Source organism: Pseudomonas sp. GW821-FHT11D10 (genome assembly GCF_058808435.1).
The window spans coordinates 541,795-767,319 of sequence record NZ_JBXARR010000001.1; the positions used below are offsets into that span (position 1 = coordinate 541,795).

Genomic DNA, 225,525 nt, shown 5'->3' on the forward strand with positions numbered 1-225,525 from the left:
GGCGGGTTTTAATGCGGGTGAAGATGATGGGGGTCTTTGGCCCGGAAACTGAAACACGAGTACTTCAGTAAAAGGGAGCAGATTCACTACCTGAATCTGCTCCCTTTTTTGTTCGTTGAGCTCAGCCGTTGGCGTTTGCTCTCTTTTCCGCCGTCACGATGCAAGCCTTGTAGAAATTGGAATGGAAATCGCTGATCGCTTTCTGCTGCAAACTCTCGCTTGAGTATTGAGGAATCTCGTACGCCTCGCGGATCAACGACTTGAACACCTCACCCACATACTCGTTCTGCTTACCTGCCGCTTCGGCCAGTTCCAACACCGAAGCCATGGGCACGCCTTGCTGCCTGGTTTTCATGACCTGTTTGGCCGAGTTTTCTATTCGTTGGCATTCTTCGAGCTCTTCCTGCGGCACAGGAGAGGCAAGAGCGGAAAAACTGATGGCGAAGGTTACTGCTGCTGCCAGACATTGTTTGTGCACGAGGTGTCGTCCCTGGTTTTGAGGCTGAACCTTATCATTCGTGGCTTGGCGCCACCATTGCAGGCAGGGAGAATAGAGCGCCAGGTGCTGGCACGCGGCCACGCCTTGCGCCACCTGATTTCGGCTGTCACCCTTCGGCCCGTTCTTCAAGGATCAGAAGAAGGAATCAAGGATTGAGTGGCTACATTCCCAACCCGCCAAAAAACTATCGCAACAAAGGAACCGACCCCGTCGATATTCATGCCCAGCGTTGGGCTGAGTATGAGAAACACGGGAAGGAACCAGCATCGGCTCGTGAAAAAATCGGCATTGCCCTGCGGATCGGAGTGTTCTTCGATGGGACGGGGAATAATGCCAATAACGCGGCGGCCGGGCTTCTGTGTGGTGCTCATCATCCGATAGCGGCTCAAGATATCGATGCGAGCTGCAAGCCGTATATGAGTGATCCGGATAGTAGTTATGGCAACGATGTCAGCAATATCAAAAAGCTGAGTGAGCTGTATGACACGCCTGAGGCAGCCGAAGGTGAGGGCTCGCGAAAACGTGCTTTTCGCATGGTGTATGTTGAAGGTATCGGCACCCGTTCAGGTGAAAAAGACAGCACCTTGGGAGCCGGTACTGGGCGCGGCGAAACCGGGGTTGCCGGTCGTGTTCAATCTTCGTTCGTATTGATCAAGCAGCGGATCAAGGAGGCGCTGGACGAAAATCCGGGCTGTGATTGTCTCCCTGACATTCGACACCTTCGGCTTCAGCCGTGGTGCGGCAGCCGCTCGGCATTTTGCAAATGAAGTCGTGCGCGGCAAACAGGGCCCTTTAGGAGAAATCCTTCGAAGTAACGCGGCTTCCTTGAGTTCGACTTTCAGCGATCAATATAAAAGCGATATCAATATGGGCTTTATAGGCCTGTTCGATACCGTTCCTTCCATTGCTGGCTGGTCCAATCTGGGCAACATCAAAAGCCCCGTTGCAACAGGTATCAAGCTTTATCTGGATCAACGCTATTTCACTGATGTCCTCCAATTGGTCGCGCGTGATGAGTGCAGGGGGAATTTCGCCCTCAGCTGTGTAACACCAGATCACCAGGAGATTATTTTGCCTGGCGTTCATTCCGATATTGGTGGGGGCTACCTCGAGGAAGCGGATGAGTGCGTACTCGTCAGCCCGATGCAGACACTTGAGGTGTCACTTAACACTGATGTCGCGACCACCTCGATTTATCAAGATGCTTTAACCGTGAAAAGTCAGTGGCTCGCCAATGGCTGGCCTTCTGAAATGCTGGAAATCGTCACTCCACCGCCACTCCTTATGCCGAATAGTCCGCAGGATCGACTTAGTCCACAGATCAAACGCGTCTATGCCGCCGTGCAGCTCAAACGCCCAGTGAGCGGAATGCTTTCCAGAGTGTGTTTACGCGTGATGCATCAGCAGGCGAAAGCCAAGGGAGTTCGCTTCAACGATATTCCCGAGACTCCGGAGTTTTCCATCCCTACAGAGCTTCAAGCTTTGTGTGATCGTTTTGTCTCTGGCGACTACAGCACCACCCCACAAGAGGAGCAAATCCTGAAACTCAAGTACATTCATACATCAGCCAACTGGAACCACCCACTCGGCCGAAGGGATGGAAGTGGCGTGAAAGCGGTTTACATCAACGCTCCCACGTCAGATGCAATTCGAGTAAAACACCCGCACGTACCTGATTGGACGCTTTGGTAATGAAGCTACTTGTAACTCTGCTGTGCACATTGCTCACGACCGCTTGTTCCGCAGACCCACTTTCAGCGAAAAACGACCCAAAATCCCCATGGTGGGAGCTGGGTTTCACAGAGCCTCGCTACATGAAGGTTTGGGTGGAAGATACTTCGGTGGAAGATATCAAAGGAAGAACGTTTCTACGCACCGGCGGGGGATCCGCCTCGGGCGGGCAACCAGAGGATGGCACAGAGTCAGCCCGAGGTTGGCATGGCGTAGGCGGCTCTGCAAAAGCCGTAGTAGGCGCCGATCTTCCCAAGCGAATCTTTGTTCGTTGGCAATCTATTGTGGAGCCTCAGACCTATCGTGTTTGGATTGATATACCGGAAGAAGCCAGGCAACTAATGCTGACATCGGTCAATCAGCGATGCGCGAAGACACCGGATCAAACGGCCACCTATATTTCTTCGGTTTATTTAGGGTTGGCGCCGGGCGGAGTTGTGCAAGTGTGGGTTAGAGACTCATGTCATCACCCGGTCAAAGTGACAAGAGCCCAAGCAGAAATTGAGCCCTTGGGCCCAAGCCAAGGCAAAAACCAGGGACGTTACGCCTATCCTGTCAGTGAAAAGTCCAAGCGTTATATCGACAAGTTCGGCATTCCTTACGGCAGTTGGTAATGCTTGAGATGTTGGGGGGAAGGGGAAATACATTCATCCCCATTTTTACTCTGGTAATGAAATTCCTTGTCACCCTGCTCTGCGCGTTGTTCATGACCGGTTGTCAGTCTGCTGACCCACTGTCAGCAAAAAATGACCCCAAGTCTGAATGGTGGGAATTGGCTTTCACTGAACCGAATTACATGAAGGTTTGGGTGGAAGACAGCTCTGTGCAAGACATTACGGGCAAAGTCTTCTTCAGAACAGGTGGAGGAACAGCAGCAGGCGGAGAGCCTGACGATGGAACCGAGTCTGCCCGTGGTTGGACAGGCGTTGGCGGTAGCGGAAAGCGCGTCGTAGGTGCTGACTTGCCTGTTCGTATCTACGTTCGCTGGCAATCCATTGTGGAACAGAAAACCTGGCAGGCATGGGTTGATATACCGGAAGAGGCCAGACAAATAATGGTGAAGTCCACAAATCAACGCTGTCCTGAAACACCGGAGAAAACTGCGCGGTTCATGGCCTCGGTTTATTTAGGGCTGGCACCAGGTGGAGTGGTACAGGTTTGGGTGAGAGATTCGTGTCGCCGCCCGATCAAAGTGGCCCGAATGCAAGGTGAGATCGAACCTCTGGGCCCGGAGCAGGGGAAGAACGAAGGACGTTACGCGTATCCAGTCAGTGAGAAGTCCAAGCGCTACATCGAGAAGTACGGCATTCCTTATGGAAGCTGGTAGCTATCAGCGAATGAAGCAATTCATCACCCTGTTTTGTGCATTGTTGGTTACTGGCTGTCATTCGACCGACCCGCTATCAGGTAAAAAAGACCCCAAATCCGAATGGTGGGAATTGGCATTCATCGAGCCTGATTACATGCAGGTTTGGGTGGAGGACAGTTCTGTGCAGGACGTTACCGGCAAGGTCTACTTCAAGGCCAATGGCGGCTCCGCAGTCGGTGGCGAGCCTGAGGACGGCACCGAGTCGGCTCGCGGCTGGTCCATCGTGGACGGCAGCGGAAAACGAGTGGTGGGTGCCGATCTTCCCGTGCGGATATATGTTCGATGGCAGTCAATCGTTGAAAAGAAAACCTGGCAAGCCTGGGTGGATATTCCAGAACACGCAAGGCAATTGATGGTGGAATCCACCAGCAAACGCTGCCCGCAAACACCTGAACGAGAGGCGCGGTTTATGGCGTCGGTTTACTTGGGGCTGGCGCCCGGCGGGGTGGTGCAGGCTTGGGTTAAAGACTCGTGTCATAAGGCGATCAAGGTCGCTCGGGCGCAAGCAGAGATTGAGCCGTTAGGTCCGAGTCAGGGTAAGAACCAAGGGCGTTACGCTTATCCGGTCAGTGAAAAATCGCAACGCTACATCGAGAAATTCGGCATTCCGTATGGCAGTTGGTAATTCTTGGAAAACGGGGTGAGTCGGAGAAGAGAGGGCGGATTTCTTGATCAATAGATGCGTCCTGTTTTTTGTATTTTTTTGAAATGATCCTTCTATAGTGATCGAATACTGGATGCCACCTTGAAGATAATAAAAGCTACTCGCTTTGATGACGTCGACCACGACCTCGGGTATGAGTACCGTGGTTATAACTACGAAATACAGAGCGAAGAGGATATGTTTCTGATCAGGATTTACGATGACGAACCCGGACAGGCGGCGGTAGTGCGTCCGACGTCGATGTCTAAAAACAAAAAGCTAAGAACGTTAGTCGAGCTCTTACAGTCCGAGCTGGGCGTGTCCAGGGTCTCGCTTTACAAGGGGGATATAGGTTCTTACGCCGAGATCAATCTTGACAGTTTGACCTTCCTTCCCGCCTGAAGCCGGCTGTGAAGGGGTGCCAAGCGTGTTTAGATACTTTTGGTCAAAATCAGTCAGAAAGTAAAGTCGTAAATGTTTGATAGGTTGCGAAGAGTTGAAAGCATCGAGCTGGATTAGTCGGAATGACGCATGGGTGTGAAGTTTTATCTCTTGTTGAACATGTCATACACCCATTTAGCCAGCTCTTCTGGTGATGTCGTCTCTTTTCTCAATACTTCATAACCACGATCTCGCGCAACGATGGCCAGCTTTCCTGATTCGGAAATTTCAATATATGGCCCGCCAAGCTCATCGACTTCAGTGGTGAGGGGGAAGCTGTTGTACGGATTTCTCTGTTCAATCGCATATTTAAAAAAGCAATCGATTATTTGTTTAAGATTTATGGCCATGTCCTCTTTTTATTTTGTTGGCGTCCGAGAGCAACGTCAGAGAGGAACTTTCAGTTCGTCAGCAATTGATATCAACCGCTGTACTCCCCAACCGCTCCCCATTAACCACCACATGCACCGCATGTACCCCCGCATAGTGCTTGCGCGTAGTGAAATCCTTAATCACCTGCCGCCGCGCAATAATCTCACGCCCAAACCCCGCCAAATCCAACGTCTTCAACTTGAAAACCTTGGCCGACGTCCCGCCATTCGCCTTCACATAGTCAATCGCATAATCAATCACCAACCGCTGCTCCACCGGCACCAACGACCGCACCGTAAACGACAAGGTAATCGTATCCCCAAGCCGCACAACCGCCGGCTCCACCTTCACATCCAGCAATTCAACCTCAGCCTTAGCCCCCGCACCAATCACAGTGAGCGCCCGCAAATCCCCCTGTTTGATCAAACTCCGCAACGCATGTTTGGCAATCCACGCCGTGTGTTTGTTCTCCAGCGACCACCCCTCAACCGTATCCAGCACCCACTCCGGATGCTCTTTGGTCACATCATTCAAATGATTCGCTACCGACTTGCGCACATACAAACTTTCATCGGCCTTCAACCGGTCAAGAATCCCCGCAGCCAACAGCGGATCAGCCTGCACCCGTTCCAGCCGAAACGACCACGGCAGGCGAGGGCGACTGCCTTCGCTGGCCAGTCTTCGCACGTGGTGGTTTTCGTCTCGCGTCCAGTCGTGCATCAGTTCCAGCGAGCGTTCCAGGTCGCTGCGCAGGAAGTGGCGGATGGCGAATTCGGAGGAGCCGAAGGTGGTGAAGTACTTCAGGGCTTCCATCGATGTATCGAACGCGTGCGCGCCGTAGCTCGCGACGTAATGCGGCAGGCACATGCTGACGAAGCCGCTGTTCAGTCGCGGGGCAAGTTCGCGCAGGACAGCGAGGGAATCTGAGTAATCCAGCGGTAGCACGTGATGCAGGCTTTCGCTGACACGGGCCATGCGTTGCATGACGGAGAGGTCGGCGAGGCCGTCGTTGGCGTGCTTGAGAAAGGCCTTGGCCTTGAACGCCGGGTACACGGCGCTCATTTCTGTGGCGATGTGTTGCAGGCGTTCGGCGTTGAAGATTTCTTTGAGGGCCGGGGCGGCGGTTTCGGTGGTGCTCATGGTCAGGTCATCGGGGTGCTGATGAACGCCCGGGTGCTTTCGGCGTACGCGGTGTATTGGGCGATGCGCGGGAAGCGATCGGCGTCGATCTGGTCGGGGACGACGAGGCCGGTGAAGCTCCAGGCGACGGCGAGGGTGATGCCGTCCTGTTGGAGGGGGCCGTCGGTGGGCAGCGGGTGTTTTTCGAGTTCGTGTTCGAGGGCGGTGAAGGCGGCGGCGAGTTGGCCTTCGACGCGTTCGACCCACGGTTGGTATTGAATGTCGGCCGGGCGCAGGTTGCGTTCGTAGTAGAGCTGCACGGCTTTTTCGCAGGCGGCGAGGCCGAGGCCGATCAGGCGCAGGGCTTTGACCCGTTGCGACAGGTCGGCGGGCAGCAGGGTTTTGCCGGACAGGGCTTCGAGATAGTCGAGGATCAGGGTCGAGTCGATCAGCACTTCACCTTCATCGAGCACCAAAGTCGGCGCTTTGACCACCGGGTTGATCTGCTGGAAGCGCTCGAAGTGGCGAAACACCGAGACCGGGTCGTGTTCCAGTTCGATCCCCAGGCATTTGGCGGAGATCGCCACGCGGCGCACGTAAGGGGAGTCCAGCATGCCGATCAGTTTCATGACGCGTTCCTTCAAGTCGAACCGGGGAGGGCATAACGTAGCTGAGGTTGGGGGGATTTGTCAGTCTTTGCGAGGGGGCGGGTTTTGCGGTCTGCGATCGTAACGAATTGCGACAAAGCGCCGCTCGTCCGCCGTTTGTCTTCTATATACAGCCGCTCGACTGAATTTCTTGCTATAAACGCACTCCGATGAGCGCTGTGAAGCCTGTGTCAGAGCAGTTTCCGGGCCTTGTCGGACAAATTCCCGGTATTTACAGTTGCTGAGGCCTCAAACGGGCCTTAGACTGCCGCCCCTTCGTAAATTGAGTGCCGGGTGGCGTTTGCAATAAACGATGCCTTTCCGATGACCGCAGGCGGTTCGCCGGAACGCTCCCTAATTCGCCTTAATGCACGTTTTTTTATAGAGATATCAATGACAAAGGACAAGTTGCTGGCCATGCCGGCAGATGACTACATGAATGCCGAGCAACACGCTTTCTTCAGCGAGCTGTTGCAGAACATGAAAGTCGAAACCCATGAGCGCATTGAGCAGAACCGTATTGCCATCGAAAGCCTGGACACCCCGGCTGACCCGGCGGACGCCGCATCGGTGGAAGAAGAGCGCACCTGGCTGGTAAACGCGATCGATCGCGACCAGCGCATGCTGCCGCAACTCGAGCAGGCCCTTGAGCGTATCAAGGAAGACAGCTTTGGCTGGTGTGATGACAGCGGCGAGCCGATCGGCCTGAAACGCCTGCTGATCAGCCCGACCACCAAGTACTGCATCGAAGCTCAAGAGCGTCACGAGCAGATCGACAAGCACCAGCGTCAGGCCTGATTCCTGAGGCGACCCCTTCAATGCGGGTCGTCGCGAAAAGATCGCAGCCTTTTGCAGTTTCTCCGGGAACTGCAAAAGGCTGCGATCTTTGCTTTTTCTCGTCTCCCGGAAAGTCCCCGCACCATTCCATTGACCTGCCACAGACCCACGACTAACGGACCATGGATAATGGCGTTGTAGTGGCGTTTAATGCAGCCACAACAATGAGAACAAGCGTGGGGTAACGAAATGACGAGAGAAGGATCTCTGGTTGCGGCTATGCCTGCACCAGTTGTTTTGCCGAAGAATCGCTGGCTGACGCCGACTCTGCAAAGCATCGCCCTGATGCTGTTGCTGGCCGGGATGAGCCTGGGCGAGTGGCCCTTGTACGTCGGCATGCCGCTGGCGGTGCTGATTGTCTGGCTGCCGCGCCTGCGTTCCCGGGCGGTCCCCGATGCGCAACCGGTCGACAGCAATAACGCGATGTCCGAGCTGACTCGCGACCTTTCCTACACCACTAGTCATAACGCGCTGTCAGCCGCTGGGGTGGCGTTCTCCGTCAAGGAGCTGGCCGGCAAGCTGCAATCACAACTCGACGCCGCCGCGCAGATCGTCAACAACGCTGAAGTCATGATCGCCACTGAGCAGGCCACTTCGCAGCTCAGCCGCGAGGCATTGGGCGCTGCCAGCGAAGCCCATCACAGCAGCGCGGCGGGGCGCACCGAACTGGTGGATTCGATCTCGCGCATGCATCAGCTCAGCCAGCGCGCCAATGCCAGCCGCGAACTGATCGAAGCCTTGAGCCAGCGCAGTGATGACATCCAGCGCGTGACGCTGGTGATCCAGTCCATCGCCAGTCAGACCAACCTCCTGGCATTGAACGCCGCCATCGAAGCGGCCCGGGCCGGTGAGCACGGTCGTGGTTTTGCAGTGGTGGCGGATGAAGTGCGCGGTCTGGCCGCCCGGACCGCGACAGCCACCGGCGAAGTGGGCGAGATGGTCGCCGACATCCAGCAACGCACGGCGCAGGTGGTGGAACAGATTCGCCAGCTCTCCGACGATTTGCACACGGGCGTCGAGCAGGTCGAACACACCGGTCAGCACCTGGAAAACATCGCGCGACTGGCTGCCGGGGTAGAAACCCAGGTCGGCGAAATCGCCCGAGGCGCAGAAACCAATCGTGAACAGCTCGACAGCCTGTTCACCGCCATCGAGCAGATGCGCAGCGATCTGGCGATCAGCGACCAGCAGACCCGCCGCCTGGCCGAGGCCGCCGTGCAGATGGAAGGGCAGGCGGAAACTATCAGTGAGCGCCTGGCCGAAGTCGGGCTGGACGACTATCACCAGCGCATCTACGACCTCGCCCGCGAAGGGGCCAGCCAGATTGCCGCGCGGTTCGAGGCCGATGTCGAACAAGGGCGCATCAGCCTTGAAGACCTGTTCGACCGCCAGTATCAGCCGGTTCCCGACACCCAGCCCGCCAAGCTCCAGACTCGTTTCGATCGCTACACCGATCAGGTGCTGCCGGCGATTCAGGAGCCGTTGCTGCCGCGCCACGAAGGTCTGGTATTCGCTATCGCCTGTACGCAGCAGGGTTACGTTCCGACCCACAATCAGGCGTTCAGCCAGCCGCTGACCGGGGATGCACAGGTCGATACCGTCAACAATCGCACCAAACGCAAATTCGCCGACCGCACCGGCATCCGCTGCGGCAGCCATCAGCAACCCGTGTTGTTGCAGACCTACACCCGCGATACCGGCGAGCTGATGCACGACCTGTCGGTGCCGATCATGGTCAAGGGCCGGCATTGGGGCGGGTTGCGTCTGGGCTACAAACCGGAGAAGCCGCGTTGAGGGATTGTTGCCGGAACTGCAATTAAGCTGTACAGCCGCGCAGCTGTTTCATCCTGATCCAGATCATTAACATGCCTACATAGTTAGGTTGCTAATGAAGTTGGGAGGTCAGCATGCAATGCAGAGTCGATGTCGCGGTGATGATCGGCAGCGGTGTACCCGCCGGACTGCGCGCCATAGGGCAAAGTGTCTGTTGGGTGGTGCTGCTTAATGGCGAACGCCGTGGCACTGCCTTCGCGAGTCGAAACGAGGCGGAAGAGTGCAGGGCCGCATGGCTTGAGCAATTGAGCGCTGAAGCCGGTGCCAGCCTGCACTGATCGAGTTTATTTGCCCCGGTGCAGGCGCACATTCAGCTCGTCGACCATTACCGCTTCTTCGCCATCGGCACGCAGCCACTCCTTGAGCAACTGCGCCTGCTGCGGGCTCCAGAAGTCGGCGTCGATCAGTTTGGTATCGGCTTCCAGCGGATGGGCTTCGATGAAGTCGTCGATCGCCGCTTCTTCCGACGGCAGCCCTAATTGATCGAACAGGGTTGTCAGGTTGTAGGCAGGCAGTTCCATGGTGTACTCCTTGAAGGATGGCGGGGTCGGTCACTCTCTTTATCTGAGGTGCTCGCTGGCCAGGAGTTCGATTCGCGATTCCAGTGAACGGGCGAGGGCGCAGGCGGCGTTGTGATTCTCGCGGAAACCTCTGACAAGCCCAGTCGACTTTTCCCTGATATGGAAAAAGCCGTTGCCCGCCGGGATCACCTGAAACAACGGTTCCTGGCCACAAGTCTCGATTGTAGGAACAGTCTCGAACACCGGAGCGTTCAAGGCAAAGGCGGGTTCGTGAGTCACGGCAAAATGCGTCATAGTGCACATATGAAGTCCTTTTCATGGATTGACCCGCATTTACAGGGTGTTGCGGGTAGTCGCGAACAGCATCGCTGCTCTAGAATCGCCAACACCTGTTGACGGCATGGCGCTATCTAAAGCAATTTTTTGCGTGCGATATGTCGGAAAAGTGATTTTCTCGGTGAGTTTTTTCCCTAAAGTTCGTAGTCAGTTTTCTCTGGCCGACCGTGACGCGTTTTCCTTCAACATTTGGAGAACGTCTTTGCAGGTTTCGCGAGTGGCATTCCAGTAGTCTTGTGCAACTCGCGTTGAATGAGCACTTTGCTTGCTCAGGCGTATATTCGAGTCATCGCGCAACACCTTCGGCCTGGCCGACTTTTTCTGCCGTGCGCGCTTTTCGCGTACGGCACTCTTTTCAAGTGTGGGGATGTTTCTTTGGCAGTCAGTAACCTCGATATGCATGCTTTGTTCGTGCTGGGTGATTTGCGGGCAAAGCTGGTCAAGCAGTTTCAATCGCGTTTTGTTTACATCACCGAGCAGAACGCCGAAGGCATTTACGTTGCCGAAATCGACACCGAAAGCGCATTGGTGGTCGATGACAAACCTGGCCTCAAGCTCAAGGTCGGCGATCATTTCAGCGCGTCGGTACTGCCGAGCCGTGAAGGCGGCAAGATGGACATCCGCTTTCGCGAAATCAAAATGACCGTATACGGTCTCGGCGACTACGCGTTCGTCAGCACGGCCGACGGTCATGCCATCGTATTCAAGGAAGGCCACAGCGCGGTCACCGTGTTCGCCGCCAACGAGCAGTTACAGGAAGGCCTGACCAAGACCCTGAAAGCCGTCACCGCCAAAGCCGCCAAGTGGCGCAAGGGCGAACTGGTGACGTTCAAGGCCAGCGAGTGAGCCGCGCCGATTTCCATTTGCAGAACCTCGACAGCGCCCGCGAAGAAGCACGTCGATTGTTCACGGTAAAGGCCGAATTGAAGGGCGCCTGGCTGGGTTGGGTCGCCTCGCAAATTTACGCCTTGCAGCCTGCGGAATACGCCAGCATGGTCAGACGCGAGCTGAAGAGCCTGCAGGAAATTTCTGAAAAGTAACCTTGTCCGTGTCATGCCCCTGAAAAAACAGGAACCTCGTCTACAGTCAGTTGACTGAGTATTCAGAGGCTTGCGGTCTTCTGTCAGGCCATCCTGCTATTGCTGTGAACAGCACGAGGTGCAAAAGCATGAACGGATTTCGACGGTTGCTGGCCGCTGGCCTGACCACCTTCGGCTTGATGACGGCGGTGCCCGCGGTGAGCGCGGCACAGGCGCCGATCCACTTTGCTGATCTGAACTGGGAAAGCGGCAGCCTGATCACCGATGTCCTGCGCATCATCGTCGAGAAGGGCTACGGCTTGCCGACCGACACCTTGCCGGGCACCACCATCACCCTTGAGACCGCACTGGCCAACAACGACATTCAGGTCATCGGCGAAGAGTGGGCCGGGCGCAGTCCGGTGTGGGTCAAGGCCGAGGCCGAAGGCAAGGTCGCCAGCCTGGGCGACACGGTCAAAGGCGCCACCGAAGGCTGGTGGGTGCCGGAATACGTGATCAAGGGCGACCCGGCCAAGGGCATCAAGCCACTGGCGCCGGACCTGCGCAGCGTCAGCGATCTGAAGAAGTACAAGGACGTGTTCAAGGACCCGGAAACCCCGAGCAAGGGCCGGTTCCTCAACAGCCCGATTGGCTGGACGTCGGAGGTGGTGAACAAGCAGAAGCTCACGGCTTACGGCTTGCAGGACGATTTCGTCAATTTTCGCAGCGGCTCCGGTGCGGCACTCGATGCCGAAATCAGCTCATCGATCCGTCGGGGTAAGCCGGTGCTGTTCTATTATTGGTCGCCGACACCGTTGCTCGGCAAGTTCAAGCTGATCCAACTGGAAGAGCCGCCGTTCGATGCCGAGGCCTGGAAAACCCTGACCGACGCCGATAACCCCAATCCGAAACCGACCCGTTCACTGGCCTCGAAGCTGTCGATCGGGGTGTCCACGCCGTTCCAGAAGCAGTATCCGCAGATTGCCGAGTTCTTCAGCAAGGTCGATTTTCCGATTGATGACCTGAACAAGGCGCTGGCCGAGATGAGCGAGAAACACACGCCGCCCCGGGACGCAGCGGTGGCGTTCATGAAGGCGCATCCGGATGTGTGGCAGGCGTGGCTGCCGAAGGATGTGGCGCAGAAGGTTCAGGCAGGTCTGTAGCGATGTGGCGAGGGCCTCAGGCCCTCGCCGAAGTGGGTCAGAACCGCGTCTGCACTGCCAGCTCGAATGTACGCGGTGTGCCGAGGTAATACGCCGGCGACACATGGGCGAACTCGGCATACACCTCATTCGTCAGGTTGCGCACCCGCCCGGTCACGGTGGTGTGCGAATCCACCTTGTAGCTCAGGAAGCTGCCAAACAGCGTGTACGACGGCACTGTCATGGTGTTGGCATTGTCGGCGAACACCGATGCCACATACCGAGCATCGACCCCGCCTTGCCATTGCGGCGAGAAATCATACGTCAGCCACAGATTGCCGACCCGGTCCGGCACGTTGGTCGGTGTGTTGCCCTTGCGGGAAACCACTACGCCGGCGGCGTTCTTCTCGTTGAACTCATCGTATTGCGCATCGACCCAGGCGAAGTTGCCTTCGGCCAGCAACTTGTCGGTGATCCGCAAGGAGCTGGCGATCTCGATGCCCTTCGACGTCTGCTGGCCGACCGGAATGCTGCTGGTCGGGTCCAGTGGATCTGTCACGGCGAAGTCCTTGCGCTCGATGGTGTAGGCGGCCACCGTCGCCGAACCTCGTCCGTTCAGGTAGCCGAACTTGCTGCCGATTTCCCATTGCTTGCCGGTCGAGACATCGAAGTCCTGGGTGCCATTGGGCTGCTCGGCGGCGGTGCTGTATTGCACGTACACATTGGCTGACGGAATGAACTGATACGTCAGGCCGACGCGTCCGGTGACCGGTTCCCAGCTGCGTTTGAGATGGCGCGGGTTACTCGCGGTCACCGTGCGATGGTTGGTCACGTCGAGGTCGATATCGTCGTAACGCAGGCCAGTGAGCAACGAAAGCTTGTCGGTCAGTGCCAGACGATTTTCGGCGAACAGCGCTTTGGTCGTGACTTCGTTGGTCTTGTCGCTGACGAAACCCGGTATGGTTCCGGGGATGTCATAGAAATGCCCCGGTCGGTAGTTGTTCGGGTTCACCGTACTGGCGCCTTTGACGTTCAGCGGCGAGTTGGTGGTCTGGTTGACCTTGTACTCGAAACCGCCGGACCAGGTGGTGTCGAGACCGAACAGGGTGTTGTCGTGGCGCAGTTCGAACTGGTTGCCGTTCTGCTCGCCCTGGTGTCGCACCTGATAGGCAGTGGAGCGGTTCACCGCGCTGTTGTCGGCGTTGTATTGATAGGTTTCCAGGTTGCGGTAATCGCGCTGGCTGTCGAGGTGATAGAGGGTGTTGCGCAGGGTGGTGCTGTCGTTGATCCGGTAGTCGATGATCGAGCGCACCCAGATCGTCCGCTGCTCGTAGCGGCCGTCCTCGACGTTGTAGTTGTTGAAGCGGCTGTGCTTGTCGATCTTCAACTCGCCGGCCTTGGGGTTGAGCACCGGCGTGCCCCAGTACGGGCTGTCTTCGTGTTCATCCTGATATTCCAGGGCCAGGGTGTGCGACAGGTTTGGCGTCAGGTCGCTGAGCAAGGAGAACGCCACGCTCCAGGCATCGCGTTCCTGGCGGTCGATGTAGCCGTTGCTGGTGTTGTGGCTGACGTCGAGGCGCGCGTAATGCTGCACGTCGGCGCCGGGGTCGGTCAGCGCGTGGTTGAGGCCGAACGCGGTTTCGGTGGTGTCGTAGGTGCCATAACTGACTCGGCCTTCGATCGCTTGCTCGTCGCGGGTGGCCAGTTTGGTCACGTAGTTCAGCGAGCCACCGACCGAACCTGCGCCGTTGATCAGCGACGAAGGACCGCCGACCAGTTCCACACGGTCATAAATCCACGAGTCCACGGGGCGAGCCAGTCCGCCGGAAACGTTGACCCCGTTGAACATCTGGGTGATCTGGCTACTGGTGAAACCGCGATAGGAGACGAATCCGCCAAAGCCTGGCGGCGCACTGGCGTTCACCCCCGGCAAGGTGTTGGCCGCGTCCTGGAAGTTTTGCGAACCGTGACGTTCGATGTCGTTGCGGTTGGCAATGGCCACCGAAGCCGGAGTTTCGCGTACGCTGAGGCCCAGGCGCGAGGCCATGCCACTGGACTGGTCGAGGCTCAGGCCCGGTTCGGCGCCGGACTCGCCGTCAATGGTGATCGGCGCCAGATCCACGGTGGATTGCGCCCAGACGTTGACGGACAGGCAGCCGCACAGGCTCGCCAGCAAGGTAAGTTGTTTCATCGATTGAATCCTGAATGCTTGTCTAGGAGTCAGCGCACAGGCGAACGCCGCGCGTTGGCGCAGTGGGCTGACAAATCAAAAAGGCAAGGACACTCAGGCGAGCGGCGGGGCGCGAGGGTTGGCCGAAGGCCAGATGAAGCGGGCAGGGAGGTCGGCGCTGACGATGACCGGCAGCGGCGGGCTGTGTTGTTCCGGCAGGATCGCCAGGGTCAGGCTGGAGTTGAACGCCGGGCCCATGCCGCCGGTGGAGCACAGCGGACAGCCGAAGGCTTTGGCCAGGGTCGGCAGTTTTTCTTCGGCGGGATTCGAGGCGAGCGGCGCCTGGGTGCTTGGGTCGACGGCGCAGAACTGGCCGCCGATACCGTTGAGCTGCATGCCGACCATTTGTCCGTGACCGATGCTGCAGGCGAACACGTTGAACAGGACGCAGCAATAGAGCATCCAGGCCAGCAGTGAGCGATCGGTACGGGTGAATTTCATGGGGCGGCACTTTACCGCACCGCCGACCGGTCGTGCACATGGAAAAATGCCGACTAGGATGTTTTGTTCAAATCCCTTGAAAGGATTCTCGACCATGACCTTTGTGTTGGCTCAATGGCTGGTGACGATATTTGCGGTGATCAGCCTGATGCATGTGTATTGGGCGATGGGTGGGCAGTGGGCGGCCGTGGCGGTGGTGCCGCAGGTTCCGGTGGACAACGGCGGGCTGACGCTCAGGCCGGCATTCAAGCCGTCAGGCTGGATCACGCTGGTGGTGGCGGCAGCCCTGCTACTGATTGCCGCACTGGTGTGCATGCGAGTGGGGTGGTGGCTGCCCGCCGTGCATCACTGGGCGCTGCAATGGGTGATCAGCGCGATTGCGCTGCTGATGTTTGCGCGGGCGATCGGCGATTCGGAGCTGGTGGGTTTCTTCAAGGAAGTAAAGGGGTCGCGGTTTGCCCGGCTCGACACTTGGGTCTACTCGCCGCTGTGTCTGATATTGGGAGCCGGGCTGTTGGCTGTCGCCTGGATCTAACTGCCGGTTTCAGTACGCCGGCTGCTCACCTCGGCCGGCACATCATCCCCGGCCATGCGCTTGCGGAACAACGCCGCCCGCGCCAAGAGCAAGGTGGTCACCGGCACGGTGATCGACAGCAGAATCGGGATCAGCCATGCGTGCAGCACCGGCCCGGACTTGAGCGCGGAAAAACAGATGATCGACGCCAGTGCCACGCACCACGCGCCGAGGGTCGAGGCCAGCGCCGGCGGGTGCATGCGCTGGAAATAATCCTTCATCCGCAGCAGGCCGATCGCGCCGATCAGGGCGAAAATACCGCTGAGGACCAGCAGGATCGCCACCGGGATTTCCACCCAGAGAGACAGTTCAGCGTTCATTCGATCACCTCGCCACGCAGGAGGAATTTCGCCAGGGCAAACGAGCCGACGAAGCCGAACAGCGCGATCAGCAGCGCCGCTTCGAAGTAGGTGTCACTGGAGTAACGAATCCCCAGGGTCAGCATCATCAGCATGGCGACGATGTACAGGTAATCCAGCGCCAGTACCCGGTCCTGCGCCGACGGGCCTTTGAACAGGCGCACCAGCGTGAGGACCATGGCCAGGGAAAACAGGAACAGCGTCAGCAGAATCGCGTTCGACAGCAGCGGACTCATTCGAAAATCTCCATCAACGGCCGCTCGTAAGTGACCTTGAAGTGCTGGATGAATTGCGCCTCGTCATCCAGATCCCAGACGTGCAGCAACAGAATGCTGCGATCCAGCGCCAGTTCCGACCACACCGTTCCGGGCACGACCGTACAGATCATCGACAGCGCCGCCAGACCGTTGGCGTCGCGCAGGTCCAGCGGCACCTTGATGAAGCGTGAACGAAGCGGCCGACGACCGGCGTTGAGTACGCCCCAGGCCACCTGCAGGTTCGAGACGATCACATCGCGCCCGACCAGCAGAAACAATCGCAGGATCGTGCCCGGGCGGCGGATGTGAATTTGTTGCGGGCGCAGTTTGCGCATCATCAGCGGGGCGCAGAAACCGAGAACGGCACCCAGCAGCAGGTTGCCCGGGCTGACCGACAGGTTCAGCACCAGCCACAGCAACCACAGTGCAAGCGACAACCACGGAGCCGGAAACAGACGCTTCATGGTTGCACCTCCAGCAGCGCAGCCTTGGCTTCCGGGCTCGGCACGGCGCGGGTGCCGAGCACTGCCATCACGTATTGCTGCGGATTGTTCAGGGCGTCGGCCGCTGCCTGGGTGTAACGTAGCAGCGGTTCAGCCTTGAAGGTCAGGGCGATGCTCAGGCCGAGCAGCAGGAAAATCGGCGTGCATTCCAGTTTGCGCAGCAGGGGCGACGGGCGCTCTTCAGGCGACCAGAAGCGCTGGATGCCCAGACGCGAGAACGCCATCAGCGAGCCGAGCCCGGTGAGGATCAGCAGGGCCAGCAACGCCCAGGCGGCATTCGAGATCGGTTCGCCGGCGCCGAGGCCCAGCGGGTTGAGCAGGGCGCCGATCAGGCTCAGCTTGCCGATGAATCCGGACAGCGGCGGCATGCCGATGATCAGCAGCGCGCAGGCAATGAAGCTCAGACCGAGGAAGGCCATGGTCCACGGGATCACCTGACCGACCACGGCTTTCTGATCGTCGTCGAGGTTGATGCCCTTGATCGGACGCTGCCATTCCTGCGGACGTGGCAGCAGTTCGTTTTCGTCTTCCAGCGGCACTTCGATGGCGGTGCGCGAGCGTTCGATCAATTCAGCCAGCAGGAACAGTGCGCTCAACGCCAGGGTCGAGCTGACCAGATAGAACAGCGCGGCGCCGATCAGGTTTGGCTGGGCGAAACCCACGGCCGACAGCAGGATCCCCGCCGACACCAGAATGCTCAGGCTGGCCATGCGTTCCAGACGTTGCGCGGCAATGATCGCCACGCCCGCACCGGCCATGGTCGCCATGCCACCGTAGATCAGCCAGTCGCCACCAAAGTACGCCGAAGCACCGGCCTGGCCCGAGAACAGCAGCGTCCACAGACGCAACAGGGTGTAGACGCCGACCTTGGTCATGATCGCGAACATCGCCGCCACCGGCGCGCTGGCCGACGAGTAGGCCGGCACCAGCCAGAAATTCAGCGGCCACATGCCGGCCTTGGCCAGGAACGCTACGGCCAGAATTCCCGCGCCGGCGTGCAGCAGGCCACGGTCGGCCTCCGGCACCAGCGGGATTTTCAGGGCCAGATCCGCCATGTTCAGCGTGCCGGTCACACCGTAGATCAACGCCGCACCAATCAGGAACAGCGACGACGCCAGCAGGTTGATCGAAATGTAATGTAGCCCCGACGACACCCGTGCCCGGCCCGAACCATGAAGCAACAGGCCGTAGGACGCGGCCAGCAATACCTCGAAGAACACGAACAGGTTGAACAGGTCCGCCGTCAGGAATGCACCGTAAAGGCCCATCAACTGAATCTGGAATAGGGCGTGAAAACTCGACCCGGCGCCGTCCCAGCGGGCCATGGCGAACAGCAGGGCGCTGACGCCGATGATTCCGGTCAGCACCAGCATCAATGCCGACAGACGATCGACTACCAGCACGATGCCGAACGGCACCTGCCAGTTGCCCGGCAGGTACACACCGATCGAGCCGGGTACGCCGGTGGTCTGGGTCCATTGCAGCAACATCACCGAGATGCCGAGGCCGAGGAGGCTGGAGAACAGGTTGATTTTCGCCTTCAGCGGTCGATGCTTTTCGCCGAGCATCAGCATGATGGCGGCGGTCAGCAGCGGCAGCAGGATCGGTGCGGCGATCAGGTGAGTCATCGCCGTCATTCCTTGGGCTCCCTTCCGTCAACGTGGTCGGTGCCGGTCAGGCCCCGTGAGGCCAGCAGCACCACCAGGAACAGCGCGGTCATGGCGAAGCTGATGACGATGGCCGTCAGCACCAGCGCCTGGGGCAACGGGTCGGTGTAATTCAGAAGATCCTGCGGCACGCCGTCCTTGATGATTGGCTCTTTGCCGATGAACAGGCTGCCCATGCTGAAGATGAACAGATTGACGCCGTAGGACAGCAGGCACAGGCCCATCACCACCTGGAACGTCCGTGGCCGCAGGATCAGCCAGACCCCGGACGCGGCGAGCACGCCGATGGCGATTGCGATGACTTCTTCCATCAGACGGCTCCTTTGGCGGCAGCGGTTTTATGGCCCCGGACCGATTGGTGGGCGAGGGCGGTGAGGATCAGCAAGGTCGAGCCGACCACCACGGCGTAGACGCCGATATCGAAGAACAGCGCGCTGGCGATATGGATGTCACCCAGCAGCCGCAGGCTGAAGTGCCAGGTGTGGGTGGTCAGGAACGGATAACCGACCGCCATCGCCCCGAGGCCGGTGACGGTGGCGAACAGCAGGCCGGTGCCCATCCAGCGCAGCGGCCGCAGGCTCATTTGTGCCTCGACCCACTGGGTGCCGGCGACCATGTATTGCAGGATGAACGCCACCGACATCACCAGACCGGCGACGAAGCCGCCACCCGGCTGGTTGTGCCCGCGCATGAACAGGTAGAACGACACCACCAGCGCAATCGGCAGCAGCAGGCGCACCAGCACCGCCGGCACCATCATGAAGCCGAGCGCGGTGTCGCTGGCCGAACGCGGGTTGACCAGATCGGTGACCACGTCGGGGGCGAGCAGGCGCTGCTGAGCCGGCAGTTGCAGGCTTTCTTTCGGCGGGCGGAAACGCCGCAGCAGGGCGAATACGGTCAGCGCCACGGCAGCGAGCACGGTGATTTCGCCAAGGGTGTCGAAACCCCGGAAATCCACCAGCATCACGTTGACTACGTTGCTGCCGCCGCCCTCGGGCAGGGCACGGCTCAGGTAGAACGAGGAAATGTCGTTTGGCGTCTGCCGGGTCAGCATGGCGTAGGACAGCAGCGCCATGCCGCCACCGACTGCAATCGACAGCAGCAAGTCGCGCAGACGCCGTACCCGCGCCTTGCGCAGGCTGCTTGGCAATGGCGAAACCTCTTCGATCCGCCGTGGCAGCCAGCGCAGGCCGAGCAGGATCAGCACCGTGGTCACCACTTCGACCACCAGTTGCGTCAGGGCCAGATCCGGTGCCGAGAACCAGACGAAGGTCACGCAGGTCATCAGGCCGCAGACGCTGACCATGGTCAGGGCGGCGAGACGGTGATACTTGGCCTGCCACGCGGCGCCGAGGGCGCAGGCGATTGCCAGCAGCCACAGGGTCACGAACACGATCGAACCAGGGATCTTCGGCCGGTCGCCCCAGCTCAGGCTGCTGTGCAGCATCGGGATCAGCCCGGCCAGCACTGCCGCCAATACCATCAGGAACAGCTGGGTTTGCAGACGCTTGGTGCCGATCCGCCGCTCCAGCCGTCGCGCCAGACGCATCATCGCCACCAGACTGCGCTCGAACAGGCGCTTGCCATTGAAGCGGCCTACCAGTGGCGGGAATTTGAAACGACCGCGCTTGAGCTGATTGCGCAGCAGCAGATAGACCACGATGCCGCCGGACATGGCGATCAGACTCATGATCATCGGTGCATTGAGGCCGTGCCAGATCGCCAGGCTGTATTCCGGCAGCACGCCACCCACCACCGGCAAAGCGGCGGCGGCCAGCAACGGGCCTACAACCTGGGCCGGGAAAATCCCCACCAGCAAACAGGTGAAAACCAGCAACTCAACCGGTGCACGCATCCAGCGCGGAGGCTCGTGCGGAGTGTGCGGCAGGTCGGTGGCCGTCGGGCCGAAGAACACATCAACGGTGAAGCGCAGCGAGTAAGCCACGCTGAACGTGCCAGCGATGGTCGCGACGATTGGCAGCGCGGCTTCCACCCAGGCGGTGGCGTTGATGAACACGGTTTCGGCGAAGAACATTTCTTTCGACAGGAAACCGTTGAGCAGCGGCACGCCGGCCATGGACGCACTGGCGACCATCGCCAGGGTGGCGGTGAACGGAATCAGTTTGAACAGGCCGTTGAGCTTGCGGATGTCGCGGGTGCCGCTTTCGTGGTCGATGATCCCGGCGGCCATGAACAGCGAAGCCTTGAAGGTCGCGTGGTTGAGAATGTGGAACACCGCTGCGACGGCGGCCAGCGGACTGTTCAGGCCCAGCAGCAGCGTGATCAGACCGAGATGGCTGATGGTCGAGTAGGCCAGCAGTCCCTTGAGGTCGTTCTGGAACATCGCGCAGTACGCGCCGAGCAACAGCGTGGCGGCGCCGGCGCCGCTGACGATGTAGAACCATTCTTCGCTGCCGGACAGCGACGGCCACAGGCGGGCCAGCAGGAAAACCCCGGCCTTGACCATGGTCGCCGAGTGCAGGTACGCCGAAACCGGTGTGGGTGCCGCCATTGCGTGGGGCAGCCAGAAGTGGAAGGGGAACTGGGCGCTTTTGCTGAGGGCGCCGATAAGAATGAGGGGAAGCAGGATGGGGTAGAGGGCATGTGCGCGAATCAGATCGCCGGCGGCCAGGACCTTGTCCAGGTCATAGCTGCCGACCACATGGCCGAGGATCATGACCCCCGCCAGCAGACACAATCCCCCGGCACCGGTGACCATCAACGCCATGTACGCACCACGGCGCGCATCGTGGCGGTGGTGCCAGTAGCCGATCAACAGGAACGAGAAAAGGCTGGTCAGCTCCCAGAAGAACACGATCTGGATCAGGTTGCCGGAGATCACCAGCCCGAGCATGGCGCCCATGAACGCCAGAAAGAACGCGAAGAAACGCGGCACCGGATCGTCCGGCGACATGTAATAACGGGCATATAAAGAGACGAGGGTGCCGATGCCCAGCACCAGCATCGAGAACAGCCAGGCGAAGCCGTCCATGCGCAGGACGAAGTTCAGGCCCAGGCTGGGCAGCCACGTGAACTCTTCGCGAATCACGCCGCCGTGGGCGATCTGCGGGTACAGCATCGCGACCGAGACAGTACCGATCAGTGCGACCAGACCTGCCAGCAGGGATTCGGCGTTACGTGCGTTGTGCGGCAGCACGGCTGCCAGACAGCTGCCCAGAAAAGGCAGAAGCAGTAGAACTATCAGGGACATAGGCTTCTAATCTGCGGAAGTTTGTGAAGCATCATACGTGCCAGCTCCCGGATCGCCAAACGCGAGGATGTCTCTGAATCCTACAAAGTAGCCGTAAAACCCCCGTTTAGCCTTCGGTCTCGTGCTCCAATTCTTCCGTGACCGTTTGTGTCTCTTTGCCTTTGGTCTTCAATTCACTGACGATCACCGCCGCCACGATCAGCCCCGCACCCACCAATGCAATCGCCGGCAGGCGCTCTCCCGCGATGCGCCCGACGATCCCGGCCCACACCGGCTCACCGGCGTAGATCAAGGTCGCGCGGGTCGGCGAAACACTTTTCTGCGCCCAGTTCATCGCTACCTGAATCGCCGCACTCATCGCGCCCAGGCCCAAAGCAGTGCTCAACAACAGCCACGAGAAGTCCGGAATCGCCTCGCCGGTCGGCACCACCATCAAGAACGACAGTACCGAAGTCGTCGCCAGCTGCACCACGGTTACGCGACGCACATCAACCTGACCGGCATAGTTACTGATCAGGATGATTTCGGCCGCTATCGCAATGGCGCTGATCAGCGTGGCGATTTCACCGGGGCTGAAATTCAGCGAAGCGCCGGATGGCCCGGAAAGCAGCATCAGCCCGGTAAACGCCAGCATGATGCCGATGCTTGGCATCAAACCTGGGCGCCGACCGAGAACCAGCCATTGCAGCAGCGGCACAAATGGCACGTACAGCGCGGTGATGAACGCCGACTGGCTGCTGGGAATGCTCTGCAAACCGACGGTCTGCAAGCCATAACCGAGCATGATCGCCACGCCGATGAACGCGCCGGCCTTGAGTTCGAACAAGGTCAGTTCACGCAGGTGTTTCCACGAAAACATCGCCACGATGCTCGCCGCTGCGGCAAAGCGCAGACCAACGAAAAACATCGGCCCGCTGACGGTCATGGCGTGCTGCACAAGCAGAAAGGTGCCGCCCCAGAGCATGGTGATCAGCACCAGCACGCACTCGGCTTTGCTGAACCGGGAAAACCGCAGGGGAGTTTGAGGGGAGTTGGCTGACGTCATGACCTTGCGCACTTTTGAGGAGGAGACGCACAATGCGCCAAATGTTGCGCAGTATACTGCCCAACCCTAGCCAGTGAGCAATATAGTGCACAGAGATTCCGTTCAGCGGGCTTCGGTCCTGCAACACGTCAGCCAGAACGTCCGGCGCCTGCGCCACGCCGCCGACATGAGCCAGACGGCCCTCGCGGAAAAGTCCGGGGTCAGCCGGCGGATGCTGGTGGCCATCGAGGCCGGCGAAAAGAATGTCAGCCTGACCACCCTCGACCGCGTCGCCGAAGCCCTCGAAGTGGCTTTCAGTGATCTGATTCAGGCCCCGGACAACCGCGATCCCGGCCGCATCAACGAACTCGCCTGGGCTGGCAGCATCCCCGGCAGTAAAGCCGTTTTACTGTCCAAGGCCAACGCCACTCGCGCAGTTGAGCAGTGGGAATGGTGCCTACAACCAGGTGAGGTGTATCCGTCGCAACCTGACGCCGAGGGCTGGAGCGAACAGATTTTCGTATTCGCGGGCTGCCTGACGCTGATGCTCGGCGATCAAGCCCAACAGATCGCGGCCGGGGAGTTTTTCATGTTCGCCAGCAACCAGCCACACACCTATCGCAACGATGGGGAAGTGGCGGCGCGGTTCGTGCGCAATGTGGTGATCTGACTGTTGCAGGGCCGACAGCGGATAAACAGTTTGCTCCATCCTGCGTGCAGACTGCTTTAGGTTGTTATCTCAATCTATTGATAAACAAAGAAAATATATTCAGGCATGACTCCTGCTATGGGTTTTGGATCCTCATCCGGAAACCACGGAGTCGCCTCACATGACTGCTTCCAATCAAACTTTTAAACACTTCCTGACAATCGGGAGTGCCATCTGATGCCCCGCGAAATCCGCCTCAACGCCTTCGACATGAACTGCGTCGGCCATCAGTCGCCGGGCTTGTGGGCTCACCCTCGGGATCGCTCCTGGCAATACAAGGATCTGGAGTACTGGACCGATCTGGCGAAAATCCTCGAGCGCGGCAAGTTCGACGGTTTGTTCATCGCCGACGTGCTGGGCATCTACGACGTGTACAACGGCAATGGCGAAGCGGCCATCCGGCAGGCGGCGCAGGTGCCGGTCAACGATCCGTTGCAATTGATCCCGCCGATGGCGTTGGTCACCGAGCACCTGGGGTTTGGCCTGACCGCTTCGTTGTCCTTCGAACATCCGTATCCATTCGCCCGACGCCTGTCGACCCTCGATCACCTGACCAAGGGCCGCGCCGGCTGGAACATCGTCACGTCTTATCTGGAGAGCGGTGCAAAGAACATCGGCCAGCAAGCCCAGACTGAACACGACGCGCGCTACGACTTCGCCGAGGAATACCTGGAGGTCTGCTACAAACTCTGGGAAGGCAGTTGGGAAGAGGGCGCGATTCTGCGGGATCGCGAGCGACGGATTTTCAGTGACCCGAGCAAGATCCACGAGATCCGCCACCACGGGAAACACTTCCAGGTGCCAGGCATTCACCTCTGTGAGCCGTCGCCGCAACGCACGCCGGTTCTCTATCAGGCCGGCGCGTCGAGCCGAGGCAAGCAGTTTGCCGCCGAGCACGCCGAGTGCGTATTTGTCGCCGCACCGTCGAAAGTGCTGCTGAAGAAAACCGTGGCTGACATCCGCCGCCGCGCCGCCGAGGCTGGGCGCGATCCGTCGAAGATCCTGATTTTCAACCTGCAAACCGTGATCCTCGGCGAAACCGACGCCAAGGCCAAAGCCAAGTTCGAAGAATACAAATCCTGGGTCAGTTACGAGGGCGCGATGGCGCTGATTTCCGGCTGGACTGGCATCGATTTCAGCCGTTTCAAACCGGACGAACCCCTGAAGCACGTGCACACCAACGCCATTCAGTCGGCGGTCGAGGCGTTTTCCACGGCGGATCCGAACAAGGTCTGGACCCCCAACGAACTGGCCGACTGGGTCGGCATCGGCGGCTTCGGTCCGTTGTTCGTCGGCAGCCCGGAAACGGTAGCGGACCTGTTGCAGGAATGGGTCGACGAAACCGACGTCGACGGCTTCAACCTGGCTTACGCGCTGACCCACGAAACCTTCATCGACGCCGTGGAATTGCTGGTGCCGGAGCTGCAGAAGCGCGGTGTCTACAAGACCGAGTACACGCCGGGGACCTTGCGCGAGAAGCTGTTTGGCGAAGGGCCGAGACTGCCTGAGACTCATCCGGGCAGTGGCTATCGAAACTTGGGCGAGCTGCATCGGCAGGAGAAAAAAGTCGCGTCCGTCTAGACGCCTTCGCGGCGTCTGAATGACACTGGCCCGAGCATATCCTCAGCTGCGAGAACGGCATGACTCAAACCGATACGACCGCCATCCACCACGCCGACATCCTGATTGTCGGCGGTGGCCTCAGCGGCACGATGCTGGCGGTGCAATTGCTGCGTTTGCCGGGGCGCAGAAAGATTCTGGTGATCGAGCCCCGGGCCGAACTGGGCCGGGGCGAAGCGTACAGCGCGGTGGAACTGGGCCACACGCTCAACGGCAACGCGGCGCGGATGAGCGTTGACCCGGACAATGCCGATGACCTGACTCAATGGCTGACCGATCACATCGCTGGCGGTGGCTGGCCCGAGTCGGATCAGCAACATGTACCGGTCAGCGAACTGTTTCCGCCACGGGGGCTGTTCGGCGTGTACGTGCAACAGCGTCTGGCCGAAGCGCAGCAGGTGGGTGCGCAATGCGGGTCGACGGTCGAGCATGTGCGCGCCGAAGTGGTCGACATTCAGGCCTCCAGCGATTCCGTGCAGCTCACCTTGAATGACGGTCAGCAACTGCACGGCGCTTTTGCCGTGCTGGCGACCGGGATGTTTCCGGCTGCCCGCACCCCGCAAAAAGAATCCAGTGGCCTCAACGCGGCGGCACTCGATCCTTGGGATGTCGCGGCCATGCGCCAGCTCGATCCGCAATCCACGGTGCTGATCATCGGCTCCGGCCTGACCATGGTCGATGCCGTGGTGTCGCTGGAGCAGGCCGGGCATCGCGGGCCGATCGAGGTGTTTTCCCGGCACGGGCTGTTGCCCCATGTGCGTCGGCAACCGCCCGCGTGGGTGGACTTCCTCGCCGAGGATCACAACATTTGCACGCCTCGCCAGCTATTGCGCGAATTGCGTCGGCATTGCAGCGACGCCATCGCACAGGGCATCGACTGGCAGGCTCCGCTCGACACCGTGCGTGCGCACATCGGCCGGTTATGGAGCCAGGCCAGCGATGTGCAGCGCCGGCAATTCGTGCGGCATGTGCGACCGTGGTGGGAAAGTCATCACCATCGTTCGCCGCCGCTGAGTGCGGAACTGGTCGAGCGTCTGCACCGGGAAGGGCGATTGCGCATTCATGCGGCGTCTTACAAGGGGCTTGAGCCGGTATCGGACGACGGCGTGAGTATCCTCATTCGCCCTCGCGGTGAGGCTGAAACCCGCGTAGTGCAGGGCGCGGCGTTGATCAATTCCAGCGGCATCGAATACGACTGGCGTCGGGTCGCGCGACCTTTGCCGCAGCAGTTGCTGACGCGTGGCCTGGTTCGTCCGGGGCCGCTGGCGCTGGGCATCGCAGCCGCGGTGGACGGCGCGGTGCTGGATGAAGAGGGCCGGGTCTCGAACCGCTTGTTCGCCATGGGCCCGCCGCTGCGTGGCATGTGGTGGGAAAGCACCGCTGTCACCGACGTGGCGTCGCAGGCCAAGGCACTGGCCGCACGACTGGTACGCTGACGCCCCAATGCAAGAAACCCCGCTTCGGCGGGGTTTCCTGTTTCTGGCAGCTCAAACCGATTACTCAGTAGCGCTGATATTTGGAACCGAATTCCGGGCGGTTTTCCGCGACGTACAGTTTGGTCTGTTCGGCGTTTTGTTGCAGGTTGAGGGTGCCTTTGTGTTCGGCATCGATGCTGACGGTGTCGACGTTCAGGGTGCCGGACTGGCCAACGGTCGCCGCTGCGACAACCGGGGTGCTGGCGTGTGGGGCGGCGATGGCGGAGGTGGCGCCGATCAGGGAAACGATGAAGCCGAGTGCGATGATGTCTTTCATGATGTTGCTCCAGAGAGTGGGGAGAAGATGGAGCCCACTCTAGTGCTGGAGGGTTTTGATGTGAAAACACCCTTGCGCATAGTCGTTATCGAAGGCGTTGATGCCTGATCAGCGCGGTAGGGTATTGGACAGCCAGCGCTGGCGCAGCTGCTCCAGACGGCCGTCGGCCCGCAATGTATCCAGCGCCTGCTGCCAGCGTGCGACCTGTTTCGGATCGGTCTGCGGCGAAAAGGCAATGTAGGTGTTCTGTTTCATCAACGGGATCTGGTACTGCAAGCGTCCCGGCTCCATGCCTTGCTCGCGGGCGAGGGCGGCTTTGGACCAGGTATCGGAGACCACGAAATCGGTACGCCCCAGACTGAACAGCCGCATCATCTGCTCCGGGGTTTCCACGCCGTAGAGGTTGTTCAGGTCTTGCCCTTGCAGATAGCTGTAGACCAGCCATTTGCGCGGCACGGTGATCCGGCCCAGGTGGTCGGCTTCACGCAGGCTGTGCACGGGAGGCTGGAGATTGTCCCGGGCGTACAGCGCGGTTTCGACTTCGATCAGCGGCCCGACCCATTGATAGCGATCGTCGCGTTCGTCGGTACGCAGCACGGTGAATACGCCGGTGTCAGGGGTGTCGCTGGCCATGCGCAGGGCGCGCAACAGCGGGACTTGTTGCAGATGAATGCGGTCGCCGGTCTGGGTCGCCAGAGCCTGCACCACGTCCACCCCGAATCCTGCGAGCTGATTGCCTTGCATGAAATGCAGGGGCGGGTGGTTGTCGGTGAGCAGTTGCAGATCCGCCGCGGTGGCCGTCAGGGCCAGCATGGACAGCAGACAGGCGGCAAATCGTTTCATGGATCGTCCCTGAACAAATCAATCGCGCAGCTTAGTACGAGCCATGACGGCTGTCGTGGGGAAACAGCGGGGCTTTTGTGTCAGAGAACAAGGCTTATCGGTAGTGAACGCTGCGGGGGCAGAGCGCCCCCGGCAGGAATCGACAACGGCGGTACAAACGATCAGTAACGTTGGTACTTGGAGCCGAACTCGGGACGGTTCTCGGCGACCAGTACGCTGCGGGCCGAACGTTCGCGCAGTTCCTGAAGGCGATCCGCACCACCCTCGGCGACGCGTTCACGCAGTTCCTGCAAACGGTCGGCGCCACCTTCAGCTACGCGTTCACGCAGTTCCTGCAAGCGATCCGCGCCACCTTCGGCAACACGATCCTTCTGCAGGTTTTCCGAGCCGTATTCGGCGACCAGCGGCTGGGAGCTGGCGGACGCCAGGTCGGTCAGGGCCAGGCCACCGAGCAGGCTGATTGCGAGTACCAGGGATTTCGAGGACTTGAACATGGTACTTCTCCTTGCGTTTGAGATGAGTGAACCAGTGCTTTCTGGTGGGTTCATTCAAACGCGAGGGTGTATCGCTGATATGTGGTGTTGCGGCCCGAAAACACGGGTTACGTATCTGCGCGGCTAATTTATACAGAGCGATACAAATCCGTCAGGATTCGGCGAGCATCTCCACGGCGAAGGAGAAAACATAACCCTCGTTGCGCACGGTCTTGATGTAGGTCGGCTCGCGGGAGTCGTCCAGCAGACGCTGACGCAGGCGGCTGACCAGCAAATCGATGGAACGGTCGAACAGGTCGGCGTCGCGGCCCTGGGTCAGATTGAGCAACTGGTCGCGGCTGAGCACCCGTTGCGGATGGTCGAGAAACACTCGGAGCAAGCGGTACTCGGCGCCGCTGAGGGCAACCATGGTTTCGTCTTCATCGAGCAGGTGGCGGGCGGTGGTGTCCAGGCGCCAGCGGCCGAACGCGAGCAGACGCCCGGTTTCGGTGATCAGCAGATTGGGTGGCAGCATTCGCGTGCGGCGCAGTACGGCGTTGATTCGTGCCAGCAGTTCGCGGGCGGCGAAGGGCTTGGTCAGGTAATCGTCGGCGCCCATTTCCAGGCCGAGGATGCGGTCGGTCTGGTCGTCGCGGGCGGTGAGCATCAGGATCGGGATCGCCTTGTGCTTGCCGGCGCGCAACTCGCGGCACAGCACCAGCCCGTCATCGCCGGGGAGCATGATGTCGAGCACGATCAGGTCGACCGTGTTGGCTTCCAGAAAACTGCGCATCTGCCGGCCATCGGCGACCACGGTGCTGCGCAGGCCGTTCTTGGTCAGGTAATTGCCGACCAGCTCGCGGATCTCGCGGTCATCGTCGACGATCAGGATGTGGTTGATGTGATCCATGGTTCGCTCTTTTTATAAGGAGTGCCCGAAGCGTTGCGCTTCGGGCACCTGCTTTTTCGGGTCAGGACACCACGCGATAGCACGGCACATACGCCGCGCCGCCCGGCAGTTTCATCCGGTGCTGGGCGACGAAGGCTTTGAGCAGCAGGTCGAGCGGTTGCATGATCGCGGCGTCGCCACGGATCTGGTACGGCCCGTGTTCCTCGATCAGGCGGATGCCCTTGTCCTTGACGTTGCCGGCGACGATCCCGGAGAACGCGCGGCGCAGGTTGGCCGCCAGTTCATGAGGTGGCTGGTCGCGGTGCAGCTTGAGGTTGGCCATGTTTTCGTGGGTCGGGTCGAACGGGCGCTGGAAGCCTTCGTCGATCTTCAGCAGCCAGTTGAAGTGGAACGCGTCGGCGCGTTCGCGGCGGAACTGCTTCACGGCCTTGAGGCCCGCGGTCATCTGCCGCGCCACTTCGGCCGGGTCGTCGATGATGATTTCGTAGTGCTTCTTCGCCGCTTCGCCGAGGGTGGCGGTGACGAAGGCGTCCAGTTGTTCCAGATACGGCGCGGCGTGTTTCGGCCCGGTCAGAATCACCGGGAACGGCAGGCCGGCGTTGTCCGGGTGCATCAGGATGCCCAGCAGGTACAGGAACTCTTCGGCGGTGCCGGCGCCGCCCGGGAAGATGATGATGCCGTGGCCGACGCGAACGAAGGCTTCCAGGCGCTTTTCGATGTCCGGCAGGATCACCAGTTCGTTGACGATCGGGTTTGGCGCTTCGGCGGCGATGATGCCCGGCTCGGTCAGCCCGAGGTAACGGCCACCGTGAATGCGTTGCTTGGCGTGGGCGATGGTCGCGCCTTTCATCGGGCCTTTCATCACGCCGGGGCCGCAGCCGGTGCAGATGTCGAGGCTGCGCAGGCCCAGTTCGTGGCCGACTTTCTTGGTGTATTTGTATTCTTCGGTGTTGATCGAGTGGCCGCCCCAGCACACGACGATTTTCGGCTCGACGCCCGGACGCAAGGTGCGCGCATTGCGCAGCAGGTGGAAAACGTAGTCGCTGATGCCCTGGGAGGTGCTGAGGTCGATGCTCAAGGCGTCGAGTTCGTTTTCGGTGTAGACGATGTCGCGCAGGGCGCTGAACAGCATTTCCCGGGTGCTGGCGATCATTTCGCCGTCGACGAAGGCGTCGGCCGGGGCGTTAAGCAGTTCCAGGCGAACGCCGCGATCCTGCTGGTGGATGCGGATTTCGAAGTCTTTATAGGCTTCGAGGATGGTTTTTGCGTTGTCGACATGGGCGCCAGTATTGAGGATTGCCAGGGCGCACTGGCGAAAGAGGGTGTAGGTGCTGCCGGTTCCGGCCTGGCTCAGTTGCTGAACTTCACGTTGGGAAAGGGTTTCGAGGCTGCCTTTTGGGCTGACCGAGGCATTGATTACGTGTCGTTGGGTCATGCAGTGATCCTTAAAACGATGTCATTGCCGGCATGGCCAATGGCATCCGAATAGTGTGTATCCATGAATGAAGATGGCACGATCTGCGTGGTATCGCCATGTCCCCGTTGGACGTTGAAAAGATGAAAAGGCGCTCCAGCATAGCTAAATCCGCCTCAGAGGCGATAATGCGCAGCCTCTTTTTAACTCAAGCCATGGAAGCCTGTCGCGATGTTCGAGATTCAACCGATCGATGCCATCACTTATCGCCAGCAGACCCGGCGCAGCACGCTGATCATCGCGGTACTGTTTCTGGTGCTGGCGATGGCGTTTTCGACGGCGGCGGTGGCGCTGTTCGGCGAGCCGGGCGGGGATAACCTGCGGTTCAATGTCGGCGGGGTGTTCGGCGCATTTCTGCTGACGGCGGCGTTGCTGCGCGGGCGTTTCTGGAATCAGACCTGGATGGCTCCGGCGGTGTATGGCTGGCGGCTCAAGCGCAGCCTGATGAGCGTCACCAACGTGATGCATCAGGTGACGGCGGCGGTGGAGAAGGGTGATCCGGTGGCGATGAGAGTGCTGCGTTTCTATCACCTGGGCCTGACCCAGATGCATGAACTGGACGGCAACTCCAGCGATCATGCGCAATTGCACCAGGAAGTCGGAGCGCACAAGGCGCGGATGGAGGCGCTCGGTCTGGACACCGATCAGACGCGGCTCGATCCGGCCTGGCTGGAAACCTTGAAAGCGCGCTAGAACGGAATGCGTGCGGCGCGCCGGAGTTTCCAGCGGCGAATCAGGCGCCCGTAGACCAGCAGGTTGACCACCAGCACCACGCTGCCCAAGACCAACTGAATCTGCGGGGTCAGCCCGGCCGGGTAGATGATCGGCCAGATGTAATGTTCGATGAAGCCACCCGCGTATTCGGTCTGCCCGGCAGCGTGGCGCATCAGGTTTTCCCAATAGGTCAGCGGACAGGTCAGGTGCAACACCTCGACCGCCACGCCCCAGGCCGCCGCCGGCAAATGCAGCCAGATCAGCCGCGGCCACTTGAGCACCAGCAGCCCGCCGAACAGCACGAACAGAATGAACAGCAAATGAAACAGCACCAGCCCGTCGGCGGCTATCCGATACAGCATGTCGTCTCCCTGACGCGTGTGTGAATGGTTGCCATGTTACGCCGGTAAACGACTGACGGAAGGAAGGATTTGCGCCAACTGCGCAAGATTGTTCAAGCCATGAACGGGCGTTTGCTGGCAGAGTCCGGGGTCTTGTCTCACGGTTGAAGAGTGTTATGTCTGACTCATTAATGCCGCGCAGTGCTTTTCTTCGCGGAGCCGCGGCGATCATGCCGTTATCCCTGGCGACCGCGCCGTGGGGGCTGCTGGCCGGCTCCATGGCGATCGAAGCCAACCTCACGCCGCTGCAAGGGCAAGGCCTGTCGAGCATCGTGTTCGCCGGCGCTGCGCAGTTGGTGGCGATCGGCATGCTCAAGGGCGGCGCGGGGATTTTCTCGATTCTGCTGACCACGCTGTTGCTGACCTCGCAACATTTGCTCTACGGCATGAGCATGCGCCACGTGATTTCGCCGTTGCCGGGGCGCTGGCGTATTGGCCTGGGCTTTTTGCTCACCGATGAACTGTTCGCCCTGACCAGTCAGCATGATCGTCAGCAGTTCAATCGCTGGTACGCGTTGGGCGTCGGCCTGACGTTCTACATCGCCTGGAACCTCTTCACCCTGGCCGGCATCGTGCTCGGCAGCAGCATTCCGGGGCTTGAGCATCTGGGGCTGGACTTCTCGATTGCCGCGACCTTCATCGCATTGATCACCCCGGTGGTGCGCAATGTGCCGACGGTGGTCTGCGTGGCAGTGTCGCTGTTTTGCTCGGTGCTGTTCAGCTACTGGCAATGGGGTTCGGCGCTGGTGCTGTCGGGCCTGGCCGGCATGACTGCCGGGTTTATCTGCAACAAGCTGTATCGGGAGCGCACATGATTGTCTGGGCAGTGATTTTCGGCATGGGGATTCTGGTGTTCCTCAACCGTTACGTGTTTCTCGAACCGCGCTTGCCGGTACGTTTGAGCAGCAACGCACGGCAATTTCTCGGTTTTGCCGTGCCGGGCATGTTGACCGCGATTTGCGGGCCGATTGTCTTCATGCCGGACAAACAACTGAATCTGCAGTGGGATAACCCTTATCTGCTGAGTTCACTAGTGGCAATCGGCCTGGTGATCTACACACGCAATACATTGCTTAGCATGCTATTGAGCATGGCGTTCTTCTTTCTATTGCGCTGGTGGCTTTAAGTTCTACGCTTAATGGATGAATTCCATTAGCGAGGTGAACATGGCAACCGAGCAGAAACGTCCCGAAGAAGATGACGAACCGAGTGAAGAAGAGATCGAGCGGGAGAAACACAAGGAACAGACCTGGAAACATGACGACAGCCGCGAGTTGTCCGACCGTGATAGGGAAATCCCGCTGAAACCCTGAACGCCACAACGAAAAAGCCCCGCGATTGCGGGGCTTTTTCGTTTCATCAAAGATCTTCCAGCTGCGTGAAATCGGGGTGGGAGGCCCGATAACCCAAGGTCTTGTCGATCCAGGCATTCAGCTCGTTGACCATCACCGGCGGGTGGCAGGGATAGCTTTCGAGGGTGGCGCGCAGGATGCGGTCGATATCGGGTACGTCGCGCAGGTTTCGAGTCTTTATGTAGTGGCCGATAAAACAGTCGAGTTGAAAGCGTTCTGTCGTGGACAGATGAATACACTCCAGGCCTGTGACCTGTTTGATTGCAAAATCGTCGCGCAACTTAGTTCTCTGCAAGGCTTGTTAAGTTTGTGGGGTATTCCTGGTTTGTTGACTCTTTGGTCAACTGGTATGCCAATAGGAAATGCGGCGCGCATGCTATCCGTAGTGTTTCTAAAAGTATGTATGACGATTGAAATGTCAGACAGGCGGTTAGTTCACTCAAACGACTGTTTCAGCTCCCTGTTTCGCGAATGAAACACCGCGTGTAACGCGCAGGATTCAATTCGTGGATTCCTGTTCTTGATAACGCACCGCGCCGGCATTTATTTACGTCACCGCTTCAATCAATTCCGCGCCCTGATTGCGGGAGTTGCCCACCGCTTTGCCGACTTTGTGCCATTGGAACGCTTCGCTGGGTTCGGCTTCGAACAGCAGCATCTGCTCGGCGCGTGCGGTGGGCGTGGCGGGATCGAGCCATTCGTGCACCCGATCGGCGCACAGCACGATCGGGCGCCGGTCATGGACATCGAGCAAGCCGCCTTCGCTGTTGGCGGTGATGATGACGAAGCCGTCGTCTTCCTGAGGAGGCTCACCGGGTGTCGGAAACTGGCCGATGGCGGCGCAGAAAACCGGTTGATGATCGGCGCGACGAATCAGCCACGGCTGTCGGCTTTTGTCCGGGGCATCGACCCACTCGAACCAGTTGTCGACCGGCACGATCAGCCGATGACGCCAGATCGCTCGAAAGAACGGCCCGTGGGCGACTTTTTCCACCCGCGCGTTGATCGGCGCGGCGCGATCCTTGGCCCAGTGCGGACGCCAGCCCCAGCGCAGATTGTCGGCGTACAGTCGTTGTTCGTGTTGATGAAGGATCGCCAGTGACGTGGTGGGCGCGGCGTTGTAATGCGCCAACGGTGCATCGCCGACGTGATTGATCAGCGCATCGGGAATGCTCAGCACCGCGACGAAATCGTGGATGCCCCGGTATTGCGACAGTCTTCCGCACATCGGCCGACCCTCCGGCGAACAGCTGCCTGAAGGTTTGAGCTTAGTTGCACGCTTCAATCCTTGCTGCCCTGGCCGGTGAACGCGTCGCGCCAGACCAGCCAGCGGCGTTCCAGCACCGCAAGCAAACCGTCGCTGAGTTTGCCGAGCAGCGCCAGGACGATGATCGCGGCCAGCACGATGTCCGGCCGCGAAGTTTCGCGACCGTCACTGAGCAGGTAACCCAGCCCTTTGGTCGCCGCAATCAGTTCGGCCGCCACCAGAAACATCCACGACAGGCTCATGCCGCTGCGCAATCCGGTGAACAGGCCGGGCAGGGCGGCAGGCAGCAGAATTCGTCGCACCAGTTGCAGCGGACTGAAGCCATAGATGTGCCCGACCTCCACCAGTTTGCGGTCGATGTTGCGGATCGCCGCGACCACGTTGACGTACACCGGGAAGAACGCGCCGATGGCGATCAGGACGATTTTCGAGGTCTCGTCGATCCCCAGCCACAGCAGCAACAATGGCACCCAGGCCAGGCTGGGAATCGAACGCAGCGCGGCGAAGGTCGGTTCCAGATAGGCCTCGGCTTCGCGGCTGAGTCCGACCCACGCGGCGAACACCAGCGCCAGGCTCGCGCCGATGGCAAACCCCAGCAGCACGCGAATCAGGCTGGCACCGATGTGTTTCCACAAGGCGCCTTCGGCCAGATCCGTGAGGGTCAGGGCGATCTCGCTTGGCGCGGGCATCTGGTAGGACGGTAGCCAGCCGATGCGTACGATAAATTCCAGGGCGATCACAATCAGCAGTGGCAGGGCCAGGCCTTTAAGGCGCCGGCGCCAGAGCGGATTCAGCAGTGGGAATTTTCGCCGTGGTGCCGACAAGGTGAGGCGGGCGGGCAAGTCGTTGCTCATGGACGGTTCTCCGCTCACGACAAATCCGCGACGGGCGCGGATTTGTTGTGAGCCTGATCGGTTACTGGGCGGCGGCGACTTGCTGGAAACCGGTGTCGATCAACTGATCGATGACCTGATCGACATTCACGCCACGGCGTACAAGTTCTTCGGAGACCAGAATCGGCGCGGCGGCTTTCGAGGCCAGCACGTCCTTGGCGGTCAGTTGCGGGCTGCTCAGGTCGGTGCGCGACAGTTGCAGCTTGGCCACGTCCAGCGGCAGGCCGGATTCGCTGGCGAGCAATTTGGCCAGCTCTTCGGGATTCTTCACCGACCACTCGCGGGCCTGCTCATAGGCTTTGATTACGGTGTCGATGGTTTGCGGGTGTTGCTTGGCGTATTGCTCGGTGACGCTGACCACGCCGTAGCTGTTGAAATCGCGATTGCGGTACAGCAGACGCGAACCGGCCTGCACCTGACTGGCGGCCATGTGCGGATCGAGGCCGGCCCAGGCGTCGACATCACCTTTCTCCAGCGCGGTGCGACCGTCCGGGTGTTGCAGGTGCACCAGTTCCACGTCGTCCTTTTTCAGCCCGGCCTGTTGCAGGGTGCGCAGGGTGAACAGGTACGGATCGGTGCCTTTCGTGGCGGCGATTTTCTTGCCCTTGAGGTCGGCGACGGACTGGATCGGCGAGTCCTTGCGCACCACCAGCGCGGTCCACTCGGCGCGGCTGTAGACGTAGACCGATTTGATCGGGCTGCCATTGGCGCGGCTGAGCACGGCAGCGAGGCTGGCCGACGAGGCGAAATCCACGCCGCCGCTGTTGAGGTATTCCAGCGAGCGGTTGCTGCCCTGGCTCAGCACCCAGCTGACTTTGCTCTGGGGCAGGGCTTTTTCCAGGTAGCCCAGATGTTTGAGCGCCAGGCTGACCGGCGAGTAATAGGCGTAATCCAGATGCACTTCGGCCGGCGGCGCTTCGGCGGCGTGGGCGAGAGGTTGCAGATTCAGGGCTACTGCGCAGGCCGCGAGCAGCGTTTTGATGCGGGAAAACGGTAAGAGGGATTTCATGGGCACGCTCCGGCAAGGCGACAGATTCTTATGTCCAAAAAGATATTTTTATCGAATGCTTCCTGCATGAATGGAATATTGCAGGCTCTGTGCCATGTGCGCTATGTCCCGTGTTTACGGGGTCTGACGCCGCTTTTGCAGGTTGGAAGTGTTGCAGGGAAAACACTGTGACGAGCCACTGTTGCTCGGCCAACAGTGCGGCGGGAAGGTGCTGAGCTTATGCGCTAATCGAATTTCAGATCTGATTTGTAAGAGCGTTATGGTCTATAAAAATCCCTTCTGCAGGACTCGCCATGAAGCTCTCACGTTTCCTACGCGCCGCGTTGACCAGCGCACTGTTTGCCACGCCATTGACCTACGCTGCCGAACCTTTGGTCCTGCACGTCGGTGACCAGAATTACTACAACATCCGCGCGTCCATAGAAGCGTCCGGCGTATTGAAGGACGCGCCTTACACGGTCGACTGGAAACATTTCCAGGCTGCCGCGCCATTGGCCGAGGCCTTGCAGACCGGTTCGCTGGATCTGGGTTTCCTGGGGGATTCGGGGTTTCTGTTCCTGGCCGCCAAACAGGCGCCGGTGAAACTGATCGGTGTGTCGCGACAGAACCCGGACACCATCGCCCTGTTGGTGCCCAAGGATTCTCCGGTGAAAACCATCGAGGACCTGAAGGGCAAGAAAGTCGCCTACTGGCCGGGTGCCTGGAGTCAGCAGTTGACCCTTCGGGCGCTGGAGCAGGGCGGGTTACCTGAGAACTACGTCGACTTCGTCAAGCTGATGCCGATTGATGCAGCGGCGGCGTTACCGCAAGGCAGCATCGATGCGTTCCCGGTCTGGGAACCGTACATTTCCCAGCAGATCGTGTTCTCGGGTGCGCGGCCGATTCTCACGGCGAAAAACCTGATGCCGGGCTTGAGCGCGATTGCGGCATCGGCGCCGTCCATCGACAGCAAGCGTGAAGCGATCGCCGATTTCCTCGGGCGCCTGAAGCAGGCCAGGGCCTGGGTCGACAGCCACACCGACGAATACGCCGACCTGTGGGCGAAGAAAGCCAACCTCGATCAGCAAGTTTCGCGGCACTGGTTGCGCCAGGCGCACATGACGGTCGGCCCGGTCGATCAACAGGCCGCCGCCGATCTGCAAAGCACCGCCGACTTCCTGTTCAAGGTCAAGGCGCTGCCGGCTCCGCTGGCCACGGCGGGGATCATCGACAGCTCGTTTCAACAGGCACTGGCACGCTGAGCGGGCGCCGGAACCAAACCCTGTGTATCTTTATCCAACCTCGGCCCATCTCGATGGGTCGCAGGGAGGCAGCAGCGGCGAAGGAGTTTTGCCAATCGACAACATGACCGTAACGGTCGGGCTCAAGGCAAAACATGACACAGTGGTTCAAGCTTTTCTGCGCGATGGCGGTGGCCGTCGGGTTGGCCGGATGCATCGCCGCTCCCATCGAAATGACCGCGCAGACCGAAGCCCGGCTCAAGGACCAAGCGCCTGTGCGCTTTCTGTTGACCTTCGATGACGGCCCCAGCGCTTCCAGTCTTTTCAACCCGACCGACACCGTGCTCGACAGCCTCAAGGACAACCCGCTGCAGCCGGGGATCAAAGCGGTGTTTTTCGTCCAGACCCGCGCGCCGCGCGCGGGCAACAGCGAGATCGGCCGGCGAGTCATGCGCCGCGAGCATGCTGAAGGACACATTCTGGGCTTTCACACCGCCACCCATTGGCACACCAATCATCGATTGCTCGATCCGGATGAGCTCGAAACCACGTTGACCAACGGCGCGGCGGACATCGCGGCGATCACCGGCGCGCCGCCGACGTTATTGCGCCCGCCGTTCTGGAACTACGACAAACGCACCTTCGCCGCCTATCAGCAGCACCATATGCAGGTTTTGCTGACCGACTTGAGCGCCAACGACGGCAAGATCTGGGGCTTCAACGCCAGCCCCCGGCGGCGGGCGAACATGCTGCGTCAGCTGTCTGAGGTCCGGGAACGGATTGCCCTTGGCGATTTGCCGACGGTGGACGGGGTGATTCCGGTGGTGGTGACCTTCCACGACCTCAACCGCTACACCGCCCGTCACACCCGCGAGTACTTGCAGATTCTGCTCGACAGCGCCGCCGCCACCGGCGTGCGACTGGCAGACAAACCGTTCTATGACGATCGCACGGCGCTGGAAAAAGCCGCGCTGGCACGCACGGTGGGCGAGTCGTCGAAACCGGTGAACCTGCCGGGGATCTGGAACTGGATCTGGGATCATGACGCCCATTGAGAGCGGCGACTTGAAGATGTGAAGCGGTTGGCAAATTTCACGCGTGTCGACGTGAGCACGGGGGCAAAAGCTCATCTATGCTCATCGGGTCGCCCGAGCCTGCGCCTGTGAGGCGTGCCCCCATGATTGCCATTACCGACATTTGCCGCATCGTCGAATCCGGCTTTTCGCCGCTGTATTGCGATTGCACCGAAACGGCGCAGGGCCTCTTGCAGATCAAGGTTTACGAACCCGACAGCGGGCGGGTCAACCTGTTGCTCAACGGGGTTTCCCCGGAGCATCTGGTCAAGATTCGTGACATCTCCAATTTCATCGGTGAATTGCGCACCGAAATGAGCGCCGGACGCCGGGCGTTCGCCGGCTGAGGGTCAGAGACGTCGCTGAAAGGCGCGGACGATGCTCAGCGTGGCGTCACTGACGTTCAGATTCTGCACCGCATCCAGCGGGTGCCAGAGGCAATCGACGATTTCATTCAGCGGGCGAACCTGATCGATATTCAGCACCGACGCCTCGTAGACGTGGTGGCGGGTGCTGCCGTTCTGCAATTCCATCAGATAGAGCATGTCATCGCTGTCCAGCCCGGTTTCTTCCTTGAGTTCTCGGACGGCGGCTTGCGCGCGGGTTTCTCCCGGTTCGACGGTGCCACCCGGAAGCGTCCAGCGGCACCTGGGTTTGCGCACCAGGAGAATGTGTCGATCCTGCTCGCAAATGACGGTTGCTCGTACTTTCATGTGTTACCCGATTGCCAGTTGTCATAAATCTGTCATGAATTAGCAATATTTGGGCCGCTGCCGGTTTAGAGCTTCTGAGTGCCCGGCAAGGGCAAAAGTGCCGGAGACTTGACGCAGCCACGGTGCGACGTCCGGTCGGCACGGCAGTGCGTTGCGGGTGTAAGGTGGAAAAGTTTTAGCAGACAGGAGGTGCCTATGAGCATGGCGATGCTGAACAAAATGCACATGAATGGCTACGACGTACTCAGCGTGAACAACGGCCCGTGGCGGGTCTGCACGCAGGGTGACCGGCTCGCATCGTTTGCCAGTCGCGAGGAGGCGCTGGCGTACGCCGCCGCGCTGCCGGGGTACAAAAGTCGCGCACGCGGTCGCAAGGCAGACTGAAGGTCTGTGAAGAAAAAGCCCCGGTTGTCCGGGGCTTTTTGCTGTGGTCAGGGTGAGGTTCAGTGGACTTTGGTTCGGCTGATGGCGCGGGCTTTCACTTCCCGGGCATACAGTTGCAGGCGTTCTTCATCGCTTTGCAGCACCTCGCAGGATCGCAGCACCGCCTGGGCGTCCGCCTCGTTGCCCGACTGGCGCAGTTGCTCGGCGATGCGCTTGAGGTCCACCGCCGACCATCTCAGGTCCGATGCCACGCTTTGCAGGTCACGCTGAAGTTCGTGTTCGTATTCATTGAGCCGCATGATCACCTCCGGAACATTCTCGGTAAAACAGAGTAGCCGCATTTTTCCGGTGTGGGGCAAGGTCTTCTGTCGGTGAGCTGAACGGCCCGGTTTTCAGGGAATGCAGGCAGAGCGCTACGATGGATGTCCGAACAGTTACAGGGTACATTCGCGTTTTTTCAGATGAAGGAATCACCATGCGGATGTTGATCGGGGGGATGCTGATGGCGGCATTGGCCGGTTGTTCGTTGCCTGCGTCACTGGTGCCGGGCGAGCCGAATGTCAGCAAGATCAGCGGCAAGACTCCCAAGGACTACGCCGCGTGTGTACTGCCACTGTGGCAGCAGGACGTTGCCAAGACGTCCCAGACAGCGATTTCCAATGGCTACCGGATCACCGCGCCGAGCATCGTCACCGCCGACGAGATTCTCGATGTGGTCAAATACAAGGACGGCAGCCGCGTTTCCCTGTACCAGGGGCCGCCATGGGCGAAGTCAGGATCGTTGCGCAAAGCGGTGCGCGACTGCCTGTAAGGTCGAAATAAAAAAAGCAGAAACCGGAGATCGGTTTCTGCTTTTTTTTGCCTGCTGATCGAGCTCAGTCCGAGATATCGGTGAGCGGGATGCCGGCACCGCCGGTCTTCTTTTCCCGGCGATCCTGCATCCAGTCTTCCACCTGGCTGTTGAACCCCGCCGGCGCCTTGCGCCCGACCTTTCTGGCGATATCGAGGATGGTCTGCTGGGCGAGGGCTTCTTCCATGCGCTTTTGCGCGGTCATCATCGCGGCGTGAATCGAGCAGGTGCCGTCCAGCGCCCAGTCCGGCGGCGAGCCGTCAAACAGCGCGCAGCGTCCGCGAATGTCCCGGCATTCGAAAATGTTCTTGGGACCATCGATGGCATTGACGATGTCGAGCAGGGTGATTTCGTCCGCCGGGCGCGCCAGGGTGAAGCCGCCACGCACACCACCGGTGGATTCCACCAGTTTGCCTTTGGCCAGTTTGGTGAAGATCTTCGCCAGGTAATCCAGCGGCACCCCTTGCAGCTCTGCCAGGTCACGCACGCTGGCTTCACGACTGTCACCGCCGCTGCCCACCAGAAAGGCCAGGCAGTGAATGCCGTACTCGACCCCCGCACTGTAAAGCGACATAACTATCTCCGACTGTATTTGTCGCCGATGTTATCAGGGTTGTTCGTGGCAAACAAATCGAGAGCGCCTGGGGTTTTTGGCTATGAGGATCCCGATTTTCTTGGTTTTCAGCTAAATCAATGAGTTGCGCAGGGTGGCTGCGTTCGATCTGAGCTATCGAAGTTTTCGATGCTAATCATCACAAAATCTGACTTGTCGGATTTAAAGGCGACCAATACAGTCGCCGTTATCCGGTGAGCAGCCTTCCGCGTTCTTGAAAAATACAGACGTGTCCGCTCCCGATGATGTGAATCCTTCAACCTCATTCAGTGACTTGGCTTCGTGCCTGGAGAGAACAATGAAACAGCACATTCTGGTAATCGGCGCAGGTTTCGGTGGCATGTGGACGGCATTGAGCGCCACGCGTCTGGTCGACATTCACAATCGGGACAACATCGAAGTGACCGTGTTGGCGCCGCAGGCCGAGCTGCGCGTTCGTCCGCGTTTTTATGAGCCGAATGCCCACACGCTGGCGGCGCCGCTGGGCGATCTGTTCGACGCGGTCGGCGTCAACTTCATCAAGGGCGCGGCGAACACCATCGACGTACAGGCGAAAACCGTGGGCTACACCGACGCAGCCGGTGCGCAGCAGGTATTCAACTACGACAAACTGGTGCTGGCTTCCGGCAGCGGCCTGGCCCTGCCGGACACCCCGGGCGTGGCCCAATACGCGTTTGACGTCGACCAGATCGAAGCTGCGATCCGCCTGGAAAACCACCTGGATTCCCTGATCGGCCAGCCTGAAAGCCAGGCACGCAACACCGTGGTCGTCGCCGGCGGCGGTTTCACCGGCATCGAAACCGCCACTGAAATGCCGGCGCGTCTGCGCGCTGTGCTGGGCGACGATGCCAACGTTCAAGTGATCATCGTTGACCGTGCGCAGAAAGTCGGTGCTTCCATGGGCGAAGCCATCAGTGTGTCGATTGCCGAAGCGAGCGAAGAGCTGGGCGTTGAATGGCGACTGGGTGTGTCGGTGCTGTCGGTCGATGAAAACGGCGTGACCCTGTCGGACGGTCAGCGCATCGAGGCAAAAACCGTGGTCTGGACCACCGGCGTGCGTGCCAGCTCGCTGACCGAGCAGATTCCTGCCGAGCGCGATCGCCAGGGCCGCCTGCACGTTGATGCCAACCTGAAAGTCATCGGCCAGGACGACATCTTCGCCACCGGCGACGTGGCTTACGCGGCCACCGACGATATCGGCAACTTCGCCCTGATGACCTGCCAGCACGCGATTTCCCTCGGTCGTCACGCCGGCAACAACGTCGCGGCGCAGATCCTCGGGGTCGACCCAACGCCGTACAGCCAGCCGAAATACGTGACCTGCCTCGACCTCGGCGCCTGGGGCGCGGTGTACACCGAAGGCTGGGATCGTCAGGTGAAACTGGTCAAGGAGGAGGGCAAGTCGCTCAAGACCCAAATCAACACCCAGTGGATCTACCCGCCGGCGGCTGACCGTGCCATCGCGCTGGCGGCTGCGGATCCGATGATCCCTGTCGTCGCGTAAAACGGCGTGTCAGAGAAAATCCCGCCCGGTTGATGCCGGGCGGGATTTTTTCGTTCAGATTGCGCAAACCCCTCCGGCAAGGACCACCCGGCCGAACTCGGCGTGGGCCTCGAGAGGTGTGATCGCGAGCAGTTGGTCGAGGCGAATTTCCTGTTGCGCGCCTTGTTGCTCGATCACCAGGAATTCTTCTTTGTCACTGCTGGTTCGCGTGGTCACGGCCCGAGCCATCAGCCGCTGACCGTCGACCAGCTCGATGTCCAGCTGATAGCCGCGCAGGCAGGCGATTTCCAGGTAGTCGTGCAGATCACAGTTCAACGGCTGATAACGGGTCATGGTGCTACTCCTCGAAACCTTGCAGGGTGATGATGAAATAGCCGTCTTCGGCGATGGCCTTGGCGACCTGCGGATTGGCCGGCTCGCTGTGACAGAACAGGCACTGGCTCTGGGAAATGTCTTCGTCCTGCAAGCCGTTGTCCATCAGGAACTGCCGGGCGTAAGCCTTCGCCGCTTCGGCTTCGCGATCGGTCAGCACGTCGAAATGAAGATAGCGGCCATCTTTGGTACGCACGTGGGTATCGAATACTTTGACGAACATTATTGGCTCTCCTGCATTTTCCAGGTGCCGGGCAGCGAGAGGTTGCCCGAGGCGATGTCGTAGACGCTGCTGACACACAGCAGCGGGTTGTGCAGGTCGGCATTGACCTTCAACGCTGCGGTGACGCCGTCATAGTTGAAACTCTGCGGGAAACCGACGGCAGCCAGTGGCACGCGGATCTGCGCGGCATTCTGTTTGACGCTCAGGTCGTAGCCGGGGGAGTCGATGTAAATCGGCGCGCCGGGCCAGGTCGCAGGCAGTTTCGGTTTGGCGTCCTTGGGGATGTCGCGCACTTTCAGGCCGCCGGGGCCGCAGCTTTCATCCTTGCTCAGGACCACCCAGTGCGAGTGCCAGAGGCCGCCATCGTTGTCCTTCTTGCCGTCCTTGTTTTCATCCAGCTGCGGGGTGTCATCGAAGTCCGGGTGCGAGGTCAGGGCCAGGGCGAGAATGCCGGAGTTCGCTTCAAAACCGACGGCGCTGCTGTCCAGGCTGGTGGGCCAGACGTAGCTGTAGACCTCGGCACCGGCGAATGAACCTTTGGCGGTCGGCACGCGGCTGCCGGCCTTGCCATCGACCAGTTGTTCGAAGACCAGGGTGTTGCCGTCCTTGAAAACACGGGTGTGGACGAGGTCGAACGCGGCGTCGGTTTTACCGGGTTCGCTGTGAATGCCTTCAGGTCCGTGGGCCCAGGCTTGTGTTGCCAGAAGCGTGCTGATGGCCAATGCCAATGCGGTTTTCATGGGATGCCTCGAAGTGTGCTTTAAGTTTCGAATCGACACCGTAATCCTAAAGTGGCACTGTTTTTTGTCAATATGGTTTTTAAACGATACTATTTATCGATCCCATTGAAACAGGCGATGACCGTGTTGTTTGACCTGCTGGAAAGATTGTCGAGCCTGACCCGGGTGTGGTTTCGCGAGCACCCGCTGCTGGCCGAACTGCAACCGATTCAACTCAGCGCGCTGCTGTATCTGGCGCGGTGCAACCGCTATTCGAATACGCCGCTGGCGGTCACCGATTACCTCGGCCTGACCAAGGGCACCGTGTCGCAGTCGCTCAAGGCGTTGGAGACCCACGGTTTTCTGACCAAGGTTCCGGACGCCCGAGACAAGCGCAGCGTGCATCTGGAATTGACGACCACTGCGCGCGAGCTGATCGACGCAGTGATGCCGCCGGATTTCCTGAGCAATGCCGCGCAACGCATGGGCGCGCGTGCCGGCGATCTGGAGGGCTTGTTGCTGGAGTTGCTGCGCAACATTCAACGCAGCGAAAACGTACCCAGTTACGGGCTTTGCCGGACTTGTCGCTTCCACCAGACATCGACCGCCGGCGCCGTCTGCGGATTGACCGGCGAAGCGTTGGCCCCGCCGGAAATCGAACTGATCTGTCGCGAGCATCGCCTGCCCGAAGAAACCCCCGCCTGAATCCTCTCCCGCCGGGGCTATGACTAAAAGTCATTGCCCCATGATTTTTAATGGTTACGGCCGGCCCGATCCCCGGTGTTAAAAAATCGCAAACACAGCTCATCAATAACAACCAGAGAGCGTTTGCAGCCATGTCCCGATTCTTCCTTCGCGTCTCCCCACTTCCGTTATTGATCCCGTTGGCCATTCGGCCCGCGTGAGCTGTCGATCACCCCAAAAAAATCCCTCTGCATCGCAAAGAGTAATGACTGATGAAAGAACTCGACCTGTACATCGGTGAAGGTTTCGAAGGCCCGGGCGTGAACGCCGCGCATATCAATATCCTGATCGGCCCGCGCAATGGCCCGGCGGGGCAGGCGTTTGCCAACAGTCTGGCGTCGCCGAGTCAGGGCCATTGCCCGTTCATGGTGATCGCCCAGCCGAACATTCCGGTCAAGCCGATGACCCTGTATGTGAACAAAGCTGCGATCAGCAGCGACCTGCACGGCAACGCGACGTGGGGTGCTTCCCAGGCCGGTATCGCCAAGGCTGTGCTCGAAGCACTGCTCGACGGCACGCTGCCGCCGGAAGCCGAAGACGAGTGGGCGATCGTCACCGCCAACTGGGTCAACCCGGCCTGCGATGACCTCGATGCGGTCTACCTGAACAACTACAACGCCTGCCGCACCGCGATCCGCGCCGCCCTGACCGGCAAGCCGGAAACCGCGCAGCTCAAGGATGTGGTCAACCACATCAGCAACCCTTTCTACACGCCAAAAGCCTGAGGTCCGCGCCATGCAATACATCCGTTTGGGCAACTCCGGCCTGCAAGTTTCCCGCCTGTGCCTGGGCACCATGAACATGGGCACCCCGGACTGGAAGCCGTGGATCTTCAATGAAAAACAAAGCGAGCCGATCGTCGCTCACGCGCTGAACAACGGCGTGAATTTCATCGACCTGGCGGACTTCTATTCCGCCGGTGTCGGCGAAGAAGTGGTGGGGCGCATCGTCAAGCGTCTGGCCCGTCGCGAAGACCTGGTGATCACCACCAAGGTCGGCTACGGCACCCGCAACGGCATCAACGCCAGCGGCCATTCGCGCAAGCACATCATGGACAGCATCGACGCGTCGCTGAAGCGTCTGGACATGGATTACGTCGACGTGTTCATGCTGCATTACTTCGATGTGAACACCCCGGTCGAGGAAACCATGGGCGCACTGAACGACATCGTGCGTTCGGGCAAGGCGCGCTACATCGGCGTCTCGACCATGCTCACCGGCCAACTGGCGAAAATCCTCATGGCCTGCGAGCGCAACGGTTGGGTCAAACCGATCAACATGCAGCTGCAACTGAACTGCGCCTACCGCGAAGAAGAGCGCGAGATGATTCCGTTCTGCCGCGATCAGGGCATCGGTGTGTCGGTGTTCAGCCCGCTGGCCCGTGGCCTGTTGACCGGGGACGTGCAATCGACCCGCAATCAGACCGACTTCTTCACCCAGCAGATGTACAGCGACGAAGCCTCGTTCGAAATCGCCCATTCGGTGCAGCGCGTGGCCCGTGCCCGTGGCGTATCGAACGCGCAGATCGCCCAGGCCTGGGTCGCCAATCACCCGGGCGTGGATTGCATGCTGGTCGGCGCCGACACCACCGCGCAGTTCGACAGCGCACTGGCGGCGTTGGAAACAAAACTCGATGCCGAAGAGCTGCACGAGCTGGAACGCAACTACACCCCGTGCGACGTGATCAACGATTACACCGCCGGCAAACGCATCCTGCGCACGGCCCGTCCAGGGCTGGAACGCTTCACGTTGCAGGGGGCGGTGGCATGAGCGAATTGATCCGTCACGGCAACTTCATCGACGGCCGGTGGGGCCAGGGCGGCGCCACTTACCCGGTGCGCAACCCGGCCAACGGTGAGTTGATCACCGACGTGCAAAAGGCCGGTGCCGAGGAAACCAACCTAGCCATCGAAGCCGCCAATCGCGCCTTGCCGGCGTGGCGCAAGCTCACCGCCAAGGAGCGCAGTCAGCGCCTGAAGCGCTGGAGCGATCTGATGCTCGCCAACCAGCAGGAGCTGGCGACCTTGCTCAGTCGCGAACAGGGCAAACCGCTGGCCGAAGCCAAGGGCGAAGTGGTCTACGCCGCCAGTTTTCTCGAGTGGTTCGGCGAAGAAGCCAAGCGTGCCTACGGTGATGTGATCCCGAGCCACAAGGCTGATGCGCGGATCATCGTGACCAAGGAAGCCATTGGCGTGGTCGCGGCGATCACTCCGTGGAACTTCCCGCTGGCGATGGTCACCCGCAAGGTCGGCCCGGCGCTGGCGGCGGGTTGCACGATGATCCTGAAACCCTCGGAAGAAACCCCGCTGTCGGCATTTGCCCTGGCGGTGCTGGCCGAGCAGGCAGGAATTCCGGCGGGCGTGTTCAACATCGTTTCCGGCGATGCGGTGGCCATCGGCGGCGCGCTGCAAGCGTCCAGCGTGGTGCGCAAGCTGTCGTTCACCGGCTCGACCCGCACCGGCAAACTGCTGATGCGCCAGGCCGCCGACACCCTGAAAAAGGTCTCGCTGGAACTGGGCGGCAACGCGCCGTTCATTGTCTTCGACGACGCCGACATCGACGCGGCCGTGAAAGGCGCAATGGCCTCGAAATTCCGTAACACCGGGCAGACCTGCGTGTGCGTCAACCGCTTCTTTATTCAGGACGGCGTCTACGAAGCCTTCACCGGCAAACTCGCCGAAGCCGTGGCGGCGATGCGTGTGGGCAGTGCGCTGGACGGTGAGACCGAGCAAGGTCCGCTGATCAATGCTGCTGCGCTGGCCAAGGTTGAAGCCCATGTCAGCGACGCGCTGGAGAAGGGCGCCACGCTGTTGTGCGGCGGTCGTCGTCATGCGCTGGGCGGCACGTTCTACGAACCGACCATTCTCACCGAAGCCAACGGCGACATGCTGATCGCCCAGGACGAAACCTTCGGTCCGGTGGCCGCGTGCTTCCGCTTCAAGGACGAAGCCGAGGTGCTGGCGCGCGCCAACGACACGCCGTTCGGACTGTCGGCGTACTTCTACAGCCGCGACATCGGCCGCGTCTGGCGCATGGCCGAAGGGCTGGAAGCCGGGATGGTCGGCATCAACGAAGGGATCATCTCCACGGAGGTGGCGCCGTTCGGTGGCATCAAGGAATCGGGCCTTGGGCGTGAAGGTTCGAAGTACGGTCTGGATGACTATCTGGAGATCAAATACCTGTTGATGGGCGGTCTCTAGACCTCCCCGAACCCTGCGGGAGCTGGCTCCTGCAGGGTTCCTCCCAGAGCTTTCCGTTTCTCCGTCAATAACAACAATTGGAGACGAACATGTCCGCTCAACCCGTAAAGATCGATGACCTGCCCATCGGGCGCTTCCACCTCAAGATCGCCGGCCTGACCTTCGGCGCGCACTTCACCGACGGCTACATCCTTGGCCTGATCGGCATCGCGTTCACCTTGCTCAGCCCGCAGATGCAGCTCGATGCGTTCTGGCAGGGCCTGATCGGCGCATCGGCGCTGATCGGTCTGTTTCTCGGCAGTCTGTTTTTCGGCTGGATCTCGGACAAGGTCGGCCGGCAGAAAATCTTCCTGGTCAGTTTCGTGCTGATCACGATCGCTTCGGTGATGCAGTTCTACGTCGAAACCGCCATGAGCCTGTTCCTCTGTCGGGTGTTGATCGGCATCGGCCTGGGTGGCGATTTCAGTGTCGGTCACGCGATGCTCGCCGAGTTCGCACCGAAGAAACATCGCGGCGTGTTGCTGGGCTCGTTCAGCGTGATCTGGACCTTCGGCTACGTCGCGGCGACCTTTGTCGGCACCGCCATGCTCAGTCTCGGTGACGATGCCTGGCGCTGGATGCTGGCGTCGTCGGCGATCCCTGCTGCGTTGATTCTGATCGCGCGAATCGGCACGCCGGAATCACCGCGCTGGCTGGTCAATCAGGGCCGGGTGGCCGAAGCCCGCGCCATCGTCAAAAAGCATCTGGGCGACAACGTCGAGCTGGACGAAACCCGCTCCACAGAAACCCGTTCGGGCTACGCGGTGCTGTTCAGCCGCGAATACCGCAAGCGCACGGCGTTCAACTGCCTGTTCTTCGTCTGCATCGTCATGCCGTACTTCGCCATCTACACCTTCCTGCCATCGATCCTGCAGAAGATGGGCCTGGCCGAAGGCTTCGGCACTGAGTTGATGCTCAACATGCTGCTGATCCTCGGCGCACTGATCGGCATCTGGTGCACGATCAAGTTCACCCGGCGCGGGTTCCTGATCAACTCGTTCATCATTCTGGCGGTGGCGCTGTTTCTGCTGGCGGTGTTGCCGGGCAGCGCGGCGTGGCTGATGGTGCTGGTGTTCGGGGTATTCACGCTGGTGCTGTCGGCGGTGAGCAATCTGGTGGGCGTGTTCCCGGCGGAGAGTTTCCCGACGGAGGTGCGGGCCAGCGGGATTGGTCTGGCGACGGCGGTGAGTCGTCTCGGTTCGGCGGTCAGTACGTTCCTGTTGCCGGTGAGTGTGGCGGGGATTGGCTTGAGCCCGACGATGGGGATTCTTGCGGCGATTCTGGGGATTGGCGCATTGCTGTCGTGGGCCTGGGCGCCGGAGACCAAGTCGTTGACGTTGAGTCAGGCGTGCAAGGCGCAGAGTCCGGTGGAAGTCGGGGTAGGGGCGGTCGGGAAAGTCGCGACGCCCGTCTGATGATCACAGGTCAGGGGTTGCTCACAACCCCTAGCCACTCGGTAAACAGCCTCACCTTCGACAACCCCTGCTTGTCATTCGCCACATCCAGCCAATACCCATAAGGGCCGATCACCTCAATCGGGGTGATCGGCAGCAGGCTGCCGTTGGCCAGTTCCTTTTCGATCATCTGCCGGTCGATCACCGCGAGGCCACCACCGGCCAGCGCGGTATGGATCACCTGATCCAGGGTGCTGAATTCCAGCCCTTGCCCGGCATCGATGTCGTCCCGGCCCATGGCCGCCAGCCAGTTTTCCCAGACCTTCAAGCGCTTGCCGTCGTGCAGGATGTGCAGCAATGGAAATTGCCGCAGGTCCGGCGGCTGATCGCCGTTGAACAGTTCCGGGCTGGCCACTGCGATGTGCCGTTCCATCACCAGCAATTGACTGACGCAGTGCGGCGCTGCGGCGAGGCCGAAGCGGATGTGGCAATCGACTTCCGTGAGGCTGTCGTGGCCGATCTGGTTGGTCACGCTGAGGTTGATGTCCGGGTAGCGCTGGCAGAACGCACGCAGGTGCGGCGACAGCCAGCGGGTGGCCCAGGTCGGCGGCGCGAGCACTTTCAGGCGCTGGCGCAGATTGGGGACGCGCACCGCTTGCAGAGAACGTTCGATGTGGTCGAAGGCTTCGGCCAGATGCGGGGAAAGATTGCTGCCGGCCTCGGTCAGCGACAGCCCTTGAGGCGTGCGCACGAACAGCGCCACGCCGAGGTAGTCTTCAAGCTGTTTGATCTGGCGACTGACCGCGCCCTGGGTGACGTTCAGCCCGATGGCGGCCTGACTGAAACTGCGATGACGGGCGACTTCTTCGAACACGCGCAGGGTGTTGAGCGAGGGCAGTTGACGCATGGAGGCGGAACTCCGGATCGGGCGATTTTTGTTGTTTTGGAATGAGGGCTATCTGACTATCGGGACGGTGCGGATGCAAGGTGAATTCGCAACAGGCAGGAAAAAAAATCGCAGCCCTGGCTGCGATTTTTCGAACGTCAGAAGTAATACCCGACGTTCACATACAACTGGTTCTCCCACTGATCCAGCCCACCCGCGCCAAGGCTCTGGGTGTAGCTGCTGCCACCGATGTAGGGATCGTTCTTGCCGAACAGCCATTCCGTGGCAACCCACAATTTGCTGACGGAAAACGAGGTCCCAAGGATCATCCGTTCAGACGTCTTGAATCCGCTGGCAGATTTGTCGAACGCGCTGTAGTTGGCGTACAGCTTGATCCCGCTGACCTGATCGAACAGGTATTTGCCACCCACGTCGTAACTCAGATCAGCCACGTACAGATTGCCGCGACTGGCCACGTTGTAGGTGCCGTCGTAACCACCGAGGGTCACCAGTTCATCGGTGCCGGCGTTGCGTGGCGACATCTGCTGTCGCGCCGCCTGCAACTGCACGCCCCACGGGCCGTTCTTGCCGAGGTAATGCACGGCCACAGCGTTGCGTCGGCCGTCGTTGTCGGTGTCCTTGTTTTCGAGGGTCGAGGTCAGGCCGGAGATCCCGACTTCGGATTTCCACGACCCCAGATCCAGCGACCTGGCCACTCGCAGCACCACGGTGTTGCGTTCCTGGTTGTCACTGCCGTCGGCCACGTAACTGTCGGCGCCGGATACGACGCTGGAGTAGGTCACGCCTTTGCTGGTGCCTTTGCCTTGCCACGCCGGACGCAGGTAATAGCCGGCCTGAACGTTCCAGTCGCCGCTTTGCTGGATGTACTTGGCACCGACCTGTTGCACGTCTTCCAGGCCGATGACGTTGCCCAGGGTTTCGTAGAAGGTGCTGCCGAAGTACGGCTGCAAGCCGAACGGCACGGTGTTCAGGCCCACTTGCACTTGCTGGTCCGGGTTGAATTTGTAGCCGACCCACGCGAACTTGGCGAAGCGGATATCGCCGTAGTCCTTGGTGTACTGGTACGGGTAGGAGCGACCGTAGAAGCGGTATTGCGCTTCGCCGATCCAGGTGTCGGAGTTGTACTTGGCGCTGAGGAACACCGTGTCGAGACCAAACTTCTGAATGTCGCGATCCGGGTCCACGTCCCAACGGGCACGAATGGCGCCGCCAAGGTCGAGATTGTCGGTGACCTGGACCGCCATGGCCGGGGCGGCAATACTGCAGAACAGAGCGATGGAGGTAGTGCGCAGGCGCAAAGATGCAGGGAAGGGCATGGAGCGGCTCTCGATTGTTTTTATTAGAGATGCCGCGCAGTTTTGCGATCTGGGGGATGTTGAACAAACGATAAAAACGGTGGGGAAACCTGCATCGAATGCATGTTACTCAGAAAATCCTGTAGGACAATTCGCCAGCATCGTGGGATGCTTTGCACCTTGTCAGTGGTTTTCGAGTGCCTTGTATGAAACGCAAAATGCCCGGCCTGAATGCACTCAAAGCATTCGAAGTGGCCGGCAGCACCGGCAGCTTCACCCGCGCCGCCGAGTTGCTCAATGTCACCCAGAGCGCGGTCAGCCGTCAGGTGCGGCAGCTGGAAGAGCAGCTCGGCGAGAGTCTGCTGGAACGCCGTCATCACCATCTCGAACTGACCGGTGCCGGCAAGATTCTGCTGCGGGCACTGCATCAGTCGTTCGACAAGATCGAGCTGACCGTGCGCAGCATCCAGCAGAAAACCCACGCCAACCGTTTGCACATCAACGCGCCGCCGACCTTTACCAGCCGCTGGCTGATGCCACGTTTGGGGCGCTTGCGCGAGCAGCATCCGGAACTGGAACTGAGCATCACCACCCGTTTGCAGGACAGCCTGGCGGAAACCAGCACCCTCGATTGCGCGATACGTTTTGGCGACGGCGAGTGGGACGGGCTCGACAGTTCACTGCTGATACAGGAGCGGCACATCGCGGTGTGCGCGCCGACCCTGTATGCGCGGGAGGGCGGCGAGCAGGGCATCGACCTCAATCGCCTGACCCTGCTGCATGTGCTGGCTCGGGAGGATCAGCGTTACCTGACCTGGAAACACTGGCTCGACGCGGCACGGATCACGGGTGTCGATACCCAGGGCGGTTACGAATTCGACCTGCTGGACCTGGCGATTCAGGCGGCGGTCGATGGTCTGGGAATCACCATTGCCGACTGGCACATGGTCGCCTCGGAGCTGGCCAGCGGGCAGTTGACCCAGGTGCATAACGTCCACGTCGAAGGGCACCAGTCCTATTGGCTGGTGACCCGCCCGGAACAGACGCAGATGCCGCAATTGCAGGCCTTCAGTCAGTGGTTGCAGGAAGAGATCTGGCTGGCGCAGCGCCAGCTTGAGCCTTCGAAGGCGATTTTCTGAGTAACGTGCCTTTTTCGAATGTTTGATCGCCGGATAAATCGTTTGTTGAACCCGCTGTCGATGACAAGACTGGTGGCATCGATAAAAACAAACGATGGGCGATGCACATGCGAGTCGAGCGAAATTTTGTTAACGGCCACTTCATCGAGCCGGCCAGCGCGGCGCTGATCGCGGTCTACAACCCGGCCACCGAAGCGTTGATCGGCCAGGTGTCGGCCGCCACTGCCGAAGAGGCCGCGGCGGCAGTCGATGCCGCCGCCAAGGCGCAAAAGACCTGGGGCAAACTCACCAGCATCGAACGCGCCGAGCACCTGCGAGCGTTTGCGGCGGCCCTTGAAGATCGTGCCGAAGCCATCGGCGCCGCACTGGCCGCCGAGTCCGGCAAAAGCCATAGCGACGCCAGCAACGAAGCCCGTTATGCCGCGCAGATCACCCGTTACCACGCTGAATGGGCGCGCCGCATCGAAGGCGAGATCATTCCCAGCGACAGCCCCGACGAAAACCTGTTTCTGCACCGCGAGCCGATTGGCGTCGTCGCGTGCCTGATTCCGTTCAACTACCCGGTCTACACCCTGCTGCGCAAAATCGCGCCGGCGCTGATTGCCGGCAACACCGTGGTGGTGCGCCCGAGCAACAACACCCCGACGTCCGCGTTCGAAATCGCCAAAGCCGTGGAGCAATCGGGCATGCCGGCCGGTGTGATCAACATCCTGACCATGGATCACGCCACCGCCGCAGCCGTTTGCACCCATAAAGCCGTGGGCCTGATCACCCTGACCGGCAGCGTCAATGCCGGGCGCATCGTCCTCGACTACTGCAAGGCCAACATCGCCAAGCCGTCGCTGGAGCTGGGCGGCAAGACGCCGGCGATCATCGAAGCCGATGCCGATCTTGAAGCCGCCGCATGCGCAATCATCGCCTCCAAAACCACTCACTGCGGCCAGTTGTGCACGGCGGTGGAGCGGGTCTATGTGCAGGAAAGCGTCTATGACCATTTCCTCGCGCTGCTGAAAGCGAAAATCGCCGCCGTGAAGTTCGGCGACCGCGCCACAGACGCGAGCCTGATGGGGCCGCTGGTCAACGCCAGTTCGCAGAAGAACATCCACGCCATGGTCGAACGCGCCATTGCCGACGGCGCCGTCCTCGAAAGCGGCGGTGTGCTGCCTGAAGGTCCGGGACATTTCTACCCGCCAACCCTGCTGAGCGGATGCCGCCAGAACATGGAAATCGTCCAGGAAGAAATCTTTGGCCCGGTGCTTCCGGTGCTCAAGTACCGCGACATCGATGAAGCGCTGGCCATGGCCAACGACCATCAGTTCGGCCTGTCGTCGGTGCTGTACACCGAGAACTACCGCACCGCGCAGAAAGTCGCCAACGCCATCGAGGCCGGCGAGTTGTACGTCAATCGCACCCCCGCCGATCCGTATCAGGGCTACCACGCCGGCTGGAAACGTTCGGGCCTGGGCGGCGATGACGGCAAGCACGGCATGCTCGAATTCACCCAGACCCGACTCGTGGTCATGAAGTACTGATCCACCGCATCACGCCTCACGCTACACCTATAAAAACAATTATCAGGGGCGCCCGGAGCACGGGTCGCCCGAGGTCACTTCAATGTCCAAGCATGCATCCTCTGCTGCCGCTGTTCAGGGTTCCAACTCGGCTTCGAAAAGCCACAGCGACAAGGGAAGTCGCTATTTCCAACTGATGTTGCTGGTGCTCGCCGCCGGCGCGATCTACCCGATTCTGTACCTTCGCCAGGTCTATCAGACGACCATGCTCGAGGTGTTCCAGATCAACCACAGCGAGTTGGGTTATCTGTACTCGATGCTCGGGACGATTTTCCTGCTCAGCTACTTGCCGAGCGGTTGGCTGGCCGACCGTATCGCGCCGCGCTTCCTGATTTTCTTCTCGCTGGTGGCTACCGGCGCGCTGGGCCTTTGGTACTCGACCGCGCCGTCGATGACCGGGCTTATGATCATCTTCGGTTGCTGGGGTCTGACCACCGGCCTGACGTTCTGGGCCTCGGTGCTCAAGCGCGTGAAGATGATTGCCCATCACACCGAGCAGGGCCGCTTCTTCGGCATTCTTGATGGCGGTCGCGGGCTGGTCGAAGCACTGCTGGCAACGGTTGCGCTGGGGCTGTTCGCCTACGCCACCGAAACCCAAGGAGAGTCCACCGCCGAAGGTTTCAAACACGTGGTTTACCTCTACGCCTTCACCTGTATCGCCATCGGCTGTGTGCTGGTGCTGATCAAGGACCCGAAGTCGATGGAAGACACGCCGCCGGTGGAGAAGGGCAAGTTCAACCTGTTCACGGATCTGGCAACGTTGGTGAAGATCCCTGAACTGTGGCTGGTCACCGCGATCGTGTTCTGCGGTTATCACATCTTCTGGGCCACTTACAGCTTCTCGGACTACCTGCAAGGCAGCGGCCTGACCGCCGTCATGGCCGGCACCATCACCACCATCAAGTTGTGGATGCGCCCGATCGGCGGCATCGGCGGCGGCTGGCTGGGCGACAAGTTTTCGAACATCTCGGTGCTGATCGTCGCGCTGTTGCTGGCAAGTCTGGCGATTGTCGGGCTGATCGTGTTCCCGGCGCTCAACAGCATGGGGTTGCTGATCGCGACAGTGATTTTCATCGGCCTGATGACCTACGCGATTCGCGGTCTGTACTGGGCGATCCTCGACAGTTGCAACATTCCGCTGCGCATCACCGGACTGGCCATCGGCATCGTCTCGGTGGTCGGTTATATGCCGGATGCTTTTATCCCGTTGATCAACGGCTACCTCACTGAGCATTTCCCCGGCGCCCTCGGCTACAAACTCTATTTTGGCTACATCGCCGCTATCGGTCTGATCGGCACTCTGGCTGCCGTGACCCTGCGTGCCCGGATCAATCGCAAATCTTTGAAAAAGACAGGTGCCTGAGATGAAAATCGTCGCCCTTGAAACCCATATCGTCGCCGTACCGCCACCGCACATCGGCGGCATGTACTGGCTGTTCGTCAAGCTCAAGACCGAATGCGGCATCGAAGGCGTCGGCGAGATCTACGCCGCGACCTTCGGCCCCAAAGCCATGCTGCCGATCATCGAAGACGTGTTCGAGCGCTACCTGCTGAATCAGGACCCGCATCACATCGAGCGCTTCTTCCGTCAGGCCTATTCGAGCGGTTTCACCCAGCGTCCCGACCTGACCATGATGGGCGTGGTCAGCGGTCTGGAAATGGCTTGCTGGGACATCATCGGCAAGGCGGCGAACAAACCCGTCTATGAATTGCTCGGCGGCAAGGTTCACGAACGCCTGCGTTCTTACACCTATCTGTACCCGGTCAACAGCCGTGGCGAGTACGACTACGACGACCCGGATCTGGCCGCTGAATGCGCCGTTGAAAACATGAACAAAGGCTTCACCGCCGTGAAGTTCGACCCGGCCGGGCCATACACCGCGTACTCCGGACACCAGATCTCGCTGGAGGTGCTGGAGCGTTGCGAAACCTTCTGCCGCAAGATTCGCGAAGCAGTGGGCAACAAGTGCGATCTGCTGTTCGGCACCCACGGGCAAATGGTGCCGTCCTCGGCGATTCGCCTGGCCAAGCGCTTGGAGAAGTACGACCCGCTGTGGTTCGAAGAACCGGTGCCGCCGGGACAGGAAGAGGCCATGGCGCAAGTCGCCGCCAAGACCAGCATTCCGATTGCCACCGGTGAACGCCTGACCACCAAGTACGAGTTCTTCAAGCTGTTGCAGGCCGGCGGTGCGTCGATTCTGCAGATGAACGTGGCGCGCTGCGGCGGCCTGCTCGAAGGCAAGAAGATCGCCAGCATGGCCGAAGCCTATTACGCGCAAATCGCCCCGCATCTGTACAACGGGCCGATTGGTGCGGCGGCGAGTTTCCAGCTCGCGGCCTGCACGCCTAACTTCCTGATCCAGGAAAGCATCGAGACCTGGGGCGGCTTCCATGCCGAGGTCCTGAAAAAGCCGTTGCAGTGGGAGGACGGCTACATCATTCCGTCCACCGAGCCGGGCCTGGGCGTGGAGCTGAACATGGACGTGGTGCGCAAGCATTCGCCGTACACCGGTGAGCGCCTGCACCTGCAAATGGCCCCGACCCCGGCCGACGTCAAAGACACATCGCCGGCCAAGGGCTGACGGGATTTCCCCGCCCGGCAACGGGCGGGTTCGATAAAAAGACTTACGCGGTAACCGTGCATGACATACGACTACATCATCGCTGGCGCAGGCGCCGCTGGCTGCGTGCTGGCCAACCGGCTTTCGGCCTCGGGCCAATACACGGTGCTGCTGCTGGAAGCGGGCGGCAAGGACAGTTCCCTGTGGTTCAAGATCCCGGTCGGCTTCGCCAAAATGTATTACAACCCGACCTTCAACTGGATGTATTACAGCCAGCCGCAGAAACAGTTGGGCAATCGCGAAATCTACGCCCCGCGCGGCAAGGTCCAGGGCGGTTCGGGCTCGATCAACGCGATGATCTACGTGCGTGGTCAGGCCCATGATTTCAACGACTGGGCGGCCAACGGCAACGACGGTTGGGGCTTCAAGGATGTGCTGCCGTACTTCCGCAAACTGGAAAACCATCCGCTGGGCGACAGCGAATACCACGGCGGCAGCGGCCCGATCAGCATCACCCCGATGGCCGGCCAGACGCACCCGATCTGCGACGTGTTTCTCAAGGGCTGCGATGAGCTCGGCTACCCGCGCAGCGATGATTTCAACGGGCCGAAATTCGAAGGCGCGGGCATCTATGACGTCAACACCCGCAATGGTCAGCGCAGCTCCAGCAGCTTCGCCCATTTGCACCCGGCGCTGAGCCGGCCGAACCTGACGGTCGAGCATTACGCGCTGGTTGATCGAGTGCTGTTCGATGAAAGCCAGCAGCGCGCCACCGGAATTTCCATCACCCAGCATGGTGTGGCGCGGGCCTTCACGGCGCGCAAGGAAGTGATCCTGTGCGCCGGTGCGGTCGATACGCCGAAGATCCTGCAATTGTCCGGCGTGGCGGATCGTGCCTTGCTGGCCAAACATCAGATTCCCGTGGTCAAACACCTGCCGGCGGTGGGGCAGAACCTGCAGGATCACCTGTGCGTCAGCTACTACTACAAGGCCAATATCCCGACCCTGAACGATGAGCTGAGCTCGCTGTTCGGCCAGTTCAAACTCGGCGTGAAATACCTGCTGACCCGCAAGGGCGCGCTGGCGATGAGCGTCAATCAGGCCGGCGGATTCTTCCGTGGCAATTCGGAGCAGAGCCATCCGAACCTGCAGTTGTATTTCAACCCGCTGTCGTACCAGATTCCTAAAAACAACAAGGCCAGCCTCAAGCCCGAGCCTTACTCAGGCTTCCTGTTGTGCTTCAACCCGTGCCGCCCGACCAGTCGCGGGCATATCACGATTGCCTCGAAGAATCCTCGCGATGCAGCGCTGATCGACCCGAACTACCTGAGCACGCCAAAGGACATCGACGAGGTGATCCAGGGCAGTCGCCTGATGCGCAAGATCATGGGCGCTCCGTCGCTCAAGGGCATTACGGTCGATGAAGTTCTTCCGGGGCCGGCAGTGGAAAGCGACGAGCAGATGTTGCAGTACTTCCGTGACAACTGCGGCTCGATCTATCACCTGTGCGGCTCCTGCGCGATGGGTGCGGATGAGCAGACTTCGGTGGTCGACAAACGCCTCAAGGTGCACGGCCTCGACGGATTGCGGATCGTCGATGCGTCGATCTTCCCCAACGTGACGTCGGGCAACACCCACGCGGCGGTGCTGATGGTGGCGGAGAAGGGCGCGGATCTGATTCTGCAGGACGCGTAATGCGCCGTGACAGTTGATCGCGGGCGATTTTCCCGCGTGCACTAGGCTTTGAATGCCGGCCCATTACAGGCCGGCATTGCTGTTTCTGGAGGATTGTTTTTGATTCAAGGAGCGACCGGTCATGGATGATCTGGTGAAAGAAGTGATTCCGCTGTTGCAGTACCTGATCCCGGGGTTTGTCTCGGCCTGGATTTTCTACACCCTGACGGCGTTCAAGCGGCCGGATACGTTCGGGCAGATTGTGCAGGCGTTGATTTTCACGTTTGTGATTCACGGAATGGTGCTGGGGATTGGGGCGGTTTGTGTGTGGGTGGGGGAGAAGGGATTTTCTGTAGGAAGATGGGATGCGAAGGCGGAGGCGTGCTGGGCATTTTCTGCTTCGTTGCTGCTGGGGTTGATGGCTTGCTGTCTTGCAACCAATGGCAAATTGCATAGGTGGTTGCGCAGTAGAAACGTAACGAAACAATCTTCCTATCCCAGTGAATGGTTCTGCGCTTTCGCTCAATATGACCGATTCATCACCCTTCATCTGGAGGATGAAAGGCGCGTTCTAGGCTGGCCAGTCGAGTGGCCACCGGAGTCGAACACCGGGCAGTTTTTGATGAGGTTTCCACGCTGGCTCAACGAAGATGGCAAATTGGATCCTATTGGCGCCGAATTTTTGCTGATAGATTCCGCGAAGGTTAAATGGGTTGAATTCAGCCCGGCATCAGAGGGTTCATCATGACCGCCAGAGCACCGCAACCAATGCCACAACATCTGGAGCGACTTTTCGTTGGGCCCGACGGGAAGCTGTTGGAGAAACCATTGATCACGGGCCCAAAGGCACCCCCACCGCTGAAGTACCCCCCATCACCGCAAGCCCGCTACTAACCCCATCCATCCTTCACCGCCCGGCGAATGCCCTCCAGCAACATCGCAAACGCCGGGTTGTCGTTGTTCTCCCGCCAGATCAGATGCAGTTCGCTCTGCACCCCTTCGCCCAGATCGATCTCGCGAAACACCACATTCCTGAACACCACACTGGTCGCGCAACGCGGCACCAGCGCCAGGCCCATGCCCGCGTTGACCAGCGCCAGAATCGTCAGCGAAGACCCCAGCCACTGCACGTAATCCGGAGCGACCCGGGCCGAGCGCAGCATGCCAGTGAGCAATTCGTTGAACGGCGGATAGGCCGCGTGGGAATACATCAGGAACGGCTGTCCATCCAGATCTTTCACTGAAACGTCGTCAGCTTCGGCCAGTCGATGACCACTCGGCACCGCCAGTACAAACGGCTCGCGCACCAGGCATTCAGTGGCGTATCCCGGCTCGAGCAACGGTGCGCGGACGATGCCCAGGTCGATGCGGCGGGCGCGCAGGGCTTCGTGTTGCTGATAGGTGTTCATTTCGGTCAGGTCGATCTTCACCTGCGGCTGCTTGAGGCGCGCCTCGGCGATGACCTTGGGCAAGAACTCGTACACCGCGCTGCCGACAAAACTGATGTTCACCGAGCCGATATCGCCCTCGGCAAATCGCCGGGCAGTGACGGCGGCCTGTTGCGCGCGCTCCAGCAGATTCTGCGCCTCGATGAAAAACGCCCGGCCGGCAGCCGTAAGTGCCACGCTGCGTGTGCTGCGGGTAAACAGTTCGACGCCCAGATGATGTTCCAGCAACTGGATCTGCCGGCTCAGTGGCGGCTGGGTCATGTTCAACCGCTCGGCGGCACGGCGGAAGTTGAGTTCGGTGGCGACGGTGGTGAAGCAGCGCAGTTGGGTCAGTTCGAACATTGATCTAATCCAGGTATCAATCGAATGCCAAGTTAGATTAGACGGGATCAATTGCCCCGTCCATGATCGCTCTACGCCTGAACAGGCCATCCCTACAAAAACAAAGATCGGGAGTCGCCCCTTGAATACCCTCCAGAGTCCGCCGGACATCACGGTACTCGCCCGCGCCGCCGCCAAGGTCAAGCGCCATGTGCTGCCGTTGTTCGTGGTGATGTTCATCGTCAATTACATCGATCGGGTCAACATCGGCTTCGTGCGCAGTCATCTGGAAACCGATCTGGGTATCGGCGCCGCTGCCTATGGCCTTGGCGCCGGTCTGTTTTTCATCGGTTACGCCTTGTTTGAAGTACCGTCCAACATGCTCCTGCAACGCTACGGCGCCCGCGCCTGGCTGACGCGGATCATGTTCACCTGGGGCGCCGCCGCGATGGCCATGGCGTTCGTCAAAGGCGAAACCAGTTTCTACGTGTTGCGCTTCATTCTGGGCGCTGCCGAGGCCGGGTTCTTCCCGGGGATCATTTATTACTTCACCCAATGGCTGCCGGCCTCTGAGCGCGGCAAAACCATGGCAGTGTTCCTGAGCGGTTCGGCGATTGCTTCGGTGATATCCGGCCCGGTGTCCGGCGCGCTGTTGCATATCAGTGGTCTGGGCATGCACGGCTGGCAGTGGATGTTTCTGATCGAAGGCGCCGCGTCGGTGGTGCTTTGCGGGTTTGTCTGGTTCTGGCTGCAATCCCATCCGCGCCAGGCCAGGTGGCTGACCGAGGAGGAGCGTGAAGCGCTGGTGGCGGCAATCGCCGAGGAACAGCGCGCCCGCGAAGCGACCCACGTCGCCAGACCTTCGATGTTCAAACTGTTGGCGGACCGGCAGATCGCACTGTTCTGCTTCATCTACTTCTCCATCGCCCTGACCATCTACGGCGCCACCTTCTGGCTGCCGAGCATGATCAAGAAAATGGGCAACCTCGGCGACTTCCAGATCGGGCTGCTCAACTCGGTGCCGTGGATCATTTCCATCGTCGCGATGTACGGCTTTGCGGCGCTGGCCGGCAAGTGGAAATTCCAGCAGGCCTGGGTAGCGCTGACGCTGGTGATCGCCGCGTTCGGCATGTTCATGTCCACCACCGGCGGGCCGATTTTCGCCTTCGTCGCCATCTGTTTCGCGGCCATCGGCTTCAAGGCGGCCTCGGCGCTGTTCTGGCCGATCCCGCAAAGCTATCTGGATGCACGCATCGCGGCGGCGGTGATCGCGCTGATCAACTCCATCGGCAACCTCGGCGGCTTCGTTGCGCCGACCGCGTTCGGTTTTCTGGAGCAGACCACCGGCTCTATCGAGGGCGGTCTGTATGGCCTCGCCGCGACTTCGCTGGTGGCGGCAGTGGTGATCTTCTTCGCCCGCATGGCGCCCGGCGCCAAAGGCAAAGCCCCGGCAAAGCCTGAACCCGAAACCGCCGTTGCGCCGACGGCCAACCCGGTGGCGAGCCACTGATTCCGACTCAACAGGAGCGTCATTTTGAAAATCACTCGCGTAACCGTCACTCCGATCGCTTTCCGTGATCCGCCGCTGCTCAACGCCAGTGGCATCCACGAACCGTTCGCCCTGCGCTCAATCATCGAGATCGAGAGCGACAACGGCTACATCGGCCTCGGCGAAAGCTATGGCGATGCCCCGGCGCTGGCGATCCAGCAACAGTTGCAGTCGCAGTTGATTGGTCTCGATCCGTTCAACCTCAATCAGTTGCGTCGGATCGTTCAGGCCACGGTCGCTGCCAACAAACCGGCCACTCTGGCGGGGGCTGAACTCGCCCCCGGTTCCCACGCCAGCAAGGCCGTCAGCAACGCGTATTCGGCGTTCGAAGTGGCGTTTCTCGACCTGCAGGCTCGCTACCTGAACGTGCCGCTAGTGGATCTGCTGGGTGGTGCGGTGCGCGATGAGGTGCCGTTCAGCGCCTACCTGTTTTTCAAGTATGCGCAGCACGTCGATTCACCATACAAACCGGACAACTGGGGCGAGGCACTGAACGAACAGCAGATCGTCGCGCAGGCCGCGCGGATGATCGAGGCTTACGGCTTCAAGAGCATCAAGCTCAAGGCCGGCACGCTGCCGCCGGAGCACGAAGTGGCGTGCATCAAGGCGCTGAAAAAGGCCTTTCCCGGTTATCCGCTGCGCATCGATCCCAACGGCAACTGGTCGCTGGAAACCTCGATCCGCATGGCCGAGTTGCTGGGCGATGATCTGCAGTATTACGAAGATCCGACCCCGGGCCTCGACGGCATGGCCGAGCTGCACAAACGCACCGGGCTGCCGCTGGCGACCAACATGGTGGTCACCGATTTCGACGAGTTCCGCCGCAGCGTCGCGTTGAACAGCGTGCAGATTGTCCTCGCCGATCACCATTACTGGGGCGGTCTGCGCGACACCCAGACCCTGGCGAAAATGTGCGACACCTTCGGCCTCGGCGTGTCGATGCATTCCAACTCCCACCTGGGCATCAGCCTGATGGCGATGGCGCACGTGGCGGCGGCGGTGCCGAATCTGGATTACGCCTGCGACACCCATTACCCGTGGCAGGAACCGGATGAAGAAGTGATCAAGGGCGGCAAGCTGCCGATCGTCGATGGCTGCGTGAAGATCACGCGTGCACCGGGCCTGGGGCTGGAACTGGATCACGATCAACTGGGCAAGCTGCATGATCAGTACCTGACCTGCGGCATTCGTCAGCGCGATGATGTGCGGCAGATGCAGCGCTACAAACCTGACTGGAAAGCGCTGAAGCCGCGGTTCTGATCGAGCAAAGCCAGAGGGCGCCAAAAGGCGCCCTCTGTTGTTTCAGAGCGTACGCATCAGCCAGTCGCGAAACGCCTTCAGCGACGCCAGCGACTCATTGCGCGCCGGGTACACCAGGTAATAGCTGCGCCGGCTGCTGATCGGTTCGCCCAGTTGCAGCAGCTCGCCGTTATGCAACTCATCCTCCACCAGAATCCTCGGCACCAGGCCGATGCCGATATTGGCGCGCACCGCCTGGATCAGGTGCGAGGTCAACTCGAAACTCGGGCCGATGCGCATGCTGCGATGGGGCAGGGCGTGATGGCTGAACCACTCGGACCAGGCCTGAGCGTTGCTGCTGACGTTGAGCAGCAGCTGCCCGGCGATGTCCTTGTCGGCCGCACGGCGTTCGGCATCGGACAGCTGCGTGCTGGCGATCACTACCAGTTCTTCGGTGTGCAGGCGGTGGGCGGTCAGCCCCGGCCAGTCACCGCCACCGACGCAAATCGCCGCGTCGATTTCGCTGGTGTCGAAGTCGATGGTTTCGATGCGTGAATGCAGGTGCACCGTCATGCCCGGGTGCGCGGTGTAGAAGTCCTTCAAGCGCGGCAGCAGCCATTTCGAGCCGAAAGTTGGCAGTGTCGCCAGGCGCAAACTGTGAATGCCCGAGCCAAACGCCATGGCCTGCAACGTCGCGCTGCGTATCTGGCCGAGGGCCTCGGAGAGTTCGCGCTGATACAGGCGCCCGACGTCGGTAAGGATCACTCGCCGGCCTTCGCGGCTGAACAGGCGCATGCCGAGCATCTTTTCCAGAATCTGCACCTGCCGGCTGACCGCGCTTTGAGTCAGCGACAGTTCGTGGGCGGCGCGGGTGTAGCTTTCATGGCGTGCGGCGGCTTCAAACGCCAGCAGCAACGACATCGAGGGAGTGAGGGTTCGCGGATTCATTCGTTTTAGTCATGGATTGCGGGTCGATTTTACGGTTGTCCCGACATCGCTCTGCAATGAACATAAGGCCTATGAGATGGCGGGAGCGTGACGCAATCATTCATTGCGCACAACTGTTCACCGCCACACGGCCCGTTTTTGACCGAGATTGCCCTTCCGATGATTGCCCAGCTGTCGCCTTCCACCGCGTTGAACACCGACTACCAGCAGTTTCTTAAAGCCCTTGAAACCGGCGGTTTTCGTGGCGAAATCAGTGCCGACTACGCCAGCCGTGTGGTGCTGGCCACCGACAACTCGATCTATCAGCGCTTGCCGCAAGCGGCGGTGTTCCCGCGCGACGCCGATGACGTGGCGCTGCTGGCGCGTCTGATCGCCGAGCCGGCTTACCAGAAGGTGGTGATCACGCCTCGCGGCGGCGGCACCGGCACCAACGGCCAGTCGTTGACCGACGGCATCGTCGTCGACCTGTCGCGGCACATGAACCGCATCCTCGAAATCAACGTTGAACAGCGTTGGGTGCGGGTGCAGGCCGGTGTGGTGAAGGATCAACTGAACGCCGCGCTGAAATCCGCCGGGCTGTTTTTCGCCCCGGAACTGTCGACTTCGAACCGCGCCACCGTCGGCGGCATGATCAACACCGACGCCAGCGGCCAGGGTAGTTGCACCTACGGCAAGACCCGCGACCACGTGCTGGAGCTGCACATGGTCCTGCGCGGTGGTGAGCGCTTGCACGGCCGCCCGCTGGAAGAAAGCGAGCTGGCAGCGGAATGCGCCCGTGAGGGCCGGGCCGGCGAGGTGTACCGTTGCGCGCGGCAGATCATCGACGAGCAGGGCGAGCTGATCCGGGAAACCTTCCCCGATCTAAACCGCTGCCTGACCGGCTACGACCTGGCGCACCTGCGCGAGGCCGACAACCGTTTCAACCTCAACAGCGTGCTGTGCGGCGCTGAAGGTTCGCTGGGGTTTGTGGTCGAGGCCAAGCTCAACGTGTTGCGGATCCCCAAGCACACGATGCTGGTGAACATTCGCTACGCCGGCTTCATGGATGCCTTGCGCGATGCCCGGGCGTTGATGGCGCTCAAGCCGCTGTCGATCGAAACAGTGGACTCCAAAGTGCTGTTGCTGGCGATGCAGGACATCGTCTGGCATGGCGTCGCCGAGTATTTCCCGGAAAGCGCCGAGCGGCCGACGCTGGGGATCAACCTGGTTGAGTTCTGCGGCGACGATCCCGAGGAATTGCAAGGTCGGGTCGAGGCTTTCGTCCAGCACCTGGGCATCGACGCCACGGTCGAGCGCCTGGGCCACACGCTGGCCGTCGGGCATGCGGCGGTGAATCGCGTCTACGGCATGCGCAAACGGGCGGTGGGGTTGCTCGGCAACGTCGCCGGTGAAGCGCGACCGCAGCCGTTTGTCGAAGACACCGCCGTGCCGCCGCAGCACCTGGCCGAGTACATCGCCGAACTGCGCGACCTGCTCGACAGCCACCAATTGCAGTACGGCATGTTCGGCCACGTCGATGCCGGCGTGCTGCACGTGCGGCCGATTCTCGACATGAAGGATCCGCAACAAGCCGCACTGGTGCGCCCGGTGTCGGACGGCGTAGCCGCATTGACTCAGCGTTACGGCGGCCTGCTGTGGGGCGAACACGGCAAGGGCCTGCGCTCGGAATACGCGCCGGCCTTCTTCGGCGCGTTGTACCCGGCGCTGCAAGCCTTGAAGGCGGCGTTCGATCCGTTCAACCAGTTCAACCCCGGCAAGATCGCCACGCCGAATATTCCCGGCGCGGCGTTGCTGAAAATCGACGAAGTGACCCTGCGCGGCGAACTCGATCGGCAGATCGACGAAAAAGTCTGGCAGGACTACGGCGCGGCGATGCACTGCAACGGCAACGGCGCCTGCTACAACTTCGATCCCGACGACGCCATGTGCCCGTCGTGGAAAGCCACCCGCCAGCGCGCGCAGTCGCCCAAGGGCCGCGCCTCGCTGATTCGCGAATGGCTGCGGTTGCAGGGTGAGGCGGGTGTTGATGTGTTGTCCGACTCCAGCCGCCGTCCGCCGTTTTACAGCACATTGCTGCAGCGCTGGCGCAATAGCCGTGCGCAGGAACAGGACTTCTCCCACGAGGTGTACGACGCCATGGCCGGGTGCCTGGCGTGCAAGTCCTGCGCGGGGCAGTGCCCGGTGAAGGTCAACGTGCCGGACTTCCGCTCGCGGTTTCTCGAGCTGTACCACACCCGTTATCTGCGGCCCGCGCGGGATTATCTGATTGCCTCGCTGGAGTACACGATTCCGTACATGGCGCGGATTCCGTTGCTCTACAACGGCTTGATGGGCGCCTCGTTCAGCCGTCGCTTGATCGAGCGTCTTGGTGGCATGGTCGATGTGCCGTTGCTCAGCCGCTTCGATTTCCACGCGGCGATGCGTCGCTGGCAGGTTCAACCGGCGTCGGTCGACGTGTTGTCGACGCTGACCCAGGCGCAACGCGAACGCAGTGTGGTGCTGGTGCAGGATGCCTTCACCCGTTACTTCGAGGCGCCGTTGCTGGCGGATCTGATCGAGCTGATTTCGCGCCTCGGCTATCAGGTTTACCTGGCGCCTTTCAGTGCCAACGGCAAGCCGCTGCATGTGCAGGGTTTCCTCTCGGCGTTCAATCGCGCGGCGTTGCGCAATGCCGGGCAATTGCGCGCACTGGCCGAGATCGGCGTGCCGCTGGTGGGGCTTGACCCGGCGATGACTCTGGTCTATCGCCAGGAATATCTGAAAGTACCGGGGATGGAGAAATGCCCGGAGGTGGCGCTGGTGCAGGAGTGGTTGCTCAAGGTCATGCCGGAGCAAGTCTCTCAGCGTCGTGACGACACCTTTCGCCTGCTGGCGCACTGCACCGAAAAAACCAACGCCCCGGCCGCCACACGGCAGTGGGAACAGGTGTTCGAACGCGTCGGCCTGAAGCTGGCGACCCAGGCAACCGGGTGCTGCGGCATGTCCGGCACTTACGGACACGAAGCGCGCAATCGCGAAACCTCGGCGGTGATCTACGAGCAATCCTGGGCGAAGCAGATCGAGGCGCCAGCGGAGAAGGGCGAGGCGCTGGCCACCGGGTATTCCTGCCGCAGTCAGGTCAAGCGCCAGGCCGATCAACAGCTGCGCCATCCGTTGCAGGTCGTTCTGGAAACCTTGCGCACAGCGTGATCGCTGTTTGAGAACCGCTAGCGATTGGATCGGTTTTTCATGTTATAAGGTAACGCAAATTATGCGACCGCTTTCGGGCGGCCGCATCGATCAACCTTTCGATTGCGATACTTCCATGACGATTGCGGTTCCCCGTTCTGCCCCCTCGGCGACTGGCCGGTTGCTGTCCATTGATGCGCTGCGTGGCCTGGTCATTCTGTTCATGTTGCTGGACCACGTGCGCGAAACCTTTCTGTTGCATCGTCAGGTGTCCGACCCGATGGACATCGCCAACACCGAGCCGGCGCTGTTCTTCAGCCGTACCCTGGCGCATTTGTGCGCGCCGGTATTCGTGCTGCTGACCGGGTTGTCGGCGTGGTTGTTCGGCGAGAAGTACGACGGCAAGGCTGACGTCAGTGCCTTCCTGTTCAAGCGTGGGCTGTTTCTGGTCGCGCTCGAATTCACCCTGGTGAATTTTGCCTGGACGTTCCAGCTGCCGCCGACCGTGATCTACCTGCAAGTGATCTGGGCGATCGGCCTGAGCATGATCGCGCTGTCGCTGCTGGTCTGGCTGCCACGCTGGCTGCTGTTGACGCTGAGCCTGGCGATCATCGCCGGGCACAACCTGCTCGACGGACTGCACTTCGCAACCGAGTCGGCCCTGCACGTGCCATGGGCAATCCTGCATGACCGGGGCTGGATCGAGGCAGGCGAGACCTTGCGCCTGCGCACCTCGTATCCGTTGTTGCCGTGGATCGGCGTGATCGGTCTGGGTTACGCGCTCGGGCCGTGGTTTGCTCGTGCAGCCGATGCAGGTGTGCGCCAGCGCCGTTTGTTGATCGGTGGCCTCGCCGGGCTGCTGGGGTTCGTGGCACTGCGGTTGGTCAACGGTTATGGCGAGAAACCGTGGTCGATCAATGACAGCGGTCTGCAAACCCTGATGAGCTTTTTCAACATCACCAAATACCCGCCGTCGCTGTTGTTCATCACGTTGACGGTGAGTGTCGGGCTGTTGCTGTTGCTGGTGTTCGAGCGCGCGCAGGATCGGCGCTGGATTCGCTGGCTGACGGTGTTCGGTTCGGCGCCGATGTTTTTCTACCTGCTGCACCTGTATGCGCTGAAGGTGCTGTACCTGATCGGCGTGGCGCTGTTCGGGCTTAATCAGGGCACCTATTTCGGTTTCTCGTCGGTGACGGCGGTGTGGCTGGCGGCGGTGGTGCTGGCGGTCGCGTTGTTCCCGGCCGTGAGCTGGTTTTCGGCGTTGAAGGCCCGGCGCCGCGACATAACCTGGTTGAAATATCTGTAGAGCGACTCAGCCCGATTTGCCTTCGCGGGCATGGCGGGCGAAATCGATAAACGCCTTGAGCGGCGCCGGTACGTGGCGTCGGCTCGGGTAGTACAAATGCAGGCCGGGATAGAACGGACACCAGTCCGCCAGTACCTGTACCAGCCGTCCGCTCGCCAGGTGCTCACGGGCCATGTCCTCGAATACATAGGCCAGTCCCAAGCCCTGCAACGCCGGGCCGATCATCAGGCTGACATCGCCCAGGGTCAGGGGGCCGTTGACCTCGATTTCCTGTTCAATGCCACCGCGTTCGAATTCCCAGCGGTACATCGAACCGCTCGGGAACCGATGTCGGATGCAGGGAAGGGCATGCAAATCTTCAGGTTTTTGTGGCGCGGGATGTCGTTCGAAAAAGCCGGGCGAGCCGACCACCACCGAACGCAGATTCGGTCCGATGGGTAACGACACCATGTCAGCTTCCAGTCGGTTGCCGAAGCGTACACCTGCATCAAAACCGCCGGCGACGATATCCAGCAGCGCATCGCTTTCGACCACTTCCAGGCGGATGTCCGGATAGGCCTGCAAGAACTCGCTGGCAATCGGCAGCAGCACCAGTTCGCAGGCCTGGCGCCCGGAGGTAATGCGCAGATTGCCCGAGGGCTTGTCGCGAAAGTGATTGAGGTCTTCGAGTGCGTCGTCGATGTCGCGAAACGCCGGTTTCAGCCGCGCATACAGCCGTTCGCCAGCTTCGGTAAGCGCCACGCTGCGGGTGGTGCGATTGAACAGCCTCACGCCGAGGCGATTTTCCAGTGCTCGCAATGAATGGCTCAGCGCCGACGGTGTCAGGCCCAGATCCACTGCCGCACGGCTGAAATTCAGGTGCTGGGCAATGCAGAGAAAAATCGACAGATCCGCCGTGGACGGGTTTTTCATTTGTGAACACCTTTCACAAAGTCATGCAAATTTGTTGGGATTATCACATCAGTAGCACGGCTTTAAAGTCGACTCAACTCATCAAGAAGGCCCGGCAATCTCGCCAGGGTCACCGACAGGAGGAGTTGATATGCGTACCTGGCTGATTACCGGAGCTTCCCGTGGTTTTGGCACCCTTATCGCTGAACAGGCCCTGCGTGCCGGTGACGCGGTGATTGCCACCGCCCGCAACCCGCAAGACATCACCGACCGCCTAGGCGATCACCCGAACCTGCTGGCGGTGCGCCTCGATGTCACCCGCGAAGAAGAGGCCCACCAAGCGGTGGCAGCAGGCATCAAGCGCTTCGGCCGCATCGACGTGCTGATCAATAATGCCGGCTTCGGCGTGTTGGGTGCCGTCGAAGAAACCAGCGCCAGCGAAACCGAGCGCCTGTTCGCCACCAACGTGTTCGGCCTGCTCAACGTCACCCGCGCCGTGTTGCCGCACATGCGCGCCCAGCGCAGCGGACGGGTCATCAATATCTCGTCGATTGGCGGTTATCAGGCGTACATGGGCTGGGGCGTCTACGGCTCGACCAAGTTCGCGGTGGAAGGCATCAGCGAAGCGTTGCATCAGGAACTCGCGCCGCTGGGCATTCATGCCACGGTGGTCGAACCAGGCTTCTTCCGCACCGACTTCCTCGACGAACAATCGCTGATCAAGACCGCGCTGGTACTGCCGGACTACGACGAAACCGTTGGCAAGATGCGCACGTTTGCCGAAGCGGCCAACCATGCGCAACCGGGCGATCCGCTGAAGTTTGCCGAAGCGATGCTGGCGTTGGTCAACGCACCGAACCCGCCGCAGCGGCTGGCGCTGGGCAGCGACACGATTGCGCGGATCGAAGCGAAGAACCGCTTGGTGGCGCAGGAGTTGGCCGAGTGGAATGAGCTGGCGCTGTCCACGGATTTCAAGGACTGAAAGTGTTGGCGTAAAAAGAAACCGGGCCTGGCCCGGTTTCTTTTTGTTTGCTGACTCAGCGGCGATCCAGCCACACCGTCTGCGCATTGCAGAACTCGCGCACGCCGAAGTGCGACAGCTCGCGGCCGAAACCGCTTTTCTTCACGCCGCCGAAGGTCACGCGCGGGTCGCTGGCGGAGTAGCCGTTGATGAACACGCCGCCGGTTTCCAGTTCGCTGGTCAGTTGCTGGGCCAGGGCGACGTTGGCGGTGTAGATCGTGGCGGTCAGGCCGAACTCGCTGTCGTTGGCCAGGGCCACGGCGTGAGCGCAGTCGCGGGCAGTGATGATGGAGGCCACCGGGCCGAACAGTTCCTGCTTGAACGAAGTCATGCGGTCGGTGACGTCGGCCAGTACGGTCGGCTCGTAGTAGTTGCCCGGGCCTTGGGCCTTGCCGCCGCCGAGCAGCAGGGTGGCGCCTTCTTCCAGGGTGTCGCGTACTTGTTGATCGAGTTCGTCGCGCAGGTCGAAACGGGCCATCGGGCCGATGTAGTTATCGGCGGACAACGGATCGCCCATCTTCAACTGGCGGGTGGCTTCAACGAATTTGCGGGTGAACTCTTCGACCACGCCTTCTTCGATGATCAGGCGTTTGGCGGCGGCGCAGACTTGCCCTGAGTTCTGGTAACGACCGATGACTGCGGCTTGCACGGCTTTGTCGATATCGGCGTCGTTGAGCACGATGAACGGATCGGAACCGCCCAGTTCCAGCACGCATTTCTTCAGTGCGGCACCGGCCTGTGCGCCGATGGCCATGCCGGCACGGACGCTGCCGGTCAGGGTCACGGCGGCAATGCGCGGGTCAGCAATGGCGGTGGACACGCCTTCCGGAGTGACGTTGATCACTTCGAACACGCCATCGGCAAAACCGGCGCGGGTGAAGGCGTCGCGCAACAGATAGGCGCTGCCCATCACGTTCGGCGCATGCTTGAGCACGTAGGTGTTGCCGGCGATCAGCGCCGGGACGGCGCCGCGCAGCACTTGCCAGATCGGGAAGTTCCACGGCATCACGGCGAGGATCGGGCCGAGCGGACGGTACTCGATGCGCGCCTTGCCGCCTTCGACCAGCGTCGCTTCGGCGTTGAGCATGGCCGGGCCGTGTTCGGCGTACCACTCGCAGAGCTTGGCGCATTTCTCGATTTCGCCACGGGCCTGGGCGATCGGTTTGCCCATTTCCCGGGTGATCATGGTCGCCATGGCTTCGCTGCTGTCACGCAGAGCACCGGCCAGCGCCGTCAGGGTGCGGGAGCGATCCTGCAGCGGTTTGCGTTTCCACTTGTTGAAGCCGAACGCGGCGCGGGTCAGTGCAGCGTCGAGGGCTTCGGCGGATTCAAAAGCGTAGTGACCGATCTGCTCGCCGGTGGCGGGGTTGATCGAGATGGCGTGGGTCTGGCTGGAAATCGGGCTCATGGCATCGTCCTGCGAGGTCAGTGGATGCGCTCAGAGTAGGGTGGTGTTTGGTTTCTGGAAACTGAATAATAAAGAGCGTTTCTTTCACGATTGGAGAATGACTGTGGATCTGGTGCAACTGGAAATCTTCAAGGCCGTTGCCGAGCACGGCAGCATCAGTGCTGCGGCGGCGCAGATCCATCGCGTGCCGTCGAACCTGACGACCCGCATCAAGCAGTTGGAGGAAGACCTGGGCGTCGACCTGTTCATCCGCGAGAAAAGCCGCTTGCGCCTGTCGCCGGCCGGATGGAGTTTTCTTGAATACGCGCGGCGCATTCTCGATCTGGTGCAGGAAGCCCGCGCCACGGTGGCCGGCGAGGAACCGCAAGGCGCGTTCCCGTTGGGCTCGCTGGAAAGTACGGCGGCGGTGCGCATTCCCGGTTTGCTCGCGACCTATAACCAGCAACACCCGAAGGTCGATCTGGACCTGTCGACCGGGCCATCCGGGACGATGATCGACGGTGTGCTCTCCGGGCGCCTGGCGGCCGCGTTCGTCGACGGCCCGGTCCTGCACCCGGCGCTCGAGGGCATCCCGGCGTTCGAAGAGGAAATGGTCATCATCTCGCCGCTCCATCACGGGCCGATCCAGCGCGCTGCGGACGTGAACGGCGAGAACATCTATGCGTTCCGCTCGAACTGCTCCTATCGCCATCACTTCGAAAAATGGTTCAGCACCGACGCTGCCGTGCCCGGCAAGATTTTTGAAATGGAGTCCTATCACGGCATGCTCGCCTGCGTCAGCGCGGGCGCCGGTCTGGCATTGATGCCGCGCAGCATGCTGCAGAGCATGCCCGGTTGCGCGACGGTAAGTGTCTGGCCACTGGCGTCGGATTTTCGCTATCTGACGACGTGGCTGGTATGGCGGCGGGGTACGGTTTCGCGCAGTCTGAGCATGTTTGTGCGCTTGCTCGAGGAGCGCGGTGTGGTGCGCGCAGAAGAGAATTGACACGTTGTGTCATGGTTGTATCTTAGGCGTCCTGTTTCGCAATATAAAAAACTATACAGCGCAAGCGATTAGCCAGAAGGAATCAGCGATGACCACAGCCCTGAGCGGAAAAGAAGCGGTAGGTGAGCGTTTTGTGCTGGAAACCATGCGCCACGCCCAGCAGTTGACCTGGAAGGCCGTGGACGAGATCGCCAAGGTGATCAAACCGGGAATGCGCGAGTCGGAAGCCCATGCGCGAGGCAAAGAGATTCTCGTCGAACTGGGCATGGACCGGATCTGGCATCCGCTGCTGATCCGCTTCGGCGCCAACACGCTGAAGACCTTCAAGGAGCGTTCCGACGGCGATCCCGTTCTGGGCGAGAACGACATTTTCTTCATCGACATGGGCGTGGTCTGGGAAGGTCACGAAGGCGATGCCGGGGCGACGTTCGTTGCCGGTTCCGATCCGCAAATGGTCGCTTGTGCGGCGGCCTCCAAAGAACTCTTCGACAAGGTCGAAGCCTTCTGGCGTCAGGGCGTGACCGGTGTCTAGCTGTACCGTTACGCCACCGATCAGGCCGAAGCCATGGGCTGGAAACTGAACCTGGACATCAAGGGCCACCGGGTCAGCGATTTTCCTCATGCGATCTATCGCGGCGGCAATCTGGGGGATTTCGATCAGGCTCCGAATGCCGGTGTGTGGATTCTGGAAATCCAGATCGAACATGCTGAGCTTCCGTACGGTGCTTTCTATGAGGACTTGTTGATCTAGAGTCAGGAATCAATGTTGATTCAGGTGCAGCGCTATAGTTGTAACTACATAGCGCTTGCTCCGATGATGCAGCCCGTTTCCTAACTCAAAAGTCAAAAAAAAGGACGTCCATCATGAAAGTCAGTGCCCGCAATGTGTTCAAAGGTCAGGTCAGCCAGGTTCAGGAAGGCTCGGTCAATGCGGAAGTCGTCCTGACCCTGCCGGGCGGCGAGAAGCTGGTCGCGGTCGTGACCCTGGCCAGCCTCAAGAGCCTGGGCATCGCGGTGGGCAAAGAAGCCGTTGCTTTGGTCAAGGCGCCTTGGGTGATGCTGATGACCGAATCCAGCGACATTCGCCTGTCGGCCCGCAACTGCCTGCAAGGCAAGGTGCTGAGCGTGACTGATGGTGCGGTCAACGCTGAAGTGGTGATCGAGCTGGCTGGCGGTTCGAAGGTCTATTCGATCGTGACCCGCGATGCGGTGAGTGAACTGGGCCTGGCGGCGGGCGTCAGCGCGACAGCAGTGATCAAGGCTTCGCACATCATTCTGGGCGTGCCGGCCTGATCGAATCGCGGGATCAAAGGCTAAAAAAAGAAGTGCCGGGCTCAAGCGAGTCCGGCACTTTTTTTGTTTCAATGTCCGCATAAAGTCAGGGACATGGAGAACAGCAAATGACGGCTCAGGAACACCTACCGGATCAAGAGGCATGGAGCCCCTGGACACCCACCGATTTATTCAAGCGACTCGCACACATCGAGTGTCCTTGGTGCATCGTCGGCGGATGGGCACTTGATGTCTGGCAGGGACAGCAAACCCGAACGCATGAGGATCTTGAGTTCACCCTCCTGCGTGAAGATTTTCCGGTGTTTCGCGAGGCGCTGGGGGCTCTGGATTACTATGCGGTCAAGGGCGGTGTCTTTGAGCTGCTGGAGTCAAATCGCGAACCGGCTGCCGACATTTTTCAGATCTGGTGTTTTGACACCGTGGCACAAGCCTGGCGGGTCGACATGATGATCGAACCCGGAACGCCGGACAGGTGGGTTTACAAACGCGATACGTCGATCACAGGCGAACGCAGTGAAATGGTCTGCACGAACGATGCGGGTATTCCCTATCTCAGGCCCGCGGCCATTCTGTTGTTCAAGGCCAAACACCTCAGGGCAAAGGATCAAGCCGATTTCAATCTCACCTTGCCCAGGCTTTCGTCCGGGGAGCGGCAATGGTTGATGACGAATCTGGCCCTGTTACACCCGGGGCATGAATGGCTGGCGCGAATTTGAACCTGCGTCCCGGTTCGGTATTGCGCCGAACCGGGACGGGTTTATTGGCCATCGACAAGACGCGGTAGCTGCAGCGGATTACCGTCACGCAACACTTCCGGCAACAACGCATCGGGAAAGCCCTGATACGCCACCGGCCGCAAAAAGCGCTCGATCGAAGTCATGCCGACCGAGGTGAAGCGGCTGTCAGACGTAGCCGGGAACGGCCCCCCGTGTACGGTGGCGAAGGTCACTTCTTGCGGATGGGAGAAAGCGTTGACCACAATGCGTCCGGTGCGGCGTTCGAGGATCGGCATTAGACGCCGGGCCAGATCCAGATCGCGGTCTTCAAGGTGAATGGCTGCGCTCAGTTGACCCTTGAACGAACGGGCGACCGCCAGCAACTCTTCTTCATCGTTGACCGTTACCAACAACGCCGCCGGGCCGAACACTTCATGGGCCAGCGCCGGTTCGCTGAGCAGGCGCTGGCCGTCAACTTCCAGTAATGCCGAGCGGCCCTCAAACTGGCCATCCACCGGCGCGCCAACTGCCACCAGATTCGCCCCAACGCTCTCCATCGCCACCAGCCCTTTGACGTATGAACCGTGAATCCCCGGCGTCAGCATCGTGCGTGCTGGCACTTCACTGACGCGTTTGATCATGGCGCTGCGCAGCGCTTGCAGACCTTCACTCTCGACCGCGATCAGGATCGACGGACACAGACAGGCCTGCCCGACATTCACCAGCATCCGCTCGATAAAACCATCGCCGATCTCACCGCCACGTGCGGACAGCGCTGCGGGCAAAATGAACGTCGGGTTGACGCTGGTCATTTCGGTGAACACTGGAATCGGATCAGGCCGCAACTGCGCGCGGCGATAAAGCGCCATGCCGCCCACCTCTGAGCCGGTGAACGTCACCGCTTTAATCAAAGGATGATCAACCAGCGCCTCACCGATGGCATTGCCGCCACCGCGCACCATGGAGAAAACCCCTTCGTGCAAGCCATGCATCTGCACCGCTTTGCGGATAGCGCGAGCCTGAATTTCCGAGGCGCCGGGATGCGCGTTATGGGCCTTGAGAATCACTGTCGAACCGGCCGCGAGTGCCGATGCGGTGTCGCCGCCGGCCACCGAATAGGAGATCGGAAAGTTGCTCGCACCGAAGATCGCTACCGGGCCGATGGCGACTTTCTGCAGGCGATGATCCATCCGTGGTCGCGGCTGGCGATCAGGTTGCGCCGGGTCGATCGCCAGTTGCAGGAACCGACCCTTGCGCACCACGTCGGCGAACTGACGGAACTGAGTCGCGGCCCGGGCGGCTTCGCCTTCGAGCTGTGCCTGAGGCAGACCGGTTTCCAGCGCAGCGCGGGCGGCCAGTTCCTCGCGCACGGCGTCGAGGTTGTCGGCAATGCTTTCGAGAAACGCCGCACGTTCGGCCAGCGAAGTGTGGCTGTAGCTGTCGAAGGCCGCATCGGCGAGGGTTGCCGCCTGATCGACCTGCGCTGCACCGCCGAAGGCGAATTCCGGTTCGATCAGCGTGTTGGTTGCCGGATTCAGCGCCTTCATCGTGCCCTCGGTGGCGGGGACGTCAGCGGCGCCGATCAGCAGGTGGCCGGTCAGACTCATTTCGCGTCACCCTGCGACTGAAGGCTCGCGATCAGTTCGTCCGTGGTAGTGATGACATGGGCGAACGTCGGGCCGTTGAGTTCGTGGGCGGCGTGCATCATTTCCTCTTTGAACGCGGCGGTGGCATCGCGCACCAGCGTGACGTGATAGCCGAGTTCCGATGCGTAGCGGGCGGTGGCTTCGATGCAGGTGTTGGCCAGCAGGCCGACGATGATCACATGGGTGATGCCTTGCTGTTTCAGGCGAAAATCCAGGTCGGTATTGGCGAAACCGCTGGAGCCCCAGTGTTCCTGAACCACGATGTCGCCGTCCTTCGGTGCGAAATCCGGGTGCCATTCACCGCCCCATTCGCCGCGCGCGAAGTGGTGCATGTGCATGATCTTTTGTTGGGTCGGGGTTGGGTGATCCCAGTTCTCGTAGTCGCCTTTGACCCAGCGGTGATGCGGTACGATGACGACCGGAATCGGCAGGGCCCGCACGGCGCGATCGAGTTTGCGCAGGTTGTCGAGCAGACCGTTCTGCTCGGCCATCGGCTTGATCAGCGGAAAGATCTTGCCGCCGTCCGAGAGAAAATCGTTGTACGGATCGACCAGCAGGTAGGCGGTTCTGTCGAGTGGGTAGAGAGGTTTCGACATGACGATGTACTCCGGCAATGAGAGTGATCGATGCTCAGGGCTTGTTCCCGCATCGTGTTGATATGATAATCATAGTAACTGTGAAAGAGGCAAGCCCTGATGGCTGTAAACGATAGTCTTCCCGAGACGCTGTGCCCGATTTCCCGGGCCGAGGCGATCGTCGGCGACCGCTGGACGGTGCTGGTTTTGCGCGAATTGTTCATGGGCAGCCATCGCTACGACGAGATCCTGGCCCAGACCGGCGGTACGCCGCAGATGGTCGCCGCGCGTCTGAAAAGCCTGGAGGTGGACGGACTGGTCGAACGTCGCTTGTACAACGAGCGACCGAAACGCTACGAGTACCACCTCACCGCGAAGGGGGAGGCGTTCTACCCGGTGGTGATTGCGTTGCGCGCTTGGGGAGAGACTTGGTGCAAGTCACCGGAGGAAGGGCTGGCGGTGAACATGACCCACAAGAACTGCAACCACAGCGCCGGCCTCGGGCCGTTGTGCGATCACTGCGGTGAGGTGTTGCGCCGTGAGGATTTGATCAGCCAGCCGCAAGAGGCGTACGCCGCCGAACGACAGGCGCGGCGTGAGGCGTTCAAAAACAAGTGACCGGCATCACGGTGTGCCGTTTCGTCCATGTAACCGGTAAGCGGGGCGCTGGCTCAAACGTTCGTAATAAGCGCTCACCGCCGGCAGATTTGGATGTTCCAGCGGCGTCTCGAACCAGCGATTGACCGACAGGCCGATCGGGATGTCGGCGAGGGAAAACTGCTCGCCGCTGACATAGGCGCCGGTCTTTTGCAGCTGCCGGTCGAGGATCTCCATGTGCCGTGCCCACTCCCGGCAACCGGCCGCGAGAGCAACGCTGTCCTGATGCGCAGGTAACTTGCGTACCAGCGACATGAACGCGTACGACCAGGATTTGTTCAGCTCCGAAGCCTGCCAGTCGATCCATTGATCCACCCGTGCGCGGGCGCGCGCCTCGCTCGGGTAAAGTTGCTCGCCGTCATAGCGCGACGCCAGATAGCGAATGATCGAGTTCGACTCCCACAGCGTGAAATCATCGTCCTGAATCACCGGCACCATCGCGCAGGGATTGAGTGCGAGGAACTCCGGCGTCAACGTTGATTGAAAACCTGAGCCCCAGTCTTCGCGTTCGAAGGGCAGGTTCAGTTCAGCACAGGTCCACAGCACTTTGCGCACATTGATCGATGAGGCTTTGCCCAGAATTCGCAGCATTGGATTTCCATCTCCGGTTGTCGTCGGGCGTAAAGAAATAGCACAACGCAAAGCAGAAGGCCCGCACAGGGCGGGCCTTTGTTGGTGCATCGAGTCAATCTCAGAGACTGCCCGCCAGCTTCCCAGAGGTCAGCCGCCGACGATAAGCACTGTCACGGGTCGCCAGCCAGAAATACAGCGGTGAGGTCACCAGCAAGCCAACCACCCATGACAGGTCCGCGCCGTTGATGTGCGCCGACACCGGGCCGACGTACAGCGGCGTGTTCATGAACGGAATCTGCACCGCGATACCGATCGCATAGGCCAGCAAGGCTTGCGGGTTGTAACGCCCATAGATGCCGCCGTCGACCTGGAAGATCGAGCCGATGTCGTACTGGCCTTTGTGAATGGCGTAGAAGTCGATCAGGTTGATCGCGGTCCACGGCACCAGTACGACCAACAACACCAGCACCATGTCGACGAAGTGGCCGATGAAGTCTGCCGAAGCGCCGACCGCAGCGAAGCAGCAGGCCAGCAGGACGATGATCGAAATCACCGCGCGGCTCTTGGCGGTCGGGATCCAGCGGTAGGCGAAGGTTTGCACGAGCGTGATCAGCGACAGCACCGCGCCGTACAGATTGAGCGCGTTGTGGCTGATGACGCTGAGCAGGAACAGCACCAGCATCAGCGGGCCGATTGCGCCGGTGGCGAGTTTCACTGCATCCATGGTGTCCATGCCCACTGGCGTGGCCAGTACGGCAACGGCGCCGAACACGAACGACAGGCTCGAACCCAGCGCCGATCCCAGATAGGTCGTCCAGAAGGTCGCCGCCACCGGCACATTCGCCGGCAAGTAACGCGAGTAGTCCGACACGTAAGGCGCAAACGCGATCTGCCACAGCGCCGCCAGCGACACCGTCGCAAGCCAGCCCGAGATGTTGAAGCTGCCGCGAGTGAGGAAATCATCGGTCTGGATGTGGTTGAGGATGTAGCCGAAACCGACCACGATGCCGATCCCCAGCACCCAGGTGCCGATGCGGTTGAGCACATGGATGAAGCGGTAACCGATGATCCCGATGATCCCCGAACCCAGCGCGCCGATGACGATGCCGACCGGCACCGGAACGCTGTCGACCACACCATGCAGCGACTTGCCGGCCAGCACGATGTTGGAGGCGAAGAAGCCGATGTACATCACGCCGGCAATCAACACCACCAGCAGCGCGCCGAGGGAACCGAACTGCGCACGGCTCTGGATCATCTGCGGAATGCCCATCTGCGGACCTTGCGCCGAGTGCAGCGCCATCAGCACACCGCCGACCAGATGGCCGACCAGAATGGCGACGATGCCCCACACCAGATTCAGATGAAACAACTGCACGCCGAGGGCGCCGGTGACGATGGGCAACGGTGCGATATTGCCGCCGAACCAGAGGGTGAACAGATCCCTGACCTTTCCGTGGCGATCTTCGGGCGGCACATAGCCGATCGTGTGTTTTTCAATGAGCGGTGCGGACGTTGTTGCAGAGGTGGCCATGACGAACTCCAAGGCAAGGACGAGTACGTGGACGTACTTCAGTGAGCGCCGGCACGGACGGCGCATTTCTTGTTGGGGTTGATCATGGGCAAGGAAAGGGGAGAGATAAATTAGTAGTTTTGTTGCTTCAGGCGTTAAAAAAACGAGGCTCTCCGGTCAGCTGAAAACGCTCTGTTCCGGATGTTTCAGCGCCATGAACGACAACGCAGCTGACCTCCATCGGAGCAGCTGTCTGTCAGTGATCCTGCGGCTTGGCTGGCGGATTTGAATCCAGCAGCCAGACCGGTTTTTTCAGAGGCGAATCGAAGCCAGCATTCGATGCAGCATTTCATCGCAGGCCGTGAGCTGATCGACGCTGACGAACTCGTCCGGTTTGTGGCCCTGATCCATGCTGCCGGGACCGCACACCACCGTGGGAATCCCTACCGCATCGAACAGTCCGCCTTCGGTGCCAAAGGCCACGGTGCCGAAATCGTCCGAGCCACAGAACGTGGCGATCAACTCGGCAGCCTTGCTTCGGGCATCGGTAGCCAGCCCCGGATACGCCGACAATTCGCTGAATCGGATATCGCTAAGCTCGCTGACGGCCCGCATGCGCGGCAGCATTTGCTGCTCGGCGTAGGCCTTGAGTTGCTGCGCGACAAGCGCCGGATCCTGCGAGGGCAGGGCGCGGATTTCGAAGTCGAAACGGCAATCGGCGGGAACGATGTTCAGCGCCTTGCCACCGTTGATCACGCCGGTTTGCACCGTGGAGTACGGCGGGTCGAAACGCGGATCGAGGTGCTCGTCCTTGAGTTGCCGGCCGATGCGTCCCAGCTCGCCGATCAGCTCGGCGGCGCATTCGATGGCATTGACCCCGAGTGGCGCGTAGGCCGAGTGACAGGCATGACCCTGGACATCGCAGCGCATGGCCAGTTTGCCCTTGTGCCCGAGCACCGGTTTAAGTTCGGTGGGCTCGCCGATGATGCACAGCAACGGTTTGACCGGACGCTGCTCCAGCACTTTGAGCAGCGAACGCACGCCGAGGCAGCCGACTTCTTCGTCGTAGGACAGGGCAATGTGCACCGGCAGGCGCAACGGTGCTTCGATCAACGACGGCACCAGCGCGAGCACGCAGGCGATGTAGCCCTTCATGTCCGCCGTGCCGCGACCGTAAAGCTTGCCGTCACGCTCGCTCAGTTCGAACGGCGGCAGCGTCCACGGTTGGCCATCGACGGGCACCACATCGGTGTGCCCCGACAGCACGATGCCCGGCTGATCGGCCGGACCAATCGTGGCGAACAGATTGGCCTTGCTGCGCTCATCGTTGTAGATCAGCTCGCACGGCACATCGAAACTTTCGAGGTAGCTGCGCACGAAGTCGATCAATTGCAGGTTGGACTCGCGGCTGGTGGTGTCGAACCCCACCAGCGTCTTGAGCAACGCGACGCTGTCGCTCATCGGTCGTCTCCGGCAACCCCGTAGCCCGGCGCCTTGGCCGGATCGAGGGCGCGGTCGATGTAGTCCTGAAGCTGCGGGCGATAGGCGTCCCAGAGTTTCTGCAATTGACCGATCGGGTCTTCATCGGCCCAGTCCACCCGCAGGTTGACGATAGGCCAGGTCAGCTCGCCGACCACGACCACGGCTGCCGAATGCACCGGGCCTGCTTCACCGCCCAAGGCCTGGGCGGCGTGCAGGGCCTTGATCAGACGATCGGCCAACTGACCTTCGCCTTCTTCGAACGCGCCGACCATGGCTTCGATCACCGAGCGCCCGGCGAGCATGTTGCCCGCCGCCACGCATTGCTCGCCCGACACGGCGTTGTGCACGCCGAGGGTCTGCGCACCGCTGAAATGCGCGGTCTGGCCGAGGTGATTGATGGCCGTGATCTGCCGGTACTGACTGTAGCCGTTGCGGGTCAGCACCTTGTCCACCGCCGCCTCGGGCGCCAGGCCTTGTTCCATCAAGGCGAGCACTTCCGGGCCGAGCGACGGCAGGGTGATGTTCTGGCTCGACACCGCGCCGACACCCGGCAACAGCCACGGGCAACGGGCGCCGACGGCGATGCTGGAGGAGCTGATGGCGATGCCGAACTGACCGGTTTCGGGGCAACGGGCGGCGATGGAAAATGTCATGTGTGGCCTCCTTTCGCTAAGGTCGAATTACTCGGGAATCACCGCAACCACATCAATCTCCATCAGCCACTGCGGCTGACCCAAAGCCGATACCACCAGCCCGGTGGAAATCGGGAACACGCCCTTCAGCCATTTGCCGACTTCCTGATACACCGGCTCGCGGTAGCGCGGGTCGATCAGGTAAGTGGTGGTCTTGACGATATGGCTCAGGTCGCTGCCGGCCTCTTCGAGCAATTGCTTGACGTTGCGCATGGCCTGTTCGGTCTGCGCGCGCGGGTCGCCGAGGCCGACCAGTTCGCCATCGAAATTGGTTCCGACCTGGCCACGGACATACACGGTGTTGCCGGCGCGCACGGCCTGGCACAGGTCGTTGTCCAGGGTCTGGTTCGGGTAGGTGTCCTTGGTGTTGAACATACGAATGCGGGTGTGGGTTGGCTGACTCATGTGCGGCTCCTGACGAAATCGGACCCGGCGCGACGGGCGCCGGGATTGAAGAGGGAAATCAAGCGTCGACGGTGTCGACAGCGTTGTTGTGCAGCGCGGCTTCGCGTTGTTCGGCATCGCGATAGGCCAGGTATTTGCGCTGGGTGGCGATGTGATCGGCCACGTGCTTGGCGTCGTGCCACACACCCCAGATGAACGACGAGCCGCGTCGCGACTGCCACGGCAGACCGAGGAAATACACGCCCGCTTCGCTGGACACACCGCGCTGGTGCTGCGGCTTGCCGTTGTCGTCGAAAGCGGCGACTTTCAGCCACGAATAGTCCACGGCAAATCCGGTGGCCCAGATGATCGAGGTGATGCCGGCGGCGGCCAGATCGAGATCGGCCAGCGGGTTTTTCACGCATTCAGGATCCGGGTAAGTCTCGCGGGCTTCCGGTTCCAGCGGCAGGTCGAGGCCATTGCGTTCGATGTAGGCGTCGGCGGCATCCAGCAGCGCGAGGTAGTTCTCGTCGCCACGCTTGAGGTTGTCGCGCAGGTCCTGTTTGAAGGTCACCACGCCGTCGCTGAACGATTCGGTGACGCCGACCAAAGTCATGCCGCGATGGGCCAGGCCTCGGAAGTCGATGGTGCGGCCACCGTGGGCGCCGCTGACGGCGATGGTCACGTGCTCGCGGCCGGGTTTCATCGCGGCCTGGTCCCACTCGCCGAGCACGCCGAGCCACCAGCAGAAATCACGGTTGCGGTAAGCGCGAGGAGGGCGGTCATGGGCGCCGACCGAGAGGTAAACCTGCTTGCCCGAGCGCTGCAATTCATCGGCGATCTGCACGCCCGACGAACCGGCACCGACCACCAGCACGGCGCCGGCCGGCAGTTGTTGCGGGTTGCGATAGTCGGCCGAGTGAATCTGCAGCAGACGCTCATCTTTTGGCGCAATGGCCGGGATTACGGGACGCTGGAACGGGCCGGTGGCGGCGACGACGCGGGCCGCTTCGATCACGCCCTCGGAAGTCTCGACGGTGAAGCCCGGACGCCCGACATTGCGCACTACGCTTTTCACATCGACGCCGGTGCGGATCGGTGCATTGAATTTCTTCGCATAGGCTTCGAAGTAATCGGCGACGCGCTCCTTGTGGGCAAAACCGTCCGGATCGACGTCGTCGAATTCCATCCCCGGAAACCGGTCGTGCCACGCCGGACCGTTGGCCACCAGCGAATCCCAGCGCCCGGTGCGCCAGCGTTCGGCTATGCGGCTGCGCTCGAGCACCAGGTGCGGCACACCGAGTTTGCTCAGGTGTTCACTCATGGCCACACCCGCTTGACCGGCGCCGACAACAAGCGTGTCTGTTTTTATTATTTCAGTGGTCATCTCTGATCCCTTCTCACGAGGCCTTTGGATTCAGGTCGCTGTCGACCTGTTCTCTGTGCTTGGGATCAGACTAGGGAGGGGGTGGTTATCGGTAAAATATTATTAAGCTGGCATGTGAAGATAAAAACGTGATGCAGAGGCCTGAAAGCCCCGTAAATACGGGGCTTGGCCTTGGCACCGAAATCCGGGACAACAAAAAAAAGGACCGCCGACAGGGTTGTCGACGGCCCTTTTCAAGGCGTGTTCAGATCACAAGGACTCAGCGATCGAGAAACGCCAGCAGGTCTTCATTCAGTTGCTGTGCATGGGTCACCGCAAAGCCATGTGGCGCACCTGCATAGACTTTCAGCTCGGCGCCCTTGATTTGCGCAGCTGCTTGTTTGCCGGTGGTTTCGAATGGAACGATCTGATCGCCATCGCCATGAATCACCAGGGTCGGCACATCGATTTTCGCCATGTCCGGGCGGAAATCGGTTTCCGAGAATGCGGTAACGCAATCCACAGTGCCTTTGAGCGAAGCGAGCAGGGCGATGTTCAAGGTTTGCGTCAGCACGCCGTCGGAGACTTTCTGACCCTGATTAGTGCCGTAGAACGGGGCGTTGAAGTCAGCGATGAACTGCGCGCGATCCTTCAACAGGCCGGCCTTGATCCCGTCGAATACCGACTTGTCGACGCCTTCGGCAAAGTCCGGTTTCTTGCCGAACAGCGGCGTCACCGCGCCCAGCAACACCAGCCCGGCGACGCGCTCGCTGCCGTGGCGTGCGATGTAGCGGCTGACATCGCCGCCGCCCATGGAGAAGCCGACCAGGGTCACGTCACGCAGATCCAGGTGCTCGATCAGTTGCGCGATGTCATCGGCGAAGGTGTCGTAGTCGTAGCCGGTCCACGGCTGCTCGGAACGGCCGAAACCACGACGGTCAAAGGCGATGGTGCGATAGCCGCGGCTGCTCAGGTACTCCATCTGGTATTCCCACATGTCGCCATCCAGCGGCCAGCCGTGGCTGAACAGCACGGGCTTGCCGCTGCCCCAGTCCTTGAAATAGATCTCGGTGCCGTCTTGGGTCGTGAACGTGCTCATGAAAACTCCTTGGGTGTGGGCCTGCGTGGATGCCGTGATGGCAGTGTTCACTATCGCGACAAAGGGCATTGGCCACTTGTACGCAGGTGCTAAGTTTCGTGGCGCGCGCGTTAACGGTTTGGCGGCATGAGTTGTAAGATGCAACCGCATCGAACCTGCCGTTTTGCCGGAGACACCCGAAATGAAGCGTAAAAGCCTTGCGGGCAATGCCTGCCCGATCGCCCGGACACTCGACCTGATCGGTGACTGGTGGTCGTTGCTGATCATCCGCGATGCGCTGGAAGGCATCAGTCGTTTCAGCGATTTCGAGAAGAGCCTGGAGATCGCCAAGAACATGTTGAGCACCCGGCTCAAAGGGCTGGTGGAACGCGATATCCTGCGCCTGGTGCCGGCGTCCGATGGGAGCGCTTACAAGGAGTACGTGCTGACTGAAAAGGGCCGCGCGTTGCAAACCGTGATCGTTGCGTTGTCGCAGTGGGGCGGGGAATTCATGTTCGAGCCTGGCGAATCGGGTTCGGTGATGGTGGATGCGCAGAAGCGAAAGCCGATCAGGAAGCTGGAGCTGCTGTCGGCCGATGGTCGCCATTTGGCGCCGGAAGATATCGCGACAACTTCGACTGCGTACTGAGACCTGCGTCAGACGAAAAAAAGCGCCCCGACGTTCTGTTCGGGGCGCTCTGCACTCAGGGTCGCTTGGCGTATTTAACGAAACGCCGGCACCACATGCTTGATAAACAGCTCCAGCGACTTCTTCTTCTCCGCATGCGGCAAGCTGTTGTCGCACCAGAAACTGAACTCATCCACCCCCAGTTCCTGGTAGTACTTGATCCGCGGAATGATTTCCTCAGGCGTGCCGATCATTGCCGTTTTGTGCAGGCTCTCCAGTTCAAACTCTGGCCGTCCGGCAAATTTCTCTTCCGGGCTCGGTGCCAGGAAACCGTTCACCGGCACTTCCTTGTTGCCGAACCACGCGTCGAAGGTGCGATAGAAACGTGAGATGGCTTTAGCGCCCACCTTCCAGCCTTCCGGGTCATCCGCCGAGTGCACGTGGGTGTGACGCAGCACCATCAATTGCGGACGCGGCACGTCCGGGTTGTTGTCCAGCGCCGTCTGGAATTTGTTCTTCAGATCGAGAACCTCTTCATCGCCCTTCATCAACGGCGTGACCATCACGTTGCAGCCGTTGGCCACGGCGAAGTTGTGCGAGTCCGGGTCCCGGGCGGCGATCCACATCGGCGGGTTGGGCTTCTGGATCGGTTTCGGCACGCTGGTGGAGGTGGGGAATTTCCAGATCTCGCCGTTGTGGGCGTAGTCACCTTGCCACAGCGCGCGCACCACCGGGACCATTTCGCGCAGCGCCTGGCCGCCGCTGGAGGCGGGCATGCCGCCGGCCATGCGATCGAATTCAACCTGATAGGCGCCGCGTGCCAGGCCGACTTCCATCCGGCCGTTGCTGATCACGTCGAGCAACGCGCATTCACCTGCAACCCGCAGCGGATGCCAGAACGGCGCGATGATGGTGCCGGCGCCCAGGTGAATGGTGGTGGTCTTGGCCGCGAGGTAGGCCAGCAGCGGCATCGGGCTCGGCGAGATGGTGTATTCCATCGCGTGGTGTTCGCCGATCCACACGGTGCTGAAACCGCCGGCCTCGGCCATCAACGTCAGTTCGGTCAGGTCTTCGAACAGTTGACGGTGGCTGACGCTTTCGTCCCAGCGTTCCATGTGTACGAACAGGGAAAATTTCATGACGCTACCTCGAATCTCTTGTGGTCGGCCGGTCGCTTGCCGGCCTGTTTAAGTGCAATCGTGCGGATCAGGCGAAGGCGGGCAGGGCGCCCATCTTGCCGTGGCAATACACCAGCGGGCCGGCGTCCTGCTGAGGGACGATGAGGTTTTTCACCGCGCCGACCATGATCGCGTGGTCGCCGCCTTCGTATTCGCGCCACAGCTCACATTCGATGATAGCTGTCGCGTTGGCCAGGATCGGATTGCCCAGTTCGCTCAGCGTCCACTCGATGCCCTGCGCCTTGTCCTTGCCTTTGCGGGCGAACGCGTAGGCTTCGCTCTGCTGGCCGCCGGACAACACGTGAATGGCAAAGCGTTTGTTCTTGATCAGGACGGGGTAGGAGTCGGAACTGTAGTTGGGGCAGAACAGCACCAGGGCCGGGTCCATCGATAGCGAACTGAAGGCGCTGGCGGTGAGGCCGACGATCTGGCCGTCGTCATCCAGCGTGGTGATGACGGTAACGCCGGACGGGAACGAGCCCATGACTTGTTTGTAGACGGCAGCATCGATCATTGGTCAATCCTCGAGTGCGGTGGAGCGTGTTTTTATGTGTTTATGGGTCTGATGGTATACCGTAATACATCTAATGCAAGCGCTTTTTTGGTGAAACGATAAACGTGGTTCATCCGTCGGAAACTCAGCATTTACGGGGCTTTGCTCTAGCAGCGAGCGCTGGCTATCAGGGAGGATGCCGGATCAGATGCCGTCGCAAACTGCGGATCAGTCTTGTGAAAATGTTGGAATACCATAATATGGTCTTCATCTGAGGGGCGGCCAAGAAGCACCCCCGGTTTGGCTTCATACAACGATAAGAACAGACCCAATCGAGTTCATTTTTATGTCCCAGATGTCCCGGCAAGATCCGTTGATCGAGAATCACACGGTCGACTACGTCCCACTCGCGGAACGCCACGGGAAGGCCCGCGACCTTTTCACACTTTGGTTCAGCACCAACATTGCGCCACTGCCCATCGTCACCGGCGCCATGGTGGTCCAGGTGTTTCATCTCGACCTGTTCTGGGGGCTGCTGGCGATTGCGCTGGGGCACATGATCGGCGGCGTGGTGATCGCCCTGGCGTCGGCGCAAGGGCCGCGCATGGGCATTCCGCAAATGGTGCAGAGTCGCGGTCAGTTCGGGCGCTACGGCGCGCTGCTGATCGTGTTCTTCGCGGCGATCATCTACATCGGCTTCTTCATTTCCAACATCGTGCTGGCCGGCAAATCCATCGTCGGCATTGCGCCGTCGGTGCCGGCGCCGCTGAGCATCCTGATCGGCGCCCTCAGCGCCACGGCGATCGGCGTGATCGGCTACAACTTCATCCACACGCTCAATCGCATCGGCACCTGGGTGATGGGCAGCGCGCTGCTCGCCGGGTTCATCTACATCTTTGCCCATGAGTTGCCGGCGGACTTCTTCACCCGGGGCAGCTTCAATCTCTCGGGATGGCTGGCGACGGTATCGCTGGGGATCATCTGGCAGATCAGCTTTTCACCGTACGTCTCCGACTATTCCCGTTACCTGCCGGCGGACATCGGGATCGGCAAGCCATTTATCGCGACTTATCTGGGCGCCACGCTGGGCACGATTCTGTCGTTCACCTTCGGCGCGGTGGCGGTGCTGGCGACGCCGGAAGGCACCGAAGCGATGGCGGCGGTCAAGCAATCCACCGGTTGGCTGGGGCCGATTCTGATGGTGCTGTTCCTGCTCAATATCATCAGCCACAACGCGCTGAATCTGTATGGCGCGGTGCTGTCGATCATCACCTCGATCCAGACCTTTGCCAGCCAATGGACGCCGAGCATCAAGGTGCGGGTGATCTTGTCGAGCGTGGTGCTGGCGGGTTGCTGTGTGGTGGCGCTGGGTGCCTCGGCGGATTTCATTTCCGAGTTCATCGGGCTGATTCTGGCGTTGCTGCTGGTGCTGGTGCCGTGGGCGTCGATCAACCTGATCGACTTCTACCTGATCAAGCGCGGCAGTTACGACATCGCCTCGATCTTCCGTGCCGACGGCGGCATTTATGGGCGTTTCAACCTGCACGCGATCATTGCCTACTTCATCGGCATCATCGTGCAGCTGCCGTTCGCCAACACATCGTTATATGTCGGGCCGTACGCCAATCTGGTGGAAGGCGCGGACCTGTCGTGGCTGGTCGGCCTGATCGTGACCTGCCCGTTGTATTACTGCCTGGCGACCCGTGGGCAGACGCAGCAGAGCAGGGCGGCGCGGTTGGGTTTTACCGACTGAGCGTTCGCAGACTGTTCAAACAATGCCCGGCACTTCGTCGGGCATTGTTGTTTCCGCATTCCGGCGGTCACGCAAATTGGCCATTTCGATCCCCTTTTGGCCAACGGGCTACTGTGCCGCGTCTACGCTGTCAGGAAGAATCGAAGCCACAATTAAATGCTGCACCTTCCTTGCCCTTGGCTGATTTGCAAGCCGCTGCCGTGTACAGAACATAAAAACCATCGACTCACGCTGCATTCGGGGAAACACAACATGGTCACGATGAAACGCATTCTGGGCGCCACTGTTTTCGGGCTGACGCTGCTGGCCAGCGCCGTCCAGGCCGAACAGCGCGAACTGCGGGTGTACAACTGGGCGGATTACATCCTGCCGTCGGTGCCCAAGGATTTCGCCGCCAAAAGCAACATCAAAGTGACCTGGGACACCTTCGACACCAACGAGTCTCTCGAAGCCAAACTCCTGACCGGCAACTCCGGCTATGACCTGGTGGTGCCGTCGAACCAGTTCCTCGATACCCAGATCAAGGCCGGTGTGTTCCAGAAACTCGACAAGTCCAAACTGCCGAACTGGAGTCACCAGGACCCGGCGCTGCTCAAGTTGCTCGACGTCAACGACCCCGGCAATCAGTACGGCGTGCCTTACATGGTTGGCACGGTGCTGATCGGTTTCAACCCGGCCAAGGTCAAGGCGGCGCTCGGCGAGAATGCGCCGGTGGACAGTTGGGATCTGGTGTTCAAACCGGAGAACATGGAGAAGCTGAAATCCTGCGGCGTGGCGATGCTCGACTCGCCGACGGAAATCCTGCCGCTGGCCCTGCATTACCTGGGCCTGGACCCGAACAGCCAGAACCCGGCCGACTATGAGAAAGCCAAGGATCTGATGCTCAAGGTTCGCCCTTACGTCACCTACTTCAACTCGGCCAAGTACATGACCGACATCGCCAACGGCGACATCTGCGTGGCCATCGGTTATTCCGGCAGCTTCTACCAGTTCGGCAACCGCGCCAAAGAAGCGAAAAACGGCGTGGTGGTCGACTGGCGCCTGCCGAAGGAAGGTGCGCCGATCTGGTTCGACACCTTTGCCATTCCGAAGAGTGCGAAGAACGTCGAAGAGGCCCACGAGTTCCTCAACAACCTGCTGGATCCGAAGGTCATCGCGTCGATCAGCGACTTCCTCGGTTACCCGAATGCCAACAAGGATTCGCTGCCGCTGATCAACAAGGAAATCACCGGCAACCCGAACCTGACGCCGACCAGCGAAGCGCTGAAGAAACTGTACGTGGTGCAACCGTTGCCGCAGAAACTGGAGCGGGTGCGGACCCGGGTCTGGACCAGCATCAAGTCGGATAAATAAGCTCAAAACCGAGGGAGCGAACCACGTTCGCTCCCTCGGCTGTTATTTCGCCTGACTTTCCTCGGGCGACTTGTCCTTCGTCAGGACCAGACTGAGCACCACCGACGCCAGAATCAGCCCGCCGACAATCGCCAGCGACCACTCCACCGGCATGTGAAACCACGGCATCACCGTCATCTTCCCGCCAATGAACACCAGCACCAGCGCCAGTCCGTATTTGAGCAGATGGAAACGGTCGGCCATGTCCGCCAGCAAAAAGTACAGCGCCCTCAGCCCCATGATCGCGAAGATGTTCGACGTGAAAATGATGAACGGGTCGGTCGTCACCGCGAAGATCGCCGGGATACTGTCGACCGCGAACATCAGATCGCTGGCCTCGATCAGCACCAGCACCAGAAACATCGGCGTGGCCCAGCGCACGCCGTTCTGCAGCACGAAAAACCGCTCGCCGTGAAAGCCGTTGGTGATCCGCAGATGCCCGCGCACCCAGCGCAAGAGCGGGTTGTTATCGAGGTCCGGTTGCTGCTCGGCGAACACCAGCATCTTGATCCCGGTGATGATCAGGAACACACCGAACACATACAGCAGCCAGGTGAACTGCGACACCAGCCATACGCCGGCGAAGATCATCGCCGCGCGCATCACGATTGCCCCGAGCACGCCGTACAGCAGCACCCGGCGCTGCAATTCCGGCGGCACGGCGAAGTAGCTGAAGATCATCACGAAGACGAACATGTTGTCGATCGACAGCGACTGCTCGATCAGGTAACCGGTGAGGAATTCCAGGGTTTTGACCTTGGCGATTTCGGGACCGAATTCGCCGTTCAGATACCACCAGAGCAATCCGGCGAAAGCCATCGCCAGCATGCACCAGGCGATCACCCAGGATGAGGCTTCACGTACCGAGACCCGATGCGCCTTGCGCCCGCCGAAGACAAACAGGTCGACGGCCAGCATGGCGAGGACAAAAACGATGAAGGCGACCCACATCCAGGGTTCGCCGATGTTGATGGGGTGCATGCCGTTCTCCCTGTCTTTATGTTTTTCGGGGTAGACGGGGCCATGCTAGTAGGAGCCTTCCGACAAAGAAAAATCGTTTATTTCGTGGGTATTGTTCGTGAATAACGAAGTGTCGGACGACCTAGGCAGAGCACGGGTAATACTTCATTCAACAGTTCTTTGCTAACCTCGCTGTCGAGTCAGTCCACCACTTTGGGAGCTACGATCATCGACACGCCAGATCCTCAAGCCGTCTGCAGCCCGATCACCAGCGCTGCCATCTTCATCGTGGCGACCCTCAACGCCGAGGCCGAGGCCGCCGAAAAAGTCCGTGTCTGGTGCGCCGATATCGCAGGGCTGACGCGCTCGGTCGGCAAGCGCGTCCCTTCTGGAAACTTGTCCTGCGTTTGCGGGTTTTCTTCCAGCGCGTGGGATCGTCTGTTCGGCAGTCCACGCCCGGCGTCCTTACATGATTTTCGCGAGTTCGGTGTAGAAGGGCGCCGCGCCGTTTCCACACCGGGCGATCTGTTGTTGCACATTCGCGCCGATCAGATGGACCTGTGTTTCGAACTGGCGACGCAGTTGATGTCGGCGCTGGATGGCGCCGTGACGGTGACCGACGAGGTGCAGAGTTTCCGCTATTTCGACATGCGCAGCATCATCGGTTTTGTCGACGGCACGGAAAATCCGGTCGGTCGCAAAGCCGAGCATTTCACCCTCGTGGGCGATGAGGATCAGACGTTCAGTGGCGGCAGTTATGTGCTGGTGCAGAAGTACCTGCACAACATGAATGCGTGGAACGAATTGTCGGTCGAAGCGCAGGAACGAGTGATCGGGCGCACCAAGCTGTCCGATATCGAGCTGGACGACGCGGTCAAACCGAGCAATTCCCACAGCGCCTTGACGACCATCACCAAGGACGGCGAAGAGGTGAAAATCCTGCGCGACAACATGCCGTTCGGCCGGCCCGGCGCGGGGGAGTTCGGCACTTATTTCATTGGCTATGCGCGTTCGCCGGAGCCGTTGGAGCAGATGCTGGAGAACATGTTTGTCGGCAAACCTCCCGGCAATTACGACCGGTTGCTGGACTTCAGCACGGCGGTCACGGGCAGTCTGTTCTTTGTGCCTTCGGCGGATTTACTGGAAGAACTGGCAGAGCGATAAAAAAACGGCGGGATCAATTGATCCCGCCGTTTTGCATTTACTTGCCTGCTGACAGTGCTGGCGTACGCGGCGGCACCAGTCGTTTGGAACCGGTCGCCTCGAACGCCGCTGCCAGGCGCAACAGCGTCGAATCGTCATAGGCCCGCCCGGCAAACGTCAGCCCCACCGGCATGCCGATGTCGGCCATCACGCCCATCGGCACGGTGACGGTCGGCACGCCGAGGTGGCGGATCGCGAGGTTGCCGTTGGCGACCCAGATGCCGTTGCTCCAGGCGATGTCGGCGGAGGCCGGGTTGACGTCGGCGTCGGCCGGCCCCACGTCGGCGTTGGTCGGGAACAGCACGGCGTCCAGGCCGAGACGATCCATCCAGTCTTCGAGGTCGAGCTTGCGGGTCTTCTCCAGGCCGCGCAGGCCGTCCGGCAGCGTCGGGATCTGATCCCACGGCGTGATACCGCGTTCGGCCATGCGCACGTATTCGTCCATGCCGGCGGCGAGGTCGCCTTCACGGTTGGGCAGAGTGCCCGGGTCGTGCGGGAAGATTTTCGGCCCGTCGACGTCCGCCAGACGGTTGAGTTTCGGGTCGCCGTTGGCGCGCAGGAAATCATCGAACGCCCAGGCCGACAGGTCCCACAGTTCGTGGTGCATGAACTCTTTGGAGACGATGCCGCGATTGAACACGGTCGGCGCGCCCGGACGATCGCCTTCGCAGTTGGAGACCAGCGGGAAATCCACTTCGATCACTTCGGCACCGGCGGCTTCGAGGGCCTGACGGGCCTGTTTCCACAGATCGATCACCGAGGCGCGGGTGTTGATGCGCTGCCCGGTCGGACCGCCGATGCCTGGCTCGTCGCTGGTACCGGCTTCAGGGTCGGCGTTGATGTACATGCGCGGCACGCCCAGGCGTTTGCCGGCCAGCGCATCGCTTTTCACTGCCAATTCCAGATAGGAAGCCGGGCGCACCGAGGCGACGCTCGGGATCGGCACCCACGGTTGCAGGCGCCACAGGTCGCCACGGGTGTCGGTGTCTTCGGCGACCACCACGTCGAGCACTTCCAGCAGGTCGGCCATGGTGCGCGCGTAGGGCACCACCACGTCCATGGTCGGCGTCAGCGGCCAGTTGCCGCGTACCGAAATCACGCCGCGCGACGGCGTGTAGGCGCACAGGCCGTTGTTCGACGCCGGGCCGCGACCGCTCGACCAGGTTTCTTCCGCCAGACCGAATGCCGAGAAGCTGGCAGCGGTGGCAGTGCCGGCGCCATTCGACGAGCCGGAAGCAAACGGCGCGGTCAGATAAGCGGCGTTGTACGGGCTTTCGGCGCGGCCATAGACGCCACGCTGCATCCCGCCATTGGCCATCGGCGGCATGTTGGTCTTGCCCAGGCAGATCGCACCGCCCGCACGCAGGCGCTCGATGGTGAACGCGTCGCGCTGGGCGACGAGATCGGCGAAGGCCGGGCTGCCGGACGCGGCGGTCAGGCCTTTGACCAGATAGCTGTCTTTGGCGGTGTAGGGGATGCCGTCCAGCGGACCGAGGGTTTCGCCCCTGGCGCGACGGGCATCCGAGGCCTGCGCTTCTTTCAGCGCTTCAGGGTTGCGCACGATCACTGCGTTCAGGGCAGTGGCGGTGTCCGGGCCGTCAAAGGCGTCGATGCGCGCCTGGTACGCCTGGACCAGTTCTACCGCCGTGGTCTGGCCGGATTCGAGCGCCGCGCGCAATTGGGCAATGGAAACTTCAGTGACTTCGATCATGCTGTTACCGCCGACAGGTTCGCTAAAGGGTGGTTGATCATTGTTATCGTCGAAAGATGTCAAAGATTCTTGATGGGCGAAACTCTACCCTGAAATTTGCCCAATGGCATGCATAAAGTCGATAAATATCGGTTAATTTCATCGGAAAAACTCTCCCGGTGTCTCACCGAACTGTTGGCGAAACGCCGCGATAAAGGCTGACGTCGAGTCATAACCACAGGCCAAAGCCACGTCGGTGACGCGTTCGCCGCGTTCCAGCGGCGTCAGGGCACCCAGCAGACGCAGGCGCTGACGCCAGGTGCGGAAGGTCAAACCGGTGTCGCGCAGGAACAGCCGAGTCAGAGTTTTCTCGGTCACGCCGAATTTTTCACTCCAGTGCGCCAGGGTGGTCTGCTGTTCCGGATGTTGCTCCAGGCTTTGATAGATCTGGCGCAAGCGACTGTCCTGCGGCAGTGGCAGCATCAGATCGATGGGCGGGGCATCGGCCAGTTGATCGAGGATCACCTGAGCCAGACGCCCATGCGGGCCGCTCTGGTCATACTCGACAGGAATCTGACTGAAGGCCCGGATCAGCTCACGCAAAAGATCGCTGACGCCGAGCACATGACAACGCTCCGGCGCCCAATTGGCGACGCTGCAATCGATGTACAGGCTGCGCATTTCGGTGTGCGGCGAACTGAAGACCCGATGCGGCACGCCTGCGGGAATCCACACCGCCCGCTCCGGTGGCGCAACGAAACGACCGACGGCAGTCTGTACTTCGAGCACGCCCTGGATCGCGTAGGACAACTGCACCCACGGATGACTGTGACGTCGGGTCAGGGCGCGATTGGGCAGCGATTCAGTGCGCCCGTAGAGCGGACGCGGCAGGCTGGGCAGCCCGGGAATGCTGCGTCTGACGCTTTTGTCGTGTCCTTTTGGCGGCATCTGCGGGTTCTTCGGCGTTAGTCGGTAATTTCCAGTCACGTTAGAGTCGCTGCCACGTACTGGCAACCCCCGGATGAACAAACCATGACGCGCCCACGCTTTTTGCCCGACAACTTCACCCTGACCCTGATCGGCGTGGTGCTGCTGGCCAGCTTCCTGCCCGCCAGCGGTCAGGTCGCGACCGGTTTCGGCTGGCTGACCAACATCGCCATCGCGCTGCTGTTTTTCCTGCACGGTGCCAAGCTGTCGCGCGAATCGATCATCGCCGGCGCCGGCCACTGGCGCCTGCATTTGCTGGTGTTCGGCCTGACCTTTGTCCTGTTCCCACTACTGGGGCTGGCGCTCAAACCGCTGTTGTCGCCGCTGATCGGTGATCAGCTTTACATGGGCATGCTTTACCTGTGTGCGCTGCCGGCCACGGTGCAATCGGCGATTGCCTTCACCTCGCTGGCGCGGGGCAACATTCCGGCGGCGATTTGCAGCGCGGCGGCCTCCAGCCTGTTCGGGATTTTCCTCACGCCGCTGCTGGTGACGCTGTTGTTGAACGTCCACGGTGACGGCGGCTCGACCCTCGACGCGATCGTGAAAATCAGCGTGCAATTGCTGCTGCCGTTCATTGCCGGCCAGATCGCTCGTCGCTGGATCGGCGCGTGGGTCGGTCGCAACAAGAACTGGCTGAAATTCGTCGATCAGGGCTCAATTCTGCTGGTGGTCTACGGCGCGTTCAGCGAAGCGGTGAACGAGGGTATCTGGCACCAGATTCCGGTGATCGATCTGCTGGGGCTGGTGGTGGTGTGCTGCATTCTGCTGGCGCTGGTGTTGCTGGCGTCCACAGTGCTGGGCAAGCTGTTCGGTTTCAATCTGGAAGATCGCATCACCATTCTGTTCTGCGGTTCGAAAAAGAGCCTGGCCACCGGTGTGCCGATGGCGCAGGTGTTGTTTGCCGGCAGTACGATTGGCGTGCTGATTCTGCCGCTGATGCTGTTCCATCAGATTCAACTGATGGTCTGCGCGGTGCTGGCGCAGCGCTATGCGAAACGCCAGGAATCGGTGCCTGAACTGATGGCTCAGGTTGATCCTTGATCTCGGCTTCCAGCGCTAACCCGCGCCGGAATACTTGACTGCCGCCGCCGCCCGCGACGGCACGTTGAGCACCCGCAACAACGACGACACATGAATCCGCACCGTGAACGGCGAAATATCCAGTTCACGGGCGATTTCCTTGTTGGTCTTGCCTTGGGCGATCAGCCGCAGCACCTCTTGCTGACGCGGGGTGAGGGCGGTGCCGGTGTCCAGCGGCAGCAGGCCGGACGGGGCGAATTTCACCAGAACCTCACCTTCACGAATCGCCCGGATCGCCTGACCGATCTCGTCGGGGGCGATGTTCTTGCCGATGAATCCATCGATGCCGGCCGCCATGACTTCGCCGATCAACGCTTCGTCATCGACCATCGACACCACAATCAGCGTGGTTCGCGGCAAACGCCGGCGCAGTTCCGCGAGCTGGCTGACACAGGTCAGGCCGGGAAAGCGCAGGTCGAGGATCAAGGTGTCGGGCTCATCGCCGGCCGGCAGCAGGGCGAGCACGGTGTCGAGGTCGCCGGCCTCTTCGATCAGGGCTTCGGGCAGCAGACGCTGGACGGTGCGCAGCAGCGCTTCGCGAAACAACGGGTGATCGTCGGCTATGATGATTCGGCACGCCATGGCAAAACCCTCCCTGGGTCAGCATTTCTCACGGCATGCACCTTAGCACCGGGCGAAGGCATTGCCTGTTGATTCGTGCTGTTTATGACGACTGCCGCACAAGGATGTTCCCCCATGAAGTTCGAAAAGAACACCGAGCTCGATCAGGCCAATCTGCGCATCATCATCGCCAGCATCGCGCTGGTTTACATGGCCGTGCTCGGTTTCCTGCCGGGCCAGCGCTTCGATACCTATCTGCCGGTGGTCACCTACATTTCCCTGTTTCTGCTGGCCTCCGTCGTGCTGCGCCAGGCCATCTTGCGCTGGCCGGGGCATTATCCGGCGCGGCGGATTTTCGGCATGCTCCACGATTACACCGGCACCAGTTTCGGGCTGGTGGTCGGCGGCGAGGCGGCGTTGCCCATCTATGCCGTCATGGTCTGGGTCAATCTCGGCAACGGCATGCGCTACGGCTCGCGCTACTTGGCGATCGCCACGGTGTTGGCGTTGCTTGCGCTGCTGGCGGTCTATCGGCTGACACCGTACTGGCAGGCGCAACCGTTCATGGTGTTGATGCTGATGATCACCAGCACGGTGATTCCGGTGTATGCGCACCTGCTGCTGGAACGCACGCGCAAGGCATCGGAAGAAGCGGTCGCAGCGAACCTTGAGAAGTCGCGTTTCCTGGCCCAGGCCAGTCATGACCTGCGTCAGCCGATCCACTCCATCGGCCTGTTTACCGCATGCCTGCGCGAGTCGCGGCTGGGCGAGGAGGAGCGGCGGCTGGTGGACAGCATCGACCGTTCGCTGCTCAACGTGTCGCAGCTGTTTCGTTCGATTCTCGATCTCTACACCCTCGACAACGGGCGGATTCTGCCCCGCTTGCAGACGCTTGAACTGGGCGAGTGGCTGGCCGATCTGATCCGCCAGAACGCCGAAGCCGCACGCTGGGCGGGTGTCGAACTGCGCTTGCGGCCTTGCGAACACTGGGTGCGTACCGATCCGGCGCTGCTCGCGACGATGGTGCAGAACGTGCTCTCCAACTGCTTCAAATACGGTGCGCACCGGCCGGTGCTGATCGGTGTGCGCAAGCGCGGCGCAGGGTTGGCCATCGCGATCCATGATCGCGGCAACGGGATCGCCGAAGAGCATTTGCCCAAGGTGTTCGAGGAGTTTTATCGGGTGCGCCAGTTGCGCGACAAGGACGTCGAAGGCGTGGGCCTGGGGCTGTCGATTGTCCGGCGTCTGGGGCAGTTGATCGGTGTCGACGTTGCGATCCGCTCACGGTTGGGGCATGGCACGGCGGTGACCTTGCATGGACTGCCGCTGGCGCCGCCGCAGGTGCCGGTCAATCGGGAGGAGGCTCGGCAAATCGGTTTGCTGACGGGGTTGAAGGTGTGTCTGGTGGAAGATGATCGCAACGTTCTGTTGGCGACCTCGGCGTTGCTCGAGCGCTGGGGCTGCGTCGTGCAGGCCGAACTGAGCGGGCAGGGCTTGGTCACGGACTGCGACATCATCGTTGCCGACTATGACCTCGGTTCGCACAGCACCGGCATCGAGTGCATCGATGAGGTTCGCCGTCAGCGCGGTTATGCGGTGCCGGCCATGATCATCACCGGGCATGACATCGAAAAAATCCAGGCGGCCCTGCATGATCGGCAGATCGCCATACTGTCGAAGCCGGTACGCCCGGCCGAGCTGCGCGCGACTTTGCGTGCGCTGCGCGACCGGCAGACCGAAGCGGTCAGCGCTTACACAGATAGTCTTGCGTGATGGTGGTTTGCAGGCAGTTGTACTGACCCATGGTGCGGCAGATGTTTTTCTCCGAGCCCGTCACTTCGGCGCTCTTGTAGCCCCAGACCTTGCAACGGCCTTCAGCCGTGGCCAACCCTTGAGCGGCGGAGGTTTGCCCGCTTTCGAACTGGCCCAGTTCATAGGAGACCTGGACAACGCCGTCGGTCTTGCTGCCGCCGGTGGCTTCCCATTGTTTGGGAGTGGCGCAGCCTGTGAGAACGACGGCGGCGAGGCTGAGGGTGGCGATGAGTGTTTTCATGATCGAGCGCAATCCTTTACCGGATGAGAAGAGGCGTTGAAACGGTTTTTCTGCACCGGATTACTGGTACGGAATCGGCGATGCGCCTTTGGGCAGGCAAGACAGCGGAGGCGTCATGATGCCCATGCTGGCGACCGCGATGATCGCGCCGCTGGGCAGCTCGCAGTTGTATTCGCCGGCGGCGGTGTAGGCGGTGTAGTAGGTCAGTGTGCTGTCGTTGCGGATATTGCCGATCTTGGTGACCGGTTGGCCGATGACGGTCTGGGCACGTTCTTTCATGCTGTCTTCGGTAGGTTTTACGGTCTGGCAACCGGCGGCGCCGAGGAGCAGGGCACCGAGAACCGTGATTTTGGCGAGGCTGAGGTGCAGTTTCATGGTGTTTCTTCCTTGGTGTTGTTGTTTTTCCAGGCACAACGATCCCGCGCACTGCACAGCGGCAATGTTGGGGAGCGTCGGGGGTTGCGAGGGAATATAACGCCAGGGATCGGGGTGGTCGATTAGCACAAATGTGCTAGTGCGGCGCAACCAGCGGTGGGCTGGTTGCGCCGATAGCGGTTATTGAGGGCTGTTGAACTGGTCCGAATAGCTGCCGCTCATGAGGGCGGAAGCCACCTGGTCCGAACCGACGCCTGCGCGGGAGTAGGCGAGTCGGTTGGCACCGACCTTGTCTGCGCCATCGGCGGCGAGGGCGCCTGCGCCGACGTGATCGGAGCGGTCAGAGGCGACTGCACCGGCGCCTACGTGATCGGAGCCGTCAGAGGCGACTGCACCGGTGCCGACGTGATCGGAACCGTCAGAGGCGACTGCACCGGCACCTACGTGATCGGAGCCGTCAGAGGCGACTGCACCGGCGCCGACGTGATCGGAGCCATCAGAGGCGACGGCTCCAGCGCCAACATGATCGGCACCGTCGGAGGCAACAGCCCCTGCACCTACGTGATCCGCGCCGTCAGAAGCAACTGCTCCGGCGCCGACGTGATCCGCGCCGTCAGATGCGACTGCACCGGCGCCAACGTGATCGGAGCCGTCAGAAGCTACAGCTCCAGCGCCAACGTGATCCGCGCCATCAGAGGCGACGGCCCCAGCGCCAACGTGATCGGAGCCGTCTGAAGCAACTGCTCCGGCACCGACGTGATCCGCGCCATCAGAGGCAACCGCCCCCGCACCCACATGATCCGCCCCATCCGACGCCAATGCCTGCGCCTTCGCAGCCCAGACATTGGGCATTGCCACCGTTGCCGCAACTGCCAGGACGAGGCCCGGCCAAAGCGAGTGCTTCATGATTTTCTCCACGCCCCATCAGCCACACAGCAACCGAGCATTAGCCGTCATTCGTTGCTTGACGGAAGGCTCGTCGGCCCGGGGTCAACCAGATTGGTGAGTGGCACGGGGGCACCGGAGGGTGCACGGGTGTCGACGGTTTACAGGAAATCTGGACAGCGAACTGAAAAGTATAGTTCGCCCTTGGCGGGAGGCAGGCTGAAGGGCCGTGAAGGCGATAGTCGGTTCGCTTCCTTGCAGGCCTGCGCTAGAAAACAATCAGTCTAAAAACCGCGTAGCGCAATGCAGCGTGTTTGCTAGGCTCAAGGATGTAGGCGAAGACGCAGACTGATGCGCAAGCGGATAGCGAGGAAGCGTTGGGCGCGTTCCGAAGGGTACACGGTTAGAAAGAACCCCGCGCTGGGTTCCAGCCCTTATGCCGTGTGAAGCAGCAGAGCACATTGCCTGTACTGTGGGAGTCCTGAGAAACCTCGTAAGCCAGAGACCAGCACTGGCCGCCTACTCAAACACCAAAGCCCGCCTCGTGCGGGCTTTGACGTTTTCGGGCGTTAGATACTGGCCAACGCCTGCGCCAGATCCGCGCGCAGGTCTTCGATGTCCTCGACGCCCACCGACAGACGCACCAGGCTGTCACCGATGCCAAGCTTGGCACGGGTTTCGGCCGGAATGGTCGCGTGAGTCATGATCGCCGGGTGCTCGATCAGGCTTTCCACACCGCCGAGGCTTTCGGCCAAAGCGAAGATCTGCACGTTCTCCAGGAAGCGACGGGCGCCCGCCAGATCACTGTTCAGATCCAGGGAAATCATCCCGCCGAAACCACGCATCTGACGCTTGGCCAGTTCGTGCTGCGGGTGGGATTCCAGACCCGGGTAGTAGACACGTTTGACCTGCGGCTGCTGTTCCAGCCAGCGCGCCAGCTCCAGCGCGTTGCTGCAATGACGCTCCATACGCAGCGCCAGGGTCTTCACGCCACGCAGGGTGAGGAACGCGTCGAACGGGCCGGAGATGGCGCCGACAGCGTTCTGCAGAAAGCCCAGGCGCTCGGCCAGCGCCGGATTGTCACCGACCACCGCGATCCCGCCGATCACGTCGGAGTGACCGTTCAGGTATTTGGTGGTCGAGTGCAGCACGATGTCGAAACCCAGTTCCAGCGGACGCTGGATCCACGGGCTGGCGAAGGTGTTGTCGGCCACGCAAAGGATCCCGCGCGCCTTGCAGATGCGCGCGATGGCGGCGAGGTCGGACAGGCCCAGCAGCGGGTTGGTCGGGCTCTCCACAATCACCATGCGCGTGTCGTCCTGCAACGACGCTTCGAACGCCGACAGATCCGCCAGATCGACGAAGCTGAAACGATGCCCGGCACTGCGCTGGCGCACCTTGTCGAACAGACGGAACGTGCCGCCGTACAGGTCATTGCCGGACACGATGTGCGAGCCGGCGTCGAGCAGTTCGAGCACGGTGGAAATCGTCGCCAGCCCGGACGCAAAGGCGAACGCCTGGGTGCCGCCCTCCAGATCCGCCACGCAACGCTCCAGGGCAAAACGCGTCGGGTTGTGCGAGCGACCGTAGTCGAACCCCTTGTGCACGCCGGGGCTGTCTTGCAGGTACGTAGAGTTGGCGTAGATCGGCGGCATCAGCGCGCCGGTGGTCGGGTCCGGCGTTTGCCCGGCGTGGATCACGCGGGTGGCGAAGCCCTGTTGACGGGCGTTCTTGTCGTGCTGGCTCATGCCAGGGATCTCCGTAATTGATTGAGCATGTCGACGCGGGTGATCAGGCCGTGGAAGCCCGAAGTGTCGGCGATGATGGCCACCAGGCCGCTGCTGAGCACGGCTTCCAGTTCAGCCAGCGTGGCGCCGGGGGCGAGGGTTTGCAACTTGTCCGTCATCGCATGGGCGACGGGTTTGCTGAAGAGCGAGGCGTCTTCGTGCACACGCACCAGAATGTCCGACTCGTCGATCACACCGACCAGTTGCTTGCCATCCACCAGCACCGGCAGTTGCGAAACGTCTGCCAGGCGCATGCGCTGGAAGGCGGTCATCAGCGTATCGTCCGGGCCGACGCTGACGACTTTGCCGTCTTCGAAACGTCGGGCAATCAGGTCGCGTAGGTCGCCGTAACGCTTGCGCTGCAACAGGCCCTGATCGGTCATCCACTGATCGTTGTAGACCTTCGACAGGTAACGAGTACCGGTATCGCAGACGAAGCTGACCACGCGTTTCGGCTCAGTCTGTTCGCGGCAGTAACGCAGCGCGGCGGCGAGCAGGGTGCCAGTGGACGAGCCACCCAGAATACCTTCGGCCTTCAACAACTGGCGCGCGTGATCGAAGCTTTCTTCGTCGCTAATCGAGTAGGCGCTGCGCACGCTCGACAGGTCGGTGATCGACGGAATGAAGTCTTCGCCGATGCCTTCCACTGCCCAGGATCCGGCGGTGCCCAAGTGCTTGCTGCGGCTGTATTCAGCCATTACCGAACCGACCGGGTCGGCCAGGACCATTTCAAGGTCCGGTTGAACGCGTTTGAAGAAACGGGTCAGGCCGGTCAGGGTGCCGGCCGAGCCGACGCCGACCACGATCGCGTCGAGGTCATGCTCGGTCTGGGCCCAGATTTCAGGCCCGGTGCTGCACTCGTGGGCCAGCGGGTTGGCCGGGTTGTTGAACTGGTCGGCGAAGAACGCGCCGGGAATGTCCTTGGCCAGGCGCGCGGCGACATCCTGGTAATACTCGGGATGGCCCTTGCCGACATCGGAGCGGGTGATGTGCACTTCGGCGCCCATGGCCTTGAGGTGCAGGACTTTTTCGGTGGACATTTTGTCCGGCACCACCAGCACGACGCGGTAGCCCTTGGCGCGGCCGACCAGGGCCAGGCCCAGACCGGTGTTGCCGGCGGTGGCTTCGACGATCGTGCCGCCCGGTTGCAGTCGACCATCGCGCTCAGCGGCGTCGATCATGGCCAGACCGATGCGGTCCTTGATCGAACCGCCGGGGTTCTGTGATTCGAGTTTGAGAAACAGGGTGCAGGGACCGGTATCGAAGCGGGTGACTTGTACCAGCGGCGTATTGCCGATCAGCCCAAGTACGGCAGGGCGTGAATCCTTTGACATCTCTTCACCTCTTTGTGGTGTTGATCGCGTTCCATTCGCGGGGAAAAAGCTCGCGTGCAACATAGGCTCTGACCTGAGCTGCCGCAACCTTTAAACGGCCGGAAATACAGCCATTTCGATCTAACGATAGAACGAAATCGGAGAGGGGAAGGAAGTGATTTGCAGGGGTTTATACGCAGGCGTCATCGAGTATTGAAAGGGCGTCTTCCGCGTCACGAAGCGCTTGATCCGGCAGTGAAAATCCTGCAGCGAAAATCGCTCAGTGGTTGCTCATCAGACCGTGCAGCACGCCCAGTCGCAAGCCGGGTTCGGACGGCACCATTTGCGAGATGCCGAACACTTTGAACGCCGCCAGCATGACCACCAGGCCTCCGGGCAGGATGCTCTGGCGATGGGGTTGCAGGCCGGCCAGTTTCAGCTGTTGAACATTGCTGACTTCCAGCAGGCGCAACGACAGCCGCAACAGGCCGCCGTAGGTGATACCGCTCTCGCCATGATCGTTCAGGCGATTGGCCTTGAGCACTTTGGCGAGCATCCGCGCGGTACCCGAGGAACCGATGGTTTGCTGCCAGCCCTGGGCGCGGTAACGACGGGCGACCTTTTCGAATTGCAGAATGGCCACGCGTTCGGCTTCTTGCAGGGCGCCGGGAGAAATCTCGCCGTTGCGAAAGTAACGCGTGCTCAAGGTGCCGCTGCCGAGGGCGATGCTCTCGGTCAGCAGCGGTTGCGAGCCCTGTCCGAGAATCAGTTCGGTGGAGCCGCCACCAATGTCGACCACCAGACGCATGTCATCGGCAACCGGCAGGGTGTGGGCCACACCGGCGTAGACCAGACGTGCTTCTTCATGGCCGGAAATCACATCGATGCGAAACCCCAGATGCCGTTCCGCGCTGGCCAGAAACAGCTGCGCATTGTCCGCCTCGCGCACCGCGCTGGTGGCGACCGCGCGCACGCGACCGGGCTCGAAACCGCGCAGCTTCTTGCCGAACCGCGCCAGCGCCTGCCAGCCGCGATCCAGCGCCATTTCATCCAGTGCCCGACCGTCGAAACCTTCCGCCAGCCGCACCGGCTCGCGCAAGGTTTTGACCTCCTGAATCATGAAGCCCTTTCTGCTGCGCACCGACTGGCCGATCATCATGCGAAAGGCATTGGAACCGAGGTCGATGGCGGCAAACAGCGAGGTGTCTTCTTTCATGGGGATCCTTGCAAATCTTCCGTCGGGAGGCGCGGGACGGTTTGCGAGGATTCTGCCGTGGGTTCGATGACAACCTGATGACGCGGGCGGGGCGGTTCAGTGAATTCATCGCTGTCATGACACTGTCATTATCGGCTGCCCATACTTGGCCCCAATACATCGCGTGCTTTTCATGATTCGGCTGCCTTCCGGGCAGCTTTTTTTTGCCTGCGATTTACCCGGCGCGCAAAATTTGCAATCCCGGACGATGCACGATTAATATACGATCCATATACACTTCGTATCGGATATTGCCATGGGCATCGTAAAGATTTCAGAGGACATGCACGAGAATCTGCGCATCTCCAGCAACGCACTCAGCCGCTCGATCAACGCGCAGGCCGAACACTGGATGCGCATCGGCATGCTCGCCGAGCTGTATCCCGACCTTGATCACCACGCCATTTGCCGGTTGCTGATTCGCGCCGAACAGTCGGGCGGTCTGGATCTGCAGCAAGTCTGCGCACTGGCGGATGCCGCGCAGAACGCCTCGGTCAAAGAGGCGGCCAAGGCATGAGAAACCCGATCAAGATCAACACCCAGGCCGAAATCGCCCAATCCCGAGAGGCCGGCAGACTGGCCGCCGAGGTACTGGCGATGCTGGTGCCGCACGTCAAGGCTGGCGTCACCACCGATCAGCTCGACCAGTTGTGCAACGACTACATCGTCAATGTGCAGAAAGCCATTCCGGCCAACGTCGGTTACCACGGCTTCCCGAAAACCGTCTGCGCCTCAGTCAACGAAGTGGTCTGCCACGGCATTCCTTCCAAGCGCGTGCTGAAGGACGGCGACATCGTCAACCTCGACATCGCGGTGATCAAGGACGGCTGGTTCGGCGATACCAGCCGCATGTACGTGGTCGGCGAGCCGACGCCCGAGGCACGGCACCTGATCAAGACCACTTACGACGCCATGTGCGCGGGCATCCGCGTCGTGCGGCCGGGCGCCACGTTGGGTGACATCGGTCATGCGATCCAGACGCTGGCGGAGAAGGAAGGTTTCAGCGTGGTGCGCGAGTACTGCGGGCACGGGATCGGCAAGGTTTATCACGATGAGCCGCAGGTGCTGCATTACGGTTATCCGGAGCAGGGACTGAAGCTGAAGGCGGGGATGATCTTTACCATCGAACCGATGCTCAATTCTGGCAAGCGGCATGTGAAAAGTCTGGCGGATGGCTGGACGGTGGTGACCAAGGATCAATCGTTGTCGGCGCAGTGGGAGCACATGATTGCGGTGACGGAAGACGGGTTTGAGGTGTTGACGGCCTGGCCGGATGAGATTGAGGGCCTTAAGGCCATCGTCTGAAAAAAACGGCCACCGCAACCCGACGTTGCGGTGGCCAGAAGTGACACGCAAATCTCTGTTGAATCAGTGAGCACCGGCAGCTTTATTCAGATCGCTCTCAGCCCACTCGGTATAGACGCAAGCGTCCGCCGTCGCCCAACGCACCCGAACGGGATCCCCAGCCTTCAACGGCATCCCCGCCGCCGACAATGCTTTCACGGTCATGGACGTGCCCCCCGACGTGACCACACTGCACGTCTGACTCTCACCCAGAAACAGCACCTCAACCACCTTCGCCGAAACCTCGTTCCAGCCCGCTGCCAACGGCTCACTCGCCGCCTGCTGCACACTCAACGCCAACGCCTTTTCCGGCCGCACCATCAACAAAACATCCTGCCCGGTCTGCAATCCAGCGGTGAGGCGAATCGACAGCGACTGCCCCTCAAAACCCGCCGCCGCATTGCCCTGCGCCTTGAGCTTGAGGAAATTCGAGTTACCCAGAAACGACGCCACAAACGCATTCGGCGGATTCTGATAAAGGTCATAACCGCTGCCGAGTCCGACAATCTTGCCGTGACTGAAAATCGCGATGCGCTGGGACAGGCGCATGGCTTCTTCCTGATCGTGGGTCACGTAGACGATGGTGATGCCGAGGCGGCGATGCAGCTGGCGCAATTCATCCTGCAAGTCTTCACGCAGTTTCTTGTCCAGCGCCCCGAGCGGTTCGTCCATCAGCAGAATGCGTGGCTCGTAAACCAGCGCTCGCGCAATGGCGACCCGTTGCTGCTGGCCGCCGGACAGTTGCGAAGGGCGGCGATGGGCGAATTGTTCGAGCTGCACCAGTTTCAGCATCGCATCGACGCGTTTGTCACGTTCAGCTGCAGCGAGTTTGCGGATCGCCAGCGGGAACGCGATGTTGTCGCGCACCGACAAATGCGGGAACAGCGAATAACGCTGGAACACCATGCCGATGTCGCGCTTGTGCGGCGGCACGTTCACCAGCGACTGGCCGTTGACCAGGATCTCGCCGCTGCTCGGGGTTTCGAAGCCGGCGAGCATCGACAGCGTGGTGCTTTTGCCCGAGCCGCTGGAGCCGAGGAAGGTGAGGAATTCGCCGTCCTTGATGTCCAGCGAGATGTTGTCCACGGCCGCGAAATCGCCGTAGTGCTTGTTCAGGTTGCGCAGGCTGACCAGGGGTTTGTCGTTCTGCTGGGATGCGTCTTTGATCACGGCACTCATGTCGTACTCCTGGGCGCTCAGGCGCTGATTTCGTTGCGCCGGCGCAGGGCGGCGGCGATCACCATGACCAATACCGACAGGCCGATCAGCAGCGTCGAGGCGACGGCGATCACGGGCGTCAGGTCCTGGCGCAGGGTGGTCCACATTTTCACGGGAAGGGTTTGCAGGGTCGGGCTGGCCATCATCACGCTGAGCACCACTTCGTCCCACGAAACCAGGAAAGCGAAGAGGGCGCCGGCCACCATCCCCGGACGAATCGCCGGGAAGGTCACCTTGAACACCGCTTGCAGGCGTGACGCACCGCAGATCACTGCTGCGTCCTCAATCGACTGATCGAACAGCTTCAGCGAGTTGATGATCGAGATGATGGTGAACGGCAGCGCGACGACCACATGGCTGACCACGAAGGCGAACATCGTCCCGGTGTAACCGAGCTTGAGGAACAGCGCGTACACCGCCACCGCGATGATCACCAGTGGGACGATCATCGGCAGGGTGAACAGACCGTAGAGCATTTCCCGGCCGGGGAAGCGTCCGCGCACCAGCGCAAAGGCCGTCGGCAAACCGAGGGCGACGGCGCAGATCGTGGTCAGTACCGCGACCTTGAGGCTGGCCAACGCTGCGCTCATCCAGTCGGCATTGGAGAAAAACTGCACGTACCATTTCAGCGTCCAGCCCGGTGGCGGGAACACCAGCCACTGGGACGAACCGAACGACAGCAGGACGATGAACACGATCGGCAACAGCAGGAACAGGCCGATCAGCCCGGTGGTGAAATACAGGCCGAAGCGCATCCGGCGACTCATGGCATTGGGCGTCAGGAGCATGTCGGCTTACCTCGCGTTACTGGCGCCAACCGGGGATTCCGGTTGCAGCTTCAGGTAGACGTAGAACAGCACCAGCGTGATGACGATCAGCAACGCGGCGCCGGCGCTGGCCAGGCCCCAGTTGAGGAACGACTGCACCTGCTGAATGATGAATTCCGGCAGCATCATGTTCTGCGCCCCGCCGAGCAGCGCCGGGGTGACGTAGTAACCGAGCGACATCACGAACACCATCAACCCGCCGGACGCCAGACCCGGCCGGCACAGCGGCAGGAACACCCGGAAGAAGTTGGTCCACGGGCTCGCGCCACAGATCGAGCCGGCCTGCAGGATCATCGGGTCGATGGCCTGCATGGTCGCCTGCAACGGCAGCACGATGAACGGGATCATGATGTAGCTCATGCCGATCACCACGCCGGTCAGGTTGTGCACCATTTCCAGCGGCTGATCGATGATGCCCATGGCCATCAAGGCTTTATTGATGACGCCCGAAGCCTGCAACAGCACCAGCCACGAATAGGTGCGGGCGAGGAGGCTGGTCCACATCGACAACAGCACGATGTTCAGAATCCAGCGGCCCCAGCCCCGGGGCACCAAAGTGATTGCCCAAGCCAGCGGAAAGCCCAAAAGCAGGCTGAACACCGTCACCAGTCCCGCCACCGAAAAGGTGTTGAACAGCACCCGGGCGTACGCCGAGTTGGCGAACAGTTGTTCATAGTTGCCAAGACCCGGCACCGGTTCCAGCACGCCGCGCAGCAACAAGCCAATCAGCGGGGCGAGAAAGAACAGACCGAGGAACAGCAGCGCCGGCGCGAGATTGCCGACGCCGCGCCAGCGTTGCTTGAGGGACGGGGCTTGCGCCATTGCACTCGCCTTGCCTGACGCCGGTCCGGCAGCGCTTGCGGCGCTCCCGGTGGCAGTGGAGGGACGGGACGCGGTGGCCGCCATTTTCATTTGACCAGCCATTCGTTCCACCGTGTCGCGATGGCCGGACCGTTCTTGGCCCAGTACGCGAAATCAAGAGTGATCTGATCCTTAGCGTAGGCAGTCGGCAGGTTCGGGGCCAGCGTCGAGTCCAGACGCGCCACGCTGTCGACGTTGACCGGGGCGTAGGCGGTCAGGTTGGAGAAGTCGGCCTGACCCTTCGCGCTGCTGGCGCTGGCCAGGAACTTCATCGCCGCGTCCTTGTTTTTCGCGCCCTTTGGTACGACCAGAATGTCCGCCATTACGAGGTTCTGTTTCCAGCTCACGCCGACCGGTGCGCCGTCTTCCTGCAGGGCGTGGATCCGGCCGTTCCAGAACTGGCCCATGCTCGCTTCACCGGAGGCCAGCAGTTGCTGCGACTGCGCGCCGCCGCCCCACCAGACGATGTCTCTCTTGATGGTGTCGAGTTTCTTGAAGGCGCGATCGAGGTCCAGCGGGTAGAGCTTGTCGGCCGCTACGCCATCGGCGAGCAGGGCCAGTTCGAGCACGCCGGGGCTCGGCCATTTATAGAGAGCGCGTTTGCCGGGGAAGGTCTTGGTGTCGAACAGCGCGCTCCAGTCCTGCGGCTTGTTGGCGCCGAGTTTGCCCTCGTTGTAGCCGAGGACGAAGGAGAAGAAGAACGAGCCGACGCCGTGGTCGCTGACAAAACGCGGGTCGATCTTGTCGCGCTGGATCTGTTTGAAATCGAGGGGTTCGAGCAGGCCTTCGGCAGCGGCGCGCAGGGCGAAGTCGGCTTCGACGTCGACCACGTCCCATTGCACGTTGCCGCTTTCGACCATGGCCTTGAGTTTGCCGTAGTCGGTCGGGCCGTCCTGCACGACGGTGATGCCGCTGGCCTTGCTGAACGGATCGGCCCAGGCCTGTTTCTGCGCATCCTGGGTGCTACCACCCCAGCTGACAAAGTTCACACTCTCGGCGGCCATCGCGGCCTGGCCGGTCACGCTCAGCAGTCCCGCGAAAAAGATCGCGGTTGCAGCTTTGTTCAACACCATTTTTACGCCCTCATTGTTGTGTTTTTGAGCGGGCTTGCGTTGTTGCCCGCCTGTCGGGAGCAGTAGCTGGACGGTTTTTCAGGTCGTCCGGTCTATGGAATATCATATTATGGTATTCCAAACTTTGTGCAAGCACTTTGCCGTACCGGCTATCTGGCAAACGGGGTTATTCGGTGAAGGGAATGCTCTCGACCACTTCCAGATCGTAGCCGGTCAAACCGGCATATTTCAGCGGCGGGCCCAGGTGACGCAGCTTGCCGACGCCCAGGTTCTGCAGAATCTGCGCCCCGGTGCCGACCTCCGAATAGATCCGCGATTGCGAGCGGCTGAACTGCCGTGGCGGCTGAGTCAGTTGCGGAATTCGCTCCAGCAACGCCTGGGAAGACTCATGATTGGCCAGCACCACGACCACGCCATGCCCCTCGGCCGCGACCCGTTGCAGCGCCGCCCACAACGTCCAGTTCGTCGGCCCGCTGTACTCGGCGCCAACCAGATCGCGCAGCGGATCGATCACATGCACGCGCACCAGCGTCGGCTCTTCGCGGCGTAATTCACCCATGACCATCGCCATGTGCACGCCGCCCTCGATGCGATCTTCGAAGGTGATCAAACGGAAGGTGCCATGCACCGTCGGCAGCTCCCGCTCACCGATACGCTCGATGGTGTGTTCGGTGCTCAGGCGATAGTGAATCAGGTCGGCGATGGTGCCGATCTTGATCCCGTGCTTGCGCGCGAAGACTTCCAGATCCGGGCGGCGGGCCATGGTGCCGTCGTCGTTCATCACCTCGACAATCACCGAGGCCGGCGTGAAACCCGCCAGACGCGCCAGATCACAACCGGCCTCGGTGTGACCGGCACGGGTCAACACACCACCTTCCTTGGCACGCAGCGGAAAGATATGGCCGGGCTGCACCAGGTCTTCCGCGCGAGCATTCGGCGCCACCGCAGCGGCCACCGTGCAAGCGCGGTCAGCAGCGGAAATGCCGGTCGTCACGCCGACCGCCGCTTCGATGGAAACCGTGAACGCGGTACTGAACACACTGCCATTGCTCGGCACCATCTGCTCCAGTCCCAGACGCTGGCAATGATCGTCAGTCAACGTCAGACAAATCAGCCCCCGAGCCTCACGGGCCATGAAACTGATCGCCTCGGGCGTGCAACGATCAGCGGCCAGCAGCAGGTCGCCTTCGTTTTCCCGATCCTCGTCATCGACCAGCAACACCATTTTGCCGAGGCGATAATCTTCGATGATTTCTTCGATGCTGTTGAAGGCCATGCTGGACTCTCGATGTTAGTGAAATTCGTGGTATACCATAATACAAAACCAACCAAGAGGTCACTATGAAGGCGTACTGGATTGCTCACGTGGACATCACCGATCCCGATCACTACAGCCAATACACCCAGCGCGCGCCGAAAGCGTTCGCCGAGTTCGGCGCGAAGTTTTTAGCCAGAGGCGGGCGCAGCGAAGCGATGGAAGGTCGGGCGACGCCGCAGCGCAGCGTGGTGATTGAATTCGACAGTTATGAGCAGGCCGTGGCGTGCTACCGCTCGGCGACGTATCAGGAAGCGAAGAGCTACCGGGAGGAATGGGCGCGGGCGGAGATCATCATTGTGGAAGGGATGGCGCTGTAACGGCTTGCCCACTAGCCCTCAGGAACCACAGAATCGAACGTGGCGGCGATCTTTTGATATTTTTCAGAATCAGGAGATCGCCCGCAGAAAGGAATTTAATGCCTGCGGTTTTACACGATGTGCTCTAAGGGAATATTGATGCGCATGACAAATGGAATGTTTGCAGGTAGGCGAGTAAGTCTCTGGCTAGTGGCTGCTCTATCTATAAATGCAGTCTTTCTGGCTTTTCTGATTTTCGGGAACAGTGCGAAGGGACGCGATCTGGAGATGGTTAAAACCAAAGAGCCACTGCTGATCGAAGGGCAAACTGGCGATGAAAATTACTATGTCCTGCCGATGGGAACAACGCTATATCACGATAAAAGCTTTCCTGAAGGGCACGATCGTTATGTTGTGTATCTGAATCACAAAGGTGCCATTGCCCACGAAGAAGTCCCAATGAAGCCTGAATATGGCGGTTCTTTTATTGATCCTCTTTGGCTCGCCAATATTGATGCCGATACCTTGAAGGACATTTTCAAGCGTTTCCCGCTCTCCAGGAAAGACATCTCCGCTGCTCTCAAAGCCAATGAAATCACCAAAGATGATCTGGCGGATATCATTCGTGCGATGCCGGATTGAGTGAACAGCTGTCGAGGACCCGGGCCCAGCTCTGCATCTCTGGCAAGTGACGTTTAATCAACGCATGAAATGAATCTTGCCGCTGTCGTCATTGCCCATGTACATGCCATACACCCCGGCCTGGCGTTCCTCGATGTAGCGTTCGAGGATCTGCCGGATCGCCGGGTAGTAGATCTGGTCCCACGGGATGTCTTCCGGGGCGAAGAATTTGCAGGCGAGGGTTTCCGGGCCGTACTGTCCGGTGATCTCCAGCGCGAGGGCGCGGAAGATGATGTAGACCTCGCTGATCTTCGGCACGCTGAAGATCGAATACGGTGAGACGATTTCCGCGCGTACGCCGCTTTCTTCCCAGACTTCGCGCAGGGCGGCCTGTTCGGTGGTTTCGCCGCTTTCCATGAAACCGGCGGGCAGGGTCCAGGTGCCGGGGCGCGGGGGAATCGCCCGTTGGCACAGGAGGTATTTGCCGTCCTGCTCGATGATGCAGCCGGCGATGATCTTCGGGTTTACATAGTGGATGTAGCCGCAACCGCGGCACATCAGGCGCTCGTGCGTATCGCCCGGCGGCACCTGCTGACCGAGGTCAGCGCCACCGCATTTCGGGCAAAAGCTCGGGCTGAACATGTCAGTGACCTATGCGCGGTTCTTTCAGCGCGATGGGCAGGGTGATCGGCGGAGTGCTTTTGAGATCGGTGCCGGTCTCTTCCTGTTTGCGCTTGAGATAGTCGAGGGCCACGGCAGCCGCAGCCCGCACGTGATCGACGCACGCCTGATGCGCCGCCAGCGGATCGCCGCTCTTGATCGCCTCGACCATTTTTTCCATTTCGTGATTACTGGCGCCGCGACGGTTTTCCTGGGACACCGAGGTCGCGCGCAGGTAGCTGATGCGCGCCTGCAATTGACGCAACTGGGTGGCCGCAACATGGTTGCCCGAGCCTTCGAGCAGCACGTCGTAGAAACCCTGCACCGAGTCGATTACCTGCTGCAGCTCGCCGTCCTTGAGCGCCTTGCGGTTCTCGTCGAGGGCTTTTTCCAGGGCCTTGATGTCCTTGGCCTTGGCGCGCAGGGTGAACAGCTGGACGATCAGGCCTTCGAGCACGCAGCGCAGTTCATAGATGTCGACGGCATCGGCGAGGGTGATGATCGCCACGCGCGGACCCTTGGCGTCGGCGAATTCCACCAGGCCTTCGGATTCCAGGTGACGCAAGGCTTCACGCACCGACGTACGGCTCACGCCCAGGCGATCGCACAGATCGCGTTCCACCAGGCGATCGCCCGGCAGCAGCTGGAAGTTCATGATGGCGCTTCGCAGTTTATCCAGCACGATTTCGCGCAGGGTGACGGGGTTGCGATTGACCTTGAAGCTGTCGTCGAGTGGCAGGCGTTTCATGGGGTCCGCTCTTTAAGGTGGCTGTCCATGCCAGACGGGCATCAAAACAGCCGAGGGGTTAACTGGAGGCCTCGGCGTCGGCTTCGGCGAAGGCTTCACGGGCGAGCCGGAAACTGTCCACGGCTGCCGGGACGCCGCAATAAATACCGACCTGAAGCAGAATTTCGCGTATTTGCTCACGACTCAGGCCGTTACGCAAGGCGCCGCGCACATGCAGTTTCAGTTCGTGCGGGCGGTTGAGCGCCGAGATCATCGCCAGGTTGATCATGCTGCGCTCCTTAAGCGACAGGCCCTCGCGTCCCCAGACGTGGCCCCAGCAGTACTCGGTGACCATTTCCTGCAACGGGCGGGTGAAGTCGTCGGCGTTCTCGATCGAGCGCTGCACATAGGCTTGGCCCAGCACCTGGGTGCGGATCTTCAGGCCTTGCTCATACTTTTCGTTGCTCATGTGTCCTCCGCTCATCCCAGTGTCGGCAACGCGCCGAGCTTGCCCTTGTGATAGATCATCGGCGTCACCGGTTGCTCCGGCAGGATCAGGTTCTTCACCGCGCCAACGATGATCGCGTGATCGCCGCCGTCATATTCACGCCACAACTCACACTCGATGATCGCCGTGGCCTTGGCGAGGATCGGGTTACCGAGCTCGCTCAAATGCCACTCGATGCCGTTGGCCTTGTCCTTGCCTTTACCGGCGAAGGCGTAGGCCTCGGCGGTCTGGTCGGCGGACAGCAAATGGATCGCGAAACGCTTGCTGTCGCGCAGCACCGGATAGGTGTCGGAGGCGTAGTTGGGGCAGAACAGCACCAGCGCCGGATCAATCGACAGCGCACTGAAGGCGCTGGCGGTGATGCCGACAATGCCGCCGTCCGGGTCGAGGGTGGTGACCACCGTGACCCCGGACGGAAACGAGCTCATGACGTCTTTGTAAATGCCGGGTTCGATCATGTCGCAGGACTCCTAACGCATCACAAACGGATCAGGCATCGGTGCCTGGGAGAGGTTGATCCACACCGTTTTCAGTTCGGTGTAGGCCAGCACCGAATCGATGCCGCTTTCGCGTCCATAGCCACTGTTCTTGAAGCCGCCGATCGGTGCCATCGCCGACACCGCACGGTAGGTGTTGACCCAGATGATCCCCGAACGCACGTCCCGGGCCAGGCGATGGGCGCGGCCCAGGTCGCGGGTCCAGATGCCGGCGGCAAGGCCGAACTGCGAGTCGTTGGCGATCGCCAGCGCTTCGCCTTCATCCTTGAAACGGATCACCGAGGCCACCGGGCCGAAGACTTCTTCCTGCATGATCTTCATCGAATTGCGGTCGCACTCGAACAGCGTCGGTTCGTAGAACCAGCCATCACCGACGCCACTCGGCCGCTTGCCACCGAGACGCAGACGCGCACCTTCAGCGATGGCATCAGCCACCAGACCTTCAACCACCGCCAGTTGCTGCGCGGTGGCCATCGGGCCCATTTCGCTGCTGTCGTCCTGCGGGTTGCCGATGCGGATGTGCTGGGCGCGCTCCACCAATCGGCTTACGAATTCGTCGTAGATTTCATCCTGCACCAGCAGTCGCGAACCGGATACGCAACTCTGGCCAGACGCCGCGTAGATCCCCGCAATTGCGCCGTTGATCGCGCTGTCGAGATCGGCGTCGGCGAAGATGATGTTCGGCGACTTGCCGCCCAGTTCCAGCGACAGCTTGGCGAAGTTCTCGGCGCTGCTGCGCACCACATGCCGGGCCGTAGCCGCGCCGCCGGTGAAGGCGATCTTGCGGATCAGCGGATGGCGGGTGAGGGCGGCGCCCGTGCTCGGGCCGTAACCGGTGACGACGTTGACCACACCCGGTGGAATCCCGGCTTCGAGGGCCAGGCGCGCCAGTTCAAGAATGGTCGCCGAGGCATGCTCCGACGGCTTGATCACGATGGTGTTGCCCGCCGCCAGCGCCGGCGCCAGTTTGATCGCAGTCAGATACAGCGGGCTGTTCCACGGAATGATCGCGGCGACCACGCCCATGGCTTCGTGCACGGTGTAGGCGAACAGATCGGGTTTATCCAGCGGCAGGGTGCCGCCTTCGAGCTTGTCGGCAAGGCCGGCGGTGTAGTGGAAGAACTCCGGCAGATAACCGACCTGACCCCGGGTTTCGCGGATCAGTTTGCCGTTGTCGCGGCTTTCCAGCTGCGCCAGATGTTCCTTGTTTTCAGCGATCAGGTCACCGAGACGACGCAGCAGTTTGCCGCGCGCGGTGGCGGTCAAACCACGCCATGCCGGGCTGTCGAAAGCGGTCTGCGCGGCTTGCACGGCGCGTTCGACATCGGCCTCATCCGCGTCGGGCAACTCGGCCCAGGGTTCGGCCAGCGCCGGGTTGAGGCTTTCGAAAGTCTTGCCGGAGAGGGCGTCGACCCATTCTCCGCCGATGCACATCTGGAAGCGTGCGAGCGTCATGCAACGATCCCCTTTATATGGTTTTGTCGGGCGTGTGCGGTGTCGAGAAATTCCAGCAGCGTCTGGTTCACCAGCCGTGGCGACTCTACCGGCATCATATGCCGTTGCTCGGGCAGCACGGCAACCTTCGCACCGGGAATGCGCGCGGCCAGTTGCTCGGCCATTTCCGGGGTCGATCCGGGGTCCAGCTCGCCGGTGGCGATCAGCGTCGGCGCCTGGATGCTGCCCAGGTCGTCGGCGCGGTACATGTCCTGGGTGGCGAACAGTTCGTAGGTGGTCAGGTAACCCTGCGGATCATTGCCGGCCAAGGTCTGGCGGATCGCAGCGATCTGCGCCGGGTTGGCCGCCTGATATTCGCGGCTGAACCAGCGTGACAGCGCCGCTTCGGCATTCGCGTCCGGCCCGTGTTCGGCAGCTTGAGCGGTGCGGGCGATGACCCCGGCGCGCTGCTCTTCGCTGCGGTTGAACACACTGTTGAGCACCACCAGACTTTTCAGGCGCTCCGGGTAATGCAGGGCAAACGCCCGCGCCACCAGACCGCCCATGGAAAAGCCGATCACCGACGCCTCGGGCAATTGCAGGTGGTCGAGCAGCTCCAGCAACTGATCGGCATAGCCGAGCAGGGCGGTGCCGCTGGCCGGCCGCGGGCTGGCGCCATGGCCGAGCATGTCGTAGGCGATCACCCGGTATTGCGTGGCCAGGCCAACAATCTGGCCGCCCCACATTTCTTTGTTCAGGCCCACGCCGTGGATCAACACCACGGGTTGGCCTTGGCCGGTCGCCAGATAACTGGTGCCGGCCGGGGTGAGTTCAGCGGTGAGCCGAATCATGGAGCGCTCCTGCAATGCCTTTTTTTATTGTGATTACTGGGCTTTTTCGGCGGCCAGTTCTTCCAGATCGATGTAACGGTTGCCGATGCGCGGGTGCAGGCGACCACCGTCGGCGCACCCGAGCACCACGACGATTTCGTCGGCGCGCGGGGCGTCTTCGATCTGCATTTCCAGAGTGATGTAGTGCGAGCGCAGGCCTTCGTCGTCCTTGTGCATCATCGGGATCTGAATCGAAGTGCCCGGACCGCCGCGCTTGTTGGTGAAGCTCAGGTAACTCTTGGCCTTGACCGCTTCGCGGTAGTGATTGCCAAAGCGCAGGGTGTGGATCACCGCCGACGCGTGCTCGATTTCGCCGTCGGCGCCGACCACCGCGGCTTTGCCGTAGGCCTCGATCTTCTCGGCGCCGCCGATGATGCCCACCAGACGCTCGACCATCATTGCGCCGAGGTCCGAGCAATTGGCGCGGATCTGCGGCTTGAGGTCTTCGACAAAGCCATTGCCGACCCACGGGTTCTTCATCACGACGGCCAGGCCGACCATGGTCACCGGGGTGTCGGACGCCTTGCCGCCTTCGATGAAGGTCTCTTCGACATAGCTGACGATCTTGCGAATTTCGAAACTCATGAGCTGCTCCGTAGGGGATAAAGAGTGTCTGTGCGTCTGATGGTATACCATAATACCGATCGTGCAAGTCCCCCTCGCAAGAATCCGTGCCATCAGTCGGACGAATGCCCGCGCATTCAGCTGCCGCTGTAGTCCCTTTCGGTTAACAAAAGATAACGTTGCGCCGATTGTCAGACGTTTCGAATGCCCGATAGGATGAGCCAGCTTCCGAAGGGGCTCTGGATGGCGGGTTTCAGGACTATGCTTGTGACCAGGCAGTCACCGTGAGCACCCTTGCGGCGCCCTTTAAGGTCCATGACCAACAATAATAAACAGGGGAAGGTCTATGAGTCGTTGCCGCCCGCCGGCGTTACGCAACACCGCGTTGCTGGCCACAGCACTCTCTCTGCTGGGCTTTGCCACATTGTCGGCGCCGGTTCTCGCCGCCGAAGCGCCAGCCGACGTGGTCTATTCCACCGAATCGGCCAAGGCCTCGAAAAGCCTGATGCTCGATGTCGTTCACGCCGGAACCCGACTGGTGGCGGTCGGGGATCGCGGGCACATTCTCTATTCCGACGATCAGGGCAAGACCTGGACCCAGGCCAAAGTGCCGAGCCGCCAGTTGCTGACCGCCGTGTACTTCGTCGATGACAAGCACGGCTGGGCCGTCGGCCACGACGCACAGATCCTCGCCAGCGAAGACGGCGGCCTGACCTGGACCAAACAGTTCGAAGACCTCAAGCGCGAATCGCCGCTGCTCGACGTCTGGTTCAAGGACGTCAACAGCGGCCTGGCCGTGGGTGCCTACGGCGCGCTGCTGGAAACCACCGACGGCGGCAAACACTGGGAAGACGTCAGCGATCGCCTCGACAACGAAGACCAGTTCCACCTCAACGCCATCGCTTCGGTGAAAGACGCCGGCCTGTTCATCGTCGGCGAGTCGGGCAGCATGTTCCGCTCCGCCGACTGGGGCCAGACCTGGGAAAAACTCGAAGGCCCGTACGAAGGCTCGCTGTTCGGCGTGATCGGTACGGCGCAGCCGCAAACCCTGCTGGCCTACGGTCTGCGCGGCAACCTTTACCGCTCCACCGATTTCGGCAGCACCTGGGAGCAGGTCGAACTGAAAGCTGCGCGCGGTTCGCTGGAGTTCGGCCTGTCCGGCGCCACGCTGCTTGAAGACGGCTCCATCGTCATCGTCGGCAACGGCGGCTCGGTGGTCAGCAGCAGTGACAACGGCGAAACCTTCAGCGTGTTCAACCGTCCGGATCGCATCTCGCTGTCGTCGGTCACCGCCGCCGGCAACGGCAATCTGATCCTGAGCGGGCAGGGTGGCGTTCGGGTCACTTCGCCGAACGGCGCCGAGCTGGGCAAATGAGCCGAATCAATAATAAGAAGGCGGGGCTATGACTTCCTTGAGCACTCATCATCAGGACAAGGCGACGTTTCTCGAGCGCCTGATCTTCAACAACCGCCCGGCAGTGATCGTGATCTGCCTGCTGGTCAGCATTTTCCTGTTCTGGCAGGCCACGCTGATCCGTCCGTCCACCAGTTTCGAAAAGATGATCCCGCTCAAGCATCCGTTCATTGAAAAGATGATGGAGCATCGCAACGATCTGGCGAACCTGGGCAACACCGTGCGTATCTCGGTGGAAGCGAAGGATGGCGACATCTTCTCCAAGGAGTACATGGAGACCCTGCGTCAGATCAACGACGAGGTGTTCTACATCTCCGGCGTCGACCGTTCCGGCCTCAAGTCGCTGTGGAGCCCGAGCGTGCGCTGGACCGAAGTGACCGAGGAAGGTTTTGCCGGCGGCGAAGTGATCCCGCAGAGCTACAACGGCTCCCAGGACAGCCTCGACCTGCTGCGCAACAACGTGCTCAAGTCCGGTCAGGTCGGGCGTCTGGTGGCCAACGACTTCAAGTCGAGCATCGTCGATATCCCGCTGCTGGAGTCCTACCCGGACCCGCAGGACCAGGGCAAGCTGCTGGCGCTGGACTATCGCCAGTTCTCCCATGAGCTCGAAGACAAGATCCGCAACAAGTTCGAAGCGCAGAACCCCAACGTCAAGATCCACATCGTCGGCTTCGCCAAGAAGGTCGGTGACCTGATCGACGGCCTGGTGATGGTGGTCATGTTCTTCGGCATCGCCTTTGTCATCACCCTGATCCTGCTGCTGTGGTTCACCAACTGCCTGCGCAGCACCGTGGCGGTGTTGAGCACCACGCTGGTGGCGGTGGTCTGGCAACTGGGGTTGATGCACTTCTTCGGGTTCGGCCTCGATCCGTATTCGATGCTGGTGCCGTTCCTGATCTTCGCCATCGGGATTTCCCACGGCGTGCAGAAAATCAACGGTATCGCCCTGCAATCCGGTGAGGCGGACAACGCGTTGACGGCCGCACGGCGGACCTTCCGTCAGTTGTTCCTGCCGGGGATGATCGCGATTCTGGCGGACGCCGTCGGCTTCATCACGCTGCTGATCATCGACATCGGCGTGATCCGCGAGCTGGCCATCGGCGCTTCCATCGGCGTGGCGGTGATCGTGTTCACCAACCTGATCCTGCTGCCGGTGGCGATTTCCTATGTCGGCATCAGCAAGCGCGCCATCGCCAAGAGCAAGAAGGACGCGCACCGCGAGCATCCGTTCTGGCGCCTGCTGTCGAACTTCGCCAACCCGAAAGTCGCCCCGATTTCCATCGCCCTGGCGCTGGTCGCCTTCGGCGGCGGTCTCTGGTACAGCCAGAACCTGAAGATCGGCGACCTCGACCAGGGCGCGCCGGAGCTGCGTCCGGACTCCCGCTATAACAAGGACAACAACTTCATCATCAGCAACTACTCGACCAGTTCCGACGTGCTGGTGGTGATGGTCAAGACCAAGTCCGAAGGCTGCTCGCGCTATGAAGCCATGGCGCCGATCGACGAGCTGATGTGGAAGATGCAGAACACCGAGGGCGTGCAGTCAGCGATCTCGCTGGTGACCGTGTCCAAGCAGATGATCAAGGGCATGAACGAGGGCAACCTGAAATGGGAAACCCTGTCGCGCAACCCGGACGTGCTGAACAACTCCATCGCCCGGGCCGACGGCCTGTACAACAACAGTTGCTCGCTGGCGCCGGTGCTGGTGTTCCTCAACGACCACAAGGCCGAAACCCTGGATCGCGCGGTGCATGCGGTGCAGGACTTCGCCAAGGAAAACAACAAGGAAGGCCTGGAATTCATCCTCGCGGCCGGTAACGCCGGGATCGAGGCGGCCACCAACGAGGTGATCAAGAAATCCGAGCTGACCATTCTGATCCTGGTGTACATCTGCGTCGCGGTCATGTGCATGATCACCTTCCGCTCGTGGGCGGCGACCTTGTGCATCGTGCTGCCGCTGGTGCTGACCTCGGTGCTGGGCAACGCGCTGATGGCGTTCATGGGCATCGGCGTGAAGGTTGCGACGCTGCCGGTGGTGGCGCTGGGCGTGGGGATCGGCGTCGACTACGGCATCTACATCTACAGCCGCCTGGAAAGTTTCCTGCGTGCCGGCCTGCCGTTGCAGGAAGCCTATTACCAGACCCTGAAGTCCACCGGTAAAGCGGTGCTGTTCACCGGTCTGTGCCTGGCCATCGGCGTGTGCACCTGGATCTTCTCGGCGATCAAGTTCCAGGCCGACATGGGCCTGATGCTGACCTTCATGCTGTTGTGGAACATGTTCGGCGCGCTGTGGCTGCTGCCGGCACTGGCGAAGTTCCTGATCAAGCCGGAGAAACTGGCGGGGCAGAAGGGCAATTCTTTGTTTGCTCACTGAGCCGGTTGGCTGAAATGAAAAAGCCGCAACCTTAGGGTTGCGGCTTTTTTATGCCTGCGGTGAGGGCAAGTTGTCTCAAGGCTTAAGAAAGATCCGCCCCCAGCACAACACTCAAGGCACTCCGCGCATCATCCAGCTGCACCAACGTCGCATGCCGCGCCCCCAACGCATCCCGATTCTCGATGGCCGTCAAAATCGCCTTGTGCCGTGGCAGCGCCAGTTCATGCAGATTCGGCCGCTGGTTCGAATGCTTCAACGCCTCGGCAATCGCCACCGACAGCATGTTGCACAGGTTCGCCAGCAAGTCGTTGTGGGTCGCGTCGGCAATCCGGCTGTGAAAATCCAGATCCGGTTGCAGCAAGGCTTCCGGCGTCGGCGCCGCTTCCATGCGTTGGTAAGCCTCGGCAATCGACGCGATATCGGCATCGGTCGCGTGCTGGGCGGCGAGGGCGGCGGCGGCGGGTTCGATGATGCTGCGCACGCTGGTCAGGACGTTGAAGAACTCGTTCTGCGGGCTGCTTTGCATCAGCCAGTGCAGCACGTCCGGGTCGAGCATGTGCCATTCGCGGCGCGGCTTGACCACGGTGCCGACGCGGGGTTTCGAATACACCAGGCCCTTGGCGACCAGCACTCGGGTGGCTTCGCGCAACACCGGCCGGCTGACCGCGTATTCCTCGCAGAGCAAGGCTTCGGCGGGCAGCTTGTCGCAGGGCAGAAAGCGTCCGGAAACAATCTGCATGCCCAGTTCCTGGACGATGCGCGAGTGCATGCTTTTACGGTCGGAAGGTTTGCGGTAATCCATGGGGAGTGGCGCGATCCTGAGCGATGGAGATGCCGCGCATCATAGCAGGCACGGCGTAATCTGGAGCGAGGCAATGATCGTTCCCACGTCGAGGCGTCGAACCGTCTGCGTGGGAATGCCTGAAGGGACGCTCCGCGTTCCCGCTCTCGAATGGGACGCAGAGCGTCTCGGGCTGCATTCCCACGCAGAGCGTGGGAACGATCAGGGCAGGGGGCGGCGGTTTTAGTGGGAATGGCGCGGGACTTCAGCACCTCGGCAACCAACCAGGAAGTCGAAATCGCAACCTTGATCCGCCTGCAGCACATGGTCGATATACAACTGACGATATCCACCCACCAACAGCTGTTGCGGCGGTTGCAGATCCGCCATGCGCGCCGCCAGTTCAGCGTCCGGAATGTCCAGGTGCAAACGCCCGCTGGCGCAGTCCAGCTCGATCCAGTCGCCTTCCTTCACCGCCGCCAAAGGCCCGCCGGCCGCCGCTTCCGGGGCGACGTGCAAGACAACGGTGCCGTAAGCGGTGCCGCTCATGCGCGCGTCGGAGATGCGCACCATGTCGGTAACGCCCTGAGCCAGCAGTTTGGCCGGCAAGCCCATGTTGCCGACTTCGGCCATGCCCGGATAACCCTTCGGCCCGCAGTTCTTCATCACCAGAATCGAGTTCGCATCGACGTCCAGTTCCGGGTCGTTGATCCGCGCCTTGTACATGTCGAAATTCTCGAAAACGACCGCACGGCCACGGTGCTGCATCAGTTCCGGCGTGGCGGCTGACGGCTTGAGCACCGCGCCCAGTGGCGCCAGGTTGCCGCGCAACACGCAGATGCCGCCGTCGGCGCGGATCGGATTGTCGAGGGTGCGGATCACCTCGTCCTCACCGTAGATCGGCGCGTCCTTGGTGTTCTCGCCGATGGATTTGCCATTGACGGTCAATGCGTTCGGGTTGGGAATCAGATTGGCCTCGCCGAGACGTCGCAGCACGGCCGGCAAGCCGCCCGCGTAATAGAACTCTTCCATCAGAAAACGTCCGGACGGTTGCAGGTCGACGATGGTCGGCATGCCACGACCGATGCGGGTCCAGTCGTCCAGATCCAGCTCGACGCCGATGCGCCCGGCGATGGCTTTGAGGTGGATCACCGCGTTGGTCGAACCGCCAATGGCCGCGTTGACCCTGATCGCGTTTTCGAAGGCTTCCTTGGTCAGGATCTTCGACAGCTTCAGGTCTTCACGCACCATCTCGACCGCACGCATGCCGGACATGTGCGCCAGCACATAACGCCGCGCATCCACCGCCGGAATCGCCGCGTTGTGCGGCAGCGAAGTGCCCAGCGCTTCGGCCATGCAGGCCATGGTCGACGCGGTACCCATGGTGTTGCAGGTGCCGGCCGAGCGGGACATGCCGCCCTCGGCCGCGAGGAAATCGTCAATCGTGATGGTGCCGGCCTTGACCTGCTCGCTGAGCTGCCAGACCACGGTGCCGGAGCCGATGTCCTTGCCTTTGTGCTTGCCGTTGAGCATCGGCCCGCCGGTGACGACGATCGCCGGCACGTCGCAACTGGCCGCGCCCATCAGCAGGGCCGGGGTGGTCTTGTCGCAACCGGTCAGCAGCACCACGCCGTCAATCGGGTTGCCGCGAATCGCTTCCTCCACATCCATGCTCGCCAGGTTGCGGGTGAGCATGGCGGTCGGGCGCAGGTTCGATTCGCCGTTGGAGAACACTGGAAATTCCACCGGAAAACCACCGGCCTCGATCACCCCGCGTTTGACGTGCTCCGCGATCTGGCGGAAGTGCGCGTTGCACGGGGTCAGTTCCGACCAGGTGTTGCAGATGCCGATGATCGGCTTGCCATGGAACTGATGGTCGGCGATGCCCTGATTCTTCATCCAGCTGCGGTACATGAAGCCGTTCTTGTCGGCCGTGCCAAACCATTGGGCGGAGCGCAGGGTGGGTTTCTTATCAGACATGATCGATTCTCTTATTGTAAGACTATTGTTTGCGAGCTTCGGCTAAACATAAGCGCAAAATCGACGGTTTGGAAGTGTTGTTGCGTAATTAGTATTACTATATAGTCGTTTTCGACGGAGGGATGGCCCTGGCGATTTTCCGCGAGAGGCGTCCCCCGAGGTTCCATAAAAACAACAATCGGAGACCGATCTCATGAGCCAGGAATTGCGGCTTGTCCGGCGCATCACGCTGAAACTGATTCCCTTCCTGATCCTGCTGTACCTGATCGCCTACGTGGATCGCTCCGCCGTCGGCTTCGCCAAGCTGCACATGGGCGCCGACATCGGCATCGGCGATGCCGCCTACGGTCTCGGCGCCGGGCTGTTTTTCATCGGCTACTTTCTGTTTGAAATCCCCAGCAACCTGATGCTCGAACGCTTCGGCGCGCGACGCTGGTTCGCGCGGATCATGATCACCTGGGGCGCGATCACTATCGGCATGGCCTTCGTCCAGGGCCCGCACAGTTTCTACGTGATGCGCTTTCTGCTCGGCGCGGCGGAGGCGGGGTTCTTTCCCGGCGTTCTGTACTACATCACCCAATGGTTCCCGGTGCGCCATCGCGGCAAGATCCTCGGGCTGTTCATCCTTTCCCAACCCATCGCGATGATGATCACCGGCCCCGTTTCGGGCGGTTTGCTGGGCATGGACGGCATCCTCGGCCTGCATGGCTGGCAGTGGCTGTTCATCGTCATCGGCACCCCGGCGATCCTGCTGACCTGGCCGGTATTGCGCTGGCTGCCGGACGGCCCGCAGCAAGTGAAATGGATGGACCAGGCCGAGAAGGACTGGCTGACCGGCGAGCTGAAAAAAGACCTGCAGGAATACGGCCAGACCCGTCACGGCAATCCGCTGTATGCGCTGAAAGACAAACGGGTGTTGCTGCTGGCGCTGTTCTACCTGCCGGTGACCCTGAGCATTTATGGCCTGGGCCTGTGGCTGCCGACCCTGATCAAACAGTTCGGCGGCAGCGATCTGGTGACCGGTTTCGTGTCGTCGGTGCCGTACATTTTCGGGATCATCGGCCTGCTGATCATTCCGCGCAGTTCCGACCGTTTGAATGATCGTTACGGCCATCTGGCGGTGCTCTATGTGCTGGGCGCGATCGGCCTGTTCCTCAGCGCCTGGTTGTCGTTGCCGGTGGCGCAACTGGCGGCGTTGTGTCTGGTGGCGTTCGCGCTGTTTTCCTGCACGGCGGTGTTCTGGACGCTGCCGGGGCGGTTCTTCGCCGGCGCCAGTGCGGCGGCAGGGATTGCGTTGATCAACTCGGTGGGCAACCTCGGCGGCTACATCGGCCCGTTCGTGATCGGCGCCTTGAAGGAGTACACCGGCAACCTCGCTTCTGGCCTGTACTTCCTGTCCGGGGTGATGGTGTTCGGGCTGATTCTGACGGGCGTCGTCTATCGCTTGCTGGAGCGCAAGCATGTGCTGCCAGTCGAGCAATTTGCAGCGAGCGCACGCGGTGCGACGCGCACCTGATTTCGATCCAGGATTTGTTTTAACAGGAGAACATCATGCATCTGGTTCAATTCGAATTGAGTAGCGGCGAGCGCCGTGTCGGGGTGGTCGAGGACGGTCTGGTGCGTGAAGTGCAGGATGCGCGCACGGTTCGCGATCTGGCCCTGGCCGCGATCGAGGCCGGCAGCACCCTCGCGCAGCAAGTGCAAACCCTCGGCCTGGGCATCAGCCACGATTACGCCGAATTGCTGGCCAAACTGCGCATCCTGCCGCCACTGGATCACCCGGACCCGGCGCACCTGCTGGTCAGCGGCACCGGCCTCACGCACCTCGGCAGCGCATCGGCCAGGGACAAGATGCATCAGCAGGCCGGCGATGAAGCGGCGATGACCGACACCATGCGCATCTTCAAGTGGGGCGTGGAGGGCGGCAAACCAGCGGCGGGGCAGGCCGGCGTGCAGCCGGAGTGGTTCTACAAGGGCGACGGCAGCATTGTCGTGCGTCCCGGTCAGCCGTTCCCGCTGCCGCCGTTTGCCGAAGACGCCGGCGAGGAACCGGAAATGGCCGGCCTCTACATCATCGGCCACGACGGCAAGCCGTATCGCCTCGGTTTCGCGGTGGGCAACGAGTTCTCCGATCACGTCATGGAGCGCAAGAATTACCTGTATCTGGCCCACTCGAAACTGCGCAGTTGCAGCTACGGCCCGGAGTTGCGCGTCGGCGAGCTGCCGCAACACCTGGCCGGCACCAGCCGCATCCTGCGCGACGGCGAAGTGCTGTGGCAGAACGAGTTCCTCAGCGGTGAGGCCAACATGTGCCACAGCCTGGCGAACCTCGAATACCACCACTTCAAGTACAGCCAGTTCTTGCGCCCGGGCGACGTGCACATTCACTTTTTCGGCACGGCGACGTTGTCATTCGCCGATGGCATCCGCACTCAGCCGGGCGACGTGTTCGAGATCAGCCAGGCTGAATTCGGCGCACCGCTGGTCAACGGTATCGCCCCGGTCGCAGCGGCATTCGAACCGGACAGCATTGGCACCCTTTAAGGAGATCCCATGACTCAGATTCTCGGTCACAACTACATCGGCGGCCGTCGCAGCGCGGCGGGCGACGTCAAGCTGCAAAGCGTCGACGCCACCACGGGCGAGGCACTGCCTCACGATTTCATACAGGCCACGGAGTCGGAAGTAGACGCTGCCGCCAAGGCCGCTGCGGCGGCGTATCCGGCGTATCGCAGCCTCAGCGCCGAACGCCGAGCGCAGTTTCTCGATGCGATTGCCGATGAGCTGGACGCCCTGGGCGATGATTTCGTCGCTGTGGTCTGCCGTGAAACCGCACTGCCGGCTGGGCGGATTCAAGGTGAAAGAGGGCGCACCAGCGGCCAGATGCGCTTGTTCGCCAAAGTCCTGCGGCGCGGTGATTTCTACGGTGCGCGGATCGATTTGCCGTTGCCGGATCGTCAGCCGCTGCCGCGTCCGGGTCTGCGCCAGTACCGCATCGGTCTCGGGCCGGTGGCGGTGTTCGGTGCGAGCAACTTTCCGTTGGCATTCTCCACCGCCGGCGGCGATACCGCGTCGGCGCTGGCGGCCGGCTGCCCGGTGGTGTTCAAGGCCCACAGCGGTCACATGGCCACCGCTGAACTTGTCGCCGATGCGCTGATTCGTGCGGCAGAAAAAACCGCGATGCCGGCCGGTGTGTTCAACATGATCTACGGTGGTGGCGTCGGTGAATGGCTGGTCAAACATCCGGCCATTCAGGCGGTGGGTTTCACCGGTTCGCTGCGGGGCGGACGGGCGCTGTGCGACATGGCTGCCGCAAGGCCCCAGCCGATCCCGGTGTTCGCCGAGATGTCGAGCATCAACCCGGTGATCGTGCTGCCTCAGGCACTGGCCGAGCGTTCGGAAACCGTCGCCCGCGATCTGACCGCGTCGGTAGTGCAGGGCTGCGGTCAGTTCTGTACCAATCCGGGTCTGGTGATCGGCATCCGTTCGCCACAGTTCACGGCATTCGTTGAGCAAGTCGCGGCGCTGATCGGTGATCAACCGGCGCAAACCATGCTCAATGCCGGAACGCTGGGCAGCTACGGCAAGGGCCTGGAAAAACTCCTGGCGCACGCCGGCATCGAGCATCTGGCGGGCAATCCGCAGCAGGGCAATCAGGCGCAGCCGCAGTTGTTCAAGGCCGATGTCAGCCTGTTGATCGATGGCGATGAAGTGCTGCAGGAAGAAGTGTTCGGCCCGACCACGGTGATCGTCGAAGTGGCCGACAAGGCGCAGCTGAGTGCGGCGTTGCAGGGCCTGCACGGACAGCTGACGGCGACCATCATCGGCGAGCAGGCGGATTTCGAACGCTTCCCGGAGCTGACGCCATTGCTGGAACAGAAGGTCGGGCGGATCCTGCTCAATGGATATCCGACCGGTGTCGAAGTCTGTGATTCCATGGTTCACGGTGGGCCGTATCCGGCGACGTCTGATGTCCGTGGCACCTCGGTGGGGACGCTGGCGATCGATCGTTTCCTGCGCCCGGTGTGCTTCCAGAACTACCCCGACAGCCTGCTGCCGGAGCCGCTGAAAAACGCCAACCCGTTGCGTATTCAGCGGCTGGTCGACGGCAAGCCCTCGCGCGACGCCCTCTAACCGCATGATCGTTCCCAGGCAGAGCGTGGGAACGATCAAGAGCGGGGCTTTGAGCTATCATTGGCCCTTTCCCCCTTAAAGACATGATTGCCATGACTGCCGTAACCGACACCCTTCTCAACGCCCTCGAACACTGCGGTATGGTCGAAATCGACGGCCTGCACGCTTTCGAATTCGCCCTCGACGAAGACGACAACCTGCACATCGAATGCATCGATGGCCGGGCAGCCAAGCATTGGGAGTTCACCCCGGCGCAGGTGGCAGCGGCGACGTTTGATGAAGATCTGCAGAGCTGGTTGATCGTCGGTTTTTCCAGCGACACCAAAACCGTTGGCGAACACCGTCTGGTCTGCCTCGGCGATGTACTCAGCAGCGCCGACGACGAGGATGAAACCGAATGAACATGCGTAAATTCTGGCCATTGCTGATGGCCGGCAGCGTCGGCGCGATGGGTCTTTCCAGCGCCTCGGCCGAAAGCTTCCAGTTGCTGGTCGGCTCCTACACCGCCGGCACCAGCGAAGGCATCTACCGGATGAACTTCGACAGCGCCACCGGCCAGATCGACGCCAAACCGCTGCAAGTGATCAAGAGCGAAAACCCGTCGTGGCTTACCCTGTCCAAGGATCAGCACCGGGTGTTCGTGGTCAACGAAAACGGCCCAGGCCAGAAAGATCCGGTTGGTCGTGTGAGCAGCTATTCCATCGATCCGAAGACCCACGCGCTGACCCTGATCAATCAGGTCCAGAGCCTGGGCAACGAGCCGACCCATTCGAGCCTCAGCGACGACGCCAGCCATCTGTTCGTCAGCAACTACTCGGTGGTTGAAGATCCGGGCGGCACCCTCGCGGTATTGCCGGTCGGCAGCGACGGCAAGCTCAAACCGGTGGTGCAGATGAGCGCGCACCCGGCGAGCCGGGTCAATCCCGAGCGCCAGGCCTCGAACCACGTGCACTCGACGGTCTCTTCGCCAGACGGTCGATATGTGTTCTCCAACGATCTCGGTGCGGACAAGGTCTTCATCTACCAATTCGACCCGAAAGCCAACCCGGATCTGCCGCTGACCCCGGCGAAAACCGCGTCGGTGCAACTGCCAGCCGGCAGCGGCCCGCGTCATCTGCTGTTCAGCGCTGATGGCAAACACGCCTGGCTGACCATGGAAATGAGCGCCCAGGTTGCGGTGTTCGATTACAAGGACGGCGTGCTGACCCAGACGCAAATGGTCGATCTGGCTGCCGGCCAGCCGACTTCGGACAAAGCCGCCGCCGCGCTGCACGCGTCCGCCGATGGCAAATTCCTCTACGTCAGCAACCGTGGCACCGCCAATCAGCTGCTGGTATTCGCGATCGACCCGGCCAGCGGCCAGCTCAAGGAACTGCAACGACGTTCGGTGGAAGGCGATCACCCGCGTGAGTTCAGCCTCGATCCAAGCGGCAAATTCCTGCTGATCGCCAACCAGAAGAGCAATCAGATTGTGGTGGTCGAGCGCGACGGCAAGACCGGTCTGCTGGGCAAAACCGTGCAAAAACTGCCGATGGACGCCCCGAGCGATCTGAAGTTTCTCGTGCGTCAATAAGCCGCAGGCCCCGGTCTGCGGGGCCTGAAGCTTTGTATTAATCCTGCTGATAACAGGTAATGTTGCAAAGCATTTCAAGCGATCGACCCTCGAGCGTTAAGTTTGCTTCACGGCCCAACCGGGCAAGCAAGCCAACTGAACACGAGGGTTACCGCCATGAACTTCAATCTCTTCTCCGTGATTGCCGCCTCCGCCATCTCCGCCACCGTGGCTCTGCCAGCCAGTGCCAACGTTGAAATCAGCGACAAAAAATCCCACACCCAGAGCTACACCCAGAAATACCTGCAACAGAGCGCCAACTTCTACGCCGCGCTGGATCACAAAGCTCAACACTGAAATTTCCGTCACACTCTGGAACTGTCCAAGGCTGCGATCCTTTGATCTTGTTTATCAAAAAGCAAAATCAAAAGATCGCAGCCTTGGGCAGTTTTTTGCTTGCGCAGCGACCAGCGATAGCTATTTTCAAACGGCGAGATAGACCGGCTAAATAATCAACGAAGCTGATGGTTACTATGGAAAACCCTGAGTGGTTACCCCGGCTTTTTTGATCGATTCTGTGGACCTCGAAACATTGTCCACGGAGCACACATCATGGCCAGTTCAATCATCACTTCCGCCAAACGCGGCGCCTACGTGGCCATCGGTCTGTACCTGGTCATGGTGCTGTTTATCAGTCTGGCGTCGCAGTCGCAACACAGCTTCGAAGCACCGATCGACGTCGCCCATCCCGGCATCCAGTTCGAACTCCGCTCGCAGAACGCGACGGTGGATTCAGCTGAACTCGCGGGAGTCGGCGGAGCATGAAAGGCTACAGACTCTGGGTCATTGCCGGATTGGCGTTCATGACCAACGGCGCTTCCCTGTTGGGATTCGGCCAGGGTTCGGTCGGCGGACTGGCCCGGGCCATAGAGGCCAACCACACCATCGCTCACAACATCGAACGGGCCAATGCGCTGGGGCTGCTGGCCGGCAATCCGCCGGTGAAAACTCCCAGCGGTTTTCTCGGCCCGTTCGAAGTGGATTGCTCGGCCATCGGCATGTGTGAAGTGCTGGCGTAACGCACCTACTTTTTCATGATGCCGGTGAACAGCTCCGACTCCAGAAACCGCTGCAACCAGGCCTGCAACCGCACGTAAGGCGTCTGCGCAAACCAGTCACGATCAACGTGAGCGAACTGGCGAACGAACGGCAACAGCGCGATATCGGCCAGGCTCGGATGCCCGCTCAACAAGTAATCGCGGCCCTCGAGCAAGTCATCGAGCTTTTGGAGGAACAGCGCACCCTCTGCGCGATAAAACTCCATCGGTTGTTCCGGATAACGCTCGGCGTACTTGTAGCGATTCAGGTGAACCTTGAACACCTGATCGTTGGCTTCGATCAATTCGGCGATTCTTGAATCGCCACCCAGTAACCAGTCATCCGGATCATTCTGCGCCAGCGCCCAGCGCATGATCTCCAGGCTCTCATCGATCACCTGACCGCCCGCATCCAGCACCGGCACCGTGCCCTTGGGCGAGATCGCCAGCATCTCCGCCGGTTTGGCTTTCAGGCTGACTTCAACGATCTCAACCGGCACGCCCGAATAACGCAGGGCCATCCGCGCCCGCATCGCGTACGGGCAACGGCGGAAGGAATACAGCGTGTTCATTTCACCTCCAGTGTGCTCAAACCGTTGCCCTGGCGCTGTACCTGAATCTGCACCGGAATCCGCTCGTGCATTTCCTGCACGTGGGAAATCACCGCGACCTTGCGGCCCTGCGCCTGCAAGCCGTCGAGGGCGTCCATGGCCAGTTGCAGGGATTCCGGATCGAGGCTGCCGAAGCCCTCATCGATGAACAGCGATTCGATCTTCAATGTGCTCGACGCCATCGAGGCCAGGCCCAGCGCGAGGGCCAGCGACACGAGGAAGGTTTCGCCACCGGACAGCGAATGCACCGAGCGCAGTTCGTCGCCCATTTCGGTGTCCATCACCAGTAGGCCGAGCATGCTGCCGCCGCGCTTGAGGCGATAGCGCTTGACCAGTTGCCGCAGCTGCACGTTGGCGTGATGCACCAGCAGGTCGAGGTTGTAGGCCTGGGCGATCTTGCGGAAGGTGTCGCCGGTGGCCGAGCCGATCAGCGCATTGAGCCGCGCCCAGCGCTGATACTCGGCATAGGCGTCGGCGATCTGCTGCGCCAGCGCCTGATTGGCGTTCTGGCGGCGCTGGTCTTCGGCTTGTTCGGCGCGCAGTTCGGCGCATTGCTGTTCGCTGGCCGTGCACTGGGTTTGCAGGTCGGCGAGGGCGCTGGCGAGTTGTTCGGCATCCAGGTTGCCGTTGTGTTGGGCCTGATGATCGAGCAGGCGCTGATCGCGTTCCTGCAACAACACCTTGGCCTGTTCAACGGACTTTTCATTGAGGTGCAGGCGCTGGCGCAGTTCGTCGACTTGCGCGTCATCGACCCGCAGCAGGTCTTCGAGGCCACCGTCATCCAGCTCCGGATGGCGAGCGCGCCAGTCGGCAATCTTGCCGGCCAGATCGCGGTCTTCGCTTTCCAGCGCTTGCAGACGCTCCTGCTGCGCTTTGAGTTCGGCGGCGATTTGCACGAGCTGCGTACGCGCGCCTTGCAGATCCTGAGTCGTCGTGGATTCGGCGTTGCGCGCCTGTTCCACGGCCTGTTCCAGTTGCTGCTGCCAATGCTCGGCGCAGGTGTGATCGCCGAGCAATTGCGCCAGTTTTTCCTGGCTGGCCTGTTGTTGCCCGGTCAGCGCGTTGAGCTGCTGTTCAGCGTTTTGCAGCTGCTGCAAACGGCCCTGTTGGCGATCCTGTTCTTTCTCAAGTGTCTGCTGGCGTTGTTGCTGTTCGGCCAGCTCTTCCTTCTGCTGATCGACTTGCGCCAGACGTTCAGCGATCTGTCGGTCAAGCTGCATGAAGGTCGCGGCCGGCTCGGCGCGCAAAGCGTCGAGGGTGTCGCTCGGCAGCAGTGTGGCGAAGGCCGCCAGTTCTTCGTCCAGACGCTGGCGGTCAGCGCTCAGCTCGCGCTGCTGATTGCTCAGGTGCTGCGACGCTTGCTGGTGCGCCGTCTCGGCCTGACGCAATTGCTGGGTCAGGCGCGCCGCATCCTGTTGTAGCGTGAGCAGGGCGGACTGGCGCTGTTCGTCCTGGGTGATGCTCTGGTTCAGTTGTTCATTCTGGCGGATGAGCCACGCTGCGCGTTTGTCACTGTCCTGATTCAGCAACGATGCCGCCAGCGGATGCGCCTCGATGCTCGGCGTCAGCGTTTGCTGTTGTGCGGCCAGTTGTTCCTGCTGTTGCAGCAACTCTTTCTGTTGGGCAATCACGCCACCGACACTGGCACGTAGCTCGGTCAGTTTCTCCTTCAACTGATCGACCGCTTGCTGCGCGCTGGCCTGCTCGTTTTCATCGTGACGGCCGAGGCTCTGCAGCAAGGCTTCCGGCTGGTGATACGGATGCTCGTTGCTGCCACAAACCGGGCACGGCTGGTCGTCCTGCAACTGCGCGCGCAGCTCTTCGACACTGGCACTGCGGGCAAGACGCTGACGCTCAAGCAATTCACGGGTGACGTTGAGGGTCTGTTCGGCGACGGCCAGCTCGGACTTGGTCTTCACCCCGTCCAGGGTCAGGCGCTCGCGCTCCTGTTGCGCGTCGAGCTGACGCTGTTGCAGCTCGGCACTGCGCTTGTCCAGCTCCTGCTGACTGGCCCACAGGCGCGTCAGGTCTTCGATGGCGCGCAGTTGCTTGCGGTTGTCCTGCAACAGAGTGCCGAGGATGCCGATCTGCTCGGCGACGGCATCCGGTTCGGCGCCGGCCTCCTTGAACAGCACTTCCAGCTGCTGCTTTTGCGTGGCGAGCGCTTCGGTGGTGCGGGCGGCGTTTTCTTCGAGAGAAGCCAGTTCGCTTTGGCCCTTGTTCAACCGATTGCCGATCAGCATCAGTTGCTGCAAGCGGTCGCGATAGGCATTCCACGCTTCGCTCAATGGTGCCAGATGAGCGCTTTGCTCAAGATCGGCGGCAATTCGCTGCAAGCGTTCGGCGACCTGTTTCTGTTGATCGAGCAGGGTCTGGATTGTGCTCTGGCCTTGGGCGCAGGCTTGCTCAGCGATTAGCTTCGCTTCGGCGCCGGACGCGACATCCTTGGCGAGGCGGGCGAGAGTGCTTTGCTCCTCGAACGCCTGACGCAACAGCGGCGCGCTTTCGCTTTGCTGCGTTTGCGCCTGGGTCAGGGCGATCTGCGCTGCGGCGAGATCCTGCTCCAGTCGCGTCTGGCGCTCAGCTAGTTCGCCTTGCTGTTGGGTATGCGCGTGGATCTGTGCGGCCAGTGGCGTCAGCTGTGCATCCAGTTCGGTTTTGCGGGCGAACTGGTGCCGTTGCGGGGCAAGTTGTTCCAGGCGGGTGAGTTTCAGACGCTCACCGCCCAGCGACTCCCGTTCGTGCTCGGCGCTGCGAAGTTGTTCGGCGGCGGCTTGTTGCGAGTCTTGCAGCCGCAGCAGTTCCTTGAGCCAGTCGTGCTGTTGCTCGATCTGCTTGAGCTGCGCCTGCTGCAACTTCAGTTGTTGCTGGGCGGCATTGAAGCGCTCGTCCAGTTCGGCGCGGGCCTCGGGGGCCAGCGGGGTCACGCCGGTGGCCTGATCCTGCAACTGCTTGTGGGCTTCGCGGGCCTCTTTGGTCTTGTCGAACGCGCGACGGCCAAGGCGGGTGTAGAGCGCGGTGTCTGTGAGCTTTTCCAGCAGTTCGCTGCGGTCGTTGTCGTCGGCCTTGAGGAACGCACTGAACTCGCTCTGGGCCAGCAGCACGGCGCGGGTGAACTGTTCGAAGTTCAGGCCCAGCGCCGCTTCGAGCTGAGTCTTGTACTCGCCTTTCTGGCTGGCGAGCAGTTGATCCTGATCGATGTCGCGCAGGCTCTGACGGCTGGCCTGCAACTTGCCGCCGGCCTTTTCCCGGGCGCGGTTGGCTTCCCAGCGCGCGCGATAGCGACGGCCATCGACGCCGACAAAATCCACTTCGGCAAAACCTTCACCGGTGCCGCGACGCAGCAGGGTGCGCGGGTCGCCGGTGGCGATTTCGCCGTCGGCGTCCGGCACCTTGGCGTCACGCCCGGTGTTGTTCAAACGCGGTACGGCGCCGAACAGCGCCAGGCACAGGGCATCGAGCAAAGTACTTTTGCCGGCGCCGGTCGGGCCGGTGATCGCGAACAGGCCGGCGCTGGCCAGCGGTTCGGCGGTGAAGTCGATCTCGAACGGGCCGGCCAGCGAGGCGAGGTTTTTCAGGCGAATGGCGAGAATCTTCATGGCTGCTCGCCCTCCATCTGTACGTCTTGCAGCAGTTCGGCGAAGTCCTTGAGGGTTTGCTCGTCGACCTCGCTGCCGTAGTTGTCGAGCCAGGCGCGGCTGAACAATTCCTGCGGTGTGAGCTGGTCCAGTTCGATCAGCGCGCTGCCGTCCTCGGCGCCGTCAGCGCCCCGGTTGCCGGCGTATTCGGCGGCGATCCGCACCAGTCGCACAGCCTTGCCTTGCAGGGCGCTTTCGACCTGATGGCGCAAGTCTGGTTGTGGCTCGTCGAGGCGCACCCGCACTTCGAGCCAGGGCTGGCGCTGGGTTTCGGCCAGCAGGTCGATGTTCGGCAGATCGGCCAGTTGCAGCAGGATTTCCGCCAGCGGCGCAGGGCCGAGGCGTTGCAGATTGACGGAGCGGGGGATCAGCATTGGCTCGACGCTGACCAGGGTTTCGCCGTCCAGAACGACGTCGAGCACCTGATGCTGATAACTGATTTCCGAAAACGACAACGGGATCGGCGAACCGCTGTAGCGAATTCGTTCTTCACCGTTGACCTTCTGCGGCTTGTGCAAATGGCCGAGGGCGACGTAGCTGATACTCGGCCCGAACAGGCTGGCGGGCAGGGCTTCGGCGTTGCCGATGATCAGGCTGCGCTCGGAGTCTTCCGACACCGAGCCGCCGGCCATGTGCGCGTGGCTGATGGCGACCAGTGCCTGGCCCGGCTGGCGCTTGGCATTCGCCGCTTCGATCAGCCATTCGTGCACCTGACCGATGCCACGCAAATAGTTGTCGCCCAGATGCGCGCCGGTCACTTCGGCAGGCCGCAGGAACGGCAGCGCCAGGCACCACGCGGCGATCTCGCCGGAAGCATTCGGCAGCGGCAACAACAGACGTTCCGCATCCAGTTGCCCGTCATCCAGCCACAACACCCGGCCCAGCGCATGGGTGCGCAAACGCCGCATCAACGGCGCGGGCAGCTCGATCCGCGAGCCGGAATCGTGGTTGCCGGCGATCATCACGATGGTCAGCAACGGCTGCTGTTCGTGGGCGCTGACGATGAAATCGTAAAGGCGTTCCTGGGCTTTGACCGGTGGATTGACCGTGTCGAAGATGTCGCCGGCGATCAGCAGCACGTCCGGCTGCGCCAGCTTCAATTGGCGCAGCAGCCACTCGAGAAAACAGGCGTGCTCGAAATCGCGCTCCTGGCCGTGCAGGTTCTGCCCAAGGTGCCAGTCGGAGGTGTGAAACAGACGCAAGGCTGACTCCGCAATATAAAGAGGTGATGGCCGCAGGAAAAAAGCGCGGCGAAAAAAGAAGAGAGTTTACGGGCAAAAGCTTCTATTGGACTGCAACTACTTCGGATAAAGCGGCGGCAACCCGCTGTCCCCGACCGGATCCTGCACCCGCTCCGCCGTCGGAATCGTCCGGATTGCTCGCCACAGATCCTCTCCCTGCCAATGCTGCCCGGTCTCGCTGTAGAGCGCTCCGTTCAGCCCATCGAGCGCATCCGACAACGGCACAAACCGCGCCGCCATATCCGCAAGGGTTTCCGGTTGCTGGCGGGCCCAGGCGTCGAGGGCCTGGCGGGTGGCGTGGGGGTCGTTGGCCTGGCTGGCGCGTTTGATGTCGTCGAGCAGGGTGCGCGGGCTCGGGCCGGTTTGCGCGGCGCGCAGGATTGCCGGCTGCCAGCGGGCACGCCACCAGAGGCCGAAGCCGAGCAGGGTGGTGCAGGCGAAAACGAAGGTGCTGAGTTTCCACCACCACAAGGCTTCGCTGTCGGCCGCGCTGAGCGGTAGTGCGTTGCCCGCCGGTGTGTCGACTTGCAGGCTCGGGTTGTTCGCCACTTGCAGGGTGCGCGCCGGCAGGCTGGTGTGTTCCAGGTGATCTTCGAAGGTGTTCCACCAGACCACGTCCACCGTTGGCAATTCGATCGAGCCGCTGCGGCTCGGCACCAGTGCTTCGCGTTCTTCACGGCTGCCGATCAGGCCGCGGTCGCTGCTCTGGTTGTTCAGCACCGGTTGATCCGGATAGCGGCGCAGGCCGTTGGCTTCGGTGGCGGGCAGGGCGGGCAGTTGCGAGCTGGCCAGGCCTTCGACCTTGAGGGTCAGGCTGCGGGTCAGGGAGTCGCCGACCTGGGTGTGTTCCGGCTCCGGGTTCCAGCTCTCGCTCAGGCTCAGGCTGCGGGCCGGCAGCCACGGTGCGTCGCTGGGGTAGGTCATCGGTTTCGGTTTGACCGTCAGCGACGTGGCGCTGGAGCTGACGCGCATCAGCTTGCCCGGCTTCGGCCCCTGCGCTGTGGCGTCCTGCGAGGGCTGGGTGTCGACCAGTGTGGCGCTGAAGGTCTGCGGGGCGATGCTCAGCAATCCACTGTGCTGCGGATAGATCGCATAGCGCATTTCGATAACGCCATGGCGCACACCGTTGATGTCTTTTTCGTAGGTGCGCATGTCGCCCAATTGCTCGATGCGCGCGTCGGCGATCTGCAACGGCGTCAGGCTGCTGTCGTCGTACAGCGACACCGAATGGTAGATGCGCAACGTCAGGATGGCCTGGGCCTGCACGTAGACGCTGGTCTGGTCGAGGCTGGCTTCGATGAACACCGGTTCGCGGGCATTGTTTTCTTCGCGGGTGTCGCTCTCGATCACCTGCACGGTGATCGGCTGGCTCTCGACGTCGCCCAGTTTCAGCGGCGGGATTTCAACGCTGCCGTTCTGCTTGGGCAGCAATGTGATGATCCAGCGAGTAGTGGCGCGGTTGTCACCGTTGAGCGTGTTCAGCTGGTTGACCTGACGCGTGCCTCGCACTTCGAACAGCGGCTCCAGCGGGCTCAGGTCCGGTTTGCCGAACTGCGTGACATCGTTGGATTCGAGGGTGAGTTCGACCGTCTCGCCGGAGTTAAGGCGACTGCGATCCACGCTGGCCGTCAGCTCGACCGCCTGGGCGGTGGCCGTGCAGATCAGCAGGGGCAGCAAGAGAGCGGTGAAACGGGTCATCGAATGTTTTCCTGATCCTGATGTTGTTGCTGTTCGTACCAGAATTTGCGTCGCAGCAGTTCGCCCGGGTCATCCGGGATCTTGCCCAGCCATTGTTCCAGCGCTTGCTGTTGCTCGCCTTCGAGGTTGTCCTCATTGGGGCGCAGCAGCGGCGGAGTATTCTGTTCCTCGCCCGGTTCGCTGTCCGGCAGCTCATTGGCACCCGGCAACGGCGGGGTGGTCGGCGGCGGCTCGCTGGCGGACTCACCGGTCTGCGGCTCGCTGTGCGTCTCGCTTTTGACCGCTGGTGGTGGTGCGGTCTGTGGCGGTGGTTCATCGCCCGGAATGTTTTGCTGCGCCGGTTTGTCTTGCGGTTCGGCCGGCGGCGGGGCGTTTTTCTGTTTCAGCAGGTTTTCCACCAGCGCCTTGTTGGTCAGCGCCGGGCGCAGATCCGGCTGGCGTTCCAGGGCCTGTTCGTAGGCGTCCAGAGCCGCTTCCAGCTCGCCGCTTCTGGCCAGGGCGTTGCCACGATTGTAGTGGGCGTGGGCGTCATTGCCCTCGGCGAAATGCTGAGCGGCGCCACTGTAGTCGCCGGCCTCGTACAACGCCACCCCTTGCCATTGCGGATCCTCGAAATGCTTCGCCGCTTCGGCCGGGCGCTTCTGCTTGAGCAGATGCAGGCCTTGCTGATCGGGACGCAGCCACAGGTCTTCGAAGTCGAAGGCATAGCTCGGTTGCGGCAATGCCAGCAGTAATGGCAGGCAAAACAGCCAGCCACGTCGTCCGGCGCACGCGGCGAGCAATAACAGCGGCAACAGCAGCCAGTAACCCTGATCGGCCCAGGTGTCGAGGCGCACGGTCTGGCCATCGTCGCGCAGGCTGCGCGGGCCATCGAGCAGGCCGAGGTCGCCCAGATCGGATTCATCCAGCCGTGCGCTGCGGTACTCGCCACCGACCGCGTTGAGGAACGCGCCAAGACCCGGGCTGTCAAGTTGCGGCACCCGGATCGCGCCTTGTTCATCCTTGAGGAAACTCCCGTCCTCCTGAGCAATCGGCGCGCCCTCGGCGGTGCCGACACCGAGCATCAACAACTGCGCCGATTGGCCGCTCAGCGCATGACGAATGCCCTGGCGTTCCTCTTCCGACAGCGAAGAACCAATGAGCAGAATCCGCCCCTGACCCAGCGCACCCTGCTTGAGCAACGCTAGCGCCTTGCCCACTGCCAGATCGGCGCGATGGCCGCTTTCCGGCATCAGCGAGGGCTTGAGCGCGTCGAGCAGGTTGCGACTGGTCGCCAGGTCATCCGACAGCGGCACCAGCGTATGGGCGCTGCCGGCGTAAACGACGATGGCGGTCTGGGCATCGCTGCGCACTTTCAGCAGGTCGAACAGCTTGCGCCGGGCCTGTTCCAGTCGCGTTGGCGGCGAATCGGTGGCGAGCATTTCCGGGGTCAGTTCCAGCACCACCACCAACGGGTCGGCGGGTTTCTGGCTGGTTTGTTCGACCCGCTCCCAGCTCGGCCCGAGCAACGCCAGAATCGTCAGCAGCCAGGCCACGCTCAGGGCGACCCACGGCAGTTTGCTGTCGCGACCGCTGCCGCCACTGAGCAGCGTGGCGTGAAAGGCCGGCGGCAGAATCATCTGCCAGCGACCCGCGCGTTTCTGCCGGTGCCAGAGCTGCCAGATCAGCCAGCCGAGCACCGGCAGCAGCAACAGCCACCAGGGACGGAACCAGTGCGGCCAGAGGGCGATCATCGACGCCTCCGCAAACGCAGGCGCTTGAGGCGGTCGCGCCAGTCAGGCAGGGGGCTTTGCAGATACAGCTCCTTGGTGAACAGCCGTTGCAGCGGGTTGTCCGGCCACAACACACGGGCCACCAGCAGAATGCTCAGCAGCAGGGCGAACGCCAGCGGCCACTGATACAACGCCTGCGCCGGACGGGCCTGGGTCGGTTGCTGAGTCACCGGTTCGAGCTGGTCGAGGGTGTCCTTGATCGCTTGCAGTTGCTGGCCATCGCGAGCGCGGAAATAGCGCCCGCCGGTGACCTCGGCGATGGCCTTGAGTGCCGGTTCGTCGAGATCGAGAGTCGGGTTGCCGCCCAGCAATGCCGTGGCGCCGCTTTCTTCGGGATCGGCGCCGATGCCGATCGGGTAGATTTTCACGCCTTCGCTGGCGGCCAGTTTTGCGGCGGTCAGCGGGTCGATTTCTCCGCCATTGTTCGCGCCGTCGGTGACCAGAATCAGCACCCGACTCTGGGCCGGACGCATGCGCAGGCGCTTCAGGGCCAGACCGATGGCGTCACCAATCGCGGTGTTCTTGCCGGCGATGCCGATCCGCGCTTCATCGAGCCAGACCCGAACGGTGCGCCGGTCAAACGTCAGTGGCGCTTGCAGGTAGGCCTGGCTGCCGAACAGGATCAGACCGACGCGGTCGCCATCGCGGCTTTCCAGGAAATCACCGAGCAAATGCTGAACCAGCGACAGGCGACTGACGTCCTCGTCGTTCCATTGCATGTCCGGGAAATCCATTGAGCCGGACACGTCCACCGCCACCAGCAGATCACGACCGCTGGCGGCAATCGGCAGCGGTTCGCCGAGCCATTGCGGGCGGGCGGCGGCGATCAGCAGAAACAACCACAGCAGCATGAACGGCGCCTGCTGGCGCCACGCTGGCAGATTGGCTCGGGCGCGGCGGCGGGCGAGGCCTTCGAGGTCTCCCAGGAAACTCACTTTCAACGCTGGCTCGCCGCTGTCGGCCACCGGCAGCACAAGGCGCATCAGCCACGGCAGCGGCAAAAGCAAAAAGATCCACGGCCAGGCGAACTCAAACATGTTTGCGGATCCAGGTGTCGACCGCCTGAGTCAGACCGGCGATGGCTTTGTCGTCGAGCTTGCACTCGGGTTTATAGGCGCCTTCGACGAGCACCATCCAGCGGGTCAGGCCGGCGGCGGGGCAACGGTTGTCGAGAAAAGCCAGCCATTTGCGGCCGTTGAGGGTATGGCTCTGGCTGTAGGGATAGTGGTTGCGGCACAGGCGCTTGAGCAGGCCGTTGAGTTGCTGCAGCCAGGCACCGGCCGGGGCGCCGTCGTAGGGTTTGGGCATCTGCGCCAGTTCGGCGAGTGCGGCGATGCGCACCGGGTCGAGCGGCAGTTCGGCGCGCACGATCGGTTTTTTCTTGATCGGAATGAAACGTCGCAGACGCCAGATCGCGAAACCGATTACCGGCAGCAGCAAAAGCAGCAGCCACCAGCCCGGCGCCGGCGGCCAGAAGGCAATCGGTGGCGGGGAGATCAGCGGTTGCAGTTGTTCGAGGCCGTTCATCGACCTTTCCCCGGACGCTGCGGGTTAAGGAATTCGCGCATCTGTTCGACCATTTCGCTCTGTGTGCTCAACGGCATCAGCAGCACGCGCAGTTTCTGCGCGAGCAACTCCCAGCGGGCGATCCGCGCTTCGGCCTGGGCGCGGTAGGTCTGGCGCAGGTCGAAGTTGAGGGTGTCGAGTTCCAGCTGCGCGCCGCGCTCGGCGAATCTCAGCAGCCCGGCGGCGGGCAGGGCGTGATCCAGCGGATCGGACAGCGGCAGCATCAGCAAATCGCAATGCCGCGACAGCAGGCTCAATTGCTGCTCGGCGCTGTCGGACAGTGCGCGCTCATCACAGATCACGATCACCAGGCTGCCCGGTCGCAGCACTTCGCGGGCCCGGCGCAACGCCACGCCAAACGCATCGCGATCCGGCTCCCGCTCGCTGTGCAGCGACTGGTTGACCTTGACCAAGCGGTTGAGCAGTTGCAACAGGCTCTGCTTGCTGCGGCGCGGTTTGATTTCGTAATGCTCGTTGTCGCCGAACACCAGTCCGCCCACCCGGTCGTTGTGACCCAGCGCGGCCCAGCCGATCAGTGCCGCAGCCTGCGCTGCGAGCACCGACTTGAACATCAGGCCGGAGCCGAAGAACAGCCGTGTGCTTTGCTCGACCATGATGAAAATCGGCCGTTCGCGTTCTTCATGGAACAGTTTGGTGTGCGGTTCTTGCGTCCGCGCAGTGACGCGCCAGTCGATGGTGCGCACGTCGTCGCCGGCCTGATAGACCCGCACCTGATCGAAGTCCACACCACGACCACGAAATTTCGAGTGGTGCAGGCCGATCAGCGGGCTGCGCTGGCTCGGCGTGGAAAACAGCTGCACTTCGCGCACGCGGTGACGCATCTCGATCAGCTCGGCGAGGCTGATGCGGATGCCCGGTTCGGACGGCAGGGAGGCGTTCATCGGGGTCAAGCGACGGCTACGACGTCGAGAATCCGTTGCACCACCCGATCCTGGTCGATGCCAGCGGCTTCGGCCTCGAACGACAGAATGATGCGGTGACGCAACACGTCGAACAGCACAGCCTGGATGTCTTCCGGGCTGACGAAGTCGCGACCGGCCAGCCAGGCGTGGGCGCGGGCGCAGCGGTCGAGGGCAATGGAGCCGCGGGGGCTGGCGCCGTAGGCGATCCACTCGGCCATTTCCGGGTCGAACTTGGCCGGGTTGCGCGTGGCCATGACCAGTTGCACCAGGTATTCCTCCACGGCGTCCGCCATGTACAGACCGAGGATTTCCTTGCGCGCGGCGAAGATCGCCTGCTGGCTGACCCGGCGCTCAGGCTTGGTTTCGCCGTTCAGGGCTTCGCCACGGGCCTGTTGCAGGATCCGGCGTTCGACAGCCGCGTCGGGGAAACCGATTTTCACGTGCATCAGGAAACGGTCGAGCTGGGCTTCGGGCAGCGGATAGGTGCCTTCCTGCTCGATCGGGTTCTGTGTGGCCATCACCAGAAACAGCGGCGACAGCTCGTAAGTACTGCGCCCGACACTGACCTGACGTTCGGCCATGGCTTCGAGGAGCGCCGATTGCACCTTGGCCGGGGCACGGTTGATTTCGTCCGCCAGCACCAGGTTGTGGAAGATCGGGCCTTGCTGGAACACGAAGCTGCCGGTTTCCGGGCGATAGATCTCGGTGCCGGTGATGTCGGCGGGCAGCAGGTCCGGGGTGAACTGGATGCGATGGAACTGGGCTTCGATGCCCTCGGCGAGCTCTTTGATCGCTTTGGTCTTGGCCAGACCCGGAGCGCCCTCGACCAGCATGTGGCCGTCGGCGAGCAGGGCGATGAGCAAGCGCTCGATGAGTTTTTCCTGGCCGAGAATCTGCGTTGAAAGAAAGGTTCGCAGCGCCAGCAGCGCTTCACGATGTTCCATCGATGACTGTTCCTGGAAAGGGTGGCCACAGGCGTTCGGATAACGCCGGGGCTGGGGGCGTTACTTTAATCCATCGCAGGGGGTGGCGACTAACGGCATTTTGCGCAAAGTGCGGGAAATGACCGGGGCAATTGTTGGAATTTTGTAGGGCGGGGGAGGTGCGGTGTTCTTTCGGGCCCTTTCGCTCGCGAAAGGGCCGGCCCAGACACCATCAAATCTGGCTGATAAAGGTGCCAGTACCATCAAGAATGTTCTTCAGGGTTTCCTCGACTTCAGCCAGATCCACCATGTCCGGGTTGAAGGTGATTTCCAGCACATCATCCCCATTCAACGCATCGGCATCCGCTGCCGCGATTTCGATCTTCAGCAGGGTCTTGGTCAGGGTGACCTTGACGCCATCGAGAGTCGACGGCTCGCCATCCAGCGTGATCTCCAGCTCGTCCTCGTCCGGGTAGCGGCTCATCAGGAACATGTCGCCCTTGTCGCTGTGGCAGCAGAGCATGGCCATGTTGTCTTCTTCGTCGTCGCACGGGTTGACGATCAAAAGGGCGGTGGTCATTTGCATGGGGAATTCCTGCCTCGGCGGGCTTGTTGGTCGCAATTGGGCGCGATTCTGCCAGCCCCCGGGAATTTCTGCATGTGAGAGTGTCAGAGGATGTGTCGTGAACGCGACACAGGTCAATGGTCATTTCCGGCACGCCTGTACCGTAAAAACGGGCATTCAGACCGGCGTTCCGCCCCATGGATGCTAGTGTTTACCGATGCGCAAGCCTTGGTTTACGTGCCAATGACCGAATATGTCGCAGCACCGCAAGCAGACACATTGTCGCACCCATTAAGCTGCGCAACGGATGAGCACCCGTAAAGGCATTGTCATGGCCCCGCGAGCGGCGCCGGGCAGTCGTTTTTGCAGATGCCCATTCATGGAAGGTGAATGTGACCTGAGTGTCTCGTCCAGCTTCACCCACCTGTCACCCTGTTTCCTCTGCCCGAGAATCAGGAACAGGGCGACGGAACGCCCCGAAAGGGGTTTTGTACGCGACGCTTTCCATCAATAACAAGCCCAAGCGGAGTACCACAGATGGCGTTCTTCACCGCAGCCAGCAAAGCCGACTTCCAGCACCAACTGCAAGCGGCACTGGCGCAGCACATCAGTGAACAGGCACTGCCACAAGTGGCGCTGTTCGCTGAACAATTCTTCGGCATCATTTCCCTGGACGAGCTGACCCAACGTCGCCTCTCCGACCTCGCTGGCTGTACTCTTTCTGCGTGGCGCCTGCTTGAGCGCTTCGATCACGCGCAACCGCAAGTGCGCGTCTACAACCCCGATTACGAACGTCACGGCTGGCAGTCGACCCACACCGCGGTCGAAGTGCTGCACCATGACTTGCCGTTCCTGGTGGACTCGGTGCGTACCGAGCTGAACCGTCGCGGCTACAGCATCCATACCCTGCAGACCACCGTGCTGAGCGTGCGTCGTGGCAGCAAGGGCGAGTTGCTGGAAATCCTGCCAAAAGGTGCGACCGGCGAAGGCGTGCTGCACGAGTCGCTGATGTACCTGGAAATCGACCGTTGCGCCAACGCGGCCGAACTGAATGTGCTGACCAAGGAACTGGAACAGGTCCTGGGTGAAGTCCGCGTCGCGGTCGCCGATTTCGAGCCGATGAAGGCCAAGGTGCAGGAAATCCTCACCAAGCTCGATAACAGCGCATTCGCCGTCGATGCCGACGAAAAGAACGAAATCAAGAGCTTCCTGGAATGGCTGGTGGGCAACCACTTCACCTTCCTCGGCTACGAAGAATTCACGGTCACCGATGAGCTGGATGGCGGCCACATCAAGTACGACAAGGAATCCTTCCTCGGCCTGACCAAACTGCTGCGCACCGGCATGACCTATGACGAGCTGCGCATCGAAGACTACGCCGTTGCCTACCTGCGCGAACCGACGCTGCTGTCGTTCGCCAAAGCCGCGCACCCGAGCCGCGTACACCGTCCGGCCTACCCGGATTACGTGTCGATCCGCGAACTCGACGCCGACGGCAAAGTGATCAAGGAACACCGCTTCATGGGCCTGTACACCTCGTCGGTGTATGGCGAAAGCGTGCGTGTCATCCCGTTCATCCGCCGCAAGGTCGAGGAAATCGAGCGTCGCTCGGGGTTCCAGGCCAAGGCTCACCTGGGCAAGGAACTGGCTCAGGTTCTGGAAGTGCTGCCGCGTGACGACCTGTTCCAGACTCCGGTCGACGAACTGTTCAGCACCGTGATGTCGATCGTGCAGATCCAGGAACGCAACAAGATCCGCGTGTTCCTGCGCAAAGACCCGTACGGTCGTTTCTGCTACTGCCTGGCCTACGTGCCGCGCGACATCTACTCCACCGAAGTCCGCCAGAAAATCCAGCAAGTGCTGATGGAGCGCCTGAAAGCCTCCGACTGCGAATTCTGGACCTTCTTCTCCGAGTCCGTGCTGGCCCGCGTGCAACTGATCCTGCGCGTCGACCCGAAAAACCGTATCGACATCGACCCGCTGCAACTGGAAAACGAAGTGATCCAGGCCTGCCGCAGCTGGCAGGACGACTACGCCGCCCTGACCGTCGAAACCTTCGGCGAAGCCAACGGCACCAACGTGCTGGCCGACTTCCCGAAAGGCTTCCCGGCCGGTTACCGCGAGCGTTTCGCTGCGCATTCGGCCGTGGTCGACATGCAGCACCTGCTCAACCTGAGCGAGAAGAAGCCGCTGGCCATGAGCTTCTACCAGCCGCTGGCCTCCGGCCCACGCGAGCTGCACTGCAAGCTGTATCACGCCGATACCCCGCTGGCACTGTCCGACGTACTGCCGATCCTGGAAAACCTCGGCCTGCGCGTGCTGGGTGAATTCCCGTACCGTCTGCGTCACACCAACGGCCGCGAGTTCTGGATCCACGACTTCGCGTTCACCGCCGCCGAAGGCCTGGACCTGGACATCCAGCAACTCAACGACACCCTGCAGGACGCGTTCGTCCACATCGTCCGTGGCGATGCCGAGAACGATGCCTTCAACCGTCTGGTGCTGACCGCCGGCCTGCCATGGCGCGACGTTGCGCTGCTGCGTGCCTACGCCCGCTACCTGAAGCAGATCCGCCTGGGCTTCGACCTCGGCTACATTGCCAGCACCCTGAACAACCACACCGACATCGCTCGCGAACTGACCCGGTTGTTCAAGACCCGTTTCTACCTGGCCCGCAAGCTCGGCAGCGATGATCTGGACGACAAGCAACAACGTCTGGAACAGGCGATCCTGACCGCGCTGGACGACGTTCAAGTCCTCAACGAAGACCGCATCCTGCGTCGTTACCTGGACCTGATCAAAGCGACCCTGCGCACCAACTTCTACCAGACCGACGCCAACGGCCAGAACAAGTCGTACTTCAGCTTCAAGTTCAATCCGCACTTGATCCCTGAGCTGCCGAAACCGGTTCCGAAGTTCGAAATCTTCGTTTACTCGCCACGCGTCGAAGGCGTGCACCTGCGCTTCGGCAACGTTGCTCGTGGTGGTCTGCGCTGGTCCGACCGTGAAGAAGACTTCCGTACCGAAGTCCTCGGCCTGGTGAAAGCCCAGCAAGTGAAGAACTCGGTCATCGTGCCGGTGGGTGCGAAGGGCGGCTTCCTGCCACGTCGCCTGCCACTGGGCGGCAGCCGTGACGAAATCGCGGCCGAGGGCATCGCCTGCTACCGCATCTTCATCTCGGGTCTGCTGGACATCACCGACAACCTGAAGGACGGCAAACTGGTACCGCCGGCCAACGTCGTGCGTCATGACGACGATGACCCGTACCTGGTGGTCGCGGCGGACAAGGGCACTGCAACCTTCTCCGACATCGCCAACGGCATCGCCATCGACTACGGCTTCTGGCTGGGTGACGCGTTCGCGTCCGGTGGTTCGGCCGGTTACGACCACAAGAAAATGGGCATCACCGCCAAAGGCGCGTGGGTTGGCGTTCAGCGCCACTTCCGCGAGCGCGGCATCAATGTCCAGGAAGACAGCATCACCGTAGTCGGCGTGGGCGACATGGCCGGTGACGTGTTCGGTAACGGCCTGTTGATGTCCGACAAGCTGCAACTGGTTGCCGCGTTCAACCACATGCATATCTTCATCGACCCGAACCCGAACCCGGCCACCAGCTTCGTCGAGCGTCAGCGCATGTTCGACCTGCCGCGTTCGGCCTGGTCCGACTACGACACCAGCATCATGTCCGAAGGCGGCGGCATCTTCTCGCGCAGCGCGAAGAGCATCGCCATCTCGCCACAGATGAAAGAGCGCTTCGACATCCAGGCCGACAAGCTGACCCCGACCGAACTGCTGAACGCCTTGCTCAAGGCGCCGGTGGATCTGCTGTGGAACGGCGGTATCGGTACTTACGTCAAAGCCAGCACCGAAAGCCACGCCGATGTCGGCGACAAGGCCAACGATGCACTGCGCGTGAACGGCAACGAACTGCGCTGCAAAGTGGTGGGCGAGGGCGGTAACCTCGGCATGACCCAACTGGGTCGTGTGGAGTTCGGTCTCAATGGCGGCGGTTCCAACACCGACTTCATCGACAACGCCGGTGGCGTGGACTGCTCCGACCACGAAGTGAACATCAAGATCCTGCTGAACGAAGTGGTTCAGGCCGGCGACATGACCGACAAGCAACGCAACCAGTTGCTGGCGAGCATGACCGACGAAGTCGGTGGTCTGGTGCTGGGCAACAACTACAAGCAGACTCAGGCCCTGTCCCTGGCGGCCCGCCGCGCTTATGCGCGCATCGCCGAGTACAAACGTCTGATGGGCGACCTGGAAGGCCGTGGCAAGCTGGATCGCGCCATCGAGTTCCTGCCGACCGAAGAGCAACTGGCCGAACGCGTTGCCGAAGGCCATGGCCTGACCCGTCCAGAACTGTCGGTGCTGATCTCGTACAGCAAGATCGACCTCAAGGAGCAGCTGCTGGGCTCCCTGGTGCCGGACGACGACTACCTGACCCGCGACATGGAAACGGCGTTCCCGCCGACTCTGGTCAGCAAGTTCTCCGAAGCCATGCGTCGTCACCGCCTGAAGCGCGAGATCGTCAGCACCCAGATCGCCAACGATCTGGTCAACCACATGGGCATCACCTTCGTTCAGCGACTCAAAGAGTCGACCGGCATGACCCCGGCGAACGTGGCGGGCGCTTACGTGATCGTGCGCGACATCTTCCACCTCCCGCACTGGTTCCGTCAGATCGAAGCGCTGGACTATCAGGTTTCCGCTGATGTGCAGCTGGAACTGATGGACGAGCTGATGCGTCTGGGCCGTCGCGCTACGCGCTGGTTCCTGCGTGCCCGCCGCAACGAGCAGAACGCTGCCCGTGACGTCGCACATTTCGGTCCGCACCTGAAAGAGCTGGGCCTGAAGCTGGACGAGCTGCTGAGCGGCGAAATCCGCGAAAACTGGCAAGAGCGTTATCAGGCGTACGTCGCCGCCGGTGTACCGGAATTGCTGGCGCGTATGGTGGCGGGGACTACCCACCTCTACACGCTGCTGCCGATCATCGAAGCGGCCGACGTGACCGGTCAGGATCCAGCCGAAGTGGCCAAGGCGTACTTCGCCGTGGGCAGCGCGCTGGACATCACCTGGTACATTTCGCAGATCAGCGCCCTGCCGGTTGAAAACAACTGGCAGGCCCTGGCCCGCGAAGCGTTCCGCGACGACGTCGACTGGCAGCAGCGCGCGATCACCATCGCCGTTCTGCAAGCGGGCGGCGGTGATTCGGACGTGGAAACCCGTCTGGCACTGTGGATGAAGCAGAACGACGCCATGATCGAACGCTGGCGCGCCATGCTGGTGGAAATCCGTGCCGCCAGCGGCACCGACTACGCCATGTACGCGGTGGCCAACCGCGAGCTGAACGACGTGGCGCTGAGCGGCCAGGCGGTCGTGCCTGCTGCGGCGACTGCGGAGCTTGAGCTTGCTTGAGTAACCGTTGAATGAAAAAGCCCCTGCATTGTGAGATGCGGGGGCTTTTTTATTTCTGACAGTTTTGTGGTCACTGCAACTTATGTACTTGATTACTCTCAAGCATCGACACATTACCTGCCGACCTGGTCAATAAATTACTGAGCGACTGGTCAAACTTCTGCAGCGCCCGAACTTGCACATTCTGCTGTTCATTAATATCCGCCACGATATCTTCCGAACGTTTGTAGTCCGCCCATAACGGACTCAAGGCTCTGGCGTCCGTCCCTTGGGCCGTGCCGATATAGTTGAACTTCCCGTCATAAAAGTCCGCACTCACATCCGCCTTGACGTCCGAGCTGCGCGAAGTAATCAACTGGCTGTGGGTGTCGACGATCGCCACCACGTCCGGGTTGGCCGCGCGCAGGCTCTGCATGTCCGGGTACACCGTGACCGAACCGAACTGGCGTTGCAGCGAGGCTTTGACCCAATCCACCGCCATGTCCGGTTTCGACGTTGCGACGTAGGCGTCGTGGATCGGCTGCACCAGCAAGCTCTGGCCGAAGCCGGTGCCGGCGTTGGCCTGGTAGTTGCGCAGGTAGTCGCGGTTGGTCTGGGTGCTCGGGCTGTAAATCACGCCCAGCGACACGCCCGGGCCGGCCTTCACGGTGGTCATATGGCTGCGGCCAACCGGGTGGGGCAGCAAGGTGTCGAGCGACGATACCGCTTTGGGCGCGGTGGGTACCGAGCAGGCCGTCAGTGTCAGCAGTGAAATGAACAGAGTGCTGGCGAACACAGGTTTCATGGTGTTTCTCCCGTGAAACAACTTCAGTCGGAAAGTTTAAGTTGCCACTCTTTGCGGCAGTTGAATCAGACTAAACCTGTGGCGGTTTTATGAAACGACCAATCAGCGAAGTTATCAGGAGACCAATAGTTTGATTTGCTGTAAGCCGGGCAGGTTAATTGCGGTCAGCATTAAAAACGCCCAAATCGACGATTTGAGCGTTTTTATTTATGGCTGACGTAACAGCAATCAGTTTTCCAGGGGGATCAACACTTTCTCGTCGGGCGACAGCACCATGAACACCAGCAACTTGGCCGGTTTGCTCTTGCTGGCGTTTTTTGAGATTAAATGCTCGGAACCGGCCGGCTCGTACCAATATTGGCCCTTCTTGTAGGTGATCGGTTGCTCACCCTTGACCTGGGAAACGATCTCGCCTTCGAGCACGTAGGCCATGGCGGTGCCGTCGTGTTTGTGGGCGATCGAGGACTGGCCGGGCTTGTAGTCGACTTCGATCATCATGGCTTTTTTGCCGGGGACGTTTTTCAGCATCTGATCCTGCAGCACCGAGATTTTCTCGGACGGGGCATCGGTACCGTGGGCCAGTGCCGAAGCGCTGATGGTGAGGGCCAGAGCGGCGAGCGGGGCGGCAAGCAAGTGCAGGACTTTCATGGTGATCACCTGATAAGTGGGGGAGTCGGTAATCACAGTAGTCCGCGGGCCGGGGTATTCAAACGGCCAATATTCGGGAAGTTCGGGTGACCAATTCTTGAAATTTCAGCGCCTGTGAATACGCCTTCGCGAGCAAGCCCGCTCCCACATTCAACCGCATTCAAATGTGGGAGCGAGCTTGCTCGCGAAGGCGCTCCGACGAAGATGTCGGATCAGACGATAGGAAAAGAGTTGAAATCCACACTATTGGCCAGACGACTGTCGATCAGGTCGATGAAGCCCTGGGCTTCCGGGCGATTGAAATGCGCCTGCATTGCCGCTTCCGACTGCCAGCGGGCGCTGACCGTCCAGCGGTGGCTGTCCTCGGGGCAGCGGTCGACCATGTAGGAATCGCAGCCCGGCGTTTCGCGCAGGGTTTCGACGATCTTCTGCAACTGCTTGCCCAGCTCCTCCGATCGGCCGGCTGCAGCCTGCACCTGTACGGTGTTGATCACTTCGTTGGACATTGCTCACACTCCTGAATCAGGCCGGACGAATCCTGCTCATTGAGGGATAACGCTTGTGCAGGATAGGCCTGCACCCCCGGATCACCAATAACCAATCGGCGGTTAAACGTTTAGACCAATCTACCCAACGACCTGTTGCAGAATGTCGCGCAGGCGGTCGAGCGCGATGTCGATGTCCAGCGTCTCGATGGCGCCGAAACCGAAGTACATCCCGCTTCTTGCAGGCTGCTGGTAATAGAAGCCGTCGATGGCGTACAGCCCGACTTCGACCTTTTTCGCCAGTTCGATCACCAGCGGCAAGTCGATCGGCACCTTGCAGAACACCGCCATGTGAAACCCCGCGCTGGGCGGCACGGCTTCCAGCCACGGCGACAGATCGGTGGCCATGCGCGCCAGAATCCGCTCGCGGCGCTGGGCATAAATGGTGTGGCAGCGGCGGATGTGCTTGAGCAGACAGCCTTCGGCGATGAACTTGGCCAGCGCCCATTGGGGCAGGGTAGAGGCGTGCAGGTCGGTGAGCTGCTTGGCGCGAATCACCGCCTCGAGAATCGCCGGCGGCAGGATCGCGTAGCCGAGCCGCAGCTCCGGCAACAGGGTTTTCGAGAAAGTGCCGACGTAGGCGACGATGCCGCGCTGATCGAGCTTGTGCAGCGAATCTGTCGGGCGGCCCTCGTAGCGGAACTCGCTGTCATAGTCGTCCTCGATGATGATCGCGCCGAGCTCATGGGCCCGCTCAAGCAGGGCTTCGCGCCGCGCCTGACTCATCGGCATGCCCAGCGGAAACTGGTGCGACGGCGTCACGTAAATCAGCCGCGTGCCCTCGGGAATCCGCTCGACCTGAATGCCCTCGGCATCCACCGGCACGCCGACCACGGTGGCGCCATGAGTGCCGAACAGCAACCGCGCCGGCGGGTAACCGGGATCTTCCATCGCCACCAGACTGCCGGGGCGGATCAACACCCGGGTGATCAGATCCAGCGCCTGTTGCGCGCCATTGCAGACCACGATGTCTTCGTCCTGGCAGTTCACGCCACGGGAAAACGCGATGTGCCGGACAATCGCATTGCGCAGCGCCGGCAGGCCTTCAGGCACGCTGTAAAACCCTTTGGAATTGGCCATCTGCCGCAGCGCATGAGAGACGCAGCGGCGCCAGTCATCCTGGGGAAACTGGCCCTTGCTGGTGGCGCCGCCGATGAAGTCATAGCGCAGCGAACCCTCAAGCGTCGGATGCCGCAGAAACACCGGCAGATTGCGCCAGCTCTCGATCACCTCGGAACTGGCCAGCTCGGAATGGCTTTGCTTGCGCTGCACCGGGGTCGAGCGGGCGTTGACGTAAGTGCCTTTGCCGATCACGCCGGTGAGGAAGTTTTCGTAGGTGAGCTGCGCGTAAGTGTCGGAAATGGTCTTGCGTGAAATCCCCAATTGCTCGGCGAGCAAACGGCTGGGCGGCAACTGCGTGCCGGCGGCCAGACGCCCGGATTCAATGGCGCCGCGCAGTTGCTGGTACAACTGACCGGCCAGGTCCTTGCGGCCGTTGATCACGACATGAAGTTCCATACCGAGGGGGCTCTCCGGGCGATTGAGTGTGCCGGCCAGATTACTCCCGAATGCGGGCGGGGCAGAAGTTGCGTGGTCGAAAAACCGTGAATTGGCCTCCGGTTCAGTGGTCTGCCGTTTTTTCGTGAAATTGGGGCTGTAACCTTGCCGAGCCAGCGCTTACCGTGAAATCACTCTTCTGCTGCCCGAGGCCCGCCCATGTCCCCGCGTCTGGATTACTACAGCGCTTCACCCAAAGCCATGAAAGCGATGATTGCCCTGGAAGCGCTGACCAGCAGCCTGAGCATCGAACCGCCGCTGCTGCACCTGATCAAGATCCGCGCCTCGCAACTCAACGGCTGCGCATTCTGCACTGACATGCATTCGGTGGAAGCACGGCGGGCAGGGGAAACGGATCGACGCTTGTACGCCATCGCGGTCTGGCGCGACAGCGGCTTCTTCAACCTGCGCGAGCGGGCCGCACTGGCCTGGACCGAGGCGGTGACGCTGCTGGCGGATAGCCGGGTGCCTGACGATGTTTACCAGCAGGCGCGGGAACAGTTCAACGAGACGGAACTGGTGGACCTGACCATGGCTGTCAGCACTATCAACAGCTGGAATCGCCTGGCGGTGAGCTTCCGGCAGATTCCCAGCGACTGATCACTTGCCCAGCAGCGGTGAAGCGCCGGGATTCACCGGTGGCCGCTGCGGTTTCACCGACGTACCAAACGTGTTGCCCATCCGAGTACTCGTTGCTGCCGGCGTAGCCAGCCCCACCTGATTCGGCGGCCGCTTGTTGATCGGCACATTCATCGCTTCCTGATTTTTTTGCGCAGCCGCCGCGCCGTCGGGGTTGTTCCCCATCTGCTGGCTCAGGCAATCGTAATTCGGCGCCTTGTAGCCACCCACCGTCACTTCAACGCAGCCCAGCGGTTCCTCCGCATGTGCACCGCCCAACACCGTCAGCAACAACCCGCCGAAGACGACTTTCCAGACTGATTTCATGCCTGCCTCCTGGCCGGCCCTAAGGGGCCGCTCTAGCTCAAGAGTCTAGTGCAACGGCGGCGCCGATCCCGTGATGGTTTTTTTGCAGTGGCCGTCACACCAGATTCATAAACAGCCCTCAGGATGACGGTTTTCAGGGATACATCAGCCGTGCAGCGAGGCCGTGCCAGGGAGGATGTTGTGCGCTCAGCGCTCATGCGCCAGCTCTGTCTGGGGCTGCTGCTTGGCTTGTTTCTGAGCCGCGCCAGCGCCAACCCGATGCCGGCGACGATGCGCATGACGCTGCACATCCCGGCCCAGGAGCTGGCCCGCGCCCTCGATCAGTTCAGCCGCGCCACCGGCATGGCGGTGCTGGTCGACAGCCAGTTGAGTCGCGGTCGACGCTCGTTGGCGGTGGATGGCGAATTCACCGCCGCCGAAGCGTTGCGCCGGATGCTCGGCGGCAGCGGTTTGATGGCCAAGTACAGCCGCGACGACGCGTTCACCTTGCAGGTTGCGCAAGTCGAGGAAGTGCCGATGCCGGCGGAGAAACCGACCCCCGCCAGCGCAGCGGTCAACCGAAGTTACGCCACGGCGGTGCAGGCCGCGATTGAACGCAACCTGTGCCGCTCGCCGCTGACCCGGCCCGGCAGTTTTCGCGCGGTGTTGCAGCTGTGGATCGGCCGCGACGGCGTGGTGCAGCACAACCGGTTGGTCACCACCACCGGCGATGTTCGGCGCGATGCAGCGCTGGTAGACAGTTTTCACACGCTCAAAATCGACCGGCCGACACCCGGCGCATTGCGCCAGCCAGTCACGTTGCTGTTGTTACCCGAATCGTCAGGAAAGCGCATGGAATGCACACAATGGGAAGGAGTTTCCGGGGGATGAAAGACGCCGGACAAAGTTCGATGGTCCAGCTGTTCCTGACGTCCTACGAGGACTTTCGGGTGCGCCTGCGACGCCGTCTCGGCTCGGAGGACCTGGCCAACGACGTGCTGCACGAAACCTACCTGCGGGTCGACCGCATGGAAGCGCCGCCGAACCTGCTGCGGCCCAACGCCTACCTCTATCGCATGGCCCTGAACATCGCCGCCGACCGCCGCCAGGCCGATGCGCGGCTGCTCACCGGCAGTGAAGTCGAAGAACTGCTGCAAGTCAGCGACGAAGCGCTGGACCCGATGCGCGTGGTCGGCGGCCAGAAGGAAATCCAGTCCCTGCTCAGCGCCCTCTACGAGCTGCCGGCCCGGCGCCGCCGGATCTTCATCGCCGCACGGCTGGAAGAAGCGCCGCACCTGGAAATCTCCCAGCGTTTCGGCATCTCCACGCGCATGGTCGAGAAGGAAATCAAGGCCGCCCTCGGACACTGCGCGGCCAAACTGGAAAGAAAAGTGTTTCAGCGGTTCGGTCGCGGGGCCGGAAAACCGTCTAGTGAATGAAGCTCCGATTGAGTGTCCCGATCAACCCGTCGAGTACCTGTGCGTTTTGAACATCTTCCGTCTGACACCTGCCGAGCCCACGCCTGCCGAGCGTCTGCAAAGCGAAGCCCGCGACTGGCTGATCCTGCTGACCTCCGGCCGCGCCACGGTCGCCGACGCCCGAGCGCTGCGTCAGTGGTGCGCCCAGAGCCCCGAACACGCCCGCGCCTTTGAAGAGTGCAAGGCGTTGTGGCACCTGCTGCAACCGGCAGCGGAAGCGACGCAGGCACCACGACGGTTTGGACGACGGGCGTTTCTCGGCGGCGCGATTGCCGCGTCGGCAGCGTTCCTGCTGGTGCGTGGCACGATCCCGGGCGGGTTCTCCGGGCTTGGCGCGGATTACATTACCGAAGTCGGCCAACAACGTCGCGTCGAACCTGCCGATGGCTTGAGCCTGGAACTGAACACCCAGACCCGCATCAACCAGCGTTCGGTGGATGAGGGCGTGCAAGGTTTTGAACTGGTCAGCGGCGAAGTCGAAGTGCAGACCGCGCGGCTGCCGATGGCGATGCAGGCCGGTGGCGGCTGGTTGCGGGCGAGCAGGGCGCGGTTCAACCTGCGTAACCTTGATCAGCAGGTATGCGTGACGTGCCTCGATGGCGCAGTAGAAGTGGAAGTTGAAGGCCGCAGCCTGCGCCTGGAACCGGGCCAGCAACTGACCTATGACGCGCAACAGGTCGGCACTGTGCAAAGCGTCGACACGGCCGCAGTAACCAACTGGCGCCAACAGGTGCTGGTGTTCAACGGCACGACCCTCAGCCAGATGATCGACGAGATCAACCGCTATCGTCCGGGCATGTTGCTGTTGCTCAATCGCGAACTCGGCCAACGCCGCGTACAGGCACGTTTCTCCCTCGACCAACTGGCCGGTGTAGGTGCACTGATCCGCGATGCCTACGGCGTCAAATGCACCGAGTTGCCGGGTGGCGTAGTCGTCCTCAGCTGATCACTGCAAGGGCCCCATGACCTGCCGGTACTTCTCCGGCCCTTGCGGTGTTTGCCGAGTCAACCGCACCTCCAACCCCAACGGATCCTCCCGCCGATTCCCGCTCAACTGCCGCCACCCCTTGTCCGCCTCCCAAACCCTCACCTGCAAATCACTCACCTCACCCAACACCGCCACCCCCGCAGTCGGCGCCGGCAACGGATACCGACTGCGCGCCGGCGCCACCGCGCGATACAGCGTGTCCCCCTTCAGCCACCAGCGCACCCGCTGCAACGCTCCCGGCTGATCCGCCGCACTACGAATGATGTCCAGCCGAAACCCCTTGCTGTCACTGCTGCGCACCGTAACGGCAGGCGGCGCCGTCGCCGGTTCATCCTCGGTGCCGACCTTCTTCGGCTCCGTCAGCTCGATCCCGGCGCGCATCTCCACATCCCGCTGCATTTGATTCAACGCCCGCAACAGGCTGTCACTCTGCTCACCACTGGCCTGCAAATGGCTGTCGGCGCGGGTGACACTGTCCAGCCCCTTCCAGGCAATCAGACTGACCACCGCCATCAACAGAATCGCGACCATCACCTCGATCAGCGTAAAACCTTGTTGTCTGTTCATTGCACGCTAATCCGGCCGGAAGCATCGCGCAGCACACTCAACCGATTGAGCCCGTCAGACAGCGTCAACTGCAGCGGCGGATTGATCCACTCCGCGTTCAGCACCACTTTCTGCTTCGGCTCCACCCGCACTTCCAGCTTCGGACTCTGCCAGGGACGCGGCCGCAACTGCGGGTCCCGATCGAAATGATCAAAACCCTTGCCACTGTCACTGCGCCGACTGAACCGAAACCCCTTGCCATCGCTCAACCACGCAATCGGCCGGCCATCGGCGCGGGCCTCCGCCTGGGCAATCTGCAGCAACTGTGCCACGCGCTCGGCGTCCTTGCGCAGCAACTGCAACGGATCGGGCTTGATACTCAGACTGATCGCCGCACTGGCGATGCCGATGATCACCAGCACCACCATCAACTCGATCAGCGTAAAACCCTGCTGCCTGCACCGGTTCATCGAATGCGCACTCCCTTGCGTCCAGCCCCGTCCCAAAAAACCATCCTGCACGGCCAACATGTAAGGCGTGTGAAATAAAACCGTGAGAATTGCCGCGTAGTCTGGTCACCGGGACTAAAAGGAGATTCAGCCCATGAGATTCACCGCACGCTTTTCACCCCCCCAAATCATCCAGGCCGCCGCACTGCTGGCCGCCCTGGTCGGCATCGCCACCTGGTCATCCCTGCTCCTGACCACCGCCGAATCCCACACCCCGGCGGCTACGCCGCAACTGCTTGCTGCGCGCAGCGATAACCCGGCATTGCAGTGGTTTTCCAACCGCACGGCGCCGGTGGAGATCAAGGTCAGTGGGGTGATGGCGGGGAGTCGGGGAGCGGTGGCGATACTCAGCCTCAACGACGGACCGCCGAGGAGTTTTTTGCAGGGGGAGCGGGTGAGTCCTGGGGTGAAGTTGGTGGCGGTGGAGGGGGATGGGGTGGTGATTGAGCAGGGTGGGGAGAGGGTGAGGTTGGGGGTGGAGAGGTTGGGGGAGGGGGTGGAGATGCCTAGGTTGGTGAGGCCGTGAGGTGTAGGAGTGAAGTATTTTTTGTCGTTTCGATTGAAGTTGTGCCTTTAAACTACTGACTTGAGTGCCATGTCACAAAAAAGCTGACAAGCAAAGAGTGTTTTTTTTGCTACTTTTCGATATATGGCGAACCGTAACGAAGGGTAGAAAACGGCTCGATACGGACGGTTGAAGCTCCTACTAAACTAGGGGCTGTTCATTGATCCATTCGTGACACTCCCGTAAAGATAGAGCACCTTGCAATGTTTTAGCCCACTCATGCTTGGTTTCGGTAATATCCAGGGTATCCAAGGATTGTCGAAGGTTAAGAAATGGACGTCACCCCGATGTCGTTATCGCTGCACGATTTTGGCCTCGCCTATCGTAAGGCCAAGGTTGATCTCTACTACTCAACCAACCCGTCGCTGTTCGACATAGCCAACTATGAAGATGACCTGGGCAAAAACCTCACGCGTCTGAAAGAGCAGATCGAAGCGGTGAATGAGGACTGGGTCAAAACCCCCGCATTTCTCGGCACTTGGACACTGGCTCCAAAAGAAATCGAGATTGGCAAAGAAAAGCAGGGTCAAAGTCTGATCTTTGCCTCGCCGGAAGCCGAGTGGCAAAGCGCGACTGAGGTCGGCAACCGCCCCGTTGCCGTTTTCCGCCTCATGGCTCGCTGTAGCATAGACTTTCACGTGCTGTCATCACTATGGATGATGGAAGTCGGTAATCTTTTCGACAAGCAGCTCAGCAGCAACGTCTTTGGTAGCCGCCTACGCCGTAACCGGCACGAGGAGATCAATACGTGGGCCCTTGGATCATTCAAACCCTATCTCAGACCCTTCCGTGAATGGCGCGACGGTGGCATCAAGGCGATGCGAACAGCCCTCAGCGAGAAGAAAAAAGTATTGGCACTCACAGCCGATGTAAGCAGTTTCTATCACGAGCTAAGCCCCGGCTTTATGCTCGATGACAGCTTCCTCAAGTTAGCCAACATTGAACTGAGCGAATCGCAGTCCAAACTGAACCGCCTGTTCATTTCCGCCTTATTGGCCTGGGCACAGGATACGCCACTAGGAAAAGGGTTACCTGTAGGTTTGCCTGCGTCTGCTGTGGTCGCGAACGCGGCGCTAATCAAGCTCGACCAGTTCATCGAGCAACAAGTAGTGCCACTGTATTACGGTCGTTATGTGGACGACATTCTCTTGGTAATGGAAAACGCCAGTGATATCAAAACCACTGAGCAGTTTTGGGATTGGATCTTCAGTCGTGACGGTGGCAAGGATCTGCTCAAAAAAGATGACGGTAGCATTCTGTTCAAGCCTGGATATCTCAAAGAAGACCACATCGCCTTTAAAAACAGCAAAAACAAGCTGTTCGTCCTTGCAGGCTCTGCAGGTACGGCTCTGGTCAACGCGATTTCTGAACAGATCAACCAACGTGCAAGCGAATGGCGCGCGTTACCCGACCTGCCTAATTCGCCCAATACCGTAGCTACGGACTTGCTCAAAGCTACTAACCTGGCTGGTGAGCAAGCAGACAATCTACGAAAGACCGATGCGCTGACGCTGCACCGCGCGGGTTTTGCACTTAGCCTTCGCAACTACGAAGCCTTCGAACGCGATATCCCTCCGGAGAGTTGGCAAGCACACCGCCATGCCTTTTTCGCCGCAGTTATCGAGCATTTGCTCACCCCAGTTAAGTTTTTCGAACTGGCTCAATATCTGCCACGCATCATCCGCATGGCAACCGCTTGTGAGGATTTTGAGTACCTAGGCAAAATCATCAATGCACTGGATGGCCTGATCAATAAAGTAGAAATCGACTGCACTCTAGCGATCAAAAGCCTGGCTGCTGCCGACGTGCCAGTCGAAACCCGACAATTATGGAAGCGATCCATCTGGGAAGTGACAGCGCAGAGCATCGTGTCTGCGTTTCCGCCCCGCCTAAGCAAATCGGGAACGACCGCTTGGAAGAACCAAATGACCGGCCATATGGAGAAACTTGCCTCCGTTATTTGGAATAACTTCCTGGACAGGCCAATGAACATCACCAGCCAGCAAATACAGAAGCTTCAAGTTCGCCTGTTCAGCTTCGATCTCGCTCATATCCCCCTGCGCTTTACGGGTCTGCCTCAGGAAATGGTCAGCCAGCGCGGTATTCCACTCCGTAAAAACCTCGCAACGTTTGACGCAGAAGAGCTATTGCCTTACGAGATGACCGACGGTATCGCCATACTGGCGAACTGGCTCAGGCTTAAACGCGGCACTCCGTCTGGACTAACATTCGCCACTCGCCCATTCAGCCTCAATGAGCTCTACCTCATCGCCCCCACCCCTTTTGCTGCCTCTAGCCGCCAAACACTGGGGTTGGTGGTGCAAGCGCTACGAGGTTTTGAGCTGACCACGCAAAAGATGCCGCACCTCGACAAAAAGCAGGTTTTGAATATCCCGGACGGAGAACCGAAGGCCAAACAGACCATCGCTGTGGCCAGCTTGGAGACTAAAGATGAGAGCTTTACTGCCGCCATCATGGGGTTGCCTGATCCGGATGGTCTGCACCGTTACCAACGCATCAATCGCCTGATCAACGAACTGATCTCTCGGCCTGACGGCGCTGGTTACTTGATCCTCCCGGAAGTGTCTCTACCACCTCAATGGTTTATGCGTATCGCCGAAAAGCTAAAGGGCCGTGGCATATCTTTGATCACCGGGGTGGAGTACCTCCATGCACCGAGAAAGTATGTGCGTCATCAGGTTTGGGCTTCGCTAACGCACGACGGTCTCGGATTCCCTTCGCTGATGCTCTATCGCCAGGATAAACAGCGTCCAGCGTTCCATGAGGAGCAAGAACTTTTTCGCTTAGCAGGCCTGCAGATGCAGCCAACTCAAGAGCAACAGTGGCAAAAGCCTCCGGTAATTCAGCATGGTGATTTCCGCTTTGCCATCATGATCTGTAGTGAGCTGACCAATATTCGTTATCGCGCCGACCTACGCGGTCATATCGACGCGCTGTTTGTTCCAGAGTGGAATAGTGACACCGACACATTCAACGCACTGGTGGAATCTGCCGCTCTGGATATTCATGCTTACATCATCCAATGCAACAACCGCCGCTTCGGTGATAGCCGTATCCGTGCACCTTACAAGGATCGCTGGAAGCGCGACATATTACGAGTCAAGGGAGGTAACCACGACTACTGCATTACAGGTGAAATCGACGTACTGAGTTTGCGCCAGTTTCAGTCTAGCCACCGCTCGCCAGCTTCAGGTTTCAAGCCTGTGCCAGATGGTTTCAACGAGGATATGGCATCGGATCGGAAAGTATTACCCAAAGGTGCCTAGACCTATCTCGATCAAGCGGTGGGGAAAAGGCGACTGGTTTATTTCCCCAAAATAAATCAGTCCCCTTTGTTTCTCGGCTCACAGTGCACTCTCTTCGCCCCACGAATTGGAAAAAAACTGACCAGAAGTATCTGTTTAGTTCGTGGCAGTTGTGGCTGCTTCCTCGCAAGCATCCGGTGAAAATTTCGATTGAATGCTATCCTCAGGGTTGTCGTACTTTAACCATAATTGAGTTTATATTTTCTATGCCAACACACGAACAATACAATGGACTTTTTCTTCCAGCAGATAGCCAGTTTGCCGGTTTACTCAAAATTGCTGGCGCGGATAGCATCCTTAAGCTTGTAGGGAAGAGTCACTGGACTCACCCCGAAATTGGATCCTCAGACATTCATGGAATGCTAAATGATGGAAAGAAAGTTTCGCTTCTGGATTGCGTGCTTCACGGTACAAGCCGGCATCGCTTTGATGAGAACTCTCAGTTTGAGAGTATATTTTTTCCGCACTACGCGGTGGTAGGTGAAGAATTTATTAGTTCTGGTGAGCCTGTTATTCAAGCGATTCGCTATCATTTTAAGAACGTCGACTGCCTTGTAAGCGGGCGTGAGACTTTTCAGTCACTACATCCTGAAATAGCCGAGATTCACCAGATTCTGGAGATGGATCACAAGCGTAGAGAGAGGATAGCAGAAGAGTATGGCTGGGAAAGCCGCCCTTTCAATCCTCAGATCGGCGAGCATCCGCATATACTTTATTTTAGTGGCTTGTGGGAAATCGTATCTACTAGCGCGGAGATTGGGAAGGTTTCGTTGACGAACCGATCTTCTCATCCAGGTGGAAGTGCTGCGGGAATCGGTATTAAAAATCAAGTCACCGCCAATATCGAGTTCACGGAACCAAAAACGTTGGACGAAGCGACCCATGCTCTTCGAACACTACACGGGTTGTTTGAGCTAAGCCTCGGGAATCGTCAAAGCTTCTGTTGGATTGAGTTAGAGTTGACTCACCGCTCAAAGGAAACCTCCCACGACAGACCTCAGACTGCCCAGTTGTACTGGAGCTTGTGCAATGAACTAGTTCAGGGTGACCCTACGACCAGTTTAGGTGACATTCTTCTTTGCCCAGATCGAAATCCTGAAGAGTTTGCCAAGGTAGCGAAAGGTTGGATGAACAGTGCGGAGTCGATGGGGGATCCAAGGGTACGATTTTCAACAGCATTTTTCGGAAGCTACAGCATTGATCGGATAGTTGGCGCCGCCAACATGTTTGACTTGCTACCATCGAGCTATGTACCTAAGACGAAAGAAGTCGATACGTCAATGAGAGAAGCGATGGCGCAGTGCCGAAAAATTTTCTCAGATCTGCCGGATAGTTTCGCAAGGCAGTCTGTCCTCTCGACCCTAGGACGTATTGGTAAGGCAAGCCTACGCGACAAGATAAACCACCGTGCTGACAAAATTATTGAGGTGGCAGGCGATAAGTTTCCTGAACTCTATCTGCCATGCAGTCAGGCTGTATTGTGTCGAAATCACTATGTTCACGGCAGCGCTGGATCATTCGATTATCAAAAACATTTCACAGAGTTCGCGTTTATCGTAGATACCTTAGAATTTGTTTTTGCTGCTTCAGATCTACTTGATCTTGGGTGGGATATGAGAAGATGGATGAGCCAAGGTGTGACAATGACGCATTCACTTGGAGTTTACATAATTAACTATTCGCAAAATATTGCTCATCTAAAACAATTGATAGGTAAGTAGATGTTGCTGTTGCTTTATATGGCTAGCATATGTGGTTTTGTTTGAAAAAAAAGGGGGGCAGATTTATTTTCCAGAAAATAGATCAATCCCCTTTGTTCATCTAACGGTGCAACATCTGTCGGGGCAACGTATCAAGATCTGCCTAGTCGCCCAGATCAACGGCATTACCGTTAGCCCAGACATAATAATTATCGAATTCACCGCTCTCGACGAACACGAAGCCATGGCGAGTGTAAAAACGATTTGAAGCGCTTTCCTTGAGAGCACCGACCTTGATGGGACGCCCGATCTCGTCAGCCTCTCTGAAAATCTGAGTAAGAACTTCAGAGCCGATTCCTGCTCCTTGAGCACTGGGTATCACATACAAGTGGTCAAGCAAAAGCTCGCTCTGGTGGTCTTTGATTACGACAAAACCGACCAGATCACCTGATACTTCTATGCGACGAGTGCTGTTAACGTCGAACCCAGCAACAAATCGTTCGCGCGCACGATCTGGGTTAAATCGTCCAAGCCGTTCAAGGCTCTCGCGCATGGCCTCAATCCTGATGGCTACCAGATCTTCCAGGTCGTTATTGGAAGCTGCGCATAAAACGACAGCGGAGTTTTGATCAGCGGAGGCTGGCATAACAAGCATCCTAAACATGGCCGGTCAGTCATTATGCAGAGAACAGATTCCGCATAACCACTACTGCTTCGGTTCAATGGAGGCGATAGCTCCCTATCAGCTTCAGGGGGATGTGTTCGCCGGACGCTTACATTTGTTGGGGCAAGGGGGCGGATCTGTCGTGGGATCCGAGACGCAATGAGAATTCCGATAAACACCAACGTTTAAAAAGACATCTCCAGACACTCTCTCAGGCTACATATCCTTGCGCCGTTGCCTACAGCTACGCCAGAATCCGCCGGCTTGTGCGCTTTGTACCTGGTCTTTATCGTCTACGTGTCGCTGGCAACCCAGTGACCGGGTTTAGCGACCCGACCAGGTATAAGTTCAACGACGCTCCCGTTTGTCGCAGACTTTTGCGATGACGATATGGTGGCTGTGCGTGGGAGACCTTCGGGTCTGCCGGGTCTTATACCTCTCGGTTCGCTAACCCGCGTACAGCTGCCACCCTTACCTGTTTAGCGACAGGTGTTGGTGGTTCCACCAGGTATAAAAATGGAGCTTCACCATGATCAAACCAACACCCAACCCGCCCGAAACCGATTCGGTTTCCCCCTACGAATCCATCGATTCCAGAAAACTCCACGAAGCCGCCGACCGCGCGCTCGACCATTACCTATGTCCGCCCGGCTCCACGCCGCCCCCACGTAGAATCCGCGGGATGTATGCTGTGACGGCGGACAATAAAAACGAAGAATTGCTGATTGATGCCAGTGAAACACTCGCTTCGGCCCAAACCATTGCTCAGAACATCGCCAGTCTGGTGCCGGCTTCGCAGCGTCGGGCGTTGGTGGGCATTGCGCAGTTGATCATGCTCGGGGAGTTGGCGGTGAATCGGGCGTTGGATAATTTGCAATTGCCGGTAAAGCAGACCTCGGGATCGCCTGCTGATTAAACTGGTGTCAATTCTGGCGCCTTCGCGAGCAAGTCGAATCGGCGCACCGTCGCTCCCACAGGGATTTATGTTGATCACAGATATTGTGTAGGACGCTGAAATCTGTGGGAGCTGGGCTGGCAGCAAAAATTGGGGGCTGATTTACTTTCTGGCATTCAATCAGTCTCCTTTCATGCTAGAACCCTTCAGCCTCTACCACCGGCACCATCGGAATGAAAAAGCTTCTAATCGCAGCGATCCTCGTCGTAACGACGGTGCTCTACGTCGGCTACTACGAAGCCCTTGAGGAAGGGGACATCGAGACCATTGTCTTCATCAAGAAACACCCGACGTTTCAGATGAAGTTCTACAACATCCACGCGAACGATGGAGAGATCAGGAAGGTAGAGCGCCTGACAGCTGAGGAGCGGGGATGGATTATTGATTACTGCAGGTATCGCTTGGGAATCGACACTGACCTGAAGACTCAGGATGACGTCGAGATGTGCCGCAAAAAATAGAAATGCTCATTTGGCCGAGGTAGTCAGCTACACCTGACAACCTCGGCCATTTTTTTTCCGACTATTGAGCTACAGCGCTCAGCCGATCACGTCTTCACCTCAACATGATCCAACGCCTGATTCACCGCCAACTCACTCAACATCACCAACTGCGCAATCCCAATCGCGGTTTTGCGATGAGCAGGCTCCAGCGTGGCGGCGAAGTTATTTAGCATTTCGCTGGCCGATCCCAGTGATTCGCTGGCGTTGGCCAGCAGGGATTCGGTGTTGTAGGCAGGATTGGCCAGGTACATGGGGTCGTGTTTGTGGTGGCTGCCCATGATGCGTTGTTGTGGGGTGAGGTAGTGGTCGAGGGCGCGTTCGGCGGCTTCGTTGAGGGTTCGGGAGTCGGGGAATTTGTAGGGGGAGACCGGGTCGGTTTCTGGTGGGTTGGGTGTTGGTTTGAACATAGATGTAGCTCCATATGGGACTTAAGGAGCCATCACTCTCGCTACCAAACGAGTGGTGGTGGCCATACGAAGGTTGGTAGACCGGCCCATATGGAAAATCCGGCGCGCCCGAGGACGCCCTGCGCATGGCCACCATAAGACGGATGCCGAAAGGCATCTGCGCTAGGTGACGTTATGCGTCATATGGGAGGTCGGGCTACCAAACCCGATCACTGTTTTTCAGTGACCCGGAAACGATAAGACCCGCGCACTAGACGCACAAGCCGGCGGATTCTGGCGTAGTCGTAGGTAATGACGCAAGGTTGTGTAGCCTTGGGGACGTTACTGTTGGTGTCTTTTAAACGGGGTTTTTGGGAGGCGTTAAACGGGTGGGTCAAGAGCGGCCCTCACCCCAGCCCTCTCCCGGAGGGAGAGGGGGCCGACGGAGGTGTCTGGCGTTGTACATCGACCTGGGCGACCGAGTTGATTATGGGTTTGGAGACGGGCGTTTGAGTTGATTATGGGTTCAACGCGGTGTGTGCGTGGTGGTGAAGATTTTCAGGTGGTTGTCGGAAATATCTCTCGGTCGATTCTGCTGCATACCAGCGGTCTGACGTTTCGGGAGGGCTAGGGATTTTCGGGTCGGCTAAGCAACGTCTCCAGCCGAGCCAGCGGCGGCGCATCTTGGTTGCGGTCAAACACCTGAACTCCAACCTTGAGCAACCGTCCATTCTCTGCCGCTGCGATCACCTGCTCACACCGCAACAACAACCTCCCTTGATCACACTCAACCGCCTTAACCCCCATCACCAACCGCCCCTCCAACCGCAATTCTGCCATCCGACTCTGCGCCGCAATCATCGCAATCGACCGATCCCGCAATATCCCGCTGCTCTGCGTCATCAACCCCGCCACGCGCACGGCGGCGGACATGGCGACGGCGATGATCGCCAGCGCGACGAGCACTTCAATCAGGGTGAATCCGGCTTGCGGGGAGGGGGTGCGCATCGGGGTCTCGGGCGGTCGGGCAGCCCTTGACGCTAACGCCCGTGCTTGACGGCTTGACGACGAAAACACCCGAGGATTTTCAACATCCCTGACATATCTTCTTGCAACACTGCGCGTCGAATCGAATCAAGCCAGGGAATGACGAGATGGATATCGCGCAGTTCAAACAGCCCAGTCGACCGAGCCGGATGCCCCGTGGGCAGCAGGGTTTCACGTTGATCGAGATCATGGTGGTCGTGGTGATTCTCGGGATTCTGGCGGCGATGGTGGTGCCCAAGGTGCTCGACCGGCCGGATCAGGCGCGGGCCACGGCGGCGAAGCAGGACATTGGCGGGTTGATGCAGGCGCTGAAGCTGTATCGCCTCGATCACGGCACTTACCCGAGCCAGAGTCAGGGCCTGAAGGTGCTGGTGGAGCGGCCGGCCGATGCGAAGAACAGCAACTGGCGCTCGTACCTGGAGCGCCTGCCGAATGACCCGTGGGGTCGTCCTTATCAGTACCTCAATCCCGGTGCCAACGGCGAGATCGACATCTTTTCCCTCGGCGCCGACGGCCAGCCTGACGGCGATGGCGTGAATGCCGACATCGGTTCCTGGCAGTTGTAAGGCCGGTCATGAACAGCCAATCGAACCAGCAGGGGATGGCGATCATCAGTGCGCTGCTGATTGCGGCGGTGGTCGCGGTGATCGCCGCCGGCATGCTGACGCGCCAGAGCGTTTCGACCCGGGCGCTGGAAGCCGAACAATTGCGCGTGCAGGGCCGTTGGGTGTTGCACGGCGGGTTGGAGATCAGCCGGCAATTGTTGTGGGATGCGCGGCAGCGCGATCCGTTGACCCGACTCGATCAACCGTGGGCGCAGCTCTTGAGCACCCAGGGTTTCGAGGGGCGGCTGGAGGACGAGCAGGGCAAGTTCAACCTGCGCAATCTGGTGGCCAACGAACGGATCGATGACGCGCAGGTGCAGGCGTTCGAGCGTTTGTGCGAATTGATTGGTGTCAGCAGCGGGTTGAGCCGGCGCATCAGTCAGCGGGTGATCGGCTCGTATCCGCACCTGTTGAATGCCCAGGTGGTGGACAAGCCTGTGGCGAAAAACACCTTCGACAGCGGGCGCGCCACGTCGCCGTCCGCTTCGCGCAAACCGCAATCGCCGACCCTGCCGATGCTGCGCACGCTTGACGATTTACGCAGCGTCGACGGGGTCAACGATGCGCTGTTGGCGAAACTGGCGCCGTACCTGACGGTGATTCCGGCGACCACCTGGCTCAACGGCAACACGGCCACGGCGCCGGTGTTGGCGGCTTATGTGCCGGGGCTGTCGCTGGAGCGGGCGCAGGCGTTGATCAATGAGCGTGACGCCGGGCGCTGGTTCATCAATCGCGGGGATTTCGTCAATCGCCTGCGACTGCCGCAACTGGAGATCACCAGCGTCAAGGTCGGCATCACCAGCGACTGGTTTCGGCTGCGCGGGCAGGCGCGGCGGGATCAGCGGCGGGTCAGCCTCGATGCGTTGCTGCATCGCAGTGAAGACCGCTTGCCGCAAGTGATCTGGTCGCGGGTGGGCGTATGAGCCAGTTGCGCGTGAGTTTGCCGCCGCTGGCGGAGTTGAGTCTCGACAGTGAAGTGGAGGGAGCGTGGCTGGATCGTCAGGGGCAGGTCACACGCCAAGAGCGTGTGCGTCTCGGCGCGCTGCCGAAGCAACCGTTGGTGTGTTTTCTGCACCCGTCGGACAGCCTGTTGGCGAGCATCGATTTGCCACCGCTGCCCGCGAACAAAACCGCTGCGGCCGTGCAATGTGCGGCGCAGGCGTTGATGCTCGGCGACAGCGCCGAAATGCACATCGCCCACAGCGCTCGCAATGAAAGCGGTCAGGTGCAGATTGCCTGGGTAGCACGCAAGGATTTGCAGCACCTCGGGCAATTCGGCTTGAACCTCAAAGGTCTGTACCCGGCGGCCTACAGCTTGCCGGTGATGGCGGGCGGCGTCGGCTGTCTGCACGACGATCATCTTTTGCTGCGTCACGGCCCGAATGCGGCGCAGGTGCAGCCAATGATCGACGAAGCGTGGTTGCTGGAAACCGGTCTGCCGGCGCACTGGATCGGTGGCGGCGCGCCGGAAGCGGTGCAATCGACGTTGGCCGACACGCAACGTTGCTCCGGCCCGTTGCCGAACTGGGGCCTGCACGGCGGCCTCCAGCAACCGGGCACCGAACATCGTGGCTGGGGCAGGGCGCTCGGTTGTTGTGCGCTGGCACTGGCGGTGTGGGTGATCGGTTTGAATCTGTACGCCGCCCGCGAGGCCGGGCAGGGCCAACAGCTCAAGGCGCAGATGGCGCAGCGGGTGAAGCAGGCGTTCCCCGAGTTGCCGGTGATCCTCAATCCGCTGCAACAGGCCCGTCAGCAAATCGCGGCGCGTCAGCAAGGCGCGGTGGATGCGCCGGGGCAGGATTTCACGCGGCTGGTTTCGCAGGCCGGCAGTGGCATGCCGTCCATGGCGGGCACGGTGCAGCGGCTGGAGTTTGTCGACGGCGCGTTGCAGCTGAGCCTGCTGCCCGAGGCCCGGCGTTCGGGCAATGACAAGGATTGGCAAGGCACGCTGGCCCAGGCCGGCATCAGCATCAGCCCGAATGATGACGGCTGGGTCCTGCGCCCGGCCGGCGAGGCGACCGCCGCCACCGACAACGACGACAGCAGCGGAGCCGAAGATGAATAGCCTATCGCTTGCGAAATACCGCGCCGGTTGGCAGCGCATCAACGCTCAGTTGCAGGCCCGTTGGCAGCCGTTGGCCTTGCGGGAAAAACGCATGGTCGGCGGCATGGCGGCGCTGTTGCTGGGGCTGTTTGTGTGGGTGGCGCTGATTCAGCCGCCGCTGAAGAAGATCGCCGCCTCGCAAGTCGAAACCCCGAAACTGCGCGCTCAGGCCGAAGCGCTGGAAGTGCTGTTGCGCGACGTCAGCGTGCGCCCCGACGGGCAAAACCTGGAGCAGTCGCTGCAACAGACGTTGCAGGCCAGCGGACTGGGCGGCCATTACCAATTGGCGGCCGCGTCCGCCGGCTGGCAGTTGACCTTCGACGCGGCACCGGCCGACGCCGTGCTCGACTGGCTATTGAGCCAACCCCGGAATTTTTCACTGCAAGTGGTCGAGGCCCGTCTGCAACGCGCAGACGACGCCGCGACCGATGACACCGCCGGCACTCTGTCGGGCACCGTACGCATGGATCAGGCGCTGGGCGCTAAGGAAGCTTCATGAAGGGGTCAGGATCCAAACGCATGGCGTTGCCGATGCTGTTGATGGCATTGAGCGCGTGCAGCAACACCACGCCACCGAATCAACCGCCGCTGCTGGTGGACAGCGAACTCGGCCGGCCGCTGGCCAACACCCAGCGCAGTGGCGACGCGGTGCTCGACCGCGAACGTGCGCAGGCTCAGGTCAAACCTGCGCCGAAGCAATTGCACAACATCACCGAACGCGCCCGCAGCGGCGGTTCGGTGCGGGGCACGACGTTGCCGGCCAATCCGTTGGGCGATCAACCGGTGACGCTGAATTTTGTCGACGCGGATATTCAGGCGGTGGTGCGAGCGTTGTCGCGCTCGACCGGCCAGCAGTTTCTGGTCGATCCTCGGGTCAAGGGCAACCTGACGCTGTTGTCCGAAGGCCAGGTGCCGGCGCATCAGGCTTACGACATGTTGCTGGCGGCGCTGCGCATGCAGGGTTTCAGCGTGGTGGACGTCGGCGGCGTAGCGCAGGTGGTGCCGGAGGCCGACGCGAAGTTGCTCGGCGGGCCGATTTATAGCGCGGACAAACCGGCCGGCAACGGCATGCTTACCCGCACGTTCCGCCTGCAATACGAGAACGCGGTGAACCTGATCCCGGTGCTGCGCCCGATCGTGTCGCCGAACAACCCGATCAACGCCTATCCGGGTAACAACACCATCGTCGTCACCGATTACGCCGAGAACCTCACGCGGGTCGCGCAACTGATTCAGGGCATCGACACCCCGAGCGCCATCGACACCGACGTGGTGCAGATCCAGAACGGCATCGCCGCCGACATCGCGCCGATGGTTGCCGACCTGCTCGACGCGCCGGGCAATGACCCGACACAGAAAATCGCGGTGATCGGCGACCCGCGTTCCAACACCATCATCATCCGCGCCGGCAGCCCCGAGCGCACGGAGCTGGCGCGCAACCTGATCTACAAACTCGACAACGCCCAGAGCAACCCGAGCAATCTGCACGTGGTTTATCTGCGCAACGCTCAGGCCGGCAAACTCGCCCAGGCACTGCGCGGTCTGTTGACCGGCGAGAGCGACAGCGGCACCAGCGACAGTGCACGTTCGGTGCTCAGCAGCATGGGCAGCTCCACCAACTCGGGCGGCGGGCAGAACGGCCAGAGCGGCACGCAAACCAACGGCACTACGTCGACCACCAACAGCGGCAGCACTGGCGGCAGTTACGCTCAGGGCAGCAGCGGCACCAGCGGCAGCAGTAATGCGCAAAGCAGCGAACAGAACGTCGCGTTCAGCGCCGGCGGCGTGACCATTCAGGCCGACGCGACCACCAACACCTTGCTGATTTCCGCGCCGGAACCGCTGTACCGCAACCTGCGCGAAGTCATCGATCTGCTCGACCAGCGCCGCGCGCAAGTGGTGATCGAAAGCCTGATCGTCGAAGTCGGCGAGGACGATGCCAGCGAATTCGGCGTGCAATGGCAGACCGGCAACCTCGGCGGCAACGGTGTGATCGGCGGGGCCAACCTCGGCGGTTCGGGGATCAACGTTAATGGCAAGACCAGCCTCGATGTGCTGCCGCAAGGCCTGAACCTCGGCTACGTCAACGGCACCGTCGACATCCCCGGCATCGGCAAGATCCTCGACCTGAAAGTGTTGGCCCGGGCGCTGAAGAGCAAGGGCGGCACCAACGTGTTGTCGACGCCGAACCTGCTGACCCTGGACAATGAAGCGGCGAGCATTTTCGTCGGCCAGACCATCCCGTTTGTCAGCGGCAGCTACGTCACTGGCGGCGGGGGCACCAGCAACAACCCGTTCCAGACCGTGACCCGCGAAGAGGTGGGTTTGAAGCTCAACGTGCGGCCGCAGATTTCCGAGGGCGGCACGGTGAAGCTCGACATTTATCAGGAAGTCAGCAGCATCGACGAACGCGCCTCGGCGGCGGCCAATTCGGCGGGGATCGTCACCAGCAAACGCGCGCTCGACACCAGCATCCTGCTGGATGACGGGCAGATCATGGTGCTCGGCGGTCTGCTGCAGGATGGCTACAGCCAGAGCAATGACGCGGTGCCGTGGCTCTCGAATATTCCGGGGCTGGGCGCACTGTTTCGCAACGAACGTCGTTCGATCACCAAGACCAACCTGATGGTCTTCCTGCGCCCGTACATCATCCGCGACAGCGCGGCGGGGCGCAGCATCACGCTGAACCGCTACGACTTCATGCGCCGCGCTCAGGGCGGTCTGCAACCGGAGCGCAGTTGGGCGATGCCGGACATGCAGGCGCCGCAATTGCCGGCCACCGCCCAAGGCGTGCCGGCACCGGTGTCCGGCCCGCGCGCGACCATCAAAGCGGTGCCGCTGCAATGAGCGCATTGCCTTACGCCTGGGCCAAGGCGCAGCGGATTCTGCTGCGCGACGGCGTACTGACGGTGTGCCCGTCGACGCCGGGCTGGTCGATCAGCGAGGTGCGCCGGCAGTTCGGCGCGGCGAGGCTTGAGCGGGTGCGCGATGACGAACTCGACGGCTTGCTCGCTACTGCCTACGCCGACACCGGCAGCGCGGCGGCGGTGGTCGGTGCGGCGGAAAACGAAGTCGACCTCGACCGCCTGATGCAGGACATGCCGGAAATCACCGACCTGCTCGACACCCAGGACGGCGCGCCGGTGATCCGCATGATCAACGCCTTGCTCACCCAGGCGGCGCGGGACGAGGCCAGCGACATTCACATCGAACCGTTCGAAACCCATTCGGTGGTGCGCTACCGGGTCGACGGCACGCTGCGCGACGTGGTCTCGCCGCGCAAGGCGTTGCACGGTGCGCTGGTGTCGCGGATCAAGATCATGGCGCAGCTCGATATCGCTGAAAAACGCCTGCCGCAGGACGGGCGCATTGCGTTGCGCGTAGCGGGGCGGCCGATCGACATTCGTGTTTCCACCGTGCCCACCGGTCATGGCGAGCGGGTGGTGATGCGTTTGCTGGACAAACAGGCCGGGCGCCTACATCTGGAAACCCTGGGCATGGACGCGCAGGTGCTGGCCAAACTCGATCACCTGATCCGCCAGCCCCACGGCATTGTTCTGGTCACCGGCCCGACCGGTAGCGGCAAAACCACCAGTCTCTACGCTGCGCTGGCGCGGCTGGATGCGAGCACCAGCAACATCCTCACCGTGGAAGACCCGGTGGAATACGACTTGCCGGGCATCAGCCAGATTCAGGTCAACGCCAAGATCGACATGACGTTTGCCCTGGCCTTGCGGGCGATTCTGCGGCAGGACCCGGACATCATCATGATCGGCGAGATCCGTGACCTCGAAACCGCGCAGATCGCGGTGCAGGCTTCGCTGACCGGTCACCTGGTGCTCGCGACCCTGCACACCAACGACGCGGTGTCGGCGGTCAACCGCTTGGTCGACATGGGCGTCGAACCGTTTCTGCTGGCCTCGTCGATGCTCGGTGTTTTGGCCCAGCGCTTGGTGCGGCGGCTGTGCAATCAGTGCAAGCAGGAAGACCCGGCCACGCCCGGCACCTGGCGCCCGGTCGGTTGTGCGGCGTGCAATCACACCGGATACAGCGGTCGTACCGGCATTCACGAATTGTTCTGCATCGATGACGACATCCGTACCCTGATTCACCAAGGGGCAGGGGAGCAGGCGTTGCGCGCGGCGGCGAGCAAGGCCGGGATGTTCAGCCTGCGTGAGGACGGCGAGCGCTGGATCCGCAGCGGTGCCACGGCGCCGGAAGAAATCCTTCGTGTGACACGGGACGCCTGATGAATCGCTATCGTTTTGAAGCCGCCGATGCCAGCGGCAAGATCGAATCCGGGCATCTGGAAGCGGACAGTCAGGGCGCCGCGTTTGGCGCGCTGCGCGGTCGTGGCTTGACGGCGTTGTCGGTGGAGAAGGAAAGCAATGTCTCCCAGCATGGCGGCGGTGGAATGTTCAGCGCCAAACTGTCGGATAACGATCTGGCGTGGGCCACGCGACAACTGTCGAGCCTGCTGGGCGCCAGTCTGCCGTTGGAAGCGGCGCTGAGCGCCACGGTCGAACAGGCCGAGAAAAAACACATCGCTCACACCCTCAGCGCCGTTCGCGCCGACGTGCGCAGCGGCATGCGCCTGGCCGAAGCGCTGGCGGCGCGGCCACGGGATTTTCCGGAGATTTACCGGGCGCTGATTGCGGCGGGCGAGGAGTCCGGTGATCTGGCGCAGGTGATGGAGCGGCTGGCGGATTACATCGAGGAACGCAACAACCTGCGCGGCAAGATTCTCACCGCGTTCATCTATCCGGGCGTGGTCGGGCTGGTATCAATCGGCATCGTGATTTTCCTGCTCAGCTACGTGGTGCCGCAGGTGGTCAGCGCGTTTTCCCAGGCGCGGCAGGATCTGCCGGGGCTGACGCTGGCGATGCTCAATGCCAGTGATTTCATTCGGGCGTGGGGCTGGTTGTGTGCCGGGATCATGGCCGGTGCGTTCTGGAGCTGGCGCCTGTATCTGCGCAATCCGGCGGCGCGCTTGAGTTGGCATCATCGGGTGCTGAAGTTGCCGCTGATCGGGCGGTTTGTGCTGGGGCTGAACACTGCACGGTTCGCCTCGACGCTGGCGATTCTCGGCGGCGCCGGGGTGCCGTTGTTGCGGGCATTGGAGGCGGCGCGGCAGACCTTGTCCAATGATCGTCTGAGCCTGAGCGTCAATGAGGCCACTGCGAAGGTGCGCGAGGGCGTGAACCTGGCGGCCGCGCTGAAAGTGGAAAACGTGTTCCCGCCGGTGCTGATTCACCTGATCGCCAGCGGCGAGAAAACCGGTGCACTGCCACCGATGCTCGAGCGCGCGGCGCAAACCTTGTCCCGCGATATCGAACGTCGGGCGATGGGCATGACCGCGTTGCTGGAGCCGCTGATGATTGTGGTGATGGGCGGGGTAGTGCTGGTGATCGTGATGGCGGTGCTGTTGCCGATCATCGAGATCAACCAACTCGTGCAGTAGTTTTTTCAACTTTTTTGCCGGCGCCCAGATCTCACCCGAGCGCGAAAAACGGCATCCTCGGGTTCTCCTTTCTGTCATCTGCAACGGCCCCTCAAGGGCTGTGGCCGATTCCCTCCAAAAGCTTGTCTTAGACACTCCGGCCAACCACCAGAACACCCGAGAAAATCCCTCGAAAATCAGCCTGCACCTCCCGAGGTTTTTTCCTTTATCTGTCACCGGAAACTGCGAATTTCTCAGTGCGACTTAACCACGGACCCCGCTTGCGAAGGTCGGCGGTGAGTCTTCCCAGTGTCATGCAAGACCCCTGAAAACCTGTGTTCACAACCAACGTTGAAAAGGAGATTCTTCATGTTCAAGCGCACTCTGATCGCAGCTTCCCTGACCGTCGCTGCCCTGGCTTCCGCCCAGGCCATGGCCGCCAACGTTACCGGTGGTGGCGCGACTCTGCCTGCCGCTCTGTACAAAGGTTCTGCCAACAGCATCCTGCCAGCCAACTTCAGCTACGTGGGTACCGGTAGCGGCACCGGCAAGACCGCTTTCCTGACCAACAACTCGGCACTGTTCAGCACCACCGGTTCGGTTCACTTCGCCGGTAGCGACTCGATCCTCAGCGCTTCGGAAATCAGCACCTACAACGCCAACTTCGGCGCTTCGTACGGCCCGCTGATCCAGCTGCCTTCGGTAGCCACTTCGGTTGCCATCCCTTACAAAAAAGCCGGCCAGACCGCTCTGAACCTGACCAGCGCTCAGCTGTGTGACGTGTTCTCCGGCACTGCCAAGACCTGGGGTCAACTGCTGGGCAACTCCGATGCCACCCCGGTTCGTGTGGTTTATCGCACCACTTCCAGCGGCACTTCGGAAATCCTCACCCGTCACCTGAACAACGTCTGCTCGACCAAGTTCTCGGTCAACTCGACCTTCGCCAACTCGCTGCTGCCAGCCGGCACCACATTGCCATCGAGCTTCGTCGGTGTTGCCAACACTGCTGACGTCGCTGTTGCGGTGAACGCGGTTGACGGTTCCATCGGTTACGTTGGTCCGGACGGCGTGAACGCCAGCAGCAACGCCGTGGTGTCCCGCGTCAACGGCGTGCAGCCGACCCCGGGCAACGTGACCACCGCGCTGTCTTCGGTTGCATTGCCAACCACTCCGTCGAACCCTGCCCAGTGGGCACCGGTTGTCGCCAACCCATCCAGCGGCTACCCGATCGCTGCGTACACCAACCTGATCTTCGGCCAGTGCTACAAGGATGCAACCGTGGCCGCTGACATCAAATCCTTCCTGACCACTCACTACAGCGTGCCGGGCAACGCTGCAGCGACCATCAACCACGGCTTCAGCGTTGTTCCGACCAACTGGAAAAACGCCGTCACCGCCAACTTCATCACCAACACCAGCGGCAACAACCTGGACATCAACAACGCCAGCGTATGCAACGCTATCGGTCGTCCTTTGTAAGCTTCGCGTTAACCCGCAACACGAATGGCAGCCCTTCGGGGCTGCCATTTTTTTTGCTCGTCACGGATGGCCGGGGCGGGCAGTTACACCTCATTCATGAAGTTTGTGTGACATCGGTTCGGTCGCGTCCCTCGCCAACCGCCTATGTCGTAACAGCAGGTTGTCGCCGACCTGCGGCAATCAAAAGGACTCGTAGTGATGCTCGCTCGCCCATCCCGTCGCCATACCCGCGCTCAGTCGTTAAAACGTGATGCCATAGACCCGGCGCTGTGGCTGCTCAAGCCGCTGGCCCAGGCCGTGGCGTTGTGTCTGGTGGCGGGCGGCGCGCAGGCGCAGACGGCGTTCAGTTCGAACTGGTTCGCCGCCAAGGGCGCTGCACAGCAAGCGGCGGCAGCACGCCCGAGCAGCGGCGGGTTGCCGGGCATGACCCCGCCGCTGGCGCAGCAACAGCGGGCCAATCAGCAGTTACAGCGTTCGATACAGACCTTGAACAACACGGTCGCGGCGATTGCCGCGCAACAAGCTGCGCAGGCGGCCGGGCGCGCAGCGGCGCTGGGTTCGGTGCAGGTGGTGCCGGACGGTCTGGGCGCCGGCGGTCTGCAAGTCGACAACAGCCTCGCGCAAGGCTGGCAGAACGCCAAAGGCCCGCAGCAGACCCAGGCCGACGGCAAGACCAACGTGCGCATCGAGCAGACCGCCGACAAGGCGATCCTCAACTGGGAAACCTTCAACGTCGGGCGCAACACCACTGTGGAATTCGCCCAGCAGGCCAATTGGGCAGTGCTCAACCGGGTCAACGATCCGGCCGCGCGCCCGAGCCAGATCCAGGGTCAGATCAAGGGCAACGGCACGGTGATGCTGATCAACCGCAACGGCATCGTGTTCAGCGGCAGCAGTCAGGTCAACGTGCGCAACCTGGTGGCCGCCGCGGCGAACATCACCGACATTCAGTTCCGTGACCGGGGCCTGTATTTCGACAGCAGTGGCAGCCAGCCTACTTTCACCGACGCTGCCGGCAAGGTGCTGGTCGAGCGCGGCGCGTCAATCCAGACCGCCGGCCCCGCGACCTCCACCGATGCCGGCGGCTATGCGCTGTTGCTCGGCAGCGAAGTGCAGAACGACGGCAGCATCAGCACCGCCAAGGGCCAGACCGTGCTGGGCGCCGGTGACCGCTTCTACATCCGCAAAGGTTCGGGCACCGAAGGCAACGGCTTCTCCACGACCTTCGGCAGCGAAGTGATTCCCGGCTTCAACAGTGGCAGCAGTGCCGGCAAGGTCAGCAACAACGGCTTGATCCAGGCCGCCACCGGCGACATCACCCTGACCGGCCACGAAGTCGTGCAGAACGGCGTGTTGCTGGCCAGTACTTCGGTGGCCACGCGCGGCACCATTCACCTGCTCAACCCGGCGACCGATACCAGCGGCAGTGTCACGCTGGGGCAGGGCAGTGCCACGGCGATCATGCTCGACAGCAGTGATCTGACCGCACTCGACAGCCAACAGAAAGCCGCGCTGACTGGCGTCAGCCCCAACAACAAGGTGCGCAGCGATCAGTCGCGCATCGAGATTCAAAGCGGCGGCAGTGTCGAGTTCCAGAACGGCTCGATCACCCTCGCCACCGGCGGCCAGGTGGCCGTGGCGGCAGGGCGACGCAGTCTGGTGCGCGACGGGGCGCTGATCGATGTGTCCGGGGCCATCGGCGTGAAAGTCGCGATGGAAGCCAACAACATCAAAATCAACGTTCAGGGCAATGAGCAGCGCGACGCTTCGGTCAACCGCGAAAAAGGTGCGCTCAACAGCAATGATGTCTGGGTCGATGTGCGTGAACTGGTGTATGTGCCGGCGGGCACCAACGGCTATGCGACGGATCGCTGGTACACCGCCGGTGGCTTGCTTGAGGTCGGCGGCTATCTCGGCACTCAGGGCCACAGCATCGGCGAGTGGATGGCCCAGGGGGGCGCGGTGAGTTTTGCCGGCAACGATGTGGTCACCGAGAAGGGCTCGTTGATCAATCTGTCTGGCGGTACGCTCGATGTGCAGAGCGGCGAGATCCGCCAGAGCTGGTTGCGTGGCGCCGACGGGCGCTTGTACGAAGTCTCGCGGGCACCGGGGGACATGCTCTACACCGGCCTGTACAAAGGTTATGAGGACAACAGCGAACGCTGGGGGCAGACCAGTTATTACTACAGCCCGTTGATTGCCCCGCGATCGCGCCGGGAATCCGGCTACACCGTGGGCCGCGATGCCGGGCAACTGGTGATCGGCACGACCAATGCGGTGCTCGACGGGCAACTGCTCGGCGAGGTGTATCAGGGTGAACGTCAGACCCAGGCGCCGCGCGCGCCGCTGGATGGCTATGCACAGAGCCAGACCGCGCTGGCGCGTCGGGCCCAACTGATCGTCGGCAGCTATGACCCGGCCTATGTGGCGGCGGCCGGCGGCCTGTTGTACGGGCTGAATCCGTTGCTCGATCAGGTGCAGATCGGTGGCGAACCGATGCTCGCGGGCGCTGACCGGGATCTGCTGACCGCGGTCTCCGACGCACGCAAGGGCAAGCTGTTCCTCGACGCCGGGCAACTCAACGGCTTCAAGCTTGGCGCGTTGAAGGTCGCGGCCAAGGATCGCATTTCCCTGGGCGCCGCGTTGCAGGTCGATGCCGGTGGCGAGATCACCCTGTACGGGCCGGATGTCCAGGTCAATGCCGACCTGAGTGCCCGTGGCGGCAGTATCCGCCTGGGCAACGTGCTCAATCAGTTGCAGACCAGCAGCGTCACCGACACCCGAATCACCCCGGCCGCCGGCCATCCGGAACGGGTCACCGTGGCCCAGGGCGTGCAACTCGATACTCGCGGGCTGTGGAGCAATCAACGCACCAACCCCGACGACGCGGCCAGTCTGGCGTGGCTGGACGGAGGGTCGATTTCGATCCGCAGCAGCGGCGACATCGATATCCAGAGCGGCAGCCTGCTCGATGTGTCTTCCGGCGCGGCGATCCTGGCCAACGGCAAGACCCGTGGCGCCAAGGGCGGCAGCGTCACGCTGGAGTCGGCAGCCAACAGTGCCGCCGGCACTTCGCAACTCACACTGGATGGCGAGCTGCGCGGTTACGGCGTGACGGGCGGCGGTACGTTGTTGGTGCAGGCCAGCAAAGTGATGATCGGCGAGGCTGATGAAGCGCTGGCGAAGTCGACGTTGCAACTGGCGCCGAGTCTTTTCAGTAAAGGCTTTTCGGCCTACAGCGTGATTGGCCTGAACGGCCTCGAAGTGGCCCGGGACACGCAGATCGATGTGACCACGCCGGTCTATCGTTTTACCGACGATGCCGCGAACCAGGTCAGTGGTGGCGATCCGCGCACGGCGCTGGAGTTATGGACACCGACGCTGTTCCAGGAGAACCCGACGAAAGCACTGTTGACCCAACGTGCCGGCGCCAGCCTGTCGCTGCAGGCCGGTCCGAGCCTCGTGGGGCTGATCGATCCGGGCAACGCCACACTGACCCTCGGCACGGGTTCACGCCTGAGCGTCGATCCTGGGCAACGCATCAATTTGCGCGGGGCGGGGCAGATCACTGTTGAGGGTACGCTGCAGGCCTGGGGCGGCACGATTGATATCCGCCAGCAGCAGTTCGGCAGCATTGACCCGGCCCAGAGTCAGCAGGAAGCGCCGACGCAGGCGCACAACCGGTCAATCTGGATCGGTGAGCACGCGGTGCTCGATGTGGCGGGGCGTGCCGCCACGGCGGTCGATGCCCTGGGAAGGGTGTACGGCCAAGTCGGCAAGGGCGGCAGCATCATCATTGGCGGTGAAATCGATTCGAAGAAAGCCACGGCGACTTCGGCCGACGCGTATGTGATCGTGCGCCAGGGCGCGCGGCTTGACGCCTCGGGCACCCAGGCGGTGCTGGACATTGCCGGGCAGGGCCCGACCACGGTTGCCACCGACGGCGGGCGGATTTCCCTGAGTTCCTACAACGGCCTGTTCATCGACGGCGACCTGCGCGCCGCAGCCGGTGGTGCCGGCGCGGGTGGCGGGCGGCTGGACATCGCCCTGGAAACGCCGTTGTACCGCCTCAACACCGCCAGCAACGAGGTCCGTCGACCACGGGAAATCATCATCGGCCAGGGCGCCGGCAAGACCACCCTGGCGGCCGACCTTGAGCCGGGCGCAGCCGCGCCCATGCTGACTTACGGCAGTGCCCGGCTGAGTGCCGATGCCTTGATGGCTGGGGGCTTCGATCATCTGGGGCTGTTGAGCAATGGCCTGATTTCGTTCGATGGCGACGTCAACCTGCATCTGAATCAGAGTCTGAGCCTGTACGCCGGCGCGATTTCCCTGGCCGAGGGTTCGAGCGGCAATGCGCGGATCAATCTGTCTGCACCTTACCTGCGGTTACTGGGGCCGGGCGCGTATTACGACTCCGTTGTCTTTATCCGCCCTCGGGTCATGAATGCGCCGACGCCCGGCGTCTCGGCGGCGCAGTTCATCGCCAACGCCGACCTGCTGGACATTGGTAACAGCCTGTCGTTCGGCACCAAGGGCAATATCCGCCAGCTCAATGCGCCAGCCCTTGAGGTCGGTCGCCGCAGCTTTGCCGAGGTCACGCTGGCCAGTCAGGGCGACCTGCGGTTCATCGGCTCTTCCATGCAAACCTATGCCGATCTCTGGACGGCGGGTGACTTGAACCTCGGCGCCGCGCAGATTTATCCGGTAAGCGGGATCCAGGCCCGAGTGCGCGCCGGCTTCCAGCAGGAGACCGATCCTGGCGACGGCACCTTGCGCATTTTCGCTCAGGGTCGCGCGCCGGCGGCGTTGCCTTACTCGGTGTTCGGCGAGTTGATTCTCGCCGCCAGCCACATCGAACAAGGCGGGGTGGTGCGGGCACCGCTCGGCCTGATTACCCTGGGTGAAAGCAGCAAGTCGGTACAGACCCGCGAGGTTGCGTTGTTGCCCGGCAGTCTCACGTCCGTCAGCGCCGCCGGACTGGTCATGCCTTACGGCGGCACGACTGACGGCATCGATTACCGCTATAACGGCAGCCCGGTGGTGTTGAAGGGCATCGTCGGCACCACAGCCGGGGTGACCGTGCAGTCGCAGTACCTGAATGTCGCGCAAGGCGCGGTGATTGACCTGTCGGGCGGGGGCGATCTGCGCGGTGCCGGTTTCATCTCCGGGCGTGGCGGCTCCACCGATGCCCGCTACAACCCGCTGGTGCGCAATGCCGCTGACGGCACGTTCAGCCTGCCGGGCCTGACGAGCAATCCGGTCTACGCAATCCTGCCGGGCAATCAGAGTGCCTATGCCCCGGTGGTGGCCGAGGCTGGCGCGGTCGATCCGCGCATCGGTCAGCAGGTCACGATCGGTGCGGGCGTGCCGGGTTTGCCGGCCGGCACCTATACCTTGCTGCCTTCGACATTCGCCTTGTTGCCCGGGGCGTTCCGGGTCGAGGTCAACGGCCAGGCGACGCCGGCGGCCATGGGTGGCGCGCTGCAAATGCGCAATGGTTCATGGGCCAGCAGCGGCCAGATGTCGATTGCCAATACCGGCGTGCGTGACAGTCTGCCGAGCGCGCTGACGCTGACGTCGGCGGATGTGTTGCGCCGCTATTCGCAATACAACGAAACCGGCTACAGCCAGTTCATCACCAGCGACGCAGCGCGGCGTGGAATATCACGCGCACTGGCACCGATGGATGGCAAAACCCTGAGTCTGAATCTGGAGCATGGTGAAAAGCCTGCCATTGCTCTGGATTTCAACGGCCAGGTGTTGTTTCAGCCCGCCGAGGGCGGGGTTACGGGCACGGCCGTGGTACGCGATCCGTCCCTTGGCGTGCTCGAAGTGCTGGGCGCAGGCCATGAGCCGACGCCGGGTTTTCAAGGCGTCTCGCTGTATGCCGACAGCCTCAACCGTCTGAATGCCGGACGTCTGGCCATCGGCTCGGCGCCGAGCGTGGACTACGGCGCTGGCGGCAATATCGTGTCCTTCGTCAACGGCGGCTCAAGCACCGATATCTTCTTGCGTGAAGGCGCGATCCTCTCGGCGCCGGAAGTCATGTTGCGCACTCAGAACACCCACGGTGGCATTACCGTCGAGGCCGGGGCGGGGATCAATACCGTGGGGCGCGGCGATGTCTCGTTCGACTCCACCGACGGCTTTGTCTACCAGCCGGGGAAAGCCAGCCTGCTGCTGGTTTCCAATGGCTGGAACAGCGTGCTGGCGCCGGAGAAAGCCGTCGACTTGACCGGTGCCGGCAGTATCCATATCGGCACCTGCACGCTGGCGCCGTGCAGTAATCCGGCCATCCTGTATTCCAACGGCAGTATCAGCGCTGCCACCGACAACCACTTCGAACTTGATGAGGCGGTGCGTTTCGGCACCCGCCACCTGACCCTGGCGGTCGGCGCGGTCAATATCGGCAATACACAGGCCCTGGTCGATGCGGCGGGACGCGTGCCGGTCGGTCTGACCCTCAGCCAGAACGTGCTCAACCGCTTGCTGCAGGGCGACACCCAGTTCGGGGCACCGGCCCTGGAGTCGCTGAACCTGACCGCTCGCGACTCGTTCAACTTCTTTGGCACCACCACGCTCGATACGCTGGACCCGCAAACCGGCCAGAGCAAACTGCAGAACCTGATCCTGACGACCCCGGCGATCTACGGCCAGGGCGGCAGCGAGGACGTAGCCACTTTGCGTACCGCCAACCTGACCTGGAACGGTGCCACTCAGGCGCCGGGAGCCGTGGTCAACGGTGGTGCCGGCACCGGGCGCGGCACCCTGCAGATCGAGGCGCAGCGTATCGAGTTCGGCTACGGGCCGAATCCGCAACCCAGCGGCCTGGATCAGAACGACCGTCTGGCGCTGGGTTTTGCCAACGTCAACCTCAGCGCCAGCGAGCGTATCACCGCCAACCACAAGGGCAGTCTTGCGGTGTATCAGGAGCAGGGCGCATACGACCCGGTCAAGGGTTACGCCTTCAGCGGCGGCAACCTCACGCTGCGCACGCCGTTGCTGACCGGTGAAGCCGCCTCGATCAACACGCTCAAGGCGGGCAATGACCTGACCCTGACCGGCAGCGCTACAGGCGCGGCAGCCGATGCGCTGGGCGCGGAACTGACCCTGGATGCCCGCAATGTCGTCCTCGACAGCCGGATCGCGCTGGCCAGCGGCAAACTGGTGGTCAAGGCCGAGAACGACCTGAGCCTGACCGGCAATTCCCGGCTGGATCTGGCGGGGCGTACCTTGCCGTTCAACGACGTCAACAAATACAGCTGGGGCGGCGACGTGTCGCTCTTCAGCAACAGCGGCAATATCCGTCAGGCGGCCGGTTCGCGGATCGACCTGTCGGCGCAGAACAATCAGGCGGGCAATCTCAGCGCGGTGGCGCTGGCGGCGAACGCCGGGGTGGTCGATCTGCAAGGCCAGATCCTCGGCGCCAGCAGCGGTCATTACGATGCCGGCGGCACCTGGGTGCCGTACAAGGCCGGGGGCGTGGAGATTCGTGCGCAGCAACTGGGCGGCGATCTGAATCAACAATTCGCCGCGCTCAACCAGCGCTTGAACGACGGCCAGGTGTTCGGCAGCCGCAGCTTCCAGTTCAAACAGGGCGATCTGCTGATCGGCGATGGCGTGCGCGCCGGCGAGGTCAATGTCTCGCTGGACAATGGTCATCTGAGTGTGGCCGGCACGATCGACGCCAGTGGCGAGCGGGTCGGCAGCATTCGTCTGTCCGGTAAAAACGGTTTGACCCTGGGCGGCAGTTCGGTGCTCGACGCTCACAGTCGAGTGCTGCGGGTCGACAGCTACGGCAAGATCATCGATGCGCCGAACCGGGCGATGGTCGAGCTCGATTCCGGTGCCGGGGTGCTGACGCTGGCCTCCGGTGCGCGGATTGATCTGCGCCACGGCACCGATACCGCGTTGGGCAGTCTGCCCGGACAAAACGATGGCAGGGCACGGGGCACCCTGGAGTTGAACGCGCCGCGTCTGGGCGCCGGTGATATCGCGATTGATGCCAATGGCACACTGAGCATTCAAGGCGCGCGCTCCATTGGCCTCAACGCCGTGCGCCGCTATACGGATGCCCGCGACGGTGTTGATCCCGCAGCGAGTGGCCGGCCGTATCAGGTGATCGATCAGGCGCTGTTCGATCGGATTCATGGCGACAGCGACACTTTCATCAACGCGGCACTGGGCAACAGTGACCTGCTGCAACGCAAACTGGCGGGGTTGAACAACGCGACCTACCGCGATGCCTTCCATCTGCGCCCGGGCGTGGAAATCGCCAGCAGGACCGCCGACGGCGATCTGCTGGTCGAAGGCGATATTGACCTGTCGCGCTATCGCTACGCGAGCCTCAACCCGCACACGCAGAAAACAGCGCTGTATGGCTCCGGTGAGTCGGCGAGTCTGGTGATGCGTGCCGGTGGCAACCTCGATATCTACGGCAGTATCAACGACGGTTTCGCGCCGCCGCCGGAAACCGTGGATGACGCCGGCTGGAAACTGCTGCCGGGCGTGCAGCCGTTCGGTGGCGATCTGATCGTGCCGGGCAGTGGCGTGACGCTGGCCGAGGGTACGCTGTTCCCGAACGGCACGACCTTGAACTACGACTTGCCGATCCAGGCAGCCACCTTCGCCAGCGGCACGTTGTTGCCAACCCAGGCGGTGCTGGCCGGTGAGTACACCTTGAATGCCGGCAGCGTGTTGTCCGCCGCCATCCACGATTCGGCGGGCAACTTGCTGTACGCCGCCGGCACGCTGCTCACTCAGAACGTGACCTTGCCGATCGGCAGTCGCCTGGGCGCCGGCACTCGTCTGGAGACTGCCACCGCGCTGCAGGCCATGAGCTGGCCCAAAGGCGTGCCGCTGCCGGGCACGCTCGGTGCGGATAATGTGCTTGTCGGGGTCAAATTGAGCAGTGCGCTGGCGCTGCTGCGCGGCTCGCTGATTCCTTCGATGACGGACGTGGTGCTGGCCGACGGTACGCCATTCATTGAGCTGCGCGGTTATATCAACGCCACGCAACAAGGCCGTAACTGGGCCGTGGCGAGCATGTTGCCGGCGGGCAGTACGTCGTGGTCGATGCGTCTGGTGGCCGGCTCCGATCTGGATGCCGCCGACAGCCGCGCGCTGAAACCGCTGACCAGCGACGGCAACCTGCGCCTGGCCGATACTCACTACGGCTTGAAAGTGACCGAGAAAAAACTCGATACGACCTGGGTCGACGGCAACCCGATGGGCTATCCGGAAGGGATGCCGGTCAGCGATGACGAGCTGTATCTGTGTGACGTGTTCCCCGGCGCCTGCCTGGCGCCGGCCAAATTCCTCTGGGTTGAGGGCAACATTGCCGGGATGCCGGCGGGCACCCCGGTGCTCGACGCCGACCTGTGGTGGTGTGATGCGGATCCGTTTTCCTGCGCGCCGAACAAGGGCGGGATCAGCACCACGACCCACTCGCAGATGTTCAGCGTGTTGCGCACCGGCACCGGCGATCTCGACCTGTTGGCAGCCGGCAACCTGAGCATGGATTCGGCGTTCGGGGTCTACACCGCCGGCACCCAATCGAGCGACGTCGATCCGCGCTACAACCTGCACCGTGGCACCTTGACCGACAACGGTTCGGTGCTGGGGAGCCAGGGCGCCGATTACGAAAAATGGGTCAATGGCGGTAGCGACAGCCTGTATCAGGCCTGGTATCCGCAGGGAGGCGGCAACCTGACGATCAATGCCGGCGGCTCGGTGTCCGGCGACGCCGTGGGCCGTCGCGGCCTCAACCCCCTGGCCAAGCTTCGCGAGCAGGTTGCCAGCGTCTCGGTGGGCAACTGGCTCTGGCGCCAGGGCTCCGGCAACAGCGATGTGCCGACCGCCTGGTGGATCAACTTTGGCAGCTATGCGACCCAACCCCTACCGGATCAGGGTACCGATAGCGGCCCTTATCTGGTCGGCTTCACGGGTTTTGGTGCGCTGGGCGGCGGCAACGTCAGCCTGCGTGCCGGCGGCGACGGCGGCATGCTTCGGCCATTGGGCGACAGCGGGTTGAACCCGCGCAGCCAGGGCTTGATCGTCGCGGTCGGCAGCACCGGACGGGTCGGCAGCGACGGCAGCCTGCAATTGACCGGCGGTGGCGACATGGACATCCGCATCGGTGGCTCGCTCAATCCGTCGCTGCAAGCGAGCGTCGGGCGCAGTGGCAACGCCTCACCGAACCATGACTTGCAGGGCGCCTTGATCAACCTGCGCGGCGCGGCGCAGTTGTCGGGCGGGGCGCTCGGCGCAATCAATCTGCAATACGGCGCGGCACCGGCGTTGCAGGATGCGCGCGAAACCCGGGCCTTCGACCCGTTCACCTCGACCCTGGGCATTGCCTCCGGTGGTCTGGTCTTGATCCCCGGTGACTCGGGCATGCGCCTGAGCACGCGTGGCGATCTGGTGCTCGGTGGCGCGGCGGACCCGGGGCGCGTACGTCTGCAAAACAGCACACCGTTCACCGATGCCGCCGGCGTCGTGCATGGCGGTGGCGGACTGGCGGGCTTCTCGCTGTGGACCGATCACACCGCCATCGATCTGTTTTCAGCCGGGGGCAATCTGACTCCAAGCACCCAGTTGGCCGAGACCAGCACCCAGGGGCCGTTGACGAATCGCAACAGCTCGCCGAGCGATCTGCGCTTTGTCTACCCGTCGATCTTGCGCGCCGTGGCCGGTCAGGGTTCGATCTATGCCGGCACGTCTGCGGTGTCTGTCTCCAGCGCATATCCAGCTGCATCGGCTTATTCGCTGGTGCTGGCACCTTCAGCCGCTGGCCAACTGGAAATGCTCGCCGGCGACTCGATCTACGCCGGCGGTTATGCCATCGATCAGTCCGGCGCCAGCCGGGCGGCCATCGCCACGCCGTTCGCACCGGCGTTCAGCGGCTACACGGAATACGGCAGCAGCAAGCCGCTCCTGAGCAATTACAGCGTTGATGGCGTGGCTCCGAGTCAGAACCTGCGTTATCCGTTGTTTGCGTTCGGCGCCGACACGTATTCGGGCACCAGCGGTGTGCAGGCCCCGGCACGTTTCTACGCATTGACCGGTGATCTGGTCGGCGTGCGCAGCGGTGAAACCTTGCGCTTCAGCAACTCACTGCGCACCTGGTATGTCGCGGCTGCGCCAGTGTGGATGCTGGCCGGGCGCGATATCGTCGCGGCCGGCACCGACCTCGGCAAACCGACTGCTGCGCCGTCGGATCTGGGCTGGAACGGCGAAACCATTGACTCCTCGGGCAACCTGTTCGTCCACAACGGTGCGCGTGATGTGTCGCGGGTTTCGGCAGGGCGCGACATTCTCTACAGCAGCTTCGACATTGCCGGCCCCGGCCTGCTCGACGTCAATGCCGGGCGCAATATCCTCATGGAAGATCGCGCGAGCATCACCAGCCTCGGGCCGATTGTGCAGGGCGACAGTCGGCCCGGCGCCAGCGTCGTGTTGCAGGCCGGCATCGGTGCACAAGGTGCGGATTACGGACGTTTCATCGCCCGCTATCTGAACCGGGACAACCTCGCTGACGCGAATCTCTCCCTTGCCGCACAACCGGGCAAAGTGGTGAAAAACTACCTCGGCGAACTGCAAAGCTGGCTGACCCTCGGCTACGGCTTCAGCGGTAGCGAAGAACAGGCGCAAGCGTTCTTCACCGCACTGCCGAATACCGAGCAGGCGATCTTCGCCCGTCAGGTGTACTTCGCCGAACTGCGTGCCGGTGGCCTTGAGTACAACGATGTCGACGGCCCGCGCAAAGGCAGTTACCTGCGGGGTCGCAACGCCATTGCTTCGCTGTTCCCGACCGTCGATGTGGCTGGTAACCCGATCCGCTACGACGGCGACATCACCCTGTACGGCGGAGCAGGGGTGAAAACCCTGTTCGGCGGCGACATCCAGATGCTCACGCCGGGCGGCGGTCAGGTGTTCGGCATCGAAGGCGCGGCGCCGCCGTCCACGGCGGGGATCATCACCCAGGGTTCGGGCAACATTCAGCTCTATTCCCAGGGCAGCATTCTGCTGGGGCAGAGCCGGATCATGACCACGTTCGGCGGCTCGATCCTCGGATGGTCCGCCGAAGGCGACATCAACGCCGGTCGCGGTTCGAAAACCACCGTGGTCTACACCCCGCCGAAACGCGTTTACGACACCTGGGGCAACGTGACCCTGTCGCCATCGGTGCCGAGCACCGGCGCCGGTATCGCCACGCTCAACCCGATTGCCGAAGTGGCGCCGGGGGACATCGACCTGATCGCGCCGCTGGGCACCATCGATGCGGGCGAGGCGGGGATTCGCGTCTCGGGCAACGTCAACATCGCCGCGCTGACGGTGGTCAACGCCGCCAACATCTCGGTGCAGGGCAAGGCGACCGGTGTGCCGGTGGTCTCGGCGGTCAACACCGGGGCGATCACCTCGGCCAGCTCCGCTGCGTCGTCGGCGACCCAGGCGGCGGAAGACGTCGCCCGTCAGCAGCAAGCTGCGTCACGCCAGAACCAGGCCTCGGTATTCACCGTGCAGGTACTCAGCTTCGGCAACGAACAACTGGCCCCGACCCGCGATGGTGCCAGCCGCGCACCGACACCGGGCTACAACCCGAACAGCCCGGTGCAGGTGCTGGGCGCCGGAGCGCTGGATGAACAGGCGAAACAGCAGCTGACCGAAGAGGAGCGGGGGCAGCTGACGTTGTAAAAGGACTCTCGTGTAGTACGCTTCGGGCGGCCGTTTGGCCGCCCTTTTTTTATGTTGCTGAAGTTCGTGGGTATTGTCGTCGGGTGTGGACTAACGTCAGTATTTTGATGTGCCCGTTCACTCGATAGACGAGCAGATAGTTTGGATTGATCACCATTTCCCGAGTGCTTGGCACTCGACCGTACCGGTAACCATAGGGGATTGATGAAAGCCTTTGCGTTGCTGCACCCACCTTGCGTTGCAGAGCCACTGAAGCGTTTGAGTTGTATTGTTCAATGTAATCGATAATGTCAGCCAGATCGTCCAGAGCTTGATTGCTCCATTCAAGCGGCAGCGCGTCGATTCTTGCGTCTCTCTTCTAATAGTTGGTCGAGCCGCATCATGGCTTCCTCATGGGGAATGCCCGGACTAGGATCATCCAGTGCAGCCTGCACCTTGGCACGAAACCAGCGATCGTAGCTCTCTGCCTCTTCTTCGGATTCGAAGTCAGAGTAAAACGGGGAAAGTAATAAGCTCATAGTGATCTCCGTGATCAATTTCAGCAGTTTAAGGGGGAATGGCCCATTGTCGTCACTGGCAGACGATGTACCCCATGAGCCGTGAGGAACCATGGGATAACGGAGTCCAGTATCTGCAAGCGCCCCTTTGAAATCTGCCGGACGTTTCCCTCCGTTGTCCGGCAATCTCGACCGCCGCTGTAGGCCTATTCCTGGCCTCTGTTTTTCAGGTTTTCAGCCTACAAATTCGCGCGCGCCTTCCTACAAAATGCACTCAGAACGCATACGGAATACTCACCTTCGCCCACAACATTTCCCCCTCTGGCCGGTTCTCCACGTCGAATTCCTTGGCCCAGCGGATCTCCGCGCTGGCGTACTTGAGGAAGGTGAAGTGCAGCGCCGGGCCGATGGCGAAAACTTTGCCGCGCACGCCGTCGTTCACGTCTTCGCCGGCGAACTGCACGGTGTGGCCGAACTGTTTGTCGTCGGTGGTCTGCTTGAGGTAGTAACCGTTGATGCCGAGCATCAGGTCGTCGGTGATCTTGTAGCTGGCCGAGTAATCGAAGTGGAAGATCTGCCCGGACTTGTAGTCGGTGTCCTTGTTCTTCTCGTTGAAGCTGTAGGTGGTCTTCATCGACACCTCGGTGCGTTCGGTCGGCAGCCAGGTGAAGGAGAACAGCGGTTTGTAGGTGTAGAAATTGTTGCTGGTGTTGGCCAGCCGGTCGACGCTGTATTCGCCGGTGGGCACGGTGATTTCCACGGCGGCGCCAAGGGTCAGGTCCTTGCCCATGTCCCACAGGATGATCGGTGCGATGGTGGTGTCACCCATGCCTTCGCGGGTGTCGCTCAGGCCGAACACCGAGACTTCCTGCTTGAGCCACGGTTGGGCGATGTAACCGGCCAGACGCCCGCCAAAGATCCGCACCGGGCTCAGGTAGTCGAGGCGCGGGATGACGGCGGTGGATTCGATCTCGACATTCGGCACCTTGCCGCCGAACGAGCTGATGTTGAGCTTCCGCGCCTTGTAGTGGTTGTAGTAGAGGTTGAAGGCGACCATGTTCTCCGGAAGGCTGTCGACTTCCATCGGCAACATGAAGAAACCGTCGGTGCCGGGGCCGATGTTGTCGACGCCGGCTTCGGTGGCCAGCGCCGGCAGGGTCGCGGCGCAGCCGAGCAGGCTCAGTGCCAGTCGCACAGGGAATATCGCGCGGTTCGGGGTCATGTCCGTCCTCATTATTATTGTGTTTGGGCGCAACGCCGGCACGCAGGGCGCCCGGCCACTATAGAAATAAGCCCTTGGCGCACGACAGGGCAGGGTATTGGCGGACACGGAAGGGGACTTCTGCGGACAGCCCGTCAACCCTGTGCTAACTTCCTTCGACATAACCGGTTACAAAAATAACAATTCAGCGTGATCCGGAATGTCAGCCTCCATGAACGTAAAAGTCCAAGACCCCACCTTCGAACTGGCGCTGGTGTCGCCATTTCTCCTGCAAACCCTGGCCGAAGTCGCCGCCAACAAGGGCATCGAGCCGCAGAGCCTGTGCCGTGGCCTGGGTTTTGATTTCGAAGACCTGCAGGATCCGGCGCAGCGGATTTCCTACCGCCAGGCCGTGGCCATGATCCAGCGTGCGCTTAAAGCTTTGCCCAATCAGGGGCTGGGCCTGTGGGTCGGCGCGCAGAACGTGCTCGGTACGCTGGGGCTGCTCGGGCACGTGCTGTCGCTGTGCAAGACCTTGCGCGACGCATTCGAGATCGGGGTTCGGCATCAGCACACGTCCGGCGGGATCGTGGTTTCCAGCGTCGATGTAGTGGGCGATCAGGTGTACGTCGACGTCGAATGCCGGTTGCCGTTTGCCGAGGTCCAGGTGTTTGCGGTGGAAGAGTTTTTCGCCAGCCTGCTGGTCTACGGCCGGGCGCTGGTGGGCGAGACATTCAAGCCGATAGCCGTGGAGTTCATGCACGCCGCGCCGGATTACGTCGATGAATACCGGCGGCTGCTGGGGCCGGAGGTGCGTTTCGGGTGTCTGCACAATCGCATGCTGATCGACGTGCAGTGGCTGGATGTGAACCTGCCCAACCACCATTCGCTGGCGCTGCGTCAGGCGGTCAAGTTGCTGGAACTGGAAGCGGCGCAGGTTCACCAGAAACTTGATCTGATCCAGGCGGTGGAGCGGGCGATTGCCCGGGACTTGAGCCGGGGCAGCCACATTGAAAAGATTGCTGGTGACTTGAATATGAGCAGCCGCACTTTGCGTCGGCGGCTGACTGAACACTCGTTGACATTCGAGGCGTTGCTGGAGCAAGTGCGGCAGGCGCGAACCATGAGTTTGCTGGCCAATCCTGATATGCCGATCGAGCGGATTACCGAGGAAGTCGGTTACAGCGACGTGCGCAGTTTTCGGCGGGCGTTCAAGCGTTGGACGGGGAAGAGCCCGAGTGCTTGGCGCAGCGAGTGCGTCATCTGATCCCACACAAACCCTCCGGCTACAGTTAAACTCCGCGCTCTTTCCCAAGGAGTTCACATGAGTTACTACCAGCCGGGCATCCTCGCCACCCCAGTTCCGCCGCAAGCACGTCATCTGTTTTTCGCCCTTGAGTCGGTTGAAGCGCTGCCGCAGGCGATCGACAACCTGCTGAACCTGGTGGACGGCAAGTCGGCGGTGGTCGGTTTCGGTGAATCCCTGGCCAAGGCCCTGAATGTGAACATCGACGGCCTGCGCAGCTTCCCGGCGCTGACTGGCGTTGGCGTAGAAAACCCTTCCACCCAGCACGCCCTGTGGGTCTGGCTGCACGGCGTCGACCGTGGCGATCTGCTCAACCGCAGCACTGCACTTGAGGCCGCACTGGCCCCGGCGCTGCGTCTGGTGCAGATGCAGGAAGCCTTCCGCCACAAGGACGGCCATGACCTCACCGGTTATGAAGACGGCACCGAAAACCCGCATGACGAAGCCGCCATCGCCGCCGCACTGCAAAGTGAAGGCGCTGACGGTCTGGTCGGTGGCAGCTTCGCCGCGATCCAGCAGTGGCAGCACGACCTCAAGGGTTTCCATGCGCTGTCCGCCGAAGACAAGGACAACATCATGGGCCGTCGCCTGAGCGACAACGAAGAGATCGACGACGCCCCGGTGTCCGCTCACGTCAAACGCACCGCCCAGGAAAGCTTCGCCCCGGAAGCCTTCGTCGTGCGCCGTTCGATGCCGTGGATCGAAGGCGACCGCGCCGGCCTGATGTTCCTGGCATTCGGTTTCTCCCTCGACGCCTTTGAAGCACAACTGCGCCGCATGAGCGGTCTGGAAGATGGCATCACCGACGGTCTGTACCGCATCAGCCGGCCGATCACCGGCGGCTACTACTGGTGCCCGCCGCTGCAAAACGGCCACCTCGATCTGCGCGCACTGCGCATCGGCTGAGGCACAAGCATGAACGTGGTGCGTTGGGGCATGATCGGTTGCGGCAGCGTCGCTGAACGCAAGAGCGGGCCGGCCTTCTACAAGGTGCCTGGCTCGGCGTTGGTGGCAGTCATGGGCCGCCGCCTCGAAGCCGTGACCGATTACGCCGCGCGCCACGGCATCGCCCGGACGTACACCGACGTCGATGCCCTGATCAACGACCCCGAGGTGGACGCGGTGTACATCGCCACGCCCCCCGACAGTCACCACGCCTACAGCCTGAAAGTCGCCGCCGCCGGCAAGCATTGCTGCGTGGAAAAACCCATGGCCCTCAACGCCGGGCAAAGCCGCGAAATGCAGCAAGTGTTCGCCGATGCCGGGCTGCACCTGTTCGTCTCCTATTACCGCCGTTCGCTGCCGCGTTTCCAGCAGGTTCGGCAATGGCTGGAGCAGGGGCGCATCGGCGAGGTGCGGCACCTGAGCTGGACGCTGACCAAGGCACCATCGCCCAAGGATCTGGACGGCAGCGCAAACTGGCGCACCGATCCGGCGGTGGCCGGTGGCGGGTATTTCGCGGATCTGGCCAGCCATGGGTTCGATCTGTTCCAGTACCTGCTCGGCGACATCGTCGAAGTCGCCGGCTTCACCGCGAGTCAGGCCGGGTTATACGCGGCGGAAGATGCGGTCAGCGCCAGTTGGCAATTCGCCTCGGGCGCGTTGGGCATGGGCTGCTGGAGCTTTGTTGCGGACCGCCGTGAGGATCGGGTCGAGATCATCGGCAGCCAAGGGCGGATCGGTTTTTCGGTGTTCGACGAGCATCCGGTCGAACTGCACGCCGATGAACACATCAGCCTGGAAATCCCCCATCACGAACACATTCAGTGGCACCACGTACTGGGCATGAACGCGCAGATTCGCGGTGAGTCCCGGCACCCGGCAATCGCCGCCGAAGCCCTCAAGACCGATTGGGTCATGGATCAGATCCTCAAGCGCCACTGAAGGCGCATCTAACCTTATGCCCAAACAATATTTCTCAAGCTTGTCATAACGTCTCTAAGATCACGTCATAACTCGTTATAACAAGTGATCCCGTGATGACCGATAACGTTCTCTCTCTTGGCAGCGTCCCGCTGCACACCCAACTGCGCGACGTGCTGCGCGCCCGGATTCTCGACGGCGAATACCCGCAAGACAGCCAGATGCCGTCCGAAAGCGAGCTCGGCACGCTGTTCAAGGTCAGCCGCATCACCGTGCGCCAGGCCCTGGGCGATCTGCAGAAAGAAGGGCTGATCTTCAAGATCCACGGCAAAGGCACCTTTGTCGCCAAACCCAAGACCTTTCAAAACGTCAGCACCCTGCAAGGCCTCGCCGAGTCCATGACCGGCCGTGGCTACGAGGTGATCAACCGCCTGCGCAGCTTCAAATTCATCGCCGCCGACAAACTGGTCGCCGAGCGTTTGCAGGTTGCCGAAGGCGAAATCGTCGCCCAGATCAAACGCGTACGGCTGATCAACCGCGAGCCGATTTCGCTGGAAATCACCTACCTGCCCAAAGCCGTCGGCGAACGGTTGGAGAAGGCTGATCTGGTCACCCGCGACATCTTCCTGATCCTCGAAAATGACTGCGGCATCGCCCTCGGCCACGCCGATCTGGCCATCGACGCGGTGCTGGCCGACAGCGACCTGACTCAGGCGCTGAACGTCGAGGCCGGCTCGCCGATCATGCGCATCGAGCGTCTGACTCACGACGCCAACGGCCAGCCGCTGGACTTCGAACACCTTTACTACCGTGGCGATGCGTTCCAGTACCGCCTGCGGATCGACCGGCAAAAAGGGGCCTGAACATGACCCGCAACACCCTCGAACAGGAATACGACATCGTCGTGATCGGCGGCGGCACCGCCGGCCCGATGGCCGCGATCAAGGCCAAGGAAAAGAACAAGGAACTGCGCGTGCTGCTGGTCGACAAGGCCAACGTCAAACGCAGCGGCGCGATCAGCATGGGCATGGACGGCCTGAACAACGCGATCATTCCCGGCCACTCGACGCCTGAGCAGTACACCAAGGAAATCACCATCGCCAACGACGGCATCGTCAATCAGGCGGCGGTATACGCCTATGCGACCCACAGCTTCGAAACCATCGAGCAACTCGACCGCTGGGGCGTGAAGTTCGAGAAGGACGAAACCGGCGATTACGCGGTGAAGAAAGTCCACCACATGGGCGCCTATGTGCTGCCGATGCCGGAAGGGCACGACATCAAGAAAGTCCTGTATCGCCAGCTGAAGCGCGCGCGAGTGAGCATCACCAACCGCCTGGTCTGCACCCGTTTGCTGACCGACGAGGAGGGCACTGTCAACGGCGTGATGGGATTTGACTGCCGCACCGCCGACTTCCATGTGATCAAGGCCAAGGCAGTGATTCTTGCCTGCGGCGCTGCCGGGCGACTCGGTCTGCCGTCTTCGGGTTACCTGATGGGCACCTACGAAAACCCGACCAACGCCGGCGACGGTTACGCCATGGCGTATCACGCCGGGGCCGAACTGGCGAACCTCGAGTGCTTCCAGATCAACCCGCTGATCAAGGATTACAACGGCCCGGCCTGCGCCTACGTCACCGGCCCGCTGGGTGGCTATACCGCCAACAACAAGGGCGAACGCTTCATCGAGTGCGACTACTGGAGCGGGCAGATGATGTGGGAGTTCCACCAGGAACTGGAGAGCGGCAACGGCCCGGTGTTCCTCAAACTCGATCACCTGGCCGAGGAAACCATCCAGAACATCGAGGAAATCCTCCACAGCAACGAGCGACCGAGTCGTGGCCAGTTCCACGCCAATCGCGGCACCGACTACCGCACGCAGATGGTCGAGATGCACATCTCGGAAATCGGTTTTTGCAGCGGCCATTCGGCGTCCGGCGTGTGGGTCAACGAGCGCGCCGAAACCTCGGTGAAGGGTTTGTACTCGGCCGGTGACATGGCCGCCGTGCCGCACAACTACATGCTCGGCGCGTTCACCTACGGCTGGTTCGCGGGCAACAACGCGGCGGAGTTTGTTGCCGGGCGCGAGTTCTCCGTGCTGGATGCCGAGCAGATCGAAAAGGAAAAGGCCCGGGTCTACGCACCGCTGGATCGCGAGCACGGTCTGCCGCCGGCTCAGGTCGAGTACAAGCTGCGGCGCTTCGTCAATGACTACCTGCAACCGCCGAAAGTGACCAAGAAGATGGAAATCGGCCTGCAACGCTTCAGCGACATCGAACGCGACCTCAACGAGATGAAGGCCAACAACGCCCACGAACTGATGCGCGCCATGGAAACCAGCGTGATTCGCGACTGCGCCGAAATGGCTGCCCGCGCCTCGTTGTTCCGCGCCGAAAGCCGCTGGGGCCTGTACCACTACCGCGTCGATCACCCGCAACGGGACGACCGCGAATGGTTCTGCCATTGCCACCTGAAGAGGGGGGAAGACGGGCGCATGACCAGTTTCAAGAAAGCCGTCGAGCCTTACATCATCCCGCTCGATGCCGAGGAAATGCAGGCTTACGACCGCCTTCGGGTCGGCGCTTTCGCCGCTTGATGCATCACTAGAGAGAGTCCGAACCATGGCCTACCAAGCCCAGGAAATCTTCTTCCGCTCCAATGCCCCCGTCACCGTGGACGAGGACAAATGCATCGCCGAAAAGGGCTGCACCGTGTGCGTTGACGTCTGCCCGATGGATCTGCTGGCGATCAACCCGGCCACGCAAAAGGCCTACATGGCGTTCGACGAATGCTGGTACTGCATGCCGTGCGAAAAGGACTGCCCGACCGGTGCGGTGAAAGTCGAAATCCCGTATCTGCTTCGCTAAAACGCTATCCGGCAACACCGGACGCCTGATTCAACACACCCCTCGTTTCCCACCGCGCCCTGATCGCGGCGGAGACGAACATCCTATAAATGATTCGAGGGGATTCAACCATGTTGCGTGCAGCAATCGCCGGTCTGGTACTGGCTTCGTTCACCCTGTCGGCCTCGGCCGAAACCATCCGCATTGCCATCGGCACTCAGGACACCACCATCAATTGCGCCGCCGGCGGTCTGTTGATTCGCGAGCTGGGCCTGCTCGACAAATACCTGCCTCACGACGGCACCTACAAGGACGCCAAGTACGACGTGCAGTGGAAGAACTTCACCAGCGGCGCACCGCTGACCAACGAGATGGTCGCGGGCAAACTCGACTTCGGCGCCATGGCCGATTTCCCCGGCGCGTTCAACGGTGTGGCGTTTGAAACCGCCGGCAAACACAGCCTGTTCATCAGCGTGCTGTCGGGCAGCATCAAGGGCAGCGGCAACGGCATCGTGGTGCCGAGCGCGTCGGGCGTGCAGTCGTTGAGCGAGCTCAAAGGCAAGACCATCTCCGTGCCGTTCGCGTCCACCGCCCACGGCATGTTGCTGCGCGCCGTGGCGGAGCAGGGCTGGGATCCGCTGAAGGATGTGAACATCATCGCCCAGCCGCCGGAGGTCGCAGGTTCCGCGTTGCAGGCCGGCAAGATCGACGCCCACGCCGACTTCGTGCCGTTCGCCGAACTGTTCCCGAGCCGTGGCTTCGCCCGCAAGATCTACGACGGCGCCCAGGCCAATGCGCCGACGTTCCACGGTGCGCTGGTGGATCAGGCCTACGCCAAGAAGTACCCGGAAATCGTCGTCGCCTACCTGCGCGCCAGCATCGAAGCCAATCAACTGCTGGCCGCCGAACCGGAGAAATACAGCGAGCTGATTGCCAAGGTCACCGGCGTCGATGCCGAGGTCAATTACCTGTTCCACGGCCCGCTCGGCGTGCAGACCCGCGACCTGAGCTGGAAGCCGGAATATCGCCAGGCCGTAGGTACCGCCATCGACACGTTGAAGCTGCTGAAGAAGGCCGATCGCGGGCTCGACCTGAACACCTTTATCGACGATCAGTACATCCGTGCGGCGTTCAAGGCTTCGAATCTGGATTACACCGCGCAACTGGCCAACTACGCGCAGACGCCGTTGAAGTCGGTCGATGCGGTGACCGGAAAGGCTATCTCGGATTTCAGCCATGTCGCAGAAATCTGGGTGCGCGGTGAAGACAAGGTCCGGCGGTATGCCTCGGCTGAAGAGGCGTTCACGGCGTTGGCCGGCCTGAAGTCGGAAGGCAAGAACATCCGGGCGGTGTATGCGCAGGCGAGTGACAGCGGGATCAAGTTGCTGGCGGAGCAGGCGTGGTTTGCCAGCGATGCGAAGGGGCGGTTGAGCGCGTTTTTGCTCAAGGGGCAGGCGCAGCAATTTGCTTCGGCGCAGGGCGGGAAAGTCCTCGACTTCACCGATGCCACGACCCAGGCCGTGGCCACCCGCTAACAGCAAGTCAAAAGCTCCCCCTCACCCTAGCCCTCTCCCGGAGGGAGAGGGGACTGACCGAGGTGTTTGCTGGAGCTACGCCGACCTGAAATATCGAGCCGAACTCAGGTTTGAAAATCATGAGTACCTGCTTGGTATCGAGCCGAACTCAGGTCTTGAAAGGCATGAAGATCGGCTCCCTTTCCCCCTCGCCCCCTTGGGGGAGAGGGCTGGGGTGAGGGGGTTCGATCTCAGCCATCACACGGAAATCCGCTCCATGAGAATCACAAAAAACCGCTGGATACCCAGAGCAACCTCCCTATTACTCTGCCTGCTCTTCTGGCAACTAGCCGCCAGCCACCACTGGAACCTCGGCCTCGTCACCTTCGCCAACGTCCCGACCCCGCTGGCCGTAATCGAAGCGGCTCTCGGTCTCGGCGACTCCGGCAAACTCATTCAGCACCTGACCGCCAGCCTCAGCCGGGTCTTCGCCGGCTACCTCGCCGCACTGATCATCGGTATCGCCCTGGGCCTGGCCATCGGCCGTTCAAAGTGGGCCGAAGACCTGCTGCTGCCACCGCTGGAGGTCCTGCGCCCAATCCCCGCCGTCGCCTGGATTCCACTGGCCATCCTGATGTTCCCATCCTCCGAACTGTCGATGGTCTTCATCACCTTCACCGGCGCGCTGTTCCCGATCCTGCTCAACACCGTGCACGGCGTCGAAGGCGTCGACCCGCGCCTGATCGCCTCGGCCAAAAGCCTCGGGGCCGGGCGCCGGGCGATCCTGCTGGAGGTGATCCTGCCGGGCGCCGCGCCGAGCATCATCACCGGGCTCGCCATCGGCATGGGCACGTCGTGGTTCTGTCTGGTGACCGCCGAAATGATCTCCGGCCAGTTTGGCATCGGTTACTACACCTGGGAGTCCTACACCATTCAGAACTACGCCGACATCGTCGTCGGCATGTTGCTGATCGGCGTGTTGGGCATGGGCAGCAGCCTGCTGATCAAACGCCTGGGCGGGCTGTTCACGCCCTGGCATCGACCACGAGGAAAAGCCTGATGAGCGTGATGCAAACCCCGGAAGGGCGGATCGATATCCGTCAGCTGTCCATCGTCCTCGGCGAAGGCCGGCAAGCGTTTGAAGCGGTGCAGGGGCTGGATTGCCAGATCGAGCCGGGCCAGTTCGTGTGCATTCTCGGCCCGTCCGGTTGCGGCAAATCGACCTTGCTCGGTGCGCTGGCCGGGCATCTGCAGCCCCATGGTGGGCAGTTGAAAGTCGATGGCGCCGAAGTGTCCGGCCCGTCACCGCAGCGCGGCATGGTGTTCCAGCACCACACATTGTTCCCGTGGCGCACGGTGCGCGACAACGTCGCTTTCGGCCTGAAAATGCGCGGCATCGGCAAGGCCGAGCGTCATCGTGCCGCCGACGACATCCTCAAACTGGTCGGCCTCGAAGGTTTCGCCGAACGCTGGCCCGATCAACTTTCCGGCGGCATGCAGCAACGGGTGGAAATCGCCCGGGTGCTGGTCAACCGGCCACGGCTGTTGCTGATGGACGAACCCTTCGGCGCACTGGATGCGCTGACCCGCCTGAACATGCAGGAACTGTTGCTGGACATCTGGACGCGGATTCGCACCACCGTGGTGTTCGTCACCCATGACATCGACGAAGCGCTGTTCCTCGCCGATCGCTTACTGGTGATGAGCGCACGGCCGGGGCGAATCATCGAAGACCTGCGCCTGGATTTCCCCCGGCCACGCACCACCGAACTGGTGACCAGCCACGAGTTTTCGCGCCTCAAGCGCCACTGCCTCGACCTGCTGCGTCACGACAACGACCGACCGCTGCCGCGCCTCAATCCGCTCGGTTTGCCTCCTGAAAACGCCTTGCCGAGATTTGCCCTGTGACCTCATTTTTTGCTGTGACCGATAACGACGACATTCTCGCCCTGCAACCGCGCCTGACCGCCGATGACGCCGGTGTGCGCAGGATTGCCCTGATCGATCTGGCCGACCTCGAAGAGCCGGACGGTCTGCTCTGGCTGGTCGAGCGTCTGGCCGAAGACCCGGCCGAAGAAGTGCGTGCCGAAGCGGCGCGCCTGTTGGAGGCCTGGGAAGACGAGCCGGTGGTTGAAGCGCTGTGCCAGGCTCTGACCGATCCGGCGCCGGCGGTGCAAGCCGCAGCGGCGCAGAGCCTGAGCCTGCTCAAGACCGAAGCGGCGGGCAGGGTGATTCTGCCGTGGACCGCCCATGCCGAAACCGGCGTGCGTATAGCCGCGTTCCGGGCCTTGCGTGAATTGCGTTTCCCCGGCGCTGCGCCGGCCGCGATTCAAGCGCTGAACGATGCCGATGCCAGCGTGCGCCGCGAAGCTGTAGGCGTGCTCGGCTGGCTCAAGCAACTCGACGCACTGCCGGCCTTGGCCCGCCTGGCGAGTGATGACCCGGACACCGAAGTACGCCGCGCCGCTACCGGCGCCCTGGGTTTGGCAAGTGACGCCGAAGTACTGCCGGCCTTGCGTCAGGCCTTGCAGGATCACGCCTGGCAAGTACGCGAAGAAGCCGCAACCACCCTCGGTAAGGTCGGCCACACCGACGCCGGGCCGGCGCTGATCGCAGCCTTGGCCGACGATTACTGGCAAGTACGCCTGCGCGCTACCCGCAGCCTTGGGCGCCTCAAGTACGTCGCTGCCCTCGACGGCCTGATCGACACCCTCGGCCATCGCATCAGCAACCTGCGCAAGGAAGCCGCGCTGGCCCTCGGCGAACTGAACGATCGCGGGGCGGTGGCGGCATTGCAGGCCGCGCAGGACGATGGCGACCCGGAAGTGCGCAAAGCCGTGCGGATTGCCTTGAGTCAGCTGCAATGAATCCGCTGTCGGTCGGCAATTCCGAAAGTGAGCAGAGGTTGCGGCTGAGCTGGCCGGATGGCCGCGAGCAGTTGCTCGACCATGCCGAACTGCGCCGCCAATGCCCGTGCTCGCAATGCCGGGCGTTTCGCCTGCGGGGCTCGCCGCCAATGGTTGACCCGCGTGTGCGGGTCATCGAATTGAACGCTCAGGGCTACGGCCTGCAACTGGTGTTCAGCGATGGCCATCAGCGCGGGATTTACCCGTGGGCCTATCTGTCGCAGCTTGAGGGGATCACTGTCCCGCCGTCATCGCCGGCCGACAGCCATGGAAAATATCCAGCCCCGGCTGATACAGCGACGTCCTGACCTCGAACAACCCGAGCACCGAATGGAACAGGTTGTCGTGGCTCAGATCCGGCTGGCTGCTTTTGCCTTGCAGGCAGCCACGGTCGATGCCGAGTTGCGAGAGGGTGTTGTTGCCGAACCACATCACCATCGGCACATGGGTCTGGGCTTCCGGCGCCAGCGCATAAGGCGCGGCGTGCAGGTACAGGCCGTTCTCGCCCAGCGATTCGCCATGGTCGGACACGTACAGCATCGACGTATCGAGGTGATCCTGATTGCGTTTGAGCAACTCGATCACCTTGGCGAGGAAATGGTCGGTGTAGAGGATCGTGTTGTCGTAGACGTTGACCAGTTCGTCACGGCTGCAACTGCCCAGCTGGTTGGTGTGGCAGATCGGTTTGAAGCGCTCCATGTCCTTGGGGTAGCGCTCGTAGTATTCCGGGCCATGGCTGCCGTCGGCGTGCAGAACGATGATCGCGTTGCCCTTGAGGCTGTCGATGTAGCCTTGCAGGTCGGCCAGCAGCGCTTCGTCGAGGCAGTTGTTGCCGTCGCAAAACGGCCCCGGCTGGTTCTTCGCGATGTCGCGGTTCGGCACGCGCAGGCAGGTGCCTTTGCAGTCACTGTTGTTGTCCAGCCACAGCACCTGCACGCCGGCCCGTTGCAGGATGTCCAGCAAACCTTCGTAGGTTTTGCCTTTCTTGTCGCTGTAGTCCTCGCGCGGGAACATCGAGAACATGCACGGCACCGACACCGCCGTCGAAGTGCCGCAGGAATGCACCTGGGTGAAGTTGAGGATGTCGAGTTTGCTCAGTTCGGGGTTGGTCTCGCGCTCGTAACCGTTGAGCGAGAAGTGGTCGGCCCGGGCGGTTTCGCCGACCACGAACACCATCAGCGATTTCTTCTCGCGACCGGCTGCCTTGGCGCTCATCACCGCGTCTTCGCCGATGGCCTGCACCACGAAATGCTTTTTGATCCCCAGCCGCTGCTTGGTGTATTTGCTGATCGCGTAGATGTAGTTGGTCGGGTTGATGAAGTGGGTGAGTTTGTCTTCCTCGCGAAAGATCGGCGCGTAGGTCGAATAGAACGCGCCCACCGAAGCGCCGATCACCAGCACGCAAGCCACGATCACCAGCACCTTGTTCAGCAAACCCCGAAAGAACGGCCGATAAACCACCGGCCAGCGCCAGATCAGCACGGCCGGCAACACGCCGAGCAACAGCACGTAAGCCAGCAGTTTGCCGCTGAACAGCGCCGTGGCTTCCCCGGGATTGGTTTCGAACACGTTCTGGATCATCACCGTGTCGATGGTGATTCCGTATTCGTTCATGAAATACGCCGCGCAGGCCGAGAGCAGGGCCACCAGCGTCAGCGCCGGTTTCAGCGTCCAGCGAAACGAGATCAGCGTCAGCAGCAGCGTGATCGCCGCCCAGAGAAACAGTCCGAAGGAGGCGAAAAACGCCAGTTTGTGCGCGCCTTGCAAGGTAATCAGCGTTCCCAGCGCCTTCCAGGTCGCCAGGTTGTACAGCGCCACCAGTGCCAGGGAAAACAGCAGCACCAAGCGGGTCGGAGTGATGGACGGTAAACGCAGTCCTTTGCCCAAAGCCATTTCGATACTTTCCTCTACGTCAGTCGAAAACCCATACGGTTGCGCGCGTAACTGTAGAAGAACATTGGTAAAAATTCCGTAAACATCCGGTAACAAAATCACGGCAAGTGCAAAAAAGTGGGCGCCAGCAGGCCGGCTCCCACGGGAGATTTGCGGCGGATCAGAAGGATTTGCTGACGCTGGCGACGACCGTCGCCGTGCACACGTCCTTGAAGCCCCAACTGCTCAGGCACTGGCTCTGCGAGAGGTCGGTGTCGATGTAGCTCAGGCCCAGCACCACGCCGGCCAGGTTGTGGGTCAGTTTGACTTCCCACTCCCGGTAGGACTCCTCGCTGTGACCGGACGCCGAATACATGTGCGGGTCCTTGAAGTCCATGTTGCCGTAGCGCAGCTTCAGCCCGGAATCCAACGGCAATTCGGTTTCATAGCCGATGTAGCTGTAGAGCGAACTCTGTTTGCTATCGATGCCCGGCGCGTCACTGGAGTAATAGGCCGCGAGTTTCACGCCGTAAGCGCTGAGTATCGAGTACACCTCGTTTTGGTTGAACTGGCTCTCCTTGGGATACGCGTATTTGATGTAGCCCAGATCCAGGCTCACGGCCTCGGTCGCCTGCCACAGCCAGCCGGCGTAGTAATCGACCTCCTGACGGGTTTTCAGGCCTCCGCCGAAATCGACGTTCGAACTCCACGCGCCGAGGTACAGGCCGCTGCGGTGGGCCAGGGTCAGACCAGCCTGTACGGCCGGGTCGTTCTGGGTCTGGGAGATACCGCGGGTGCGGTAGTCGCTGGCCAGGGTCAGGTCGACCAGCACCGCGAAATCATCGTTCAAGGGGATTGCGTGGCTGCTCAAGGGCAGCAGGCTCAAGGAAGTGAGGGCGAACAGGGGCAAGGCTTTCATGTGAAGTCCCGTTGTTGTGGTTGTTATGGGCAGGAAGCGGGCAAGGCTGCGCCGGACCCCGGCGGCTGGCGCGGGGTCGGGCAGGGGATACGGCGATTGTTATTAGAGGGTAGGGGCGTAGACCTGACGGCCGGCGAACCAGGTTTGCAGCACCTGGGTGTCATGCAGGGCTTTGTCGTCGACGCTGAACACGTCGCGATCGAGCACGATGAAATCGGCCTGTTTGCCGGGGCTCAGCGAGCCGATCTGCTTTTCCAGGCCGATGGTCCGCGCGGCATTGGCGGTGTAGGCGTAGAACATGGTTTCGCGGTCCAGGCGTTCGTCGGCGTTGAGCACGCCCAGCGGCCCGGTGCGGGTGATGGCCTGGGCCATTGCATTCCACGGGTTCGGCGAGGACACCGGCCAGTCGCTCGCGCCGGCAATCGTTGCGCCCTGCTTGAGCAGCGAATGCGCCGGGTATTGATAGCGAAAGGCGAGGGCGCTGACGTAAGGCTTGATCATGTCGGTGGTGTAGTCGTCGGCGCTGGCCCACAGCAGTTGCATCGAGGCAATCACGTTCAGCGGCTTGAAGCGGGCGAACTCCTTCGGGTTGACCATTTGCAGGTGGGTGATCGAGTGCGTTACGCCGCTCTGCCGGTCCTTGCGCGCCTGGGCGATGCCGTTCAGGGATTCGCGCACCGCGCGGTCGCCGATGGCGTGGATGTGCACCAGCCAGCCGCGCTGGTCGATGGCGCTGACCAGTTCGCCGAAGTGCTGCGGATCGATCAGCAGTTCGCCCTGTTTGTGCGAGTTGCTGTAGGGATCGATCATCGCCGCGCTCTGGGCCGGGTATTCGATCACGCCGTCGGCGAAGATCTTGATCCCCGGCAGCGTCAGGTTGGGGATGCCCTGAAATTGCTGGCGCACTTTGTCGAGGGTATCGAGGTCGGCCGGGACGCTTTTCGGGTTGGCCACCAGCAGCGCGGCGACGTGGGCGGTCATGCCACCGCTTTCCGACAGGGCCTTGTAGGCCGGCAATACTCCGACGGTTTTCTCGGTGGGCTTGAGGGCGAACACCGGCTCGCCCGGCGCGGCGTTGGCGGCGGGGTCCATCCACGCGGTGATGCCGAGGCTGTTGTTGAAACGCACCGCCGATTGCGCAGCCTTGAGCATGTCGGCCGGGCTCGGCACTGGCATTTTCGAGGCGACCCGATCCCAGCCGGCGTCGACCACAAAGCCGTTCGGTTCACCGCTGGCCAGTTTGCCGATGGTGTCTTTTTCCGCATCCGGCAGGGTTTTCAGCAGCGCGGCGTCGATGCCCGCACGCTTGAGCATCACGTTGTTGGCCCACGCCGTGTGGTGATCGCTGCCGGTGAACACCACCGGCACGTCGGCCCATTCGCCGTGGTTGAAGATTTTGCCCAGCGCTTCAGCCTTGGCCCAATACGCCGAACTCATGCCGGCCACGCTCAATACGTCGCCATGCCGGGCCTTGCCGTCGTCACGCAAGCCGCGCAGGCGTTTTTCTAGTTCATCCAGGCCGACCACGTCGTCTTCCATGTTCGCCGAGACCATTTCCAGCCCGCCGAAAATCGCGTGGGAATGGCTGTCGATCAGGCCGGGCATCAGCGCCTGGCCTTTCAGGTCGATCACCTGGGTGCCGGGTTCGATCAAGGCCTTGATCTGCGCATCGCTGCCAACTTTCAGCACCTTGCCGTTCTCCACGGCCAGCGCCTGAACCTTCGGTTGAGCGCGGTCGGCGGTGAAAATCTTGCCATTGAGCAGCACCAGATCGGTGGCGGCCATGGCTTCCATCGAGGCAAAACTCACAGCGGCGATCAGCACATTTTTTGTGAAATGCGGGATGAATCTTTTCATTGAACATTTCCTTGTTATTGCGTCTGATGGCCAGATTAGTGGCTGCCAACGCCCGACTGAACGCCTCCCTCACGAAAAACGTTTTTGCCTGAACGGAAAAAGCATGGACAAGCTGGGTGCACTGAAAATGTTCGTGGTCACCGCGCAGCTCGGCAGTTTCAGCCGCGCTGCCGAGCAACTGGGCAAGACTCCGTCGGCCTTGACCAAAGCGGTCAATCATCTGGAATCCGAACTCGGCGCGCGGTTGTTCGAACGCAGCACGCGGCGGATTCTGCTGACCGAAATCGGCCGGCTGTATCTGGAAACCGCACGGCAGGTGCTGCAACGGCTGGACGAGGCCAGCGAGGAAATCGAGCAGTTGCAGTACGGTTTGCGCGGCAGCCTGAAAATCACCGCACCGCTGGCCTACGGGCGGGCGTTTCTCGATCAGGTGTGTGACGGCTTTTTGCAGCAATACCCGCAGATCAGCCTGCAAGTGGATTTGTGCGACGAATTCGTCAATCTGCTGGAAAGCGGCTACGACCTGGCGTTGCGCGAGGGCCATGACGACTTGCCGGGGTTGATCGCGCGGGTGGTCGGCAGCAATCGGCTGGCACTGTGCGGCAGCCCCGAATACTTGGCGCGCAAGGGCTTGCCGGTGACGCCGCAAACCCTCGATCAGCATGAATGGCTGCTGTACCGGCATCCGTTGCTCAACCGCGAATTCTGGTGGGCCGAGCGCGACGGCCAGCGCCTGAGCCTGGCGCAACCGGCGGCGCCGCTGTTGCGCAGTGACAATTACGATTTGCTGCTGGCCAGCGCTTTGGCCGGACGCGGCTTGCTGCACACGCCGCTGTGGAGCGCCGCGCCGTACATCGCCGACGGGCGACTGGTGCGGGTCATGGCTGATTACGACATCGACCCGGACAGCTTCGGGCCACATATTCTGGCGGTATACCCGAGCCATCGGCGGGCGACGGCCAAGGTTGTGGCGTTTATCGACTACATCGCAGGCTTTCTCGCCGAACGCGGTTTGAACTGACGGAGAGATCGTTCCCACGCTCCGCGTGGGAATGCAGCCCGTGACGCTCCGCGTCACTGGACGCGGAGCGTCCCTAGAGGCATTCCCACGCAGGAGCGTGGGAACGATCATCAGTGGATTCGAGCTGACTGGCGGTGCTTGTCAGGAAATTCCCACAGGAGTACAAATGTACTCCATGACGACCCTGACTCCCCGCCGTACCGCCATCCTGACCTTTATCCGCGAACGCATCGCCGAACACGGTCAGCCCCCAAGCCTCGCTGAAATCAGCGAGGCTTTTGGTTTTGCCTCCCGCAGCGTGGCGCGCAAGCATGTGCTGGCGCTCACCGAAGCCGGGTTTATCGAGGTCAATCCGCATCAGGCCCGGGGCATTCGCCTGCTCGGGCAGCCGGCGCGGCCGGAACTGCTTGAAGTGCCCGTACTCGGCCGGGTGGCCGCCGGTGCGCCCATCGGCGCCGATGCCGACCTGCACAATCGGCTGATGCTCGATCCCGCGCTGTTCTCCCGCACGCCCGACTACATGCTGCGAGTGCAGGGCGATTCGATGATCGAGGACGGCATTCTCGACGGCGATCTGGTCGGCGTGCGGCGCAACCCCGAGGCGCTCAACGGCCAGATCGTGGTGGCGCGACTCGACGGCGAGGTCACCATCAAACGCTTCGAGCGGATCGGCGATGAGGTTCGCCTGTTGCCGCGCAACCCGGCGTATCAACCGATTGTGGTGCGGGCCGATCAGGACCTGGCCATCGAAGGGGTGTTCTGCGGTCTGGTGAGGCAAGGCTGATGGGTGCCGTCGTTGCGCTGGATACGCTGTTCAATGGTGGCCAGGTCTGGAAGGGCCGGCCTGCGCCACCCGCCGCCAGCCCGCAACCCACCGGGCACGCTGCGCTGGACGCTGCCTTGCCCAGTGGCGGCTGGCCGGAGGCGGCGCTGAGCGAAATACTCCTGGCCGGGCCCGGTGTCGGCGAATTGCAACTGGTGTGGCCGACGTTGGCGCGGCTGTCGGCGGCAGGCGAGCGCATCGTGCTGGTGGCGCCGCCGTTTGTGCCGTACCCGCAGGCGTGGGCCAATGCCGGGGTCGATCTGCGTCAGTTGTCGGTGATCCAGGCCAGCGAACGCGATGCGTTGTGGGCGGCGGAGCAATGCCTGCGCTCGGGCAGTTGCGGCGCGGTGCTGTGCTGGCCGCACAAGGCTGATGACCGCGCCTTGCGCCGTTTGCAGGTGGCGGCGGAAACCGGCCAGACCCTGGCGTTCGCGTGGCGACCGTTGAGTGAAGCGGTCAACCCGTCGCCCGCCGCTCTGCGCATTGCCATCGATGCCCGCCCGGCGCAGTTGCGCGTGCTCAAGTGCCGGGGTGGTCTGGCGCGCAGCGCACCGATTGCCTTCGCCGTGGGGCATTGAGGTCGCCATGCGCTGGGTTTGTATTCTGTTCCCGCAATTGGCCCTCGACGCCGTGCTGCGTCAACGCCCCGATCCCGAGCAACCGCTGGCGCTGCTCAGCGGCCCGGCCCAGCGCCGGGTGCTGCAAGCGGTCAATCCGGCGGCGCGGGCATTGGGCTTGCGTCCGGGGCAGTCGATGACCGCCGCGCAGGCCATGAGCAAAGGGTTCGCCACCGTCGATTACGATTCGGCCGAGGTCGAGCACTGGCAGCAGTTTCTTGCCGCCTGGGCCTATCGTTTCAGCGCCCAGGTCAGCGTGCATTACCCGCGCACGGTGGTATTCGAGATCGAGTCGAGCCTCGGACTGTTCGGTTCCTGGGCGCAGTTCGAAGCACGGTTGCGCACGGAACTGACGGAGCTGGGCTTTCGGCACCGCATCGTCGCCGCGCCCAATCCGGTGGCGGCGCGAGTACTGGCCAACGCCTACGACGGATTGGTGGTGCCCGACGGTGAAGCCCTGCGCCATCACCTCGGGCAATTGCCGGTCGACCGCATCGGGCTTGAGCCGAGCGTGGCCACGGCGCTGTCGCGCATGGGCCTGCGTAACCTCCATCAGGTGCAGAACCTGCCACGCCAGGCCCTGGCCCGGCGTTTCGAGGCGCCGATGCTCAAACACCTGGACACGCTGTTCGGCGCACGGCCGCTGGCGCTGGCGTTCTACCTGCCGCCGGATCGTTTCGACGTGCGCATCGAACTCAATTTCGACGTGCAGTCCCATCAGGCGCTGCTGTTCCCCTTGCGCCGCCTGACGTCCGATCTGGCGGCGTTTTTGTGCGGGCGCGACAGCGGCGTGCAGCGCTTCGATCTGCATCTGGAACATGCGGGGCTGCCGGACACGCTGATCAAGGTCGGCCTGCTCAGCGCCGAGCGCGATCCGGCGATGCTCTTTGAACTGGCCCGTGGCCGACTGGAGCAGGTGCAGGTCGAAGCCCCGGTACGCGGCTTTCGTCTGCGCGCCGAGGATCTGCCGAGTTTCGTGCCGCAGTTTCAGGAACTGTTCGACGACCGCCCGCAACAGACCTTGCCCTGGGAGCAACTGCGCGAACGCTTGCGTGCGCGGCTGGGGGATGAAGCGGTGCAGGGCCTGCGCTTCCAGGCTGATCATCGACCGGAGTGCGCGTGGCAGAACGCCGATGACAAGCAGCGTTGCGCTGCGTTGCCGGGCGTGCAACGTCCGGGCTGGTTGTTGGGCGAGCCGCAGTCCGTGCCCGAAGGTTCGGCGCGGATCCTCATGGGCCCGGAACGCATCGAGTCCGGTTGGTGGGACGGTGACGACGTGCGCCGCGACTATTACCTGATCCAGAACCGCGCCGGCCAGCAAGGCTGGGCGTACCGGGCAGTGGGTGAGGGCGGTCCGTTGTGGCTGCAGGGCTGGTTCGCATGAACCAGGGTTATGCCGAGCTGCACTGCCTGTCGAATTTCAGTTTCCAGCGCGGTGCGTCCAGTGCACTGGAACTATTCCAGCGGGCGAAAAAGCACGGCTATCAGGCGCTGGCGATCACCGATGAATGCACCCTGGCCGGGATCGTTCGTGCCTGGCAGGCAGCCAAATCCGTGGAGCTGCCGCTGATTATTGGCAGCGAAATCCGCATCGAGAACGGCCCGAAACTGGTGTTGCTGGTGGAGAACATCGAGGGTTATCAGGCCCTGTGCGGCTTGATCACCCAGGCTCGGCGGCGCACCCAGAAAGGCCAGTATCAAATACTGCGCGAGGATTTCAGCGAACCGTTGCCGGGATTGCTGGTGCTGTGGGTGCCGGATGCGGTCGATGAGGTGGAAGAGGGCCGTTGGCTGAAACAGACCTTCGGTGAACGGCTGTGGCTGGCGGTGCAGTTGCATCGCGGGCAGAACGATCAGCAGCGGCTGGCTGCACTGCTGAGTCTGGCGGATGAACTGCAGATTCCAGCCGTGGCCAGCGGTGATGTGCACATGCACGCCCGTGGACGCCGGGCCTTGCAGGACACCATGACTGCGATCCGTCATCACGTGCCGGTGGCCGAAGCCGGGTTGCGCCTGCACCCCAATGGCGAGCGGCATTTACGCAGCCTCGATGTGCTGCAAGAACTGTATCCGCAGGCCTTGCTGGACGAATCGGTGAAACTGGCTCGCCGCTGCACTTTCGATCTGGGCGAGTTGCGTTATCAATATCCGAAAGAATTGGTGCCCGAGGAACACAGCGCCAGTTCCTGGCTGCGCCACCTGACAGAGCAAGGCATCGCTTGGCGCTGGCCGCAAGGCGCACAGCCCAAGGTGCTCAAGCAGATCGACGATGAACTGGAGCTGATCGCCGAACTCGGCTACGAAAGCTACTTCCTCACCGTGCACGACGTGGTGCGCTTCGCCCGGGAGCAGAAAATCCTTTGTCAGGGCCGGGGTTCGGCGGCCAACTCGGCGGTGTGTTTTGCCTTGGGCATCACCGAGATCGACCCGGACCGCACCACGCTGCTGTTCGAGCGTTTCATGTCGAGGGAGCGCAACGAACCGCCGGACATCGACGTGGATTTCGAGCACGAACGCCGCGAAGAAGTCCTGCAATACGTGTTTCGTCGTTATGGCCGCCGTCGTGCGGCGCTGACGGCGGTGGTCAGCACCTACCACGCTTCCGGTGCGATCCGCGATGTGGCCAAGGCGCTGGGGCTGCCGCCGGACCAGATCAATGCGCTGGCCGACTGCTGCGGTCACTGGAGCGATGAAACCCCGCCCGTGGAGCGCCTGCGCGAAGGCGGTTTCGACCCCGAAAGTCCGCTGCTGCACCGGGTGTTGAGCCTGACCGGGCAATTGATCGGCTTCCCCCGACACCTGTCGCAGCACCCCGGTGGTTTCGTGATTTCCGAGCAACCGCTGGACACGCTGGTGCCGGTGGAGAACGCCGCCATGGCTGATCGCACGATCATCCAGTGGGACAAGGACGATCTCGACGCGGTCGGGCTGCTCAAGGTGGATATCCTCGCCCTCGGCATGCTCAGCGCGATCCGCCGCTGTTTCGACCTGCTGCGCCGTCATCGCAATCAAAAACTGAGCCTGGCCACCATCCCGGCTGACGATCGCCCGACCTACGACATGATCAGCCGCGCCGACACCATCGGCGTGTTCCAGATCGAGTCCCGGGCGCAGATGTCGATGCTGCCGCGCCTGCGCCCGCAAACCTTCTACGATCTGGTGATCGAAGTGGCCATCGTCCGGCCGGGGCCGATCCAGGGCGGGATGGTCCATCCGTATCTGCGCCGGCGGAACAAGGAAGAAGAGGAAACCTATCCGTCACCGGAACTGGAAGTGGTGCTCAAACGCACCCTCGGCGTGCCACTGTTTCAGGAACAGGTGATGCAGATCGCGATTGTCGCCGCCGACTACAGCCCCGGCGAGGCCGACCAGTTGCGTCGCTCCATGGCCGCGTGGAAACGCCACGGCGGGCTGGAGCCGCACAAGGACCGGCTGGCCGCCGGCATGAAGAAAAACGGCTACAGCCCGGAATTCGCCGCGCAGATATTCGAGCAGATCAAGGGCTTCGGCAGTTACGGATTCCCCGAGTCCCACGCCGCCAGTTTTGCCTTGCTGACCTATGCCAGTTGCTGGCTCAAGTGCCACGAACCGGCGGCGTTCGCCTGCGCGCTGATCAACAGTTGGCCGATGGGTTTCTACAGCCCGGATCAGATTCTTCAGGATGCGCGCCGGCATCATTTGCAGATCCGCCCGGTGGACGTGCGCGCCAGTGACTGGGATTGCAGCCTGGAGCCGATTGCCGGCGAGCAACCGGCGATCCGCATGGGTCTGCGGATGATCAAGGGTTTTCGCGAGGAGGATGCCCGCAGCATTGAAAACGCTCGGGCGAGGGGGGCATTTGCCGATGTCGCCGATCTGGGCGAACGGGCCGGGCTCGACAGTCGCGCCCAGGCGCTGCTGGCGGACTCGGGAGCGCTGCGAGGCCTGGCCGGTCACCGCCATCGGGCGCGCTGGGAAGTGGCCGGGGTGCAGAAACAGCTCGGGTTGTTTGCCGGGTTGCCGAATCAGGAAGAGCCGGATGTGCTGCTGCCGACGCCGAGCGTCAGCGAAGACCTGTTCACCGACTACGCCACCCTCGGCACCACGCTGGGGCCGCACCCATTGACGTTGTTGCGCGACGAGTTGCGGGCCCGGCGCTGTCGCAGCTCCCGGGAGTTGCTGGAGGTCGAGCATGGCCGGCCGGTGAGCGTGGCGGGGCTGGTGACCGGGCGCCAGCGGCCGGGCACTGCCAGTGGCGTGACGTTCGTGACGCTGGAGGACGAGTTCGGCAACGTCAACGTGGTGGTCTGGCGCGATCTGGCCGAGCGTCAGCGCCAGGTGCTGGTGGGCTCGCAACTGCTCAAGGTCGATGGCCGCTGGGAGCGGGAAGGCGAGGTTCGGCACCTGATTGCCGGACGCCTGAGCGATCTGACTCCGCTGCTCAACGGCATCCGCGTACAAAGCCGCGACTTCCACTGATCAGCGCTGTGGCCAGAACCGCTCGCCACCCCCCGGTGCTTCCGTCCACGCCTGCAACGTGCGGGTCGGTAAATCGAAATAATCCCGGGTCCGTGCATAACCATGCCCGCCCATGCGCCCGATCGCATCCAGCCCCAACTGATCGATGTACAGGGTTTTCGGATCGATCAACTCGTTGCGCACATGCGCCATCAAACACCTCGCCAAAAATGATCTCCCGCGACTGACCGATGTTCAGCGCCATCATCCGCCGACATTCCAGCGCCACCGGTGCTTCGCCGATTCGCGGGCATTTGACCGAGGTGCCGGGGATCGCCGTCAGGCCCGCTGCGGTCAGCTCATCGAAACCCGGCGCGAATGGCACGGCGCAGACGTTCATGGCTTCCACCAATGCATCGCTGACAATGTTGACGGTGAATTCCTGGTTCATCTGGATATTGCGCGTGGTGTCCTTCGGGCTCTGGTCGCCGTAGTTCTCCACGCCGAGCGCGAGAATGGGCGGGTCCGCCGACAGCGCATTGAAGAAGCTGAACGGCGCGGCATTGACCCGGCCTTCGGCATCGATGGTGGTGACCAGTGCAATCGGACGTGGCACCACGCTGCCGATCAGAATCTTGTATTTTTCCCGTGGGCTCAGTTGGCTGAAATCGAAGCTGTGCATGGCAGTGTTCTCTAAAGAAGTGGATCGATGGCGCTCAACGGCGCTTCGGCGCTGTAGTCGTCGGCGAACGGAATGGCCGGCTGGAACAGGGTTTTCCAGTCCGGTCGGCCAAAGGCCCGGTCGCTGTGGCTGCGCATCAGTTTTTCGTATTGGCGCTGGGCCTGGCGTTGCAGAGTGGGGTAGTCGACGCCGTTGACCTGACCGTCGTGCATCACGCAGCGACCGTCGATGAAACTGGCGATGCAGTCGTCGCCGCGTCCGGCCAGCAGCAGGTTTTTCAGTGGATCGAACAGCGGGCCCAGGTGCAGGCCGCGCAGGCTGAACACGGTGATATCCGCTTTGGCGCCGGGTGCCAGGCGACCTAGATCGTCACGGCCCAACGCCTTGGCGCCGCCGAGGGTGGCGGCGTTGTACAGATCGAGGCTGCTGGTCAGTGCCGAGCCGCCCTCCATCAAGCGGGCGATGTTCAAACCGTGGCGCATGTTGGCCAGCAAGTCCGCCGGCCAGGTGTCGGTGCCGAGGGCGAAGTTGATGCCCTTGGCGCGGTAGCGGCCAAACGAATTCAGCGCCTCGCCGTCACGGGCGAACACCAGCGGGCAGTGCACCAGACTCGCGCCGCCGTCGATGACCCGTTGCAGATCGTCATCGCCCGAGGTGTAGATGCCGTGGGGCAACAGGCTGCGCGGGTTGAGCAAATCCAGCTGCTGCAACCAGCCCAGCGGCGTGGTGCCGCGCAACTGTTCGACCATCGCCACTTCACTCAGCGCCTGACAGCAATGCAGACGCATCGGCGCGTTCAGCTCGCGGCTCAATGCGGAGGTGCGTTGCAGCAGCGCCGGGGTGCAGGTCTGGATGCGATCCGGCAGCAGCGCACCACGAATCAACCCCGCATGAGCACCATCGAAATCCTTGAAAAACCGTTCGGCCGCGTCCAGTCCGGCCAGCCCCCGAGCCTCATCCCAGTGATGGGCCAGAGTGCCGTCGGCGCGCCAGTAACTCATGCCGCTCATGTAGCAGGGGCCGAGATAGGTGCGCAGCCCCAGTTCGCCCGCCACGTCGGCGACAGCGGCGAACTCGTCGTAGGTCTCCGCCCATTCGCGGTAGTACATCGAGGTGATCGGCATCGCCGTGGTAATGCCATTGCGGATCAACTGGGTGAAGGCGTAGCGGTATTTGAAGACTTCTTCTTCGGGGCTGAACGACTCACGCGGGCCGGCCGCCAGATATTCTGCCGACCACATCCGGCCCATGGCGCGCTCGTCGCCGTTGTCCAGCGTCAGTACCGTGGAATCGAGATCGCCGAGGGCGTCGAGATCGATGAAACCGGGTCCGATCAGCGCATTGCCGTAGTCGATCCACTGGTCCACCGGCCCTTGGTAACCGCGCCCGACAAACTCGATGCGCGAACCGGCGAACACCACTTCGCCGTCACGCCACAGCACATGCCGCGTGCCGTCGAAACCGACCACGCAACCGGCCTTCAGGCCGATCCGTTTCACAGACGGCTGCCCAGCAAGCGACCGCCGCTGGCGATCAGTTCGCCGCCGCGATAGACCTGACGCACCGGCCGCGCGACTACCGCTTCTCCAAGGGTTTCAACCGGCATCAGCAGAAAGTCCGCCGGCCGGCCGATTCCAAAACCATACTCTTCAACACCCAATGCGCGGGCACCGTTCACAGTCGCCGCGTCGAACGCCGCCGCCAGTTCATCGTCCTTGCCCAGGTCGAAACGGAACGCCAGCAACATCGCCCGTTCCAGCATGTCGCCGTTACCCATCGGCGACCACGCATCACGAATGCCGTCGGAGCCCAGACAAACGTTGACCCCGGTCTCACGCAGCGCCAGAAACGGCGGCACCGCGCAATCGGCCGGCGCCGAACTCATCAGCGAAATCCCCAGCGCAGCGAGGCGTTCGGCGACCGGTTTGACCTGGCTCCACGGCAGCATGCCGAGGCAATAGGCGTGGCTGATCATCACCCGGTTCTGCAGGTTGAAACGCTCGGTGTAATCGGCGATCCGGGCGACCTGCCACAGGCCCAGTTCACCCTTGTCGTGCAGATGAATGTCGACGCCGCGCTGGAACTCGCTGGCCAGTTTGAACACGAAATCCAGTTGCGCGATCGGGTCGTTGTCGATGCCGCACGGGTCGAGCCCGCCGACATTCTCCACGCCCAGCGCCATGGCTTCGCGCATCAGTTCGGCGGTGCCGGGGCGGCTGATCAGCCCGGTTTGCGGGAACACCACCAGTTGCAGGTCGATCAGGTCGTTGTAGGTTTCGCGCAGTTGCTGCATGGCTTCGACGTGACGCAGGCCGAATTCCGGGTCGATGTCGACGTGGCAACGCATCGTCAGCGAACCCCGGGCGATGCAGTTTTCCAGCAACGCACCGGCGCGTTCGGCGATCGGCGCTTTCACTTCACGCAGGACGCGGCGCTCGTTGCTGATGTAGTCCTTGAGTGTCGGGCCGGCGCTGTTCGGGCGCCAGGGCTGGCCGTAGAGGGTCTTGTCGAGGTGGACGTGGCTTTCCACCAGCGGGGCGGTCAGGAGCTGGTTCTGGCCGTCGATGTCGGTGGCGGCCAGCGGGGTGTTCGAGGCCGGGCGGCGTTGGGTGAACTTGCCGTTTTCGATCAGCAGGTCTTCGGCGGGGGCGCCGTAGGGGCGGATGTTTCTGAGCCAGCGGGGGGCAGTCATTGGAACCTCGTTTGTTCTTTGGATTTTTTCCCCTCACCCTAGCCCTCTCCCGGAGGGAGAGGGGACCGACCGAGTCGTCTCAGGTAATACGCCGACCTGAGAGACCGAGTCGATTATGGATTCAGAGCAAAACGTTCAGGTCGGTGTATTTCTTGAATATTCCCCAATCGGTTCCCTCTCCCTTTGGGAGAGGGCTAGGGTGAGGGCTGCGGTTTCGGATCAACCCTTAAGCTTCGACCAAATCCGATCCTGCAGCTCCCGCGCCTTGTTGCTGCACTCCTTCTCCGGCCGCAGCCGCGAGGCGTATTCCTCGGGCATGTTGATCGCGTCCATGACCTTCCATTTCGCATCCAGCAACTGATCGCTCTGAATCCCGTTGGCATAGGCAATCGCGTTGGACACGGCCGCCGCGTTCTCGGGCTTCATCATCCAGTCGATAAAGATCTTCGCGTTGCCCGGATGCGGCGCGCTTTTCGGTACGGCGAAGTTGTCCTGGAACATCGCCAGGCCTTCTTTCGGGTACACGTACTTGATGGTGCTCTTCTGCAACGTGGCGCGGGCCGTCGAGCCGTTCCAGTTCTGCATCATGATCACTTCGCCCGAGGCCATGCGGTCGACGGTGTTGTCGGAGCTGTACATCTTCAAAAACGGTTTCTGCTTTTGCAGCAGTTCGAGGATGCGTTTGGCGTCCTGCGGGTTTTCGGTGCACTCGTCGACGTTCAGGTAGTGGCTGGCGGCGTTGATCACACTGCTGGAGGTGTCGAGGGCGGCGAGCTGGCCTTGCAGCTCCTTGCGCGGTTCGAAGAACTCTTTCCACGAGTCGTCGAGCTTGCCGCCCGGCACCCGGGCGCTGTCGTAGGAAAACCCGGTGGTGCCCCACAGATACGGCGCCGAAAACTTGCGGCCCGGGTCGAAGCTCGGGTCGCGGAACGGGCCTTTGACGTACTGGAAGTTGTTCAGGGTCGGAGCGTCGATTTCCAGCAGCAGGTCCTGCTTGATCAGCGTCTGCATGATCGACTGCGACGGCACGATCACGTCATACGCCGCGCCGCCGGCCTGCAACTTGGCGAGCAGGGTTTCGTTGCTGTCGTAGCCGTCCATGGTGACCTTGATCCCGGTCTCCTTTTCGAATTTGGCCAGCAGGTCCACCGGGTAGTAATCGGTCCAGTTGTAGAAGAACAATTGCTTGGGTTCGGCCGCGTGGGCGCTGAACGCGGTGAAACAACTCAGGGCCAGACCGGAAATAGCCAAACGCATGCTTTTGGTTTTCATGAACAGAGCGCTCCAGGTTTATTGTTGTTTGCCGCGTTGGCCGAGCCAGAAGGCCAGCACTACCAGCACGATGGAAATCACCAGCATCAGGGTCGAAATCGCGTTGATCTCGGGCGTTACGCCGGCCTTGATCGCCGAGAAGATGTACACCGGCAACGTGGTCGAACCGGGCCCGGCGACGAAGAAGGTCATGATGAAATCGTCGAGGCTGACCACGAACGCCAGCACCGACCGGACAACACCGCCGGCCACAGCAGCGGCAAGGTCACGCGGCGGAACACTTGCCACGGGTTGGCGTACAGGTCGTTGGCGGCTTCCAGCAGGCTCTTGTCCAGATCGTTGAGCCGTGCGCGGATCGGCAGGTAGGCGAACGGAATGCAGAAGCCGATGTGCGCGACGATCACGGTCATCAGCCCGAGCTTGATCCCCAGCGCCATGAACAGCAGCAGGGTGGCCACGGCGGTGACGATCTCCGGCAGGATCAGCGGCAGGTTGATCCCGCCCTCGACCATTTTCTGCCCGTAGAACGGCCGGTAAGTCGCCAGCGCCGCCAGCAGTGCAATCGCCGTGGCGCACACGGTGGCGATGGTCGCGACGATGATCGAGTTCAGCGCCGCCGTCTGGATCGACGGGTTGGCCAGGATCCGCCCGTACCAGGCGAACGAGAACTCGGTCCACACCGTCGCCGAGCGGTTGGCGTTGAAGCTGTAGGCGATCAACACCAGGATTGGTACGTACAGATAGGCGAGGATCAGCAGGCTGATTTCCCGGGTCGCCGGGAGTTTTTTCAGGTGCAGAGAGATCATGCTTTCGCTCCCCGGTTCAGGGTTTTCGCCGCGCTGCGGCTGTAGAGGGCGTAGAGCACCAGTGACAGCAGCAGAATCCCGAGCAGCAGGAACGACAGCGAACTGCCGAGCGGCCAGTTACGCGCGGTGCCGAATTGCTGCTGGATCAGGTTGCCGATCATCAGGGTCTTGCCGCCGCCGAGAATCGCCGGGGTGATGAAGGCGCCGAGGCTCGGCACGAACACCAGCAACGCGCCGGCAATCACGCCGGGCATCGACAGCGGCAGGATGATCCGGCGCAGCGCGTGCCAGCGGTTGGCGCCCAGGTCATAGGCGGCTTCCACCAGGCGCCAGTCGAGTTTTTCCAGGGTCGAGTAGATCGGCAGAATCATGAACGGCAGGAAGCTGTAGACCAGGCCGACGCTGACCGCGAAGTCGTTGTAGAGCAGGGTGATGCCGCCGGCACTCGGGAACAGCGCGTTGAGGCTCTGGGCGACCCAGCCCTGTTCGCGCAGGATGATCAGCCACGCGTAATTGCGGATCAGCAGGTTGGTCCAGAACGGGATGGTGATGAGCAATACCATCAGGTTGCGTCGGCGCGGGGTCAGGCTCGACATCCACAACGCCACCGGAAACCCGAACAAAAAGCACAACACCGTGGTGCCACCGGCCTGGAACACCGAACGCAAAAGCGCCTGGGCGTAGACCCAGTTCAGCTCCAGTTCGCCGTCGAAACCTTCCTGGAAAAACAGCTGCACGTAACTCTGCAGTTGCCATTGGGCCTGCCAGTCGACGCCGCCGTAGGTGTTGCGCGGCAGCAGGCTGATGTAGCCCATGATCCCCAGCGGAATGGCGATCAGGGCGAGCAGGGTCAACACCACCGGGCTGAGCAACAGCGCGCGGTTGAGGGAGGGGGAAGTGCTGCTGACGCTCATCTCAGGCCTCCATCAACAGGCAGGCCTGGGGCGGCAGATGCACCGCCACGCGCTCGCCGACCGCCCGACCACGGTTCAGGCCTTCGTTGTTTTCCCGCAGCATGACTTTGATGTCGTTGTTCAAACGGCACTGGTACAACGTCGCGGTGCCGACATACAGCACGGCCTCGATCACCCCGCGCAGATGATGGGGCTGATCCGCCGCGACCAGTTGCGAGCGCTCGGGACGAAACGCGAGTTGCACGCTGCTGCCGCTGACGCCCTGTGGCGGGCAGGGGATTTCCACCGGCATGCCGTTGGGCACGAAGATGTTTTCGTTGTGCTCGCCGCGCTTGAGCTGGCCGGGGAGGAAATTGATGTCGCCGATGAACTGGGCGACGAAGCGGTGCTGCGGCCGTTCATAGATGTCGGTCGGGGTGCCGATCTGCAGGATTTTGCCGGCGGACATCACCGCGATCCGGTCGGACAGGGTCAGGGCTTCTTCCTGATCGTGGGTGACGAAGATGAAGGTAATGCCGGCTTCCTGCTGCACGCGCTTGAGTTCGACCTGCATTTCCTTGCGCAGCTTCAGGTCCAGCGCCGACAGCGGCTCGTCGAGCAGCAGCACTTTCGGCTTCGGCGCCAGGGCCCGGGCCAGAGCGACGCGCTGTTGCTGACCGCCGGATAATTCCGCCGGTTTGCGCCCGGCCAGGTGCTCCATCTGCACCAGCGCGAGCATTTCGTCGACCCGTCCGGGAATGGTCTTGCGATCAAGGCCCTGCATCTCGAGGCCGAAGGCGATATTCTGCGCGACACTCATGTGCGGAAACAGCGCGTAACTCTGGAACACCGTGTTGACCCGACGCTTGAACGGCGGCAGGTGATTGACCGTTTCGCCCGCCAGACGGATCTCGCCTTCGCTGACGTGTTCGAAACCGGCGATGGTGCGCAGCAGGGTGGTTTTGCCACAGCCCGAGGGGCCGAGGAGGGTGAAGAATTCGTTGTCGGCGATGTTCACCGACACGTTGTCGAGGGCTGGTGCCAGGCCAGGATCATCAGAATACCGCTTGGATACGTTACGCACTTCAATGGCTATTGGTTGACCCATAATGGTGCAATCCTCTAATTATTGTATGCAATATCTGAATGCAATTTAGAAATACCCGGATTAATCTGCTTGCGCAACCCCCCATTTCCCTGACTGAGTCGTTCGTCGGGCAGCGTTGCCAGCATTGAAGGAGTTTTTGAATGACCGAGAAGAAAACGGAAACCACGGTCGACCGCGTCTACCAAGGGGTTTACGAGGCGATCAGCAAGCGTTCGCTGCGTCCGGGAATGAAGCTGGGCGAGGCGTCGCTGGCGGAATTGTTCAATGTCAGCCGCACGTCGGTTCGTGCCGCGCTCAAGCAACTGGAGGCCGACGGACTGGTCACCACCGAGCCCAATAAAGGTGCGTCGGTGTCGCTGCCCAGCGACGAAGAGATCCGTTCGCTGTTCGAAACCCGGCGCCTGATCGAGATCGGCATCGTCACCGAACTGTGCCGGCGCAAGGACTCTGCGGTGATGCAGGACTTGCGCGATCACTTGCTGCTGGAAGACGAAGCCCACGAGGCAGGCGATCATGAGCGGCTGATTCACCTGCTCGGTGAGTTCCACATCAAACTGGCCCGCAGCCTGAACAATCCGGTGTTGCTCGACTGGTTCCAGAAACTGATTTCCCGCGCCTCGCTGTACGCCGCCGCGCTGGATGACGACAGCCACGAAGCCTGTCGCGACGACGAACACCTGCGGCTGATCGAGTACATCGAGGCCGGCAATCAGAGCGCGGCGATCGAGCTGACCTGCATGCACCTGGACGGCATCCAGAAGGCGATTCTCGACGTCGCTGCGAAGCTCAAGACCGGCTACCATCCGCTCAAACACCTGATCGAAGTCTGAACGTCGAGCCGGGGTGAAATCGGCTATACCTCTAATGAAACCATCGCTGCCCGGCGCGCTCGAAACAGACGGACGCGGCGCTTGAACGCGCAGCGATAGAACCGGACCCACCACAAGGCGTTGAAGCAGCCGATGCAGTTTTTATCCGATAGCCATGGGTGTGACGGCTGGCAAGGCGAGATGGCCGGGCGAATCCGTGCGTTCGACTGGAGCGGCACGGATCTGGGCCCCCTCGAAACCTGGCCCGCCAGCCTGTGCAGCACGGTCCAGCTGATGCTGGCCTCTCCGCTGCCGATGGTCATGCTCTGGGGCCATGCCGGTTACATGATCTACAACGACGCCTATTCCCGGTTCGCCGGCGGCCGGCATCCGTACCTGCTCGGATCACCGGTGGAACTGGGCTGGCCGGAAGTCGCCGACTTCAACCGGCATGTGGTCGACACCTGTCTGGCGGGCGGCACGCTTGAGTACCGCAACAAGGTGCTGGTGCTGCTGCGCGATGGCGTGCCCGAGGACGTCTGGCTCGATTTGTATTACAGCCCGGTGGCCAACGATGCGGGAGTTCCCTCGGGCGTGATGGCGATGGTGGTGGAAACCACCGAACTGGTGCAGTCAGAACGGTTGCGCCAGGCAGCCGAAGACGCTTACCGCGCCGACAACGAGCGGGTGCGCCTGGCGCTGAATGCCGGTGCCTTGCTTGGATCTTTCGTGTGGGATGTCAGAAACAACGTGCTGTCCGCCGACGAGCGATTTGCCCGCACATTCTCCTTTCCGCCGGATCAGGACCTGACCAACCTGCCGCAGCACATCGCCGAGGCGCACATTCATCCCGATGACCGTCTCTGGGTGCAGGAGTGCGTCGAGAATTCGGTGCGCACCGGCGAACCGTACAACGCTGAATACCGTGTGATCCGCGCCGATGGCAGCTTCCTCTGGGTGCTGGCCAGCGGTTGCTGCGAGTTCGACGAGCAGGGCCAGCCGTTCCGTTTTCCCGGCGTGCTGATCGACATCCACGAGCGCAAGATCGCCGAAGAATCCCTGCTCAAATTCACCCGCAATCTCGAACAGCGTGTGGCTGATGAGGTCGAGGCGCGGCTCTCCGCTGAAGAACAACTGCGCCAGTCGCAAAAACTCGAAGCCATCGGCGGCCTCACGGGTGGCGTGGCCCATGACTTCAACAACCTGCTGCAAGTGATCGCCGGCAACCTGCACCTGCTGGCGCGGCATGAACCGAACAACGCCAACGTCCAGCGTCGGGTCAGCGCCTCGCTGGCGGCGGTGGAGCGTGGTGCCAAGTTGTCTTCGCAACTGCTCGCGTTTGCCCGTCGCCAGCCGCTGTCGCCGGCGGTATGCAATCCCCGGCAGATCTTCGAAGGCGTCGGCGAGTTGCTGCAACGGGCGCTGGGCGAAACCATTCAGATCGACGTGCAACTGCCGGACGAACCGTGGCACATCAACGTCGATCGCAATCAACTGGAAAACGCCATTCTCAATCTGGCGATCAATGCCCGGGACGCCATGAAGGGCGAGGGCACGATTGTGCTCGGCGCCGCCAACCTTTCACTGGACCGGGCGTTCTGTTCGGGCAAGGGCATCGTGCCGGGGGATTTCGTCCGGGTCTCGGTCAGTGACAGCGGCGTCGGCATTGCCCCGCACATGCTCGAGCAGGTGTTCGAACCGTTCTTCACCACCAAGGCCGACGGCCAGGGCACCGGTCTCGGTTTGAGCATGGTGTTCGGCTTCGTCAAACAGAGCGGCGGGCATGTCGAGATCGACAGCCAGGTGGGCCAGGGCACGCGCGTGCAGTTGTACTTCCCGCGCAGCCTGCGACCGATGGGCGAAGTGGCACCCAGTGTGGAGAAACACCTCACGGGCGGCCACGAGACGATCCTGGTGGTCGAGGACAACGAAGCGGTACGCACCTCGGCGGTCGAGTTGTTGCGCGAAGAAGGCTACCGCGTGCTGATCGCCGGCAATGGCGACGCAGCCATGCAGATGTTGATGGAAGGCGCGCGGGTCGACCTGATCTTCACCGACGTGGTCATGCCCGGCCTGATCAAGAGCTCCGATCTGGCGGCATGGGCCAAGGTGCAAATGCCACCGGTGGCGGTGCTGTTCACCTCCGGCCACACCCGCGACATCATCTCGCGCAACCATCAGCTCAGCCCCGACACCCATTTGCTCGGCAAGCCTTACGGCCCCGAAGCGCTGTTGCAGATGATCCGTTCCGTGCTCAGTGCCTGAGCTTCGAATCCCTTGACCAAGGCTGGCCAATGACCTCCAAGCGCAGCTCAAATTCCGCCGCCGGCATGGTTCGCGTGCGCGGCGCCCGTGAACACAACCTGAAGAACGTCGACGTCGATATCCCCCGTGATGCGCTGGTGGTGTTCACCGGCGTGTCGGGCTCAGGCAAGTCGTCGCTGGCGTTTTCAACGCTGTATGCCGAAGCCCAGCGGCGCTATTTCGAGTCGGTGGCGCCCTATGCGCGGCGGCTGATCGATCAGGTTGGTGTGCCGGACGTCGATTCCATTGAAGGACTGCCACCGGCCGTGGCCCTGCAACAGCAACGCGGCACGCCGAGCACGCGTTCGTCGGTGGGCAGCGTGACCACGCTGTCGAGCCTGATCCGCATGCTGTACTCGCGCGCCGGCAGTTATCCGCCGGGTCAACCGATGCTGTATGCCGAGGATTTTTCACCGAACACACCGCAAGGCGCGTGCCCGGAGTGCCATGGACTGGGCCGGGTTTACGAGGTGACCGAGGCGTTGATGGTGCCCGATCCGAATCTGACCATCCGCCAACGCGCCGTGGCCTCCTGGCCGCTGGCCTGGCAGGGGCAGAACCTGCGCGACATCCTGGTGACCATGGGCATCGACGTCGATATTCCCTGGCGCAAACTGCCGAAAAAGCAGCGCGACTGGATCCTCTTCACCGAGGAAACACCGACGGTTCCGGTGTACGCCGGGCTGACCCCGGAAGAAACCCGCGTCGCTCTCGAACGCAAGATGGAACCGAGCTATCAGGGCACGTTCACTGGCGCCCGACGCTACATCCTGCACACCTTCACCCATTCGCAAAGCGCGCTGATGAAGAAGCGCGTGTCGCAATTCATGCTCGGCAGCCTGTGCCCGCTGTGCGATGGCAAGCGCCTCAAGCGCGAGGCTTTGTTGGTGACGTTTGCCGGGCATGACATCGGCGAGCTGTCGCGGATGCCGCTGCTGCAAGTCGCCGAAGTCTTGAAACCGGTGGCGGACCCGAGTTGGCTGGAACACGCCGACGAAACCGGCGAAACCCTGACCCACAGCCAGACCCGTGAAGCCCGCCAGCAGCGCGTGGCCCATGGCGCGAGCGGCCACGCCAACGCGCCGGACGTGCGCCATACGCCGAACCTGTCGCTGGAAAAACGCTTGGCCGCGCAGCGCATTGCCGAGGATTTGCTGGACCGGGTCAGCACCCTGACCGATCTCGGCCTCGGTTATCTGGCCCTGGAACGCAGCACGCCAACCCTGTCCTCCGGCGAGTTGCAACGCCTGCGACTGGCCACCCAACTGGGTTCGCAATTGTTCGGCGTGATCTACGTGCTCGACGAACCTTCCGCCGGCCTGCACCCGGCCGACGGCGAGGCGCTGTTCGAGGCCTTGCAGCGTCTGAAGGCCGATGGCAACAGCGTGTTTGTGGTCGAGCACGATCTGGACACCATGCGCCGCGCCGACTGGCTGATCGACGTCGGCCCGGCAGCGGGCGAAAAGGGCGGGCAGATTCTCTACAGCGGTCCGCCGCCGGGGCTGGCGGCGATCGATCAGTCGCAGACCCGCGCCTACCTGTTCGCCGAACAGCAACGGCCAACCCGCGCCGCGCGTAAACCGTCGGGCTGGCTGAAGCTCGATGGCGTCACCCGCAACAATCTCGATAACCTCAGCGCCGAATTTCCATTGGGCTGTTTCACCTCGGTCACCGGCGTCTCCGGCTCCGGCAAGTCGAGCCTGGTCAGCCAGGCGCTGCTCGAACTGGTCGGCGCACAGCTCGGGCGCAGCGTCAGTGACGCCGAGCCGGAGGAGCTCAATCTGGAAGACGATACCCCGATCGCCAGCACCGGCCAGGTCAGCGCCGGGCTGGAGTCGATCAAGCGTCTGGTGCAGGTCGATCAGAAACCTATCGGCAGAACACCGCGTTCGAATCTGGCGACCTACACCGGGTTGTTCGACAACGTGCGCAAGTTGTTCGCTGCAACCAACGAGGCGAAAGCGGCGGGTTACGACGCCGGCCAGTTTTCCTTCAACGTCGCCAAGGGTCGCTGCCCGACCTGCGAAGGCGAGGGGTTTGTCAGTGTCGAGTTGCTGTTCATGCCCAGCGTTTATGCGCCGTGCCCGACCTGCCATGGCGCGCGTTACAACCCCGAGACCCTGGCCATCCTCTGGCAGGGCTTGAGCATCGCGCAGGTGCTGCAACTGACGGTGGACGAGGCGGTGACGGTGTTTGCCGAGCAACCGGCGATCCGCCGCTCGCTGGAGGTTTTGCGTGACATCGGCCTCGGTTATCTGCGCCTCGGGCAGCCGGCGACCGAGTTGTCCGGCGGCGAGGCCCAGCGGATCAAACTGGCCACCGAGCTGCAACGCAACCAGCGCGGCGCGACGTTGTATGTGCTGGACGAGCCCACCACCGGCTTGCACCCGCGCGATGTCGACCGTTTGCTGGAGCAACTGGATACGCTGGTGACGGCAGGGCACACGGTGATCGTGGTCGAGCATGAAATGCGCGTGGTGGCGCAGAGCGACTGGGTGATCGACATCGGTCCGGGGGCTGGAGATCAGGGCGGCAAGATCGTCGTGGCCGGTACGCCTCAGAAAGTGGCGACGAGCAAGAAGAGCCGGACTGCGCCGTTTCTTGCCCGTGCCCTCAGCCGCTAGGCGTGTCAGGCGCCGTCGAGCGTGCGGCGTACCTTGTCCAGCAACTCACGGATCTGGAACGGTTTGACCAGCATCTCCATGCCCGCACCGAGAAACACCTGCCGATTGATTGCGGTTTCCGCGTAGCCGGTCATGAACAGGATCGGCAACCCTTCGCGCCAGCCCCGGGCAACGTCGGCCAGTTCGCGACCGTTCATGCGCGGCAGGCCGACGTCGGTCAGCAGCAGGTTGATCGACGGATCGTTCTGCAGACGCTCCAGCGCGGTTTCGATATCGCCGGCCTGGGTGCAGCGGTAACCGGCGTCTTCCAGCACTTCGGTGACGAACAGCCGCACCGACGGCATGTCTTCGACGATCAGCACATGCTCGCCGGCCCCCTGCGGGTCGATCACCGGAGGCGTCAGATCGGCAGCGGTCGGGTCGGTGGTCGC

At 61.4% G+C, this 225,525-nt stretch carries 206 protein-coding genes and 5 pseudogenes (2 of these 211 cut by a window edge); 106 read left to right on the forward strand and 105 right to left on the reverse strand.

Annotated features, from left to right (window positions below; translation table 11 throughout):
• Positions 1-52: the 3' portion of an antibiotic biosynthesis monooxygenase family protein gene (locus AC1RT4_RS02645; protein WP_493083350.1), read on the forward strand. The gene continues 278 nt to the left of window position 1, outside the view; the window shows 52 of its 330 coding nt (coding positions 279-330); its start codon lies beyond the left edge, outside the window; its stop codon occupies positions 50-52.
• Between the two features lie 69 nt (positions 53-121).
• Here the strand turns inward: AC1RT4_RS02645 and AC1RT4_RS02650 are convergent, their stop codons facing one another.
• Positions 122-580, reverse strand: a complete 459-nt coding sequence (locus tag AC1RT4_RS02650) for a hypothetical protein (RefSeq protein WP_493083352.1) — start codon at positions 578-580, stop codon at positions 122-124.
• A 71-nt stretch (positions 581-651) separates the two neighbouring features.
• Between AC1RT4_RS02650 and AC1RT4_RS02655 the strand changes: the two are divergent.
• From AC1RT4_RS02655 to AC1RT4_RS02675, 5 genes and pseudogenes are all read left to right on the forward strand, one after another.
• Positions 652-2,191: pseudogene (locus AC1RT4_RS02655) on the forward strand (phospholipase effector Tle1 domain-containing protein).
• Complete coding sequence (locus tag AC1RT4_RS02660) at positions 2,191-2,844, forward strand: DUF2931 family protein (RefSeq protein ID WP_493083354.1); 654 nt, start codon at positions 2,191-2,193, stop codon at positions 2,842-2,844. The pseudogene AC1RT4_RS02655 and the gene AC1RT4_RS02660 overlap by 1 nt, the downstream one beginning before the upstream one ends.
• Positions 2,845-2,900: 56 nt before the next feature.
• Positions 2,901-3,557 (forward strand): DUF2931 family protein, encoded by a 657-nt coding sequence (locus AC1RT4_RS02665; protein WP_493084438.1) that lies wholly within the window; start codon positions 2,901-2,903, stop codon positions 3,555-3,557.
• A gap of 10 nt (positions 3,558-3,567) precedes the next feature.
• Complete coding sequence (locus AC1RT4_RS02670) at positions 3,568-4,224, forward strand: DUF2931 family protein (protein WP_493083356.1); 657 nt, start codon at positions 3,568-3,570, stop codon at positions 4,222-4,224.
• A 120-nt stretch (positions 4,225-4,344) separates the two neighbouring features.
• A complete protein-coding gene (locus AC1RT4_RS02675; protein WP_041475573.1) occupies positions 4,345-4,644 on the forward strand; it encodes a hypothetical protein in 300 nt (99 codons plus the stop codon).
• A gap of 143 nt (positions 4,645-4,787) precedes the next feature.
• Here the strand turns inward: AC1RT4_RS02675 and AC1RT4_RS02680 are convergent, their stop codons facing one another.
• From AC1RT4_RS02680 to AC1RT4_RS02690, 3 genes are read right to left on the reverse strand one after another with little or no spacing between them, the layout of a single operon-like run.
• Complete coding sequence (locus tag AC1RT4_RS02680) at positions 4,788-5,033, reverse strand: hypothetical protein (protein ID WP_493083358.1); 246 nt, start codon at positions 5,031-5,033, stop codon at positions 4,788-4,790.
• A 58-nt stretch (positions 5,034-5,091) separates the two neighbouring features.
• Positions 5,092-6,195 (reverse strand): DNA alkylation repair protein, encoded by a 1,104-nt coding sequence (locus AC1RT4_RS02685; protein WP_493083360.1) that lies wholly within the window; start codon positions 6,193-6,195, stop codon positions 5,092-5,094.
• Positions 6,196-6,197: 2 nt separating this feature from the next.
• Entirely contained in the window at positions 6,198-6,803 is a 606-nt protein-coding gene (locus AC1RT4_RS02690) for a glutathione S-transferase (RefSeq protein ID WP_493083362.1), read from the reverse strand.
• Positions 6,804-7,214: 411 nt separating this feature from the next.
• On the opposite strand from AC1RT4_RS02690, the gene AC1RT4_RS02695 reads away from it, so the two are divergent.
• The 3 genes from AC1RT4_RS02695 to AC1RT4_RS02705 all read left to right on the forward strand — a co-directional run bounded on the left by AC1RT4_RS02695 (position 7,215) and on the right by AC1RT4_RS02705 (position 9,769).
• Positions 7,215-7,619 carry a TraR/DksA family transcriptional regulator gene (locus AC1RT4_RS02695; RefSeq protein ID WP_007935965.1) on the forward strand — a complete coding sequence of 135 codons (405 nt, stop codon included), beginning with the start codon at positions 7,215-7,217 and terminating at the stop codon, positions 7,617-7,619.
• A 609-nt stretch (positions 7,620-8,228) separates the two neighbouring features.
• Complete coding sequence (locus tag AC1RT4_RS02700) at positions 8,229-9,452, forward strand: methyl-accepting chemotaxis protein (protein WP_493084440.1); 1,224 nt, start codon at positions 8,229-8,231, stop codon at positions 9,450-9,452.
• 113 nt (positions 9,453-9,565) lie between these two features.
• Entirely contained in the window at positions 9,566-9,769 is a 204-nt protein-coding gene (locus AC1RT4_RS02705; protein WP_493083364.1) for a hypothetical protein, read from the forward strand.
• Positions 9,770-9,775: 6 nt separating this feature from the next.
• On the opposite strand, the gene AC1RT4_RS02710 is transcribed toward AC1RT4_RS02705, so the two are convergent.
• The gene (locus AC1RT4_RS02710) at positions 9,776-10,012 is read right to left on the reverse strand and encodes a DUF2789 family protein (protein ID WP_085687730.1); all 237 of its coding nucleotides are present in this window, start codon (positions 10,010-10,012) and stop codon (positions 9,776-9,778) included.
• Positions 10,013-10,051: 39 nt separating this feature from the next.
• A complete protein-coding gene (locus tag AC1RT4_RS02715; RefSeq protein WP_493083365.1) occupies positions 10,052-10,315 on the reverse strand; it encodes a hypothetical protein in 264 nt (87 codons plus the stop codon).
• A gap of 408 nt (positions 10,316-10,723) precedes the next feature.
• On the opposite strand from AC1RT4_RS02715, the gene AC1RT4_RS02720 reads away from it, so the two are divergent.
• The 3 genes from AC1RT4_RS02720 to AC1RT4_RS02730 all read left to right on the forward strand — a co-directional run bounded on the left by AC1RT4_RS02720 (position 10,724) and on the right by AC1RT4_RS02730 (position 12,530).
• Positions 10,724-11,194, forward strand: coding sequence for a hypothetical protein (locus tag AC1RT4_RS02720; RefSeq protein ID WP_085711422.1), 471 nt, complete (start codon positions 10,724-10,726; stop codon positions 11,192-11,194).
• Positions 11,191-11,388: a hypothetical protein gene (locus tag AC1RT4_RS02725; RefSeq protein ID WP_493083367.1), complete on the forward strand. Its 198-nt coding sequence runs from the start codon at positions 11,191-11,193 to the stop codon at positions 11,386-11,388. The genes AC1RT4_RS02720 and AC1RT4_RS02725 overlap by 4 nt, the downstream gene beginning before the upstream one ends.
• Before the next feature lie 128 nt (positions 11,389-11,516).
• A complete protein-coding gene (locus AC1RT4_RS02730) occupies positions 11,517-12,530 on the forward strand; it encodes an ABC transporter substrate-binding protein (protein ID WP_493083369.1) in 1,014 nt (337 codons plus the stop codon).
• A gap of 37 nt (positions 12,531-12,567) precedes the next feature.
• Here the strand turns inward: AC1RT4_RS02730 and AC1RT4_RS02735 are convergent, their stop codons facing one another.
• The gene (locus AC1RT4_RS02735) at positions 12,568-14,700 is read right to left on the reverse strand and encodes a TonB-dependent receptor (protein ID WP_493083371.1); all 2,133 of its coding nucleotides are present in this window, start codon (positions 14,698-14,700) and stop codon (positions 12,568-12,570) included.
• 93 nt (positions 14,701-14,793) lie between these two features.
• Positions 14,794-15,180 (reverse strand): DUF2946 domain-containing protein, encoded by a 387-nt coding sequence (locus AC1RT4_RS02740; protein ID WP_085602912.1) that lies wholly within the window; start codon positions 15,178-15,180, stop codon positions 14,794-14,796.
• 94 nt (positions 15,181-15,274) lie between these two features.
• On the opposite strand from AC1RT4_RS02740, the gene AC1RT4_RS02745 reads away from it, so the two are divergent.
• The gene (locus tag AC1RT4_RS02745) at positions 15,275-15,715 is read left to right on the forward strand and encodes a DUF3995 domain-containing protein (protein ID WP_007950535.1); all 441 of its coding nucleotides are present in this window, start codon (positions 15,275-15,277) and stop codon (positions 15,713-15,715) included.
• Here AC1RT4_RS02745 and AC1RT4_RS02750 read toward each other — a convergent pair.
• The 7 genes from AC1RT4_RS02750 to AC1RT4_RS02780 form a co-directional block, all read right to left on the reverse strand.
• Positions 15,712-16,074: a Na+/H+ antiporter subunit G gene (locus AC1RT4_RS02750; protein WP_493083374.1), complete on the reverse strand. Its 363-nt coding sequence runs from the start codon at positions 16,072-16,074 to the stop codon at positions 15,712-15,714. The genes AC1RT4_RS02745 and AC1RT4_RS02750 overlap by 4 nt on opposite strands.
• Positions 16,071-16,349 (reverse strand): K+/H+ antiporter subunit F, encoded by a 279-nt coding sequence (locus tag AC1RT4_RS02755; RefSeq protein WP_007910754.1) that lies wholly within the window; start codon positions 16,347-16,349, stop codon positions 16,071-16,073. Before AC1RT4_RS02755 ends, AC1RT4_RS02750 begins: the two co-directional genes overlap by 4 nt.
• A complete protein-coding gene (locus tag AC1RT4_RS02760; protein WP_085602916.1) occupies positions 16,346-16,834 on the reverse strand; it encodes a Na+/H+ antiporter subunit E in 489 nt (162 codons plus the stop codon). Before AC1RT4_RS02760 ends, AC1RT4_RS02755 begins: the two co-directional genes overlap by 4 nt.
• Positions 16,831-18,510: a monovalent cation/H+ antiporter subunit D gene (locus AC1RT4_RS02765; protein ID WP_493083377.1), complete on the reverse strand. Its 1,680-nt coding sequence runs from the start codon at positions 18,508-18,510 to the stop codon at positions 16,831-16,833. The genes AC1RT4_RS02760 and AC1RT4_RS02765 overlap by 4 nt, the downstream gene beginning before the upstream one ends.
• A complete protein-coding gene (locus tag AC1RT4_RS02770; RefSeq protein WP_003192163.1) occupies positions 18,507-18,851 on the reverse strand; it encodes a Na+/H+ antiporter subunit C in 345 nt (114 codons plus the stop codon). Before AC1RT4_RS02770 ends, AC1RT4_RS02765 begins: the two co-directional genes overlap by 4 nt.
• Positions 18,851-21,751 (reverse strand): monovalent cation/H+ antiporter subunit A, encoded by a 2,901-nt coding sequence (locus AC1RT4_RS02775; protein ID WP_493083379.1) that lies wholly within the window; start codon positions 21,749-21,751, stop codon positions 18,851-18,853. The genes AC1RT4_RS02770 and AC1RT4_RS02775 overlap by 1 nt, the downstream gene beginning before the upstream one ends.
• Before the next feature lie 106 nt (positions 21,752-21,857).
• Positions 21,858-22,796 (reverse strand): DMT family transporter, encoded by a 939-nt coding sequence (locus AC1RT4_RS02780; protein WP_493083381.1) that lies wholly within the window; start codon positions 22,794-22,796, stop codon positions 21,858-21,860.
• 85 nt (positions 22,797-22,881) lie between these two features.
• On the opposite strand from AC1RT4_RS02780, the gene AC1RT4_RS02785 reads away from it, so the two are divergent.
• From AC1RT4_RS02785 to AC1RT4_RS02795, 3 genes are all read left to right on the forward strand, one after another.
• Positions 22,882-23,445, forward strand: a complete 564-nt coding sequence (locus tag AC1RT4_RS02785; protein WP_493083383.1) for a helix-turn-helix domain-containing protein — start codon at positions 22,882-22,884, stop codon at positions 23,443-23,445.
• A 216-nt stretch (positions 23,446-23,661) separates the two neighbouring features.
• On the forward strand, positions 23,662-25,065 hold the full coding sequence (locus AC1RT4_RS02790; protein ID WP_493083385.1) for an LLM class flavin-dependent oxidoreductase: 1,404 nt from the start codon (positions 23,662-23,664) through the stop codon (positions 25,063-25,065).
• Between the two features lie 59 nt (positions 25,066-25,124).
• Positions 25,125-26,540, forward strand: coding sequence for an FAD/NAD(P)-binding protein (locus tag AC1RT4_RS02795; RefSeq protein WP_493083387.1), 1,416 nt, complete (start codon positions 25,125-25,127; stop codon positions 26,538-26,540).
• 64 nt (positions 26,541-26,604) lie between these two features.
• On the opposite strand, the gene AC1RT4_RS02800 is transcribed toward AC1RT4_RS02795, so the two are convergent.
• The 5 genes from AC1RT4_RS02800 to ppnN form a co-directional block, all read right to left on the reverse strand.
• Positions 26,605-26,856 (reverse strand): hypothetical protein, encoded by a 252-nt coding sequence (locus tag AC1RT4_RS02800; RefSeq protein WP_493083389.1) that lies wholly within the window; start codon positions 26,854-26,856, stop codon positions 26,605-26,607.
• A gap of 108 nt (positions 26,857-26,964) precedes the next feature.
• Positions 26,965-27,699 carry a substrate-binding periplasmic protein gene (locus tag AC1RT4_RS02805; RefSeq protein WP_179694590.1) on the reverse strand — a complete coding sequence of 245 codons (735 nt, stop codon included), beginning with the start codon at positions 27,697-27,699 and terminating at the stop codon, positions 26,965-26,967.
• 161 nt (positions 27,700-27,860) lie between these two features.
• Positions 27,861-28,193, reverse strand: coding sequence for a hypothetical protein (locus AC1RT4_RS02810; protein WP_074688692.1), 333 nt, complete (start codon positions 28,191-28,193; stop codon positions 27,861-27,863).
• A 151-nt stretch (positions 28,194-28,344) separates the two neighbouring features.
• Positions 28,345-29,082: a response regulator gene (locus AC1RT4_RS02815; protein ID WP_493083392.1), complete on the reverse strand. Its 738-nt coding sequence runs from the start codon at positions 29,080-29,082 to the stop codon at positions 28,345-28,347.
• Between the two features lie 61 nt (positions 29,083-29,143).
• On the reverse strand, positions 29,144-30,517 hold the full coding sequence (ppnN, locus tag AC1RT4_RS02820; RefSeq protein ID WP_007950520.1) for a nucleotide 5'-monophosphate nucleosidase PpnN: 1,374 nt from the start codon (positions 30,515-30,517) through the stop codon (positions 29,144-29,146).
• A 210-nt stretch (positions 30,518-30,727) separates the two neighbouring features.
• Between ppnN and AC1RT4_RS02825 the strand changes: the two genes are divergently transcribed.
• Complete coding sequence (locus AC1RT4_RS02825; protein WP_493083397.1) at positions 30,728-31,249, forward strand: DUF3087 domain-containing protein; 522 nt, start codon at positions 30,728-30,730, stop codon at positions 31,247-31,249.
• On the opposite strand, the gene AC1RT4_RS02830 is transcribed toward AC1RT4_RS02825, so the two are convergent.
• Positions 31,246-31,632 (reverse strand): DUF2784 domain-containing protein, encoded by a 387-nt coding sequence (locus AC1RT4_RS02830; RefSeq protein ID WP_433897976.1) that lies wholly within the window; start codon positions 31,630-31,632, stop codon positions 31,246-31,248. The genes AC1RT4_RS02825 and AC1RT4_RS02830 overlap by 4 nt on opposite strands.
• A gap of 155 nt (positions 31,633-31,787) precedes the next feature.
• Here AC1RT4_RS02830 and AC1RT4_RS02835 point away from each other — a divergent pair, with 155 nt between their 5' ends.
• The 3 genes from AC1RT4_RS02835 to AC1RT4_RS02845 are packed head-to-tail and all read left to right on the forward strand — an operon-like array spanning position 31,788 to position 32,984.
• Positions 31,788-32,486, forward strand: coding sequence for an AzlC family ABC transporter permease (locus tag AC1RT4_RS02835; protein WP_045121617.1), 699 nt, complete (start codon positions 31,788-31,790; stop codon positions 32,484-32,486).
• Positions 32,486-32,797: an AzlD domain-containing protein gene (locus AC1RT4_RS02840; RefSeq protein WP_164872179.1), complete on the forward strand. Its 312-nt coding sequence runs from the start codon at positions 32,486-32,488 to the stop codon at positions 32,795-32,797. The genes AC1RT4_RS02835 and AC1RT4_RS02840 overlap by 1 nt, the downstream gene beginning before the upstream one ends.
• A gap of 40 nt (positions 32,798-32,837) precedes the next feature.
• The gene (locus tag AC1RT4_RS02845; RefSeq protein ID WP_164872153.1) at positions 32,838-32,984 is read left to right on the forward strand and encodes a hypothetical protein; all 147 of its coding nucleotides are present in this window, start codon (positions 32,838-32,840) and stop codon (positions 32,982-32,984) included.
• A 46-nt stretch (positions 32,985-33,030) separates the two neighbouring features.
• Here the strand turns inward: AC1RT4_RS02845 and AC1RT4_RS02850 are convergent, their stop codons facing one another.
• The 4 genes from AC1RT4_RS02850 to AC1RT4_RS02865 form a co-directional block, all read right to left on the reverse strand.
• On the reverse strand, positions 33,031-33,303 hold the full coding sequence (locus tag AC1RT4_RS02850; protein ID WP_007950513.1) for a hypothetical protein: 273 nt from the start codon (positions 33,301-33,303) through the stop codon (positions 33,031-33,033).
• Between the two features lie 267 nt (positions 33,304-33,570).
• The gene (locus AC1RT4_RS02855; protein ID WP_493083402.1) at positions 33,571-34,251 is read right to left on the reverse strand and encodes an SOS response-associated peptidase; all 681 of its coding nucleotides are present in this window, start codon (positions 34,249-34,251) and stop codon (positions 33,571-33,573) included.
• A 53-nt stretch (positions 34,252-34,304) separates the two neighbouring features.
• Positions 34,305-35,144 (reverse strand): ABC transporter permease, encoded by an 840-nt coding sequence (locus AC1RT4_RS02860; RefSeq protein ID WP_493083404.1) that lies wholly within the window; start codon positions 35,142-35,144, stop codon positions 34,305-34,307.
• A 61-nt stretch (positions 35,145-35,205) separates the two neighbouring features.
• Positions 35,206-36,192, reverse strand: coding sequence for an aliphatic sulfonate ABC transporter substrate-binding protein (locus AC1RT4_RS02865; protein WP_493083406.1), 987 nt, complete (start codon positions 36,190-36,192; stop codon positions 35,206-35,208).
• A gap of 293 nt (positions 36,193-36,485) precedes the next feature.
• On the opposite strand from AC1RT4_RS02865, the gene AC1RT4_RS02870 reads away from it, so the two are divergent.
• The 3 genes from AC1RT4_RS02870 to AC1RT4_RS02880 all read left to right on the forward strand — a co-directional run bounded on the left by AC1RT4_RS02870 (position 36,486) and on the right by AC1RT4_RS02880 (position 38,832).
• Positions 36,486-37,433, forward strand: a complete 948-nt coding sequence (locus AC1RT4_RS02870) for an ABC transporter substrate-binding protein (protein WP_011334669.1) — start codon at positions 36,486-36,488, stop codon at positions 37,431-37,433.
• Between the two features lie 134 nt (positions 37,434-37,567).
• A complete protein-coding gene (locus tag AC1RT4_RS02875; protein ID WP_493083408.1) occupies positions 37,568-38,467 on the forward strand; it encodes a polysaccharide deacetylase family protein in 900 nt (299 codons plus the stop codon).
• A gap of 122 nt (positions 38,468-38,589) precedes the next feature.
• Positions 38,590-38,832 (forward strand): DUF1652 domain-containing protein, encoded by a 243-nt coding sequence (locus AC1RT4_RS02880; protein ID WP_493083410.1) that lies wholly within the window; start codon positions 38,590-38,592, stop codon positions 38,830-38,832.
• 3 nt (positions 38,833-38,835) lie between these two features.
• On the opposite strand, the gene AC1RT4_RS02885 is transcribed toward AC1RT4_RS02880, so the two are convergent.
• Positions 38,836-39,198 (reverse strand): NUDIX hydrolase, encoded by a 363-nt coding sequence (locus AC1RT4_RS02885; RefSeq protein ID WP_085602944.1) that lies wholly within the window; start codon positions 39,196-39,198, stop codon positions 38,836-38,838.
• Positions 39,199-39,393: 195 nt separating this feature from the next.
• Here AC1RT4_RS02885 and AC1RT4_RS02890 point away from each other — a divergent pair, with 195 nt between their 5' ends.
• A complete protein-coding gene (locus AC1RT4_RS02890; protein WP_007950503.1) occupies positions 39,394-39,582 on the forward strand; it encodes a hypothetical protein in 189 nt (62 codons plus the stop codon).
• 59 nt (positions 39,583-39,641) lie between these two features.
• On the opposite strand, the gene AC1RT4_RS02895 is transcribed toward AC1RT4_RS02890, so the two are convergent.
• Positions 39,642-39,881: a hypothetical protein gene (locus AC1RT4_RS02895; RefSeq protein WP_007950501.1), complete on the reverse strand. Its 240-nt coding sequence runs from the start codon at positions 39,879-39,881 to the stop codon at positions 39,642-39,644.
• Between the two features lie 176 nt (positions 39,882-40,057).
• Between AC1RT4_RS02895 and AC1RT4_RS02900 the strand changes: the two genes are divergently transcribed.
• Positions 40,058-40,393: a hypothetical protein gene (locus AC1RT4_RS02900; RefSeq protein WP_085602948.1), complete on the forward strand. Its 336-nt coding sequence runs from the start codon at positions 40,058-40,060 to the stop codon at positions 40,391-40,393.
• A gap of 64 nt (positions 40,394-40,457) precedes the next feature.
• Here AC1RT4_RS02900 and AC1RT4_RS02905 read toward each other — a convergent pair whose 3' ends face one another.
• Complete coding sequence (locus tag AC1RT4_RS02905) at positions 40,458-41,006, reverse strand: RrF2 family transcriptional regulator (protein WP_007950499.1); 549 nt, start codon at positions 41,004-41,006, stop codon at positions 40,458-40,460.
• A gap of 337 nt (positions 41,007-41,343) precedes the next feature.
• On the opposite strand from AC1RT4_RS02905, the gene AC1RT4_RS02910 reads away from it, so the two are divergent.
• Positions 41,344-42,549 carry an NAD(P)/FAD-dependent oxidoreductase gene (locus AC1RT4_RS02910; protein WP_493083414.1) on the forward strand — a complete coding sequence of 402 codons (1,206 nt, stop codon included), beginning with the start codon at positions 41,344-41,346 and terminating at the stop codon, positions 42,547-42,549.
• Between the two features lie 54 nt (positions 42,550-42,603).
• Here AC1RT4_RS02910 and AC1RT4_RS02915 read toward each other — a convergent pair whose 3' ends face one another.
• Genes AC1RT4_RS02915 through AC1RT4_RS02925 form a run of 3 tightly spaced genes read right to left on the reverse strand, consistent with a single transcriptional unit; the run spans position 42,604 to position 43,884 of the window.
• Complete coding sequence (locus tag AC1RT4_RS02915; protein ID WP_493083416.1) at positions 42,604-42,882, reverse strand: Rho-binding antiterminator; 279 nt, start codon at positions 42,880-42,882, stop codon at positions 42,604-42,606.
• A 4-nt stretch (positions 42,883-42,886) separates the two neighbouring features.
• Positions 42,887-43,144: a DUF2024 family protein gene (locus AC1RT4_RS02920; protein WP_007950496.1), complete on the reverse strand. Its 258-nt coding sequence runs from the start codon at positions 43,142-43,144 to the stop codon at positions 42,887-42,889.
• A complete protein-coding gene (locus AC1RT4_RS02925) occupies positions 43,144-43,884 on the reverse strand; it encodes a hypothetical protein (RefSeq protein ID WP_493083418.1) in 741 nt (246 codons plus the stop codon). Before AC1RT4_RS02925 ends, AC1RT4_RS02920 begins: the two co-directional genes overlap by 1 nt.
• 117 nt (positions 43,885-44,001) lie before the next feature.
• Here AC1RT4_RS02925 and AC1RT4_RS02930 point away from each other — a divergent pair, with 117 nt between their 5' ends.
• The 5 genes from AC1RT4_RS02930 to AC1RT4_RS02950 all read left to right on the forward strand — a co-directional run bounded on the left by AC1RT4_RS02930 (position 44,002) and on the right by AC1RT4_RS02950 (position 49,261).
• Entirely contained in the window at positions 44,002-44,568 is a 567-nt protein-coding gene (locus tag AC1RT4_RS02930; protein ID WP_493083420.1) for a MarR family winged helix-turn-helix transcriptional regulator, read from the forward strand.
• A gap of 251 nt (positions 44,569-44,819) precedes the next feature.
• Entirely contained in the window at positions 44,820-45,332 is a 513-nt protein-coding gene (fae, locus tag AC1RT4_RS02935) for a formaldehyde-activating enzyme (RefSeq protein ID WP_007950493.1), read from the forward strand.
• Positions 45,333-45,342: 10 nt separating this feature from the next.
• Positions 45,343-46,377, forward strand: coding sequence for an aldo/keto reductase (locus AC1RT4_RS02940; RefSeq protein ID WP_115078263.1), 1,035 nt, complete (start codon positions 45,343-45,345; stop codon positions 46,375-46,377).
• The gene (locus AC1RT4_RS02945; protein ID WP_493083422.1) at positions 46,374-47,807 is read left to right on the forward strand and encodes an NAD-dependent succinate-semialdehyde dehydrogenase; all 1,434 of its coding nucleotides are present in this window, start codon (positions 46,374-46,376) and stop codon (positions 47,805-47,807) included. The genes AC1RT4_RS02940 and AC1RT4_RS02945 overlap by 4 nt, the downstream gene beginning before the upstream one ends.
• An 89-nt stretch (positions 47,808-47,896) precedes the next feature.
• Positions 47,897-49,261 (forward strand): MFS transporter, encoded by a 1,365-nt coding sequence (locus AC1RT4_RS02950; RefSeq protein ID WP_493083424.1) that lies wholly within the window; start codon positions 47,897-47,899, stop codon positions 49,259-49,261.
• A gap of 10 nt (positions 49,262-49,271) precedes the next feature.
• On the opposite strand, the gene AC1RT4_RS02955 is transcribed toward AC1RT4_RS02950, so the two are convergent.
• The gene (locus AC1RT4_RS02955; protein WP_273901037.1) at positions 49,272-50,147 is read right to left on the reverse strand and encodes a LysR substrate-binding domain-containing protein; all 876 of its coding nucleotides are present in this window, start codon (positions 50,145-50,147) and stop codon (positions 49,272-49,274) included.
• Positions 50,148-50,284: 137 nt separating this feature from the next.
• Positions 50,285-51,463, reverse strand: coding sequence for a hypothetical protein (locus tag AC1RT4_RS02960; RefSeq protein WP_493083426.1), 1,179 nt, complete (start codon positions 51,461-51,463; stop codon positions 50,285-50,287).
• Positions 51,464-51,648: 185 nt separating this feature from the next.
• Here AC1RT4_RS02960 and AC1RT4_RS02965 point away from each other — a divergent pair, with 185 nt between their 5' ends.
• From AC1RT4_RS02965 to AC1RT4_RS02990, 6 genes are all read left to right on the forward strand, one after another.
• Positions 51,649-52,581, forward strand: coding sequence for a LysR substrate-binding domain-containing protein (locus AC1RT4_RS02965; protein WP_262193385.1), 933 nt, complete (start codon positions 51,649-51,651; stop codon positions 52,579-52,581).
• A 107-nt stretch (positions 52,582-52,688) separates the two neighbouring features.
• Positions 52,689-54,113 (forward strand): aldehyde dehydrogenase, encoded by a 1,425-nt coding sequence (gene aldA / locus AC1RT4_RS02970; protein WP_493084442.1) that lies wholly within the window; start codon positions 52,689-52,691, stop codon positions 54,111-54,113.
• A gap of 82 nt (positions 54,114-54,195) precedes the next feature.
• Entirely contained in the window at positions 54,196-55,515 is a 1,320-nt protein-coding gene (locus AC1RT4_RS02975) for an MFS transporter (RefSeq protein ID WP_493083429.1), read from the forward strand.
• A 1-nt stretch (position 55,516) separates the two neighbouring features.
• Entirely contained in the window at positions 55,517-56,734 is a 1,218-nt protein-coding gene (locus AC1RT4_RS02980; RefSeq protein WP_493083431.1) for a mandelate racemase/muconate lactonizing enzyme family protein, read from the forward strand.
• A gap of 60 nt (positions 56,735-56,794) precedes the next feature.
• Positions 56,795-58,408: a GMC family oxidoreductase gene (locus AC1RT4_RS02985; protein WP_493083433.1), complete on the forward strand. Its 1,614-nt coding sequence runs from the start codon at positions 56,795-56,797 to the stop codon at positions 58,406-58,408.
• A 121-nt stretch (positions 58,409-58,529) separates the two neighbouring features.
• A complete protein-coding gene (locus tag AC1RT4_RS02990) occupies positions 58,530-59,135 on the forward strand; it encodes a DUF6338 family protein (protein ID WP_493083435.1) in 606 nt (201 codons plus the stop codon).
• Positions 59,136-59,277: 142 nt separating this feature from the next.
• On the opposite strand, the gene AC1RT4_RS02995 is transcribed toward AC1RT4_RS02990, so the two are convergent.
• Positions 59,278-60,177 carry a LysR family transcriptional regulator gene (locus AC1RT4_RS02995; RefSeq protein WP_064379392.1) on the reverse strand — a complete coding sequence of 300 codons (900 nt, stop codon included), beginning with the start codon at positions 60,175-60,177 and terminating at the stop codon, positions 59,278-59,280.
• Between the two features lie 121 nt (positions 60,178-60,298).
• Between AC1RT4_RS02995 and AC1RT4_RS03000 the strand changes: the two genes are divergently transcribed.
• Both AC1RT4_RS03000 and AC1RT4_RS03005 read left to right on the forward strand, forming a co-directional pair.
• Complete coding sequence (locus AC1RT4_RS03000; RefSeq protein ID WP_493083437.1) at positions 60,299-61,666, forward strand: MFS transporter; 1,368 nt, start codon at positions 60,299-60,301, stop codon at positions 61,664-61,666.
• 24 nt (positions 61,667-61,690) lie between these two features.
• Positions 61,691-62,965, forward strand: a complete 1,275-nt coding sequence (locus tag AC1RT4_RS03005) for a glucarate dehydratase family protein (RefSeq protein WP_493083439.1) — start codon at positions 61,691-61,693, stop codon at positions 62,963-62,965.
• Between the two features lie 42 nt (positions 62,966-63,007).
• Here AC1RT4_RS03005 and AC1RT4_RS03010 read toward each other — a convergent pair whose 3' ends face one another.
• Complete coding sequence (locus tag AC1RT4_RS03010; protein WP_493083441.1) at positions 63,008-63,892, reverse strand: LysR substrate-binding domain-containing protein; 885 nt, start codon at positions 63,890-63,892, stop codon at positions 63,008-63,010.
• Positions 63,893-64,051: 159 nt separating this feature from the next.
• On the opposite strand from AC1RT4_RS03010, the gene ydiJ reads away from it, so the two are divergent.
• Together ydiJ and AC1RT4_RS03020 are read left to right on the forward strand one after the other, a co-directional pair.
• Positions 64,052-67,081, forward strand: a complete 3,030-nt coding sequence (gene ydiJ, locus AC1RT4_RS03015) for a D-2-hydroxyglutarate dehydrogenase YdiJ (RefSeq protein WP_493083443.1) — start codon at positions 64,052-64,054, stop codon at positions 67,079-67,081.
• 115 nt (positions 67,082-67,196) lie between these two features.
• Positions 67,197-68,366, forward strand: a complete 1,170-nt coding sequence (locus AC1RT4_RS03020; RefSeq protein WP_493083445.1) for an acetyltransferase domain-containing protein — start codon at positions 67,197-67,199, stop codon at positions 68,364-68,366.
• A gap of 6 nt (positions 68,367-68,372) precedes the next feature.
• Here AC1RT4_RS03020 and AC1RT4_RS03025 read toward each other — a convergent pair whose 3' ends face one another.
• On the reverse strand, positions 68,373-69,278 hold the full coding sequence (locus AC1RT4_RS03025) for a LysR family transcriptional regulator (protein WP_493083447.1): 906 nt from the start codon (positions 69,276-69,278) through the stop codon (positions 68,373-68,375).
• Between the two features lie 130 nt (positions 69,279-69,408).
• Here AC1RT4_RS03025 and AC1RT4_RS03030 point away from each other — a divergent pair, with 130 nt between their 5' ends.
• Complete coding sequence (locus AC1RT4_RS03030) at positions 69,409-70,239, forward strand: oxidoreductase (RefSeq protein WP_085602985.1); 831 nt, start codon at positions 69,409-69,411, stop codon at positions 70,237-70,239.
• Positions 70,240-70,294: 55 nt separating this feature from the next.
• Here the strand turns inward: AC1RT4_RS03030 and AC1RT4_RS03035 are convergent, their stop codons facing one another.
• Positions 70,295-71,686, reverse strand: coding sequence for an aldehyde dehydrogenase family protein (locus AC1RT4_RS03035; RefSeq protein ID WP_493083449.1), 1,392 nt, complete (start codon positions 71,684-71,686; stop codon positions 70,295-70,297).
• 103 nt (positions 71,687-71,789) lie between these two features.
• Between AC1RT4_RS03035 and ptrR the strand changes: the two genes are divergently transcribed.
• The 4 genes and pseudogenes from ptrR (at position 71,790) to AC1RT4_RS03055 (ending at position 74,680) form a co-directional block, all read left to right on the forward strand.
• The gene (gene ptrR, locus AC1RT4_RS03040) at positions 71,790-72,671 is read left to right on the forward strand and encodes a putrescine utilization regulator PtrR (RefSeq protein WP_007950470.1); all 882 of its coding nucleotides are present in this window, start codon (positions 71,790-71,792) and stop codon (positions 72,669-72,671) included.
• An 88-nt stretch (positions 72,672-72,759) separates the two neighbouring features.
• Positions 72,760-73,422 (forward strand): annotated as a pseudogene (locus AC1RT4_RS03045) (M24 family metallopeptidase).
• 113 nt (positions 73,423-73,535) lie between these two features.
• Positions 73,536-73,964: a TOBE domain-containing protein gene (locus AC1RT4_RS03050; RefSeq protein WP_493083451.1), complete on the forward strand. Its 429-nt coding sequence runs from the start codon at positions 73,536-73,538 to the stop codon at positions 73,962-73,964.
• A 107-nt stretch (positions 73,965-74,071) separates the two neighbouring features.
• On the forward strand, positions 74,072-74,680 hold the full coding sequence (locus AC1RT4_RS03055; protein WP_493083453.1) for a nucleotidyltransferase domain-containing protein: 609 nt from the start codon (positions 74,072-74,074) through the stop codon (positions 74,678-74,680).
• 41 nt (positions 74,681-74,721) lie between these two features.
• Here AC1RT4_RS03055 and AC1RT4_RS03060 read toward each other — a convergent pair whose 3' ends face one another.
• Positions 74,722-76,287: an aldehyde dehydrogenase (NADP(+)) gene (locus AC1RT4_RS03060; RefSeq protein ID WP_493083455.1), complete on the reverse strand. Its 1,566-nt coding sequence runs from the start codon at positions 76,285-76,287 to the stop codon at positions 74,722-74,724.
• The gene (locus AC1RT4_RS03065; RefSeq protein ID WP_273897418.1) at positions 76,284-76,922 is read right to left on the reverse strand and encodes a cysteine hydrolase family protein; all 639 of its coding nucleotides are present in this window, start codon (positions 76,920-76,922) and stop codon (positions 76,284-76,286) included. The genes AC1RT4_RS03060 and AC1RT4_RS03065 overlap by 4 nt, the downstream gene beginning before the upstream one ends.
• A 99-nt stretch (positions 76,923-77,021) precedes the next feature.
• On the opposite strand from AC1RT4_RS03065, the gene AC1RT4_RS03070 reads away from it, so the two are divergent.
• Entirely contained in the window at positions 77,022-77,519 is a 498-nt protein-coding gene (locus AC1RT4_RS03070; RefSeq protein ID WP_493083457.1) for a winged helix-turn-helix transcriptional regulator, read from the forward strand.
• Between the two features lie 6 nt (positions 77,520-77,525).
• Here the strand turns inward: AC1RT4_RS03070 and AC1RT4_RS03075 are convergent, their stop codons facing one another.
• From AC1RT4_RS03075 to AC1RT4_RS03105, 7 genes are all read right to left on the reverse strand, one after another.
• Positions 77,526-78,149 carry a glutathione S-transferase family protein gene (locus AC1RT4_RS03075; RefSeq protein ID WP_493083459.1) on the reverse strand — a complete coding sequence of 208 codons (624 nt, stop codon included), beginning with the start codon at positions 78,147-78,149 and terminating at the stop codon, positions 77,526-77,528.
• Positions 78,150-78,249: 100 nt separating this feature from the next.
• A complete protein-coding gene (locus tag AC1RT4_RS03080) occupies positions 78,250-79,665 on the reverse strand; it encodes a purine-cytosine permease family protein (RefSeq protein WP_493083461.1) in 1,416 nt (471 codons plus the stop codon).
• A 291-nt stretch (positions 79,666-79,956) separates the two neighbouring features.
• On the reverse strand, positions 79,957-81,105 hold the full coding sequence (argE, locus tag AC1RT4_RS03085) for an acetylornithine deacetylase (protein ID WP_493083463.1): 1,149 nt from the start codon (positions 81,103-81,105) through the stop codon (positions 79,957-79,959).
• Positions 81,102-81,779 (reverse strand): DUF1028 domain-containing protein, encoded by a 678-nt coding sequence (locus AC1RT4_RS03090; protein ID WP_493083465.1) that lies wholly within the window; start codon positions 81,777-81,779, stop codon positions 81,102-81,104. The genes argE and AC1RT4_RS03090 overlap by 4 nt, the downstream gene beginning before the upstream one ends.
• Positions 81,780-81,806: 27 nt before the next feature.
• Positions 81,807-82,223 (reverse strand): RidA family protein, encoded by a 417-nt coding sequence (locus AC1RT4_RS03095; protein ID WP_007950460.1) that lies wholly within the window; start codon positions 82,221-82,223, stop codon positions 81,807-81,809.
• A 58-nt stretch (positions 82,224-82,281) separates the two neighbouring features.
• On the reverse strand, positions 82,282-83,589 hold the full coding sequence (locus AC1RT4_RS03100; RefSeq protein WP_493083467.1) for a flavin-containing monooxygenase: 1,308 nt from the start codon (positions 83,587-83,589) through the stop codon (positions 82,282-82,284).
• A gap of 259 nt (positions 83,590-83,848) precedes the next feature.
• Positions 83,849-84,667, reverse strand: coding sequence for an alpha/beta fold hydrolase (locus tag AC1RT4_RS03105; RefSeq protein ID WP_085603006.1), 819 nt, complete (start codon positions 84,665-84,667; stop codon positions 83,849-83,851).
• A 181-nt stretch (positions 84,668-84,848) separates the two neighbouring features.
• On the opposite strand from AC1RT4_RS03105, the gene AC1RT4_RS03110 reads away from it, so the two are divergent.
• Positions 84,849-85,295 carry a winged helix-turn-helix transcriptional regulator gene (locus AC1RT4_RS03110; protein ID WP_230731340.1) on the forward strand — a complete coding sequence of 149 codons (447 nt, stop codon included), beginning with the start codon at positions 84,849-84,851 and terminating at the stop codon, positions 85,293-85,295.
• A 74-nt stretch (positions 85,296-85,369) separates the two neighbouring features.
• On the opposite strand, the gene AC1RT4_RS03115 is transcribed toward AC1RT4_RS03110, so the two are convergent.
• Positions 85,370-86,413, reverse strand: a complete 1,044-nt coding sequence (locus tag AC1RT4_RS03115) for an LLM class flavin-dependent oxidoreductase (protein ID WP_007950451.1) — start codon at positions 86,411-86,413, stop codon at positions 85,370-85,372.
• 67 nt (positions 86,414-86,480) lie between these two features.
• Positions 86,481-86,966, reverse strand: coding sequence for a flavin reductase family protein (locus tag AC1RT4_RS03120; RefSeq protein ID WP_007950450.1), 486 nt, complete (start codon positions 86,964-86,966; stop codon positions 86,481-86,483).
• 325 nt (positions 86,967-87,291) lie between these two features.
• Between AC1RT4_RS03120 and AC1RT4_RS03125 the strand changes: the two genes are divergently transcribed.
• Positions 87,292-88,698, forward strand: a complete 1,407-nt coding sequence (locus tag AC1RT4_RS03125) for a purine-cytosine permease family protein (RefSeq protein ID WP_134023946.1) — start codon at positions 87,292-87,294, stop codon at positions 88,696-88,698.
• Between the two features lie 252 nt (positions 88,699-88,950).
• Positions 88,951-90,051, forward strand: coding sequence for a polyamine ABC transporter substrate-binding protein (locus AC1RT4_RS03130; protein ID WP_007950448.1), 1,101 nt, complete (start codon positions 88,951-88,953; stop codon positions 90,049-90,051).
• A gap of 42 nt (positions 90,052-90,093) precedes the next feature.
• Here AC1RT4_RS03130 and AC1RT4_RS03135 read toward each other — a convergent pair whose 3' ends face one another.
• A complete protein-coding gene (locus AC1RT4_RS03135) occupies positions 90,094-91,071 on the reverse strand; it encodes a TerC family protein (RefSeq protein ID WP_493083471.1) in 978 nt (325 codons plus the stop codon).
• Positions 91,072-91,263: 192 nt separating this feature from the next.
• Between AC1RT4_RS03135 and AC1RT4_RS03140 the strand changes: the two genes are divergently transcribed.
• The gene (locus tag AC1RT4_RS03140) at positions 91,264-92,214 is read left to right on the forward strand and encodes a Dyp-type peroxidase (RefSeq protein WP_493083473.1); all 951 of its coding nucleotides are present in this window, start codon (positions 91,264-91,266) and stop codon (positions 92,212-92,214) included.
• 37 nt (positions 92,215-92,251) lie between these two features.
• On the opposite strand, the gene AC1RT4_RS03145 is transcribed toward AC1RT4_RS03140, so the two are convergent.
• Both AC1RT4_RS03145 and AC1RT4_RS03150 read right to left on the reverse strand, forming a co-directional pair.
• Positions 92,252-93,964, reverse strand: a complete 1,713-nt coding sequence (locus AC1RT4_RS03145; RefSeq protein ID WP_493083475.1) for an amidase — start codon at positions 93,962-93,964, stop codon at positions 92,252-92,254.
• Between the two features lie 138 nt (positions 93,965-94,102).
• On the reverse strand, positions 94,103-94,891 hold the full coding sequence (locus tag AC1RT4_RS03150; RefSeq protein WP_007950444.1) for an AraC family transcriptional regulator: 789 nt from the start codon (positions 94,889-94,891) through the stop codon (positions 94,103-94,105).
• Positions 94,892-94,975: 84 nt separating this feature from the next.
• Between AC1RT4_RS03150 and AC1RT4_RS03155 the strand changes: the two genes are divergently transcribed.
• Positions 94,976-95,974 (forward strand): bile acid:sodium symporter family protein, encoded by a 999-nt coding sequence (locus tag AC1RT4_RS03155; protein ID WP_007950443.1) that lies wholly within the window; start codon positions 94,976-94,978, stop codon positions 95,972-95,974.
• A gap of 15 nt (positions 95,975-95,989) precedes the next feature.
• Here AC1RT4_RS03155 and AC1RT4_RS03160 read toward each other — a convergent pair whose 3' ends face one another.
• Entirely contained in the window at positions 95,990-96,595 is a 606-nt protein-coding gene (locus AC1RT4_RS03160; RefSeq protein WP_201819194.1) for a LuxR C-terminal-related transcriptional regulator, read from the reverse strand.
• A 114-nt stretch (positions 96,596-96,709) separates the two neighbouring features.
• On the opposite strand from AC1RT4_RS03160, the gene AC1RT4_RS03165 reads away from it, so the two are divergent.
• Positions 96,710-98,347: an ATP-binding response regulator gene (locus AC1RT4_RS03165; RefSeq protein ID WP_493083478.1), complete on the forward strand. Its 1,638-nt coding sequence runs from the start codon at positions 96,710-96,712 to the stop codon at positions 98,345-98,347.
• Here AC1RT4_RS03165 and yecR read toward each other — a convergent pair.
• Both yecR and AC1RT4_RS03175 read right to left on the reverse strand, forming a co-directional pair.
• Positions 98,319-98,627, reverse strand: coding sequence for a YecR family lipoprotein (gene yecR / locus AC1RT4_RS03170; RefSeq protein ID WP_179694642.1), 309 nt, complete (start codon positions 98,625-98,627; stop codon positions 98,319-98,321). The genes AC1RT4_RS03165 and yecR overlap by 29 nt on opposite strands.
• Positions 98,628-98,687: 60 nt before the next feature.
• Complete coding sequence (locus AC1RT4_RS03175) at positions 98,688-99,002, reverse strand: hypothetical protein (RefSeq protein WP_493083481.1); 315 nt, start codon at positions 99,000-99,002, stop codon at positions 98,688-98,690.
• Between the two features lie 483 nt (positions 99,003-99,485).
• Between AC1RT4_RS03175 and AC1RT4_RS03180 the strand changes: the two genes are divergently transcribed.
• Positions 99,486-99,737, forward strand: a complete 252-nt coding sequence (locus tag AC1RT4_RS03180; RefSeq protein ID WP_493083483.1) for a hypothetical protein — start codon at positions 99,486-99,488, stop codon at positions 99,735-99,737.
• Between the two features lie 719 nt (positions 99,738-100,456).
• Here AC1RT4_RS03180 and AC1RT4_RS03185 read toward each other — a convergent pair.
• From AC1RT4_RS03185 to AC1RT4_RS03195, 3 genes are all read right to left on the reverse strand, one after another.
• Positions 100,457-101,635, reverse strand: a complete 1,179-nt coding sequence (locus tag AC1RT4_RS03185) for a cystathionine gamma-synthase (RefSeq protein ID WP_007957389.1) — start codon at positions 101,633-101,635, stop codon at positions 100,457-100,459.
• The gene (locus tag AC1RT4_RS03190) at positions 101,632-103,008 is read right to left on the reverse strand and encodes a pyridoxal-phosphate dependent enzyme (RefSeq protein ID WP_493083485.1); all 1,377 of its coding nucleotides are present in this window, start codon (positions 103,006-103,008) and stop codon (positions 101,632-101,634) included. Before AC1RT4_RS03190 ends, AC1RT4_RS03185 begins: the two co-directional genes overlap by 4 nt.
• A gap of 259 nt (positions 103,009-103,267) precedes the next feature.
• Positions 103,268-104,203 (reverse strand): Ppx/GppA family phosphatase, encoded by a 936-nt coding sequence (locus AC1RT4_RS03195; protein WP_011334624.1) that lies wholly within the window; start codon positions 104,201-104,203, stop codon positions 103,268-103,270.
• A gap of 295 nt (positions 104,204-104,498) precedes the next feature.
• Here AC1RT4_RS03195 and AC1RT4_RS03200 point away from each other — a divergent pair, with 295 nt between their 5' ends.
• Both AC1RT4_RS03200 and map read left to right on the forward strand, forming a co-directional pair.
• Positions 104,499-104,759: a ParD-like family protein gene (locus AC1RT4_RS03200; RefSeq protein WP_011334623.1), complete on the forward strand. Its 261-nt coding sequence runs from the start codon at positions 104,499-104,501 to the stop codon at positions 104,757-104,759.
• On the forward strand, positions 104,756-105,547 hold the full coding sequence (gene map / locus AC1RT4_RS03205) for a type I methionyl aminopeptidase (protein WP_493083489.1): 792 nt from the start codon (positions 104,756-104,758) through the stop codon (positions 105,545-105,547). The genes AC1RT4_RS03200 and map overlap by 4 nt, the downstream gene beginning before the upstream one ends.
• A gap of 63 nt (positions 105,548-105,610) precedes the next feature.
• Here the strand turns inward: map and AC1RT4_RS03210 are convergent, their stop codons facing one another.
• The 5 genes from AC1RT4_RS03210 to ribBA form a co-directional block, all read right to left on the reverse strand.
• Positions 105,611-106,765 (reverse strand): ABC transporter ATP-binding protein, encoded by a 1,155-nt coding sequence (locus AC1RT4_RS03210; RefSeq protein WP_493083491.1) that lies wholly within the window; start codon positions 106,763-106,765, stop codon positions 105,611-105,613.
• A gap of 17 nt (positions 106,766-106,782) precedes the next feature.
• Positions 106,783-107,592, reverse strand: coding sequence for an ABC transporter permease (locus tag AC1RT4_RS03215; protein ID WP_493083493.1), 810 nt, complete (start codon positions 107,590-107,592; stop codon positions 106,783-106,785).
• Positions 107,593-107,598: 6 nt separating this feature from the next.
• Complete coding sequence (locus AC1RT4_RS03220) at positions 107,599-108,543, reverse strand: ABC transporter permease (RefSeq protein WP_493084444.1); 945 nt, start codon at positions 108,541-108,543, stop codon at positions 107,599-107,601.
• Positions 108,540-109,565 (reverse strand): ABC transporter substrate-binding protein, encoded by a 1,026-nt coding sequence (locus tag AC1RT4_RS03225; protein ID WP_493083495.1) that lies wholly within the window; start codon positions 109,563-109,565, stop codon positions 108,540-108,542. Before AC1RT4_RS03225 ends, AC1RT4_RS03220 begins: the two co-directional genes overlap by 4 nt.
• Positions 109,566-109,731: 166 nt before the next feature.
• Complete coding sequence (ribBA, locus tag AC1RT4_RS03230) at positions 109,732-110,841, reverse strand: bifunctional 3,4-dihydroxy-2-butanone-4-phosphate synthase/GTP cyclohydrolase II (protein ID WP_064380429.1); 1,110 nt, start codon at positions 110,839-110,841, stop codon at positions 109,732-109,734.
• A 65-nt stretch (positions 110,842-110,906) separates the two neighbouring features.
• On the opposite strand from ribBA, the gene AC1RT4_RS03235 reads away from it, so the two are divergent.
• The gene (locus AC1RT4_RS03235; RefSeq protein WP_493083497.1) at positions 110,907-111,200 is read left to right on the forward strand and encodes a DUF1330 domain-containing protein; all 294 of its coding nucleotides are present in this window, start codon (positions 110,907-110,909) and stop codon (positions 111,198-111,200) included.
• A 138-nt stretch (positions 111,201-111,338) separates the two neighbouring features.
• Positions 111,339-111,821, forward strand: a complete 483-nt coding sequence (locus tag AC1RT4_RS03240) for a hypothetical protein (protein WP_493083499.1) — start codon at positions 111,339-111,341, stop codon at positions 111,819-111,821.
• 57 nt (positions 111,822-111,878) lie between these two features.
• On the opposite strand, the gene AC1RT4_RS03245 is transcribed toward AC1RT4_RS03240, so the two are convergent.
• The 7 genes from AC1RT4_RS03245 to AC1RT4_RS03275 are packed head-to-tail and all read right to left on the reverse strand — an operon-like array spanning position 111,879 to position 117,101.
• On the reverse strand, positions 111,879-112,442 hold the full coding sequence (locus tag AC1RT4_RS03245; RefSeq protein WP_127798406.1) for an NUDIX hydrolase: 564 nt from the start codon (positions 112,440-112,442) through the stop codon (positions 111,879-111,881).
• A 1-nt stretch (position 112,443) separates the two neighbouring features.
• Entirely contained in the window at positions 112,444-113,208 is a 765-nt protein-coding gene (locus AC1RT4_RS03250; protein WP_007957403.1) for a GntR family transcriptional regulator, read from the reverse strand.
• Between the two features lie 58 nt (positions 113,209-113,266).
• Entirely contained in the window at positions 113,267-113,656 is a 390-nt protein-coding gene (locus AC1RT4_RS03255) for a carboxymuconolactone decarboxylase family protein (RefSeq protein WP_085746232.1), read from the reverse strand.
• An 11-nt stretch (positions 113,657-113,667) separates the two neighbouring features.
• Positions 113,668-114,153 (reverse strand): flavin reductase family protein, encoded by a 486-nt coding sequence (locus tag AC1RT4_RS03260; protein ID WP_074688589.1) that lies wholly within the window; start codon positions 114,151-114,153, stop codon positions 113,668-113,670.
• A 12-nt stretch (positions 114,154-114,165) separates the two neighbouring features.
• Positions 114,166-115,647: an aldehyde dehydrogenase gene (locus AC1RT4_RS03265; protein WP_493083503.1), complete on the reverse strand. Its 1,482-nt coding sequence runs from the start codon at positions 115,645-115,647 to the stop codon at positions 114,166-114,168.
• Positions 115,644-116,477 carry an alpha/beta fold hydrolase gene (locus AC1RT4_RS03270; RefSeq protein WP_085603067.1) on the reverse strand — a complete coding sequence of 278 codons (834 nt, stop codon included), beginning with the start codon at positions 116,475-116,477 and terminating at the stop codon, positions 115,644-115,646. The genes AC1RT4_RS03265 and AC1RT4_RS03270 overlap by 4 nt, the downstream gene beginning before the upstream one ends.
• Before the next feature lie 33 nt (positions 116,478-116,510).
• Complete coding sequence (locus AC1RT4_RS03275) at positions 116,511-117,101, reverse strand: amino acid synthesis family protein (protein WP_007957412.1); 591 nt, start codon at positions 117,099-117,101, stop codon at positions 116,511-116,513.
• A gap of 325 nt (positions 117,102-117,426) precedes the next feature.
• Between AC1RT4_RS03275 and AC1RT4_RS03280 the strand changes: the two genes are divergently transcribed.
• Positions 117,427-118,455 (forward strand): WD40/YVTN/BNR-like repeat-containing protein, encoded by a 1,029-nt coding sequence (locus tag AC1RT4_RS03280; protein ID WP_493083506.1) that lies wholly within the window; start codon positions 117,427-117,429, stop codon positions 118,453-118,455.
• 28 nt (positions 118,456-118,483) lie between these two features.
• Complete coding sequence (locus AC1RT4_RS03285) at positions 118,484-120,868, forward strand: efflux RND transporter permease subunit (RefSeq protein WP_007957414.1); 2,385 nt, start codon at positions 118,484-118,486, stop codon at positions 120,866-120,868.
• 82 nt (positions 120,869-120,950) lie between these two features.
• Here the strand turns inward: AC1RT4_RS03285 and AC1RT4_RS03290 are convergent, their stop codons facing one another.
• Positions 120,951-121,670, reverse strand: a complete 720-nt coding sequence (locus AC1RT4_RS03290) for a FadR/GntR family transcriptional regulator (RefSeq protein WP_115078210.1) — start codon at positions 121,668-121,670, stop codon at positions 120,951-120,953.
• A gap of 222 nt (positions 121,671-121,892) precedes the next feature.
• Positions 121,893-123,629, reverse strand: coding sequence for an IlvD/Edd family dehydratase (locus AC1RT4_RS03295; protein ID WP_011334608.1), 1,737 nt, complete (start codon positions 123,627-123,629; stop codon positions 121,893-121,895).
• Between the two features lie 193 nt (positions 123,630-123,822).
• Between AC1RT4_RS03295 and AC1RT4_RS03300 the strand changes: the two genes are divergently transcribed.
• The 8 genes from AC1RT4_RS03300 (at position 123,823) to AC1RT4_RS03335 (ending at position 130,394) form a co-directional block, all read left to right on the forward strand.
• Positions 123,823-125,145: an MFS transporter gene (locus AC1RT4_RS03300; protein ID WP_493083509.1), complete on the forward strand. Its 1,323-nt coding sequence runs from the start codon at positions 123,823-123,825 to the stop codon at positions 125,143-125,145.
• Between the two features lie 35 nt (positions 125,146-125,180).
• Complete coding sequence (gene araD1 / locus AC1RT4_RS03305) at positions 125,181-126,173, forward strand: AraD1 family protein (protein ID WP_007957418.1); 993 nt, start codon at positions 125,181-125,183, stop codon at positions 126,171-126,173.
• A 9-nt stretch (positions 126,174-126,182) separates the two neighbouring features.
• The gene (locus AC1RT4_RS03310; RefSeq protein WP_493083512.1) at positions 126,183-127,763 is read left to right on the forward strand and encodes an aldehyde dehydrogenase (NADP(+)); all 1,581 of its coding nucleotides are present in this window, start codon (positions 126,183-126,185) and stop codon (positions 127,761-127,763) included.
• Positions 127,764-127,855: 92 nt separating this feature from the next.
• Complete coding sequence (locus AC1RT4_RS03315) at positions 127,856-128,164, forward strand: DUF5629 family protein (RefSeq protein WP_085605117.1); 309 nt, start codon at positions 127,856-127,858, stop codon at positions 128,162-128,164.
• Positions 128,161-129,336: a lactonase family protein gene (locus tag AC1RT4_RS03320; protein WP_493083514.1), complete on the forward strand. Its 1,176-nt coding sequence runs from the start codon at positions 128,161-128,163 to the stop codon at positions 129,334-129,336. The genes AC1RT4_RS03315 and AC1RT4_RS03320 overlap by 4 nt, the downstream gene beginning before the upstream one ends.
• Before the next feature lie 156 nt (positions 129,337-129,492).
• Positions 129,493-129,672, forward strand: a complete 180-nt coding sequence (locus tag AC1RT4_RS03325; protein WP_007941320.1) for a hypothetical protein — start codon at positions 129,493-129,495, stop codon at positions 129,670-129,672.
• 255 nt (positions 129,673-129,927) lie between these two features.
• On the forward strand, positions 129,928-130,140 hold the full coding sequence (locus AC1RT4_RS03330; protein ID WP_493083516.1) for a hypothetical protein: 213 nt from the start codon (positions 129,928-129,930) through the stop codon (positions 130,138-130,140).
• Positions 130,137-130,394 carry a hypothetical protein gene (locus tag AC1RT4_RS03335; protein WP_115078204.1) on the forward strand — a complete coding sequence of 86 codons (258 nt, stop codon included), beginning with the start codon at positions 130,137-130,139 and terminating at the stop codon, positions 130,392-130,394. The genes AC1RT4_RS03330 and AC1RT4_RS03335 overlap by 4 nt, the downstream gene beginning before the upstream one ends.
• Before the next feature lie 5 nt (positions 130,395-130,399).
• On the opposite strand, the gene AC1RT4_RS03340 is transcribed toward AC1RT4_RS03335, so the two are convergent.
• The 10 genes from AC1RT4_RS03340 to AC1RT4_RS03385 form a co-directional block, all read right to left on the reverse strand.
• Positions 130,400-130,984, reverse strand: a complete 585-nt coding sequence (locus AC1RT4_RS03340; RefSeq protein WP_493083518.1) for a glutathione S-transferase — start codon at positions 130,982-130,984, stop codon at positions 130,400-130,402.
• Entirely contained in the window at positions 130,981-134,622 is a 3,642-nt protein-coding gene (locus tag AC1RT4_RS03345) for an AAA family ATPase (RefSeq protein WP_493083520.1), read from the reverse strand. The genes AC1RT4_RS03340 and AC1RT4_RS03345 overlap by 4 nt, the downstream gene beginning before the upstream one ends.
• Entirely contained in the window at positions 134,619-135,863 is a 1,245-nt protein-coding gene (locus tag AC1RT4_RS03350; RefSeq protein WP_007959327.1) for an exonuclease SbcCD subunit D C-terminal domain-containing protein, read from the reverse strand. Before AC1RT4_RS03350 ends, AC1RT4_RS03345 begins: the two co-directional genes overlap by 4 nt.
• A gap of 96 nt (positions 135,864-135,959) precedes the next feature.
• Positions 135,960-137,600 carry a BatD family protein gene (locus AC1RT4_RS03355; RefSeq protein ID WP_262161759.1) on the reverse strand — a complete coding sequence of 547 codons (1,641 nt, stop codon included), beginning with the start codon at positions 137,598-137,600 and terminating at the stop codon, positions 135,960-135,962.
• Positions 137,597-139,333, reverse strand: coding sequence for a tetratricopeptide repeat protein (locus tag AC1RT4_RS03360; RefSeq protein WP_493083523.1), 1,737 nt, complete (start codon positions 139,331-139,333; stop codon positions 137,597-137,599). Before AC1RT4_RS03360 ends, AC1RT4_RS03355 begins: the two co-directional genes overlap by 4 nt.
• Positions 139,330-140,409, reverse strand: a complete 1,080-nt coding sequence (locus AC1RT4_RS03365; protein WP_493083525.1) for a vWA domain-containing protein — start codon at positions 140,407-140,409, stop codon at positions 139,330-139,332. The genes AC1RT4_RS03360 and AC1RT4_RS03365 overlap by 4 nt, the downstream gene beginning before the upstream one ends.
• Positions 140,402-140,899 carry a DUF4381 domain-containing protein gene (locus AC1RT4_RS03370; protein WP_007959331.1) on the reverse strand — a complete coding sequence of 166 codons (498 nt, stop codon included), beginning with the start codon at positions 140,897-140,899 and terminating at the stop codon, positions 140,402-140,404. The genes AC1RT4_RS03365 and AC1RT4_RS03370 overlap by 8 nt, the downstream gene beginning before the upstream one ends.
• The gene (locus AC1RT4_RS03375) at positions 140,896-141,840 is read right to left on the reverse strand and encodes a DUF58 domain-containing protein (RefSeq protein WP_007959332.1); all 945 of its coding nucleotides are present in this window, start codon (positions 141,838-141,840) and stop codon (positions 140,896-140,898) included. Before AC1RT4_RS03375 ends, AC1RT4_RS03370 begins: the two co-directional genes overlap by 4 nt.
• A 5-nt stretch (positions 141,841-141,845) precedes the next feature.
• Entirely contained in the window at positions 141,846-142,805 is a 960-nt protein-coding gene (locus tag AC1RT4_RS03380; protein WP_007913915.1) for an AAA family ATPase, read from the reverse strand.
• A gap of 211 nt (positions 142,806-143,016) precedes the next feature.
• Positions 143,017-143,370: a hypothetical protein gene (locus AC1RT4_RS03385; RefSeq protein WP_007959333.1), complete on the reverse strand. Its 354-nt coding sequence runs from the start codon at positions 143,368-143,370 to the stop codon at positions 143,017-143,019.
• A gap of 516 nt (positions 143,371-143,886) precedes the next feature.
• Between AC1RT4_RS03385 and AC1RT4_RS03390 the strand changes: the two genes are divergently transcribed.
• A complete protein-coding gene (locus tag AC1RT4_RS03390; protein ID WP_493083528.1) occupies positions 143,887-148,773 on the forward strand; it encodes an NAD-glutamate dehydrogenase in 4,887 nt (1,628 codons plus the stop codon).
• A 70-nt stretch (positions 148,774-148,843) separates the two neighbouring features.
• Here the strand turns inward: AC1RT4_RS03390 and AC1RT4_RS03395 are convergent, their stop codons facing one another.
• The 4 genes from AC1RT4_RS03395 to pdxR all read right to left on the reverse strand — a co-directional run bounded on the left by AC1RT4_RS03395 (position 148,844) and on the right by pdxR (position 152,268).
• Positions 148,844-149,557, reverse strand: a complete 714-nt coding sequence (locus tag AC1RT4_RS03395) for an ATPase (RefSeq protein ID WP_493083530.1) — start codon at positions 149,555-149,557, stop codon at positions 148,844-148,846.
• Positions 149,558-149,785: 228 nt separating this feature from the next.
• Positions 149,786-150,205, reverse strand: coding sequence for a cupin domain-containing protein (locus tag AC1RT4_RS03400; protein ID WP_273901101.1), 420 nt, complete (start codon positions 150,203-150,205; stop codon positions 149,786-149,788).
• Positions 150,206-150,417: 212 nt separating this feature from the next.
• Positions 150,418-150,711 (reverse strand): putative quinol monooxygenase, encoded by a 294-nt coding sequence (locus AC1RT4_RS03405; protein WP_007959339.1) that lies wholly within the window; start codon positions 150,709-150,711, stop codon positions 150,418-150,420.
• 120 nt (positions 150,712-150,831) lie between these two features.
• Positions 150,832-152,268 carry a MocR-like pyridoxine biosynthesis transcription factor PdxR gene (gene pdxR / locus AC1RT4_RS03410; protein ID WP_493083533.1) on the reverse strand — a complete coding sequence of 479 codons (1,437 nt, stop codon included), beginning with the start codon at positions 152,266-152,268 and terminating at the stop codon, positions 150,832-150,834.
• Between the two features lie 198 nt (positions 152,269-152,466).
• Here pdxR and AC1RT4_RS03415 point away from each other — a divergent pair, with 198 nt between their 5' ends.
• A complete protein-coding gene (locus tag AC1RT4_RS03415; RefSeq protein WP_007959341.1) occupies positions 152,467-152,907 on the forward strand; it encodes a carboxymuconolactone decarboxylase family protein in 441 nt (146 codons plus the stop codon).
• Here AC1RT4_RS03415 and AC1RT4_RS03420 read toward each other — a convergent pair whose 3' ends face one another.
• Positions 152,908-153,252, reverse strand: a complete 345-nt coding sequence (locus AC1RT4_RS03420) for a hypothetical protein (protein WP_493083535.1) — start codon at positions 153,250-153,252, stop codon at positions 152,908-152,910.
• A gap of 195 nt (positions 153,253-153,447) precedes the next feature.
• Between AC1RT4_RS03420 and AC1RT4_RS03425 the strand changes: the two genes are divergently transcribed.
• From AC1RT4_RS03425 to AC1RT4_RS03435, 3 genes are read left to right on the forward strand one after another with little or no spacing between them, the layout of a single operon-like run.
• Positions 153,448-154,122, forward strand: coding sequence for an STN domain-containing protein (locus AC1RT4_RS03425; RefSeq protein ID WP_493084446.1), 675 nt, complete (start codon positions 153,448-153,450; stop codon positions 154,120-154,122).
• The gene (locus tag AC1RT4_RS03430; RefSeq protein ID WP_011334580.1) at positions 154,119-154,670 is read left to right on the forward strand and encodes an RNA polymerase sigma factor; all 552 of its coding nucleotides are present in this window, start codon (positions 154,119-154,121) and stop codon (positions 154,668-154,670) included. Before AC1RT4_RS03425 ends, AC1RT4_RS03430 begins: the two co-directional genes overlap by 4 nt.
• 46 nt (positions 154,671-154,716) lie before the next feature.
• Positions 154,717-155,655, forward strand: a complete 939-nt coding sequence (locus AC1RT4_RS03435) for a FecR family protein (RefSeq protein WP_236195457.1) — start codon at positions 154,717-154,719, stop codon at positions 155,653-155,655.
• Here the strand turns inward: AC1RT4_RS03435 and AC1RT4_RS03440 are convergent, their stop codons facing one another.
• The gene (locus AC1RT4_RS03440) at positions 155,656-156,264 is read right to left on the reverse strand and encodes a type II secretion system protein GspJ (protein ID WP_207982988.1); all 609 of its coding nucleotides are present in this window, start codon (positions 156,262-156,264) and stop codon (positions 155,656-155,658) included.
• Positions 156,261-156,713, reverse strand: coding sequence for a type II secretion system minor pseudopilin GspH (gene gspH / locus AC1RT4_RS03445; RefSeq protein WP_011334577.1), 453 nt, complete (start codon positions 156,711-156,713; stop codon positions 156,261-156,263). Before gspH ends, AC1RT4_RS03440 begins: the two co-directional genes overlap by 4 nt.
• A 133-nt stretch (positions 156,714-156,846) precedes the next feature.
• Between gspH and AC1RT4_RS03450 the strand changes: the two genes are divergently transcribed.
• The 3 genes from AC1RT4_RS03450 to AC1RT4_RS03460 all read left to right on the forward strand — a co-directional run bounded on the left by AC1RT4_RS03450 (position 156,847) and on the right by AC1RT4_RS03460 (position 162,364).
• Positions 156,847-157,278, forward strand: coding sequence for a type II secretion system protein N (locus tag AC1RT4_RS03450; RefSeq protein ID WP_134023270.1), 432 nt, complete (start codon positions 156,847-156,849; stop codon positions 157,276-157,278).
• Between the two features lie 311 nt (positions 157,279-157,589).
• Positions 157,590-160,604, forward strand: a complete 3,015-nt coding sequence (locus AC1RT4_RS03455; protein WP_493083538.1) for an RNA-directed DNA polymerase — start codon at positions 157,590-157,592, stop codon at positions 160,602-160,604.
• Between the two features lie 245 nt (positions 160,605-160,849).
• Positions 160,850-162,364 (forward strand): ApeA N-terminal domain 1-containing protein, encoded by a 1,515-nt coding sequence (locus AC1RT4_RS03460; RefSeq protein ID WP_493083540.1) that lies wholly within the window; start codon positions 160,850-160,852, stop codon positions 162,362-162,364.
• A gap of 142 nt (positions 162,365-162,506) precedes the next feature.
• Here AC1RT4_RS03460 and AC1RT4_RS03465 read toward each other — a convergent pair whose 3' ends face one another.
• The gene (locus AC1RT4_RS03465; protein WP_493083542.1) at positions 162,507-162,989 is read right to left on the reverse strand and encodes a GNAT family N-acetyltransferase; all 483 of its coding nucleotides are present in this window, start codon (positions 162,987-162,989) and stop codon (positions 162,507-162,509) included.
• A 547-nt stretch (positions 162,990-163,536) separates the two neighbouring features.
• On the opposite strand from AC1RT4_RS03465, the gene AC1RT4_RS03470 reads away from it, so the two are divergent.
• Both AC1RT4_RS03470 and AC1RT4_RS03475 read left to right on the forward strand, forming a co-directional pair.
• Positions 163,537-163,923, forward strand: a complete 387-nt coding sequence (locus AC1RT4_RS03470) for a DUF6124 family protein (protein WP_493083544.1) — start codon at positions 163,537-163,539, stop codon at positions 163,921-163,923.
• A gap of 212 nt (positions 163,924-164,135) precedes the next feature.
• Complete coding sequence (locus tag AC1RT4_RS03475; protein WP_493083546.1) at positions 164,136-164,423, forward strand: hypothetical protein; 288 nt, start codon at positions 164,136-164,138, stop codon at positions 164,421-164,423.
• An 86-nt stretch (positions 164,424-164,509) separates the two neighbouring features.
• On the opposite strand, the gene AC1RT4_RS03480 is transcribed toward AC1RT4_RS03475, so the two are convergent.
• Together AC1RT4_RS03480 and gspI are read right to left on the reverse strand one after the other, a co-directional pair.
• Complete coding sequence (locus tag AC1RT4_RS03480) at positions 164,510-164,872, reverse strand: DUF6124 family protein (RefSeq protein WP_011333718.1); 363 nt, start codon at positions 164,870-164,872, stop codon at positions 164,510-164,512.
• 606 nt (positions 164,873-165,478) lie between these two features.
• Positions 165,479-165,859, reverse strand: coding sequence for a type II secretion system minor pseudopilin GspI (gspI, locus tag AC1RT4_RS03485; RefSeq protein WP_493083548.1), 381 nt, complete (start codon positions 165,857-165,859; stop codon positions 165,479-165,481).
• Positions 165,860-166,005: 146 nt separating this feature from the next.
• On the opposite strand from gspI, the gene gspG reads away from it, so the two are divergent.
• The 9 genes from gspG to AC1RT4_RS03530 all read left to right on the forward strand — a co-directional run bounded on the left by gspG (position 166,006) and on the right by AC1RT4_RS03530 (position 188,225).
• Positions 166,006-166,464: a type II secretion system major pseudopilin GspG gene (gspG, locus tag AC1RT4_RS03490; protein WP_011334561.1), complete on the forward strand. Its 459-nt coding sequence runs from the start codon at positions 166,006-166,008 to the stop codon at positions 166,462-166,464.
• 8 nt (positions 166,465-166,472) lie between these two features.
• Positions 166,473-167,426, forward strand: coding sequence for a type II secretion system minor pseudopilin GspK (gene gspK / locus AC1RT4_RS03495; RefSeq protein ID WP_493083550.1), 954 nt, complete (start codon positions 166,473-166,475; stop codon positions 167,424-167,426).
• A complete protein-coding gene (gspL, locus tag AC1RT4_RS03500) occupies positions 167,423-168,568 on the forward strand; it encodes a type II secretion system protein GspL (protein WP_493083552.1) in 1,146 nt (381 codons plus the stop codon). The genes gspK and gspL overlap by 4 nt, the downstream gene beginning before the upstream one ends.
• Entirely contained in the window at positions 168,561-169,106 is a 546-nt protein-coding gene (locus AC1RT4_RS03505; RefSeq protein ID WP_493083554.1) for a type II secretion system protein M, read from the forward strand. Before gspL ends, AC1RT4_RS03505 begins: the two co-directional genes overlap by 8 nt.
• Positions 169,103-171,454, forward strand: a complete 2,352-nt coding sequence (gene gspD / locus AC1RT4_RS03510; protein WP_493083556.1) for a type II secretion system secretin GspD — start codon at positions 169,103-169,105, stop codon at positions 171,452-171,454. The genes AC1RT4_RS03505 and gspD overlap by 4 nt, the downstream gene beginning before the upstream one ends.
• Positions 171,451-172,857 (forward strand): type II secretion system ATPase GspE, encoded by a 1,407-nt coding sequence (gspE, locus tag AC1RT4_RS03515; protein ID WP_085646839.1) that lies wholly within the window; start codon positions 171,451-171,453, stop codon positions 172,855-172,857. The genes gspD and gspE overlap by 4 nt, the downstream gene beginning before the upstream one ends.
• A complete protein-coding gene (gene gspF / locus AC1RT4_RS03520) occupies positions 172,857-174,068 on the forward strand; it encodes a type II secretion system inner membrane protein GspF (RefSeq protein ID WP_493083558.1) in 1,212 nt (403 codons plus the stop codon). Before gspE ends, gspF begins: the two co-directional genes overlap by 1 nt.
• A 348-nt stretch (positions 174,069-174,416) precedes the next feature.
• Complete coding sequence (locus AC1RT4_RS03525) at positions 174,417-175,526, forward strand: substrate-binding domain-containing protein (RefSeq protein ID WP_493083560.1); 1,110 nt, start codon at positions 174,417-174,419, stop codon at positions 175,524-175,526.
• Between the two features lie 198 nt (positions 175,527-175,724).
• Positions 175,725-188,225 (forward strand): filamentous hemagglutinin family protein, encoded by a 12,501-nt coding sequence (locus AC1RT4_RS03530; RefSeq protein WP_493083562.1) that lies wholly within the window; start codon positions 175,725-175,727, stop codon positions 188,223-188,225.
• 49 nt (positions 188,226-188,274) lie between these two features.
• On the opposite strand, the gene AC1RT4_RS03535 is transcribed toward AC1RT4_RS03530, so the two are convergent.
• The 3 genes from AC1RT4_RS03535 to AC1RT4_RS03545 all read right to left on the reverse strand — a co-directional run bounded on the left by AC1RT4_RS03535 (position 188,275) and on the right by AC1RT4_RS03545 (position 189,944).
• Positions 188,275-188,568, reverse strand: a complete 294-nt coding sequence (locus AC1RT4_RS03535; protein ID WP_493084448.1) for a type II toxin-antitoxin system RelE/ParE family toxin — start codon at positions 188,566-188,568, stop codon at positions 188,275-188,277.
• The gene (relB, locus tag AC1RT4_RS03540; RefSeq protein ID WP_493083564.1) at positions 188,549-188,743 is read right to left on the reverse strand and encodes a type II toxin-antitoxin system RelB family antitoxin; all 195 of its coding nucleotides are present in this window, start codon (positions 188,741-188,743) and stop codon (positions 188,549-188,551) included. The genes AC1RT4_RS03535 and relB overlap by 20 nt, the downstream gene beginning before the upstream one ends.
• 253 nt (positions 188,744-188,996) lie before the next feature.
• Positions 188,997-189,944 (reverse strand): SphA family protein, encoded by a 948-nt coding sequence (locus AC1RT4_RS03545; protein WP_493083566.1) that lies wholly within the window; start codon positions 189,942-189,944, stop codon positions 188,997-188,999.
• A gap of 211 nt (positions 189,945-190,155) precedes the next feature.
• Here AC1RT4_RS03545 and AC1RT4_RS03550 point away from each other — a divergent pair, with 211 nt between their 5' ends.
• The 11 genes and pseudogenes from AC1RT4_RS03550 to AC1RT4_RS03600 all read left to right on the forward strand — a co-directional run.
• Complete coding sequence (locus tag AC1RT4_RS03550) at positions 190,156-191,190, forward strand: AraC family transcriptional regulator (protein WP_007959404.1); 1,035 nt, start codon at positions 190,156-190,158, stop codon at positions 191,188-191,190.
• A gap of 57 nt (positions 191,191-191,247) precedes the next feature.
• A complete protein-coding gene (locus AC1RT4_RS03555; protein WP_085710144.1) occupies positions 191,248-192,135 on the forward strand; it encodes a Dyp-type peroxidase in 888 nt (295 codons plus the stop codon).
• A 9-nt stretch (positions 192,136-192,144) separates the two neighbouring features.
• On the forward strand, positions 192,145-193,113 hold the full coding sequence (locus tag AC1RT4_RS03560; RefSeq protein ID WP_493083569.1) for a Gfo/Idh/MocA family protein: 969 nt from the start codon (positions 192,145-192,147) through the stop codon (positions 193,111-193,113).
• A gap of 95 nt (positions 193,114-193,208) precedes the next feature.
• Positions 193,209-193,955 carry a GntR family transcriptional regulator gene (locus tag AC1RT4_RS03565; RefSeq protein WP_085603142.1) on the forward strand — a complete coding sequence of 249 codons (747 nt, stop codon included), beginning with the start codon at positions 193,209-193,211 and terminating at the stop codon, positions 193,953-193,955.
• A 2-nt stretch (positions 193,956-193,957) separates the two neighbouring features.
• Positions 193,958-195,688 carry a fumarate reductase/succinate dehydrogenase flavoprotein subunit gene (locus tag AC1RT4_RS03570; RefSeq protein ID WP_493083571.1) on the forward strand — a complete coding sequence of 577 codons (1,731 nt, stop codon included), beginning with the start codon at positions 193,958-193,960 and terminating at the stop codon, positions 195,686-195,688.
• A 25-nt stretch (positions 195,689-195,713) separates the two neighbouring features.
• A complete protein-coding gene (locus AC1RT4_RS03575) occupies positions 195,714-195,959 on the forward strand; it encodes a 4Fe-4S dicluster domain-containing protein (protein ID WP_007959413.1) in 246 nt (81 codons plus the stop codon).
• Between the two features lie 110 nt (positions 195,960-196,069).
• Positions 196,070-197,473, forward strand: a complete 1,404-nt coding sequence (locus AC1RT4_RS03580) for an ABC transporter substrate-binding protein (RefSeq protein ID WP_493083573.1) — start codon at positions 196,070-196,072, stop codon at positions 197,471-197,473.
• A 256-nt stretch (positions 197,474-197,729) separates the two neighbouring features.
• Positions 197,730-198,512, forward strand: a complete 783-nt coding sequence (locus AC1RT4_RS03585) for an ABC transporter permease (RefSeq protein WP_493083575.1) — start codon at positions 197,730-197,732, stop codon at positions 198,510-198,512.
• A complete protein-coding gene (locus AC1RT4_RS03590; RefSeq protein ID WP_273901135.1) occupies positions 198,512-199,360 on the forward strand; it encodes an ABC transporter ATP-binding protein in 849 nt (282 codons plus the stop codon). The genes AC1RT4_RS03585 and AC1RT4_RS03590 overlap by 1 nt, the downstream gene beginning before the upstream one ends.
• Entirely contained in the window at positions 199,357-200,319 is a 963-nt protein-coding gene (locus AC1RT4_RS03595) for a HEAT repeat domain-containing protein (RefSeq protein ID WP_493083578.1), read from the forward strand. Before AC1RT4_RS03590 ends, AC1RT4_RS03595 begins: the two co-directional genes overlap by 4 nt.
• Positions 200,316-200,585 (forward strand): annotated as a pseudogene (locus tag AC1RT4_RS03600) (DUF971 domain-containing protein); the annotation flags it as partial. The gene AC1RT4_RS03595 and the pseudogene AC1RT4_RS03600, both read left to right, overlap by 4 nt.
• Before the next feature lie 7 nt (positions 200,586-200,592).
• Here AC1RT4_RS03600 and AC1RT4_RS03605 read toward each other — a convergent pair.
• The 3 genes from AC1RT4_RS03605 to AC1RT4_RS03615 all read right to left on the reverse strand — a co-directional run bounded on the left by AC1RT4_RS03605 (position 200,593) and on the right by AC1RT4_RS03615 (position 205,006).
• Positions 200,593-202,251 carry a phosphoethanolamine transferase gene (locus tag AC1RT4_RS03605; RefSeq protein WP_493083580.1) on the reverse strand — a complete coding sequence of 553 codons (1,659 nt, stop codon included), beginning with the start codon at positions 202,249-202,251 and terminating at the stop codon, positions 200,593-200,595.
• Positions 202,252-202,411: 160 nt separating this feature from the next.
• Complete coding sequence (locus tag AC1RT4_RS03610; RefSeq protein ID WP_493083582.1) at positions 202,412-203,149, reverse strand: TorF family putative porin; 738 nt, start codon at positions 203,147-203,149, stop codon at positions 202,412-202,414.
• A 102-nt stretch (positions 203,150-203,251) separates the two neighbouring features.
• A complete protein-coding gene (locus tag AC1RT4_RS03615; RefSeq protein ID WP_493083584.1) occupies positions 203,252-205,006 on the reverse strand; it encodes an amidohydrolase in 1,755 nt (584 codons plus the stop codon).
• 103 nt (positions 205,007-205,109) lie between these two features.
• On the opposite strand from AC1RT4_RS03615, the gene AC1RT4_RS03620 reads away from it, so the two are divergent.
• From AC1RT4_RS03620 to AC1RT4_RS03640, 5 genes are all read left to right on the forward strand, one after another.
• Entirely contained in the window at positions 205,110-206,027 is a 918-nt protein-coding gene (locus AC1RT4_RS03620) for a LysR family transcriptional regulator (protein ID WP_493083586.1), read from the forward strand.
• A gap of 166 nt (positions 206,028-206,193) precedes the next feature.
• Entirely contained in the window at positions 206,194-206,811 is a 618-nt protein-coding gene (gene lexA, locus AC1RT4_RS03625) for a transcriptional repressor LexA (protein ID WP_039768874.1), read from the forward strand.
• Positions 206,811-207,428: a translesion DNA synthesis-associated protein ImuA gene (imuA, locus tag AC1RT4_RS03630; protein ID WP_007959433.1), complete on the forward strand. Its 618-nt coding sequence runs from the start codon at positions 206,811-206,813 to the stop codon at positions 207,426-207,428. The genes lexA and imuA overlap by 1 nt, the downstream gene beginning before the upstream one ends.
• A 7-nt stretch (positions 207,429-207,435) precedes the next feature.
• The gene (locus AC1RT4_RS03635) at positions 207,436-208,851 is read left to right on the forward strand and encodes a Y-family DNA polymerase (protein WP_127798358.1); all 1,416 of its coding nucleotides are present in this window, start codon (positions 207,436-207,438) and stop codon (positions 208,849-208,851) included.
• On the forward strand, positions 208,827-211,925 hold the full coding sequence (locus AC1RT4_RS03640) for an error-prone DNA polymerase (protein ID WP_493083589.1): 3,099 nt from the start codon (positions 208,827-208,829) through the stop codon (positions 211,923-211,925). Before AC1RT4_RS03635 ends, AC1RT4_RS03640 begins: the two co-directional genes overlap by 25 nt.
• On the opposite strand, the pseudogene AC1RT4_RS03645 reads toward AC1RT4_RS03640, so the two are convergent.
• The 7 genes and pseudogenes from AC1RT4_RS03645 to AC1RT4_RS03675 form a co-directional block, all read right to left on the reverse strand.
• A pseudogene (locus AC1RT4_RS03645) lies at positions 211,926-212,586 on the reverse strand (flavin reductase family protein). It abuts the gene before it with no gap.
• 11 nt (positions 212,587-212,597) lie between these two features.
• Positions 212,598-214,085 (reverse strand): amidohydrolase family protein, encoded by a 1,488-nt coding sequence (locus AC1RT4_RS03650; RefSeq protein WP_493083591.1) that lies wholly within the window; start codon positions 214,083-214,085, stop codon positions 212,598-212,600.
• Positions 214,082-215,278, reverse strand: coding sequence for an amidohydrolase family protein (locus AC1RT4_RS03655; protein WP_493083593.1), 1,197 nt, complete (start codon positions 215,276-215,278; stop codon positions 214,082-214,084). The genes AC1RT4_RS03650 and AC1RT4_RS03655 overlap by 4 nt, the downstream gene beginning before the upstream one ends.
• Before the next feature lie 219 nt (positions 215,279-215,497).
• On the reverse strand, positions 215,498-216,550 hold the full coding sequence (locus AC1RT4_RS03660) for an extracellular solute-binding protein (protein ID WP_221534872.1): 1,053 nt from the start codon (positions 216,548-216,550) through the stop codon (positions 215,498-215,500).
• Positions 216,551-216,568: 18 nt separating this feature from the next.
• Positions 216,569-217,356 (reverse strand): annotated as a pseudogene (locus AC1RT4_RS03665) (ABC transporter permease).
• Positions 217,353-218,270: an ABC transporter permease gene (locus AC1RT4_RS03670; protein ID WP_007959454.1), complete on the reverse strand. Its 918-nt coding sequence runs from the start codon at positions 218,268-218,270 to the stop codon at positions 217,353-217,355. The pseudogene AC1RT4_RS03665 and the gene AC1RT4_RS03670 overlap by 4 nt, the downstream one beginning before the upstream one ends.
• A gap of 1 nt (position 218,271) precedes the next feature.
• Positions 218,272-219,357, reverse strand: coding sequence for an ABC transporter ATP-binding protein (locus AC1RT4_RS03675; protein WP_493083595.1), 1,086 nt, complete (start codon positions 219,355-219,357; stop codon positions 218,272-218,274).
• A 140-nt stretch (positions 219,358-219,497) separates the two neighbouring features.
• On the opposite strand from AC1RT4_RS03675, the gene AC1RT4_RS03680 reads away from it, so the two are divergent.
• The 3 genes from AC1RT4_RS03680 (at position 219,498) to AC1RT4_RS03690 (ending at position 225,094) form a co-directional block, all read left to right on the forward strand.
• Positions 219,498-220,187: a GntR family transcriptional regulator gene (locus AC1RT4_RS03680; RefSeq protein ID WP_007959456.1), complete on the forward strand. Its 690-nt coding sequence runs from the start codon at positions 219,498-219,500 to the stop codon at positions 220,185-220,187.
• 132 nt (positions 220,188-220,319) lie between these two features.
• Positions 220,320-222,431, forward strand: coding sequence for an ATP-binding protein (locus AC1RT4_RS03685; protein ID WP_493083598.1), 2,112 nt, complete (start codon positions 220,320-220,322; stop codon positions 222,429-222,431).
• Positions 222,432-222,460: 29 nt separating this feature from the next.
• Positions 222,461-225,094, forward strand: a complete 2,634-nt coding sequence (locus AC1RT4_RS03690; RefSeq protein ID WP_493083600.1) for an excinuclease ABC subunit UvrA — start codon at positions 222,461-222,463, stop codon at positions 225,092-225,094.
• A 5-nt stretch (positions 225,095-225,099) separates the two neighbouring features.
• Here AC1RT4_RS03690 and AC1RT4_RS03695 read toward each other — a convergent pair whose 3' ends face one another.
• Positions 225,100-225,525 carry the 3' portion of a response regulator gene (locus tag AC1RT4_RS03695; RefSeq protein ID WP_493083602.1) on the reverse strand. It continues 1,518 nt past the right edge of the window, so only the last 426 of its 1,944 coding nucleotides appear in the window; its start codon lies beyond the right edge, outside the window — the gene reads right to left on this strand; its stop codon occupies positions 225,100-225,102.

Coding starts and splice junctions, on each gene's coding strand:
- AC1RT4_RS02690 (WP_493083362.1), bottom strand. CDS start 6,803: ATGAAACTGATCGGCATGCTGGACTCCCCTTACGTGCGCCGCGTGGCG.
- AC1RT4_RS02920 (WP_007950496.1), bottom strand. CDS start 43,144: ATGTTCGTCAAAGTATTCGATACCCACGTGCGTACCAAAGATGGCCGC.
- AC1RT4_RS03195 (WP_011334624.1), bottom strand. CDS start 104,203: ATGAAAGAAGACACCTCGCTGTTTGCCGCCATCGACCTCGGTTCCAAT.
- AC1RT4_RS02670 (WP_493083356.1), top strand. CDS start 3,568: ATGAAGCAATTCATCACCCTGTTTTGTGCATTGTTGGTTACTGGCTGT.
- AC1RT4_RS03055 (WP_493083453.1), top strand. CDS start 74,072: ATGACGGCTCAGGAACACCTACCGGATCAAGAGGCATGGAGCCCCTGG.
- AC1RT4_RS03020 (WP_493083445.1), top strand. CDS start 67,197: ATGACGATTGCGGTTCCCCGTTCTGCCCCCTCGGCGACTGGCCGGTTG.
- AC1RT4_RS03135 (WP_493083471.1), bottom strand. CDS start 91,071: ATGCACCCCATCAACATCGGCGAACCCTGGATGTGGGTCGCCTTCATC.
- AC1RT4_RS03685 (WP_493083598.1), top strand. CDS start 220,320: ATGCAGTTTTTATCCGATAGCCATGGGTGTGACGGCTGGCAAGGCGAG.
- AC1RT4_RS03610 (WP_493083582.1), bottom strand. CDS start 203,149: ATGAAAGCCTTGCCCCTGTTCGCCCTCACTTCCTTGAGCCTGCTGCCC.
- AC1RT4_RS03295 (WP_011334608.1), bottom strand. CDS start 123,629: ATGTCTGATAAGAAACCCACCCTGCGCTCCGCCCAATGGTTTGGCACG.
- AC1RT4_RS03225 (WP_493083495.1), bottom strand. CDS start 109,565: ATGGTGTTGAACAAAGCTGCAACCGCGATCTTTTTCGCGGGACTGCTG.
- AC1RT4_RS03380 (WP_007913915.1), bottom strand. CDS start 142,805: ATGGAACATCGTGAAGCGCTGCTGGCGCTGCGAACCTTTCTTTCAACG.
- AC1RT4_RS03320 (WP_493083514.1), top strand. CDS start 128,161: ATGAACATGCGTAAATTCTGGCCATTGCTGATGGCCGGCAGCGTCGGC.
- AC1RT4_RS02890 (WP_007950503.1), top strand. CDS start 39,394: ATGAGCATGGCGATGCTGAACAAAATGCACATGAATGGCTACGACGTA.
- AC1RT4_RS02770 (WP_003192163.1), bottom strand. CDS start 18,851: ATGGAAGAAGTCATCGCAATCGCCATCGGCGTGCTCGCCGCGTCCGGG.
- AC1RT4_RS03060 (WP_493083455.1), bottom strand. CDS start 76,287: ATGAGTCTGACCGGCCACCTGCTGATCGGCGCCGCTGACGTCCCCGCC.
- AC1RT4_RS03325 (WP_007941320.1), top strand. CDS start 129,493: ATGAACTTCAATCTCTTCTCCGTGATTGCCGCCTCCGCCATCTCCGCC.
- AC1RT4_RS02945 (WP_493083422.1), top strand. CDS start 46,374: ATGAGCGAATTGATCCGTCACGGCAACTTCATCGACGGCCGGTGGGGC.
- AC1RT4_RS03100 (WP_493083467.1), bottom strand. CDS start 83,589: ATGACCACTGAAATAATAAAAACAGACACGCTTGTTGTCGGCGCCGGT.
- AC1RT4_RS03280 (WP_493083506.1), top strand. CDS start 117,427: ATGAGTCGTTGCCGCCCGCCGGCGTTACGCAACACCGCGTTGCTGGCC.
- gspD (WP_493083556.1), top strand. CDS start 169,103: ATGAAGGGGTCAGGATCCAAACGCATGGCGTTGCCGATGCTGTTGATG.
- araD1 (WP_007957418.1), top strand. CDS start 125,181: ATGCATCTGGTTCAATTCGAATTGAGTAGCGGCGAGCGCCGTGTCGGG.
- AC1RT4_RS03370 (WP_007959331.1), bottom strand. CDS start 140,899: ATGAACGGCCTCGAACAACTGCAACCGCTGATCTCCCCGCCACCGATT.
- AC1RT4_RS03450 (WP_134023270.1), top strand. CDS start 156,847: ATGAGATTCACCGCACGCTTTTCACCCCCCCAAATCATCCAGGCCGCC.
- AC1RT4_RS03110 (WP_230731340.1), top strand. CDS start 84,849: ATGAAGCGTAAAAGCCTTGCGGGCAATGCCTGCCCGATCGCCCGGACA.
- AC1RT4_RS02855 (WP_493083402.1), bottom strand. CDS start 34,251: ATGTGCGGAAGACTGTCGCAATACCGGGGCATCCACGATTTCGTCGCG.
- AC1RT4_RS02695 (WP_007935965.1), top strand. CDS start 7,215: ATGACAAAGGACAAGTTGCTGGCCATGCCGGCAGATGACTACATGAAT.
- AC1RT4_RS02790 (WP_493083385.1), top strand. CDS start 23,662: ATGCCCCGCGAAATCCGCCTCAACGCCTTCGACATGAACTGCGTCGGC.
- gspI (WP_493083548.1), bottom strand. CDS start 165,859: ATGCGCACCCCCTCCCCGCAAGCCGGATTCACCCTGATTGAAGTGCTC.
- AC1RT4_RS03260 (WP_074688589.1), bottom strand. CDS start 114,153: ATGATCGAACCCGGCATTTACAAAGACGTCATGAGCTCGTTTCCGTCC.
- AC1RT4_RS03315 (WP_085605117.1), top strand. CDS start 127,856: ATGACTGCCGTAACCGACACCCTTCTCAACGCCCTCGAACACTGCGGT.
- AC1RT4_RS02665 (WP_493084438.1), top strand. CDS start 2,901: ATGAAATTCCTTGTCACCCTGCTCTGCGCGTTGTTCATGACCGGTTGT.
- relB (WP_493083564.1), bottom strand. CDS start 188,743: ATGAGCTTATTACTTTCCCCGTTTTACTCTGACTTCGAATCCGAAGAA.
- AC1RT4_RS02910 (WP_493083414.1), top strand. CDS start 41,344: ATGAAACAGCACATTCTGGTAATCGGCGCAGGTTTCGGTGGCATGTGG.
- AC1RT4_RS03185 (WP_007957389.1), bottom strand. CDS start 101,635: ATGAGCCAGCACGACAAGAACGCCCGTCAACAGGGCTTCGCCACCCGC.
- AC1RT4_RS03165 (WP_493083478.1), top strand. CDS start 96,710: ATGAAGTTCGAAAAGAACACCGAGCTCGATCAGGCCAATCTGCGCATC.
- AC1RT4_RS03070 (WP_493083457.1), top strand. CDS start 77,022: ATGGCTGTAAACGATAGTCTTCCCGAGACGCTGTGCCCGATTTCCCGG.
- AC1RT4_RS03245 (WP_127798406.1), bottom strand. CDS start 112,442: ATGTTCAGCCCGAGCTTTTGCCCGAAATGCGGTGGCGCTGACCTCGGT.
- ribBA (WP_064380429.1), bottom strand. CDS start 110,841: ATGGCCTTCAACAGCATCGAAGAAATCATCGAAGATTATCGCCTCGGC.
- AC1RT4_RS03530 (WP_493083562.1), top strand. CDS start 175,725: ATGCTCGCTCGCCCATCCCGTCGCCATACCCGCGCTCAGTCGTTAAAA.
- AC1RT4_RS02960 (WP_493083426.1), bottom strand. CDS start 51,463: ATGCCCTTCCCTGCATCTTTGCGCCTGCGCACTACCTCCATCGCTCTG.
- AC1RT4_RS03240 (WP_493083499.1), top strand. CDS start 111,339: ATGCGCATGACAAATGGAATGTTTGCAGGTAGGCGAGTAAGTCTCTGG.
- AC1RT4_RS03525 (WP_493083560.1), top strand. CDS start 174,417: ATGTTCAAGCGCACTCTGATCGCAGCTTCCCTGACCGTCGCTGCCCTG.
- AC1RT4_RS03420 (WP_493083535.1), bottom strand. CDS start 153,252: ATGAAATCAGTCTGGAAAGTCGTCTTCGGCGGGTTGTTGCTGACGGTG.
- imuA (WP_007959433.1), top strand. CDS start 206,811: ATGGGTGCCGTCGTTGCGCTGGATACGCTGTTCAATGGTGGCCAGGTC.
- AC1RT4_RS02940 (WP_115078263.1), top strand. CDS start 45,343: ATGCAATACATCCGTTTGGGCAACTCCGGCCTGCAAGTTTCCCGCCTG.
- AC1RT4_RS03455 (WP_493083538.1), top strand. CDS start 157,590: ATGGACGTCACCCCGATGTCGTTATCGCTGCACGATTTTGGCCTCGCC.
- AC1RT4_RS02700 (WP_493084440.1), top strand. CDS start 8,229: ATGATCGCCACTGAGCAGGCCACTTCGCAGCTCAGCCGCGAGGCATTG.
- AC1RT4_RS03365 (WP_493083525.1), bottom strand. CDS start 140,409: ATGTTTGAGTTCGCCTGGCCGTGGATCTTTTTGCTTTTGCCGCTGCCG.
- AC1RT4_RS03075 (WP_493083459.1), bottom strand. CDS start 78,149: ATGCTGCGAATTCTGGGCAAAGCCTCATCGATCAATGTGCGCAAAGTG.
- AC1RT4_RS02885 (WP_085602944.1), bottom strand. CDS start 39,198: ATGAAAGTACGAGCAACCGTCATTTGCGAGCAGGATCGACACATTCTC.
- AC1RT4_RS02925 (WP_493083418.1), bottom strand. CDS start 43,884: ATGAAAACCGCATTGGCATTGGCCATCAGCACGCTTCTGGCAACACAA.
- AC1RT4_RS02730 (WP_493083369.1), top strand. CDS start 11,517: ATGAACGGATTTCGACGGTTGCTGGCCGCTGGCCTGACCACCTTCGGC.
- AC1RT4_RS03160 (WP_201819194.1), bottom strand. CDS start 96,595: ATGGCGTGCCGAATCATCATAGCCGACGATCACCCGTTGTTTCGCGAA.
- AC1RT4_RS03175 (WP_493083481.1), bottom strand. CDS start 99,002: ATGAAACTGCACCTCAGCCTCGCCAAAATCACGGTTCTCGGTGCCCTG.
- AC1RT4_RS02685 (WP_493083360.1), bottom strand. CDS start 6,195: ATGAGCACCACCGAAACCGCCGCCCCGGCCCTCAAAGAAATCTTCAAC.
- AC1RT4_RS03690 (WP_493083600.1), top strand. CDS start 222,461: ATGACCTCCAAGCGCAGCTCAAATTCCGCCGCCGGCATGGTTCGCGTG.
- AC1RT4_RS02835 (WP_045121617.1), top strand. CDS start 31,788: ATGTCTGACTCATTAATGCCGCGCAGTGCTTTTCTTCGCGGAGCCGCG.
- AC1RT4_RS03425 (WP_493084446.1), top strand. CDS start 153,448: ATGCGCCAGCTCTGTCTGGGGCTGCTGCTTGGCTTGTTTCTGAGCCGC.
- AC1RT4_RS03035 (WP_493083449.1), bottom strand. CDS start 71,686: ATGAGCCCGATTTCCAGCCAGACCCACGCCATCTCGATCAACCCCGCC.
- AC1RT4_RS03345 (WP_493083520.1), bottom strand. CDS start 134,622: ATGAAGATTCTCGCCATTCGCCTGAAAAACCTCGCCTCGCTGGCCGGC.
- AC1RT4_RS03030 (WP_085602985.1), top strand. CDS start 69,409: ATGCGTACCTGGCTGATTACCGGAGCTTCCCGTGGTTTTGGCACCCTT.
- AC1RT4_RS03200 (WP_011334623.1), top strand. CDS start 104,499: ATGGGCATCGTAAAGATTTCAGAGGACATGCACGAGAATCTGCGCATC.
- AC1RT4_RS03475 (WP_493083546.1), top strand. CDS start 164,136: ATGAAAAAGCTTCTAATCGCAGCGATCCTCGTCGTAACGACGGTGCTC.
- AC1RT4_RS02780 (WP_493083381.1), bottom strand. CDS start 22,796: ATGACGTCAGCCAACTCCCCTCAAACTCCCCTGCGGTTTTCCCGGTTC.
- AC1RT4_RS02705 (WP_493083364.1), top strand. CDS start 9,566: ATGCAATGCAGAGTCGATGTCGCGGTGATGATCGGCAGCGGTGTACCC.
- AC1RT4_RS03105 (WP_085603006.1), bottom strand. CDS start 84,667: ATGAGCACGTTCACGACCCAAGACGGCACCGAGATCTATTTCAAGGAC.
- AC1RT4_RS02710 (WP_085687730.1), bottom strand. CDS start 10,012: ATGGAACTGCCTGCCTACAACCTGACAACCCTGTTCGATCAATTAGGG.
- AC1RT4_RS02810 (WP_074688692.1), bottom strand. CDS start 28,193: ATGTTCAAGTCCTCGAAATCCCTGGTACTCGCAATCAGCCTGCTCGGT.
- AC1RT4_RS02830 (WP_433897976.1), bottom strand. CDS start 31,632: ATGCTGTATCGGATAGCCGCCGACGGGCTGGTGCTGTTTCATTTGCTG.
- map (WP_493083489.1), top strand. CDS start 104,756: ATGAGAAACCCGATCAAGATCAACACCCAGGCCGAAATCGCCCAATCC.
- AC1RT4_RS02715 (WP_493083365.1), bottom strand. CDS start 10,315: ATGTGCACTATGACGCATTTTGCCGTGACTCACGAACCCGCCTTTGCC.
- AC1RT4_RS03150 (WP_007950444.1), bottom strand. CDS start 94,891: ATGCCGCCAAAAGGACACGACAAAAGCGTCAGACGCAGCATTCCCGGG.
- AC1RT4_RS02875 (WP_493083408.1), top strand. CDS start 37,568: ATGACACAGTGGTTCAAGCTTTTCTGCGCGATGGCGGTGGCCGTCGGG.
- AC1RT4_RS03215 (WP_493083493.1), bottom strand. CDS start 107,592: ATGCTCCTGACGCCCAATGCCATGAGTCGCCGGATGCGCTTCGGCCTG.
- AC1RT4_RS02740 (WP_085602912.1), bottom strand. CDS start 15,180: ATGAAATTCACCCGTACCGATCGCTCACTGCTGGCCTGGATGCTCTAT.
- AC1RT4_RS02865 (WP_493083406.1), bottom strand. CDS start 36,192: ATGAAATCCCTCTTACCGTTTTCCCGCATCAAAACGCTGCTCGCGGCC.
- AC1RT4_RS02825 (WP_493083397.1), top strand. CDS start 30,728: ATGTTCGAGATTCAACCGATCGATGCCATCACTTATCGCCAGCAGACC.
- AC1RT4_RS03050 (WP_493083451.1), top strand. CDS start 73,536: ATGAAAGTCAGTGCCCGCAATGTGTTCAAAGGTCAGGTCAGCCAGGTT.
- AC1RT4_RS02755 (WP_007910754.1), bottom strand. CDS start 16,349: ATGAGTCCGCTGCTGTCGAACGCGATTCTGCTGACGCTGTTCCTGTTT.
- AC1RT4_RS03560 (WP_493083569.1), top strand. CDS start 192,145: ATGAACGTGGTGCGTTGGGGCATGATCGGTTGCGGCAGCGTCGCTGAA.
- AC1RT4_RS03545 (WP_493083566.1), bottom strand. CDS start 189,944: ATGACCCCGAACCGCGCGATATTCCCTGTGCGACTGGCACTGAGCCTG.
- AC1RT4_RS03270 (WP_085603067.1), bottom strand. CDS start 116,477: ATGATTCGGCTCACCGCTGAACTCACCCCGGCCGGCACCAGTTATCTG.
- AC1RT4_RS03095 (WP_007950460.1), bottom strand. CDS start 82,223: ATGAGTCAGCCAACCCACACCCGCATTCGTATGTTCAACACCAAGGAC.
- AC1RT4_RS02745 (WP_007950535.1), top strand. CDS start 15,275: ATGACCTTTGTGTTGGCTCAATGGCTGGTGACGATATTTGCGGTGATC.
- AC1RT4_RS03390 (WP_493083528.1), top strand. CDS start 143,887: ATGGCGTTCTTCACCGCAGCCAGCAAAGCCGACTTCCAGCACCAACTG.
- ppnN (WP_007950520.1), bottom strand. CDS start 30,517: ATGACCCAACGACACGTAATCAATGCCTCGGTCAGCCCAAAAGGCAGC.
- AC1RT4_RS03660 (WP_221534872.1), bottom strand. CDS start 216,550: ATGAAAACCAAAAGCATGCGTTTGGCTATTTCCGGTCTGGCCCTGAGT.
- AC1RT4_RS03290 (WP_115078210.1), bottom strand. CDS start 121,670: ATGGATTACCGCAAACCTTCCGACCGTAAAAGCATGCACTCGCGCATC.
- AC1RT4_RS02765 (WP_493083377.1), bottom strand. CDS start 18,510: ATGACGGCGATGACTCACCTGATCGCCGCACCGATCCTGCTGCCGCTG.
- AC1RT4_RS03155 (WP_007950443.1), top strand. CDS start 94,976: ATGACGCGCCCACGCTTTTTGCCCGACAACTTCACCCTGACCCTGATC.
- ydiJ (WP_493083443.1), top strand. CDS start 64,052: ATGATTGCCCAGCTGTCGCCTTCCACCGCGTTGAACACCGACTACCAG.
- lexA (WP_039768874.1), top strand. CDS start 206,194: ATGTACTCCATGACGACCCTGACTCCCCGCCGTACCGCCATCCTGACC.
- AC1RT4_RS02775 (WP_493083379.1), bottom strand. CDS start 21,751: ATGTCCCTGATAGTTCTACTGCTTCTGCCTTTTCTGGGCAGCTGTCTG.
- AC1RT4_RS03655 (WP_493083593.1), bottom strand. CDS start 215,278: ATGACTGCCCCCCGCTGGCTCAGAAACATCCGCCCCTACGGCGCCCCC.
- AC1RT4_RS03025 (WP_493083447.1), bottom strand. CDS start 69,278: ATGAAAAACCCGTCCACGGCGGATCTGTCGATTTTTCTCTGCATTGCC.
- AC1RT4_RS03340 (WP_493083518.1), bottom strand. CDS start 130,984: ATGAACACGCTGTATTCCTTCCGCCGTTGCCCGTACGCGATGCGGGCG.
- AC1RT4_RS02985 (WP_493083433.1), top strand. CDS start 56,795: ATGACATACGACTACATCATCGCTGGCGCAGGCGCCGCTGGCTGCGTG.
- AC1RT4_RS03360 (WP_493083523.1), bottom strand. CDS start 139,333: ATGATCGCCCTCTGGCCGCACTGGTTCCGTCCCTGGTGGCTGTTGCTG.
- AC1RT4_RS03405 (WP_007959339.1), bottom strand. CDS start 150,711: ATGTCCAACGAAGTGATCAACACCGTACAGGTGCAGGCTGCAGCCGGC.
- AC1RT4_RS02930 (WP_493083420.1), top strand. CDS start 44,002: ATGACCGTGTTGTTTGACCTGCTGGAAAGATTGTCGAGCCTGACCCGG.
- AC1RT4_RS03065 (WP_273897418.1), bottom strand. CDS start 76,922: ATGTCGAAACCTCTCTACCCACTCGACAGAACCGCCTACCTGCTGGTC.
- AC1RT4_RS03575 (WP_007959413.1), top strand. CDS start 195,714: ATGGCCTACCAAGCCCAGGAAATCTTCTTCCGCTCCAATGCCCCCGTC.
- fae (WP_007950493.1), top strand. CDS start 44,820: ATGAAAGAACTCGACCTGTACATCGGTGAAGGTTTCGAAGGCCCGGGC.
- gspL (WP_493083552.1), top strand. CDS start 167,423: ATGAGCCAGTTGCGCGTGAGTTTGCCGCCGCTGGCGGAGTTGAGTCTC.
- AC1RT4_RS02990 (WP_493083435.1), top strand. CDS start 58,530: ATGGATGATCTGGTGAAAGAAGTGATTCCGCTGTTGCAGTACCTGATC.
- AC1RT4_RS03430 (WP_011334580.1), top strand. CDS start 154,119: ATGAAAGACGCCGGACAAAGTTCGATGGTCCAGCTGTTCCTGACGTCC.
- AC1RT4_RS03125 (WP_134023946.1), top strand. CDS start 87,292: ATGTCCCAGATGTCCCGGCAAGATCCGTTGATCGAGAATCACACGGTC.
- AC1RT4_RS02800 (WP_493083389.1), bottom strand. CDS start 26,856: ATGAAAGACATCATCGCACTCGGCTTCATCGTTTCCCTGATCGGCGCC.
- AC1RT4_RS03235 (WP_493083497.1), top strand. CDS start 110,907: ATGAAGGCGTACTGGATTGCTCACGTGGACATCACCGATCCCGATCAC.
- AC1RT4_RS03190 (WP_493083485.1), bottom strand. CDS start 103,008: ATGTCAAAGGATTCACGCCCTGCCGTACTTGGGCTGATCGGCAATACG.
- AC1RT4_RS03440 (WP_207982988.1), bottom strand. CDS start 156,264: ATGAACAGACAACAAGGTTTTACGCTGATCGAGGTGATGGTCGCGATT.
- AC1RT4_RS03415 (WP_007959341.1), top strand. CDS start 152,467: ATGTCCCCGCGTCTGGATTACTACAGCGCTTCACCCAAAGCCATGAAA.
- AC1RT4_RS03300 (WP_493083509.1), top strand. CDS start 123,823: ATGAGCCAGGAATTGCGGCTTGTCCGGCGCATCACGCTGAAACTGATT.
- AC1RT4_RS03680 (WP_007959456.1), top strand. CDS start 219,498: ATGACCGAGAAGAAAACGGAAACCACGGTCGACCGCGTCTACCAAGGG.
- AC1RT4_RS03585 (WP_493083575.1), top strand. CDS start 197,730: ATGAGAATCACAAAAAACCGCTGGATACCCAGAGCAACCTCCCTATTA.
- AC1RT4_RS03255 (WP_085746232.1), bottom strand. CDS start 113,656: ATGAGCAACGAAAAGTATGAGCAAGGCCTGAAGATCCGCACCCAGGTG.
- AC1RT4_RS02660 (WP_493083354.1), top strand. CDS start 2,191: ATGAAGCTACTTGTAACTCTGCTGTGCACATTGCTCACGACCGCTTGT.
- AC1RT4_RS03220 (WP_493084444.1), bottom strand. CDS start 108,543: ATGAAAATGGCGGCCACCGCGTCCCGTCCCTCCACTGCCACCGGGAGC.
- AC1RT4_RS03120 (WP_007950450.1), bottom strand. CDS start 86,966: ATGATCGATGCTGCCGTCTACAAACAAGTCATGGGCTCGTTCCCGTCC.
- AC1RT4_RS03080 (WP_493083461.1), bottom strand. CDS start 79,665: ATGGCCACCTCTGCAACAACGTCCGCACCGCTCATTGAAAAACACACG.
- AC1RT4_RS02750 (WP_493083374.1), bottom strand. CDS start 16,074: ATGAACGCTGAACTGTCTCTCTGGGTGGAAATCCCGGTGGCGATCCTG.
- argE (WP_493083463.1), bottom strand. CDS start 81,105: ATGAGCGACAGCGTCGCGTTGCTCAAGACGCTGGTGGGGTTCGACACC.
- AC1RT4_RS03465 (WP_493083542.1), bottom strand. CDS start 162,989: ATGCCAGCCTCCGCTGATCAAAACTCCGCTGTCGTTTTATGCGCAGCT.
- AC1RT4_RS03275 (WP_007957412.1), bottom strand. CDS start 117,101: ATGAGTTTCGAAATTCGCAAGATCGTCAGCTATGTCGAAGAGACCTTC.
- AC1RT4_RS03145 (WP_493083475.1), bottom strand. CDS start 93,964: ATGATCGAAGTCACTGAAGTTTCCATTGCCCAATTGCGCGCGGCGCTC.
- AC1RT4_RS03385 (WP_007959333.1), bottom strand. CDS start 143,370: ATGCAAATGACCACCGCCCTTTTGATCGTCAACCCGTGCGACGACGAA.
- AC1RT4_RS03460 (WP_493083540.1), top strand. CDS start 160,850: ATGCCAACACACGAACAATACAATGGACTTTTTCTTCCAGCAGATAGC.
- AC1RT4_RS03115 (WP_007950451.1), bottom strand. CDS start 86,413: ATGAAATTTTCCCTGTTCGTACACATGGAACGCTGGGACGAAAGCGTC.
- AC1RT4_RS03250 (WP_007957403.1), bottom strand. CDS start 113,208: ATGAAACGCCTGCCACTCGACGACAGCTTCAAGGTCAATCGCAACCCC.
- AC1RT4_RS03580 (WP_493083573.1), top strand. CDS start 196,070: ATGTTGCGTGCAGCAATCGCCGGTCTGGTACTGGCTTCGTTCACCCTG.
- AC1RT4_RS03675 (WP_493083595.1), bottom strand. CDS start 219,357: ATGGGTCAACCAATAGCCATTGAAGTGCGTAACGTATCCAAGCGGTAT.
- AC1RT4_RS02860 (WP_493083404.1), bottom strand. CDS start 35,144: ATGAGCAACGACTTGCCCGCCCGCCTCACCTTGTCGGCACCACGGCGA.
- aldA (WP_493084442.1), top strand. CDS start 52,689: ATGCGAGTCGAGCGAAATTTTGTTAACGGCCACTTCATCGAGCCGGCC.
- AC1RT4_RS03395 (WP_493083530.1), bottom strand. CDS start 149,557: ATGAAACCTGTGTTCGCCAGCACTCTGTTCATTTCACTGCTGACACTG.
- AC1RT4_RS03550 (WP_007959404.1), top strand. CDS start 190,156: ATGAACGTAAAAGTCCAAGACCCCACCTTCGAACTGGCGCTGGTGTCG.
- AC1RT4_RS02900 (WP_085602948.1), top strand. CDS start 40,058: ATGCGGATGTTGATCGGGGGGATGCTGATGGCGGCATTGGCCGGTTGT.
- AC1RT4_RS02980 (WP_493083431.1), top strand. CDS start 55,517: ATGAAAATCGTCGCCCTTGAAACCCATATCGTCGCCGTACCGCCACCG.
- AC1RT4_RS02870 (WP_011334669.1), top strand. CDS start 36,486: ATGAAGCTCTCACGTTTCCTACGCGCCGCGTTGACCAGCGCACTGTTT.
- AC1RT4_RS02845 (WP_164872153.1), top strand. CDS start 32,838: ATGGCAACCGAGCAGAAACGTCCCGAAGAAGATGACGAACCGAGTGAA.
- AC1RT4_RS02895 (WP_007950501.1), bottom strand. CDS start 39,881: ATGCGGCTCAATGAATACGAACACGAACTTCAGCGTGACCTGCAAAGC.
- gspK (WP_493083550.1), top strand. CDS start 166,473: ATGAACAGCCAATCGAACCAGCAGGGGATGGCGATCATCAGTGCGCTG.
- AC1RT4_RS03620 (WP_493083586.1), top strand. CDS start 205,110: ATGGACAAGCTGGGTGCACTGAAAATGTTCGTGGTCACCGCGCAGCTC.
- AC1RT4_RS02735 (WP_493083371.1), bottom strand. CDS start 14,700: ATGAAACAACTTACCTTGCTGGCGAGCCTGTGCGGCTGCCTGTCCGTC.
- AC1RT4_RS03670 (WP_007959454.1), bottom strand. CDS start 218,270: ATGAGCGTCAGCAGCACTTCCCCCTCCCTCAACCGCGCGCTGTTGCTC.
- AC1RT4_RS03400 (WP_273901101.1), bottom strand. CDS start 150,205: ATGAAAGTCCTGCACTTGCTTGCCGCCCCGCTCGCCGCTCTGGCCCTC.
- AC1RT4_RS02760 (WP_085602916.1), bottom strand. CDS start 16,834: ATGAAGCGTCTGTTTCCGGCTCCGTGGTTGTCGCTTGCACTGTGGTTG.
- AC1RT4_RS03635 (WP_127798358.1), top strand. CDS start 207,436: ATGCGCTGGGTTTGTATTCTGTTCCCGCAATTGGCCCTCGACGCCGTG.
- AC1RT4_RS03480 (WP_011333718.1), bottom strand. CDS start 164,872: ATGTTCAAACCAACACCCAACCCACCAGAAACCGACCCGGTCTCCCCC.
- gspG (WP_011334561.1), top strand. CDS start 166,006: ATGGATATCGCGCAGTTCAAACAGCCCAGTCGACCGAGCCGGATGCCC.
- AC1RT4_RS03615 (WP_493083584.1), bottom strand. CDS start 205,006: ATGAAAAGATTCATCCCGCATTTCACAAAAAATGTGCTGATCGCCGCT.
- AC1RT4_RS03210 (WP_493083491.1), bottom strand. CDS start 106,765: ATGAGTGCCGTGATCAAAGACGCATCCCAGCAGAACGACAAACCCCTG.
- AC1RT4_RS03090 (WP_493083465.1), bottom strand. CDS start 81,779: ATGACATTTTCCATCGCCGCCCGTTGCCCCGAAACCGGTCAGTTCGGC.
- AC1RT4_RS02995 (WP_064379392.1), bottom strand. CDS start 60,177: ATGTTCGAACTGACCCAACTGCGCTGCTTCACCACCGTCGCCACCGAA.
- AC1RT4_RS03375 (WP_007959332.1), bottom strand. CDS start 141,840: ATGAACGCCTCCCTGCCGTCCGAACCGGGCATCCGCATCAGCCTCGCC.
- AC1RT4_RS03130 (WP_007950448.1), top strand. CDS start 88,951: ATGGTCACGATGAAACGCATTCTGGGCGCCACTGTTTTCGGGCTGACG.
- AC1RT4_RS03265 (WP_493083503.1), bottom strand. CDS start 115,647: ATGACGCTCGCACGCTTCCAGATGTGCATCGGCGGAGAATGGGTCGAC.
- AC1RT4_RS02795 (WP_493083387.1), top strand. CDS start 25,125: ATGACTCAAACCGATACGACCGCCATCCACCACGCCGACATCCTGATT.
- pdxR (WP_493083533.1), bottom strand. CDS start 152,268: ATGGAACTTCATGTCGTGATCAACGGCCGCAAGGACCTGGCCGGTCAG.
- AC1RT4_RS02880 (WP_493083410.1), top strand. CDS start 38,590: ATGATTGCCATTACCGACATTTGCCGCATCGTCGAATCCGGCTTTTCG.
- AC1RT4_RS02950 (WP_493083424.1), top strand. CDS start 47,897: ATGTCCGCTCAACCCGTAAAGATCGATGACCTGCCCATCGGGCGCTTC.
- yecR (WP_179694642.1), bottom strand. CDS start 98,627: ATGAAAACACTCATCGCCACCCTCAGCCTCGCCGCCGTCGTTCTCACA.
- AC1RT4_RS03590 (WP_273901135.1), top strand. CDS start 198,512: ATGAGCGTGATGCAAACCCCGGAAGGGCGGATCGATATCCGTCAGCTG.
- AC1RT4_RS03565 (WP_085603142.1), top strand. CDS start 193,209: ATGACCGATAACGTTCTCTCTCTTGGCAGCGTCCCGCTGCACACCCAA.
- AC1RT4_RS03010 (WP_493083441.1), bottom strand. CDS start 63,892: ATGAATCCGCGAACCCTCACTCCCTCGATGTCGTTGCTGCTGGCGTTT.
- AC1RT4_RS02965 (WP_262193385.1), top strand. CDS start 51,649: ATGAAACGCAAAATGCCCGGCCTGAATGCACTCAAAGCATTCGAAGTG.
- AC1RT4_RS03555 (WP_085710144.1), top strand. CDS start 191,248: ATGAGTTACTACCAGCCGGGCATCCTCGCCACCCCAGTTCCGCCGCAA.
- AC1RT4_RS03310 (WP_493083512.1), top strand. CDS start 126,183: ATGACTCAGATTCTCGGTCACAACTACATCGGCGGCCGTCGCAGCGCG.
- AC1RT4_RS02915 (WP_493083416.1), bottom strand. CDS start 42,882: ATGACCCGTTATCAGCCGTTGAACTGTGATCTGCACGACTACCTGGAA.
- gspE (WP_085646839.1), top strand. CDS start 171,451: ATGAGCGCATTGCCTTACGCCTGGGCCAAGGCGCAGCGGATTCTGCTG.
- gspH (WP_011334577.1), bottom strand. CDS start 156,713: ATGAACCGGTGCAGGCAGCAGGGTTTTACGCTGATCGAGTTGATGGTG.
- AC1RT4_RS03505 (WP_493083554.1), top strand. CDS start 168,561: ATGAATAGCCTATCGCTTGCGAAATACCGCGCCGGTTGGCAGCGCATC.
- AC1RT4_RS02975 (WP_493083429.1), top strand. CDS start 54,196: ATGTCCAAGCATGCATCCTCTGCTGCCGCTGTTCAGGGTTCCAACTCG.
- AC1RT4_RS03335 (WP_115078204.1), top strand. CDS start 130,137: ATGAAAGGCTACAGACTCTGGGTCATTGCCGGATTGGCGTTCATGACC.
- AC1RT4_RS02805 (WP_179694590.1), bottom strand. CDS start 27,699: ATGAAACGATTTGCCGCCTGTCTGCTGTCCATGCTGGCCCTGACGGCC.
- AC1RT4_RS03570 (WP_493083571.1), top strand. CDS start 193,958: ATGACCCGCAACACCCTCGAACAGGAATACGACATCGTCGTGATCGGC.
- AC1RT4_RS03605 (WP_493083580.1), bottom strand. CDS start 202,251: ATGGCTTTGGGCAAAGGACTGCGTTTACCGTCCATCACTCCGACCCGC.
- AC1RT4_RS03330 (WP_493083516.1), top strand. CDS start 129,928: ATGGCCAGTTCAATCATCACTTCCGCCAAACGCGGCGCCTACGTGGCC.
- gspF (WP_493083558.1), top strand. CDS start 172,857: ATGAATCGCTATCGTTTTGAAGCCGCCGATGCCAGCGGCAAGATCGAA.
- AC1RT4_RS02680 (WP_493083358.1), bottom strand. CDS start 5,033: ATGGCCATAAATCTTAAACAAATAATCGATTGCTTTTTTAAATATGCG.
- AC1RT4_RS02815 (WP_493083392.1), bottom strand. CDS start 29,082: ATGGATCACATCAACCACATCCTGATCGTCGACGATGACCGCGAGATC.
- AC1RT4_RS03285 (WP_007957414.1), top strand. CDS start 118,484: ATGACTTCCTTGAGCACTCATCATCAGGACAAGGCGACGTTTCTCGAG.
- AC1RT4_RS03355 (WP_262161759.1), bottom strand. CDS start 137,600: ATGACCCGTTTCACCGCTCTCTTGCTGCCCCTGCTGATCTGCACGGCC.
- AC1RT4_RS02905 (WP_007950499.1), bottom strand. CDS start 41,006: ATGTCGCTTTACAGTGCGGGGGTCGAGTACGGCATTCACTGCCTGGCC.
- AC1RT4_RS02955 (WP_273901037.1), bottom strand. CDS start 50,147: ATGCGTCAACTGCCCTCGCTCAACACCCTGCGCGTGTTCGAAGAAGTC.
- AC1RT4_RS03470 (WP_493083544.1), top strand. CDS start 163,537: ATGATCAAACCAACACCCAACCCGCCCGAAACCGATTCGGTTTCCCCC.